At 44.2% G+C, this 227630-nt stretch carries 247 protein-coding genes, 1 other RNA gene, 4 pseudogenes and 3 riboswitches (2 of these 255 cut by a window edge); of the genes and pseudogenes, 42 read left to right on the forward strand and 210 right to left on the reverse strand.

The features are described 5' to 3' along the window. The 6 genes from M1D98_RS10455 to M1D98_RS10480 all read right to left on the reverse strand — a co-directional run. Positions 1-513, reverse strand: the 5' portion of a protein-coding gene (locus M1D98_RS10455; RefSeq protein ID WP_268557445.1) for a class I SAM-dependent methyltransferase. The gene continues 273 nt to the left of window position 1, outside the view; 513 of the gene's 786 nt are visible here — the first part of the coding sequence; its start codon is at positions 511-513; its stop codon lies off the left edge, out of view. A 42-nt stretch (positions 514-555) separates the two neighbouring features. Then, positions 556-990 (reverse strand): bacilliredoxin BrxA, encoded by a 435-nt coding sequence (gene brxA / locus M1D98_RS10460; protein ID WP_010327965.1) that lies wholly within the window; start codon positions 988-990, stop codon positions 556-558. Between the two features lie 105 nt (positions 991-1095). After that, a complete protein-coding gene (gene ilvD / locus M1D98_RS10465; RefSeq protein WP_010327964.1) occupies positions 1096-2772 on the reverse strand; it encodes a dihydroxy-acid dehydratase in 1677 nt (558 codons plus the stop codon). A gap of 290 nt (positions 2773-3062) precedes the next feature. Further along, positions 3063-4196 (reverse strand): conserved virulence factor C family protein, encoded by a 1134-nt coding sequence (locus M1D98_RS10470; protein WP_268524559.1) that lies wholly within the window; start codon positions 4194-4196, stop codon positions 3063-3065. A 59-nt stretch (positions 4197-4255) separates the two neighbouring features. Further along, on the reverse strand, positions 4256-4873 hold the full coding sequence (locus tag M1D98_RS10475) for an HD domain-containing protein (protein WP_268524561.1): 618 nt from the start codon (positions 4871-4873) through the stop codon (positions 4256-4258). A 13-nt stretch (positions 4874-4886) separates the two neighbouring features. Beyond that, complete coding sequence (locus tag M1D98_RS10480) at positions 4887-5369, reverse strand: glutathione peroxidase (protein ID WP_010327960.1); 483 nt, start codon at positions 5367-5369, stop codon at positions 4887-4889. 421 nt (positions 5370-5790) lie between these two features. Here M1D98_RS10480 and metA point away from each other — a divergent pair, with 421 nt between their 5' ends. The 4 genes and pseudogenes from metA (at position 5791) to cspD (ending at position 8521) form a co-directional block, all read left to right on the forward strand. Further along, positions 5791-6696, forward strand: coding sequence for a homoserine O-acetyltransferase MetA (gene metA, locus M1D98_RS10485; protein ID WP_010327958.1), 906 nt, complete (start codon positions 5791-5793; stop codon positions 6694-6696). 229 nt (positions 6697-6925) lie between these two features. Continuing rightward, positions 6926-8077, forward strand: a complete 1152-nt coding sequence (locus tag M1D98_RS10490) for a diglucosyl diacylglycerol synthase (RefSeq protein ID WP_121642766.1) — start codon at positions 6926-6928, stop codon at positions 8075-8077. Positions 8078-8157: 80 nt separating this feature from the next. Then, positions 8158-8305: pseudogene (locus tag M1D98_RS10495) on the forward strand (hypothetical protein); the annotation flags it as partial. Positions 8306-8320: 15 nt separating this feature from the next. Next, complete coding sequence (gene cspD, locus M1D98_RS10500) at positions 8321-8521, forward strand: cold-shock protein CspD (protein ID WP_003230776.1); 201 nt, start codon at positions 8321-8323, stop codon at positions 8519-8521. 43 nt (positions 8522-8564) lie between these two features. On the opposite strand, the gene degR is transcribed toward cspD, so the two are convergent. Further along, positions 8565-8747 (reverse strand): transcriptional regulator DegR, encoded by a 183-nt coding sequence (gene degR, locus M1D98_RS10505; RefSeq protein WP_010327956.1) that lies wholly within the window; start codon positions 8745-8747, stop codon positions 8565-8567. A gap of 156 nt (positions 8748-8903) precedes the next feature. Between degR and M1D98_RS10510 the strand changes: the two genes are divergently transcribed. After that, positions 8904-9173 carry a DUF2564 family protein gene (locus M1D98_RS10510; protein WP_121642767.1) on the forward strand — a complete coding sequence of 90 codons (270 nt, stop codon included), beginning with the start codon at positions 8904-8906 and terminating at the stop codon, positions 9171-9173. Between the two features lie 26 nt (positions 9174-9199). Here the strand turns inward: M1D98_RS10510 and M1D98_RS10515 are convergent, their stop codons facing one another. Together M1D98_RS10515 and M1D98_RS10520 are read right to left on the reverse strand one after the other, a co-directional pair. Next, positions 9200-9382 carry a zinc-finger domain-containing protein gene (locus tag M1D98_RS10515; protein ID WP_039074238.1) on the reverse strand — a complete coding sequence of 61 codons (183 nt, stop codon included), beginning with the start codon at positions 9380-9382 and terminating at the stop codon, positions 9200-9202. After that, positions 9375-10055: a ribonuclease H family protein gene (locus M1D98_RS10520; RefSeq protein ID WP_010327953.1), complete on the reverse strand. Its 681-nt coding sequence runs from the start codon at positions 10053-10055 to the stop codon at positions 9375-9377. Before M1D98_RS10520 ends, M1D98_RS10515 begins: the two co-directional genes overlap by 8 nt. 82 nt (positions 10056-10137) lie before the next feature. Between M1D98_RS10520 and M1D98_RS10525 the strand changes: the two genes are divergently transcribed. Genes M1D98_RS10525 through sspL form a run of 3 tightly spaced genes read left to right on the forward strand, consistent with a single transcriptional unit; the run spans position 10138 to position 11395 of the window. Then, positions 10138-10827 (forward strand): queuosine precursor transporter, encoded by a 690-nt coding sequence (locus M1D98_RS10525; protein ID WP_456279580.1) that lies wholly within the window; start codon positions 10138-10140, stop codon positions 10825-10827. Next, positions 10827-11225: a reverse transcriptase-like protein gene (locus M1D98_RS10530; protein ID WP_121642769.1), complete on the forward strand. Its 399-nt coding sequence runs from the start codon at positions 10827-10829 to the stop codon at positions 11223-11225. The genes M1D98_RS10525 and M1D98_RS10530 overlap by 1 nt, the downstream gene beginning before the upstream one ends. A 41-nt stretch (positions 11226-11266) precedes the next feature. After that, positions 11267-11395 carry a small, acid-soluble spore protein L gene (gene sspL / locus M1D98_RS10535; RefSeq protein ID WP_010327950.1) on the forward strand — a complete coding sequence of 43 codons (129 nt, stop codon included), beginning with the start codon at positions 11267-11269 and terminating at the stop codon, positions 11393-11395. Between the two features lie 7 nt (positions 11396-11402). On the opposite strand, the gene exnP is transcribed toward sspL, so the two are convergent. The 15 genes from exnP to M1D98_RS10610 form a co-directional block, all read right to left on the reverse strand. Next, positions 11403-12293 carry a 5'-3' exonuclease ExnP gene (exnP, locus tag M1D98_RS10540; RefSeq protein ID WP_456279581.1) on the reverse strand — a complete coding sequence of 297 codons (891 nt, stop codon included), beginning with the start codon at positions 12291-12293 and terminating at the stop codon, positions 11403-11405. Positions 12294-12393: 100 nt separating this feature from the next. Further along, on the reverse strand, positions 12394-12540 hold the full coding sequence (locus M1D98_RS10545) for a hypothetical protein (protein ID WP_003230761.1): 147 nt from the start codon (positions 12538-12540) through the stop codon (positions 12394-12396). 73 nt (positions 12541-12613) lie between these two features. Further along, on the reverse strand, positions 12614-12871 hold the full coding sequence (locus M1D98_RS10550; RefSeq protein ID WP_010327948.1) for a YpbS family protein: 258 nt from the start codon (positions 12869-12871) through the stop codon (positions 12614-12616). A 64-nt stretch (positions 12872-12935) separates the two neighbouring features. Continuing rightward, positions 12936-16514 carry a dynamin family protein gene (locus tag M1D98_RS10555; RefSeq protein ID WP_456279582.1) on the reverse strand — a complete coding sequence of 1193 codons (3579 nt, stop codon included), beginning with the start codon at positions 16512-16514 and terminating at the stop codon, positions 12936-12938. A 170-nt stretch (positions 16515-16684) separates the two neighbouring features. Continuing rightward, positions 16685-16777, reverse strand: a complete 93-nt coding sequence (gene fbpC / locus M1D98_RS10560; protein WP_100740084.1) for a Fur-regulated basic protein FbpC — start codon at positions 16775-16777, stop codon at positions 16685-16687. Positions 16778-16847: 70 nt separating this feature from the next. Continuing rightward, positions 16848-17354, reverse strand: coding sequence for an isoprenylcysteine carboxyl methyltransferase family protein (locus M1D98_RS10565; RefSeq protein WP_456279583.1), 507 nt, complete (start codon positions 17352-17354; stop codon positions 16848-16850). Positions 17355-17357: 3 nt separating this feature from the next. Continuing rightward, entirely contained in the window at positions 17358-18455 is a 1098-nt protein-coding gene (locus tag M1D98_RS10570) for a type III polyketide synthase (RefSeq protein ID WP_268539543.1), read from the reverse strand. A 71-nt stretch (positions 18456-18526) separates the two neighbouring features. Further along, positions 18527-19843 (reverse strand): xanthine permease PbuX, encoded by a 1317-nt coding sequence (pbuX, locus tag M1D98_RS10575; protein WP_268574256.1) that lies wholly within the window; start codon positions 19841-19843, stop codon positions 18527-18529. Continuing rightward, a complete protein-coding gene (gene xpt / locus M1D98_RS10580; protein ID WP_456279584.1) occupies positions 19840-20424 on the reverse strand; it encodes a xanthine phosphoribosyltransferase in 585 nt (194 codons plus the stop codon). The genes pbuX and xpt overlap by 4 nt, the downstream gene beginning before the upstream one ends. 88 nt (positions 20425-20512) lie before the next feature. Next, a riboswitch (purine riboswitch) is annotated at positions 20513-20612 on the reverse strand. A 166-nt stretch (positions 20613-20778) separates the two neighbouring features. Beyond that, positions 20779-21929, reverse strand: a protein-coding gene (locus tag M1D98_RS10585; protein ID WP_456279585.1) for an IS3 family transposase whose coding sequence is annotated in 2 segments (ribosomal slippage) — positions 20779-21656 and positions 21656-21929 — 1152 coding nt in all. Because the reading frame shifts where the segments join, the coding sequence is not laid out codon by codon here. A gap of 114 nt (positions 21930-22043) precedes the next feature. Continuing rightward, the gene (gene ypwA / locus M1D98_RS10590) at positions 22044-23549 is read right to left on the reverse strand and encodes a carboxypeptidase (protein ID WP_456279586.1); all 1506 of its coding nucleotides are present in this window, start codon (positions 23547-23549) and stop codon (positions 22044-22046) included. A 111-nt stretch (positions 23550-23660) separates the two neighbouring features. Beyond that, positions 23661-24653 (reverse strand): 2-keto-3-deoxygluconate transporter, encoded by a 993-nt coding sequence (kdgT, locus tag M1D98_RS10595; RefSeq protein WP_100740092.1) that lies wholly within the window; start codon positions 24651-24653, stop codon positions 23661-23663. 46 nt (positions 24654-24699) lie between these two features. After that, a complete protein-coding gene (gene eda, locus M1D98_RS10600; protein ID WP_252685198.1) occupies positions 24700-25290 on the reverse strand; it encodes a bifunctional 4-hydroxy-2-oxoglutarate aldolase/2-dehydro-3-deoxy-phosphogluconate aldolase in 591 nt (196 codons plus the stop codon). 1 nt (position 25291) lies between these two features. Then, positions 25292-26266, reverse strand: a complete 975-nt coding sequence (gene kdgK, locus M1D98_RS10605) for a 2-dehydro-3-deoxygluconokinase (protein ID WP_252685196.1) — start codon at positions 26264-26266, stop codon at positions 25292-25294. A 38-nt stretch (positions 26267-26304) separates the two neighbouring features. After that, positions 26305-27324 (reverse strand): LacI family DNA-binding transcriptional regulator, encoded by a 1020-nt coding sequence (locus tag M1D98_RS10610; protein WP_456279587.1) that lies wholly within the window; start codon positions 27322-27324, stop codon positions 26305-26307. A gap of 222 nt (positions 27325-27546) precedes the next feature. On the opposite strand from M1D98_RS10610, the gene kduI reads away from it, so the two are divergent. Both kduI and kduD read left to right on the forward strand, forming a co-directional pair. Next, positions 27547-28374, forward strand: coding sequence for a 5-dehydro-4-deoxy-D-glucuronate isomerase (gene kduI, locus M1D98_RS10615; RefSeq protein WP_268537627.1), 828 nt, complete (start codon positions 27547-27549; stop codon positions 28372-28374). 1 nt (position 28375) lies between these two features. After that, the gene (gene kduD, locus M1D98_RS10620) at positions 28376-29140 is read left to right on the forward strand and encodes a 2-dehydro-3-deoxy-D-gluconate 5-dehydrogenase KduD (protein WP_010327936.1); all 765 of its coding nucleotides are present in this window, start codon (positions 28376-28378) and stop codon (positions 29138-29140) included. 42 nt (positions 29141-29182) lie between these two features. On the opposite strand, the gene M1D98_RS10625 is transcribed toward kduD, so the two are convergent. Together M1D98_RS10625 and M1D98_RS10630 are read right to left on the reverse strand one after the other, a co-directional pair. Continuing rightward, positions 29183-31108, reverse strand: a complete 1926-nt coding sequence (locus M1D98_RS10625; protein WP_121642778.1) for an ATP-dependent DNA helicase — start codon at positions 31106-31108, stop codon at positions 29183-29185. 102 nt (positions 31109-31210) lie between these two features. Further along, on the reverse strand, positions 31211-31402 hold the full coding sequence (locus M1D98_RS10630) for a hypothetical protein (protein ID WP_121643745.1): 192 nt from the start codon (positions 31400-31402) through the stop codon (positions 31211-31213). A 162-nt stretch (positions 31403-31564) separates the two neighbouring features. On the opposite strand from M1D98_RS10630, the gene M1D98_RS10635 reads away from it, so the two are divergent. After that, positions 31565-31717: a YpzG family protein gene (locus M1D98_RS10635; protein ID WP_010327933.1), complete on the forward strand. Its 153-nt coding sequence runs from the start codon at positions 31565-31567 to the stop codon at positions 31715-31717. A 53-nt stretch (positions 31718-31770) separates the two neighbouring features. On the opposite strand, the gene M1D98_RS10640 is transcribed toward M1D98_RS10635, so the two are convergent. From M1D98_RS10640 to M1D98_RS10680, 9 genes and pseudogenes are all read right to left on the reverse strand, one after another. Then, positions 31771-32928, reverse strand: a complete 1158-nt coding sequence (locus M1D98_RS10640; RefSeq protein WP_010327932.1) for a THUMP domain-containing class I SAM-dependent RNA methyltransferase — start codon at positions 32926-32928, stop codon at positions 31771-31773. Positions 32929-33028: 100 nt separating this feature from the next. Beyond that, positions 33029-33410: RNase P RNA component class B (rnpB, locus tag M1D98_RS10645), an RNA gene on the reverse strand. 65 nt (positions 33411-33475) lie between these two features. Further along, positions 33476-33772, reverse strand: a complete 297-nt coding sequence (gene gpsB / locus M1D98_RS10650; RefSeq protein WP_003225629.1) for a cell division regulator GpsB — start codon at positions 33770-33772, stop codon at positions 33476-33478. A 75-nt stretch (positions 33773-33847) separates the two neighbouring features. Next, the gene (locus M1D98_RS10655; protein WP_010327931.1) at positions 33848-34393 is read right to left on the reverse strand and encodes a DUF1273 domain-containing protein; all 546 of its coding nucleotides are present in this window, start codon (positions 34391-34393) and stop codon (positions 33848-33850) included. Positions 34394-34481: 88 nt separating this feature from the next. After that, positions 34482-34706 (reverse strand): spore coat protein CotD, encoded by a 225-nt coding sequence (cotD, locus tag M1D98_RS10660; RefSeq protein ID WP_010327930.1) that lies wholly within the window; start codon positions 34704-34706, stop codon positions 34482-34484. A gap of 83 nt (positions 34707-34789) precedes the next feature. After that, positions 34790-34903: pseudogene (locus M1D98_RS10665) on the reverse strand (hypothetical protein); the annotation flags it as partial. Positions 34904-35017: 114 nt separating this feature from the next. Next, positions 35018-36271, reverse strand: coding sequence for a ribonuclease H-like domain-containing protein (locus M1D98_RS10670; RefSeq protein WP_268559266.1), 1254 nt, complete (start codon positions 36269-36271; stop codon positions 35018-35020). 15 nt (positions 36272-36286) lie between these two features. After that, entirely contained in the window at positions 36287-38536 is a 2250-nt protein-coding gene (gene mrfA, locus M1D98_RS10675) for an ATP-dependent helicase MrfA (protein WP_268559265.1), read from the reverse strand. A gap of 102 nt (positions 38537-38638) precedes the next feature. Next, a complete protein-coding gene (locus M1D98_RS10680; protein WP_010330556.1) occupies positions 38639-39145 on the reverse strand; it encodes a PTS sugar transporter subunit IIA in 507 nt (168 codons plus the stop codon). A 138-nt stretch (positions 39146-39283) separates the two neighbouring features. Between M1D98_RS10680 and M1D98_RS10685 the strand changes: the two genes are divergently transcribed. Further along, a complete protein-coding gene (locus M1D98_RS10685) occupies positions 39284-39703 on the forward strand; it encodes an Hsp20/alpha crystallin family protein (RefSeq protein WP_268523079.1) in 420 nt (139 codons plus the stop codon). A gap of 17 nt (positions 39704-39720) precedes the next feature. Here M1D98_RS10685 and M1D98_RS10690 read toward each other — a convergent pair whose 3' ends face one another. Beyond that, on the reverse strand, positions 39721-40092 hold the full coding sequence (locus tag M1D98_RS10690; protein WP_010330554.1) for a YppG family protein: 372 nt from the start codon (positions 40090-40092) through the stop codon (positions 39721-39723). 185 nt (positions 40093-40277) lie between these two features. Between M1D98_RS10690 and M1D98_RS10695 the strand changes: the two genes are divergently transcribed. Beyond that, positions 40278-40466, forward strand: a complete 189-nt coding sequence (locus M1D98_RS10695) for a YppF family protein (protein WP_010330553.1) — start codon at positions 40278-40280, stop codon at positions 40464-40466. 38 nt (positions 40467-40504) lie between these two features. Here the strand turns inward: M1D98_RS10695 and M1D98_RS10700 are convergent, their stop codons facing one another. Next, positions 40505-40876, reverse strand: a complete 372-nt coding sequence (locus M1D98_RS10700; RefSeq protein ID WP_121642781.1) for a YppE family protein — start codon at positions 40874-40876, stop codon at positions 40505-40507. A gap of 45 nt (positions 40877-40921) precedes the next feature. Continuing rightward, positions 40922-41167 carry a DUF5446 family protein gene (locus M1D98_RS10705; RefSeq protein WP_010330551.1) on the reverse strand — a complete coding sequence of 82 codons (246 nt, stop codon included), beginning with the start codon at positions 41165-41167 and terminating at the stop codon, positions 40922-40924. A gap of 198 nt (positions 41168-41365) precedes the next feature. On the opposite strand from M1D98_RS10705, the gene sspM reads away from it, so the two are divergent. Then, complete coding sequence (gene sspM, locus M1D98_RS10710) at positions 41366-41470, forward strand: acid-soluble spore protein SspM (protein WP_010330550.1); 105 nt, start codon at positions 41366-41368, stop codon at positions 41468-41470. 24 nt (positions 41471-41494) lie between these two features. Here sspM and M1D98_RS10715 read toward each other — a convergent pair whose 3' ends face one another. Next, positions 41495-42457, reverse strand: coding sequence for a DUF2515 domain-containing protein (locus M1D98_RS10715; RefSeq protein WP_082246376.1), 963 nt, complete (start codon positions 42455-42457; stop codon positions 41495-41497). A gap of 40 nt (positions 42458-42497) precedes the next feature. On the opposite strand from M1D98_RS10715, the gene recU reads away from it, so the two are divergent. Continuing rightward, positions 42498-43118 carry a Holliday junction resolvase RecU gene (recU, locus tag M1D98_RS10720; RefSeq protein ID WP_010330548.1) on the forward strand — a complete coding sequence of 207 codons (621 nt, stop codon included), beginning with the start codon at positions 42498-42500 and terminating at the stop codon, positions 43116-43118. Positions 43119-43139: 21 nt separating this feature from the next. Beyond that, positions 43140-45881, forward strand: a complete 2742-nt coding sequence (locus M1D98_RS10725) for a transglycosylase domain-containing protein (protein ID WP_268559502.1) — start codon at positions 43140-43142, stop codon at positions 45879-45881. Between the two features lie 67 nt (positions 45882-45948). Here the strand turns inward: M1D98_RS10725 and M1D98_RS10730 are convergent, their stop codons facing one another. The 18 genes from M1D98_RS10730 to M1D98_RS10815 all read right to left on the reverse strand — a co-directional run bounded on the left by M1D98_RS10730 (position 45949) and on the right by M1D98_RS10815 (position 62176). Next, positions 45949-46443 (reverse strand): YpoC family protein, encoded by a 495-nt coding sequence (locus M1D98_RS10730; protein ID WP_456279588.1) that lies wholly within the window; start codon positions 46441-46443, stop codon positions 45949-45951. Beyond that, complete coding sequence (nth, locus tag M1D98_RS10735) at positions 46440-47099, reverse strand: endonuclease III (RefSeq protein WP_456279589.1); 660 nt, start codon at positions 47097-47099, stop codon at positions 46440-46442. The genes M1D98_RS10730 and nth overlap by 4 nt, the downstream gene beginning before the upstream one ends. 18 nt (positions 47100-47117) lie before the next feature. Then, positions 47118-47816: a DNA replication protein DnaD gene (gene dnaD, locus M1D98_RS10740; RefSeq protein ID WP_039074291.1), complete on the reverse strand. Its 699-nt coding sequence runs from the start codon at positions 47814-47816 to the stop codon at positions 47118-47120. A 94-nt stretch (positions 47817-47910) separates the two neighbouring features. Then, a complete protein-coding gene (asnS, locus tag M1D98_RS10745) occupies positions 47911-49203 on the reverse strand; it encodes an asparagine--tRNA ligase (protein WP_039074543.1) in 1293 nt (430 codons plus the stop codon). Between the two features lie 143 nt (positions 49204-49346). After that, positions 49347-50528, reverse strand: a complete 1182-nt coding sequence (aspB, locus tag M1D98_RS10750) for an aspartate transaminase AspB (protein WP_268559501.1) — start codon at positions 50526-50528, stop codon at positions 49347-49349. Between the two features lie 23 nt (positions 50529-50551). Next, a complete protein-coding gene (gene tseB / locus M1D98_RS10755; protein WP_121642784.1) occupies positions 50552-51037 on the reverse strand; it encodes a cell wall elongation/penicillin-binding protein regulator TseB in 486 nt (161 codons plus the stop codon). An 8-nt stretch (positions 51038-51045) separates the two neighbouring features. After that, a complete protein-coding gene (locus M1D98_RS10760) occupies positions 51046-51216 on the reverse strand; it encodes a YpmA family protein (RefSeq protein ID WP_010330540.1) in 171 nt (56 codons plus the stop codon). Between the two features lie 142 nt (positions 51217-51358). Further along, the gene (gene dinG, locus M1D98_RS10765; protein ID WP_456279590.1) at positions 51359-54154 is read right to left on the reverse strand and encodes an ATP-dependent DNA helicase DinG; all 2796 of its coding nucleotides are present in this window, start codon (positions 54152-54154) and stop codon (positions 51359-51361) included. Between the two features lie 125 nt (positions 54155-54279). Further along, positions 54280-54663, reverse strand: a complete 384-nt coding sequence (gene panD / locus M1D98_RS10770; protein WP_003225586.1) for an aspartate 1-decarboxylase — start codon at positions 54661-54663, stop codon at positions 54280-54282. 1 nt (position 54664) lies between these two features. Continuing rightward, on the reverse strand, positions 54665-55525 hold the full coding sequence (gene panC, locus M1D98_RS10775; RefSeq protein ID WP_010330538.1) for a pantoate--beta-alanine ligase: 861 nt from the start codon (positions 55523-55525) through the stop codon (positions 54665-54667). A 1-nt stretch (position 55526) separates the two neighbouring features. Continuing rightward, positions 55527-56360, reverse strand: coding sequence for a 3-methyl-2-oxobutanoate hydroxymethyltransferase (gene panB, locus M1D98_RS10780; RefSeq protein WP_121642786.1), 834 nt, complete (start codon positions 56358-56360; stop codon positions 55527-55529). A 243-nt stretch (positions 56361-56603) separates the two neighbouring features. Then, positions 56604-57581 carry a biotin--[acetyl-CoA-carboxylase] ligase gene (locus tag M1D98_RS10785; RefSeq protein WP_456279591.1) on the reverse strand — a complete coding sequence of 326 codons (978 nt, stop codon included), beginning with the start codon at positions 57579-57581 and terminating at the stop codon, positions 56604-56606. Then, positions 57566-58759: a CCA tRNA nucleotidyltransferase gene (locus M1D98_RS10790; protein ID WP_435576576.1), complete on the reverse strand. Its 1194-nt coding sequence runs from the start codon at positions 58757-58759 to the stop codon at positions 57566-57568. The genes M1D98_RS10785 and M1D98_RS10790 overlap by 16 nt, the downstream gene beginning before the upstream one ends. Positions 58760-58763: 4 nt before the next feature. After that, a complete protein-coding gene (gene bshA, locus M1D98_RS10795) occupies positions 58764-59897 on the reverse strand; it encodes an N-acetyl-alpha-D-glucosaminyl L-malate synthase BshA (protein ID WP_268532544.1) in 1134 nt (377 codons plus the stop codon). Beyond that, on the reverse strand, positions 59894-60604 hold the full coding sequence (gene bshB1 / locus M1D98_RS10800; protein ID WP_010330533.1) for a bacillithiol biosynthesis deacetylase BshB1: 711 nt from the start codon (positions 60602-60604) through the stop codon (positions 59894-59896). Before bshB1 ends, bshA begins: the two co-directional genes overlap by 4 nt. Continuing rightward, positions 60597-61010, reverse strand: coding sequence for a methylglyoxal synthase (gene mgsA, locus M1D98_RS10805; RefSeq protein ID WP_010330532.1), 414 nt, complete (start codon positions 61008-61010; stop codon positions 60597-60599). Before mgsA ends, bshB1 begins: the two co-directional genes overlap by 8 nt. A gap of 15 nt (positions 61011-61025) precedes the next feature. Then, entirely contained in the window at positions 61026-61829 is an 804-nt protein-coding gene (gene dapB, locus M1D98_RS10810; RefSeq protein WP_435576575.1) for a 4-hydroxy-tetrahydrodipicolinate reductase, read from the reverse strand. An 11-nt stretch (positions 61830-61840) separates the two neighbouring features. Then, positions 61841-62176 (reverse strand): nucleotide pyrophosphohydrolase, encoded by a 336-nt coding sequence (locus M1D98_RS10815; protein WP_010330530.1) that lies wholly within the window; start codon positions 62174-62176, stop codon positions 61841-61843. 139 nt (positions 62177-62315) lie between these two features. On the opposite strand from M1D98_RS10815, the gene M1D98_RS10820 reads away from it, so the two are divergent. Next, on the forward strand, positions 62316-63188 hold the full coding sequence (locus M1D98_RS10820; RefSeq protein WP_121642789.1) for a YitT family protein: 873 nt from the start codon (positions 62316-62318) through the stop codon (positions 63186-63188). 39 nt (positions 63189-63227) lie between these two features. Here M1D98_RS10820 and ypjB read toward each other — a convergent pair whose 3' ends face one another. The 36 genes from ypjB to M1D98_RS11000 form a co-directional block, all read right to left on the reverse strand. After that, positions 63228-64022: a sporulation protein YpjB gene (ypjB, locus tag M1D98_RS10825; RefSeq protein ID WP_121642790.1), complete on the reverse strand. Its 795-nt coding sequence runs from the start codon at positions 64020-64022 to the stop codon at positions 63228-63230. A gap of 68 nt (positions 64023-64090) precedes the next feature. Then, positions 64091-64684 (reverse strand): lipoprotein heptaprenylglyceryl N-acetyltransferase LhaT, encoded by a 594-nt coding sequence (lhaT, locus tag M1D98_RS10830; protein WP_010330527.1) that lies wholly within the window; start codon positions 64682-64684, stop codon positions 64091-64093. A gap of 111 nt (positions 64685-64795) precedes the next feature. Next, positions 64796-65563 carry a menaquinol-cytochrome c reductase cytochrome b/c subunit gene (locus tag M1D98_RS10835; protein WP_268537636.1) on the reverse strand — a complete coding sequence of 256 codons (768 nt, stop codon included), beginning with the start codon at positions 65561-65563 and terminating at the stop codon, positions 64796-64798. Between the two features lie 34 nt (positions 65564-65597). Further along, positions 65598-66272 carry a menaquinol-cytochrome c reductase cytochrome b subunit gene (qcrB, locus tag M1D98_RS10840; RefSeq protein ID WP_003225560.1) on the reverse strand — a complete coding sequence of 225 codons (675 nt, stop codon included), beginning with the start codon at positions 66270-66272 and terminating at the stop codon, positions 65598-65600. A gap of 1 nt (position 66273) precedes the next feature. Next, entirely contained in the window at positions 66274-66777 is a 504-nt protein-coding gene (locus M1D98_RS10845; protein ID WP_003230627.1) for a ubiquinol-cytochrome c reductase iron-sulfur subunit, read from the reverse strand. A 142-nt stretch (positions 66778-66919) separates the two neighbouring features. Next, complete coding sequence (locus tag M1D98_RS10850; RefSeq protein WP_010330525.1) at positions 66920-67366, reverse strand: YpiF family protein; 447 nt, start codon at positions 67364-67366, stop codon at positions 66920-66922. Between the two features lie 55 nt (positions 67367-67421). After that, complete coding sequence (locus M1D98_RS10855) at positions 67422-67961, reverse strand: ReoY family proteolytic degradation factor (RefSeq protein ID WP_010330524.1); 540 nt, start codon at positions 67959-67961, stop codon at positions 67422-67424. 71 nt (positions 67962-68032) lie between these two features. Continuing rightward, a complete protein-coding gene (locus M1D98_RS10860) occupies positions 68033-69304 on the reverse strand; it encodes a tetratricopeptide repeat protein (RefSeq protein ID WP_121642791.1) in 1272 nt (423 codons plus the stop codon). A gap of 348 nt (positions 69305-69652) precedes the next feature. Continuing rightward, entirely contained in the window at positions 69653-70939 is a 1287-nt protein-coding gene (gene aroA, locus M1D98_RS10865; protein WP_010330522.1) for a 3-phosphoshikimate 1-carboxyvinyltransferase, read from the reverse strand. A gap of 10 nt (positions 70940-70949) precedes the next feature. Then, positions 70950-72065 carry a prephenate dehydrogenase gene (locus M1D98_RS10870; protein ID WP_121642792.1) on the reverse strand — a complete coding sequence of 372 codons (1116 nt, stop codon included), beginning with the start codon at positions 72063-72065 and terminating at the stop codon, positions 70950-70952. A gap of 48 nt (positions 72066-72113) precedes the next feature. Then, on the reverse strand, positions 72114-73196 hold the full coding sequence (hisC, locus tag M1D98_RS10875) for a histidinol-phosphate transaminase (protein ID WP_456279592.1): 1083 nt from the start codon (positions 73194-73196) through the stop codon (positions 72114-72116). 11 nt (positions 73197-73207) lie between these two features. Next, complete coding sequence (gene trpA, locus M1D98_RS10880) at positions 73208-74011, reverse strand: tryptophan synthase subunit alpha (RefSeq protein WP_121642794.1); 804 nt, start codon at positions 74009-74011, stop codon at positions 73208-73210. Then, positions 74004-75206, reverse strand: coding sequence for a tryptophan synthase subunit beta (gene trpB / locus M1D98_RS10885; protein ID WP_039074312.1), 1203 nt, complete (start codon positions 75204-75206; stop codon positions 74004-74006). The genes trpA and trpB overlap by 8 nt, the downstream gene beginning before the upstream one ends. Further along, positions 75187-75834 (reverse strand): phosphoribosylanthranilate isomerase, encoded by a 648-nt coding sequence (locus tag M1D98_RS10890; protein WP_121642795.1) that lies wholly within the window; start codon positions 75832-75834, stop codon positions 75187-75189. Before M1D98_RS10890 ends, trpB begins: the two co-directional genes overlap by 20 nt. Before the next feature lie 4 nt (positions 75835-75838). After that, positions 75839-76591: an indole-3-glycerol phosphate synthase TrpC gene (trpC, locus tag M1D98_RS10895; RefSeq protein WP_121642796.1), complete on the reverse strand. Its 753-nt coding sequence runs from the start codon at positions 76589-76591 to the stop codon at positions 75839-75841. Continuing rightward, complete coding sequence (trpD, locus tag M1D98_RS10900) at positions 76584-77600, reverse strand: anthranilate phosphoribosyltransferase (RefSeq protein ID WP_456279593.1); 1017 nt, start codon at positions 77598-77600, stop codon at positions 76584-76586. Before trpD ends, trpC begins: the two co-directional genes overlap by 8 nt. After that, complete coding sequence (gene trpE, locus M1D98_RS10905) at positions 77572-79119, reverse strand: anthranilate synthase component I (protein WP_456279594.1); 1548 nt, start codon at positions 79117-79119, stop codon at positions 77572-77574. Before trpE ends, trpD begins: the two co-directional genes overlap by 29 nt. 213 nt (positions 79120-79332) lie before the next feature. Then, positions 79333-79716, reverse strand: coding sequence for a chorismate mutase (gene aroH / locus M1D98_RS10910; protein WP_268524030.1), 384 nt, complete (start codon positions 79714-79716; stop codon positions 79333-79335). After that, positions 79713-80801 (reverse strand): 3-dehydroquinate synthase, encoded by a 1089-nt coding sequence (aroB, locus tag M1D98_RS10915; protein WP_010330512.1) that lies wholly within the window; start codon positions 80799-80801, stop codon positions 79713-79715. The genes aroH and aroB overlap by 4 nt, the downstream gene beginning before the upstream one ends. After that, positions 80801-81973: a chorismate synthase gene (gene aroC, locus M1D98_RS10920; RefSeq protein ID WP_010330511.1), complete on the reverse strand. Its 1173-nt coding sequence runs from the start codon at positions 81971-81973 to the stop codon at positions 80801-80803. The genes aroB and aroC overlap by 1 nt, the downstream gene beginning before the upstream one ends. 75 nt (positions 81974-82048) lie before the next feature. Further along, positions 82049-82819, reverse strand: a complete 771-nt coding sequence (locus tag M1D98_RS10925; RefSeq protein ID WP_010330510.1) for a protein-glutamate O-methyltransferase — start codon at positions 82817-82819, stop codon at positions 82049-82051. A gap of 234 nt (positions 82820-83053) precedes the next feature. Beyond that, positions 83054-83503, reverse strand: coding sequence for a nucleoside-diphosphate kinase (ndk, locus tag M1D98_RS10930; RefSeq protein WP_082246375.1), 450 nt, complete (start codon positions 83501-83503; stop codon positions 83054-83056). A gap of 110 nt (positions 83504-83613) precedes the next feature. Further along, a complete protein-coding gene (gene hepT / locus M1D98_RS10935) occupies positions 83614-84576 on the reverse strand; it encodes a heptaprenyl diphosphate synthase component II (RefSeq protein WP_010330508.1) in 963 nt (320 codons plus the stop codon). Between the two features lie 25 nt (positions 84577-84601). Continuing rightward, positions 84602-85303 (reverse strand): demethylmenaquinone methyltransferase, encoded by a 702-nt coding sequence (gene menG, locus M1D98_RS10940; protein ID WP_010330507.1) that lies wholly within the window; start codon positions 85301-85303, stop codon positions 84602-84604. Positions 85304-85309: 6 nt separating this feature from the next. Continuing rightward, positions 85310-86062, reverse strand: coding sequence for a heptaprenyl diphosphate synthase component 1 (gene hepS, locus M1D98_RS10945; protein WP_435576569.1), 753 nt, complete (start codon positions 86060-86062; stop codon positions 85310-85312). A gap of 163 nt (positions 86063-86225) precedes the next feature. After that, positions 86226-86453, reverse strand: coding sequence for a trp RNA-binding attenuation protein MtrB (gene mtrB, locus M1D98_RS10950; protein WP_010330505.1), 228 nt, complete (start codon positions 86451-86453; stop codon positions 86226-86228). Between the two features lie 21 nt (positions 86454-86474). Beyond that, entirely contained in the window at positions 86475-87047 is a 573-nt protein-coding gene (folE, locus tag M1D98_RS10955; RefSeq protein ID WP_010330504.1) for a GTP cyclohydrolase I FolE, read from the reverse strand. Between the two features lie 187 nt (positions 87048-87234). Further along, a complete protein-coding gene (gene hbs / locus M1D98_RS10960; RefSeq protein WP_003153447.1) occupies positions 87235-87513 on the reverse strand; it encodes a non-specific DNA-binding protein Hbs in 279 nt (92 codons plus the stop codon). Positions 87514-87886: 373 nt separating this feature from the next. Further along, the gene (gene spoIVA, locus M1D98_RS10965) at positions 87887-89365 is read right to left on the reverse strand and encodes a stage IV sporulation protein A (RefSeq protein WP_010330503.1); all 1479 of its coding nucleotides are present in this window, start codon (positions 89363-89365) and stop codon (positions 87887-87889) included. A 182-nt stretch (positions 89366-89547) separates the two neighbouring features. Further along, positions 89548-90282 (reverse strand): hypothetical protein, encoded by a 735-nt coding sequence (locus tag M1D98_RS10970; RefSeq protein ID WP_010330502.1) that lies wholly within the window; start codon positions 90280-90282, stop codon positions 89548-89550. A 21-nt stretch (positions 90283-90303) separates the two neighbouring features. Beyond that, positions 90304-90507, reverse strand: coding sequence for a DUF2768 domain-containing protein (locus tag M1D98_RS10975; RefSeq protein ID WP_010330501.1), 204 nt, complete (start codon positions 90505-90507; stop codon positions 90304-90306). A gap of 337 nt (positions 90508-90844) precedes the next feature. Next, positions 90845-91882, reverse strand: coding sequence for an NAD(P)H-dependent glycerol-3-phosphate dehydrogenase (locus M1D98_RS10980; RefSeq protein ID WP_121642801.1), 1038 nt, complete (start codon positions 91880-91882; stop codon positions 90845-90847). 17 nt (positions 91883-91899) lie between these two features. Continuing rightward, on the reverse strand, positions 91900-93210 hold the full coding sequence (gene der / locus M1D98_RS10985; protein WP_010330499.1) for a ribosome biogenesis GTPase Der: 1311 nt from the start codon (positions 93208-93210) through the stop codon (positions 91900-91902). A 153-nt stretch (positions 93211-93363) separates the two neighbouring features. After that, entirely contained in the window at positions 93364-93558 is a 195-nt protein-coding gene (locus tag M1D98_RS10990; RefSeq protein ID WP_010330498.1) for a capping complex subunit for YIEGIA, read from the reverse strand. Then, a complete protein-coding gene (locus M1D98_RS10995) occupies positions 93555-94448 on the reverse strand; it encodes a YIEGIA family protein (protein WP_121642802.1) in 894 nt (297 codons plus the stop codon). Before M1D98_RS10995 ends, M1D98_RS10990 begins: the two co-directional genes overlap by 4 nt. Then, positions 94445-95044 (reverse strand): YphA family membrane protein, encoded by a 600-nt coding sequence (locus tag M1D98_RS11000; protein ID WP_121642803.1) that lies wholly within the window; start codon positions 95042-95044, stop codon positions 94445-94447. The genes M1D98_RS10995 and M1D98_RS11000 overlap by 4 nt, the downstream gene beginning before the upstream one ends. A 77-nt stretch (positions 95045-95121) precedes the next feature. Between M1D98_RS11000 and M1D98_RS11005 the strand changes: the two genes are divergently transcribed. Then, the gene (locus tag M1D98_RS11005; RefSeq protein ID WP_010330496.1) at positions 95122-95253 is read left to right on the forward strand and encodes a YpzI family protein; all 132 of its coding nucleotides are present in this window, start codon (positions 95122-95124) and stop codon (positions 95251-95253) included. 42 nt (positions 95254-95295) lie between these two features. Here the strand turns inward: M1D98_RS11005 and fni are convergent, their stop codons facing one another. The 17 genes from fni to M1D98_RS11090 form a co-directional block, all read right to left on the reverse strand. Next, positions 95296-96345, reverse strand: coding sequence for a type 2 isopentenyl-diphosphate Delta-isomerase (gene fni, locus M1D98_RS11010; RefSeq protein ID WP_010330495.1), 1050 nt, complete (start codon positions 96343-96345; stop codon positions 95296-95298). Between the two features lie 12 nt (positions 96346-96357). Further along, positions 96358-97506, reverse strand: coding sequence for a 30S ribosomal protein S1 (gene rpsA, locus M1D98_RS11015; RefSeq protein ID WP_010330494.1), 1149 nt, complete (start codon positions 97504-97506; stop codon positions 96358-96360). 232 nt (positions 97507-97738) lie between these two features. After that, the gene (cmk, locus tag M1D98_RS11020) at positions 97739-98416 is read right to left on the reverse strand and encodes a (d)CMP kinase (RefSeq protein WP_268529199.1); all 678 of its coding nucleotides are present in this window, start codon (positions 98414-98416) and stop codon (positions 97739-97741) included. Positions 98417-98495: 79 nt separating this feature from the next. After that, positions 98496-98672, reverse strand: a complete 177-nt coding sequence (locus tag M1D98_RS11025) for a YpfB family protein (RefSeq protein ID WP_010330492.1) — start codon at positions 98670-98672, stop codon at positions 98496-98498. A gap of 44 nt (positions 98673-98716) precedes the next feature. Next, positions 98717-99370: a flagellar brake protein gene (locus M1D98_RS11030; RefSeq protein WP_010330491.1), complete on the reverse strand. Its 654-nt coding sequence runs from the start codon at positions 99368-99370 to the stop codon at positions 98717-98719. A 94-nt stretch (positions 99371-99464) separates the two neighbouring features. Continuing rightward, the gene (gene ypeB, locus M1D98_RS11035; protein ID WP_010330490.1) at positions 99465-100817 is read right to left on the reverse strand and encodes a germination protein YpeB; all 1353 of its coding nucleotides are present in this window, start codon (positions 100815-100817) and stop codon (positions 99465-99467) included. A 36-nt stretch (positions 100818-100853) separates the two neighbouring features. Next, positions 100854-101765, reverse strand: coding sequence for a spore cortex-lytic enzyme (sleB, locus tag M1D98_RS11040; RefSeq protein ID WP_121642807.1), 912 nt, complete (start codon positions 101763-101765; stop codon positions 100854-100856). Positions 101766-101916: 151 nt separating this feature from the next. Then, entirely contained in the window at positions 101917-102573 is a 657-nt protein-coding gene (prsW, locus tag M1D98_RS11045; protein WP_010330488.1) for a glutamic-type intramembrane protease PrsW, read from the reverse strand. Between the two features lie 118 nt (positions 102574-102691). Then, the gene (locus tag M1D98_RS11050) at positions 102692-103666 is read right to left on the reverse strand and encodes a YpdA family putative bacillithiol disulfide reductase (RefSeq protein WP_456279595.1); all 975 of its coding nucleotides are present in this window, start codon (positions 103664-103666) and stop codon (positions 102692-102694) included. Between the two features lie 109 nt (positions 103667-103775). After that, entirely contained in the window at positions 103776-105050 is a 1275-nt protein-coding gene (gene gudB, locus M1D98_RS11055; protein WP_010330486.1) for an NAD-specific glutamate dehydrogenase, read from the reverse strand. Positions 105051-105207: 157 nt separating this feature from the next. Beyond that, the gene (locus tag M1D98_RS11060) at positions 105208-105792 is read right to left on the reverse strand and encodes a genetic competence negative regulator (protein ID WP_010330485.1); all 585 of its coding nucleotides are present in this window, start codon (positions 105790-105792) and stop codon (positions 105208-105210) included. Positions 105793-105950: 158 nt separating this feature from the next. Continuing rightward, a complete protein-coding gene (locus M1D98_RS11065; RefSeq protein ID WP_121642809.1) occupies positions 105951-106730 on the reverse strand; it encodes a metallophosphoesterase in 780 nt (259 codons plus the stop codon). An 84-nt stretch (positions 106731-106814) separates the two neighbouring features. After that, positions 106815-107258, reverse strand: coding sequence for a YpbF family protein (locus M1D98_RS11070; RefSeq protein ID WP_010330483.1), 444 nt, complete (start codon positions 107256-107258; stop codon positions 106815-106817). A 66-nt stretch (positions 107259-107324) separates the two neighbouring features. Then, positions 107325-108053: a LysM peptidoglycan-binding domain-containing protein gene (locus M1D98_RS11075; RefSeq protein ID WP_129550707.1), complete on the reverse strand. Its 729-nt coding sequence runs from the start codon at positions 108051-108053 to the stop codon at positions 107325-107327. Then, positions 108004-108606, reverse strand: coding sequence for a CPBP family intramembrane glutamic endopeptidase (locus tag M1D98_RS11080; protein ID WP_268551282.1), 603 nt, complete (start codon positions 108604-108606; stop codon positions 108004-108006). Before M1D98_RS11080 ends, M1D98_RS11075 begins: the two co-directional genes overlap by 50 nt. Positions 108607-108632: 26 nt before the next feature. Continuing rightward, the gene (locus tag M1D98_RS11085; protein WP_435576567.1) at positions 108633-110123 is read right to left on the reverse strand and encodes a RecQ family ATP-dependent DNA helicase; all 1491 of its coding nucleotides are present in this window, start codon (positions 110121-110123) and stop codon (positions 108633-108635) included. Next, positions 110116-111174, reverse strand: a complete 1059-nt coding sequence (locus M1D98_RS11090; protein WP_010328398.1) for a helix-turn-helix domain-containing protein — start codon at positions 111172-111174, stop codon at positions 110116-110118. Before M1D98_RS11090 ends, M1D98_RS11085 begins: the two co-directional genes overlap by 8 nt. A 265-nt stretch (positions 111175-111439) precedes the next feature. On the opposite strand from M1D98_RS11090, the gene M1D98_RS11095 reads away from it, so the two are divergent. Beyond that, positions 111440-111688 carry a ferredoxin gene (locus M1D98_RS11095; protein WP_003225461.1) on the forward strand — a complete coding sequence of 83 codons (249 nt, stop codon included), beginning with the start codon at positions 111440-111442 and terminating at the stop codon, positions 111686-111688. Positions 111689-111728: 40 nt separating this feature from the next. Here M1D98_RS11095 and fmnP read toward each other — a convergent pair whose 3' ends face one another. Further along, positions 111729-112301: a riboflavin transporter FmnP gene (gene fmnP / locus M1D98_RS11100; protein WP_010328399.1), complete on the reverse strand. Its 573-nt coding sequence runs from the start codon at positions 112299-112301 to the stop codon at positions 111729-111731. Between the two features lie 152 nt (positions 112302-112453). Then, a riboswitch (FMN riboswitch) is annotated at positions 112454-112587 on the reverse strand. A 206-nt stretch (positions 112588-112793) separates the two neighbouring features. On the opposite strand from fmnP, the gene serA reads away from it, so the two are divergent. Continuing rightward, on the forward strand, positions 112794-114371 hold the full coding sequence (gene serA / locus M1D98_RS11105) for a phosphoglycerate dehydrogenase (protein ID WP_268551280.1): 1578 nt from the start codon (positions 112794-112796) through the stop codon (positions 114369-114371). Positions 114372-114413: 42 nt separating this feature from the next. On the opposite strand, the gene aroD is transcribed toward serA, so the two are convergent. The 15 genes from aroD to scpA all read right to left on the reverse strand — a co-directional run bounded on the left by aroD (position 114414) and on the right by scpA (position 128301). Then, positions 114414-115181, reverse strand: coding sequence for a type I 3-dehydroquinate dehydratase (gene aroD / locus M1D98_RS11110; RefSeq protein ID WP_121642813.1), 768 nt, complete (start codon positions 115179-115181; stop codon positions 114414-114416). A gap of 112 nt (positions 115182-115293) precedes the next feature. Beyond that, on the reverse strand, positions 115294-116400 hold the full coding sequence (locus tag M1D98_RS11115) for a GerMN domain-containing protein (RefSeq protein WP_456279596.1): 1107 nt from the start codon (positions 116398-116400) through the stop codon (positions 115294-115296). Beyond that, positions 116336-116920 (reverse strand): RNA polymerase sigma factor SigX, encoded by a 585-nt coding sequence (sigX, locus tag M1D98_RS11120; protein ID WP_121642815.1) that lies wholly within the window; start codon positions 116918-116920, stop codon positions 116336-116338. Before sigX ends, M1D98_RS11115 begins: the two co-directional genes overlap by 65 nt. A gap of 207 nt (positions 116921-117127) precedes the next feature. Continuing rightward, positions 117128-118897 carry a sensor histidine kinase ResE gene (gene resE, locus M1D98_RS11125; RefSeq protein WP_121642816.1) on the reverse strand — a complete coding sequence of 590 codons (1770 nt, stop codon included), beginning with the start codon at positions 118895-118897 and terminating at the stop codon, positions 117128-117130. After that, positions 118894-119616 carry a DNA-binding response regulator ResD gene (gene resD / locus M1D98_RS11130; RefSeq protein WP_010328406.1) on the reverse strand — a complete coding sequence of 241 codons (723 nt, stop codon included), beginning with the start codon at positions 119614-119616 and terminating at the stop codon, positions 118894-118896. Before resD ends, resE begins: the two co-directional genes overlap by 4 nt. A gap of 81 nt (positions 119617-119697) precedes the next feature. After that, positions 119698-120873: a cytochrome c biogenesis protein ResC gene (gene resC / locus M1D98_RS11135; protein WP_121642817.1), complete on the reverse strand. Its 1176-nt coding sequence runs from the start codon at positions 120871-120873 to the stop codon at positions 119698-119700. A 37-nt stretch (positions 120874-120910) separates the two neighbouring features. Continuing rightward, positions 120911-122521 carry a cytochrome c biogenesis protein ResB gene (gene resB / locus M1D98_RS11140; RefSeq protein ID WP_121642818.1) on the reverse strand — a complete coding sequence of 537 codons (1611 nt, stop codon included), beginning with the start codon at positions 122519-122521 and terminating at the stop codon, positions 120911-120913. Continuing rightward, complete coding sequence (gene resA, locus M1D98_RS11145; protein WP_326222004.1) at positions 122518-123057, reverse strand: thiol-disulfide oxidoreductase ResA; 540 nt, start codon at positions 123055-123057, stop codon at positions 122518-122520. Before resA ends, resB begins: the two co-directional genes overlap by 4 nt. 93 nt (positions 123058-123150) lie before the next feature. Further along, a complete protein-coding gene (rluB, locus tag M1D98_RS11150; RefSeq protein WP_010328152.1) occupies positions 123151-123885 on the reverse strand; it encodes a 23S rRNA pseudouridine(2605) synthase RluB in 735 nt (244 codons plus the stop codon). 91 nt (positions 123886-123976) lie between these two features. Beyond that, positions 123977-124513, reverse strand: coding sequence for a spore maturation protein SpmB (spmB, locus tag M1D98_RS11155; protein ID WP_010328153.1), 537 nt, complete (start codon positions 124511-124513; stop codon positions 123977-123979). A 4-nt stretch (positions 124514-124517) separates the two neighbouring features. Continuing rightward, the gene (gene spmA / locus M1D98_RS11160) at positions 124518-125108 is read right to left on the reverse strand and encodes a spore maturation protein SpmA (protein WP_010328154.1); all 591 of its coding nucleotides are present in this window, start codon (positions 125106-125108) and stop codon (positions 124518-124520) included. Beyond that, positions 125096-126244, reverse strand: coding sequence for a D-alanyl-D-alanine carboxypeptidase family protein (locus M1D98_RS11165; protein ID WP_456279597.1), 1149 nt, complete (start codon positions 126242-126244; stop codon positions 125096-125098). Before M1D98_RS11165 ends, spmA begins: the two co-directional genes overlap by 13 nt. A 126-nt stretch (positions 126245-126370) precedes the next feature. Further along, positions 126371-126907: a YpuI family protein gene (locus M1D98_RS11170; protein WP_121642820.1), complete on the reverse strand. Its 537-nt coding sequence runs from the start codon at positions 126905-126907 to the stop codon at positions 126371-126373. Positions 126908-126962: 55 nt separating this feature from the next. Beyond that, positions 126963-127556, reverse strand: coding sequence for an SMC-Scp complex subunit ScpB (gene scpB, locus M1D98_RS11175; RefSeq protein WP_010328158.1), 594 nt, complete (start codon positions 127554-127556; stop codon positions 126963-126965). Next, entirely contained in the window at positions 127546-128301 is a 756-nt protein-coding gene (scpA, locus tag M1D98_RS11180; RefSeq protein ID WP_039074353.1) for a segregation/condensation protein A, read from the reverse strand. The genes scpB and scpA overlap by 11 nt, the downstream gene beginning before the upstream one ends. Before the next feature lie 264 nt (positions 128302-128565). Here scpA and M1D98_RS11185 point away from each other — a divergent pair, with 264 nt between their 5' ends. Continuing rightward, entirely contained in the window at positions 128566-129090 is a 525-nt protein-coding gene (locus tag M1D98_RS11185; RefSeq protein ID WP_121643748.1) for a DUF309 domain-containing protein, read from the forward strand. 13 nt (positions 129091-129103) lie between these two features. Here the strand turns inward: M1D98_RS11185 and ribT are convergent, their stop codons facing one another. From ribT to sipS, 7 genes are all read right to left on the reverse strand, one after another. Further along, complete coding sequence (gene ribT, locus M1D98_RS11190) at positions 129104-129478, reverse strand: GNAT family N-acetyltransferase RibT (protein WP_039074354.1); 375 nt, start codon at positions 129476-129478, stop codon at positions 129104-129106. Between the two features lie 113 nt (positions 129479-129591). After that, positions 129592-130056, reverse strand: coding sequence for a 6,7-dimethyl-8-ribityllumazine synthase (gene ribH, locus M1D98_RS11195; RefSeq protein ID WP_456279598.1), 465 nt, complete (start codon positions 130054-130056; stop codon positions 129592-129594). Between the two features lie 32 nt (positions 130057-130088). Beyond that, positions 130089-131285 carry a bifunctional 3,4-dihydroxy-2-butanone-4-phosphate synthase/GTP cyclohydrolase II gene (locus M1D98_RS11200; protein WP_010328165.1) on the reverse strand — a complete coding sequence of 399 codons (1197 nt, stop codon included), beginning with the start codon at positions 131283-131285 and terminating at the stop codon, positions 130089-130091. 14 nt (positions 131286-131299) lie between these two features. Continuing rightward, entirely contained in the window at positions 131300-131947 is a 648-nt protein-coding gene (ribE, locus tag M1D98_RS11205) for a riboflavin synthase subunit alpha (RefSeq protein ID WP_121642821.1), read from the reverse strand. 10 nt (positions 131948-131957) lie between these two features. Next, positions 131958-133043 carry a bifunctional diaminohydroxyphosphoribosylaminopyrimidine deaminase/5-amino-6-(5-phosphoribosylamino)uracil reductase RibD gene (gene ribD, locus M1D98_RS11210; RefSeq protein WP_121642822.1) on the reverse strand — a complete coding sequence of 362 codons (1086 nt, stop codon included), beginning with the start codon at positions 133041-133043 and terminating at the stop codon, positions 131958-131960. A 129-nt stretch (positions 133044-133172) separates the two neighbouring features. Further along, positions 133173-133317: riboswitch (FMN riboswitch) on the reverse strand. Between the two features lie 120 nt (positions 133318-133437). Further along, on the reverse strand, positions 133438-133782 hold the full coding sequence (locus tag M1D98_RS11215) for a hypothetical protein (RefSeq protein WP_010328168.1): 345 nt from the start codon (positions 133780-133782) through the stop codon (positions 133438-133440). A gap of 237 nt (positions 133783-134019) precedes the next feature. Beyond that, positions 134020-134574 (reverse strand): signal peptidase I sipS, encoded by a 555-nt coding sequence (sipS, locus tag M1D98_RS11220; protein WP_121642823.1) that lies wholly within the window; start codon positions 134572-134574, stop codon positions 134020-134022. Between the two features lie 363 nt (positions 134575-134937). Here sipS and M1D98_RS11225 point away from each other — a divergent pair. Then, positions 134938-135158: pseudogene (locus tag M1D98_RS11225) on the forward strand (hypothetical protein). Here M1D98_RS11225 and M1D98_RS11230 read toward each other — a convergent pair. Next, entirely contained in the window at positions 135101-135307 is a 207-nt protein-coding gene (locus M1D98_RS11230) for a zinc ribbon domain-containing protein (RefSeq protein ID WP_456279599.1), read from the reverse strand. The pseudogene M1D98_RS11225 and the gene M1D98_RS11230 overlap by 58 nt on opposite strands. A gap of 269 nt (positions 135308-135576) precedes the next feature. After that, positions 135577-136008, reverse strand: coding sequence for a peptidylprolyl isomerase (locus tag M1D98_RS11235; protein WP_121643749.1), 432 nt, complete (start codon positions 136006-136008; stop codon positions 135577-135579). Positions 136009-136263: 255 nt separating this feature from the next. On the opposite strand from M1D98_RS11235, the gene M1D98_RS11240 reads away from it, so the two are divergent. Further along, positions 136264-137136, forward strand: coding sequence for a DUF1002 domain-containing protein (locus tag M1D98_RS11240; RefSeq protein ID WP_010328173.1), 873 nt, complete (start codon positions 136264-136266; stop codon positions 137134-137136). A 158-nt stretch (positions 137137-137294) separates the two neighbouring features. Here the strand turns inward: M1D98_RS11240 and lysA are convergent, their stop codons facing one another. The 23 genes from lysA to ansA form a co-directional block, all read right to left on the reverse strand. Further along, positions 137295-138614 carry a diaminopimelate decarboxylase gene (gene lysA, locus M1D98_RS11245; protein ID WP_268524136.1) on the reverse strand — a complete coding sequence of 440 codons (1320 nt, stop codon included), beginning with the start codon at positions 138612-138614 and terminating at the stop codon, positions 137295-137297. A 106-nt stretch (positions 138615-138720) separates the two neighbouring features. Further along, positions 138721-140202 carry a spore germination protein gene (locus tag M1D98_RS11250; RefSeq protein WP_010328175.1) on the reverse strand — a complete coding sequence of 494 codons (1482 nt, stop codon included), beginning with the start codon at positions 140200-140202 and terminating at the stop codon, positions 138721-138723. Then, positions 140147-140764, reverse strand: coding sequence for a stage V sporulation protein SpoVABEA (gene spoVAEA, locus M1D98_RS11255; RefSeq protein WP_010328176.1), 618 nt, complete (start codon positions 140762-140764; stop codon positions 140147-140149). The genes M1D98_RS11250 and spoVAEA overlap by 56 nt, the downstream gene beginning before the upstream one ends. Before the next feature lie 7 nt (positions 140765-140771). Beyond that, on the reverse strand, positions 140772-141122 hold the full coding sequence (gene spoVAE, locus M1D98_RS11260) for a stage V sporulation protein AE (RefSeq protein WP_010328177.1): 351 nt from the start codon (positions 141120-141122) through the stop codon (positions 140772-140774). Position 141123: 1 nt separating this feature from the next. Beyond that, positions 141124-142140 (reverse strand): stage V sporulation protein AD, encoded by a 1017-nt coding sequence (gene spoVAD, locus M1D98_RS11265; protein WP_010328178.1) that lies wholly within the window; start codon positions 142138-142140, stop codon positions 141124-141126. A 12-nt stretch (positions 142141-142152) separates the two neighbouring features. Next, the gene (spoVAC, locus tag M1D98_RS11270; RefSeq protein WP_014114265.1) at positions 142153-142605 is read right to left on the reverse strand and encodes a stage V sporulation protein AC; all 453 of its coding nucleotides are present in this window, start codon (positions 142603-142605) and stop codon (positions 142153-142155) included. 12 nt (positions 142606-142617) lie between these two features. Beyond that, positions 142618-143043, reverse strand: coding sequence for a stage V sporulation protein SpoVAB (gene spoVAB / locus M1D98_RS11275; RefSeq protein WP_003223948.1), 426 nt, complete (start codon positions 143041-143043; stop codon positions 142618-142620). Continuing rightward, positions 143033-143653: a stage V sporulation protein SpoVAA gene (gene spoVAA / locus M1D98_RS11280; RefSeq protein WP_121642824.1), complete on the reverse strand. Its 621-nt coding sequence runs from the start codon at positions 143651-143653 to the stop codon at positions 143033-143035. The genes spoVAB and spoVAA overlap by 11 nt, the downstream gene beginning before the upstream one ends. A 126-nt stretch (positions 143654-143779) precedes the next feature. After that, a complete protein-coding gene (gene sigF / locus M1D98_RS11285) occupies positions 143780-144547 on the reverse strand; it encodes an RNA polymerase sporulation sigma factor SigF (RefSeq protein ID WP_039074364.1) in 768 nt (255 codons plus the stop codon). Positions 144548-144558: 11 nt separating this feature from the next. Further along, positions 144559-144999: an anti-sigma F factor gene (spoIIAB, locus tag M1D98_RS11290; RefSeq protein ID WP_010328182.1), complete on the reverse strand. Its 441-nt coding sequence runs from the start codon at positions 144997-144999 to the stop codon at positions 144559-144561. Continuing rightward, positions 144996-145349 carry an anti-sigma F factor antagonist gene (gene spoIIAA, locus M1D98_RS11295; protein WP_456279600.1) on the reverse strand — a complete coding sequence of 118 codons (354 nt, stop codon included), beginning with the start codon at positions 145347-145349 and terminating at the stop codon, positions 144996-144998. The genes spoIIAB and spoIIAA overlap by 4 nt, the downstream gene beginning before the upstream one ends. A 95-nt stretch (positions 145350-145444) precedes the next feature. Beyond that, entirely contained in the window at positions 145445-146614 is a 1170-nt protein-coding gene (gene dacF / locus M1D98_RS11300; protein ID WP_010328184.1) for a D-alanyl-D-alanine carboxypeptidase DacF, read from the reverse strand. 151 nt (positions 146615-146765) lie between these two features. Next, the gene (locus tag M1D98_RS11305; protein ID WP_039074366.1) at positions 146766-147581 is read right to left on the reverse strand and encodes a purine nucleoside phosphorylase I, inosine and guanosine-specific; all 816 of its coding nucleotides are present in this window, start codon (positions 147579-147581) and stop codon (positions 146766-146768) included. A 12-nt stretch (positions 147582-147593) separates the two neighbouring features. Further along, positions 147594-148778 carry a phosphopentomutase gene (gene deoB, locus M1D98_RS11310; protein WP_010328186.1) on the reverse strand — a complete coding sequence of 395 codons (1185 nt, stop codon included), beginning with the start codon at positions 148776-148778 and terminating at the stop codon, positions 147594-147596. A 160-nt stretch (positions 148779-148938) separates the two neighbouring features. Beyond that, on the reverse strand, positions 148939-149829 hold the full coding sequence (gene xerD / locus M1D98_RS11315; RefSeq protein ID WP_435576562.1) for a site-specific tyrosine recombinase XerD: 891 nt from the start codon (positions 149827-149829) through the stop codon (positions 148939-148941). A 7-nt stretch (positions 149830-149836) separates the two neighbouring features. Beyond that, on the reverse strand, positions 149837-150064 hold the full coding sequence (locus tag M1D98_RS11320; RefSeq protein WP_003223970.1) for a YqzK family protein: 228 nt from the start codon (positions 150062-150064) through the stop codon (positions 149837-149839). Between the two features lie 123 nt (positions 150065-150187). After that, entirely contained in the window at positions 150188-150637 is a 450-nt protein-coding gene (gene fur, locus M1D98_RS11325) for a ferric iron uptake transcriptional regulator (RefSeq protein ID WP_010328189.1), read from the reverse strand. Between the two features lie 112 nt (positions 150638-150749). Further along, positions 150750-151394, reverse strand: coding sequence for a stage II sporulation protein M (gene spoIIM, locus M1D98_RS11330; RefSeq protein ID WP_010328190.1), 645 nt, complete (start codon positions 151392-151394; stop codon positions 150750-150752). A gap of 101 nt (positions 151395-151495) precedes the next feature. Continuing rightward, positions 151496-151708, reverse strand: coding sequence for a hypothetical protein (locus tag M1D98_RS11335; protein WP_010328191.1), 213 nt, complete (start codon positions 151706-151708; stop codon positions 151496-151498). A 93-nt stretch (positions 151709-151801) separates the two neighbouring features. Next, positions 151802-153130, reverse strand: a complete 1329-nt coding sequence (locus M1D98_RS11340) for an NAD-dependent malic enzyme (protein ID WP_435576561.1) — start codon at positions 153128-153130, stop codon at positions 151802-151804. A gap of 17 nt (positions 153131-153147) precedes the next feature. Beyond that, positions 153148-154554, reverse strand: a complete 1407-nt coding sequence (mleN, locus tag M1D98_RS11345; protein WP_121642829.1) for a malate-H+/Na+-lactate antiporter MleN — start codon at positions 154552-154554, stop codon at positions 153148-153150. A 143-nt stretch (positions 154555-154697) separates the two neighbouring features. Then, the gene (gene aspA, locus M1D98_RS11350) at positions 154698-156125 is read right to left on the reverse strand and encodes an aspartate ammonia-lyase (protein ID WP_121642830.1); all 1428 of its coding nucleotides are present in this window, start codon (positions 156123-156125) and stop codon (positions 154698-154700) included. A gap of 44 nt (positions 156126-156169) precedes the next feature. Continuing rightward, on the reverse strand, positions 156170-157159 hold the full coding sequence (gene ansA, locus M1D98_RS11355; RefSeq protein ID WP_121642831.1) for an asparaginase: 990 nt from the start codon (positions 157157-157159) through the stop codon (positions 156170-156172). Between the two features lie 181 nt (positions 157160-157340). On the opposite strand from ansA, the gene ansR reads away from it, so the two are divergent. Then, positions 157341-157691, forward strand: coding sequence for an HTH-type transcriptional regulator AnsR (gene ansR / locus M1D98_RS11360; protein WP_010328196.1), 351 nt, complete (start codon positions 157341-157343; stop codon positions 157689-157691). 8 nt (positions 157692-157699) lie between these two features. Here the strand turns inward: ansR and M1D98_RS11365 are convergent, their stop codons facing one another. Continuing rightward, positions 157700-158863 (reverse strand): TIGR00375 family protein, encoded by a 1164-nt coding sequence (locus M1D98_RS11365; RefSeq protein ID WP_435576560.1) that lies wholly within the window; start codon positions 158861-158863, stop codon positions 157700-157702. Further along, entirely contained in the window at positions 158860-159417 is a 558-nt protein-coding gene (nudF, locus tag M1D98_RS11370) for an ADP-ribose pyrophosphatase (RefSeq protein ID WP_121642833.1), read from the reverse strand. Before nudF ends, M1D98_RS11365 begins: the two co-directional genes overlap by 4 nt. 73 nt (positions 159418-159490) lie before the next feature. On the opposite strand from nudF, the gene mciZ reads away from it, so the two are divergent. Further along, positions 159491-159613, forward strand: coding sequence for a Z-ring formation inhibitor MciZ (gene mciZ / locus M1D98_RS11375; RefSeq protein ID WP_039074376.1), 123 nt, complete (start codon positions 159491-159493; stop codon positions 159611-159613). A gap of 62 nt (positions 159614-159675) precedes the next feature. Continuing rightward, positions 159676-160593, forward strand: coding sequence for an aldo/keto reductase (locus tag M1D98_RS11380; protein ID WP_268537660.1), 918 nt, complete (start codon positions 159676-159678; stop codon positions 160591-160593). Positions 160594-160628: 35 nt separating this feature from the next. Here M1D98_RS11380 and M1D98_RS11385 read toward each other — a convergent pair whose 3' ends face one another. Next, a complete protein-coding gene (locus M1D98_RS11385) occupies positions 160629-160850 on the reverse strand; it encodes a YqkE family protein (RefSeq protein WP_435576559.1) in 222 nt (73 codons plus the stop codon). A gap of 164 nt (positions 160851-161014) precedes the next feature. Here M1D98_RS11385 and M1D98_RS11390 point away from each other — a divergent pair, with 164 nt between their 5' ends. Beyond that, complete coding sequence (locus tag M1D98_RS11390) at positions 161015-161932, forward strand: alpha/beta hydrolase (protein WP_010328202.1); 918 nt, start codon at positions 161015-161017, stop codon at positions 161930-161932. 36 nt (positions 161933-161968) lie between these two features. Here the strand turns inward: M1D98_RS11390 and ftsW are convergent, their stop codons facing one another. From ftsW to M1D98_RS11440, 10 genes and pseudogenes are all read right to left on the reverse strand, one after another. After that, positions 161969-163105, reverse strand: a complete 1137-nt coding sequence (gene ftsW, locus M1D98_RS11395) for a putative lipid II flippase FtsW (RefSeq protein ID WP_010328203.1) — start codon at positions 163103-163105, stop codon at positions 161969-161971. Between the two features lie 2 nt (positions 163106-163107). Then, a complete protein-coding gene (rodA, locus tag M1D98_RS11400; protein WP_268537663.1) occupies positions 163108-164265 on the reverse strand; it encodes a rod shape-determining protein RodA in 1158 nt (385 codons plus the stop codon). Between the two features lie 15 nt (positions 164266-164280). Then, positions 164281-164925 (reverse strand): helix-turn-helix domain-containing protein, encoded by a 645-nt coding sequence (locus M1D98_RS11405; RefSeq protein WP_010328205.1) that lies wholly within the window; start codon positions 164923-164925, stop codon positions 164281-164283. A 453-nt stretch (positions 164926-165378) separates the two neighbouring features. Further along, on the reverse strand, positions 165379-165618 hold the full coding sequence (locus M1D98_RS11410) for a YqkC family protein (protein ID WP_003236767.1): 240 nt from the start codon (positions 165616-165618) through the stop codon (positions 165379-165381). 13 nt (positions 165619-165631) lie between these two features. Continuing rightward, positions 165632-165955, reverse strand: coding sequence for an iron-sulfur cluster biosynthesis family protein (locus M1D98_RS11415; protein WP_121642838.1), 324 nt, complete (start codon positions 165953-165955; stop codon positions 165632-165634). After that, complete coding sequence (locus M1D98_RS11420; protein WP_010328206.1) at positions 165952-166983, reverse strand: bifunctional GNAT family N-acetyltransferase/GrpB family protein; 1032 nt, start codon at positions 166981-166983, stop codon at positions 165952-165954. Before M1D98_RS11420 ends, M1D98_RS11415 begins: the two co-directional genes overlap by 4 nt. Further along, positions 166976-167318 (reverse strand): annotated as a pseudogene (locus tag M1D98_RS11425) (antibiotic biosynthesis monooxygenase family protein). Before M1D98_RS11425 ends, M1D98_RS11420 begins: the two are co-directional and overlap by 8 nt. 12 nt (positions 167319-167330) lie before the next feature. After that, complete coding sequence (locus M1D98_RS11430) at positions 167331-167801, reverse strand: GNAT family N-acetyltransferase (RefSeq protein ID WP_456279601.1); 471 nt, start codon at positions 167799-167801, stop codon at positions 167331-167333. 144 nt (positions 167802-167945) lie between these two features. After that, entirely contained in the window at positions 167946-168284 is a 339-nt protein-coding gene (locus M1D98_RS11435; protein WP_010328591.1) for a YolD-like family protein, read from the reverse strand. Beyond that, the gene (locus tag M1D98_RS11440) at positions 168281-169519 is read right to left on the reverse strand and encodes a DNA polymerase IV (protein WP_082246300.1); all 1239 of its coding nucleotides are present in this window, start codon (positions 169517-169519) and stop codon (positions 168281-168283) included. The genes M1D98_RS11435 and M1D98_RS11440 overlap by 4 nt, the downstream gene beginning before the upstream one ends. A 167-nt stretch (positions 169520-169686) precedes the next feature. Between M1D98_RS11440 and M1D98_RS11445 the strand changes: the two genes are divergently transcribed. Further along, on the forward strand, positions 169687-169893 hold the full coding sequence (locus M1D98_RS11445; RefSeq protein ID WP_003226541.1) for a YqzH family protein: 207 nt from the start codon (positions 169687-169689) through the stop codon (positions 169891-169893). A 459-nt stretch (positions 169894-170352) separates the two neighbouring features. After that, positions 170353-171585, forward strand: coding sequence for an MDR family MFS transporter (locus M1D98_RS11450; RefSeq protein WP_268559206.1), 1233 nt, complete (start codon positions 170353-170355; stop codon positions 171583-171585). A 170-nt stretch (positions 171586-171755) separates the two neighbouring features. On the opposite strand, the gene M1D98_RS11455 is transcribed toward M1D98_RS11450, so the two are convergent. From M1D98_RS11455 to M1D98_RS11475, 5 genes are all read right to left on the reverse strand, one after another. Beyond that, positions 171756-172148 (reverse strand): VOC family protein, encoded by a 393-nt coding sequence (locus tag M1D98_RS11455; protein ID WP_268530428.1) that lies wholly within the window; start codon positions 172146-172148, stop codon positions 171756-171758. A gap of 4 nt (positions 172149-172152) precedes the next feature. Then, positions 172153-173112, reverse strand: coding sequence for a type I pantothenate kinase (coaA, locus tag M1D98_RS11460; protein ID WP_010328342.1), 960 nt, complete (start codon positions 173110-173112; stop codon positions 172153-172155). 71 nt (positions 173113-173183) lie between these two features. After that, positions 173184-174518: a D-serine ammonia-lyase gene (gene dsdA, locus M1D98_RS11465; RefSeq protein WP_326194388.1), complete on the reverse strand. Its 1335-nt coding sequence runs from the start codon at positions 174516-174518 to the stop codon at positions 173184-173186. A 76-nt stretch (positions 174519-174594) separates the two neighbouring features. After that, positions 174595-175374 (reverse strand): SDR family NAD(P)-dependent oxidoreductase, encoded by a 780-nt coding sequence (locus M1D98_RS11470; RefSeq protein WP_010328340.1) that lies wholly within the window; start codon positions 175372-175374, stop codon positions 174595-174597. A 5-nt stretch (positions 175375-175379) separates the two neighbouring features. Continuing rightward, positions 175380-176339, reverse strand: a complete 960-nt coding sequence (locus M1D98_RS11475) for an MBL fold metallo-hydrolase (RefSeq protein ID WP_456279602.1) — start codon at positions 176337-176339, stop codon at positions 175380-175382. 403 nt (positions 176340-176742) lie between these two features. On the opposite strand from M1D98_RS11475, the gene proC reads away from it, so the two are divergent. After that, positions 176743-177573 carry a pyrroline-5-carboxylate reductase gene (proC, locus tag M1D98_RS11480; RefSeq protein WP_121642846.1) on the forward strand — a complete coding sequence of 277 codons (831 nt, stop codon included), beginning with the start codon at positions 176743-176745 and terminating at the stop codon, positions 177571-177573. A gap of 275 nt (positions 177574-177848) precedes the next feature. Here proC and M1D98_RS11485 read toward each other — a convergent pair whose 3' ends face one another. After that, the gene (locus tag M1D98_RS11485) at positions 177849-179477 is read right to left on the reverse strand and encodes a M20/M25/M40 family metallo-hydrolase (RefSeq protein ID WP_456279603.1); all 1629 of its coding nucleotides are present in this window, start codon (positions 179475-179477) and stop codon (positions 177849-177851) included. Positions 179478-179648: 171 nt separating this feature from the next. Between M1D98_RS11485 and namA the strand changes: the two genes are divergently transcribed. Continuing rightward, positions 179649-180665, forward strand: coding sequence for an NADPH dehydrogenase NamA (gene namA, locus M1D98_RS11490; protein WP_010328336.1), 1017 nt, complete (start codon positions 179649-179651; stop codon positions 180663-180665). Between the two features lie 110 nt (positions 180666-180775). Then, entirely contained in the window at positions 180776-181537 is a 762-nt protein-coding gene (locus M1D98_RS11495; RefSeq protein WP_268559201.1) for an alpha/beta fold hydrolase, read from the forward strand. Positions 181538-181582: 45 nt separating this feature from the next. Here M1D98_RS11495 and rpmG read toward each other — a convergent pair whose 3' ends face one another. Continuing rightward, on the reverse strand, positions 181583-181732 hold the full coding sequence (rpmG, locus tag M1D98_RS11500) for a 50S ribosomal protein L33 (RefSeq protein WP_003226511.1): 150 nt from the start codon (positions 181730-181732) through the stop codon (positions 181583-181585). 81 nt (positions 181733-181813) lie between these two features. Then, entirely contained in the window at positions 181814-182737 is a 924-nt protein-coding gene (rnz, locus tag M1D98_RS11505; RefSeq protein WP_268559200.1) for a ribonuclease Z, read from the reverse strand. 224 nt (positions 182738-182961) lie between these two features. On the opposite strand from rnz, the gene zwf reads away from it, so the two are divergent. After that, positions 182962-184431 (forward strand): glucose-6-phosphate dehydrogenase, encoded by a 1470-nt coding sequence (gene zwf / locus M1D98_RS11510; protein WP_010328333.1) that lies wholly within the window; start codon positions 182962-182964, stop codon positions 184429-184431. 108 nt (positions 184432-184539) lie between these two features. Here zwf and gndA read toward each other — a convergent pair whose 3' ends face one another. After that, positions 184540-185949, reverse strand: a complete 1410-nt coding sequence (gndA, locus tag M1D98_RS11515) for an NADP-dependent phosphogluconate dehydrogenase (protein WP_456279604.1) — start codon at positions 185947-185949, stop codon at positions 184540-184542. 109 nt (positions 185950-186058) lie between these two features. Next, positions 186059-187303: a DNA polymerase IV gene (locus M1D98_RS11520; RefSeq protein WP_435576553.1), complete on the reverse strand. Its 1245-nt coding sequence runs from the start codon at positions 187301-187303 to the stop codon at positions 186059-186061. Positions 187304-187375: 72 nt separating this feature from the next. Between M1D98_RS11520 and mifM the strand changes: the two genes are divergently transcribed. From mifM to M1D98_RS11535, 3 genes are all read left to right on the forward strand, one after another. Beyond that, positions 187376-187663, forward strand: coding sequence for a membrane protein insertion/folding monitor MifM (gene mifM / locus M1D98_RS11525; RefSeq protein WP_082022602.1), 288 nt, complete (start codon positions 187376-187378; stop codon positions 187661-187663). 29 nt (positions 187664-187692) lie between these two features. Beyond that, positions 187693-188520: a membrane protein insertase YidC gene (locus tag M1D98_RS11530; protein WP_435576552.1), complete on the forward strand. Its 828-nt coding sequence runs from the start codon at positions 187693-187695 to the stop codon at positions 188518-188520. Between the two features lie 1291 nt (positions 188521-189811). After that, complete coding sequence (locus M1D98_RS11535) at positions 189812-190540, forward strand: YqjF family protein (protein WP_435576551.1); 729 nt, start codon at positions 189812-189814, stop codon at positions 190538-190540. A 49-nt stretch (positions 190541-190589) separates the two neighbouring features. Here the strand turns inward: M1D98_RS11535 and M1D98_RS11540 are convergent, their stop codons facing one another. Genes M1D98_RS11540 through mce form a run of 3 tightly spaced genes read right to left on the reverse strand, consistent with a single transcriptional unit; the run spans position 190590 to position 193661 of the window. Then, on the reverse strand, positions 190590-191705 hold the full coding sequence (locus M1D98_RS11540; RefSeq protein WP_435576550.1) for a tripeptidase T: 1116 nt from the start codon (positions 191703-191705) through the stop codon (positions 190590-190592). Positions 191706-191722: 17 nt separating this feature from the next. Further along, positions 191723-193246, reverse strand: a complete 1524-nt coding sequence (locus M1D98_RS11545; protein ID WP_435576611.1) for a carboxyl transferase domain-containing protein — start codon at positions 193244-193246, stop codon at positions 191723-191725. After that, on the reverse strand, positions 193239-193661 hold the full coding sequence (mce, locus tag M1D98_RS11550; RefSeq protein WP_435576549.1) for a methylmalonyl-CoA epimerase: 423 nt from the start codon (positions 193659-193661) through the stop codon (positions 193239-193241). Before mce ends, M1D98_RS11545 begins: the two co-directional genes overlap by 8 nt. 89 nt (positions 193662-193750) lie before the next feature. Between mce and prli42 the strand changes: the two genes are divergently transcribed. Next, the gene (gene prli42 / locus M1D98_RS11555; RefSeq protein WP_003226489.1) at positions 193751-193843 is read left to right on the forward strand and encodes a stressosome-associated protein Prli42; all 93 of its coding nucleotides are present in this window, start codon (positions 193751-193753) and stop codon (positions 193841-193843) included. Between the two features lie 20 nt (positions 193844-193863). Here the strand turns inward: prli42 and M1D98_RS11560 are convergent, their stop codons facing one another. The 6 genes from M1D98_RS11560 to brxB all read right to left on the reverse strand — a co-directional run bounded on the left by M1D98_RS11560 (position 193864) and on the right by brxB (position 198414). After that, positions 193864-194394, reverse strand: a complete 531-nt coding sequence (locus M1D98_RS11560; RefSeq protein ID WP_268559215.1) for a L,D-transpeptidase — start codon at positions 194392-194394, stop codon at positions 193864-193866. Positions 194395-194445: 51 nt separating this feature from the next. Next, positions 194446-195414 carry an aromatic acid exporter family protein gene (locus tag M1D98_RS11565; RefSeq protein ID WP_121642856.1) on the reverse strand — a complete coding sequence of 323 codons (969 nt, stop codon included), beginning with the start codon at positions 195412-195414 and terminating at the stop codon, positions 194446-194448. Positions 195415-195487: 73 nt separating this feature from the next. Continuing rightward, positions 195488-196210 carry an arginine ABC transporter ATP-binding protein ArtR gene (gene artR / locus M1D98_RS11570; RefSeq protein ID WP_268559213.1) on the reverse strand — a complete coding sequence of 241 codons (723 nt, stop codon included), beginning with the start codon at positions 196208-196210 and terminating at the stop codon, positions 195488-195490. Beyond that, positions 196203-196862, reverse strand: a complete 660-nt coding sequence (gene artQ, locus M1D98_RS11575) for an arginine ABC transporter permease ArtQ (protein WP_010328321.1) — start codon at positions 196860-196862, stop codon at positions 196203-196205. The genes artR and artQ overlap by 8 nt, the downstream gene beginning before the upstream one ends. A gap of 79 nt (positions 196863-196941) precedes the next feature. After that, positions 196942-197709 (reverse strand): arginine ABC transporter substrate-binding protein ArtP, encoded by a 768-nt coding sequence (gene artP, locus M1D98_RS11580; RefSeq protein ID WP_010328320.1) that lies wholly within the window; start codon positions 197707-197709, stop codon positions 196942-196944. Positions 197710-197976: 267 nt separating this feature from the next. Further along, complete coding sequence (brxB, locus tag M1D98_RS11585) at positions 197977-198414, reverse strand: bacilliredoxin BrxB (RefSeq protein ID WP_039074411.1); 438 nt, start codon at positions 198412-198414, stop codon at positions 197977-197979. Positions 198415-198571: 157 nt separating this feature from the next. On the opposite strand from brxB, the gene M1D98_RS11590 reads away from it, so the two are divergent. The 3 genes from M1D98_RS11590 (at position 198572) to M1D98_RS11600 (ending at position 201648) form a co-directional block, all read left to right on the forward strand. Beyond that, positions 198572-199465 (forward strand): YegS/Rv2252/BmrU family lipid kinase, encoded by an 894-nt coding sequence (locus M1D98_RS11590; RefSeq protein ID WP_268559212.1) that lies wholly within the window; start codon positions 198572-198574, stop codon positions 199463-199465. A 101-nt stretch (positions 199466-199566) separates the two neighbouring features. After that, positions 199567-200736: a multidrug efflux MFS transporter Bmr gene (bmr, locus tag M1D98_RS11595; RefSeq protein ID WP_268559211.1), complete on the forward strand. Its 1170-nt coding sequence runs from the start codon at positions 199567-199569 to the stop codon at positions 200734-200736. 72 nt (positions 200737-200808) lie between these two features. After that, positions 200809-201648, forward strand: a complete 840-nt coding sequence (locus M1D98_RS11600) for a MerR family transcriptional regulator (RefSeq protein ID WP_268559210.1) — start codon at positions 200809-200811, stop codon at positions 201646-201648. A 56-nt stretch (positions 201649-201704) separates the two neighbouring features. Here the strand turns inward: M1D98_RS11600 and M1D98_RS11605 are convergent, their stop codons facing one another. The 8 genes from M1D98_RS11605 to M1D98_RS11640 form a co-directional block, all read right to left on the reverse strand. After that, positions 201705-202982 carry a dihydrolipoamide acetyltransferase family protein gene (locus tag M1D98_RS11605; RefSeq protein WP_268539331.1) on the reverse strand — a complete coding sequence of 426 codons (1278 nt, stop codon included), beginning with the start codon at positions 202980-202982 and terminating at the stop codon, positions 201705-201707. Between the two features lie 21 nt (positions 202983-203003). Then, positions 203004-203987 carry a 3-methyl-2-oxobutanoate dehydrogenase subunit beta gene (gene bfmBAB, locus M1D98_RS11610; RefSeq protein ID WP_268539329.1) on the reverse strand — a complete coding sequence of 328 codons (984 nt, stop codon included), beginning with the start codon at positions 203985-203987 and terminating at the stop codon, positions 203004-203006. A gap of 13 nt (positions 203988-204000) precedes the next feature. Then, positions 204001-204993, reverse strand: coding sequence for a 3-methyl-2-oxobutanoate dehydrogenase subunit alpha (bfmBAA, locus tag M1D98_RS11615; RefSeq protein WP_010328314.1), 993 nt, complete (start codon positions 204991-204993; stop codon positions 204001-204003). 21 nt (positions 204994-205014) lie between these two features. Beyond that, entirely contained in the window at positions 205015-206439 is a 1425-nt protein-coding gene (gene lpdA, locus M1D98_RS11620) for a dihydrolipoyl dehydrogenase (protein ID WP_268524194.1), read from the reverse strand. A gap of 20 nt (positions 206440-206459) precedes the next feature. Then, positions 206460-207551, reverse strand: coding sequence for a butyrate kinase (gene buk / locus M1D98_RS11625; RefSeq protein WP_268539327.1), 1092 nt, complete (start codon positions 207549-207551; stop codon positions 206460-206462). Between the two features lie 18 nt (positions 207552-207569). Beyond that, positions 207570-208664: a branched-chain amino acid dehydrogenase gene (gene bcd / locus M1D98_RS11630; RefSeq protein WP_121642862.1), complete on the reverse strand. Its 1095-nt coding sequence runs from the start codon at positions 208662-208664 to the stop codon at positions 207570-207572. 11 nt (positions 208665-208675) lie between these two features. Beyond that, positions 208676-209575: a phosphate butyryltransferase gene (gene yqiS / locus M1D98_RS11635; RefSeq protein ID WP_121642863.1), complete on the reverse strand. Its 900-nt coding sequence runs from the start codon at positions 209573-209575 to the stop codon at positions 208676-208678. A gap of 124 nt (positions 209576-209699) precedes the next feature. Next, positions 209700-211778 (reverse strand): sigma 54-interacting transcriptional regulator, encoded by a 2079-nt coding sequence (locus tag M1D98_RS11640; protein ID WP_268559209.1) that lies wholly within the window; start codon positions 211776-211778, stop codon positions 209700-209702. A gap of 151 nt (positions 211779-211929) precedes the next feature. Here M1D98_RS11640 and M1D98_RS11645 point away from each other — a divergent pair, with 151 nt between their 5' ends. Further along, the gene (locus tag M1D98_RS11645) at positions 211930-212163 is read left to right on the forward strand and encodes a DUF2627 domain-containing protein (RefSeq protein ID WP_010328308.1); all 234 of its coding nucleotides are present in this window, start codon (positions 211930-211932) and stop codon (positions 212161-212163) included. A 247-nt stretch (positions 212164-212410) separates the two neighbouring features. Here the strand turns inward: M1D98_RS11645 and prpB are convergent, their stop codons facing one another. From prpB to M1D98_RS11680, 7 genes are all read right to left on the reverse strand, one after another. After that, positions 212411-213316, reverse strand: coding sequence for a methylisocitrate lyase (prpB, locus tag M1D98_RS11650; RefSeq protein WP_435576545.1), 906 nt, complete (start codon positions 213314-213316; stop codon positions 212411-212413). A 15-nt stretch (positions 213317-213331) separates the two neighbouring features. Then, a complete protein-coding gene (locus tag M1D98_RS11655) occupies positions 213332-214750 on the reverse strand; it encodes a bifunctional 2-methylcitrate dehydratase/aconitate hydratase (RefSeq protein WP_435576544.1) in 1419 nt (472 codons plus the stop codon). A 21-nt stretch (positions 214751-214771) separates the two neighbouring features. After that, positions 214772-215890, reverse strand: coding sequence for a citrate synthase (mmgD, locus tag M1D98_RS11660; protein ID WP_435576543.1), 1119 nt, complete (start codon positions 215888-215890; stop codon positions 214772-214774). Between the two features lie 32 nt (positions 215891-215922). Further along, positions 215923-217062 (reverse strand): acyl-CoA dehydrogenase, encoded by a 1140-nt coding sequence (locus tag M1D98_RS11665; RefSeq protein ID WP_435576542.1) that lies wholly within the window; start codon positions 217060-217062, stop codon positions 215923-215925. A gap of 27 nt (positions 217063-217089) precedes the next feature. Continuing rightward, positions 217090-217950 carry a 3-hydroxybutyryl-CoA dehydrogenase gene (locus M1D98_RS11670; RefSeq protein ID WP_121642868.1) on the reverse strand — a complete coding sequence of 287 codons (861 nt, stop codon included), beginning with the start codon at positions 217948-217950 and terminating at the stop codon, positions 217090-217092. Positions 217951-217975: 25 nt separating this feature from the next. After that, a complete protein-coding gene (locus tag M1D98_RS11675) occupies positions 217976-219157 on the reverse strand; it encodes an acetyl-CoA C-acetyltransferase (RefSeq protein WP_121642869.1) in 1182 nt (393 codons plus the stop codon). A gap of 128 nt (positions 219158-219285) precedes the next feature. Beyond that, complete coding sequence (locus M1D98_RS11680) at positions 219286-220017, reverse strand: glycerophosphodiester phosphodiesterase (protein ID WP_121642870.1); 732 nt, start codon at positions 220015-220017, stop codon at positions 219286-219288. Positions 220018-220499: 482 nt separating this feature from the next. On the opposite strand from M1D98_RS11680, the gene M1D98_RS11685 reads away from it, so the two are divergent. Then, positions 220500-221618, forward strand: a complete 1119-nt coding sequence (locus tag M1D98_RS11685; protein WP_456279605.1) for an NADH-dependent flavin oxidoreductase — start codon at positions 220500-220502, stop codon at positions 221616-221618. A 530-nt stretch (positions 221619-222148) separates the two neighbouring features. Here the strand turns inward: M1D98_RS11685 and spo0A are convergent. The 5 genes from spo0A to M1D98_RS11710 all read right to left on the reverse strand — a co-directional run. Continuing rightward, positions 222149-222952, reverse strand: a complete 804-nt coding sequence (spo0A, locus tag M1D98_RS11690; protein ID WP_039074432.1) for a sporulation transcription factor Spo0A — start codon at positions 222950-222952, stop codon at positions 222149-222151. Positions 222953-223226: 274 nt separating this feature from the next. Beyond that, positions 223227-224507 (reverse strand): SpoIVB peptidase, encoded by a 1281-nt coding sequence (spoIVB, locus tag M1D98_RS11695; protein ID WP_010328296.1) that lies wholly within the window; start codon positions 224505-224507, stop codon positions 223227-223229. A 174-nt stretch (positions 224508-224681) separates the two neighbouring features. Then, a complete protein-coding gene (gene recN / locus M1D98_RS11700; protein ID WP_010328295.1) occupies positions 224682-226412 on the reverse strand; it encodes a DNA repair protein RecN in 1731 nt (576 codons plus the stop codon). A gap of 34 nt (positions 226413-226446) precedes the next feature. Further along, complete coding sequence (gene argR / locus M1D98_RS11705) at positions 226447-226896, reverse strand: arginine repressor ArgR (RefSeq protein ID WP_010328294.1); 450 nt, start codon at positions 226894-226896, stop codon at positions 226447-226449. Between the two features lie 96 nt (positions 226897-226992). Beyond that, positions 226993-227630, reverse strand: the 3' portion of a protein-coding gene (locus M1D98_RS11710; RefSeq protein ID WP_121642874.1) for a TlyA family RNA methyltransferase. 208 nt of this gene lie beyond the right edge of the window; 638 of the gene's 846 nt are visible here — the last part of the coding sequence; its start codon lies off the right edge, out of view; the stop codon is at positions 226993-226995.

Below are 227630 nucleotides of genomic sequence, written 5' to 3' on the forward strand. Positions count from 1 at the left end.
AGGCAGCTGCTTGATGTATTCATGGCAATCTCCATTCTTGACTTGGATTCTACTCATTGCAGCTTGAAGCTCAACTATGTCCGTTTCCCATGCCTGCAGTCCCGTCCTCACGAGAACGGACACAAGATGGTTTTTTTCAATCCCAATCACAGAACCCGTTTCGCCTACTGCCATACTTGCGATAATGGCATCCGAACCCAGCCCAAGTGTGCAATCTAAAAACGTATCCCCTTCCGATAAATCAGCTGCCCGAAGCATAGGCTCCCGCTCCCCCCGTAAAAAGCGTTTAGCTCTAAACATCGCTGTATTCGGATGGAAAAAGAATTTGGCATCTTGTTTTGTATAAAGCTCGAACCGTTCTTTGCCGACCACAAGCAAATCACGTGCAGCTGACTCCAGCAGGTTTTCAACCGTTTGTTTATTTCGGCTGCAATATGGCATATCAAGCTCTTTAGCAAGCAGCTTTGCGGTTCTAACGGTGTCTTCAGTCGGTCTATAGCTTGTTGTTATCATTTTCTGTACTCTCCAAAAAAGAAAATGCCCGAAAACGGGCATTTAGCAGTGTGCATCAAAGGCAGCGGTCAAATTTTTCATAATCTCTTCCATATCATGACCTTCAATTTCATGACGCGGAATAAAATGTACGACTTCCTTGCCTTTCAATAGAGCCATTGATGGTGAAGAAGGCTCCTGTCCAGTAAAATACTCACGCATTTTTGCAGTAGCTTCTTTATCCTGGCCCGCAAATACAGTCACTGTATTGTCAGGCTTTTTGTCATGCTGGAGGACTGCCTGTGTTGCCGCAGGACGCGCAAGGCCTGCCGCGCAGCCGCACACAGAGTTAACGACAACAAGAGTCGTGCCCTCAGCCTTTTCCATAAAGTTTTCTACTTCTTCCGCTGTTGTTAATTCTTCAAAACCTGCTCCAGTCAGCTCGCGGCGCATCGGTACAACAAGCTGTCGCATATATTCTTCATAAGCCATTGACATAAAAAAGCCCCCTCTATTATCCTTCATCTGAAGTAAAGGATACTATAGAGAGGGCTGGATTTCAAATGTTCACGCCTTAAAATAACAGAAAGGAATCCCCGTTGTCTAGATTTTCATGATACCGCCGGTGTTGGCGCTTGTCACAAGTTTGGAATAACGGGCCAAGTAGCCGGTTTTCACCTTCGGTTCAAAACCTTTCCAGTTCGCTTTCCTTTTTTCCCATTCTTCCTCCGGCACTTGAACATCCAAGATGCGTTTTTCAATATCAACGATGACATGGTCTCCGTTTTCCACGAAAGCAAGCGGTCCTCCCTCTGCCGCCTCTGGTGATACGTGGCCGATTGATAGGCCTCGAGATGCTCCGGAAAAACGTCCGTCCGTAATCAATGCCACCTTTGGCCCGAGTCCCATTCCAACGATCTGAGATGTAGGTGCAAGCATCTCTGGCATACCAGGTCCGCCTTTTGGCCCTTCGTAACGGATAATGACCACGTCGCCTTCTTTTACTTTCCGGTTGATAATGCCGTCAAGCGCCTCATCCTGAGAATCAAATACGACAGCCGGTCCTTCGTGTCTCGTAATTCCGTTCTGAACGCCGCCTGTTTTAATGATAGCCCCATCCGGAGCCAGATTGCCGAATAAAACTGCGAGCCCTCCCTTTTCAGTGAATGGTTGATCCAGCGGATGGATCACGTCATAATCCTTCACTTCATGTCCGGCAATGGTTTCTCCGAGTGTTTTTCCTGTAACAGTGAGTGCGTCTAAATGAAGTGCCCCTTCTTTCTTGGAAAGCTCATTCAACGCCGCGCTCACACCGCCGGCTTCGTGAAGATCTTCAATATACACATCTGATGCAGGCGCCAGCTTGGACAAGTGCGGCACTCGCTCAGCGACTTCGTTAATGCGTTCTAAAGAATAGTCAACGCCGGCTTCGTTTGCGAGAGCAAGCGTATGAAGAACGGTATTTGTTGAACCGCCGAGCGCCATATCGAGCGCAAACGCGTTATCAATCGCCTTTACTGTCACAATATCACGCGGTTTAATGTCTTTGCGAATGGTTTCCATTAATTGCGCAGCCGATTTTCTGACAAACTCTTTGCGTTCCGGTGCTGTCGCGAGAATGGTTCCGTTACCCGGCAAAGCAAGACCAAGCGCTTCAGACAGGCAATTCATTGAGTTCGCCGTAAACATGCCTGAGCAAGATCCGCACGTTGGGCATCCGAACTGCTCTAATTCTTGAAGTTCGTTCTCGTTGATTTTTCCTGCTTGATAAGCGCCTACCCCCTCAAATACTGAGGAAAGGGAAATTTTCCGCCCATCACTTGTTCTTCCTGCCGCCATCGGCCCTCCGCTGACAAAAATCGTTGGAATGTTGATCCGCATAGCTGCCATAAGCATTCCCGGCGTGATTTTGTCACAGTTCGGAATACAAACCATACCGTCAAACCAGTGTGCGGATACAACCGTTTCCACAGAGTCCGCGATAATTTCGCGGCTCGGCAGCGAATACCTCATACCGATATGCCCCATCGCGATGCCGTCATCTACTCCGATTGTATTAAACTCAAACGGCACGCCTCCAGCTTCTCTGATTGCTTCTTTTACGATTTTCCCAAACTCCTGCAAGTGAACATGACCGGGTACGATATCAATGTATGAATTACAAACCGCAATAAACGGTTTGCCAAAATCCTCTTCTTTTACCCCTGCTGCACGAAGCAAACTGCGGTGCGGAGCTCTATCGATTCCTTGTGTGATCATGTTACTGCGTAATTCTGCCATGGTGATCCCCCTAAATTCTTTCAATTGTTAGACCGGATTTTATTTTAACAATTTTCAGTTTATTTTTGGGCTGTTTTTGCAAAAAGATAAAATACAGGCCGCCCTCGCCTTGCTTGTTTCCTTCATGTTTTTATATTTATATAGCTTTCTGTCGATGTGAACCCTCCAACTATTAATATTGTTACTTACTATAAATAGTTTTCGGACATTTTTCAACAATATTCGAAATAATTTTTATAAAAAGTGAATTCACATAAAAAAGGTGCATGATCTGCACCCTTTTCTTTCTATTATTCACCTTTTTTTCTGCTCTCTGTCATCTGTTTCCAAACAGAGCCTTTTGCTTCTTCTCCATGCTCAATACGTTCAAGCGCCATTTTCACTTGAAGGCTGACCTCAAATTCGGGATCATCTTCGGCAGCGCGTAGAGCTTCAATTGCACTTTCATCGCCGACTTCGTAGAGGAACATAGCCGCGCGCCAGCGGACAAGCTTGCTGGAGTCGCTTAACGACTTGATCATAGCAGGAATGGCGTGAGGGTCGCCGATATCAGACAGGCAGTCTCCGGCCGTTCTTCTGACTGAGACGGCTTTATCCTCAAGCGCTTTATACAATAGAGGAAGAACATCAGGTGTTTCAATCATTCCTAAATACACAACAGCCTGTCTTCTGATGGACACCTTGGGATCATCCAATGCCTTCTGTAAAACGGGGATATCTTCCTCTTTCGGATCCATCTGCTCCAAATGTGCATACCGTTTTTTCCAGTCCTCATCATCCAGCATGTCAAGCGTCACTTTATACGCCTTGCGCTGTACAGCTTGTTTTGCTTCGCCCTTCCCTTGAGCCGCCGCTTCTGTCAGCCGTTTCAGCCGCTCATCGCTGTAAGCCGCCTGAAGCTCTTCTGTCACGTCATGACCGATTTCATTAAAGTCGCCGAATCTGACGCCTTGTTCTTTCCATGCCCGCTCAAACACAACATTTGAAGCTTCAGATCTGAGTTTTAAGATCGCCTGCTGAAAGCGTTCGGGTAACCCGAAGCGCTCTTCCCGCTCCCCATCTGTTAACTTGACCTGCATAGGAATGCCGCTGAACATCTGCACAAAAACTTTCACTTCTCCAAAAGACTCTTGGTCAGAGCGATTTTCTCCTGTGTTTTCAGCACTTTCCATCCCAAATGCAGTGCGGACTTGCGGTAATATGTCTTTCCAATCGTATCTCGCGTTCCGTTCAACAGCAAGAAAATCAGCGACATGATATACGCCTTTCACGCCTTCTATTTTAAGAATTTCCCCGATAACAGTCGGTGCGCCTTCTGCTTGATCCGGTTTATAGTTATTGCTCTTGCCCGCCGGAAGCTCTTCCGTTAAGTTGACCTTCATTGTATTGGGACTTGGCGTAGGTTCAATTGATTTTATCTTCATGATTGTCCTCCTCTAGCATATCTGTGACTTATTCTATCATAGTCCCCCTAAGCCTTCTATTACGACGTTTTGACTTCAATCCCGGGCATGTCTTTTTCTAATTCGCGGACAAACCGAAGCATGAAATCGTGCCTTTCTTGCGCCAGTTCCTGAGCGGTGTCTGTATTCATCATATCTTTCAGCCGCAGCAGCTTATGAAAAAAATGAGCGTAGGCGCTTTGATCATTTCCATAAAGGCTGTGCCCTTTTGCGCCCGCAAACATAAAAGCTCTGGCAATTCCTATAGCGCCGATGGCATCAAGCCTGTCAGCATCTTGTACGGCTTTTCCCTCGATGGAAAGTGGCTCTCCCGCCAGCTTATCCCTGTCTCGAAAGGACATGCTTGTGATAATGCGAATCACTCTGTCAGCATCCTCTTTTCCAACTCCGAAAAAAACGAGCTGATCATATACTTCGCTTACTGAAAGCCTGATCGTATCAGGCAGCTTGGCATCAATTACATCATGAACCAAAGCTGCCGTCTCCACTATGAATAAATCCGCATGTTCCTTTTCTCCAATATACATAGCAAGCTCTGTAACCCTTGATACATGATGCCAATCATGGCCAGAGCTTTCACCGTTTAGGACAGATTGGACCCATGCCCTGATTTGTTCTATTCGCTTCAATCCCTTCATACAAACACCCTCATTATTGTCCTAATAGCCTCACGATCACGTCTTCCAGCTCTTTCGGATTTGTATTTGGAGAATAGCGGCCAACGACTTCTCCATTTTCGTCCACTACAAATTTCGTAAAATTCCACTTGATTGCTTTTGTTCCCAGCATGCCTTTCGCATGCTCTGCCAAATATACAAACAGCGGATGGGCGTTTTTTCCGTTCACTTCCACTTTTGAAAACATAGGAAACGTAACGCCATAATTCGTTTCGCAAAATTCTTGTATATCTGCTTCATCACCAGGCTCCTGGCTCATAAATTGATTGCAGGGGAATCCTAAGATTTCCAGCCCCTCCTGCTGATATGTATCATATAACTCCTGAAGCTGTTTCAATTGCGGCGTAAATCCGCATTTGCTTGCTGTATTCACGATCATCAATACCTTTCCGGCAAAAGGCTGAAGTGTCATTTCTTTTCCAGTTATTGTACGTACCTTCATATGATATATAGACATGTAAGCCCCTCCTATGTCCTTGCTGCTGATTATTTTACCTTTTTTACATCTCAATTCAAAATAAACTTCCTTTATCAGAACTTATAAGAACAGAGTGAACTAAACCTGATATGCCTGCTGCATCATGCATAGAACTGGCTGATGCTCAAAAAGACTGTTATATATGAAAGCCCGCCTGTTCTTTTACCATTAGGATGCGTGACTCCTTTTGTTATCTTAACCATTCTATAAAACAGGACTGTTCCCTTCTGGAATAAAACATCTGAAAAGCATTTTCCAGTGAAACCAAAAGGCGTATTTATGCGTTTTATTTAAAGAGTTTTCTATTGTTTCCCCTTCAACACTTATAGATAGATTGAAAATTGGCGTGAAAATTCCTATAATGAAGAAAATTACACGGGGAAATGATGGAGGTGGCACGTTGCCTATTAATATACCAACACACCTGCCGGCAAAACAGGTGCTTGAGAGTGAACATATATTTGTAATGGATGAAAGCAGAGCATTTCATCAGGATATCCGGCCGCAAAAAATTATTATATTGAATTTGATGCCGAAAAAAATCCAGACAGAGACTCAGCTTCTCAGATTGCTTGGAAATTCGCCTTTACAGGTTCATTTTACTTTCTTAATCCCAAGCACACACACGCCGAAAAATACTGCAAGAGAACACCTTGACGAATTTTATACGACTTTTTCCAATATCCGTCACAAGAAGTTTGACGGCATGATTATCACCGGTGCGCCGATCGAGCATTTGGCGTTTGAAGATGTTTCATATTGGGAAGAGCTCAAAGAGATCATGGAGTGGAGCAAAACGAATGTCACTTCAACCTTGCATATTTGCTGGGGTGCTCAAGCAGGATTGTATTACCATTATGGTGTGGAAAAAGTGGAAATGCCGAAAAAAATCTTCGGTGTGTTCGAACATACAGTTCTTTCAAAACATGAAAGATTGGTAAGAGGTTTTGACGAGCTATACTACGTGCCGCATTCCCGGCATACAGATATAAATATGGAACAGCTTCAAGCAGTGTCCGAGTTAAATATTCTTACCGCATCAAAGGAAGCTGGGGTATGCTTAATTGTGTCAAAAGACGAAAAACAAGTCTTTTTAACAGGGCACCCTGAATATGATACAAATACGCTTCTTCAAGAATACGAAAGAGATCTGGAACGCAACCTTTCTGGTGTCGAGGCGCCTAAACATTATTTCGCAGAAGACAGCAAAGAGCCAGTAAATCGCTGGAAAGCGCATGCGACACTATTGTTTATGAACTGGCTAAATTATTACGTTTACCAAGAAACTCCTTATGAATGGGACTGATTTTTCTATTTTAGTGATACGCTGAGCAAAAAATATGATAAAATACATCTGATTCAGTCTGCGTATAACAAAAATTTAAAATACTGGAATCCAAATCTTTTAAAATTAGCTTAATTTTTTCACTGCATTAATAATTCGATTATGTATTTGTGTTATGTTTATGTATAGACAATAACTCCTTACGATGCATGAAGCTTGCTTGTTGTTGATTACATTGAGGTGAATTTACTTGAATACCAATAAAAGAGTATTAATTTTGACTGCAAATTACGGAAATGGGCATGTACAGGTAGCCAAAACGCTTTATGAGCAATGTGTTCGGCTCGGCTTTCAGCATGTAACAGTTTCTAATTTGTATCAAGAGTCAAATCCGATTGTTTCAGAGGTAACTCAGTACCTTTATTTAAAAAGCTTCTCAATCGGGAAACAGTTTTATCGTTTGTTTTATTACGGAGTTGACAAAATCTATAATAAACGTAAATTTAATATTTACTTTAAAATGGGGAATAAACGATTGGGCGAACTTGTCGATGAACATCAGCCCGATATTATTATTAATACATTTCCGATGATCGTCGTGCCGGAATACAGACGCCGAACAGGAAGAGTCATTCCTACCTTCAACGTGATGACCGATTTTTGCCTTCACAAAATTTGGGTTCATGAAAACGTGGATAAATATTATGTGGCGACAGATTATGTAAAGGAAAAACTGCTGGAGATCGGCACTCATCCAAGCAACGTAAAAATCACCGGAATTCCAATTAGGCCGCAATTTGAAGAATCCCTGCCTGTGGAGCCGATATATCAAAAGTACAATCTTTCACCCAACAAAAAAGTGCTTATGATCATGGCAGGCGCCCACGGTGTCTTAAAGAACGTAAAAGAGCTGTGTGAAAACCTTGTTAAAGATGATCATGTGCAAGTGGTTGTCGTGTGCGGGAAAAATACAGCCTTAAAAGAATCTTTAAGCACGCTTGAAGCAGAAAACGGGGACAAATTAAAAGTTCTTGGCTATGTGGAGCGCATTGATGAGCTGTTCCGGATCACAGACTGCATGATTACAAAACCTGGCGGCATTACTTTGACAGAAGCGACTGCCATCGGTGTGCCTGTCATTCTGTACAAACCCGTGCCCGGCCAGGAAAAAGAAAATGCGAACTTCTTTGAAGATCGCGGCGCTGCCATCGTCGTGAACCGTCATGAAGAGATTCTCGAATCAGTCACTTCCCTTCTCGCAGATGAAGAGACCTTACAGCGCATGAAGAAAAACATTAAGGACCTTCATTTAGCAAACTCTTCTGAAGTGATTTTAGAGGATATCCTGAAGGAATCGGAGATGATGTTGGCAGCTAAGCAAAGAGCAAAAGCGCTATCGTAACATGTTTATAAAGAGCATACGAAAATCGTGTGCTCTTTTTATTTGTTTTTACCTACCAATAAAAACGGTTACATTTTTCTGTAAAACTTGCCCTTCTTTTTAAAAATAAACCGTTTCGTAACTTGACGAGTGCTCCCAGATGGTGTATAGTTGAACCATCATTTAACAATGAATCAAAGTTAAATGGTGACAAAAATTTTTTTTAGCACACAGGTGCTACAGTACTAGGAGGAATTAAGCAATATGCAAAACGGTAAAGTAAAATGGTTCAACAACGAAAAAGGATTCGGCTTCATTGAAGTTGAAGGCGGAGACGATGTATTTGTTCACTTCACAGCTATCGAAGGAGACGGATACAAATCATTAGAAGAAGGACAAGAAGTTTCTTTTGAAATTGTCGAAGGTAATCGTGGACCTCAAGCTTCTAATGTTGTAAAACTCTAAACTCAATACATGATGACAAATAGAGGAGAGGCATTTGCCTCTCCTATTTGATTTTCATCTGAATTTCAATGGCCAAAATATTTTGCTTGCACCTCTGTTCAATCTCTTCGACATGCTTTTCCATTGAAGGCTTCCCTTTTTTCGCGATATCCGCGAGTTCTTCTAAATCACTGTATATTTCTATAAATGTTTTGTGAAGGATCGACCTCAAGTCTTTATCATCCATAACTGCGTTCCCCTTCTCTGCCAAGATACCTCAAATAGTAAAACAGTCCTATCTATTCTGGTTCAATAGTTATATCGGCTTATTTTCTATTTTATTTTCTATTTTTGTACATAAATTTCAAAAAACCTCTGCAAAATAGTTGCGGAGGTGTTTTTTATGACATCAGAATTTCATGAAGAGGAGCAGACTGGCTTTACGGATAAGCGTCAGCTGGAACTAGCCGTGGAAACAGCGCAGAAAACGACAGGAGCTGCGACAAGAGGCCAAAGCACAACATTAGCCGATGCCGCATACCAAGCCATTGAGGATGCAAGAGAACTGTCACAATCAGAAGAACTGGCCACCCTCGATGATCCTCAATTTGTAGAGCAGCAACAGCAGCTTCTGGATGATAGCGAGCATCAGCTGGATGAATTCAAAGAATAAAACCGCAGATTCTGCGGTTTTATTCTTTAATGATTGGTTAAGACATCGCCGTAGGCTTTCAGCTTTTCACCAACCGTACATTTAGTGATACAGAATGAATGTGCATAAGTTTTGCCAAAATCTTTGCGGAACTGTTTCTTGATAAAACAATCCTTGCAATATTCATCTTGAAGTTCTGTCAGTTCTTTAAAGATCATTTTCTTATCCAATATCGTCATCTCCGTTACGGTCTAATTTCGTATGGCTTTCTACGAATTGATGGGATAGAATTTTTTTAGCGAGGCTGTCGGCTTCCTGGTTGTCTTTCCGCTGTATGGTTTCGTAAGTTGGAGTAAGCTTCAGCGATTCGAGAAGTGCTTCTATTTTGTCCAGCCATTCATTATGAGACGGATCATAGCAAGGCCAGCTGCCGTCAAGCTGATTCAGCACGACAAGCGAGTCCCCTTTGATCGTAATTGAATTTCTGCTTGCTCCAAGCTCTCTTACTTCTCTTATTGCTTCATACAGCGCCGCGTATTCAGCTTCATTATTGGTTTTCAGCCGGAAGCTTTTATTTTTTCTCAAGCGATGCCGGATTCCTCCCAAAGAATAATAAATGACGATTCCGAGTCCCGCCAGTTCGCTCTCCTTATCGAAACTGCCGTCAAAATAAACAGTTACGTCATCAGGCTCTTGAGCTAGCTCCTCTGTTAGCTTTTCCAATTCCTTTAGCGTCCAGCTGCCGCCTTTTTCGTCTTCGAACTCGAGCTCTTTCATGTATGGAAAACGGCCTAGTTCTCTGGCGAGCATACGCGCCTGTTGAGCAGTCAGCCAATCTTCGGCTATAAACGAAACGGATCCCGTCCCTTTTGCTTCTATTTTCAAATGCGGTCTGAGCTTCATTATGATCACCTTACCATTCATTAGTTGCCGGGCTTGTGCTATAATCAAACCAATCTTATCCCGGAAAGGAAGCTTTTTCATTTTGTTTAACAACTCATTTTGGATCATTTTTGCGATCATTCATTTTATCATTGTTCTTTTATTTTATAAAGGATTTGGCAAAATGGGACTGTTTGTATGGATTGGATTTGCTACAGTCTGCGCAAACCTTCAAGTCGTCAAAACAGTAGAACTGTTTGGCTTAACAGCAACGCTCGGAAATGTAATGTACGGCACCATCTTTTTTGCGACAGATGTGCTCAATGAGAAATACGGTCCGGCTGAAGCCAAAAAAGCGGTATGGCTCGGATTCTCAACGCTTTTGACGCTGACATTTGTCATGCAGGGCGTGCTGCTTTTCGAACCGGCTTCCAGCGACATATCGCAAACAGCACTTGAAACGATTTTCGGATTTCTTCCGCGCGTTGCGTTAGGAAGTTTGCTTGCCTTTATCTTCAGCCAAACGCTGGATGTTTATGTATATTCGTCAATTAGAAGGATATTTCCTTCTGATCGGCTTTTGTGGCTCAGAAACGGCGGCAGCACAGCAGTCAGCCAGCTGTTTGATACATTGATATTTACCGGTGTCGCTTTTTTCGGTATGTATCCGGCAGGAATTTGGCTTCATATTTTTATTTCCACCTATTTGATTAAATTTGCGGTTTCTTTGATTTCACTGCCTTATTCTTATGCAGCAAAAAGAATGAAACCGAATGATGAGAGGAGTTCATAATGCCTACAGAAATATATGTAGACGGCGCGAGCGCCGGTAATCCCGGACCTTCCGGCATCGGCATTTTTATCAAACATGAAGGAAAAGCAGAGTCTTTTTCTATTCCAATCGGAATGCATACAAATCAGGAAGCGGAATTTCGTGCATTAATTGAAGGCATGAAGCTATGTGCAAAGCGCGGGTATCAATCTGTTTCCTTTCGCACCGATTCAGATATTGTGGAACGAGCCGCTGAGCTTGAAATGGTAAAAAACAAAATGTTTCACCCATATGTGGAAGAAATCATCCGGTTAAAAGCAGCCTTTCCTCTCTTTTTCATCAAATGGATACCGGGAAAACAAAACCAAAAAGCCGATCAGCTTGCAAAAGAAGCGATTCGGCTGAATGATAAGAATTAAATCACGGTCATTGGTTCATTCTAATGATGAGGTGAATAAACATGAAAAAGAAAGATAAAGGCCGGCTGACCGGCGGTGTAACTCCTCAAGGCGATTTAGAAGGCAACACGCATACAGACCCTAAAACAGAGCTTGAGGAAAGAGCAAAAAAAAGCAATACAAAACGCTAGGGAAGGTCTAAACGATCTCTCTAGCGTTCAGCTTTTCAAGCATACGTTCAATTCCTTTAATTTGGTGGCGGCGCAGCATGTCAGCCGCCTGCTCCATTTTCAGAGTAAATTGAGTGTCTTTGAGCGTACAGGCCAGCGGCACCGAGCAATGAATTTCCGCAAGCTTTTTCGACATCTCCAAATCGCTCAAACCTTGCTGAATCTTCCCTTGCTGCCCCTTCGGAAGAAGAGACAGATTCTCTAATAAACGATCAATCGATTCGTATTCACGAATCAGTTTATAAGCTGTTTTTTCTCCAATTCCTTTAACGCCGGGATAGTTATCACTCGAATCACCCATTAGCGCTTTAATATCAATCAAAGCTTTCGGCAGGACGCCTGTTTCTTCGTAAAAGTTCTCTTTTGTATAGACTTTATAATTTCCAATTCCTTTTTGGAGGAGGGCCACACTCACTTCATCCGTTAACAGCTGAAGTAAATCGCGGTCTCCTGTTACGATCGTAATATCAGCTTCATTTGCAAACAAAGCGGCAAGAGTTCCGATACAATCATCCGCTTCATATCCGGCACAGCCGATATTCATAATCCCAAGCTCAGCGGCCGCTTCCTTTGCCAGATCAAACTGCGGAATCAGCTCCACAGGCGGTGCGCTGCGGTTCGCCTTATAATCTTCGAACAGGTCATTTCGGTATGTTTTGCTTCCCATGTCCCAGCAGCAGACGACGTGTGTCGGCTGGAATGTTTCCACACTTGTAATGAAATGCTTTAAAAATCCGTTGACGCCGTTTGTCGGCACCCCGCTGTCATTTATCATAAAGTTGCGATGCACAGCCGTGGCAAAAAACGCCCGAAATAACAGAGCCATGCCATCAACAAGCAATAATTTATTATTATTCATCAGATAACTCCTTTTTCATTCATTCCTTCTATTTTACCATAAAGCAGCGCAAAAATAAAAAACAGCATCTCTTTGATGAGAGATACTGTTTTGTGTATCATCAGTCATTGTGTCTTTTATTGCTGGCGATCAGCTTTTCAGCTTCCCGTCCTGCGTAAGAGTCAAAATGCGTTTGAAATCCATTTTTCTTTTTGGCATTGTTATTGGCCTGTGCGTTTCTGTTGCCCAGCTTTGTTCTGCCCAACATGAATCCCCCCTTACGTCGGATACATATAGTATATGCTTCCGCTGAGGATTCACTCGCGACAGGATCATCCAGCTTACATACGGTTTACGTATTCTCTGACCATTTCTTTTGATACATGGCGTCTTGTCGGCACGATGCCTTGTTTGGCAAGCTGATTCATTTGCTCGGTAATTCCATTAATCGCATCTGTCGTAAATGGCTCATCGTTTTTGCATTTTGAAACCGCTTCTTCAATGGCCATTTCACGCATGTTTTCAAGACGCATAAATGCTTTGATATGCTCATGCTGTTTTGATGAATGTGCTGAAATTGCTTTATGTACCTCTGACATGAATCGTTCATCTCACTTTTTTCTATTTAGTCTATCATGACTTGAAATACAAGCCAACTGAATTTTACATTTTTATTATATGGCCTGATCTTTGCCAGGAGATGCATGCTTGGTATGCTTTTTCAATCTCTTTCGCATGTTCCCCTTCCGCATATCCTTCTATATACGTATCTTTCTGGTCCTTTATTTGTTCCATTGCTTTGTCAGCCATCTCTTCCTGCAAGCGCCTGAGGTGATTTGTGTAATGAGAAATAAGGCTTTCTTCTTCCTTTGTCACCCATTGCTCTGTGATTTTATTAAGTTTCATCCGCACAGCCTCGATGAAGGCCGCTTTTCCTTTCTGTTCAAAAAAGTGTTTTGGTGATTTGATTTCTTTTTGTTCCTGCTCGAAGACGCGTTCATCTAAATCCGGTTCAACTTCCTTCAGTTGTATACCGTTAGAATGCAGATCACCCGCATAAATGGAAAAGTAACCGTCCTCGTTTAATATTTTTTGAAAGCTTTCCAGCCATTCTTCCGCGATATGCCGTTCAATAAAACCGCTCATGCGAACATCAAGCGTTTTGATTTCCTGGACATATTCGAATTGATATTCATGCACTGCGGTTTTCATCGCCTTAGCGACGTTCTTTTTCCAATCTCCATTCTGAAGCCCTGGATGAAATGCCGATTTTAGTAAATCATTCGCAAAAAAGGATAAGCGCTGTGTAATGTGATATAGCTGTTCTTTTGTGTCTTTTTTTGCTTTCTCAATGATGGTTTCTGAGCTTCGCCGTTTCTCGATTTCGGCTGCTGTCCGCGCAAATGATTGCATAAGGCGCTGTTTCTGCGCTTCCTTTTCTTCTTCGGACTGATGCTGGGATCGGTGAAGCTGGAAAACAGTTTCGCATAGTTTGTTTGCTTCCGAACTGAGCTGTGCGGCAGACGCTTTTTTAACATCCACTTCGATAAAGCGATCTAAGTGTTTTCTGACTTTCGGAAACTGATTATAAAATGATTCCTGTTTTCTCTGCAGTTCCTCCTTACTAGATACGGTAAAGAGCTGCGGATCATGAATCCCTTCTTTTACAAGCTCTGCGCTTACATAATCGGTCACTGTTTCCAGCTCTGTTCTATCTTTCGCAAGGTCCGCCGCATTAATGACGAAAAACATTTTATCCATGCTGAGCGATTCTTTCACCAGCCCTAGCTTTTGCAAAAATGAACGGTCTCCTTTTGAGAAGGAATGCTGATAATAGGTCATATAAAAAAACGCATCTGCATCTTTCATATATTGGAACGCCAGCTCTGTATGCCGTTTGTTCATGCTGCTCGCGCCGGGCGTATCAACGATCGTAATCCCTTTTTCAGTGAGCGGGCATGTATAATAGACCGTTACCTCTTTTACAGCGCAGGCCGTTGCCTCCTCTGCCACATACGGTTTTAAGTCAGACAGCGGTATCGTTAATGTCTTTTGTTCCTGTATATATGGCTGAACCTTTTCATATGCAAGCAGGAAATTGCTGATTAATTTCACGTGTTCTTCCTGCAACCGGCTTTTTTTGATCGCCTTTTCCCACTTCTCTGTAAAAGAACGGCCCGTTGGCTCTTCTTTTATTCCGGTAAGCTGTAAAATCTCAGCCGTTATGTCATCCTCCGTCTTAAAGACCACATCCGCTGTTTTATCGATGCTGCCATTGGTTGGTTTTGTAATCTTGTTAATGGTGGCTGTGGTTGGCGTTGGTGAGGACGGAAGCACCCTTTCACCGACAAGCGCATTGGCAAATGATGATTTCCCTGAACTAAAGCCTCCGAAAAGCGCGAGTGTAAATTTCCGTTCCTCGAGCCTGTTAATCCTTTGCTGAAAGGCTGAGGTTTGTTTTGACAGCATGTTATATCCGCCTAAAAGATCAGACAATATACGAAAGCGCTTGATCTGGTCTTGAAGCGGCCGTTCTTGCTCCATTATTTCTGGTTTTATATTTCGCTGCCGTGTCTGCTGGCTTTGGTTTCGTATCTGTTCTGGCGCCGCCACTGTTTTTTTCTTCGTTTTAAACCAGTCGGTTTCTATATTCCTTGGGCATGCGGATTCGTCTTCCCAAATGGCACATATGCGATCAGCTTTTTCGCGGGCATTATTCTCTAAGCCGGCCTGTTCTTGGAGAATGGCTAGTTTTTCTGATTCCTGAATGAGTCGTTCATTGACCGTTTGCATGTCTTTAGTGACACTCTCTTTCACCATCGCAGAAATCGCCTTTATGATGTCTGCCGCTTCTCTTTTCGCCTCTTTGCGAATCAGCTCTGCCAAATCTTTTGTATATTGCAATACATATTCAGAAGAAAATGCTGCACCATGCTTGACAGCAAGCTCAATAATGTCAATTTTAAGCGGAGTGCGATAGGCATGAATCAGCTTTTCACTTTCAACTGTATCAACATCAAATGCCTTGGCGAGTTTATGAAACGTGTCTATTATGTGCCAATCCGCTTCGGCCTCTGTTCGTTTTTTCACATCTGAGAAAAAAGCATTTCTTCTTCTATCTCTTTCCTGTGCAGTTTTTCCTTTCGAAAAGAAAAAACCGGTTTTAAAAGAAGGCTCTTGCGATTCGAGGAATTCAGCTGCCAGCTCACGCATTTCAAAAGGCGTCAGGTTGGCATTTTTTAAAATGCGATTGACTTCTTCCTGCATCCTGTTTTCTGCCTCAGTCGCTTTCTTTGTCATCTCATCTCGTTGATCACGCAGCGATTGGACCAGTTCAGTTTGCGTGATAAGCTGTTCAGCATAGCTGGTTCCACCTGTTTCATCTTTAAAAAGCATCTCCGTATGTTCCTTCAGCAGATGGCGGACTTTTTGTTCTGTTAAAGGCTGGAGGTTGTTCTTGGATTGCTGTTCTATTCCTTTTAATTCATCTCTCAGGACGCCAATCTGATTGAACGGGTGGTTCGGTTCTGTCACTGACGTAAAATAGAGTGCGTCCTTCGAAAAGCCTTCACTGCAAAGCATCTCCTCAACCTGCGCTTTATAATCTTCAAAACGTGTCTCCGACTCATCATGGCGGTCAATTTGATTGACGATAAAATACACATTAGGAATACTTTCTTTAATTGACCTGAGAAACTTTACATTCTCCTCAGCGTGCACGTGATTATAGTGAACGACATAAAACAGCGCGTCCGCCTGGTGGAGAATAGACGCCGCCGACAGAAAATGCGCATCATCTGTTGAGTCAATCCCAGGGGTGTCAATGTACGCAACTCCCGTATCCATTTCAGTATATCGATCATAGATTTCAACGCTTTCAATCTGTTCCCCGTCTTTGCAGTATTGCTGCACCTTGTCTTTCCGATAAGCCCCCTCCAGCTCAGCGCATGCTCCGTCTGTTGTATGAAGCCGAACACGCTTTTCCCCGTTTCTGATCACAACAAGGTTAGCGCTTGTCGGGATCGGGCTTGTCGGTAAAATATTCTCCATTAACAGGCAGTTCAGCAGTGATGATTTCCCCGCTGAATAATGCCCGGTAAACGCGATATAAACCTCTTCATCAGCCGCTTTGTTCATGACAGCAGCCAGTTTGGCAGCTCTTTGTTCATCTTGATTTTCGATGAATTGCTTATATAGTTCCCCGGTTTTATGCAAAAGCTCTTTTCTGTTATGTTCTGTCATCAGTATGAACCCCTTTGTGCCGTTTCAATTGTGAATCTTTTTTGAAAGATCTGAATACATCCCCTTTCATTTTACACAAGAATGGATCAAATTTCTCTAAAAGAATAGAAAAAAGCCGCCATTACGGCAGCTTCTATAAAGAAAATCTGCAACTTTGACAAGTTCCAGATTCATGAAACAGATTTATTAGAGATTCCTTTTAATACAAAACCAATTAATACACTATATGTACAAACCGCCCCAAGCAAAAATAGCATTGTCATTCGCTTCACCATCCTGATTGAGAATCTTTTTCACTTATATTGTAACATGGATGAGAATGATTTTCAATCTCTATTTTACGAGGTGATCCTCTAGTGCCTTGTCTTCTGCACGGATTCTGACGGTTAACAGCACGGCATTGAAAATAGAAAATAGACACATGGTGACGTAGGCTCGGTACAGAAGCGGGATCAATAAGATTTCTAATATAACAACGGTATAGTTTGGATGCTTTATCCATTTATAAGGGCCTTTTTTTACAAGCTCTGCACCCGGAATGATAAGAATTTTCGTATTCCAATGTGCGCCTAAGGAGCAAAGTGCCCAATACCGCACTGCCTGCACGCTTAAAATAGCCGCAGCGATACCGATCCACCAGCTTGACGGCTGTTTGTTCAGCATCAGCACTTCCGCAATGAAAGACAGGATAAAAAGGATATGCATAATGATGATATACGGATAGTGGCTCTCACCGAATTCGATCGCCCCTTGTTTCTTTACCTTTTGTTCGTTTTGTCTGGCTACTGCCATTTCTGCCAGTCTTTGAGTCATGAGAATGACGATTAACAACCAAAACATACATCAAGCCACCCTTCCCCAGCTGAATAACAGCAGCTCTGAGGAAAATCCCGGGCCTAATGCGCCAATCAGTCCCCGTTCTGCTTCCTTTTTATCGCCGTTCAGCAGATGGTCTTTGATCACATACAATATTGTGGCTGAAGACATATTTCCGTGCTTTTGCAATATGCTTTGCGCTGAGGAAAGCTTTTCTGTTGAGAGTTCGAGACTTTTGATATATGCATCAATCACCTTTTTTCCGCCTGGATGTGCTAAAAATACGCTGATATCACTGAATGACAGCTGATGTTTGTCCAAAAAAACCTGTACATGTGATTTGAGCCATTTTTCTACCAAAGTCGGTATATCTCTTGAGAAAATGACTCTGAATCCTTGATCAGTAAAGTCCCAGCCCATGACATCTTCTGATTGTTTCATCAAAACAGATTGGGAATCCGTTATCTTCGGCACAAACTTCAGTTTTGACATCCTGCGGTCCGCCTTCTCTCCGCACAATAATGCTGCGGCAATGCCGTCTCCAAAAAGCGAAGTTCCGATCAGATTGCTTTTCGTTTTATCTTCCGGCTGGAATGTCAAGCTGCACAATTCAGCAGCAATGACGAGCACGAAAGCCTCAGGGTACGCTTTGCAGTATTCAACAGCGCGCGCAAGTCCGCTGGCTCCTCCTGCACAGCCGAGACCCCATAGCGGAATCCGCTTCGTATATGGAGAAAACGGGAGTTCATTCATGAGCCGCGCCTCGATGCTCGGGGTGGAAAGGCCCGTACTGGAGACGAAAAAAACAGCGTCCACTTTCTCATAAGGGATGGCGTCTTGGAAAAATTCAGGATGAGAGAGGCACTCGCGAACAGCCTCTCTGCTGTGGTTAAGCGTTTCTTCTATGTATAGTTTATTTTTTTCTTCAAAGCTGTGACCCTCTTTATACCATTCAATCGGCTTAACAAATTGTCTCGATTGAATGTGCCCGTTTTTAAAGGAGGTTAACAGCCGGTCAATATCTTTAAAGGAATGCTGAAACATATAGCGGGCGAACTCAGCCGCTTTCTCTTGGTTTACATCATACGCAGGAAGACTTGTTCCGATGGATAAAATAAACGCCATGCGATCACCTCTTTGCATACATTGTGCCGCAACGAACACTTTTATATGCAAAAACTCCGCCAAGGCGGAGTTTAGACTGCTGTCTTTTGTTTCGTGATATCAGCTTTTTGTTCGGTTTTTTTGGCTTTAGAAAATACGTTATATACAATATTTAAGACGACTGCAATAAAGCTGCCAGCAACAATGCCGTTGGTTGTAAGCAGCGTTAAGGCGCTCGGAAGCTGCTTAAAAATATCCGGCACAACTGTCACGCCGAGGCCCAGACCCACTGAGCAGGCAACAATGAGCAGGTTTTCCTGTTTTGCAAAATCAATGCGGCTGAGCATTTTGATGCCGTAAGCGATTACCATCCCAAACATCGCCACCATTGCCCCGCCCAGAACAGCAGGCGGAATAATGGTCGTGAAAGCAGCGATCTTCGGAAATAGCCCGAATGCCATTAAGATCACACCTGTGACCACAATGACGGCATTTTTCTTTATGCCTGTGAGCTGTACAAGCCCGACATTTTGAGAAAATGCCGTGTAAGGAAAAGCGTTAAAAATACCGCCCAGCAGCACAGCCAGCCCTTCGGCACGATAGCCTTTAGACAAATCTTTCTCTGTCAGACGGCGGTTCGTCAGATCACCTAAGGCAAAGTAGACACCAGTTGATTCTACAAGGCTGACAATCGCCACGATGGTCATTGTAATGATAGGCGCTGCGTGAAAAGACGGCGCTCCGAAATAAAACGGCTGGATCAGTTGAACAACCGCAGCGTCCGACACATTATCAAATTGAACTTTTTCCATAAAAGAAGCGATGAAAGTCCCAATCAAAATACCGATCAAAATCGAAATCGATTTGATAAACCCTTTCGTAAAACGGTATAAAAGCACAATGATGCCCAAAACGATAAAAGCGAGCGCAAGATTGGAGAGATCTCCAAAATCTTTACTTCCTTCTCCGCCTGCCATGTTATTCATGGCTACCGGCATAAGTGTGATACCGATAATGGTAACAACCGAACCTGTCACGACCGGCGGAAAAAAGGAGACGAGCTTTCCAAAGAAAAATGAAATCAGAATGACAAGAATACCTGAAGCAATAATGCTTCCGTAAACCGCTGAAACCCCATATTCGGATCCAATTGCAATCATCGGCGATACGGCCGTAAATGTACAGCCAAGCACAACCGGAAGCCCGATCCCGAAAAATCGGTTGCTCCACACTTGAAGAAGTGTAGCCACACCGCACATAAAAATATCAATCGACACTAAATAAGTCAGCTGTTCGACAGTCAGCCCCATTGCGTTTCCGACAATCAGCGGAACGACAATGGCACCGGCATACATGGCTAGCACATGCTGAATCCCTAAAGACAGCGTTTTGCCGAATCCGTTTTTCATGAACGAACCTCCTGTACGAAAGATACTTTTCCTTCTTCTAAAGATTTGATTCGCGCCAAAGATTCCACCCGGTAACCTAGCTTCATCAGTTCATCTCTTCCCGGCTGAAAAGATTTTTCAATCACAATGCCCAGCCCCGCTATAGAAGCTCCCGCCTGCTTCACGATCGACACGAGCCCGTACGCCGCTTGTCCATTTGCCAGGAAATCATCGATAATCAGCACATGATCTTGATCTGACAAGTGGGTTCCCGACACAGCGATTTGGCTTTCTGTTTGCTTTGTAAAGGAATAAACTGACGCTGTCAGCAGGTTATCGGTAAGTGTTAAAGATTGATGCTTTCTGGCGAAGACAACCGGGACACCCAGCTGCAAGCCCGTCATCACAGCGGGAGCGATTCCGGATGATTCGATTGTCACAATTTTGGTAATCCCGTCTTTTGCAAATCTGGCGGCAAATTCGGCACCGATTTTCTGCATAAGCAACGGGTCAATTTGATGATTTAAAAAAGAATCCACTTTCAATACCTGATCAGATAATACGACGCCTTCTTCTTCTATTTTCCGTTTCAGTGCTTCCATCCTGCTTACCTCCGTTATGAGAATAAAAAAAGCATCGCCCGCTCAAAAAAGAGCAAGCAATGCTGAAATAACAAAAAACCGTACACATGCGGTCTCATTGCTCACTCATAGTCGGACATTTACGGTGCCCGGTAGAAACTTGCGTGCCATATCCACGCGATTATATGAGTGTTCCTATGATATTGTCATAAATTATATCAAGATTCTAATCTCTTGCATAGATAAAAAACAAAATTTCCGAACTTTATTTTTGTTTATAAGTTGATCATTCGTCTTTTATGTTTTTCCGGCCATAAAAAAGCCTGACAGCCACGGGACTGGCCCCCGTTTTTGAGACAGGGATCAAAACACCTTTTAAACAGCCAATTGCCGATAGTTTATCGGTGATTGGTTGTTTAGTTTCGTTTGAATACGAATATTGTTATAATAATGAATGTATTCTATGACAGTTCGTTCTACGATGGCGGTCGTGGTTCGATCAATGCTGTTAAGATAGAACGTTTCAGACTTTAGTGAGGAATGAAACGATTCGATGGAGGCATTATCAGCGGGCGTCCCTTTGCGGGACATGCTCATGGTAATGCCTTTTGTTTTAACAGCTTTCTGATACTCGTAAGATGTATACACAGATCCTTGGTCACTATGTAACACGCAGCTTTCAGGCAGATTTGGCAGCTGATCAAGTGTGTCTAAGACAAAGGCTGTGTCCTGCTTATCTCCAATCGTAAAAGCAACCACTTCTCCATTGTATACATCCAATATACTGGATAGATACAATTGTTTCTGCCCATAAGGCAAATACGTGATGTCCGTTACCAGTTTTTCAAGAGGATGATCAGACTGAAAGTTCCGATCTAATATATTATCGACCACGGCATATGGCTGCCCATTCTTCTTGCGCTTTTTCACCTTAACACGGCACTGCCACTGATTTTTCTGCATAATACGCTGAACCGTTTTATGGTTAATACACATTCCCTTTTTTAATATGGCTGTGATTTTTCGATATCCATATCTATACTTGTGCTCTCGGCACAACGTGCCGATTTGTTTTTCCAAATGGCGTTTGGGATGATCCTTCATCATATTCTTCTTCCAACGATAATAAGACGCCCGAGAGATACCTAAATGAATACAGATATCCTGCACGGTCATTGTGCTGTGCAATATTTCTACAAGTTCGACTGACGTTTTGCTATCAACTTCCTTTCCAATTCGTTGTACTTTTTTAAAACTTCATTCTGTTGTCTCAGGTAACGAATCTCTGCCTGCAGTTTCTCTAATTCGGAAGAATACTCCGGACCTTTTCCATAAGTGTATTGCTTACCAACAGGCTGTTCAAATCGATGTGTATCCCCAGCCTTATACCATCTGACCCATGTCTTAATCTGCGTATTATTTTTGATATTCAACTCCTGCATGATCTCTTTCATAGGTACGCCTGCCAATCTCATTTCTACAGCCTTCTGTTTCACTTCAAGCGGATAACTCACTCTTGTCCCCATAGAAAAAACACCTCCAAGTCTAATGTCGGATAACAATCATCCGTATTCAAACTTGAAGGTGTTTTTATTTGTCTCATCTTATGGGGTCAGTCCCCCACGCTGCCAGGCTTTTGATTAGGAAAGATAGAGATTTGAATATTTGTTTGACAAATATTCAATTAAATAGCGTACATTCAGTTCTTCCCCTGTTGCATCTTTAATAATCTCTAACGGCTTTTTCCGTTTTCCGTGAATATGCACCTTTTCCGTCAGCCATTGTTTTATCGGATGGAATTCTCCTCTTTCCAAGAGAGTGTCAAATTCAGGAAGGTCCTCCAGCATTTTTTGTTTCAGCTGAGCCGCATACATGTAGCCGAGCGCGTAGGATGGGAAGTAGCCAAAATCGCCTCCTGACCAATGGACGTCCTGTAAAATTCCTTCTGCGTCTGTCTGCGGTATAATCCCCAAATAATCTTCATATTTTTGATTCCAAAGCGCCGGCAGTTCTTCCACAGACACTTCATTGCTGAAAATCGCTTTTTCTATTTCATAGCGGATGATAATATGGAGAGGATACGTCAATTCATCCGCTTCTACCCTGATGAATGAAGGTTTTGATTCATTGATTGCCCGGACAAAATCATCCAGGGAAATGTCCTTGAACTGTTCAGGTGATGCCGCTTGAATCTTTTGGTAGTACGGTGTCCAAAAGTGCTTGTTGCGGCCGATAAAATTCTCATAAAATAATGATTGAGATTCATGGATTCCCATTGATGCGCCGTCTGACAAGTTCGTACCGCTCAGTGCTTCGTCAATATTTTGCTCATATATGGCGTGACCGCACTCATGAATGGTTCCAAAAATCGCTGTGCGAAAATCTTTTTCATCATATCTCGTCGTAACCCGAACGTCTCCGCGGTTCATCGTGGTCGCAAACGGATGAACCGTTTCATCAAGCCTTCCCCCATCAAAATCATAGCCAAGCTCCTGTAAAAAATACAAACTGAGCTCTTTTTGCTTTTCTTTAGGAAACACTTTTGTAATAAAGCTTGTATCCGGTTTATTTCCGGAAGCTGTCACTTGTTTAACAAGAGGAATAATCGCTTCCTTGAGCTCAGCAAACAGCTGATCAAGCACCTTTACCGTAACACCCGGCTCAAACAAATCAAGCAATGCATCATAAGGATGCTCTTGATAACCCCAATACGTAATAAACCGTTTATTGAATTCAATCAGCTGCTCTAAATAAGGGGAAAACAAGCTGAAATCAGATTTTCCTTTCGCTTCCTCCCACGCGGTTTCTGCCTTTGAACACAGAATGACGTATTCCTTGTATTCAGCCTCAGGGATTTTTTTATTCTCTTCATACTCTTTTTTCGCCAGCTCCACTGCCTTTTTCGTATCATCTGACAAGTCATCAAATCGTTCATACAGGACATCGATAAGCGCCTTCATTCGATCTGATGTCTGGATATTAAAAATATCAGTTGAAAGCTGGCCGATGCTTTCGGCACGATCTTCTGAGCCGTTTTTGGGCGCACCAGTTCTGGCGTCCCAGTGCATTAACGCAACCGCTTCACTGTAATGTGAGATCCTTTTTAAAAGTTCAAAAAATTCCTTTTCATATGTATGTATCTCCATATCCATTCCCTCCCTATTCTAGCCGTTCCATTACAGGCTAATGGAAGGGTGTATGAAAGTCAAATTGTTTGGATAAGAGGCTGCCGGTATTTTTTCGGCAGCCTTCTTTGTTCAGTTGATCGTCATTTGATTTTTTGGCGGTGGGGTTTTCCGCTTTTTTTTATTGATTTTTTTATCCACCCACACTGTTGCCAATGGGGTAAGCAGAGAGGTGACAATGACACTTGTCGCTATGATTGCAGTTGCTGATTCAGCAACTGGTGCAAACGAAGCATTCGCTTCTGCTAATGCGTACGGAACAGCTACTGCCGCACCCGCCGTAGAAGAAGCCGCCACGCCCGCGACACCGTCTCCCCGCGCGACAAAACGATCAAGCAAATACAAGGAGCTGCCCGATAAAATGACGACAGAAACACCGATAAAAATTCCAAGCAGCCCTGATTGGATCAGCATTCCAAAATTCAAAGTATTGCCGAGCGAAAAGGCAAAAAACGGGATGATCGCCGGCACAACCTTGCTGAATAAGTCTCTGAGATCATGATCAAGATTTCCAAGTATACAGCCGAGTAAAAACGGGATGACTGTAGCTGCCAGCGTTTCCCATGGGAATGCAGCAAGCCCTGTTACACCAAACGTCACCATAGTCATAAAAGGCCCTGATTCTGTACTGATAAACGCGAAAGCGCCCGCATCCTCTTTTCTTCCCATATGGTTCATAAGCGCCAAATACAGACCGCCGTTCGTTTCATTCATTACCGCGACAATGGCTAAAACAGAAAGCCCCGCGAAAAAACCGGATTGTATGCCATCATCAGGAATAAATTGTGCTGCGATCACACCAAGCAGCGCCGCAAACCCGATCTTCCCCAACAATAATGTGATTCCTTTCCTTGCAATATAGCCTGATGAGCGAAAATCAATCGTCGCTCCAACACAAAAGATAAAAACACCCAGTATCGGCAGCGTTCCGGTAATCAAAGCACCCGTAAATCCTCCAAAGAACTCCGCTGTTCCCGGCGCAAACGTGTTGAGTGCCGCTCCTAGGAACAGCGGAATAATCATCATTCCGCCAGGTACCCGTTCAATTGTCGCTTTGATTTTCATATGTGGATTCTCCCATCATCCGGTTTATGAGAAAAACTATACACCTTTACACTTGAAAAACAGCCTGCAAATCCTCTTTTGAACAGCTGCCAAGCTGACTGCCGACACCGACGGCCCCAGCTCCGGCTTTGAGCCAATCCGGCACTTCAGACGGATGTATTCCGCCTGTCGGAATAAAGGTCACCTGCGGGAAAGGGCCCGCTAAATTTTTCATAAACGGAATGCCAACCACACCGCTTGGGAACAGCTTTAATGTAGTAAAACCGAATGTGAGCGCTTCCATTATTTCGCTTGGAGTCAATACACCAGGGATATAATGTGTCTTCAAAAACGAAAGATGTTCAGCAAGATCCGATGAAAAACCCGGACTGACAATAAATTGCGCCCCAGCCTCAGCAGCTTCACCCGCTTGCTGCGCAGTGATGACTGTGCCCGCGCCGATTAAGATATCTTTTCTATTACGGAATGATTCGATAATTTCCGATGCCCCAGGTGTCGTATACGTCACTTCAACTGCACGAATCCCTTTATTTAACAAGCTCTCAATCTGCCGGCAGGCTTCCTGTTTATCCTGTGAACGAATGACTGCAATCAGCCTTGCTTCTTTCAGACGGTTTTCAACAATTTTAGACTCCATATTAATAATCTCCTTTCTTTTGGTAAACCGTTCTTTGAGCAGATAAAAACGCAGCTAATTTCTCTCTGGTCGGCAAGCCGTCCATATCCCCCGGTGCCTGCACTTGCAAAGCGCCAATCGCATTCCCTCTTTGCACCGCATCCTTGTACGACAAACCGTCAAGAATCCCGCTGATCACACCGACTGCAAATCCGTCTCCGGCACCGACTGTATCAACCACACGGTCGACCCGGAAACCTTCTGCAAATCCTTCACTTTCCCTTGTTTTAAAGTAAGCGCCTTCTTTTCCGAGTTTAATAGCGACAAAACTGACACCTTTTTTCAGATAATAGTCGGCAATGCCTTCAGGTGTTTTCTCTCCGGTCAACAGCTCCCCCTCTGCGACCCCCGGGAAAAACCAGTCTGCAAGCCCCGCCAGATCATTGATCGTATGGGCCATCGTTACTTGATCGGGCCAAAGCGAAGGTCTCAAATTGGGATCTAACGATACCGTTTTCCCAGCATGTTTCATGTCCTTCATCACGTGGTAGGTAAAGTCTTTCATATCAGCTGATAAGGCTGGGGGAATACCTGTCACATGCAAATGGCCTGCGCATTGAAAATAATCTCTCGGGTATTCAGCAGACGTTAGTGTGCTTGCAGCTGAGTGTTTCCTGTAATAGGTAACTAGCGGATCGCCTTCTTTCACTTTTGACTTCAGCAGCAGGCCGGTGGGATTTCCGTCCTGTGAGCGGATCACGCGGGACACATCCACTCCCTCTTTTTTAAGCTCCTGTAAAATAAATGTTCCGAGCTGATCATCGCCGACCTTGCTCATCCATCCCATCTGAAATCCGAGTCTGGCCAAGCCGCAAGCGACATTGCTTTCTGCTCCGGCCAGCCCTTTAGAAAAAGTGGATACTTCATGAAGGCCTCCGTACTCATTTGCGTAAAACATGGCCATCGATTCCCCGAATGTCACCGCATCAAGCTTCATCTCTTCCCAACCTCCTCTTCAGTTGAGGGCACATAGGATTAAAGCGACTGTCTCATAATGACTTCCGCCTCTAATTCAATGGTTTGAGGCGCTCCCTTGTCACCTTCAATCCTTTTTAATACACGTTCCATCGCCGTCCTGCCCATATCATGCGACGGCTGGGCGATCGTTGTAATGCCCGGACCGATCAGTTTATACCATTCCGTATCATCAAACCCTGCAATTCCTATATCTTGAGGGATGCGCAGGCCGAGTTCTTCCATACAGTTGATGATTTTCAGCATAATTAAGCCGTTCAACGCCAAAATCGCTTTTTTTTGCTCCGGCATCTCCGTGTGAAACGTTTGAAGCGCCGCCTTAAGCTGTTCTTTGTTTTTCACGTCAATTTCATACATTCTGACAAGCCCGTTCACATTTTCAACAGAAGCCATTTCTTGATACACTTCTGCTCTTTCTGTACGAGGGCTGATAGAAGAAACCGGTTCGCTAAACAGTGCGACATCAGTGTATCCTTTGCTGTAAATCTTCTGAAGAATCTCTCTTGTGATTCTTCTATTGTCAGTAGTTACTGTATCCAGTTTCAGATCCGGAAGTTTCCGGTCAATTAATATCGTAGGAATTTGCTGTTCTCTAAAGGCATGCAGTACATCCTTGTTTTCTCCCGTTGCGTTTAAAATCAGCCCTTCAACCGAATGGGCTTCAAGCTTCAAAAGCATTTCCCGCTCTTTTTCAGGATTGTTATCTGTGTTGCAGACCATAATACTGTAGCCATATTGATCACAAACCTCTTCGACGCCTCTGAAAGCCGCAACTGAGAAAGGATTTGTAATGTCAGCTACAACAAATCCGATTAATTTGCTTTTTTTTATTTTTAAACCTTGTGCCATTTTACTTGGCCGATAATTCAATTCTGCGATTGCCTTTTTAATACTTTTCACTTTTTCAGGAGAAATCGCATCAATTTTTCCGTTGATATAACGGGAAACTGTCGATTTCGAAACTCCTGCACATTCTGCTACATCTTTGATCGTTGTATGGCTTGTTGTTTTCTTTTTCATTCAAGTGCTCCTGTATCATCTTATATTTGAAACCGATCCCAAAACCGTTACAACACAAGAATACCATATTTTTAAAATTCGAAAAGAGTTTTTTCAAAAATGTGCTTATTTACATTTTTGGCGTTGACTCTTTCAGTTATTTATCCTAAAATTTTCTTTGAAACCGTTACCAAAATGTTTTCATTCAAGTGATGCCGAAATCTTAACTTAGGGGGAAACACAATGGAAAATCGTTATTCTGTACACCCTGAACAAGTAAAGCGCTTTACAACTGAGGAGCTGCGCAGTCATTTTTTAATGGAACCTTTATTTAAAGAAAACAAACTTTCAATGTATTACTCGCATGAAGACCGGGTTGTCATCGGCGGCGCAGCTCCGGGACAAAGTGAACTGAAGCTAGACGCCGGGGATTTCCTTAAAACAGACTTCTTCTTGGAGCGGCGTGAAATTGGGATTATTAATGTCGGCCAGCCTGGCACTGTCAGGGTCGGTGATGACGAATATGTGCTCCAAACAAAGGATTTTCTCTATATCGGAATGGGCAATCAGGATGTTGCATTTACTAGCCTGAACGGAGAACAAGCGAAATTTTACTTCGTTTCCGCTTGTGCCCATCAAAGCTATCCGACACAAAAAGCCGCTCTTTCCGAGCTGACACCAGACCGCCTTGGAGATGATGCAGCCTCTAATGTTCGAAGCCTCTACAAAGTCATTCATCAAGATGGCATTAAAAGCTGTCAGCTTATGATGGGGATTACGATGCTAGATCCAAATAACAACTGGAACACCATGCCGGCACACGTTCATGACCGCCGGATGGAGGCTTATCTGTACCTTGATCTTGAGAAGGATTCAAAGGTGTTTCACTTCATGGGCCAGCCGGACGAAACACGCCACCTTGTTGTCGGAAATGAACAGGCTGTCCTTTCTCCTGCCTGGTCTATTCACTCTGGCGCAGGAACTTCGAATTACAGCTTTGTGTGGGCGATGGCTGGGGAAAATTACACATTTACGGACATGGATGTCGTTCCGATGGATGGGCTGAAATAAAATGAGTTATCTACATGACACCTTTTCATTAGAAGGAAAAACAGCGCTGGTGACGGGTCCTGGAACAGGAATCGGTCAAGGAATTGCCAAAGCGCTTGCCGGGGCTGGCGCCGATATTATCGGCACATCACATAAAAGCGGCCTGTCTGAAACACAACAGCTTGTTGAGCAGGAAGGCCGTACGTTTACGTCTTTTACATTGGATATGAGCAAGCCGGAAGCGATAAAAGATTCGGCAGCTGAGCTGTTTGAAAGCCGCCAAATTGACATTCTTGTCAATAATGCCGGCATTATCCACCGGGAAAAAGCGGAACATTTTGCCGAAGAAAACTGGCATCACGTACTAAATGTCAATCTAAATAGCTTGTTTATTCTGACACAGCTGGCAGGCAGCCATATGCTGAAAAGAGGCTATGGAAAGATTATTAATATCGCTTCTCTCCTGTCTTTTCAAGGCGGTATTCTTGTTCCCGCATATACGGCAAGCAAACACGCAGTTGCCGGTTTAACAAAATCATTTGCAAATGAGTGGGCTGCATCCGGTGTTCAGATCAACGCAATCGCCCCGGGCTATATTTCTACCGCGAATACAAAGCCTATTCGCGACGACAAAAAGCGGAATGAGGAAATTTTAAAGAGAATTCCCGCCGGCCGCTGGGGCAAAGCAGATGATATCGGCGGAACGGCAGTCTTTTTGGCATCACGTGCTTCAGATTATGTGAATGGGCATATTTTAGCCGTTGACGGCGGCTGGCTGGCCCGCTGACAAAACAAAAAAGCTGACGAATACGATCGTCAGCTTTTTCTATTACATCATTTGCGGTTCAACAGGCAAGACCTTTTTGACTTCATCAATAATGCGTTCAGTTTCTCCGCCAGCGTAAATGTGAATCGAGCCGCTGTCTTGATTGGAACGAATCAGACGCCCGATGCCCTGCCGCACGCGTAATAACATATATGGCAGATCAACTTCTTCGAACGGATCTTTTTTCGCCCCGTTGCGTTTTGCTGTAAACACAGGATCATGAGGAGGGAATGGCAATGACCAAATGGTAACATTTTTCAAGGCGTCGCCAGGAATATCCAGCCCTTCCCATAAGTGAACTGAACAGAGTACGGTTTCCTCTTCCTCTTGGAATTTCTCCACTAAACTGCTGATTTCCTCATCACCTTCAAAGAAAATCGGATACGGCAGCTCAAAGGCCGCCGACAGCTGCTTAAACTCGTTTAATTCCTCAAAAGAAGGGAAAAGCACCAGCGTTCTGCCTTTATAACCATTAATCGTTTCTATCGTTTCAGCCGTTTTTTGTTTGGCGTCCATACTTGCTTTCGCATAGAGATTCACGCTCATTTGCTCGTCGTAATCATAAGGAGAATCAACAGTCAACGACAAGTAATCATGAATTCCGAGGCTATCGGCAATATAATCAAACGATCCGCCTTCTGACAGGGTGGCAGAAGAGAAGATATAGGGAATCTTCTTAGAAAACACTTTTTCGCCCAGCACTTCTGCAACCGTTCTCGGCATGACAACAAAGGTTGATTCTGCTTCCTTTTTCTCCAGCCAGCTGATTGCATCTTTTTGATATAGCGATAATGAATACGCCATTTGTTCTACATACTCTTCCACAACTGACAGCTCGTATTGATCAATCGTGTACATCTCAGACTCGAACACGAGAGCCTCACCGATTTTATCAAGTAAACGGCAAAGCTCGTCCGCCGCCTTTTTGACACGCTGATCATTTTTTATTTCTAAACGGTGTGAACCGGCTACTTCTTTTGCTTCTTCAGAAAGAACATAGAAAAATTCGTCGTTTGCAGCAAGGGCATCTTCAATCAGTTCGGCAAACTCTTCTCTGATGTCATTTTGAAGCAATCGCTCTAAAAACAATTCAAGAGTAGACTGCTTCACTCTGTAGGTTAACGCTTTTTGTGCGGCAAACTCTAATAGATGCCCTTCATCAAACACAACGGCGCTATGATCAGGCAAGAGCGGCAGCTGACCCTCTCGTTTGCGGGATTCTTCCGTCCACACATGCTCCATGTAGAAATCATGGGAGCAAACGATCAAGTCTGTTGACTTGCGGTAGTGATCTCTGGAAAGCGTCAACCCGCATCTGTGTCTCATATCACAAGTCAAACAATCCTGAAATGAGTCGTAGCTTACTTCAGACCATTCTTCATTTGACAGATTGGCGTACTGCTTACGGTCGCCATACGGATAAAAGCGCTGCATCGCCTGTGATCCATGGACAAATGACGGCAATGACTCATAAAGATCCAGCCATTTATCATCATCAGAGCGCTGCATTGTTCTTTCAAGTTTCTTTACGCATAAATATTGCTCATGTGATTTTGACAGTCTTGTATCAATGTTCAGATCCAAATGCTCAGCCAGCTTCGAAATATCACCTTCTTTTTTCACTAGCTGTTCGATTAATGTTTCATCAGCACAAGCGATAATGACGGGTTTGCCGACATATCTTGCATAGCTGATCGCAAAAAGAAGATAAACGAGTGTTTTCCCCGTTCCCACTCCAGCTTCGGCAAACATGACTTGTTTCTCTTTAAACGCACGCTCCAGCTGAAAAGCCATAAATACTTGCTCATCCCGAAGATCAAACCCTTTTTCGGGAAGGATATCGTAAAACACGTCACCAATCCAATTGTTCAATTCTTCATAAAAATTCTTTGTTTTTGTTAAAGAAAAAGGCAAACGTGATGTTGTCACCTAGTTCCAACCCCCAACTATTCGACATTCAGACCATCAATAATATCATGTCCCACTTATGAATACAATAAAAAAACTTGGCATTGCCAAGTTTTTTGCAGCTTACTTTCGATTGATCACATGCGACGATAAAAAAGGATGGTCTGTTGAATAAATATGTTCCACCGCTTTTTCTAAATCATTTTGCGCATGGGAAATCATGGACGGAGACGAATCAGTCTCGAGCCCCTTCAGCTCGTTTGCTGTTGCGTCAAGCGCCCTTTGAATCAGATTAAAATGTTCGCTGTTCAGCATGAGATCACCTCTGATGGAAATAATCATCATTTTATGCGAACTTTTCATTTTATATACATGCTTCCCGCATGTTATCACCGAAATAGGCACAAACTACATTCGATATTCCGTACCTGGATTATCCGTCTTATCAACAATATTCTATCAGGGAGTGATGTTGACATGAGTTATAGAAATCGATTAGATCAGCATTCTGAACTGTTTCATCACAATTGGACGCGGCCTAAACGTTCTAAGTCTCAAGTAAACGGTCACACTGAAATGTCCCAAACCAACATTATTTTGAGAAGCAACGCGAAAGCGCACCGTTGGTAACGATAGAATATGGCTGAAAGATGAAAGAAGACGCATGCAGCGCGTCTTCTTTTTTATGCGTTTTCTGTTTTCTTGCGCTGCGGTCTTACTTTTGCCCAGTATTGATAATAATCCGTTTTAATAAATCCGTTAAACAGCTTTCGTTTTTTCGTCGCTTTTCTGCCGTATGCTTCCTCAAAGTTCTCATTTGATGTCAGCATGTACACAGACCAGGAATCTAGCGGTTCGAATGCCTGTCCCATTTCTTTGTACATCTGCTCAACGGCTTTTTTCTCGCCGAGACGCTCTCCGTATGGCGGATTGCCGACAATGACCCCAAACTCCAGATTTGTCGTGAAGTCTTTGACCTGCATCTGCTTAAACTCGATTAAATCTCCCAAGCCTGCTTCCTCTGCATTCTCTTTTGCGATTTGCACCATGCGGTGGTCTATGTCGTTTCCGAAAATGGTGAGCGGCTGGTCATAATTCGCCTTTTCTTCGACTTCAAGCCGTGCTTTGTCCCATAGCTCTTTGCCGATCCATTCCCAATCCTCCGAGGCAAAATCGCGGTTAAAACCCGGGGCGATGTTTTGGCCGATTAACGCGGCTTCGATCGCAATCGTCCCAGAACCGCAAAAAGGATCAACAAACGGTCGGTCCGGAGTCCAATTGGTTAATTGAACTAAAGCGGCAGCAAGAGTTTCTTTAATCGGCGCGCCGCCCTGATCAACACGGTATCCTCGTTTGTGGAGACCTGTCCCCGACGAATCCAGCGTAAGAACCGCCTGATCTTTCAATAAAGAAATTTCTACCTTATACTCGGCACCTGTTTCTTCAATCCAGTCATTGGCTTTAGCGGACTGCTGCTTGAGCTTTTCAACAATTGCTTTTTTAACAATCCGCTGGCAGTCGGGAACGCTTGCAAGTGTTGATTTTACCGATTTCCCGATGACCGGGAATTTCCCGTTTTCAGGGATAAATGAACGCCAGTTAATCGCTTTCGTTTTTTCAAACAGTTCATCAAATGTTTTCGCTTTAAAAGAAGCAACCTGAACCTTTATGCGGTCGGCTGTTCTAAGCCAAAGGTTCGCGCGGCAAATAGCGAGTGCATCACCTTCAAAAATAACTTTTCCGTTATCAACCTTGCATTCGTATCCTAAGTCACGTACTTCCTTTGCGACAACAGCTTCAATGCCCATCGGCGCTGTTGCAATTAGTGTATACTTCTTCATCGTATCACCCTGTCTTTTAAAACTTTTCTCTTTTCAAGATAAAAGCTCTCCTTATACGGGAGAGCTTGTTTTGATCATTTTAAATGTAAGTGGTCTAACGTTCTGTAAGCCATGTTTTGTTCCGTCGTACTGCAAACGGCTTATCACCTCGTACTCGGGCGGCAATCATCTATCTACAGAAAGCATTCTGTCCTTCTCTCCGTTGAATTCCGTCAAGAAGGTTCCCCTACCAAAATTTGGGTTTCTCGCTCGAGGGGTTTACCGCGTTCCACTCTCACCATTTCTAGTGAGACTTCGTCACTGTGGCACTTTCAAGGATACTCAGCCATATCCAAAGGACGTAGGCTTTTTTCCTGCCGTCAGCCTATCAAGGCTGCCCTAGCTTATGACTTCGCTAGGCACGAACACTACGGGCATCTCAGCACCGTGCGAGCATGGACTTTCCTCTACAGATTCAAGATCTGCAGCGATTACCCGAACGTTAAGAACATGAATTATTATATAACAACTGATTGAGATTTACAAGCACCATTTTTTTCAAGCGCAATCAATCATAAAGCTTGCTTCCAAAAACGTGCTTTTCTAAGTTTGACAGCCGTTTTAAAATATCAAAGTTCGTTGTGTTAGATTGTACCGGCTGTTTTTTGCTGGCTTCTTCAAGCTGTTTTTTCAGCTGCAGATTTTCCTGCTGCAGTTCTTCAATTTCTTGATGGAAGGTTTCATAATCCTTAATAATCATATCTAAAAATTTGTCAACGTCTTCTTGCTTATAGCCTCTAACGCCTGTTTTAAATTCTTTTTCCAGAATTTCTTTTGCAGAAAGCTTTACTTTATCAGCAAGCATCTTTTTCACCTCGTATCGTGAATCATCACATATATTTTTTCAGAAATCTGTACGGTTGTCAAATTTCTCTTATTGCTATGAGTAACTGTCTTCTTCCACTGTTACTCTCAAGTCATCCATTGTAATAAAGTAAATGGGATAGCCATCCTGTTCGCGCCGCTTTTCCGCTGTCTCCAGCATGTACTTTGGAGACCCTTCCATTTCCGGATCATATAAAAGCATAAGCGCATCTGATTTATCAATGAAGAACTGATTTTTTTGTTTAAACTGAAGCGGGCTTTCATACGGCCTGTGAGTCAGGCTTTCTTCATAGTCAGCCTGTGCCAGAACAGCTTCATAAAGGTCTTTATTAGGTTCTTTCCAGTTCTTTTCCTGATCGTAAAAAGGGGTAATCACAGCTACCTTTAAATCAGGGTATTCCTCCTGCAGATCATAGGCAGCCTCAGCTGCCCAGAGTTCGGTTCCAAGCTGGCCCGAAATTAAAATCCATTCTAGTCCTTCATCTAAAAAAGCAATCAGACGATTCTTTATCGCTTTTTTTATGTAATAAAGCGCCTTGTCATCCTGCTTAAAAATCCCAAGTTCAAATGGCTTGTATCCTGTTACAGCCAATACTTTCATTCTTTCACCTGCTTTATAAAAAATGGGGCTCCCATTGGGCCCCATTTTGATGTGCTGTTGTTCTGCCATCAAGCTGCACGTTTCCATACTAGTCGAAGAAAGGTCTTCCCGCTTGAAAATGTTGATGCGTTGCTGTATCAACATTTGAGAAAGTGTGTGGAAAGTAGTGAACGTGCTGAAAATGCTGGTGATTTACGTTTGTTGTGTGCTGTGGGTGAATATGCGGCACGATCGTATTTGAAAACGTATGGTTTTCACAGCAATGAGTAGGATGGACAATTGGCGCCATCATATGCGGTCTGCAGTGATGCATGATTAAATCCCCTTTCCATAAACTTTATTACAATACTAAGTTATGAAAAATAGGGGGTACATGTTCTGATGCAATGACCTATTTTAAAAGTGTGCAATTAAGCTGTCTTTAAAGTTTGAAAATACGAAAGCAATCAAAAAAACAACGACAAAGAACAAATAAAAAACACCCTTATACATGCCAACTCTCCCTTTAAAATAACTAACGTCATTTTACAGGATTCGCCGGTATTCTACAACAGAATCGATGTGATTTGAGCAAAAAAATTTCATGGCGAAAGAAGTCGTCTTTTGCGCTTTCCCGGGGAATATTTAAGAGGAATATTTCCTCTTCAGCCGGGCGATTCTTACGTGCAGCTTTTCAATTTCTTTTTCTGAAAAGAAAGCCTCATCAGTAAGTAATTGTTCTGCAATATGCAATGCTTTTCCGAACTCTTTTTTCTGATGCTCAAAAAATTTCGCGAGTTCTATCACAGCAGCGTATCTGCACTTCTGATTTTGGGAGCGGGACAGGTTTTCCCAAAGCGCCACTGCCTCTTCCAACCGGTTTTGTTTTTTGTATAGGAGCGATAAATCCAGCCGGGCTCTATCCTGATCTTCAAACGATTTTTCTTTAAGCTTTTCCAGCTGCATAACCGCTTGATCCGTTTCTTTGTGGGCCATAAACCATTTCGCCATGGCATAAGCTTCGCTGTGTTCTTTTGGCGCATGTGATTTCGATAGAATTTTTTTAGACATATGAATGTACAATGAAATAAGCGATAGCACATCCAGTTCATTATGATGCAGGACGCCTTTTAGAAGTTCCGGCTCTTGCGCCTTGATAAAATGAAAGTAAAGCATTGGCGCCAAGTAGCCCGGTGTATCTTCTTGTCTGCGGATGCCAAGCTCCTCATTTTCAACCGTGCCAAGCGATACGCGGTCCATTTTGTGTTTCCACAAGCGTCTCGCTCCGTGCAGCAGGTCAAAGTGGCCGAATTCCGGGAGCTTTGGAAGTCTGTCGCGGATCAATGTGTGCCTTGTTTTCACCTGCGGCCAATCAAAAGCTTTCCCGTTGTAGGTCACAAGCGATGTAATGTCAACCTCGCTTAAAAAGCTTTGATACAAGGCGACTTCATTCCCCGGTTTAGGCAAAAGATGCTGTTTGACTATCACTCGGTCTTCATATACCCTCGCATGCCCAAGCAAAAAAATGGTGTTTCCGGCTCCGCCTCCAAGGCCGGTCGTTTCCGTATCAAAGAAAAAGAGGCTGTTTTTGTTATACCCTTTTGCTGACAGCGTATGCGACAGGCTGCTTTGATTCCACAATTGCATCACTTCATCAAGTTCAGAAAAACGGTATAATCCATGCCGATGAGAAAGTGGATATTCTACTTCCCTAATAAGACAGTACTCACCTTCGAAAAAAAAAGGCTTCATGCCAAAAGTCTCCCACTCTTCTAAAAATGGAATTTCAGCATGGTTCTCAACGAGTTTGTTTTTTTGTTCCTCTTTTTCTTTTTTATGTTCCCCTTCATCGAACACCATATGCTTGTTCATTCGCTGAAGTTTCCCTTTTAATGACATACCTGGCCTCCTTCCTTATGCCATTTGATTCAGCAGCTGCAAAATACTCTTCTTTGCTTTTATCCCTTCTATTTCGGTTCCTATACATGACGGACAGCCATCATGACAAGGACATTGTGTGATGAGCTGTTTCGCCGCTTCATTTATGTCTGAAAAACGTTTGTAGACTTCCTCCGCTAAACCGATACCGCCCGGGTAATGATCGTATAAAAATATAGTCGGCAACCCCGTATGGACAGCTTTCATTTGAGAAACAACATGCACATCGTTTCGGTCACACATAATATACACGGGGACAATATGCTGGAGCACATTCGAGATGCCCAGAAGCAGCTGTTCCAGCGTCTTTTCCCCGATATCTTCGTCTGCTTTTTTGATTTCGAGCCAAGCTGCACTTGTATGCAGTTCTTCTTCCGGCAAATGAATAGGACCTGATCCAATATTTTCAAAGGTCGTCATTTTAATTTTTTTAAAGATGGTCGGCAAGGCGTTAACAGTGACATCTCCATAGTGCAATGACGCACCGCTATTTTCGTTTGTTTTATCAACTTCTAATACCTTTAGCTGAACTGCCAAATTCGCATCTGTATAATACTCGACATCGACTTTTCTGACATAAGCCTTTTTATGGTCCCAATCCAGCTTTTCTACTTGGTACTGAACCCCTTCATGCAAATAAATCGCTTCATCATGCAAAAGCGTCATCGCGCTAAAACGATCCATTTCACCGATAATCCTTACATTTGCAATATCCGATTGGTCAACAATGACGACATTTTCTTGTGATGCGGAACGCAAACTGATATTGGATGCAGGAAACGATTCACTTGCCCAATGATACCGTTCGCCATTGCGGTGAAGAACGGCCTCTTCCTGCAGGTATTCAAGAATGTCACTTACATCCATTGGTCCAAACTCCTCATCAGCTTTAAAAGGAAGCTCATAAGCCGCACATTTTAAATGGTCTACTAAAATAATCAAATTCTCCGGATTGATTCTTGCAGATTCCGGCGAACGGTTAAAGAAGTATTCAGGATGCCGCACAATATATTGATCGATCGGCGTTGAATTGGCGACCATAATAATCAAAGATTCACCGTGCCTTCTGCCGGCTCGTCCCGCCTGCTGCCATGCACTTGCCACACTTCCAGGGTAACCCGTCATCACACACACCTGCAGCTGGCCGATATCAACACCAAGCTCTAAGGCATTCGTACTGATAACTCCTAAAATCTCGCCTTCTCTCAGGCCTCTTTCGATTTCTCTCCGTTCTTTTGGAAGATAGCCTCCTCGATAGCCTCTGATTGACTTTGTCCCAATCTCTTTTTTCACAAGCTCTTGAATATGGCTTAAAATAATTTCTACCCGGACTCTGCTTCTGGCAAAGACAATGGTCTGCACTTTGTTTTTCAAGAACTCTTTCGCTAATTCATTCACTTCTGCTGTTGCGCTCTTTCTAATATTCAGCGGTTTGTTCACAAGTGGGGGATTATAAAACACAAAATGCTTCCGCCCGCTCGGGGCACCGTTGTCATCGACCAGCCGCATCGGTTTGCCCGTCAGCTGCTCTCCCAATTCCTTTGGGTTGGCAATTGTTGCGGACGTGCAAATAAAAACCGGATCACTCCCATAAAACCGGCAGATCCGCTTCAGCCGCCGGATCACATTGGCCACATGGCTCCCGAACACACCGCGATACGTATGAAGCTCATCGATAACGATATACTTAAGGTTTTCAAACAAACTGACCCATTTCGTATGATGCGGAAGAATGGCAGAATGGAGCATATCGGGATTTGTAATGACAATATGGCCAGCTTTTCTCACTTTTTGTCTGATCGCCGGAGACGTATCCCCGTCATATGTAAAGCTTTTAATATCAATGCCCATTACATCAATGATTTCATTCAGCTCGCTCTTTTGGTCCTGTGCCAGCGCTTTTGTCGGGAATAAATAAAGCGCCCGGTTTGTTTCGTCTTGGGCGATGGACTGCAGGACTGGGAGGTTATAGCATAACGTTTTTCCTGATGCGGTTGGCGTTACGGTAACGATGCTTTCCCCTTCTTGCACATATTGGAAAGCGGAATATTGGTGGGTATATAGTTTCTCAATGCCCCTTTTCGAAAGGGCTGTTTTTATTCTCTCGTCTATACTTTCAGGCATTGGCCTTGTTTTTGCTTCACGAGGCTCTATTTCATGCCAATTCACAACGTTTTCATTTCCTTTTAACTCGGAAATGAGCTCAGGCAGTGATTTCTTTTTCATTCTTTACACCTCTTTGTCAAGTACAGTTTACCGAATATTTGTTTGCATGGCTAGGTGCAAATTTTATACAATCAAATAAAAAAAGCAAGGCATGCGCCCTGCTTATTTCGCTTTTATTGTAAGGAGCTTTGTTTCACCTTTGTGCGCAGCCTTTTCTCCAGCCGGCACAATTGAACCTACAGCTTCACCATTCATGATCACGATTGGAATGACTGTACTGCTCGCTTTTTCTTTTATTAATTCCAAATCACACGTGATCAGCGGGTCACCAACCTTCACTTTGTCCCCTTCTTTTATGTGGGCAGTAAATCCTTCTCCGTTCATATTGACCGTTTCCAGCCCGACGTGAATTAACAGTTCAATTCCCGAGCGAGTCCGAATGCCCACGGCGTGTTTAGTATGGAAAATCTGAATCACTTCACCTTCAACAGGTGAAACGATGTCACCGTTTGCTGGTTCCACCGCTATTCCTTCCCCCATCATTTTCTGTGAAAAAACCGGGTCTGGCACATCTGTTAGGTCCATAACCGTACCGTCTGCCGGAGAATAAATAACCTCTTCCGCCGCTTTATCCTGAGTTTTTCCCATACCGAATAATTTTTTCAGCAATGTATTTTCTCCCTTCTCATTCACTTCAACCGTTATCCCTTCATTCACCACTATTTAACCACACTTTCAATTTTGCTTCAATTTATAACAACATCTGGCATAGGCGCATAATCTGGTTAAAAAAAGGCGGTGGCAGATTTGGAATTCCCTGATGACAAAAAGAACGAATTGCAAAAGAAAGAAGAAATCACAATGGAGGCAATGGACCACCTTTTTCAATCCTCAACGTTCGGCAACCTTTTAAAAGGATTTCAGAACCTGATCAACTCGAGTTTACAAGATGTACAGACGACTATACATGTCAGAGAAAGAGATACCGGGCTGTATGTCGACATCATGATTCCGGAGTCGTTTCGAGATGGAGAGATCGTCGTTGATATTAAAACGAGGTATCTGCATGTAACACTCCAAGAGAAACAGAAACAGCAAAATGAGGCCACATTTACAAGCATGACAAGAACGGTGCAGCTGCCTTATGAAGTACACCAAGATGATATGGAAACATCTTGGAACGAGCAGACAATGACGCTTTTCTTTCCAAAAAACAAGCATGAATGAGCGATTCATTCATGCTTCTATCCTTTAAAAAAGCTGGTAAATCCCTTTATTAAAGATCCGACTTGATTCATTGCGCTCATCACTTGGCCTGTCGTATCCATCATTTTATTAAAATCAAATTGCCCGTTGGCTTTTTTGAATTGCGACATGATACTTTGAAATTGTGAGGGCTGCTGCTGATTAGGTCTTGGGATTGGATAAGGGTTGGAAAATACAGAAGGCTGCATAGGCAACGAATAGTGTGGAGAATACGTTTGATAAAAATCCTGCTGCCCATAATGCTGCTGCGGCCAGTATTGTCCAGGTACTGCCTGTTGATAATATCCTTGCATTTGCTGAGGATCATAATAACTCATTTGCCGAGGATAGCTTTGAGAATTCCTGTTCATTACGATTCCCCCTAAACTCAACATATTTCTCTTCAATATAGTATGAATGAAGTCTATTGGTTGTGTCACAATGCCTCATTCGCTTTTGTCAAATTGTGTCGAAAGTTTAAATTTTTTAAAAACAGAAAAAAGTCGAATCATTATGGTACTATATCTTCAATACAGATGAGAGGGGATGCACCATAATGAACGTATCATACTTAAGCAAACGTTTTGCAGAAATGAAGAAATATGAAACAGACTGTATGAATAAACTGATGGACTTTGCCAAGTTCCTCTATATTCAAGGACATCTCAGCACAATTGAGTTTCGTAACAGTATGAAGGTTCTCGAAGCACATGGAGCAGAAAGCCCGGCGTATGAGTTGAATTAGCGTCCGGCCCCCTATAACAAACTTAAAGAAGACAGCCTTTACCGGCTGTCTTCTCTTGCTATTTCATCCTTTACTGCATGCAATGTATAAAGGACAGACTCAGTGATGTCCTTGAATCGTTTTTTATGAATATGGTGAACATAGGATTGAAGGACCATTTCCAGGAAATTATCCTTTACGGTCTCAATTTGTTCTTTATGCACATATTTCGGACGGCGGGCTTTTATCCATTCAAGTGCCCCTTTGGCCCAGTGAGCCGCCAGATCATCATTCTCTTCAACGGCAGGCTTTATCGTCTCAAAAAAATCATATGAAAGATCACTGTCTTTTCCTTTCTGGTATCGATCAGCGCCATTTTCAGCAGCTTCAATCATTTGCTCGGTCATTTCCAGCAATGTTTGTGATTGCAACATTCTTCACCTCAATGGATATCGTACCAAATTTCACACGCAAATTCAGCCGATACGGTATACCTTTTCAAATGCATACCTGTGTTCAGGTGATTGATGCAGCTCGTCTATACAAATATGAAGGTCCATGATTTCTTCTTCCAGCACACTCAGGCGACCGTTTTCCGTTTCCCGCATCTCAGCCTCACATGCGTTTAAGGAATGATTCAGGCTTTGCTCAGCTCGGGTCAATTCATCTTCTATATCAGAAAGCATACGGAGAATATCTGTCTTGCTTACGTAACCGGACATTCGTGTACCTCCCTTTCCTCATCTCTCCCGGTTAAGATTCTTTGCTCTTCAAGCTCTTTCCTTCCTCATGACAAAACTAGAAGCAAATCGCCAAACAAACAGGTATTCCACGAAAAGCTGAAGTTTTCGACAAAAACACCCGCAAAAATTGTATGATCCGCCCCCTTAATGCAAACGATATTTGTGAGGAGGTGCCGTATGAAAACCAGACCGAAAAAAGCCGGCCAGCAAAAAAAGAATGAATCAAAAGCAATCGATTCTTTAGATAAAAAATTAGGCGGCCCAAACCGCCCTTCTACGTAAGAAGCAAGGAAATTCCTTGCTTCTTTATTTTTTCAGCCAATGCTCCACCGCAAAAAGCGCATGAAGCTGACGTTTTTTATGCAGATACCAGTCTGTCAATTCAATCTGCTTCGGCAATTCCTCACGCCTAAAGAATGCTTTCTTCATCTTTCCATGAAACCAATCCGTTTTCTTTCCGTCTAATGAGTGGATGAACTCAGGGTAGCATGTCCTTAACATAGGAGATGTTCTCTTTGTGATCCCAATCATTTTTTCCATATCAAAACGGGAGCCTGTGTGCGGCACTGTGTGCAAATAGTGATAAAAAGAAGAGAACAATTCCGGACTGAACAGCAATTCAGACAGCTGCTTTCCCAGCCGTATCCTTTCCATTGTTTTAGAAAAGCGTTTTACTGAAATGCCGTAAAGAAACCCGTCTGAAGAAGGAAAAATAACGGTGTTAAAATGAAACCAGTCACTTAAATAAAAAGGAATCGTGTCAAAAACGTTCTTTTTAAACGAAGGATTTTGTATAATAGGTGTTTGGATAGTGTTTTGTTCATTTATAATGAGGGCATACATCAGCCGCTCCGTGTTTCTCTCATGCCAAAAACGGGCCCATTCTTCTGCCATAAATCGCGAGACGCCAAACACATGGAGATGATGGAACAGCGGTTTCCCGATGTTTTTTGACCAGTGGTACAAAAGAAGCTGCGGATAGGCATCCGAAAAAATAAGCCAGTTCGCTCTTTCATAGGCTAAAAAGAACCACTTTTGCTGTCTCTCACGGAGTCCGAGCTGAAACAGGCTGCCTTTTAAGTCAGTCATTGACCAGCCGGCATTGCGAGAAACAAAAGATGCCAAGAGCGACCATTTGATTTCCGGATGACGGTCATAAAATGCTTTATATGCGTTCGTTCTTGAAATGTTATCTGCGTTTTTTGCTTTTGTCTGCCGCTCAATCCCGCTCAGAAGCTTTCTGATGGCCTGTTGTTCTTGCATGTACATTCACTTCCGTCACGAATAGTTTAATAAGGAGGATGAGAAAATGATTCGGTATCCTAACGGAAAAACGTTTCAGCCGAAACATTCGGTTTCATCCCAAAACAGTCAGAAAAGGGCCCCGTCCTACAGTAATCGCGGAATGACCCTCGAAGATGACTTAAACGAAACGAATAAGTATTATCTGACAAACCAAATTGCCGTCATACACAAAAAGCCGACACCTGTTCAAATTGTAAATGTCCATTATCCAAAAAGAAGTGCCGCAGTGATAAAAGAAGCTTACTTCAAACAATCATCAACGACAGATTATAACGGGATTTACAAAGGGCGGTATATTGATTTTGAGGCGAAAGAAACAAAAAACAAGACCTCTTTCCCCTTGCAGAATTTTCATGATCATCAAATCGAACATATGAAGCAGGTAATGGCTCAAGACGGTATTTGTTTTGTTATTATATCCGCTTTCGACCAGGTTTATTTTTTGGAAGCCGATAAACTGTTTGATTTCTGGGAAAGAAAAGAAAAAAACGGCAGAAAATCAATTCGAAAAGATGAATTAGAGGAAGCGGCGTATCCGATTTCTCTTGGATACGCACCTAGAATTGATTATATTAGTATTATAGAACAGCTTTATTTTTCGCCGTCATCTAGTGCGAAAGGTTGATTAACGAAAGGTTGAGATGTTATGTCAGATCAATTTACCAGCCGTGAAGCTCGACGAAAAGCGAACAGCAAATCGAGTCCTTCACCGAAAAAAGGCAAGAAACGAAAAAAAGGCGGATTGTTTAAAAAGACCCTTTTTACTTTACTCATTCTATTTGTTTTAGGCGTAGTCGGCGGTGCCGTCACATTTGCCGTCATGGTTTCAGATGCGCCAAAGCTTGACGAAAATAAATTAAAGACGCCTTATTCTTCGACAATATATGATAGAAATGGAGAAGAAATCGCTGAGTACGGCTCCGAAAAACGGACCTACGTCTCGATAGATGAAATTCCCGATACTGTAAAAGAAGCCTTTATTGCGACAGAGGATGCCCGTTTTTATGAACACCACGGAATTGACCCTGTCCGTATCGGCGGCGCCTTAGTCGCCAACTTTACAGACGGCTTCGGTGCTGAAGGCGGAAGTACGATCACCCAGCAGGTCGTCAAGAACTCCCTTCTTTCTCATCAGAAGACGCTGAAACGGAAGGTGCAGGAAGTATGGCTTTCGATTCAGCTGGAGCGCAATTACTCTAAAGATGAAATTTTAGAAATGTATTTAAACCGGATTTATTTTTCTCCTAGAGCATATGGAATCGGAAAAGCGGCGGAAGAATTTTTCGGCGTCACAGATTTAAGCAAATTGACTGTAGAACAAGCTGCAACACTTGCGGGCATGCCGCAAAGCCCGACAGCATACAATCCCGTTAAAAACCCGGATAAAGCGGAAAAAAGACGGAACATCGTACTCAGTCTGATGAAAAAACAAAAATTTATTTCTGATTCTGAATATAATAAAGCCAAAAATGTGGCAATGAAAGACGAAGGCGTTGTATCACAACAGGAATATGAAAAAAACAATTCAAACAAATATAGCGCGTTTGTTGAAGAAGTCATGAAAGAAATTGAAGACAAATCTGATGTCAATCCAGGAACTGACGGATTAAAAATTTATACAACATTAGATACGAAAGCACAAGACAAACTAAATGAATTAATGGACGGAGACACCGTCGGATTTACTGAAGGCATGCAGGGCGGCGTTACCCTTCTCGATACAAAAAATGGAGAAGTCCGCGCGATTGGTGCTGGAAGAAATGCTACGGTTGGAGGCTACAATTTTGCGACTCAAGCTCAGCGACAGCCTGGTTCTACCATTAAGCCTATTCTCGACTACGGTCCAGTGATTGAAAATAAAAAATGGTCCACTTATGAGCAAATTGATGACTCGGCTTACACGTATTCAGATGGAACACCTATCCGTGACTTTGACCGTTCTCATAAAGGTCTCATGTCTATGCGTCAAGCACTTGCGCAATCTCGGAACATCCCTGCTTTAAAAGCATACCAAGCAGTGGGCAGAGATGCGGCTGTAGACTTTGCTAACGGATTGGGACTAGGATTAGATAAGGATAAAGTATATGAATCGTATTCTATCGGTGGATTCGGAAAAGGCAATGTTGGTGTCTCTTCACTGACGATGGCAGGCGCATACAGCGCGTTTGGAAATAACGGAACGTATAACGACCCGCATTTTGTGAAGTCCATTGAATTCAACGATGGCACAAAGCTTGATTTAACACCGAAATCAAAGTCAGCAATGAGCGATTATACTGCGTTTATGATTACAGATATGCTGAAAACAGCTGTTAAAACAGGTACTGGACAGCTCGCTCAAGTCCCTGGAGTAGAAGTAGCCGGAAAAACTGGGACTACAAACTTTGATGAAACGACTATACAAAAATACAATATTGCGTCAGGTGGTGTACCTGATTCTTGGTTTGTGGGATATACACCTCAATATACCGCTGCTGTATGGACAGGTGTAGACTCTAACAACAAATTAGGGAAAAAATCTTTAAATAAAACAGAACAGCAGGTTGCAAAACGTCTATTCGCCCAGCTCATTGCCGATGTCGATGACGGAAGCGGATCGTTTGAGAAGCCTGACAGCGTGGTCGAAGCCACTGTAGAAAAAGGTTCTAACCCGGCGAAATTGGCAGGGCCAAATACGCCGAGCGACAAAAAGCTTACGGAGTACTTTGTCAAAGGCACTGCCCCTTCTACTGTTTCTAAAACTTATGAAAAAGAAGAAACAGATAAACCGACTGGCTTAAGCGTGAAATATGACAAAGACAATCAATCTCTGACTTTAAGCTGGAAATATGACGGTGATGCCACCTTTGAAGTGAAGCAGTCTGTCGATGGCGGCAGCTATTCAGAGATTCAGAACAGTTCTGCAAAAGAAGCCGTCATATCCGGTGTACAGCCTGGATCTGTGTATAAATTTCAAGTAACAGCCATCAGTGACGATGTCCGCAGCGATACAGCTGCCACTTCTTATGAAGTGCCAAAGGATGAAGATGAAGAAGATAAAGACGACGAAGAGAAAACCGATGATGAAAAGCAAGATGAAGATAAATCTCAGGATGATACACAGACTGATGATTCGCAAACAGACGACAGTCAGACAAATCAAGATCAGACAGATGATTCAACGAACAATCAAGACAAAAAACAAGACAACACGAACACCAATCCGTCCGACAACAGCAATCAAGACCAAACCAATGATAACAGCAACAGCAACAACAATCAGGGTACGTCGGATGGTGATTCAAACTCAGATACAAATGATTCATCAGGATCTGATACAAATAAAAACAAAACGAACACGTCTGACAAAAAACAAACAAATTCATCATCAACTGATAAAGCAAATTAAACAAAAAGCCGTCACCTTGGGTGATGGCTTTTTTCATCATAAAAAAACCTCCCCTTGAAGGGAGGTTTTAGCGATTCATCGCAGCATATTTATAAAAATGCTTTTTCATTTCAGCAAACAGCTCATCAAGCTGAATAAAGCAATGGTATTGGGTCGGCTTTAGAAGAATAAATTCTACTCGTTCAGGCCAATTGATCGGCTTTACGGGAAATGATTTCTCTGTCAGTTCTGGCCAATCGAGCGATTTTACCCGCTCACCCGCTGTCCAGTGGAACGAAGCCAGCAAACACACAATGCCCTTCAACATGTCGTTTTGGTCACATCTCGATTTTCTTGTTTGAAAGACTGGGAGAAGTGATTCCTTAATGTCTTCCCACACTTCAAATAAAATTGGAACGTATTTGCCGCTGTCTTCCCATGGAAAAACGTCTTGAGATTCCATGCAGAGGTCAAAGTACACAGGGTTGATTCGCAAGACTTCTGTGATATCCAAGGCGTTCATCTGGCCAAGACTGCTCAAGTGCTGCTCATAGGAAGCCAACACTTCTTTGGCTTGCGTCATCGTTTCACCAGTCCTTTTTTATCTCTTTTCTGCCCTTCTCTGCACAGAGACAGCAGCGGACATTCCGCACAGCGCGGAGACTGGGCCTTACAGTGATATCTGCCAAAGAAAATAAGCCGGTGATGCGTAACAGACCAGTCTTCTTTTGGAATCTTGTGCATCAGCGTCTTTTCCACTTCCAGCACCGAGTCCTTCCATCGGCAGATTCCCAGACGTTTGCTGACTCTCTCCACATGGGTATCTACGGCAATGGCCGGCACGCCAAAGGCAACAGATACTACGACATTAGCGGTCTTTCTTCCGACACCAGGCAGTTTGACAAGCTCATCGCGGTCTTCCGGTACTTCCCCGCCGTAATCTTCAATAATCATTTTACTCAATTTTTGAATATTCTTGGCCTTATTGCGATACAAACCGATCGATTTAATATCTTGCTGAAGTTCTTCCAGCGAAACAGCCAGATAGTCTTCAGGCCGTTTATATTTTTGAAATAATGTTTTGGTCACCCTGTTTACAAGTGCATCTGTGCATTGCGCTGATAAAGCGACTGCCACCACTAATTCAAAAGGATTGGAATGAACCAGTTCACACTCTGCGTGGGGAAACATGTCGCCTATCTTGTCTAGACAGAATTCAATTTGTTTTAGATTTAACACGATTGTCACCTTTTCACTTTATTGTTCAAGCCAATTGTAAAAAGGAACCTGCCTTTTATACTCTTTTTGGGGTTCAGTCTGCTTTGTTTGTACCCGCCGGAATTTCTGGCTGTGGATTTTTGCCTGCTCCACAGTTTTCAGCCCGTTTTTCTTCCACTCAAACAAAATCCGGTCAATGTAGCGGAAACTGAGTTTCCCTGACAGTACCGCCTCTTTTAAGGCGTGTTTGATCAGCTGTGCGTCATGCTGATCTTGATCCTGCCAAATGGCCAATGTTTCACACTCCAAAGGTGATAACGGCCTTGCGAACTCCTCCTCAAAAATCGTATAAAGGCTTTTTTGTTCCCCTTCTGCTTTTCTTTCCTGCGTTTGATTCTGTGCGAGCTGTATATACTCGTACAGCTTGGCCCATAAAGGCTGAAGAGAATATTTCTCAAATTTGATGCCGTTTTGGTCCTCGCATTCTTCAATAAACAGAAAACCTTTTTGAATAAACATCCGCAATCTGTTTGTGCATTCTTCAACAGAGATTGACATCCCTTCCTGCAGCTGATTCGGTGTAGGAAAATAAGAACCTTTTTCTAAATGCATTTTAATTTTCAATAGCAGTATAAGTTCTGTTTCATTGAGCCCAAGCTGTTTATAATTCGTAAGCAGAAGATTGGGGATTGTTGAGGTTCCCTGTTCCTGCATATCAATAAATTGCTGTTTTTTCATCTTCACACCTCTTACTGTAAAGGATCATGATGTCCCCTTTACTGTAAAAAGCCTCCCTTGCAGGAGACTCTTTTTCTTGTTTCATTTGAATGTATTATGGATATAGACGGTTTAACAGTCTTGGGAACGGAATGGTTTCACGAACGTGAGGCGCTCCGCTAATCCAAGCTACTGTCCGCTCTAATCCAAGGCCGAAGCCTGAATGAGGAACTGAGCCATATTTTCTAAGTTCAGCATACCATTTATATGCGTCAGAATCCAGTCCATGTTCTTTAAGACGCGCTTCCAGAAGCTCCATATCATGAATCCGCTCAGATCCGCCGATAATTTCTCCATAGCCTTCCGGCGCAATCAGGTCAGCGCACAGCACGACATCGTCACGGTCAGGAGCCGGCTGCATATAGAATGGCTTTAATGACGTCGGGTAGCGAGTAATGAACACCGGTTTGTCATAGTGTTCAGCAATCGCTGTTTCATGAGGCGCCCCGAAGTCGTCTCCCCACTCGATATCGTCAAAGCCTTTTTCTTTAAGAAAATCAATTGCTTCATCATACGTGATTCTTGGGAACGGAGCTTTCATTTGCTCAAGTTTTGATGTGTCTCTTCCTAATGTGTTTAATTCAATTTTGCAATTCTTAAGAACCGATTGCACGATGAAAGAAACGTAATTTTCCTGTACTTGAAGGTTCTCTTCAAACTCCACAAACGCCATTTCCGGTTCAATCATCCAGAATTCGATCAAGTGGCGCTTTGTTTTAGACTTTTCCGCTCTGAATGTCGGCCCGAAGGAGAATACTTTTCCTAAAGCCATTGCCGCAGCTTCCATGTAGAGCTGACCGCTCTGGGACAGGTACGCATCTTCATCAAAATACTTTGTCGCAAAAAGCTCTGTTGTTCCTTCAGGTGCGCTTCCAGTCAGAATCGGCGGGTCCACTTTTACGAAGCCTTCGTTATTAAAGAATTCGTAAGTCGCGCGAATGATTTCATTACGGATTTTCATGATCGCGTGCTGGCGTTTTGAACGGAGCCATAAATGTCTGTGGTCCATCAAGAATTCTGTGCCGTGTTCTTTTGGCGTAATTGGATAATCAGTCGCTTCGTGAATGACTTCAATACCGGTTACAGCTAGTTCATAACCAAGCGGAGATCGCTCGTCCTCTTTTACAATCCCTTTTATATAGAGTGACGTTTCCTGTGTCACTGATTTAGCTGTTTGGAAAATGCTTTCTTCCACTTCCGCTTTGACTACGACACCTTGAATAAACCCGGTACCGTCCCGCAGCTGCAAAAACGCAATTTTCCCGCTTGAACGCTTATTAGCGACCCAAGCTCCGATCGTTACTTCCTCACCTACGTGCTTATACACTTGGTTGATTGTTGTTTTCAACATATTTCCCTCCAAAACAAGAAAGACATTCGGAAGCCCATTGCCCCGCGAACTCTTTTATCATCACTTTATTATACCCGCTCTTAACTAGCCGGGTCAATGCAGATAAAAAGCGGCTTTTCAGTCAGCCGCTTTTTGATCTGTTAGCTATGTTTTTCTACAAATCGTTTGATTCTTTCAACCGCTTTTTCAAGAAGCTCTAGCGATGTGGCATAAGAAAGACGGACATTATCAGGAGAGCCAAAACCGGATCCTGGAACAATCGCAACTTTCTCCTCCTCAAGAAGCGCTTTTACAAATTCATCTACATCTTTGAAACCGCAAGATTGAGCCGCTTCTTTTGCATTCGGGAAAAGGTAAAAAGCACCTTCCGGCTTCACACAGCTGAATCCGGGGATTTCCGCGAGCTTCGGATAGATTGTATTTAATCTATGTTCAAATGCTACTCTCATTTCTTCCAGCGGCTCAGCAGGCCCATTATAAGCAGCAATCGCTCCGTACTGTGCGATTGATGTCGGATTTGACGTGCTGTGGCTTGCGAGGTTCGTCATCGCTTTAATAATGTCTTCAGCCCCAGCCGCATACCCGATTCTCCAGCCCGTCATGCTGTGTGACTTCGACACGCCGTTAATAATAACCGTTTGCTCTTTCAGGCTGTCAGACAGCTCGGCAATGGAAACGTGTTTCTTTCCGCTGTATGTAAGTTTTTCATAAATTTCGTCAGACACAATCAGGATGTCATGTTCAAGGCATACTTCACCGAGCGCCGCCAGTTCGTCTTCCGTATACATAACACCTGTCGGGTTGCTTGGAGAATTAATGACGATCGCTTTTGTTTGATCCGTGATCGCATATTTCAGCTGTTCAGGAGAAATTTTGAAATGATTATCCTCAAGCCCCTCTACATAAACAGGCTTTCCGCCAGCGAGTTTTACCTGTTCTGGATAACTCACCCAGTAAGGCGTTGGTATAATGACTTCATCTCCTTCATCCAAAATCACTTGGAAAAGGGTGTACAGCGCATGTTTAGCACCAGTGCAGACAATGATTTGCGACGGTTTGTATTCAATATTCTGGTCACGTTTAAATTTCTCAGCAATGCTGTTTTTGAGTTCAGCCAGACCACCTGAAGGCGTATATTTCGTATGGCCTTCATTCATAGAACGCAAAGCAGCATCAATAATGTGCTGCGGTGTATTGAAGTCAGGTTCGCCTGCCCCTAAGCCGATGACATCATGGCCTGCCGCTTTCAGTTCTTTCGCTTTTGCTGTGATAGCCAGTGTGGTAGACGGTGTTAATGCGGATACTCTTTTTGCCAGTTTCAACTTGAACTCCCCCTAATTCGTCTTTAAGGCGTCATATTCTTGAGAATCTTACCAGTTGTAAAGTCCACATAACTTAAACTGTATTGTCCTTCCTTGTCTAAGTACGTTACTTCCCAAAGCAGAACATTTCCCTCTCTTGCCAAATGAACCTCTTTTTGCTTTGAAACCAGCCCTTCATCCTGTATGATTTTCGCCGCTTTGTCTTCCGAAATTCCCTCTTTTGCTTCTTTTGAGAGAATTTTTGCTTTTTTATCAGCAGGAACCCAGACATAAAATTTGCTTCCTTTTTTGTCTGTTCCTTTTACAATATAATATTTTTCTTTTCCGACAAATGTTTCGACTTGATCAACATTGACGAGATCGGTTTCTTTTTTAGCTTCAGCAGCTGCTGCTTCGTGCCCCTCTTCCTTTTGTGCCATGGCTGATCTATAGATGCTTGCCGAGACAAGAAGTACTGCTAAAAAAATAATACCAAAAATGGCGGTAAATATTAATGCTTTTTTTCTCATCTTCTCACCTACGTACGATAAATGGTAAAAACGGCTTGGTTGTTGTTTTCCTCATCCAGTGCAAGGCCGAACATCAGATTATCTCTTTTCAGTGTCCGATTCAGTGTGTCTACAATTTTATACAGATCGTCAGAATGCTCTACATTAATTGTTGATAGAATCTCGATTTTGCTTTCCATTTTTTCATCCTCCAGTTTGAACAAATATTGTTAGTCATACTCCATTTCAGGACACGCCATACTAGTATCACAGAGCGGCAATACCGCTTTTAAATAAAACACCATCCTACTCCCACACCGCCAAAGCCGCTTTATGCGGCTTTTATCCATTTTCCCCTGAAACATATGCCTCAAGCTCGCTGTCAGTCACTTCATGTACGGATGTTGTCGGCAAAGCCTCAAGGAACAGCCGGCCATAACCAGCCGTCTTAATTCGTCTGTCCAAGATGACAATCGTTCCTTTGTCTCCCGCTGTCCGCAGCAAGCGACCGATTCCTTGTTTGAAGGTCAGCACAGCTTCCGGAAGTGATACGGTTTGAAACGGGTTTTGCCCTTGCTTTCGGGCAAGCTCGCATTTCGCAGCATGAAGCGGATGATCAGGGGAGCGGAATGGAAGCCTCACGATCATTACCGTTGTCAGCTCATCACCAGGAAAATCAACGCCTTCCCAAAAGTGATTTGTACCAAGCAAGATCGCCTGGTTTGATGTTTTAAAAGTTTTCATCAGTTTGCCGGGACTTCCGCCTGTAATCCCTTGCGCCAAGAGCTGAATGCCGGAAGCACTCATTGCGTGCTTCAGCTCCTGATTAACTTTTTTCAGCATATCATGGGATGTAAACAGCACAAGGATTTTAGGCTGTTTTTCCTTTGCCATCAGTTCGATATAACGGGCCGTATCCTGTATAAATTCAGTTTGCCCCGTATCTTGGATTGATTTCATTTCTTTTGGAATCATCACCCGCATGCGGTCATCGTAAGAAAAAGGCGGCTCAATTCTCATGGTCCGCGGGAAAAAGTCACCCAGACCGAGACGTTCAATCATAAATTGAAAAGAATCTTCGACAGTAAGGGTTGCAGATGTCAGAACCACACTGTTTTTGCGAGCGAAAAACTGATCAGCAAGGAGTTCACCAGGTTCAAGCGGCTGTGCGTAAATGGCCACTGCATTTTTTGCTCCCTTTGCGTCTATTTCAATCCAAACGGCTTCATCGTCACCTGAGTCAAAGAACAGCTGCTGCAACGTTTGACAATAAAGCTGCAAGCCTTTCATGACCTTTTGATATTCATCGGCTAAAAAGGCGGTTTTGCTCTTCATACTCGTCAGATGTTGTTGCATCAGGACCGACTGTGCCTCAAAAAGCTGGTGCAAATGTGTCAGCATAGAACAAAGCCTTTCGGCTCCATCCGTTAACATCAGCCAGCTGTTATCTTGGCTTTCTTTGTTCACCTTATAGACTAGACGGTTTAAGTCTTCTTTAGGTTTTCTTCGTTTGACAAAAGAATGCAAAGAGCTGAAGAAAGCATCACTTTCTGCTTGGATGTGCTGAATCCACTCTTCCACTTCGAAAAAAGAATCAACTGGCAGATTGTTTCGCTGGAATAGCTGTCTCAACTTTTTTAGAAGCCCCTGTTCCTTCAGGGTGCCGATTCGGTTCAATTTAGAATGTAATTCTATGTACGTGGCTCTTCTCCCTAAATGTTCGCTCGCCGCACGCTCAAAATGATGCGCTTCATCGATAATAAATGTGCCGCTTTCAGGGAGTCTTTTTTTCTGGCTGCCTTCATTGGTCAGCAGAAGGGAATGGTTGGTAATCACCAAATCGGACCGCATGGCAATCTGCTTGGCGCGCTCATAAAAGCCGGTTACACTCTCATGACGGCTTCTTTTATAGGAGTCATCGTCATAAGCCAATCTGTCCCACAGCAATTTCCCGCCAGAAGGCAGATTCAGTTCAGCTACATCTCCTGTGTTTGTCTCTGTCAGCCAAACGAGGAGCTGTGCCTTTGTCAGTACGGCATCATAATTATCATCTTCTTCGTGAAGCACCTGCTCGAATTTATACAGGCATACATAATGCGATTGCCCTTTTAGGATCGCCGCTGTTACCGGAAATGGAAACAGCTCTTGGACTATCGGCAAATCCTTTGTCAAAATCTGCTGCTGTAAAAGCGTTGAATACGTGCTGATAATGACCGGCTTTTTTGATTTTTTGGCAAAAAGCGCAGCCGGAATAAGGTAGCCAATTGTTTTTCCGATCCCCGGAGGAGCTTCAATCAGCGCATGCTCACGATTGGCAAACGCTTCAGCCACCTCTTTCATCATCATCATTTGGCCTTCTCTTTTTTCATACCCGGGCATTAACTCTGACAGCGCTTTTTCATTGCCTGCTTCCCAATTTTCCATCTCAAATGAAAAATTCCCGTCCTCATCCGCACGTTCATCGATTGATTCGGGTTCTCTGACAGAAAAGGAAGAAAAGCGCGCATAGCCCGGTATTTCAGTATGTTTGTTTTCATAAATGAACATATCCAACAAATGCGTCAGATCACTGATAAAATGCTGCGAAAGCCTTCTTAACTGTTTTAACGTCGGATAAGGAAGCTGCCGCAGCTTTTCGAGGATTTTCAAAAAAATAAGCCCTGTCACTTCAGCGTCGCTGTCAGCCCGATGCGGCTGATCATGCCGCAGTTGAAGCTCCTCGCTTAATTCGGTTAGCTTATACCCTTCAAACCCAGGAAAAACAATACGGGAGAGCTCGACAGTATCCAGCACTTCACAATCTGGCAGCTGAAAGCCCGCTTTATGTAACTCATACTTGACAAACCCAAGATCGAAATGGATATTGTGGGCAACAAAATAAGAGCCGTCAAGCAAATGAAACACTTCCTCAGCGACAGCCTCAAACGGCTGTTCATGCTCTACCATTTGATTCGAGATTCCTGTAAGCTGCTCAATAAAAGCAGGAATGGATTTATTTGGATTAATGTATTTTGAAAACCGCTCAGTAATTTGTCCATTTTCGATTACAACCGCTGCGATTTGTATGATTTTATCGCCTTTTTTTGGCGAATTCCCTGTTGTTTCTACATCTATAACAACGAACCGTTGCTTATTCATTAAAATGGACACCTCAATTCTTGCATACGACAAAAGTGTAACACGTTTTGTACGGAAATGGAGCGGCAAAACCGTTTTACCCTCGAAATCTTAAAAGAAAACCCCCGATAAAGGGGGCTTTTCTTCTACAAAATTGTACGGGCCGGTTCGTTCCCCAGCATTTGTTCAATTTTGTTTTGATCATTCAAAACAGCCACTTTCGGCTCATGGCTTGCCGCTTCTTGATCAGACATCATTTTGTAGGAGATGATAATAACCTTATCTCCTTCCTGAACAAGGCGCGCGGCTGCACCGTTTAAACAGATGACGCCGCTTCCGCGTTTACCAGGAATAATATACGTTTCCAGACGTGCTCCATTATTATTATTCACAATTTGCACTTTTTCATTAGGAAGCATCCCCACCGCATCAATGAGATCTTCATCAATTGTAATGCTTCCCACATAGTTCAGATTTGCTTCAGTAACGGTTGCCCTGTGCAGCTTGCCGCTCATCATCGTGCGATACATATTATATTCTCTCCATTTCTCGAATATCAATAATAATATTATCTATTAAACGCGCTTTTGAAAAAGCAACTGCAACAGCCAGAATGATCTTTCCTTCTATGTTGTTCACAGGTTCAAGTTCCGGATAGGAATATAGCTCCACATAGTCAATGGTCCCGCTTGTCGTTTCAATGATTTCTTTCGCAGCTTTTATCACAGCTTCAGGGTCTCTTTCACCGGCTCTGATCAGTTCCGCACTTGTTTGAAGGGCCCGATATAGCTTAGGCGCTTCTTTTCTTTCCTCAGCTGTTAAGTATACATTGCGGGAGCTTTTGGCTAAGCCGTCTTCCTCTCTGACTGTATCAACAGCAACCAGTTCAATATTCATGAAGAAATCGCTGATTAAGCCATCAACAACTGCCACCTGCTGTGCATCCTTTAAACCGAAATAGGCGCGGGTCGGCTGCACAAGATTGAACAGCTTTGTCAATACAATTGCAACACCGTCAAAATGTCCTTCTCTTGAGCGTCCGCATAAAACGTCTGTGCGTCTTTCGACGTGAATCGTAACATTCTTTTCGCCGGGATACATATCATGAGCACTAGGCGTAAAGAGAATATCGACTCCGGCGTTTTCTGCAAGGGCCGCATCACGCTCAATATCTCGCGGATATGCCTCAAAATCCTCATGAGGGCCGAATTGCGCGGGATTCACAAAAATACTCATAACGACGGCGTCATTTTCTTGTCTTGCTTTGTCTGCAAGGGTTAAATGCCCTTCATGCAGAAAGCCCATCGTCGGTACAAATCCGATTGACTTCCCCTCTGACTGATATTGTCTTATGGCTTCTTTGAGCTGTGAAATATCTGTAATCTGTCTCATCTTATTTTCCTCCGTACAAGCCGTCCAGCACTGTCTGATTCATTTGAAAGGAATGCTTTTGTTCAGGGAAAGCACGCTGTCTTACATCCTGGACATATCCGCTGATTGCGGTTTCGATTGTTTCGTCAATTTGCGTATATTGCTTTACAAATTTAGGTGTTCTCTCTACACCGTGGCCGATAATATCATGATAAACGAGAACTTGTCCGTCCGCTTTCACACCGGCCCCGATTCCGATGACAGGTATGCTTAACATCTCTGCAATTTTGGCTGTGAGTTCTGCAGGGACACATTCCAGCACAAGCATCATGGCTCCCGCTTCTTCGCATTTTATACTGTCTTCTATTAATTTTTTAGCGCTTTGTTCATCTTTTCCCTGTACTTTATATCCGCCCAATACACCGACTGACTGCGGCGTGAGGCCTAAGTGACTGACTACCGGAATGCCCCCAAGCGTCAATGCGCGAATGGATTCAAATACGCCTTCTCCGCCCTCCAGCTTCAATGCGTCAGCCCCGCTTTCCTGAACGATAGCGGCTGCATTTTTTAGCGTATCCTCCTTGGACAGGTGATAAGACATAAATGGCATATCCGTTACGATAAATGTATGTGGCGCGCCCCTTTTAACGGCTTTCGTATGATGGATCATGTCTTGAACTGTCACGCCGACAGTTGAATCAAGGCCAAGGACGACCATTCCGAGTGAATCACCGACTAAAATCATGTCAACTCCCGCTTGTTCAGCAAGCTTAGCTGCCGGATAATCATAAGCGGTCAGCATCACAATCGGTTCTTCAGTCTCCTTCATTTTTAGAAAATCGAGCTTTGTTTTCATGTTTTCTCCTCCTCATGTTTAGAGGAGATGAGCTGCCGATTTCTTATACAAGCCAAAAAACCTTCCGTTACACGAGAAGGATTCTTCACTTTCTAAAGTTCGGCGAGTTTCATCCCTCTGTCCCAGTCCTTTTTGGATCAAGGCAGACTGCTGCAATGTCTATCTATTTTTATAATAGGTGCAGTTCGCAGGCGATACTGCCCAATGGAAGTATATCAAAATCAACGGGCTTCTACCAACACATTAACCCAATTCTATATCGGCAGAATAGATTTTTTTAATGCCTTCCGTCGTTTCTAGAAGGAGGACGCCTTCATCATCAATACCTAACGCCTTCCCGTAAAAGGTTCCGTTTAACGTTCTTGCTCTCATATGTGTGCCGATTCCCAGCGCATAGCTTTCCCATAAAAGCTTAATCGGCGTAAAACCGTGTGTCATATAATCACGGTACCGTTTTTCGAAGGAAAGCAAGATATGCTGGATGACACCGGCCCGGTCAATTTTTTTTCCGGCGGATTGGCTGAGGCTTGTCGCGATGTCCTTCAATTCATCCGGAAAATCGGCTGGCTGCTGGTTCACGTTAATGCCGATCCCGATGATGACCGAACGCACGCGGTCTTCCTCAGCCTGCATTTCTGTTAAGATGCCGACAGTTTTTTTTCCGTTAATCAAAATATCATTAGGCCATTTTATATCCGTTTGGATGCCTGCTGCCTCTTCTATCCCTTGCACAACGGCTACTGCGGCTAACAGTGTGAGCTGCGGTGTTTTTTGGAGCGGAGTATCAGGCCGCAAAATCAGGCTCATCCAAACACCGTTTCCCTCTTGTGAATGCCATACCCTTGACATTCTCCCCCTGCCGGCTGTTTGTTTGTCAGCCACTACAAGAGTGCCCTCCGGTGCGTTATTATTCGCAAACTCATGCGCCGTTTTTTGCGTGCTTGCTAGAACGTCATGATAAATAAGATGCTGGCCCATCACTTCCGTTTTCAGACCGAAGCGAATTTCACTTTCACTGAGTTTCCCGGGCTTTTTGATGAGTCGATATCCTTTTCTTGTAACAGCTTCAACTTCATAGCCCTCTTTTCGAAGCTCTTCAATATGCTTCCACACAGCAGTCCTGGAACAGCCAAGGACATCACTGATTTTTTGGCCTGAAATAAATTCATTTCCTGCTTGAGAAAATAATTCAATAAGGTCTTTTCTTAATGTTGACCGCATGTCTTCAGCCACTCCTCTATGTGTTTCTTTTGATTGGAGAGCTTTCCTGTTACAACCGCCTGCTCGATCCGCTGTAATTCTTCCGACACCCATTTTCCGGCAGGCCGGTTTCGCAGCGCAAGCAAATCCTTACCTGTGAAATCAAGATCCTTAAGGCTTTTTATCGGCAGCCTTTGATAAGTGTCTTGAATGGCTTTCAATTTTTCGTTATCAAGTTTTTCGTTTTGCCGAAGCTGCGATATTTTGGCGGCTGAAAGAAGTGCTTTTTCCCCAGCCTTGTACATTGACATAGCGTTAAGGCGCTCGCCATATGTGTGCGCAATGTGAATGGCTTCCTTCATCACTTTCCCTGGAAGCTTCCAGGCTTTCAGGAAAAGCGGGGCATCTTTCCAGGCTATATCAAGGTCAATTAAAAGCGCAGCCCAGAGTTCCTCACGGGATGTTAAAGAGTAAAACGGAAACTGACTCGCTTCAATCAGATTCTCTCTTTTATGATATAGACCAGGCAGTTCCTCATACAGCCCCGTTTGAACAAGTGTCTGAATCGCCGGGCGGGATGCACTTCCCTGCAACAGCTTCTCGAACTCTACTGTTTTTCGTTCGACTGAAATATGGGACAGCAGTGTTTTTTCCTTCGTGATCGCTTCTTCTGTATCAGGTGAAAGTGTGAAGCCGAGTTGGCTCATAAAACGTACAGCTCTCAGCATACGAAGCGCATCCTCTTGAAACCTGTCCTCAGGCTTTCCGACGGTTCGAATCAGTTTCTGATCAATATCTTTTTTGCCGCCAAAATAATCGAGCACCTTCGCTTCCGCTGTCATGGCCATCGCATTAATCGTCAAATCCCTGCGTTTTAAATCCTCTTCTAAAGATGTGATAAATTGCACATCTGACGGCCTTCTATAATCTTCATACTCTGATTCGGTCCGGAATGTCGTGACTTCATAGGTTTCATCTTCCCAGAGCACAATAATGGTTCCGTGCTCTTTTCCTACATCAACGGTCCGCAGAAACAGCCGTTCTACTTGATCCGGTGCCGCATCGGTTGCGATATCGACATCCCCGATCTTTCGTCCCATATAACTGTCTCGTACTGCGCCTCCGACAAAATAAGCTTGGTGCCCCGCTTCGATTAAGGTGCGCAGCACGGGAAGCGCTTTGATAAAAACTTGTTCCATATGATCACTCCGGTTCTGCTAAATCGGCATAAATCTGTTCATACTGGCTGACAATTTTTTGTGAGGAAAATTCATTTTTCAGCATCTCCATTGCCGCCTTTGTAAAACGGGTGCTTAGCTGTTCATCCTCTAAAATTCGCAGCGCGCAGGCTGTTGCGGCTGCAACATCGCCGACATCTACCAAAAATCCGCCCACATTGTTCTTAATAACCTCCGGAATGCCGCCAATGTTCGTTCCGATACAAGGCACCCCGCAAGCCATCGCTTCAAGCAGCACAAGGCCGAAGCTTTCTTTTTCAGACAGCAGCAGTTTCAGGTCGCTAATAGAATAAAGCTCCTCAACACGGTCTTGATTTCCAAGCATTAAGACTTGGTTTTCCAATCCATATTTTCTGACAAGCTCACAGGCCGTCGACTTCTCCGGTCCATCCCCGACTAAAAGCAGCTTCGCTTTCGTTTTGCCGGCGATATTCCGGAACACACGGATGACATCCTGTACACGTTTGACCTTTCTGAAGTTGGACACATGGATGACGACTTTTTCGTCTGGTAAAATACCATGTTTCTCTTTAATCACCGCTGTGTTTTTCTTCAGATATACGCGCTCGTCTATAAAGTTATAAATCGTTTCTATTTTTTTCTCCGGCTTAATTAAATCGTACGTTTCGGCTGCAAGCGCTGAGGAGACAGCTGTCACCCTGTCTGATGCCTCAATGGCAAAACGGATAAGATCTTTTAGAGACGGATCATAGCCAAGCACCGTAATATCCGTGCCGTGCAAAGTTGTCACAATGCCGATATTGCGTTTCAGCATCTGCTTTGCAAGATAGGCGCAAACCGCATGCGGCAAAGCGTAGTGAGCATGGATAATGTCTAAATTCTCCCGTTCCGCCACCTCGGCGATTTTGCTTGCCAATGTCAAATCATACGGTGGGTACTTAAAAACAGCATATTGATTAACCTCAACCTCATGAAAATGAATATTAGGGTGATATGTATTCAATCTAAACGGAATGCTTGACGTAATAAAATGGATTTCATGTCCTTTTTCAGCAAGCTGCTTCCCCAGTTCTGTCGCAATGATCCCTGAGCCTCCGACGCTCGGATAGCATGTGATCCCTATTTTCAGTTTTTTCATTGTTCGCCCCCAAGCACATCATGATCGAGCATCAGCATCCGTTTTGAAAAGAAACCTTCCGCATACCCCACACCCGCTTCTTTACCGTAAAGCTTTTCTCTCGCTTCAACGATCTCGATATAGCCATTGGTCAGAGGCGTTGAAACGGAATCCTCAGACGGCATAAACTGGCTTTTGTAGGCATTAAGGCTCTGTTTCTTGGCCTCTATTGTATCCGAAATATCAATGACAAAATCAGGCTGATGAAAACCATTTATCATATAGTAGTAAACCTTGCTTACTTTATGTGCGGGAAGGCTTTTTTCGTCTTTATATTTGTGGATTCCTGCGGAAAAGATTGCTTCTTCCACCAGTGCAGCGGCATTGCCGTGATCCGGATGGCGATCCTTTTTATATGGCATAAAGACCGCTTTGGGCCGGCAGGTTCTGATCACACTGACAATCGCCCGAATGGCCTGGTCACTCATCATCAGGCCGCGGTCTGGAAGCGTTAGTTGCATTCTTTTTTCTGCACCTAATATACGGGCTGCTTCAGCTGCTTCCTCCTTCCGCAAACTGACCGTTCCGTTTGAAGAGAGTTCCGCTTCAGTCAAATCGCATATCATTACTTTTTTTCCCTGTTTGACAAACTTTGCGATTGTGCCGCCCATTCCAATCTCGACATCATCACTGTGGGCGCCAAAAGCAAGAACGTCAGCATTATACATTCGGCTCTTCTCCCCTTAGAAGATTGCGGAATTCGAAAACACCTTCATCAAGTGTGCGGACTAGAATCTCTGCAGTACCCATATTAGTGGCGAGCGGAATAGAATACACGTCGCATAACCGGATTAATGCCGAGACATCCGGTTCATGCGGCTGCGCGGTCAGCGGGTCGCGCAAAAAGATGACAAGGTCGAGTGCGTTGGCCGCAATCAATGCTCCGATTTGCTGGTCTCCCCCTAAAGGACCGGATTGAAAACGTTCAATTTGAAGTCCTGTCGCCTCTTGAATTTTCAACCCTGTTGTGCCGGTTGCGTATAGGTCGTGATGCCTCAAAATATTGCGATAAGCAGTCGTAAATTGAACCATATCCTGTTTTTTCTTGTCATGCGCGATTAAAGCAATTTTCATCATTTATCCCCCTGTCTAATCCATGATATTTTCTAATCCGTACACAAGCTGGTCAATCTTCATGACTTGTTCGACTGACAGTTTAACCCCTGACATAAAAGAAGCGCGGTTATAGGAATCGTGGCGGATCTGAAGCGTTTGGCCATCCATGCCGAACATGACTTCCTGATGTGCGACCAGCCCCGGAAGACGGACACTGTGCAAGCGGATACCGTTTTGCTCCGCTCCTCTGGCTCCAGGGAGAATTTCTTTTTCATCAGGGTGTCCTTGCTGTTTTTCTTTACGGACTTCTGAAATCATTTCCGCTGTTTTAAGCGCCGTTCCGCTTGGCGCGTCAAGCTTCTGGTCATGATGAAGCTCAATAATCTCAACATCCTCAAAGTAGTTGGCAGCCATTTTCGAAAATTTCATCATCAACACCGCACCAAGTGCGAAGTTTGGAGCAATGATGGCTCCGATTCCCTTCTCTTCTGTTAGAGCCATGAGTTCTTTTACATCATCTTCTGAGAAACCGGTTGTTCCGACAACCGGGCGAATTCCGTACTCTAACGCCATTTTTGTATGTACTTTCCCGATTTCAGGCGTTGTTAAATCAATTAAGACATCCGGCTGTGTTTGTGTAAAGCAGGCATGGATATCTGTGTAAATGAGAGCATCTGACTCAACAGACATCACATCAGATAATTTTTGCTGGTCGTATGTATGATCTATGGCCCCGACAAGGTCAAAATGAGGTGTGCGTTCCGCCAATTTAACAGCTTCCTGCCCCATTCTTCCACGCGGTCCTGCAATGACAACTTTAATTGTTTCGTTTGACATCTTGATCTCCTCTACTTTCCTTCTTCTATTCTAGTCCAGCGATCTTTATCTCTCGTATTAAATTTATGCATGACTCGGTCGTGGGCTTCTTCTAATGAAATATCAAGTGAGTTGGCTAAACAAACCAACACAAACAGTACGTCGCCCATTTCCTCTTCCATGCTTTTATCATCTTCAGTCGCTTTTTTTGGTTTTTCTCCATAACGATGATTGACTTCTCTGGCAAGCTCGCCCAGTTCTTCGGTCAGCCTCGCCATCATGGCAAGCGGGCTGAAATATCCTTCTTTAAATTGGCCGATGTAACGGTCTACTTCAGCCTGTATGTCCTTCATTGTTTTCTCACTCACTGCACGAAACCTCCTATCATCCTCTTACATGTTAGCTAATTCAGATACGTTTGACAAATGTTTAAGCACGTTTGCTGTTTTCTTTTTCATCCACTATAATATAAACGCTATCCAATGGAAGGAAAAGGGGTTTTGTGTGATGCTTGGAGAAATTAGATTAAAAAACATATTTTTCATTTTAATCGGAGCGGCAATTTTTTCATTCGGCTTGGTTCATTTCAATATGCAGAACAATTTAGCTGAGGGCGGTTTTACAGGTATTACGCTTTTGCTATATGCCCTTTTCCATATCAGCCCCTCTATCTCGAACTTGGTTTTGAATATCCCGATCTTTTTTATCGGCTGGCGTTTGCTCGGCAAAACAATGTTTGTTTATACCCTTGTCGGGACTGTCGCCTTATCTCTGTTTCTCAGTATTTTTCAGCGATATGAAATACATATGCCACTTCAGCATGATTTAGCGCTCGCTGCTTTATTTGCCGGTGTGTTTATCGGAGCCGGATTAGGAATGATATTTAAGTTTGGCGGTACGACAGGCGGAGTTGATATCATCGCCCGATTGGTCAATAAGTATTTTGGGATTCCGATGGGCAGAACGATGTTTGCTTTTGATGCCTGTGTCATCATTTTGTCTTTGCTTACTTATCTCTCCTATAAAGAAGCGATGTATACCCTAGTGGCCGTTTTTGTAGCGGCAAGACTCATTGATTTTATACAGGAAGGCGGATACACCGCTAAAGGCGCTACGATCATCTCAGCGAAAAACGATCTGATTCAAAAAAAGATTCTTGAAGAAATGGAACGAGGCGTCACCATTTTGAAAGGACAGGGTTCCTATACAAAAGAGGACATAGATGTTCTGTACTGTGTGGTGCCGAAAAACGAATTGGTGATGCTGAAAAGTGTCATTAACTCCGTTGACCCTCATGCCTTTGTGGCGGTAAGCGATGTTCATGATGTGCTCGGAGAAGGATTTACGCTTGATGAAAATAAAAATCCGCTTCCTCGTTGATATTTGATCAAAAAAAGGCGGCAGCAGCCGCCCCTCATATTACTTAGGGTAGTCCCGTTTTTTCAGCTTGTTTTTCTCGGCTCTGTACTTTCTGTAGCCGACATAGGTGAGAGCAGTAATAATGATACTGCCGGTCGTGATGATCACCCATAACAAGGACGGATCAGCATCATCCTCCTCAACCCTGTCAAATACGTTTTTTAGATCATGCTGAAGAAGGGATAGCCGTTCAAGCTTCGTACTCTCGGTCATCTGCTGAAATTCCTCTTGCTCAATGACATCTATATGTTTTCCCACTGTTTCAAGCTGATCCTCTGATACATCGATTGTTAGGCTGGGATAAATCAAATCATATAAACTGATAAATTCATTCCACTTTTCATGAAAGCTCGTACGCTCATTGCTTTGAACATCCTGCTTCAGTTCAGCAAAGGCTTCCATAATCGGTTTTTCCAACGAGCCCCAAAGCGGATCAGATCGATTCTCAACCGCATCCATCAGCATTCTGAATTGTGCGGCTGCCCTGAGTTTTTGAATATCTGATGTATCGGTCCGCTTTAAGCTCCGCAGCATATCGTTATAGCCCAGTGTGATTTGACGGATTTGGGCTCCGGTTAGCATGGGGTCTTGCTGTTTTTTTTCAGCGGATTTTAATGTTTTTTCGAAATAAGCAAGGACTTGCAGGGCCTCTTCATATTTTGACTGGCGGGTCATTTGAAAGACCGTATCGGATAAATCATTTAATTCTTCGAGACTTCCCCGCTCTGCAGCCTTGGCATTTCCATTATAAAAAATAAGAGCAAGCAACAAACAGATCGTCAGCTTTCGTTTCATGCAGGTCCCTCCCACTCTCTCTCCTTACAGATTATGAAGAAAGGGACAAGGATAGACCAACATTGTCTTTACATCAGCTCAAGCTTTCTTTGCTTTTTCGAAACCACTAAAAAGTAAGCCAGCCCGATTGAGAAGATGCTCAGCCAAAATGTTCCGTATCCTATATCTGTCATATAATCAGAAAGCATAGAGTATTGAGGCATCATGTCAAATAAGTAATCAATGACATCGTTATGCAGCGTCCAGACTGCAGCAATTGCAAGATGCCAAAAAGAAAAGCGATAATACGGGCTGTACAACACGCCCTGGACTGCCATAGCAAAATGCGAGGCAATCAGCATATAACCCTCCCACGGCAAGTCACCTGTTACAGCCAGTACAAGAAGATTCATCGCGACCGCCCATAGGCCGTACTTGACGAGGGTGACTAGCGCAAGCGCCTCAAAGAGCGGGGCGTTCCGTTTCATGATAAAGGCGAGCAGCACAAACAGAAAGAAAAACGTTGCCGTCGGACTGTCCGGAACAAAAATCAAGAAACGGGCCGGTGTTTCCATAAGCTGCGGCAAGTACCAATAGTACCCGTAAACCGTCCCCAGAAAATTAATGGCTAAGACAAGAATCAGCAGCGGTCGCTGTCCTAATACATATTGAAACCATTTCACATCATATCAACTCTCAGTCTGTAAAAAATAATGTGTCCATATAAAAAAGCTGACGCCCGGTCAGCTTCTGATAGTAAAAGTATATCCTTCCATTTGACAATTCACAATATGTTATTTAGCGGTTGTTTCCGAAATGAATTTCGCAAGTTCTTCGAGCTGCTTATCATTCCCTTTAAACACACCCGCCGGCATTTGGCCTTTCCCATCAACAGCGATTTTTTTGATTTCTTCCGGTTTCAGTCCAGTGTCCACCAATGAAGGCCCGGCCGCTCCCCCTTGAAGGTTATCCCCATGGCAAGAAATACAGCCTTGCTCCTTAAAAATCTTATATCCTTCTGCATTGGTGTCAATGTCGGCTTCTTTTGTGATTTTTCCCTGTTCTTCGGCCTTGGCCCAGTCATGAGTCGCGACTGACTGCCATGTCAAAAATATAGCAGCAGAAATGGCCAGAAGCATCATACCGACAGCAACAGGACGTTTCCATGGCCTTCTTTCCGTTCCTCTGTCAAGAAATGGCGCCAAAAGCAAGGCGCCGAAAGCGAGTCCCGGCATAATCATGGCGCCGACCACTGTAAAGCTCCCGGCGGCGTATTCATATTTCAACAGCTGGTATAAGAAAAGAAAATACCAATCCGGCAGCGGAATATAACCCGTATCAGTCGGGTCCGCCATCCGCTCCAAAGGCGGCTGATGCACAATTGTCAAAACAAGAAAACCGATGAGAAAGACAGCTCCAACCATCCATTCCTTCAACAAGAAATTTGGCCAGAAAGCCTCTGTTTTACCGGGATACTCCGAATAATCCTTCGGTATATTCGGTTTTTTTTCAGCCGGTATCCTTGAATCGCCTACAAATTTCATCCCTTTACCCCGGTGCATGTCATCCCCTCCCTTTTATTCGCAGATCAACAGTTTAAAGCGGTCCTGAAATCCCCTGCTTCCGGATCATAATAAAGTGTGCGGCCATCAGCCCGAACAATGCGGCAGGAAGAAAGAATACATGGATCGCAAAAAACCTAGTCAGCGTTTGGGCGCCTACAATATCCGGGTGCCCCGCAAGGAGTGTTTTGACCTGCGTCCCGATCAAAGGCGTGGCTTCAGCGATCTGCAGCCCGACTTTTGTTGCAAACAAAGCCTTCATGTCCCACGGAAGCAAATAGCCTGTAAAGCCAAGTCCGAGCATGACAAAAAAGATCAGCACACCGACAATCCAGTTCAGCTCGCGCGGCTTTTTATAAGCCCCTTGGAAAAAGACCCTCAGTGTATGTAAAAACATCATCACAATGACAAGACTCGCACCCCAGTGGTGCATTCCCCTGACAATCTGGCCGAATGCCACTTCATTTTGCAAATAATATACCGATTCCCAGGCATTTTTAATATCAGGCACATAGTACATGGTTAAAAACATTCCAGATAACACTTGGATAACGGTTACAAAAAACGTCAGTCCCCCAAAGCAATACACAAACGCAGAGAAATGATGGGCGGGATTCACATGTTCCGGTACTTCGTGATCAGCAATATCCCTCCACATCGGTGTAATATCAAGCCGCTCATCTACCCAGTCATAAATTTTGTTCAGCATGTCACCCTTCCCCCTTAGGCTTTGCTTTTCCAAGATACAGGAAGCCGTCTTTTACTTCTTGCTCATAATGATCAAGAGGCGCAAGCGGCGGCGTGCCCGGGACATTGGTGCCGTCCTTTTCATAGAGTCCGTAATGGCATGGACAAAAGAATTTATTCGGATTTTTAGGATCGCTATTCCAGTTCACCGTACATCCTAAATGTTTACAAATCGGCGATAGCGCTACAATTTCGTCCCCGTTTTTAAAGACCCAGGCTGATCTTGACTCTTCTGACTCATACCAGGCATCGACTTGATTAATTTTGAAATCAAAACGCTGCGGCTCTTTTGTCAGCTCATCTACGCTGACAACCTGAACCATGTCTTGCTTTCCTGTCGATTTTAATACCGGGTCGAGTGCAAAGCGAACCATAGGCATGAGCATACTAGCCGCCATAAAACCCCCTACGCCCGTAAGCGTATAATTTAAAAATTGACGTCTGGATATATCATGTTTTCCGCCCATCTTTTCTCCCCCCTCTAGGTCACCCCTGCAAACTGACTAAAATAGAAAATATTGCAATAACTCTAGACACCCTCATAATATATGAATCTCTCAGCAAGGTCAATATAGCCAAAATATTGTTCATAAGGAAATGTAAGTGTTTTTATGAAACGCTCCACATCTGTAACAAAACGTTCAAAATTTCAGCAGTACGTTCATCTAATATTTTTCTTTTTAAAGAGTCCTTCAAATGTTCTAGCGGAACAGACGGTGTGACAATGATGTTGCCTAATGCATTCTCACTTTTCCAATTTTCGTCAGACGTGAGCAGCACAACATGCGGGAATTCTGATAAGAGCTCTTCCCGCAACTCTTGAAGCCCTTGAACGGTTTTTTCATTTCTATCAACATATGTATAAGGGGGCAATAAATATACCCGTCCCTTTAACTGCCTTTCCAGTTCTTCTGACAGAAGCTGCGTGAATTCGCCTTTTTCGGCCGCCATTTTGAAATGAACGCCTACCCTTATGTTAATTAGTGGAATGACAGCGGTGTCAATGTAATCTTTAGCTTGTAAATAGTCCTTGGCATCAGTGATTCTCCACCTCATCGTTCTCCCCCTTTACGACAACCAAGCCTTGCAATACGCTGCAAGGCTGGTCATATTATGTGAGCTGATTCAATTGGCGCGATAATTGTTCAAATGCTTCTTTATCATGACGATCGAGCGCGTCGTCAATATCTTTTAATAATTTTTCTCTTTGGAACGTAGAAATAGCGTGCTCCAAAATTTGTTCAGCCAACCCCTGATCTTTTTTGTTCCCAAACAGATCCTTCGGAATATGCGGATTGGACTCCAGCACCGCCGCATACTCAGGTGAGCTGTAAGCTGAACGGAAATTAAGCTGGATAAACAAATCCTGCTGTTTATTTAATCTAATATCATGAAAAGATTTTTCCGCGTCGGTTGTCATGACACTCTCTTTATAGAACCGAAACGGAACTTCTTCAACACAATGTGTTGACATTATAATGCCTCTCGGGCAAAATTCTGCCTGCTCTACAAAATGAACCTTCTCCATGAGAGAATCATGGCTCATTAAGTAGTTCAAGATCCAAACGCACTCTCGGCGCTTTAACTGATAATGGTTTAAAAACCAACGGATAAAATCTTTTTTCTCATTGACAGAAACAGGGGTCTGCATGTAATTCCCTCCTCTATCGTTCGTATAATCTATATACTTATATGTTCCACATGAATGGTGAACATTCCTGCTTATCTAGAAAATTCATCTTCGATTCGCAAAATCGTTTCCTCAAGCTCTTCATTGGTTCCATCAATTTCAAGAACCTTTTTCAAAAGCGGCAGCGCTTCTTTTTGAAGGCCTTCTTCTAACAAGAAGCTTCCGTATTCATCTAAGAAATCTCTGTCCTCCCGATAGTGAAGAAAGGCAGCCTCAAAGGATTGTTTTGCTTTCTCGTACTGCTCCAATTCGGTATACGCGCTTGCAAGATACCAGTTGTATTTCGGATCTTCTTCTCCGTAGCCGCGCACCTCTTGAATAAGATCAATGATTTGTTCAAAATCCTCTTCTTTATGATACACGGCAAGAAGTGTATGAAGTGCTTCGACGAAGCCCGGATCAAGCGCAAGCGCCTCCTGAAGCAGTTTTTTTCCATCTTCTGACTTCCCGATTTTCAAGGCCATTTTTGCAGCATAGAGGAAAAGTTCTTTGTTGTATTCATCATATCTGATACCCTCTTTTGCCGTTTTTAATGCCTCTTCATACATTCCTTCAGCCTCATAGCTTTTCGAAAGCGGCATATAAAGTGAAGAATAAGACGGATCTAACCCCTTCAAATCAGACAGCTGTTTAATCGCTGTTTTAACAAACCCAGCCTGTAACGCTGTAAACCCATAGCCGAAAATTGTATTAGGATCAGGATTCTCATCAGCAGCTTTCTCGTACCATGGAATGGCATCCTCAAATTCACCTGAGGAACTTAGCGATTCTGCCAATCTTTGATGGACATTAACGCCCCCGATCTCGCTCTGCTCCTCAGCCGTTGTTTTAAAATAGTGAACCGCTTTTGCATAGGCTCCCTGAGTAAAGTAAAGTTCACCCAGTGCAAAATCAATGACGGGTTCATTAGCCAGAATGGACTTTGCTTGTAAAAGCTTTTGTTCACTGACTTCAAATAACCCCTGCATCTGATAAAGATCCGCCATGAGCAGCAAACTTTCCGGGTATGATGGATCTGTTTCCGGAATCGTTTCCAGCACAGCAAGAGCTTTTTCTTCTTCGTCAATATCTATTAAAAGTTCAGCATAAAAATTCGTCAGTTCTGTTTCATTTGGATATAAATCATGTAAGTCACTGATGAGTGAAATCGCTTTTTCTACATTGCCCCACTCGTAATACAGCTGGGCTGCGATGGCTTTTTCTTCATCATGGAGCTGTTTTTCAGCTTTCGAGAGCGTGTTGAGGCCTTTTTCTGTTTCACCTGCTTCAACTAATTTTATGGCTTCTTGAATCAATGTATTCAAATCGGACCGGTCCTTTCTTTTCCTTTACAACATCAACCATACAAAACACTTTATTTGTTCGGGTTAACCTTATCATAATTCAGACGAAGTCACCCGGCAAATAAGATGCTTATTGTACGGCAGGGAATGATTGAGTCTTATTAGTTTACCAAAAGATCTTGCGATAGAAAATCAAAAAAGGAAGATTGCCCTCTGTACAGGAAAGCAGTTCTCTGACCTGCCGGCTTGTAAGTAAAGCAAATCCCCCCTTTTCGTTTTTCTTTTCCCTCTTTAAGACAAGCTATGTTTTTTTCCCTTGAATTATGATTCTTACAGTCAATCCGCACAAAAAATCCTGAAGCAAGAACTTCAGGATTTGTTTGAAAGCATCGTTAAATGCTCGAAGAAGGTTGGATAAGAGACATGAATGGCATCTGTCTGCTCGATTTCAATCGGCTCCTCCGTTATACAGGAAGCGACGCCAAGCATCATTCCGATCCGATGGTCTCCATGGCTTGACACTGTTGCGCCGCCTTTCAGGGTTTGTCTGCCATGAACCTTCATTCCATCTGCTGTCGGTTCAATCTCAGCACCCAGCTTACGAAGCTCGGAAACCACAGTGTCGATGCGGTTTGTTTCTTTTACTTTAAGCTCTGCCGCGTCCTTAATAACGGTGGTTCCTTCCGCCTGAGTCGCAAGAAGCGCGATGATAGGGATTTCATCAATTAAACGCGGAATGATATCTCCTCCGATTTCAACCGCTTTTAGAGATGATGTTTCTATGATTAAATCTCCGTAAGGCTCTGCACTGCTGTCCGCAGACGGTTTGATTTCAAGTTTTGCCCCCATGTTTTCAAGGACGTCAATGATACCCGTCCGAGTCGGATTTAACCCTACGTTTTTCAGTACTATGCTGCTGTTCGGAACCATTGCACCCGCAGCAAGGAAAAACGCCGCTGAAGAAATGTCTCCGGGAACAAAAATATCTGTTGCTGTCAGTTTCTGGCCTCCAGAAATGGAAACACTCGTTTGATCTTCAGATAGATTAACTCCAAAAGCAGATAGCATCCGCTCAGTGTGGTCCCGAGATTTATGAGGCTCTGTGACGGTTGTTGTACCCTCAGCCTGTAATCCGGCCAACAAAACAGCCGATTTAATTTGTGCGCTTGCAACAGGCGAGACAAAATCAATCCCTTTTAAAGAAGAGCCGCTTACTGACAGCGGTGTAAATTCCCCGCCAGATCTGCCGTCGATTTTAGCCCCCATTTGTTTCAAAGGCTCAGTTACACGTTTCATCGGGCGCTTGGCAATACTTTCATCTCCAGCTACCGCGCTGTAAAATGGGCGGCCCGCCAAAATGCCGAGCATCAGGCGAATCGTTGTGCCTGAATTCCCGACATCTAAAAGGCTTTCCGGTTCGCTTAGGGAATCGATACCTTTTCCGTGAATCACTACATCGCTGCCGTTTTGCTCGATTTGAACACCCATTTTTCTAAAACAATCGATCGTGCTCAGACAATCCGCTCCAGGCAGAAAGTTTTTAACTGTTGTTGTGCCTTTCGCCAGCGCGCCAAACATGACGGAGCGGTGAGAAATGGATTTATCACCTGGAATGTGTATTTCTCCGTTTAAAGCCTGCACCTTGTCTCTTTTCATATTTTCCACCTCAATCAGCATAAAAAGTTTCATATTCCGCCCGGGCTTCAATGCATTGTTCAGCCCGTTTGCGGTCATCATCAGACTGAAAACTGATTCTTAAAATCCCATTAATGTCTTCTCTTGTTTCAATAATGCGGATATTCGTGATGCTGATGCGCTCCGCAGCTAAGATTGCCGTTATCTCGGAAATCACACCCGGATGATCGGGAACATCCACGTATAAATCGTAAAATGCAGGAATTGCGCCCTTTTGCCGAAGCGGCAGCCCGTCGCGATAATCCTTAGCGTTTTTAAAATATTGAAATAGATTTTCCGCATCTTCATGTTCTACATATGTCCGGATCGTCTCGATTTCACGCATCCACTCATCAAAACGGTCCAAGATTTTATCTTTATTATGTAATAGAATATCCCGCCACATTGCCGGGCTGCTTGATGCAATCCTCGTAATGTCCCTGAACCCGCCGGCAGCAAAACGCTTAACAAACGGATAGAGTTTTTCCGACTGATGGGTTTGGTGAACGAGACTTGCTGCGACAATATGCGGAAAATGACTGATCATGCTTGTAACGCCATCATGCTCTTCAGGTGACATTTCTACAAAATGGGCATTTGTCCCCTTCAGCAGATTTTTCAACTGTTCTACCGCTTGTCTTTCCGTTTTATCCCCTGGCGTTAAAATATAAAATGCATTTTCAAACAGGAACTCCTTCGCAGCGGCCACTCCTGATTTGTGTGACCCCGCCATAGGATGTCCTCCGACAAATTGGTATCTAGTAGGCAGCACTTGATCAGCATAATGAACCACTTTTTGTTTTGTGCTTCCTACGTCAGTAATCAAAAGCTCATGTTCAATACCTGAATGAGCCAGTTCATCAAGCATAAACAGCGTTTGTGCGACAGGTGTCGCAATGATCACTGTAGCTGCCTCTTTCGCACCATCAATAAATGAATCAGCACGCTCATCAATCACACCTAATTTTAAAGCGGCAACCACCTGTTCATCAGAAATATCGATTCCGATAATCCGTTTGCCGGGATGCTTTTTTTTGATCGCTAACGCAATCGAACCGCCTATCAATCCGAGACCGGCGAGCAATATTGTGTCTTTCATTCGATTCATACGTCATCACCTGGTTTATAGACTAAAGAGGTGATATCTGATCACCTCTTATAAAATTTCAGCTAAAATGGCTAGAATTTCTTCATTTTGCTCTTTTGTACCGATCGTAATCCGGAGTGATGTCGGGAAACCTAATGCATTTCCTGACCGCACAATATAGCCTTTTTCCAGAAGAGCCTGAAACAGATCATCGGAAGGACGGTTACAGTCAATCAACACAAAATTTGTCTCTGAAGGGTAGCACTTTAAACCATGAGTCTGAGCAAAATCATAATATTGCTGAAGGCCTGCTTTATTTTGCTCGACACAGGACGCGATAAACGCTTGGTCATCAAGCGCTGCGATCGCTGCAGCCTGGCCTAGACGGCTCGTGTTAAACGGCTCTCTTGCCGGCTCAATCAGGCGAATCAGGTTCTCATCGGCAATTCCGTATCCGACTCTGAGTGCCGCCAGCCCGTAAGCCTTTGAAAATGTGCGCAATATCATTAAATTGGAATACTTCTTTAAGAGCGGGACAGTTTCCGGGTAATCCTCTGCTGTTACATATTCATAATATGCTTCGTCAAGAACAACGAGGACACGGGAAGGCACGCGCTCCAGAAAAGCGAGTAATTCTCCTTCTGATGTATATGTGCCAGTCGGGTTATTCGGGCTGCATATCCAAACGACTTGTGTCTGTTCATCAATCGCTTCAAGCATAGCGTCTAAATGATGGGATCCGTCAGGGCGAAGTGCGATTTCACGAACTTCAGCACCTTCAATGACCGCATTATGTTTATATTGCGGAAAAGTCAGAGCAGCAGTAATCGTGTTGGATTTATCGTTTAAAAATGCCCGACAGATGATCTGAATGATTTCATCTGAACCGTTTCCGAAAATAAGTGATGTCTCGCTGACATTGAGGTGCTCACTGAGCCTTGTCCGCAACGCGGCGCTATAACCATCCGGGTAAAGGGCAAGCTGTTGAATCTCATGATGAAGCGCCTCTTTTGCCGCTTCTGAACAGCCATACGGATTCTCGTTTGAAGCAAGCTTCACGACTTTATCCAAGCCATATTCTGATTTCACTGCTTCTATCGGCTTTCCAGGCTGATAAGGCTTCAGCTGTTTTAAATGTTCTTTGATACGCAAATCCAGTCACCTCATTTTAAACTGTACAAGCCGCCAAACGCCGTTGCGTAATCTTCAAACTCCTGCAACGCTTGATCTCTCGTTTCAGCGCTGATGAGCCGGTCCTTTACTTCTTCTATTTTTCTGACGAGCGCACTTCCCACTACGACACCGTCACAAATTTCATTCATCTTCATGACCTGTTCACGGTTCGATATGCCGAACCCTACAGCAACCGGAATCGTGCTGAGATCCTTTACTGTCCGAATGAACGGGTATACGGATGAATTGAACTCATTGCGGACACCGGTCACACCTAGAGAAGATACACAGTAGACGAAGCCCTCGGCTTGTTCAATAATGGTTTTCAAACGGCTTTCGCTTGTCGGCGCCACCAAAGAAATATACGTCACCCCATGGCTTTTGCATTCCGCTTGAAGGCTGGCGCTTTCTTCTAATGGCAGATCCGGAACAAGCAGGCCGTCAATGTGATTTTCCCGCAGTAAAGCGAAAAAGTGTTCTTTGTTCAATTGTAACACAGGATTATAATACGTAAAGAGGATAATCGGAATATTCACTCCGTTTTTTTTCATTTTGCCGCCTAATTCGATTGCCTTTACGATATTCATTCCATGATCAAGCGCCCGCTTTGAAGCCCGCTGGATCACCGGACCGTCTGCAAGCGGGTCTGAGTATGCAACGCCAAGCTCCAACGCCGTGGCACCCGCTTTTTGGAGAGATTTCGCCAATTCAACCGAAACATCAGGCGATGGGTCCCCCGCCGTAATAAACGGGATAAACAGTTTTTCTGGCGCTTGAAGGTTTAATTTAAACATGCTTTTTCACCTCTTCTTCCAAGACATTCATCAATGTGTTAACATCCTTATCTCCCCGTCCTGATAAACAGACGAGAATGATTTGATCGCGATCCATTTCTTTGGCGAGTTTGAATGCTTTCGCTAATGCATGGGCAGATTCAATTGCCGGCAAAATCCCCTCTTTTTCTGATAAGAGCTTTAATGCATCCACCGCTTCATCATCTGTGATACTGTCATAAGTGACACGTCCGCTCTTATGCAAATGTGCGTGTTCCGGGCCTATCCCAGGATAGTCGAGTCCTGCTGAAATGGAGTAAGGCTCAATGATTTGGCCGAACTCATCTTGAATGAGATAAGTCAATGAACCATGAATGACACCTATGGTTCCTTTCGAAATAGTAGCGGCATGAAGAGGAGTGTTCATTCCTTTTCCGGCTGCTTCAGCACCGATCAGTTCAACGTCTTCATCTAAAAACGCTTGAAACATGCCCATCGCATTGCTTCCTCCGCCTACACACGCCACCACTTTATCAGGCAGAGCACCCTCAATGCGTTTTAGCTGCTCTTTCGCTTCCTCACCGATCATGTTTTGAAATTCACGGACGACTTGCGGATAAGGGTGCGGCCCGACAACTGATCCAATCATGTAAAAATGATCCTCACAATGCTGAACCCAGTATCGGATCGCCTCATTTGTGGCATCCTTCAATGTGCCGTTTCCACTTGATACAGGCACCACCTCCGCTCCAAGAAGCTTCATGCGGAAAACGTTTAGAGACTGGCGGGCAACGTCTTCCTCACCCATAAATACAGTACAGGAAAAGCCGAATTTGGCTGCGACTGTTGCAGCGGCAACACCGTGCTGCCCGGCACCTGTTTCAGCAATGATTTTCGTTTTGCCCATTTTTTTGGCAAGCAGCGCTTGCCCTAACGCATTATTGATTTTATGAGAACCTGTGTGGTTTAAATCTTCTCGTTTCAAATAGATTTTCGCGCCGCCTACATATTCAGTAACTCGATCAGCGTATGTTAGGGCAGTCGGCCTTCCGGAATAATCATGTAACAGCTTGTAATATTCATTACGAAAAACAGGATCATCCTTGATCTCTTTAAATGCGGTTTCAATTTCTTCTAACGGCTGCATCAGTGTTTCCGGAACAAACTTTCCGCCGAAATCGCCGTATCTGCCTATTTCATTCGGATATGGATACATATCGTTTCATCCTTTCTTCTAAAAGCCTCATCAGATTCTGATCTTTTCGTCCGTTTTTTTCGATTCCGCTGGCAAGGTCAATTCCTGCCGGCTGCCATTTCAATAAGTCTGTAATGGTATCCGGGTTCACACCGCCTGCGATGAAGCAGCGTTTGCCAATAGCCGCCTGATTGTATTCCGGCACACAGTCCCACGAAAAAGCAATACCAGTGCCGCCTCTTGCGCCTTTTACAGATGAATCAATTACAAAGCCGTCCACATCATCTTTAAAGCGTGCTATTTCTTCAGTTGTCTTTTCATGATGGTGAAGCGCCTTCCATATTTCACAATCTGTCAGCATGCGAAGCGCATTGGCATCCGCCGGCTTCTCATCGCCGTGAAGCTGAATAACATCCAGTTTCAATTCGTTTGCAATACAGGATATTGTCTCTACCGACTCATTAACAAAAACACCAGCGACTTGTTTTTCAACACGCACTTGCCCCAGCCACTTTTTCACCTCTTGCGGAGATACTTTTCGTTTGCTTTCAGCAAAAATAAAACCCAGATAATCAGCCTGTGAGTCCGCTGCAAGCTGCAAATCCTGCAATGACCGTATGCCGCAATATTTTAATGCCGGCTTCTTCACATCCTCACTCCCCAAACAAATCATAGATTGCTTTTTGCTGTGATGTTTGTCTCATCAATGATTCACCGATCAGCACAGATCGCGCCCCATGTTCTTTGACAAAAGTTAAGTGTTCTAAAGTACCGATCCCGCTTTCGCTGACAAGCAGTGATTCTTTCGGAACAAGAGATGCGATTTGTTCTGTCTGTTGTATAGAGGTTTCAAATGTTTTTAGGTTTCGATTATTGATGCCAAGAATATCAGGTGTGAACACTTTCAATATTTGTTCAAGCGTTTGTGCATCATGAACCTCCACTAACACGTCCAACTGCTTTTCACCTGCTTCCAGATACAGTTCATGAAGTTGGAAAGGGTCAAGCACCTCACCGATTAATAATATGGCATCCGCTCCGATTCTTCTTGATTCCTCCACTTGCAAAGAATCAATAATAAAATCTTTCCTCAGTACAGGAATCGAAACAGCGTGCTTTACGTCTGATAAATAGCTGTTTTTCCCTTGAAAAAACGGGGTGTCAGTTAAAACGGAAAGCGCATCTGCTTTCGCAGTTTCATAGTCTTTTGCAATCCGCTCTGGGACAAAATCCTTTTTAATAAGCCCTTTTGACGGCGATGCTTTCTTCACTTCGGCAATCAGCCCGATAAAACGGTTCGGGCGTGCCAGCGCCTCTTTAAATGAACGTTTTTCGACACACTGCTCTTCCGGCAGGATCAGTGTTTTTACTTCTTCTTTCTTTTGTTTGATGATGTTTTCAAGCATAGATCTCTTCCTCTTTCTGCTTTAGTCGTTCGAGCTGCGCGGCTGCGCCTCCGCTTGTAATCGTCTCTAACGCGAGCTCGGTTCCTTCCTTCAATGAGTCGGTGATCCCCGCCGTGTATATCGCAGCGCCTGCATTAAAAGCAGTAATAGATAAAGCGGAACTGCTGCTTTTATTTTCAAAAATATTCTGAATGAGAGAGGCGCTCTCTTTCGGTGACTGCACCTGTAACTCTTCAAGTCTGCCATTTGTGAAACCGAAATTTTCGGGTGAAACGGTGTATTCCCAGCGTTCCCCGTCCTTTAATTCAATCACGTCGGTGGGTGCTGTAATGGAAAGCTCATCTAAACCGTCATGGCCGGATACAAACAGGACGTGCTCCGGCTGAAACGGCTCGAGCGCGCTTGCCATTAGCGCCGCTTTTTCTGTGGAATAAACACCGATCACTTGACGTTTCGCCTGTAAAGGATTGCTGAGCGGTCCGAGCAGATTAAATACCGTTCTAAAACCTAGTTCTTTTCTTGTACCGGCTACATGTTTCATAGACGAATGATAAAGCGGCGCAAAGAGAAATCCCATATTGTTTGTTTCAATACTGTTTTTTACCTTTTCGGGAGTGGTTTGAATTGAAACCCCTAACTCCTCTAATACATCAGCGCTCCCGCTTTTAGAAGAGACAGAGCGATTGCCGTGCTTTGCGATTTTCGCCCCGGCTGCTGAGGCAACAATTGCTGATGCCGTTGAGATATTAAAAGTGGAAACACCATCTCCCCCGGTTCCGCATGTATCAACCACATCAGGAAGTCCATCGACTTTAAGAGCGCGCGCCCGCATCGCCTTCATAAAACCCGTAAGCTCTGCTGGCGTTTCTCCCCGATGGGCAAGAAGACACAATATACCGCCCATTTCAGAAGGAACCATTTCCGCGGTGATCATCATAGTCATCAGCGCTTCAGCCTCATCGGCAGTAAGTGTTTTTCCGTCAACGCACAATTGTAGAAATTTGTTCATCGGCTTTATCCTCCTTGCTACGGAACATGTCTTCTGCAATATGAATTGTTTTCAGCAGCGCCCCCGCTTTATTGCAGCTTTCTTCATATTCGGTTTCCGGAACAGAATCCGCAACAATGCCAGCACCTGCCTGTATTGATGCAACACCGTTCTTTACACTCATCGTGCGAATCGTAATACACGAGTCGATATTCCCGTCAAATCCGATGTAAGCGATACAGCCGCCGTATGTCTCCCTCGGTGTTGGCTCAAGCTCTTGCAAAAGCTGCATGGCACGGATTTTTGGAGCGCCTGTTAACGTTCCCGCCGGGAAAGCGGACATCAGTGCATCGACAGGATGAACCCCTTTTTTCAATCGGCCTGTAACCACTGAGATGATGTGCATAACATGCGAAAAAGAGACGATTTTGGTGAACTCCGGCACAGAAACAGATCCATATTCCGCTACTCTGCCGACATCGTTCCGGGCAAGATCAACGAGCATGTAGTGCTCCGCTTTTTCTTTTTCATCCTTCATCAGCTCAACTTTGAGGTTTTCATCTTCCTCTTTGTCAGCGCCTCTTTTTCTCGTCCCGGCAATCGGATGGATTTCCAAGTGCCCGTCCTGAACGTGGATTAACCGTTCTGGAGAACTGCCCACTATTTCTCTGTCTTGGAGTTTCATATAATACATATACGGAGAAGGATTGACGATCCTAAGCACTCGGTATAACTCAAAGGCCTCCGCTTTTATCGGAACCTCAAACTTTTGTGACAAAACGCCTTGAAAAATATCGCCCGCTTTTATATATTCTTTGATTTTCTCTACATCAGCCATAAAAGCCGATTTTTCATAATTAGAAGACACGGTTTCAAAGCTGGGTGTCTGATATGATTCAGCAGATAGAAACAACTCTTTTATATGTTTTTGATTCATCATTTTTTCAATGAGATCTTGGAGCCCCTGATGATGTTGATGAAACACATCGATTTTTTCGTTTTCTGTTTCTTGCCCGTTGAGTCTCGCATATTGGATAAAGTGGACATTTTTGGTTTCATGATCATACGCAATTATGGTCTGGCAAACAAACAGCATACACTTTTCCATTCCAGTTTCTTTTGCATGCGGAGAAACAGAAGGCTCAATCAGCGGGATCATATCATAGCTTAAGTATCCGACAGCTCCGCCTACAAAAGGAATACCCAGATCCGGCGTTTTGATTTTGTACGTGGCATTCATCCAGTTCAGCACTTTTTTTAGTTCATTTCCTGTGTAGAGAGATCTGCCGTCCTGATCAACAGCTGTAAAACGGTTCTGCTCTTCTTTCAGCGTAAGAAATGGATTCAGGCCGATAAATGAATATCTTGACCAACTGGATGTATCATCTTTGCTTTCAAGAAGATATGTAATCTCCCTGTCGAGCTTCTCTATCATTTGAATGGGTGTCAGCGTATCGACTGTGAAGGTCTCCACAATCGGTATCGTGTGGCAGGACAAGCTGTCCTCTAAAAATGCAGAAATGTTTGATTGGAAATTCATTACTCTCACTCCTTTTGGCAAGGAGAATGAGAAGATGGCATGAGGGGATAAAACGATATAACAAATAAACCCAAAAGAAAGGCTTCTTTTGGGTAGAATAAACATACATGTCTCAGCTCAACTAGACTCATTCTCTGCTACCCTATTCTCTAACTCAACTCATTTCATCGCTTTATACACACTGTTGTGTATTTCTAAGCTGTTCCTATCGTATTACAATTCAGTATTTTTTGTCAATGATAAATCGGGTCTTAATACGACGGCTTTTTCTAAATATACATGTCTGATCTGATCCTGAGGAACATCAGTCTGGACGGTCATCATGACTCTTATGCACTTTTTCAGACCGCCGGTTACATCCATTTCCTGCATACATGTCACCGGCACATACTGCCAGCCTGAAAGCTCGCGAACAGCTTTTGCCGGAAAAACGGAATGCAAATCAGGTGTCGCCGATAGAAGCATTTGAACAACATCTTCAGGCTTTGTTTCGTTTTCTTCTATCATTTTTTCCAACAGCTGTTTTGTTTTTTGTAAAATGTCTTCTTCAGTATCCCGTTCAACTGTAGTTGCTCCGCGAATTCCACGAATCATCATGATGTCTCCTCCAATCGCCATTTGTTCAGCCAGCTCTCAAGTTCATGTTTGGAAAATGTGTGGTCAGCAACTTTTCCTAATTCGTTGAGCACGATAAACTGAATCATCCCGCCGCGGGTTTTCTTATCATTCATCATACGTTCTAAGAGAACCGATGTTTCCGCCTCTTTTTTGATTCGAGTTGGATACCCCAAGCCTTTTAGCCAGCTGACCAAACGGTTTCTGTCCATTTTACAGCCCGCTGTCTTTTCGCTTATATATAAAGCAAACTGCATCCCGAGTGCTACGGCATCACCGTGTGTGATCTGCCCGTATCCATATTCAGCCTCAACGGCATGGCCGAGCGTATGTCCGAAGTTTAAGTAGGCTCTGATTCCCTCTTCTTTTTCATCCTGCTGAACGACAGACGCTTTAATTGAAATGCCTTTAAAAATCATCTCATTCAGCTGGCTACTTGTGATATCGTGCAGTGAATGGATATGCAGCAGTTCATCCAGAAACGCTTTGTCATAAATAAAAGCGTGCTTGATCACTTCAGCCATTCCAGACCGAAGCTCCTTTTCGGACAGAGAACGAAGGAAGTCTGTATCGTAGAGCACGGCTTTGGGCTGATAAAATGCACCGATTAGATTTTTTCCGAGCGGATGATTCACGGCCACTTTTCCTCCGACGGCGCTGTCGTGCGCCAAAAGTGTCGTAGGCATTTGAATGAAATCAATGCCGCGCATAAAAGTGGCAGCCACAAAACCGGCAAGATCCCCTACAACACCGCCACCGAATGCGATGATGCATGAGGAGCGATCCATATGAAAACGAATCGCTTCACTCTGCAGTTTTGTGTACATGTCCATAGATTTCGCCTGCTCTCCGCTCGGCACCGTCACTTTTTTCACAGGCCATTTTTCTTCAAGCAAATGAAGCATTTCATCACCATACAGGCGATCCACCTCTTCATCTGTGACAAGCATGATCCGTGTTAAAGGCCTTTTTAAAGAGGTTAATAGTTTACAAGCCTCTTTTCTGATCCCTTGTCCGATAAAAACAGGATACGACGAGGCATCGGTTTGAACATGCAGTGTTTTCATTAAAATTCCCTCGACAGCTTTCTCATATTTTCCACATTTTCTCTAATGCGGTCGATTTGATCGAAGCCAAATTGTTCAACGACTGCGTTCGCAATTTCCCATGCGACAGCAGCTTCAGCTACTACACTTGCCGCAGGCACTGCACAGCTGTCTGAACGTTCAATGCTGGCAGAAAACGGTTCTTTTGTTTCAATATCCACGCTTTTCAGCGGTTTATACAGAGTCGGAATCGGCTTCATGACCCCGCGGACAACAATCGGCATTCCTGTTGTCATGCCGCCTTCCAGTCCTCCGAGTCTGTTTGTAGCGCGAGTATATCCCTTTTCCTCGTCCCACATGATCTCATCATGGACTTCGCTTCCATTTCTGCCGGCCGCTTCAAAGCCGATACCGAATTCAACACCTTTAAATGCGTTAATTGACAGTACAGCAGCAGCAAGTTTGCTGTCCAGCTTGCGATCATAATGGACGTAGCTGCCCACGCCTACCGGCATTCCCTCGACAACGACTTCTACAATTCCGCCGATGGAATCGCCGTTTGCTTTCGCTTCGTCAATGGCAGCCATCATTTTTTTGCCCGCTTCTTCATCGTAGCATCTGACCGGAGATTCCTCCGTGACACGCTGCAGGTCATCAATTGACGTATATTCTGTTTTCTCGGCTTTAACTGCGCCGATTTGCAATACGTGGCCCGCCACCTTAATGCCCAGCTCAGAAAGAATCTTTTTAGCGACAGCTCCTGCCGCCACTCTGACAGTTGTTTCCCTTGCTGAAGAGCGCTCCAGTACATTTCTCATATCACGATGATTATATTTAATCGCACCGTTTAAGTCAGCATGCCCCGGTCTCGGTCTGGAAATTTGCCGCTTCATTTCCTTTTCCTCTTCCTCTGTAATCGGAGCCGCACCCATGATTTTCGTCCAGTGTTTCCAATCGTTATTTTCTACTACGAGAGCAATTGGTGAACCGAGCGTGCGGGCGTGTCGAACCCCGCTCATAATTTTTGCCTGGTCTTTTTCAATCTGCATGCGGCGGCCGCGGCCGTGGCCTTTTTGGCGTCTGGCAAGCTCAAAATTGATATCTTCCTCCGTTATGTAAAGCCCGGCAGGCACACCTTCAATAATGGTTGTCAGTTGGGGGCCGTGTGATTCTCCGGCTGTTAAATATCTCATGACTTTCTTCTCCCTTCATCGCATTAACGCTTTTAAGTAAAACTACTATAACATATTTTTCAGCAAAAAGTCAGTCTATCTTTTTTGATAAAAGAATGTATCGGCTGAAGTCAGGCCGAATTTCTCAGGATTGAAGATTTGTTCGGTGCTTCCGACAAAGAGAACCCCATTCCTTTTCAAGCTCTGTGCCATTTTTAAATAAAGCCCTTCCTTTGCGCTTTCTGTAAAATAAATCAATACATTGCGGCATACGATTAAGTCAAAGTCTTGTTCATAACGGTCCGCAAGCAGATTGTGCTTTTTAAAGGTAATATTTTTTTTGATTTCTGGTTTTACTTCATAACTTCTGTTTGCATGCTGAGTAAAATAACGATCTTTCACAGAAGACGGCACTTCCTGTAAAGACCGCTCCTGATAGACGCCTTTTTTCGCCTTATCCAATGCTTTTTCATCAATATCAGTCGCCAATATCTGAAAGCCGGAAAGGCCTTTTTGCTGATTCAACAGCATGGCAAGCGTATAAGGTTCCTCACCCGTTGAGCAGGCGGCACTCCATATCTTTAAAGGCTTAGAGCTCTTGATTAACGGCAGAATAGCAGTCTCTAGCACTTCCCATCTTTTATAATTACGATAAAATTCTGAAACATTAATTGTCATTCTGTCCAGTGTTTCAGTTAAAAGAGCCTGATCCTTTTCCAAGGCCGCCGCAAAATCCTTAAAGCTTTGAAACCCCTTTTTCTCATAAAGCGACGTCAGCCTTCTCTTCATTTGTGCTTCTTTATATAATGTCAAATCGACTCCAGTTAATTGTTTCCACTTTGTGATAAATACGCTGTATGTGTCCATCTCTACTCTCCCAGTCTCGCTGTCTTTTTGTCCTAGTATAGCTTGTTTTCTCAGGAAATTGTATGGTTTCAATAAAAAAATCAGCTTTTCAGCTGATTTTAAATCGTAGGGAAAGGCAGGAGTATGATAAACGCTGCCAGTTCACCCTTTATTCACTTAATGTAAACCTTTACAAAAAAACCGAAAACCGGCGGGATTACAGCGTGCCGGCCCTGTTGTATGTTTTCATCATAATTAATAGATCCAGCCTGCCATGAGCTGTTGATATGATACTAATTCTTCATTCTTAAAGAAAATATTAATCTCGCGTTCAGCGCTTTCGAGAGAATCAGAGCCGTGGATGATGTTTTTTCCGACAAACATGCCATAGTCTCCACGAATCGTACCAGGTAAAGCTTCTTTTGGGTTAGTCTTTCCGATCAGCTGTCTTGTCACTTCAATGACATTTTCGCCTTCCCAAACCATTGCGAATACAGGTCCTGAAGTAATAAACTCAACGAGCTCTCCGAAGAAAGGCTTACCTTGATGTTCGGCGTAGTGTTGCTCAGCCATTTGTTCAGTCACTCTCATTAGCTTGGCTCCAGATAATTGTAAACCCTTGCGTTCGAACCTGGATAAAATATCACCAATGAGCTGGCGTTGCACACCGTCTGGTTTCACCATGATAAAAGTCTTTTCCATCACATTCTCCACCCCATCATTATGTATAGGCTTTCACACTGCACACCGAAATCGTAACATCTTTCTGACAATTAATCAATCCGGGGCGGAGAAATTTCTTAATATCTACAAAATTAGAATTTTCTTTTGCCGATATATTTTGCAATAGCCGCAAGAGATGAGCGTGCGCGCCCTCTTGGAAGCGTGTTTAATTTTTGGAACGCTTTTTGCAGATACATTTCGCTTACTGCCATAGATGCCTCAATTGCATCTGTTTTTTTTATTTCTTCAATGATCGGTTCAAGCTGTTCCTGTGTTGTCTCACTGTTAATCAACTTAAGCTGATTTTTCAACGCTGGATTTTTCAGGGCATACAGCACTGGCAATGTGACATTTCCTTGAAGCAAATCTCCTCCAACAGGTTTGCCCAGCTCTTCTTCCGATGAAGTAAAATCAAGAATATCGTCAATGATTTGATATGACATGCCGACGTAATACCCAAACCAGTACAGCGCCTTATGAATCTTTTCATCAGCGCCGGACGCAATGGCACCGAGCTGGCAGCTGACCGCGATCAGAAGCGCCGTTTTTCTTTTGATGCGGCGGAGATATGTTCTGAGATTCTGTTCCATATTGTATTTGTCTTTGATCTGCTCAATTTCCCCGAGACAAACTTCGACAATCGTCTGTGACAAAATCCTATGGGCTTTCGGTTCGTTGATTCTTGTCATCATTTCAAGAGAACCCGCAAGCATATAATCACCTGTGTACATCGCAATGCGATTGTCCCACTTTGCTTTGATTGTCGGCTTCCCTCTGCGAAGCTCCGCATCGTCAATGACATCGTCATGAACCAAAGATGCCATGTGAATCATTTCCAAAGTGACGGCGACATATTTTATCCTATTGATATCATAATCGCCAAACATGCCGGAAAGCAGCACGAAAACAGGGCGAATACGTTTCCCTCCCGCCTGCAGCAGATGAAGACCCGCCTCGCTTAAAAGCGGGTAATCGGAACGTACGGTTTGTTCAAGTTCTCTTTCGATTACATCAATATCGTCATTTAAAAAAGAGTAGGCCATTTTAAATTTCATATCATTCACCCAAACATCTATGTTTTCATTTCCATCCGATATGCGTGGCAGCGACTCCGCCAGTAAACGAATGATATTTGACATTTTTTAAGCCCGCCTCTTCAAACAGGCCTGCCAGTTCTTTCATTCCAGGGAATTCTCTGGCTGATTCTTGAAGCCAAGAATATTCTTTATAGCTCTTTGCAAACAATTTCCCGAAAAACGGCATCATATACTTAAAGTACATAAAGTAAGCCTGTCTGAATCCGAACGTTTCCGGCTGGGACGTTTCCAGACATACCACCTGGCCGCCCGGCTTCACCACACGTCTCATCTCTTTCAGGACGGTCAAGTAATCGGGAACATTGCGCAGTCCGAAGCCAATGGTGACATAGTCAAATGTATCATCATCAAAAGGAAGCTCCATCGCATTTCCGTGCAGCAGTTCGATTTGGCTGAATCCGCCTTCTTTTACTTTCTGCTGGCCGACACTCAGCATATTTTCACTGAAATCCAAGCCCTTGATCTCACCGCTTTTGCCAGCTGCTTTTGCAAGAGCGATCGTCCAGTCAGCCGTTCCGCAGCAGACATCAAGTGCATTGGCGCCTTCTTTTACATTCATGATGCGCATCGTTTTATCGCGCCATTTTTTATGCTGCTGAAAACTGATGACAGAGTTCATTTGGTCGTAGTTTTTATATATTTTTTCAAATACCCCGTGTACGCGCTGTTCTTTCGAGTCCTGCATAATGGTCTACCCTTCTTCCACTTTCTGATAGGTTTGATTCTGGCTGATCGTCTTCAGACGGTTTAATAAAATATGCTGAATAGGTGAATTTAGAGGCAAAAGTGACTCAATGCTGTTTTTCGCTTTTTCAAAACAATCTTCTAATATCTCTTCTTTTGTTTTTCCCAGCTGTATAAAACTGCCGATCACATCCAGAAAAGAATCATTTCCGTTCATAAGCCGCTTAAATACAAAAAAATCACTCGACAGCTTTTTCCAGCGCGGAAGGTTAAAGTGTTCCGCCACCCGATGGAATAAAGCTGATTCAACAATGCCGACACTTTCGAAAAAATCATGTTCATCCTTGAAAGAACGGTCATATAGCCGAATTTTATGTTCATTGATTTCTTTGATGGCTGTAGCAAGCGTCCGAATCATGTAGATGTCCTTCATTTCAGATAGTAAAGAGTAGTACAGCCCGCTGAAATAATCACCTGCGAGAACAGTCAATTGGCGGTTTTTGTTTTCGTCTCGTTTTATGACTCTGGCTGTTGTCACTTCATCATGGGTATCAAGGGCGCTTTGTACAAGCATCGCTGTTACAATATAATTTTCTCTGTCATTGTTTTTTATGTCGGCTTCCTCAAATAAAGCATGAAAAAGAAGAAGCTTATCCTCATCAATTTTTGGCGCAGAAATATGCTTCGCTAAATAAGGATGAGACAGCTTTTGTTTTAATTTCGTGTTCAGATTGGCTAAAGTTCCGTAGATGTCTTGCAAAAATATCACCCTTGTCCCCAAATTCACATTTATTTCTTAATCTATGTATGAGTTTTATCTTTTCATTCACTTACGCAGGTATTATTATAGCATAAAAAAAAGAAATTGGCTGTATCCTCCCGCTGTTTGCGAGCATTTGCTTTTAACAGCGGGGACAGCCAGCTTATTTTTTTTCGCTTTTCATTTCTCCGTATGCGGTTTGAATGAGTGCCTCTCCTCTGACTTTAATGGCTGAAGTATGCTCTGTAAACTGAGCGATGATTACTTCTCCCTTGTCGAGTTTTTCTGAATGGTGAAACTTTGTATCGGTTCCTCTTGTCAGGCCGATCACGTTCACTCCGTCTTCAACCGCTTTAATGATGACATAATCACTTGAATGCTTTTCGTTCATTTATAGCACCCTCTATCTTTATTAGTCCTGGCGTTTAATATGCTCCAATACTTCGGCACGGGCAGCTGCGTCATCTTTAAAAATGCCTCTGACCGCTGAAGTGACAGTTTTTGCACCTGGTTTTCTTACACCGCGCATCGTCATGCACATGTGTTCTGCTTCCACCACTACCATTACGCCATACGGGTCAAGCGTTTCTTCGATGCTTTCCGCAATTGTAGAAGTGATGCGCTCCTGAAGCTGAGGACGCTTTGCAACGGCTTCGACGGCACGCGCCAATTTACTGAGCCCTGTGACTTTTCCGCCTCGCGGTATATATGCAACGTGTGCTTTTCCATAAAAGGGAACAAGGTGATGCTCACACATAGAATGAAACGCGATATCTTTTACAAGAACAAGCTCCTCATGGTTTTCACCGAAGATAGTCTGGAAATGTTCTTTTGGATCTTCATTTAAGCCGGAGAATACTTCGGCGTACATCTTTGCGACTCGTTTCGGAGTATCAAGAAGCCCTTCTCTATTCGGGTCTTCTCCGATCGCTTCTAAAATTTGACGAACAGCTTGTTCGATTTGCTCTTTATTAACTTCTTTCATGTTCTATGTCCTCCACCAATGAATACATTTAATTTCGATTCTAGCACACATGCCCCGCTAAAAGCAAAGTGAATGCCCTGTAAGGAAGCCCATGCCCTTGAAATATGAAAAGCCCCTTGGAAAGGGGCTTTTCTGTGAAGAAATAAAGTGTATGTAAGCTAGATGCATACACGATCTATATTCACGATTATTTTCCGGCAACTGCGTCTTTAAGCGCTTTACCTGGTTTGAAAGCAGGTACTTTGCTTGCTGGAATTTCGATTTCTTCACCTGTTTGAGGGTTGCGTCCTTTACGTGCAGAACGTTCACGCACCTCAAAGTTACCAAAACCGATCAGTTGGATTTTATCACCGTTTTTAAGTGCATCTAAGATCGTATCAAAAACAGAGTCAACTGCTTTTGTAGCGTCTTTTTTAGACAATTCGCTTGCTTCTGCAACCGCATTGATAAGTTCTGTTTTGTTCATGCCTTTCACCTCCTCCCAAAAGGAATTCATTCAGTTCGTTTATTATCATTTCTTCACAGTTCAGTCTGATTCTAAACCTGGCTCAGAAAAAAATCAGAGCAGGCAAGAGAAAGACAATTAAACGGCTTTTTAAGAAAAACTGCACTCTGAGGAATGTTTGTCCAACAAAGTGAAGAATTTCTGTATGTAGAGTAACACATATAAAAAGCCATATCAAGCATTTTAAAGCGTCAATCCCTTGCTCGTCAAGGATTTAACGTGATTTATCGAACAAATATTCCTTTTTTTCCTTTTTTCATCCTATTCCTTGATCCTTTTCCATTATTAAGAGCATAGAAAAAAGACCTCTATTCTATAAAGAGGTCTTCCGGTATTACAGGATGATGGCGATTAAACCGCCAGAGCCTTCGTTTATAATTCTTTCTAACGTTTCTTTTAATTTGTATCGTGCGTTTTCAGGCATTAATGACAGCTTGGCCTGAATCCCTTCTCTCACAATTGAGCTCAGTGACCTTCCGAAGATATCGGAATTCCAGATGGAGAGCGGGTCATCCTCAAAGTCCTGCATTAAATAGCGCACAAGCTCTTCACTTTGTTTTTCCGTTCCGATAATTGGCGCAAATTCGCTTTCGACGTCTACTTTGATCATATGGATCGATGGCGCTACAGCCTTCAGCCTCACACCGAATCGTGAGCCCTGCCGTATAATTTCCGGCTCATCGAGACTCATATCAGTTAAGGCAGGCGCTGCAATGCCGTATCCCGTCTGTTTGACCATTTTTAAAGCATCGGACACTTGATCATATTCTGTTTTTGCATGGGCAAAGTCTTGCATGAGTTCAAGCAGATGGTCTCTGCCTCTGATTTCAACACCCACCACTTCTTTCAGGATTTGGTCATATAAGTGGTCCGGCGCGTACAAATCGATTTCTGCCACCCCTTGGCCCAGCTCAATTCCTGCCAGCCCTGCACTTTCAATGAATTCAAACTCGCTGAATTGGCCGACAACCCGGTCTACATCCCGGAGCCGCTTAATATCCTTAACAGTTTCCTTCACGGATTCCTGATAGCTTTCACGCAGCCAATGGTTTTCTTTCAGCACCATTACCCAGCTTGGGAGATTGACATTTACTTCAAGCACCGGAAACTCATAGAGGGCCTCTCTGAGCACGCTCAGCACATCTGACTCCCGCATGCTTTCCACGCTCATTGCCAATACCGGAATATCATATTTTTCGCTTAAATCCTGGCGCATGGCTTCTGTTTCCGGATGATACGGCCTCACTGAGTTGATGACCATTATAAAGGGTTTCCCAACCTCTTTCAGCTCTTCAATGACTCTTTCTTCAGCCTCTATATAGTCACTTCTGGCGATATCTCCAATGGTGCCGTCTGTCGTAATGACAACTCCGATGGTCGAATGTTCTTGAATGACTTTTCGTGTGCCAATTTCGGCAGCCTCATGAAATGGGATCGGTTCTTCGTACCAAGGCGTGTTAATCATCCGCGGCCCGTTTTCATCTTCATACCCTTTGGCGCCGGGTACTGTGTAGCCAACACAATCTACTAATCTTATATTGACATCGAGTCCGTCTGACACGTGAACAGACATCGCCTGATTTGGAACAAATTTAGGCTCTGTAGTCATAATCGTTTTGCCGGCCGCGCTCTGCGGCAGCTCATCCTGCGCGCGGGCCCGGTCTGCTTCGTTACTGATATTCGGGAGCACCACAAGCTCCATAAATTTTTTGATGAACGTGGATTTACCTGTACGGACAGCACCTACGACTCCTAAGTATATATCGCCTCCTGTTCGTTCAGCGATATCCTTGAAAATATCGACCTTTTCCAAGTGATCCCCTCCCGGACTTCCTATCCTTATCAATTTTATTAAGCTCTTTCATTCAAACACAGGACACTATATGTGTATGACGTTGTCCTATTTCAATATGACATCTTTAGAAAATTTCCCATCCTCAATCTATTAAAGTTTAAAAAAACCTTTCTCCCTATTTCTATGCAAGGGAGAAAGGTTCATTCCTTTTTCATGTCATTTTCTAAAAAAACAGGTTCCTGTTTGTCATTTACCGTATATTTCACAGAAAATGCGGGGACGAAGGGGGTTTCTTGCCAAATGATATCCTGGATTTCAGATCCGGGTTGAAACGTTTTTTTGCTATTTTTGAGCCAAGAAGCCAGCTCAGCCCGGTAATCGGCATATATTTCTCCGTCTCCGTCAATCATAAGAGGCAGGGAATTTCCTGAGATTGGGCTTGTCACTGTAAGAGAACTTCCAACCCCCAGCTTCTTCTCATCGAGTGTAAATAAATCACGTGACAGCACATCCTGATAAGGCGGGTATTGATGCTCCTGCCGGTACATTTGCACACGCAATTTCACTTCACGGATTTTTTCAGCCATTTTCAGATCAATCAATTTAACAGTCGGATCGTTCTCTACGTCAACAAGCACGTATTGATAGTCTCCTCCGCTTTCATATGCCGTGCTTGGGGGTTCAGCCATATACCTTGGCGCTAAACGGTTAAAGTCTATCGGATATTTTTGATACAGCGGTGTCGACATATCTTTGGTTTGAATGGGGAGCAGCCCTCCATTTGCCTTTTGAAATTGATCAACAGCAGACTGGACCTGCTTTAACTGATCCCGATAAGGAATGGCATGTACACTGCTTTTCCGCTCATTTGGATATAAACAGCCTGATAACAACACGACGGCCGCAAAAATCATAGCGCACTTCAGTTTACCCATACAGCACTTCCTTTTACAGCTTTATTCATTGACAGGACCGCTGAACACCACGACAAGCACAATCATTCCTGATATGAGCACACACATGAAAGCAAACGATGAAACCACAATCTTCAGAAAACGGTTCCGAAGTCTAAACCGGCTTAAATAGATGGACGCTACAGCCAGAAACATCAGACCCATGGACCCAAGTGCAAACCACATTTTCATCAATGCCAGACTCAATGACCTGCGCCTCCCTAATATGTATGATGTAAGCGTTATATTTCATTTTAATATACAGCGCCGGGAGAGATCAACCAGATTTTCCATCCTTTGATAGAACAAAAAAACTGAAGCAAAGAGGGGGACCTTCGCTTCAGTCAAATTGACTATATTCACCTGAACGTTTATGAAACACTCTCTTGGACTTCGATGCTATAGTATGCGACGTGGCATACAGATGCATCCTCTATTGCCTAAATCAGCAAAATGTTTCAGGAGATCCCAAGACTTGGGTGTTCTACTGTTTTTCGGGCTTTCGTTCAATTAAGATATGCGGCTGACAATACGATTGACACTTTTACTTCGCTTGATTTTCAAACGTATTGACCAGATCCTCCATCTCGTGGGTTTTCCCTCTCGCCATTAAAGACTCGACAGCAGTTTCCACTTTTTGGCCGTTAAATAGAACTTGATGGAGTGCTTCTGTAATTGGCATCTTCACATCATATTTCTCCGAAAGCTGGTAAGCCGCTTTTGTCGTGCGGACGCCTTCGACTACCATCCCCATCTCTTCAAGAACGTCTTTGAGCTTGTACCCTTTTCCAAGCAAATTCCCGGCACGCCAGTTTCTGGAATGCACACTTGTACACGTCACAATCAGATCGCCCACTCCTGTCAATCCAGAAAACGTCAGGGGATTCCCGCCCATTTTCTTTCCGAGTCTCGCGATTTCGGCAAGGCCGCGTGTAATCAAGGCAGCTTTGGCATTATCGCCATACCCTAAACCGTCTGTAATTCCTGCGGCAAGCGCAATGATATTTTTTAAAGCTCCGCCGATCTCAACACCAATAATGTCAGGGTTTGTGTACACCCGGAAATTGTGATTAATAAATAAATCCTGCACCTCTTCTGCTGCCCGCATACTCTTTGAAGAAGAAGTAACGGTCGTCGGATGGCGCAGCCCCACTTCTTCCGCATGACTCGGTCCGGAAAGGACAACAATATCTTTTCTGACATCGCCAGGAATCTCTTCTTCCATAATCTCAGAAATGCGCAGGAGCGAATCAGGCTCTATTCCCTTGCTGACATGAACAAAAACTGCCTTTTTCGCAATAAAAGGCACAGCCTGTCCCAGCACTTCCCGAATCGCTTTTGTCGGAACCGCAACAATAATGAAATCCGCGTCCGAAACAGCTTTCTTGATGTCCGTTGTTGCCTTTATTGATTCCGGCAGTTTGACGTTCGGCAAATAATCCTTATTTTCATGCTGCTCATTGATTTGATCAATCAGATCTGCACGGTGCGCCCACATGGTTACATCGTGATGATTATCGGCTAGCACTAAAGCCAGTGCCGTTCCCCAGCTCCCCGCTCCGAGCATCGTGACTCTTTTCATATTTGCTTCACACCTTTTTATTTTCTAGCTCTTGCAAATATTTTGATTGGTGTCCCTTCAAAATCGAAGGCATCTCTGATTCGGTTTTCTAAAAAGCGTTCGTACGAAAAATGCATTAACTCCGGATCGTTTACAAACACAACGAAACTCGGCGGTTTTACCGACACTTGCGTCGCATAATAAATCTTTAAACGAGAACCGTTATGAGTCGGCGTTGGGTTCATTGCCACAGCATCCATGATGACATCATTTAAGACATTCGTTTGAACGCGCAGTGAATGGTTTTCACTCGCTTTGATAATCGCAGGCATCAGCGTATGAATCCGTTTTTTCGTTAAGGCTGACATGAATAGGATTGGCGCATAACTCAGAAATTGAAAATGGTCACGGATATTTTCTTCGAATTCTTTCATCGTGCTTTCATCTTTGTCGACAGCGTCCCATTTGTTTACGACGATTACGACAGCTTTGCCCGCTTCGTGTGCGTAACCGGCGATGCGCTTATCCTGTTCAATAATGCCTTCTTCGCCATCCAGCACAACCGCAACGACTTCTGAGCGGTCAATTGCTTTCAGCGCCCGCAGCACACTGTACTTTTCAGTCGTTTCATATACTTTCCCTTTTTTTCGCATACCGGCAGTATCGACAATGACAAACTCCTGCTGGTTGTACGTAAATGACGTATCAACAGCATCTCGTGTCGTTCCTGCCACGTTGCTCACAATGACGCGTTCCTCGCCGAGCATCGCGTTCACAAGTGACGATTTTCCGACGTTCGGGCGTCCGATTAGGCAGAATTGAACCACTTCTTCATCATATTTGGTCTCTGGAATGTTTTTGAAATGCTCTGCCGCTGCATCCAGCAAATCACCCAGTCCGAGTCCGTGTGTTCCCGAAATAGGGTACGGCTCACCAAAGCCAAGCGAATAAAAATCATAAATATTCGCTCTCATTTCTGTGTTATCCAGTTTATTGACTGCCAAAACAACTGGCTTTTTCGTGCGGTACAAAATTTTCGCAACTTCTTCATCGGCAGCAGTCACGCCTTCACGTCCGTTCACCATAAAAATGATCACGTCCGCTTCATCCATGGCGATTTCAGCCTGCTGGCGAATTTGCGCTAAGAACGGCTCATCACCGATATCAATACCGCCAGTATCAATCAAATTAAAATCATAATTCAGCCACTCAGCCGAGCTGTATATCCGATCCCTTGTCACACCAGGGGTATCTTCTACTATTGAAATTCTTTCTCCCGCAATCCGATTAAAGATTGTGGATTTTCCTACATTTGGTCTCCCGACAATGGCTACGACAGGTTTACCCATAGTACCCTTCCTTTCGATCCAGCCGCTTTCATTTTTACATAAATTTTCAACCGGTTATTAAAATCATTTCATTCACTTTTATGAAAAGAAACCCTTCAGAGGAAGGGCTTAACTCATTTATTATATCAGTTTTTACTCGGATCACAACTATTCTTAAAAATGTTTCACGATCAAATACACGTCATCTCCAATTTTATGTGCGATTCCATCAAGGATCGCCTCTAGATTTGTAGCGAAAAGTTCCATCTCCTTTCGGTCATTGCAAAAAAAGACAGGAGCTCCCCCTGCAGCCCGATTGCGGTTTGTCGTGATCACAGACAAAATCATTTTCGTGAGAGATTCGCTCATTCTATCACCTTATCCTGGTTCTTGATAAATTCCGTCGGCATTCTGATCGCATTTTCTAAAGTCGGGACATTGCTGATAATCTGAACAGCTGTGTCAGGGTGGTTTATTTGCGGCAGAACAAAGACCGCCACTCTCCCGTCATTCAGGTCGCGTTTTGCAATTGGAGTCAAAGACGGTTCACCCGAGTCCCGATAAACCCCGAGCACATTGGAAACATCAAATAAAATGGCCTGGCGCTGCCCTAAGTTGGCAATCGTCGCTGCTGAATTAAAGTTTTTTGGCGTTAAAATAAATCCCATGCCGTGCTTTAAAATCAGCTCCTGTTTTTCGGGAAGCCCAATATTCATCATATAAATATTATCAACAAACAGTCCCGGACCGTCAAAGTGCGGCTTTATGTACTCGATCGTTACGATATCTTTCAACACACTGCCCGACATAAATTTCATTGCCAGCAGGAAACAAACAACAGCCGCTATGATAGCACCCCAAATGGAAAAAAACACATATGCGGAGGTTGTCAAAAGAGCTGTAAAGATCACGATATAATTTCTGCTTTCAAACGCAATGGCAATGCCCTCAATATATGTGCTTCCTCTTGAGACAAGCTCATATGAATCCATTTGCGTCAGCGTGTTCCGCTCCATGTTTCGGACATCTCTAAATTGGGTCGCTGCCAGCGTTAAAAATGTGATGGCCGTAAATTCCTCCTGCAAAAGCGCCGGCAAAACAATTGCCCCTAAACCAGCCGCTATCAGCCCTAGTGCAATGTGAATCACTTTCCCATGAACATAGGTTGGATACTGACGGTAATCCGTTTTAAGCATATAAAGCCTTGTCGCGACTCCGGCAATGACCCCTGCAATAATCGGATAGATGTAATCACTCATGACATTTTGGTAGCTCCTTTGTTTGATCTTTTGCTTTTTTGACCAATCTGGCTTGCGAGCTGCTCGTATTTGGCTATGCCAAACAGTAATATTACGCCTCCGGAACACGCATTCAGCCATTGAAATCCGCCGACAGCGAAAGCCATGGCCAACTTCTGAATCAAGAATGAATAGACCAGTTCGCCTTGACACATCCCTAGGATAAATAAAGCAAGCTGCTTCTGGAAATCCCTTTCAACCGAAGCTGTCAAAAGCACTAGTAAAATTACAGCAGCCCACTCAGGTTTTATGATGAACCAAACCGGATCATATAATGCAAAAAGATACACAAACGCATACCCGGCAACAAGCGTCAGATAGACCATGATATAGCGGAAACGATACATGCCCAAATACCCTGCATAGACACTCCCGCAGACGAAAAACATCATATAAGCAGCATTCAGGGAAAAATATAACGTGATGTCATGTATGCTTAGGATCATATTAGTCAAAATAAAGACAGAGACGGCAAACCGCCTTTTCGTCTTAGCAAAAATAAAGGTAGTCAGGATCCACAAAAACCACATTGACCAATAGTAATAAAATTGTTCCATTTCTCTTCCTCCATACTCCCAGTATGGAGCCCAAGCGCTTTTTTTAAACAATCCATCTTACATGAAGGAGCATGACCATGGGAAAAGACAGACAAGAAAAAATACTGAAAGCTTCTGGCAGAGTCGAATCAGACCGCGACCAGTCCATTCACTATGACGGAGCAACAAGCCTTGAACAAAACGGAAAATTTAAAAAGCGAAAATCATAACACAAAGAGCCCAAAACTTATAAGGTTTTGGGCTCTTATCATTTATCTCACACTATAGCCGGATGGGTCAATCCCTCTCTCTGTGAGCCAGTGATGGGTTTCACCTTTGATCACAAGAGGCGCCTTTTGCAAATCTAAAATCGTTCTGGCGCCCAGCACGGTCATAATCATTTTTAATTCGTCAAGGACCAGCTGAATCTCTTCAAGCAATCCTTCCTCTCCGCTTTCAGTCAGCGCTTTCAAAAAGTGCCCTGCCATTCCGGTGCTAGAGGCCCCAAGCGCTATTGCCTTTGCTACATCAAGAGCATCCTGCAGGCCTCCGGACGCAATCAGTGCGCTTGCGGGAAACGCAGAGCGGATTTCCGCCAAACTTGCGGCTGTCGAAATGCCCCACGAGTTAAAAAAAGAGATTTGACGCTTTCTTCGGAGATTTTCAATTTCCGAGAAATTGGTGCCCCCGTAACCGCCGGTGTCAACAGCTGCAGCACCCGCTTCATACAGCTTCCCTGCTGATTCCTTGCTCATACCGAAGCCGACTTCTTTTACAATGACTGGCACACTGATCTGGCTGCAAATTTGTCCAATACGGTCAAGAGTGCCGATGAAGTTTCTGTCTCCTTCAGGCATCACAATTTCCTGAATCACATTCAAGTGAATCTGCAGCGCGTCTGCTTCAATCATGTCAACTGCTTCCCTTGCCTGATCAGCTGTCGCCTCGCTTCCCAGGTTGGCAAAAATCAGTCCGTTGGGGTTTTCCTTTCGAACGATTTCATAAGAAAAACGCTCTGAGGGATCTTTTAACGCAGACATTTGCGATCCAACAGCAAGAGGCACTCCAGCCTGACGAGCTGCTCGCGCAAGCGATTTATTGATTTCATATGTAAGTTGTCCGCCGCCGCCAGTCATTGCATTGATAAAAATCGGCGAACTGCTAGAAAGTTCGCCGATTTTCGTGGAAATATCTACTTGTTCTAATGCAAGATCGGGCAGACTGGCATGAACAAACGTAATATCATCAAGACCTGTGTCCCGCTTTTGTCCGGTGGACAGGGCATGATTGATGTGTTGTCTTTTCCGTTCTGCTCGAGTCACGTTTATCACCAATTATTTTAGTTTATTCAGCTTATCTCCGATCAGATCTCCAAGCTGGAAGCCAGTGCTTGTTTCTTCCTTCGCCTGATATTGACGGTAATCTTCCTGATCGGCTTTAGGCGCTTCTTCAAGTTCACGCATACTTAATGAAATGCGCTCCTCATTTTCATTCACATCAAGAACCTTCACTTTTACAGTCTGTCCTTCTTCAAGGACTTCATGCGGCGTGCCGATGTGTTTATTGGAAATTTGAGAAATATGAACGAGACCTTCAACACCCGGAAGGATTTCAACAAAGGCACCGAAGCTAACAAGACGCTGCACAGTTCCTTCGAGCACATCGCCTGATTTCACTTTCTCGCCGATTTGGCTCCACGGTCCAGGCAGTGTATCTTTGATAGATAAAGAAATACGTTCATTATCACGGTCAACCGATAATACTTTCACTTTTACATCCTGTCCTTCTTCAACAACGTCAGACGGCTTTTCCACATGGGAGTGGGAAAGCTGTGAAATGTGTACAAGTCCGTCGATACCGCCGATATCAACAAACGCGCCAAAATCAGTCAGGCGTTGCACTTTGCCATCAAGTACACTTCCAACTTCGAGAGACTGAAGAAGTTCTTGTTTTTTATTTGATTGTTCACTTTCAACAACGGCACGGTGTGAAAGGATCACGCGGTTTTTATCACGGTCAAGCTCTACAACGAGCAGTGACAGTGTTTTTCCTTTATAATCAGTAAAATCCTCAACGAAATGCGCTTCAACAAGTGATGCCGGAATAAAACCGCGAACGCCGATATCAACAACAAGGCCGCCTTTCACGACATCTTTTACTTCAGCTTCAAACACTTCTTTTGTTTCAAATTTTTTCACAAGGTCTTCCCAAGCGCGGTCGGCATCAACAGCACGTTTAGATAAAATCAAAGCATCGTCTTCCACTTTTGTTACTTTCAGGTCAAGCTCGTCGTCTACTTTTACAACATCCGATGCTTTCTCTACATGAAGACTTGATAATTCACTGATTGGAATAATGCCGGACTGTTTGACATTGATAATTTCAACATCCACATGCTTATCCTCTACCTTTGTCACAATCCCTTTAACTACCTCTCCAACCTCTGGCACTTGAACATCAATTTGATTCATTTCCTCTGTCATTTGAATAACCTCCTTGGTCCAAACCTACACAGCTTAATTAAAACGGTTTGAAAGCTGAACATATAACATGTCCGCTTTTAGCCGAATATGTATTAAAGAATCATCCAAAAAAGTTTTTTGAATGATCAATAAAAAGTTTTATTAGTATTAACTTCTAATAAAAGAACAGGTTTGTCAAGCAATAACATTCTTTCTTCGTTGAAAAAATCAAAAAAAGTGGCATTCGCCATCATCAGGGGCGGGACTTTTGCTCCACTGCCTTAAGGATTTTATCAGCTACCTCTTGAATGGAAAGAGATGTCGTGTCGATTTCAAGCGCGTCTTCTGCTTTGCGCAGCGGAGATACTTCGCGCTCTGAATCAAGCTTATCTCTTCTTGCAATTTCCTCAATCAATGTTTCGTAGTTGACATCGTAGCCTTTTTTCACGTTTTCTTCATAACGGCGTTTCGCTCTCTCTTCAACAGAAGCCAGAAGAAAGATTTTTACTTCGGCATTCGGCAGCACATGAGTCCCAATATCTCGTCCATCCATGACAACGCCGCCTTTTTCTCCAAGCTGCTGCTGGCGCTTCACCATTTCTTCCCTGACGCTTCTGTGTTTAGCTGCTATAGAAACTTGGTTGCTGACTTCGTCTGTTCGGATCGCATCAGTTACATCGGTGCCGTTAACAAGCACTTTTTGCCCTTCTTCTGTTGTCACCAGTTCAATGTTTGTCCGCTTTAGCAGCTCTGCGAGTTTTTCTTCATTTGCCAGGTCAATGTTTTCTTGTAAAGCCGTGTACGTTATCGCCCGATACATCGCTCCTGTATCAATATATATGTACGATTTTTTCTCTGCCACAATTTTGGCAACGGTGCTTTTCCCCGCAGCTGCCGGGCCGTCAATCGCAATCGATAATTTCTTTTCCATAATTCCCTCTCCTTGCTCTTTTCTCCTCTATGGATTGTATCATGAACTTTATGAAAAAGGGTGGAAAATTGATGAATAATTACTGTTTGAAGGTTTCAACCCTTTTGTTCTCCTCCATTTTATCCACCCCTTCATATTGAATCACTTTTGATACATAAGGCTCAATATGCTCATAGTGAAAAAGGAACTGAACACCAAGTAAAATGATAACCTGTATGAATAATAATTTGATCAGCAGCCGTTCAAATGTTTTCATCGGAGCACCTCCATCACAAATAGTATGGAAGTGTTTGCCGCTGTTTATTCCATCCGTGCCTTTCTTCTCTTATTTAACTGGCGCCGGATGCAATATTGAAGCAGGAACTGCTGGTCACTCGCTGAGATTCCATTATATTCAAGGGTGATTTTATGTTTCCCTGATTTCGGATCATCAAAGACTCGTCTGACAATGGCATCTGTTTCTATTTGACGCGTGTTTTCATCTTCAGAAAGACTGATAATCAAGCGCAGTGATTCCCCGGATTGGAAGGAACGGCCATCAGCCAAAATTAACGCGATGCCGCCTGCGCTGATATTATAGGAAAGTGTGCTGAACTCTTCCTCATCCGCCGGCTGAATTTGCACATCCAATACCGCATCAGTTCTCACATACTGGCGGCGCTGAATCCGTTTCATTTTTTCACGGGGAGGCACTTCAAGACAGATCATTTGAAGTTTGTCCTTCACTTTACCTTTTATACGGCTTGTAAAGCGGTAAGGAACTTCATCTTTGCCCACAAACTCTACCGTTACCTCCATATCATTATGCAAAATCACCGTTCGCCCTGTAACGACATCGACAGGGTACGCGATCAAAAGTTCATTGTTGTCGATGCTTACAGCTTTGCTCTTCGCTTTTTTCAATTCGTTTTCTTCTATATATTCTAATTGTACATTTTCCCCAATTTCTATCATTGGCTTCACTCTTTCGTTATTCAATATGCTCACATTTTTATTAAAGCACGTAATGAAAAAAAGGAAAAGACATTTAGTCCTTTCCTCCTGTTTTTTATAGGTCTTTATATATAGGTTCGGCATTTTTTAGTTTTTCAACCTTTTCTTCCGAACCGTCACTGGCATTTATATACATTCTGAATGTGTCATTTTCAATCGTTCCGAGCATTTCATAGCATAACACTTCTTGGCCCGTTTCATTTGTAATTAAAGCAAGCCTCGTTTCTCTTACTTGTACATTTTTATTTAATTTTGATTTTGCTTCTGCTTCAGTAATGGCCGGCTTAGGTATATTTCTTTTTCTATGGGATGTTAGGAAGTCTCTTGCTGAAAAGCCGACTACCTCACCGTCATCCAAAGCCACTTTCATACGAATGGCTTCCGGGTACATCCGGATTTTATTTTCAACAGGAACATATGAAAATACGCCGATTTTATCATATTGGGCACTTTCATCAATTTCCAAGTTATCTGTTTCATAGCCATTTTTCTTTAAAAAGGCGAGCGCTCGGTTCGACCCATCATTCAAACTGAATTTCTGGTCTTTCACTTTTCTGTTTTGGATCAAATAGACCGGATGCCCGCCCTTTCTCGTAATATCCATATAAATCGCTGCTTTATGGTCTGGGTCTTTCATGCTTACGCTATATACATCGCGATTTGTTTTTTTTCCGCTCTTTGCCACTTTAATTGAATAATTGTCATCCGGGGCAAAGCGCTCAGCAATTTGCTTTGCTTCCTGTTCGGAAATTTGTTTTCCCTTCAGATGGCTGAAACCCTTCTCTTCTTTTTTGGTGCTAGTGAAACTCGGGCCAAGGTCAGTGCCAGTGGAGAATGCACCAACGTTTTTTTCGACGGTTTTAAAGCTGTTGATAATCGTATTATCGCTTTGTTTTTCGTCAGAAGCCAGTGCCATTTCCACATCCATCCAGCGAAGGTTTTTGCTCATGACAAGGTGCTGAACATGACGCAATTCATTTTGAATATCCTCGGATTGCTGATATAACTTATTTAGTGATGTATACTCTTTTTTATCCAGCGGTTTTTGCTCCAAATCTCTAACTGACGTCTTATAACTGAAATCGCCGATCTTTGATAGTAACTCTTCTGTCTTGTTAAACGGCATTAATGTAAGCGGCAGCTGACTGACACTGTTATGGGCTTCAGATGTAATCCTCCACACATCTATCAATGCAGGTGACAGGGATTTTTGGCTGTTCATGGCGAGTGTTGTTCCGATTTTATCATGAAGCTGATCCATCTGATAGGTAAGTTCATGAAACGCCCGCTGATAGTTATTTTCAGCATGAAGAAGAACTGCGTCTTTTTCCTGGTGCTCTTTGTAACCCCAGTAGCTTGTACCGACTATCGCAATACCGAGCAACGCGATTAAAATACCTCTGATCATTTATCACACCTCATTTTTATGCTTTCTTATGTCCTGCTACTCACAGAAAATGTGTTTTCCGATTCTTTTAATCTGCGGGCGTCCCCAAATCCATGCGCTGGTCGCTGTATCCGGATTAAAGTAATACAGGGCTTCCTCAGTTGGATCCCAGCCGTTAATGGCATCCAGCACCGCTTCTCTTGCTGTTTCATTCGGCTGCATATAAATCTGTCCGTCTGCCACCGCTGTAAAAGCAAGCGGTTCGAAAATAATGCCAGCTACTGAATTGGGAAATAACGGGCTGTTCAAACGGTTCAAAATAACTGCTGCGACTGCAACCTGACCCTCATACGGTTCTCCTCGCGCTTCCCCGTAAACCGCTTGAGAAAGCAGCCTAATATCATTGTTGGAAAATCCGCCAGGCATGTTAGCTGCGACCGCGTCCTGTTTTCTTGTTTTTGCAGGTGTGTTGTTTTGCTGCTTATTTGCTTGAGGCTGCTGCGTTGTTTTTTCCGCAGGCTGTTTCTGCCGCGCTTCTGCTTGCTGTCTTGCTTTTTGGGTTGCTGCTTTTGACGGTTTCGTCTGATACTTCAGCGCAATTTTTCCGTAATGCGTGAATGTATTCCCTTTGCGAAGCTGTTCCATAACATATTCACGATAGTATTTAGATTTAGATATCAAGGTTTGCTTTGTTTTAGCCCCGACAAGGCCGTCAACCTCTTTTAGCCCGAATTGATCCTGAAAGTTACGTACTGCCCAGTATGTTCCCCATCCATAAACCCCATCAATTTTTCCGTTATAGTACCCGTTATATTGAAGGCGCGCCTGGAGTTCGATCACATCGTCCCCTGTTGCCCCTCTCTGAATAACCTGATTGGAAAAGGCAGAGATGGTTTCAGTATTGATAAACATCGTTATTGTAAAGGAAAAAAGGATGAGACATGCCATAATCGATCCTTTGGACTTCATCTTTTCAAGCCTCCTACAGCAAATTTTTGAGTGTAATCGTATTTTCTGTAACGAGGTTATTTTTATACACTCTTTCCTTGTTATCCCTCAGAACATAAAATCTCATTTAATAAATCGCACACAAAAAAAGCCGCACAGCTTCTGTGCGGCTCTATACTTGCATCATATTGACGGAACGGGCTTTTTTCGCTTTGCGCAAACCAAACCACCATAAAAATAACATAAATGGAAACATGTAATAAATCCAATTGCTTAGTGCTATTAGAATGAAATCATACGATCCATGTAAAAGTGACGGTAAAGCTAAAGAAAGAATAAGCCACTTCACACGCGCTTTATGTGCGGAAAAACGGGCTTTCCCAAGATAAAATCCCATAATAACGCCTATTAAGGCATGGCAAGAAACAGGAAGCAGCGCCCTGACAAACGCATGCTCCACACCGTGGCCGATTAAGTAAAGAATATTTTCCAGAGTCGCAAAACCGAGCGATACACTGGCCCCGTACACAATCCCGTCATAATGCTCATCGAAATGGGCGTGCGGGTATACACTGACCATCAAGATAAACCATTTTAATGATTCCTCCAAAAATCCTGAAGACAAAAAAGATACGAAAAAGCTTCCGCCTCCCACATTCTCTTTTTCAAGCACGTACTGGATAAACATCGTGGGAAATACAAGAACAACTCCTAAAAAAAACGACCGGAGCACCATATGTACAGGTTCATTATCATACTGATCTTTTAAATAAAAATAACTTAACAGCGCGATGCCGGGAGCAATTCCTGCAGAGATGATTGCAAACATCAGGCAACCTCTTTCCTTTATATTCCTAAGTCTATCCTACCATGTTGTTTATGAATTTACATCTGTCTGACCTTAAAAAAACAAAAAGAGCATACGAATTTATCATATGCTCTCCTCTTTACAGATTTTCTCTTTTTGCGATTTCCGCTGCGATATGTCCTCCGTGAAATCTGTCGTTTTCAATAAATATTTCATTTGCATTGTTTCCGGCGGCAATGACCCCGGCAATAAAAATACCTTCAACGTTTGTTTCCATCGTTTCTTCATTAAAAAATGGACGTCCTGTTTCCTGATCAATTTCAACACCCATTTTTTCAAGAAATTGATGATCGGGATGATAGCCTGTCATGGCAAATACAAAATCATTTTTAATGGTCATGAGTTCCTTCTCACCGGAGCGGAATATCACTTCATCCTCGTTGATTTTTTCGACACAAGCGCCAAATTCCATGCGAATTGTTCCGTTTCTGACGAGCGATTCAAACTCAGGCAGAATCCATGGCTTAATGCTTGACGAATACTCATTGCCCCTGTATAAAACTGTGACACGCGCTCCAGATTTCACAAGTTCAAGCGCAGCGTCTACACTTGAATTTTTTCCGCCGATGACGACCACATCTTTATCAAAGTACGGATGGCCTTCTTTAAAATAATGGAATACTTTTGGCAAATTCTCTCCGGGTACGTTCATATAGTTTGGATGATCATAATAGCCTGTTGCAATAATACAATATGGTGTCGTGTAAGTCCCTTTTGATGTCTCTATAACAAATGAATTGTTTTCCGCTTTCGTGACTTTGTGCACCATTTCAAACGCATTTACACGGATGTTTTTCCGTTTGACGACTTCCCGGTAATACGATAAAGCCTGAATTCTGACAGGCTTTCTGTTTTCCGTAATAAATGCCACGTCTCCAATTTCAAGTTTTTCACTTGAGCTAAAAAAGGTTTGATGCGTCGGATAATTGTAAATGCTGTTAACGACATTGCCTTTTTCGATGACGAGGGCATCAATGCCAATTTGTTTTAGGTGAATGGCGGCAGATAGTCCGCAAGGCCCTCCGCCTATAATTATTGCTTTTTCTTGAATCATTTCCGTCAACTCCTGCGATTGGCATTTCACTTCATATTTTTCTATTTCCGAATAAAAAAAACTCCTATTTTATCATAGGAGATTTTTTATTTTTATGCAAATCATCAACTTATATCCAGCCTCTAAAACGCGAAGCTTCAGCCATTTTGCGAACGCCGACCATGTAAGCAGCGAGCCTCATGTCAATTCTTCGGTTTTTAGCCATTTCGTAAATATTATTAAATGATTTAACCATCATTTTTTCTAATTTTTCTTCTACCTCTTCTTCACTCCAGTAGAAGCCTTGGTTATTCTGAACCCATTCAAAATATGAAACCGTTACGCCGCCGGCACTTGCCAGTACGTCTGGAACAAGCAGAATGTCCCGGTCTGAAAGAATTTTGGTTCCTTCAAGCGTTGTTGGCCCGTTTGCCGCTTCGACGACAATTTTAGCCTGAATATGATGGGCATTTTCTTCTGTAATTTGATTTTCAATCGCAGCAGGAACAAGGATATCACAATCCAGCTCCAGCAGCTCTTGGTTCGTAATGGTATCGTTGAAAAGCTTTGTTACGGTACCGAAGCTGTCCCGGCGGTCGAGTAAGTAATCGATATCGAGGCCTTCCGGATCATAAAGACCACCATACGCATCTGAGATGCCGACAACTTTTGCTCCCGCATCATGCATAAATTTCGCTAAATAGCTTCCGGCGTTACCGAATCCTTGAACAACGACACGCGCACCATGAATATCGATGCCTTTTTTCTTTGCCGCTTCTTTAATACAGATCGTCACACCTTTTGCTGTCGCAGATTCTCTCCCGTGAGATCCTCCAAGCACAAGCGGCTTGCCCGTAATAAATCCAGGCGAATTAAATTCATCAATTCTTGAATACTCATCCATCATCCAAGCCATGATTTGTGAGTTTGTAAATACATCCGGTGCCGGCACGTCTTTCGTCGGGCCGACGATTTGGCTGATAGCTCTGACATACCCTCTGCTCAGACGCTCCAGCTCTCTAAACGACATATCCCTTGGATCACAAACAATCCCGCCTTTACCACCGCCATATGGAAGATCAATTATGCCGCATTTTAAACTCATCCAAATAGAAAGCGCCTTCACCTCTTTTTCTGTTACGTTCGGGTGAAAACGTATCCCGCCTTTTGTCGGACCGACAGAGTCATTGTGCTGCGCACGATAACCTGTAAAAATCTTTACTGATCCGTCGTCCATACGAACAGGTATTTTTACCGTTAATAATCTCATCGGCTCCTTTAACAGTTCGTAGACTTCTTCGGGATATCCCAATTTTTCCAGAGCCTTATGTATAACGGTTTGGGTTGATTTTAATACATCAAGTTTGTCCTCTTCTGTATGACCGGTGTTTCGATCGGCTGCCATTTGAGTTAACCTCCTAGAATCTTCTGTTTCTCACATGCTCCCTTTCAGAGAATAGTATACACCTTCATATGATCTGTGCATAGAATAAACGTTACGTTTTTCCATGTTTTTTAACGAAAAAAAACTGCTGTGAAATCAGCAGTTTTCCGTGGCATTTTTATAAAAAATGAGTCTGTATCGTTTCAACGGCATTGCCGTCCATAATGAGCTTACCATACTCTTGCAAGCGATAAATCGTTAAAGTTGTCGGATTGCCGTATTCAGCCAGGACCGACACAACCCCCTCAGCTGGATGTGACCCCAGGTCTTCAAGGCTTAAAAAGTACTGTCCCTCATAGTGATAGACAGTCCCCCCTATGATACCGATTCGCTGTAAGCTGTCTGAAAGCTGGATGATATCCTCAAAGGAATGGAATTGATAAATGATGTCCGCGCTTTCGTCAAGCTTGACTTGCATTTCGATGTAATCATCATCATACTCATCGTCTTCAGAATCGGCTTCTTGGTTCTTTGTTACGATCACAACCATCCCTTGTGCTTGGAGAGAATACACTTCCACTGCAATCGGTCCATTCGCTTCAAAGCCGAGCTCTGTATTCGCTTCATTCATCATATCTTTAAATAACTGGTGGACTTTAAATGAGTCCTTCCAGAGGTCTTCTTTTGTCAATCCCCGGTCTGTCAAATCATCGAGGGTTAAAAAGATTTTAATCTTATTATAATTCAGACGCTCAAGCCGCATAACGTTCCCTCCTGCCTCTACTTGCACACAAATCATATAACACATTATATGAGATGATGAGTCATAGGTTCTTAATTGTTATCAGTTTACACTGAGTTCACTAGTAAGACAAGCACAATGCAGTTTTTATTGCCTTATGGCGTTTTGCTACCAAGAAGTTATTCCGGCTCACAAAGAGTTACAATATGTGTTTCCGGCTTAGCGCCTAAACGAAAAGGCACTTTTGTGGTGCCATATCCGTTGCTGATCAGATACTTCGATTGTTTAACACAACCTGTTTTTCCAAGTTCATACGGTCCGAATTTCCCAAATCTAATCTGACCGCCATGGGTATGTCCGCTAAATATCGCATCAATACCGTCGGTTTCGTGGATTTGTTCATGGATTTCCGGGTTATGGCAAACGAGAATATTCAGCTGGCTTTTGTGAAGCTCTTTAATGGCTTCCTCATAATGATCCATCTCCATCTTGATATCATCAACTCCGACAATCCCAATCGTATGTCCACTGTGCGAAAACGAAACTGATTCATTCCTCAGGCTGATGACACCGTGCGCTTTGAATATGGAATACAGCCTATGCTGCCTGATTTCATAATCATTATTTCCCCACACAAACAAGACAGGGACCCCAAAGCTCACAAGCCTTTTGATGTTTTCCTCAATTCTTGTACTAGGCACCCCGCCCTCGGCTAAATCACCGCCGATGATAACCAGGTGCGGGGCATGGCTGCGCGCTTTTTGTATAAGATCTTGATCGATGAGACGTTTATGAATGTCCGAAATAAAGAATATTGTGAGAGGCGGCTTACCCTTCATTTTCGATAAAGAAAACGTATGTGTTTTCAAATGGTTTCCTTTAGCTGTTGAATACATTTTTGCCGTCATAGCCGCTGCGGCAACAGTTAGCAAACCGGCAATTTTCACTGATAGCTTCATAAAAACTCTCCATTCTTTTTAGAACTTATCAATAAGACGGACAATAAAAAAAGACGTTTCTATCGTTTAAGAAAACGCCCCGATTTATTTACTTTCAAAATATAGATTAATGTCATATTTGTGCTTCATCATTTGAAAAACAGACTCTCTCGCCTTCCATTTATCCGGCTGCGGCCAAAGATCAGTGCTTTTCTGAATAATTTCGCATCTCAGTTTATGGAAATCACCCTCAGCTTTATCTTCCTTTTTCTTAAAATAATATGAAGTGCAGTATGCAAAAGCGGTTGCCATCATCCAAAATAAATAAAAGGTACGGCTGAGCATTTCTTGAAGAACGAGCTGAGGCGCAGGGCTTTTGATCATAATCATAAGACATAATAACCCTAAGCAAATGAGGGACGTCCATCGCCATCTGCGGCATTGCGCTGCATATTGTTCAAATTTTTGTTTTCGTTTCACCAGCGCTTGGAGCATCTGTTTGGTCGGCGCGTCTGTAAACTGGTCCAGCTGATTCCATAAGGATTCCATCCGCTTCACACCTTGTCCTTTTTCATTGCTATATGATATGAGCGGAACATAAAAAAGATGCCTTATTCATCCATCAAGGGGGATGTCCAATACTTGTCCAGTGTAAACATCATTTCCATTCAGATGATTATACACACGGATTTTTTCTTCTCCCGACCGGTTTTTATAATACTTCATGGAAATGCGGTACAGCGTTTCTTTTTTTTGGACGGTGTGCTTGACCACCCGTTTCGCCTCAGTTTGAACTGGTTCAGCCTGCTGCTGTTCTTCTCGTGCTGCTGTTTGTCGGGAAGAGGAAGCAGCCGTTGCTTCCTCTTGATTTACCGAGTCTTTTTTTTCCTCAGCGGCAGGCTGCTTTTTAGCAGTTGCTGTGTTTGCCGGCTCTTTAGCCTTTGCCATCTCAGGCTTTTTTTTGGACGCTTGCTGCAGTGCAGTGTCTTTGGTCTTTTCTTCGTTGTCTTTTTTGCCCTCTGATTTCGGCACAACCTCGTATTTGCTTTGGCTGCTGTCGATAAAAACATCTTCATAATCATCACGATGATCCGGGTGGCTTTTTAGATAAAATAAGCTCACCAAAACAATAACCGGCACAAAAACAAATAATACAGCGAGTACAGTGAATAATGGCGTTTTTGTTTTCCCTTGCTTTTTTTTCTGTTCTCTCTGATTTTTTACAGATTGTCTTGTCGGAAGGCTTTCTTCATCATCATCGAAAAAATCGTCCGCCAATGCGGCGTTTTGATCTTCATAACGATTCTGGGCTTTTCTTCTCTCTACTCTCGACATGTTCGTCATGTTTATCCCTCCTCACATGTTCAAAACGAATCTGGCAGGCAAACACGGCATCAATGATAAAATGCGCCGTCACCGGAACAAATAAGTTACCGGTCCATTCATACATCAGTCCGAGCAAAAAGCTGATTGCTGTCACCATGATAAATAACAGCCATTTTGACAAATACCGAAAATGAAGAACGGCAAATATAAGACTGGCCGCCCATAAACCGATATGAGTCTGCAGCACTCCTCTGAATAACATTTCTTCCGCGAAAGCAATCAGAAGCGTTAAAAATATAATATGAGGGATCGACCTCTTACTGAATATTTTTTTATTGATTCCCCCGTCATCATATAGATGGGGCGGGCACCATTTCATCACCGCCATATCGGCTAAAATCACAATAACAGCAATGGAAACACCATACCATATGATGCGCATGTCGCGAATATCCCAGAGCTTTTGTACGTCTCTGACATCCTCAAAAAAGAACAATCCTGCTGCAGCTGCGGCGATGAGGATCAAAAACTGCGTTACATATAACTGCTTCAGCATATCACGGTCTGACATTTGCTGAATGAGATCCTTTTGCTGTTTCAGTTCCGTTCACCTACAGTCTCCAAGCTGAATATCCGTTGCAATTCCAAACTCCAGCTGTCCAATGGCGCCATTTTATTCCGTTCTCCTTTTTGTTCATACAATGATAGATCAAAACCGCAATGTGAACAGCATTGGAGGTTTCCATCATCAGGCTCATATGATTCATCAAAATAGGTTAACAACGATTGTCTTATACAGCCATCACGTTGAAGCAGAAAAGATACACGGCGCATTTTTTCTAGCTTCAGTTCCATGCGATATGAAATCTCTTGCTTCATCAGTTCAATTGATGTTTTGCCCTGCTTAAAGAGGTGTATCATCATACGGCTTTGGGTCTCTCCGATACCATACTGCATTACTAGATCCCGCAGCCGTCTCTCATCCCGCTCCTCCATCTTTTCAAGCACACGGATCACATTGGCGATTTCTTCAGCTGTGACACTCTCCATTTGGATAATCTGCTCCTGCAATTCAAAATCCCCTGGCGCCCGCAACAAAATGCTGACACTCGGTTTTCCATCACGTCCCGCTCTGCCAATTTCCTGCATGAATGCTTCAGCCGTCTGAGAGAGATGAAAATGAATCACATATCTGATATCAGGTTTATCGACACCCATACCAAACGCATTTGTACAACATATCACATCAAGCTGGTTATGAATAAACTGCTGTTGGATTAAAATTCTGTCGCCAGACTCCATACCGCCATGGTAAAAGTCGGCTCTGCTGCTTGTTTTGCTTTTAATTTCACCCGCTAATTCCTCAGCCCATTTCCTTGTCGGACAATAAACAATTCCCGGACCTTGAAGGTTTTCAACCAGCTGAATGACCCTATCTATTTTTTCGGCAGTATGCGCCGCTTGTTCAACCCTGAGCGCGATGTTTGGCCGATTGACTGAGTTGAGATGTTGTTCAGCATGTTGCAGCTCAAGCAGGTTCATGACATCTTGCAATGTATCCTTTGTAGCTGTAGCAGTCAATGCCAGAACCGGCGGGTGCCCAAGTTGTTTTCTCAGCTGTCCCAGCTTTGAATAATCAGGCCTGAAGTCATGCCCCCATTCAGATATGCAATGCGCCTCATCAATAACGAATAGGCTGATCGGGACGCTTTTTAATTTTTCCAATACATAAGGCGACTGCAAAGCCTCTGGAGATAAGTACAAAAATTTATAGCGGTGAATATGATCTAAAACAAATTGTCTCTCCTGCTTGCTAAGCATGCTGTTCAAAGCCGCCGCACGCTTTTCGCCCCGCGCCTTCAGCTGCTGCACCTGATCCTCCATCAAAGAAAGCAGTGGAGAAACGATTAACACCATGCCGTTAAGCATATAGCCAGGCAGCTGGTAGCAAAGCGATTTTCCACCCCCAGTCGGCAGCATCGCAATGGTATCCCTCCCGCTAAGTATGCTTCTAATAATGTCCTCCTGCCCTTTTTTAAAGGAAGTAAAACCAAAAAACTGATGTAACGTTTGCTGTAAATTAGTCATATTGCTGCACCTGCTTTGTCAATGCCAGTCTGATTTGAAAATAGCTGAACCGCTGCTGTAGGCCGTCGCGAATTTGTTTGATTTTATTTGTCCGTATCCGCTTTGAAAACTCTGCAATTTCAAGCTGGTCTTCCGCTGATACATAGTCATCTATGTGAAACGCAGGCTCGTGGAGAGAAATTTCAACAATATGGTCTTCGATCGTCGCTGTTTTCAGCTTTCTAATGTCGGCGATTCGCTGTATCGGGATCCCTTGTTTGACCATCTGCCATGTTTTCCTTGTGGACTCTGTCAGAGCATTCTCCACATGCACATCAGAGAGGATATCCTTTAACAGAGAATGTTCACACTCCGGTAGTAAATGAATAAAATAATGTACCGAAGCCCAAAACAAGATATAAACATACCATTCATCTTCATTCAGCGTGTCAGCAAGCTGTCTGCTCGTCAAGCCAATCCTATCGTGCGAGGTTAAAGAGTAGACAAAAATTTGCGCCGCTTTGTCATCAATCTGACGCAAATGCGCCTCCAGCATGGCAAAAAGGCTGCTTGCCATCTCTATATGATCCGTATGCCTGGAGAAGTATTTCTTTACCCATTGAAGTGTCTTATAATCCTTTGTGACAGGGATATACTGCCTGCTCCCCTGTTGTTTATTTGATAAGACCTGCACCAGCAGAGAAAGCCTTTTCCAAAGTACGCCGGCAGCCTGCTGGTAATAAGCGCCGTGACAATGAACGGGCCAAGGCCGTTCACTGAATGCGTGCCTCAATGAAGCTGCGCCGCTGGCTGTCACTTTATATGTATCTGTTTCAGCCAATGGTTCGAGATATGAATGCTGTTCAAGCTTGGTGAGCGACGCTGAAATATCGCTTCTCGAACATTTCGGTGCCATTCCAAAATATTTTGCTGTCTGAAATAAGCCGGCATCTTGTATGGTTTGTGACGATCTTTTGCCTTTAAATAAGTGAAAAACAGCGCTTCCTGACCGTTCTCCGTTTATTTTGCAAAGGCAATCGAGAACCATAATATCGAAATAATTTAATGACAACCTATCCACCCACATTCTTCCTGACAAAAATCGATGATTTGCTCTCTTTATTTTAACAGATTTTAAACAGAAATCGACGTTTAAAGTCATCATCAAGGGGGATGTTATGTAGATAACCCCTTATGTGATAAGCATTCTCAATCATTTTTCTGTTGAAATGTGGCAGCAACATCATTACAATAAGTAAGAGGAATAGGTGTTAAATTGATTATATATAAAGATTGATCCATTTGTTCCACCAAGAACAATCTGGGAGGTTTTATTCATGGCAAAGTACACAATCGTAGACAAAGATACATGTATTGCATGCGGCGCTTGCGGAGCTGCTGCACCGGACATTTACGATTACGATGATGAAGGCATCGCGTTCGTAACGCTTGATGAAAACAAAGGCGTTGTCGAAGTTCCTGAGGTACTGGAAGAAGATATGATTGATGCATTTGAAGGATGCCCTACTGATTCCATCAAAGTGGCGGATGAGCCATTTGAAGGCGACCCGCTTAAATTTGAATAGAAGTATGGAAAAAGCTCCCCTGCGGGAGCTTTTTTACTTTTTAATGGATATGCACGCTTCGCTGCTGTTCAATCCATGGCTTCAGCTTGATGAAAATAAGTGAGAATACAATCGTAATCACAATGCCTTTTATGATGTTAAACGGCAGGATACCAGCGACGACCGCCGTTTTCAGCGCGCTGTCGGATAATGCCGGTGAATGTAAAAACCACGTGTACGCAGGAAGAATCAGTACATAATTTAAAATACTCATCAAAATGGTCATCGCTGCAGTTCCCAGAAGCAGACTGACAGCCAGCCCCTTTGCTGAGTTCAGCTTTTTAAATAAGAAAGCAGTCGGCAAGATAAAAAGTGTTCCTGCGATAAAATTCGCAATTTGCCCGACAGGAACCCCGGCCATGCTTCCCTGAATAATATATTGGAGAACGTTTTTTATCGCCTCTACTGTAATTCCTGCCAAAGGTCCATAAATCAAAATGGCAATAATAGCGGGCACATCGCTAAAATCAATTTTTAAATAATCCGGAAGCCCCGGAAACGGGAAATTTAACAGCATCAAAACAAATGCAATACTGCTCAGCATACTGACCACTACTAATTTTTTTACTTTCACTTCACTCTCTCCTTTTCGATCACATCTTACTCGAAAACGGAAAGGTTCTTTTTCCAGCCAATAAAAAAACCGCTTCATCAAAAAAAGCGGGGTTTTCGAAAATTAGGCTAGGCAAAGAAACGTTTGAAAACAATTTCAAAACGCTTATGAACCTCCATCTTCTCCCATCCAGACTGTACTGTCGGCTCCGGAATTTCACCGAATCCTGCTGTAAAACAGCTCGCGGGCTTAGAGCCATGGGCTCATCACCGCCGGTAGGGAATTTCACCCTGCCCCGAAGATTGATCATATGAATTTAGTTCCATTATAAACGATAACTGGTTGGCTGTATAGAGAATTGCTTCAAATTATATATAATTCTCGAAAGCTCTGAAAACATTGATTTTCAGGCTTTCCTTTTATCCTTTACTGCGTCAATACACGTTGACACTCTATTGAGAATATGTTAAATTATCAGATATTTAGTTTGTCAATTTAGGAGGAAATCTAACGATGTTTCGAGTATTGGTCTCAGACAAAATGAGCAACGACGGCTTACAGCCGCTTATTGAATCAGATTTTATTGAAATCGTTCAAAAAAACGCAGCAGATGCAGAGGATGAATTACATACTTTTGATGCTCTTTTGGTGCGAAGCGCGACAAAAGTAACAGAAGACCTTTTCAACAAAATGACTTCTTTAAAAATTGTCGGAAGAGCCGGTGTCGGTGTAGATAATATCGATATTGATGAAGCGACTAAACATGGGGTAATCGTGATTAACGCTCCAAACGGCAACACCATTTCGACAGCTGAGCATACATTTGCGATGATCTCTTCTTTAATGAGGCACATTCCTCAGGCTAATATCTCTGTGAAATCAAGAGAGTGGAACCGCACGGCTTATGTCGGTGCCGAGCTTTATGGGAAAACTCTTGGAATTGTAGGATTAGGCCGAATCGGAAGCGAAATCGCACAGCGTGCGAGAGCGTTCGGAATGACCGTTCATGTTTTTGACCCTTTCTTAACTGAAGAGAGAGCGAAAAAAATTGGCGTAAACAGCCGTACATTTGAAGAAGTGCTTGAAAGTGCGGATATTATTACTGTTCACACGCCTTTAACAAAAGAAACAAAAGGCTTATTGAATAAAGAAACGATTGCAAAAACGAAAAAAGGTGTCCGCTTAATTAACTGTGCACGAGGCGGTATTATTGATGAAGCTGCACTTCTTGAGGCTTTGGAAAGCGGGCACGTTGCCGGAGCGGCGCTTGACGTCTTTGAAGTTGAACCGCCTGTTGACAATAAACTTGTTGATCATCCATTAGTCATTGCCACTCCTCACTTAGGGGCATCGACGAAAGAAGCGCAGCTGAATGTCGCGGCTCAAGTGTCAGAAGAAGTTCTCCAGTTCGCAAAAGGTCTTCCTGTCATGTCTGCTATCAACCTGCCAGCCATGACAAAAGATGAATTCACTAAGATTAAGCCTTACCATCAAATCGCTGGAAAAATAGGCAGCCTAGTATCCCAATGCATGAAAGAGCCGGTTAAGGATGTTGCCATTCAATATGAAGGCACAATTGCTAAACTTGAAACATCGTTCATTACAAAAAGCCTTCTGTCAGGCTTTTTGAAACCGCGCGTTGACTCAACTGTTAACGAAGTCAATGCCGGCGGTGTCGCAAAAGAACGCGGCATCAGCTTCAGTGAAAAAATTTCCTCTTCTGAATCTGGATACGATAACTGCATCAGCGTAAAAGTAACAGGAGACCGCAACACCTTTACTGTGACGGCTACGTATATCCCTCATTTTGGAGAGCGTATTGTCGAGATCAACGGCTTTAATATCGATTTTTATCCAACAGGTCACTTGGTATATATCCAGCATCAGGATACAACAGGTGTCATCGGCCGAGTAGGACGAATTCTCGGAGATAACGATATTAACATTGCAACCATGCAGGTTGGCCGTAAAGAAAAAGGCGGAGAAGCCATCATGATGCTTTCCTTTGACAGACATTTGGAAGATAAGATCGTGAAAGAACTAACAGAAGTTCCTGATATTGTGTCTGTTAAGCTCATTGATCTTCCATAATCAAAAAAACTCAAGCTGTAATGGGCTTGAGTTTTTTATTTTTTATTCTCGTATGCGTTTGTGCAAAATGCCTAAGACACTCCTCAGCTCAGAAACAGGTATTTGACCAGGTGCCGACGCTTCTTCTCCGGCGCCAAAAGTACAGGCTGATCCAAAAACCTCGCCGCTCAGTCTGCTGATCAGTCCTGTTGCAGCCATAGACATTGTAATGAATGGACGGTTTGCATATTTTGTTTTCATCGTATACGTCGCGTCAAGCAACGTTAAGAGATCTCCTGTATCATTCGGCATGACAGCCATTTTTGGAATATGCGCCCCTAGATCCTGCATTTTTCGAAGTCTCGATAGAATCTCATCTTTCGCAGGCGTTTTCTCAAAATCATGATTTGACATCACCACATAGACATTATGTTCTTCTGCCAGCGTTACTAACGCTTTCACATTTGTATCTCCCGAAAATAATTCAATGTCAATAAGGTCAATGCCTTTTGTCCGGACTGCTGCTTCTAGCAAGGCAATATAGGAGCTTTCATCCATCTCCATGCTCCCGCCTTCTTTATGGGTTCTGAATGTAAATAAAAACAGCTTGTCCGCTAAAGACTCCCGAAGCTTAGAAATCATCTTTGTGACGGCTTCTCTGTCATTTGCTTTTTCAAATACGTCGACTCTCCACTCCACAATGTCCGGCTCCAGTAATTTTACAGCTTCTGCTTCGTTCAAAATTTGTTTCTCCGTTTTTCCCATCAGCGGAACGATGATTTTCGGCAATCCTTCTCCAATGGAAACTCCTTTGATTGTTAACACGTTCACTCGGCTCAAATCCTTTCAATCTTTACCTTGTTTTATTATACACGGACAACTATTTTTTGAACATTTCTATTACATGCAAGGCAACCAAAAGAAGAGCCTGAAAAGGCCCTAATTAGTCTAAGGAAATCGGATTTGGAGCAGCAGGTACCGGAATGGCATCTGATACGTCATATTTGCCGATTTTTTTTGTTCTGGTTTCCGTAAAGGTCACATCTGTAAAACCAAACTCCTTTGCTGTTAAAAGAAGTCCCTCAAGCATTAAAATACCGGCAATAGAATTGTCAACTGCTGAGTCTTTTGAGAAGTGGATATATAAGTGTTTCTGTTTCTTCGTTACAGATTTGACCGTTCCCGCTTGAAAAAGAGGTGTTGCCTCTTGTTGGATGTCCGATTCCATTTCCTTTATCGCTTCTTTTACGGTATCAAATGTTTTTTCCGATGGAACGAGAAAGTCTTGTCCTTGTTTATTTTGATACAAGTAGTAAGCTCTTTTTGACTGTTTTGTAATTGCAATTTCAGTAAAAGTGCCATATGAGCCAATACGGATGCCACTCTTGTTTTGCTCCGATAAAAATTTGATATTTTCATAAGGGCTCCATTTTAAGGATTCTTTCAGCAATTTTTTTAACAGTGTATCGTCTTTTAGAGCAAAATCTCCGATAGGCTGATGGACTCGTATACTTAATTCCTTCTTGTTTGGATTTTCTTTTACCTCCACTTCATCTATGAAGGATGGGATCGTAATGGCATGGTCAAGGATACCCAGCTCACTGCTTTCAAACAACATATCCTGTATCGTTTGGTCTGCGTTTGTTTTTTTAATGCTGAGAGGTATGATTGCGGATGTATCGGCATCGGCAATCGCAACAGTGATGTAATTTTTCTGTTCCTTTTCAGAAACAACATACGATGTCTGATCCAGGGATGATGCAGCCTTTGGGCTGTCTGCTGTCTCAGTTTTCGTCACAGCGTTCTCTTGGGACGCTTCTTTTTGTTGAGGTTGTGCCTGATCAAAGAATTGAGGAGAAATAATGAAGGCGATATAAACCGCAATTGCAGTGGCGCACGCGGGGCCAATCCACCTAACAGCGGGCTTTTTTTTGGTTTTTGCCATCGTCAGCCGCTTATAAATATCTTGAGGCGAACGATGGTCTTTAACTGCCGGAAGTTGACTTAACAACTCCTTTATCTGTTCTTCGTTCCAATCTGACTTCATCATCCATTAGCTCCTCCCTCAAAAGCTCCATATGTTTCCGAAGTACTTTGAGCCCTCTGTGTTGGGTCGTTTTGACTTTGCTTTCCGAGAAGCGCAGAGCGTTGGCTGTTTCCTGAATTGAATACCCCTGAATAAACCGCAAGATAATCACAGCTCTTTGGTCGATCGTGCATTGATCAAGCGCAGTATAAATTTCCCGGACATTTTCGTGTTGAACCGCAAGCTCGTCCGGAAGCAACTGCTGATCTCTGACATCCTGTGTATCCCAATCAAACGTGCCGAGTATACGCTGTCTGATCGTCTGCTGTTTACGGAACCAGTCGATCGCAACATGGCGTGCGATCGACAAAAGCCATGTTTTTTCACTGCTTCTTCCTTCAAACGTATGATAAGAATGTAAGACCCGGATATAAACCTCCTGCAGAAGATCTTCTGCCTGGTTTTTATCCTTTACCATATAAAATAAAAATTGGTACAAATCTTGATGATATGTATCATATAACAATTGAAAGGTTTCTTCCATTTGAAACCCCTCCGTTCACTTTTTTGTCGTATTAATAGCTTGAAAAGTTACATTACAACTATATTACGAGAAACTGGAATTTGGAAGGGAATTTATATTAACATATCCTTAAAATTTTGTTCATATTGGCTTTAAAAAAACACCCGCTAAGGTCATCAGCGGGTGTTTCTTATGGAACAAGATTCTTCGGCAAATTCAGACTCTATTTTATGCTTTTGTCGGAATATAAAATGTAAATGTCGTTCCTTTATCTATTCTGCTGTGCACTGTTATTGATCCGTTGTGGGCTTCCACGATATTTTTCACAATAGCCAGCCCAAGCCCGGTTCCTGCTCTGCCTCTTGTCCGCGCTTTATCTGCCTTATAGAACCGCTCAAAGATAAATGGCAGATCTTCTTCCGGTATACCGGATCCAGAGTCTTTGATATCAATTTTCAATCCATCCTTTACAGAATGGACCTCAATAGAAACACTGCCGCCGGATGAGGTATGCCGCAGCGCGTTATCTATCAAATTGGTAAAAACCTGCTCCATCTTGTCTTCGTCAAACATCATTTCCTCTTCTGTGAGAGAAACGTCTTGATGTAAAGCAATATTTTTTTCTTTCGCAACGCCGGAAAATTTCCTTATGATCTTCTCTAAAAATTCATTCACATTGATATGTTCATAATGCAAGCCTGTATGACCTGACTCCATTCGGGCTAAATCAAGCAGATCATTGACTAAGCGACCCATTCGCAGCGATTCGTCATATATGATTTGAGCAATTTCTTTTCGGTCTTCTTCAGAGCTTGCAATGTCATCGACAATCGCTTCACTGTATCCCTGAAGCATAGAAATCGGTGTCCTCAGCTCATGACTGACATTTGCGATAAAATCCTCACGCAGCTTATCAAGGCGGCGTTCTTCCGTCATATCGCGCAGCACGGCAACCGCTCCTCTGACATGCGACTCCGCGTAAAGCGGCGACATCAAAAGCACCCATGACCTGCCTTGCAGCGTCATTTCTATCATTTGCTCTTTTTCAGTGCTGACAGCGTTTTGGAACAGTTCTTTTGCTTCAGGCGGAAGATTATCCCCTTCTTTGATATTCATGTTTTGCTCATAATACCAAGCCTGAAGAAAACGTTCAGCAGGCGGATTTGTCACAAGAATCGCACCGTCAATATTAATGGTAATCACTCCGTCAGCCATACTGCTCAAAATGTTAGAAAGCTGCTCTTTTTCTTGATTAAGCGCATTAATATGAAAGTTAAGCTGCCGCCCCATTTGATTAAAAGCAGTTGCCAGTTCACCGATTTCATCCTGGGTTAAAATCGGTATTTTGGTATCGAACTTGCCCTTCGCCAAGTCCTGTGCGCCCTCTCTCATTTTTCGAAGCGGATATGTGACCCTGCTTGATAAGAAGAAAGCGAAAAACGTGGTGAGTACAATCGCAATCCCTGCGGCCAGAAAAATATAGCGGGTCGTGTGTTTTGTTGTATCTTTCACCGCAAGCAAAGACTGTGATAAAAAGACCATGCCTTTCTTTCCGTCTTTTTCATATGGGACACCTACAATCAGACGTTCATTATCCGTGTCTGTATCGCTTAGCCCCGTTCGTTTGCTTACTTTTTTGTGATCTTGGAGAGCTTTATTTAAGGCTTTGTCATGTTGTATTTGCTCAACCGTTATGGATGATAGGCGGTTTTTATCATTCGGGGAATACCAGTACTTTTTCTCATCCTGAATGATAGCAATGCTTGTTAAGTTATCAGCGAGCTCCCAAGTGATTGATCTTGCCAGTGCCTGGTCCTCGTGATTTTCTATGATGACAGCAACTTTATTCGCAAGCTGTGTTAAATCATTCTCGGCTTCTTCCACATGGTAATTTTCAATAAATTCAAGCAAGAGAACCGTCAAAATGAATAATACGATCAAGACGAGTGAAAGGATCGTAAACCACAGCTTGCCTACTACGCTTTTCCAAAATTTCATTCAGCGCCAACCTCAAATTTATAGCCTACACCCCATACGGTGACAATTTTTTTCGCGGCTTCCGGAGAAACCTTGTTCAGCTTCTCTCTCAGGCGTTTGACATGGGTGTCTACTGTCCGCAGATCACCAAAAAACTCATATTGCCACACTTCTTTCAGAAGCTTTTCCCGATCATACACTTTGTCAGGCGTTTTCGCTAAGAAGTATAGAAGCTCATACTCTTTCGGCGTCAGGCTTACTTCTGTTCCATCAGCCGTTACGCGGTGAGCATCATGGTCAATGGACAGATGTGAAAACACGATCACATTTTTCGTCGGTGTATTGGCATTGAGATAAGAGGTTTGGGATGCTCTTCTCAACAGGGCTTTTACCCGCAGCACGACTTCTCTCGGACTGAACGGCTTGACAATATAATCATCTGTTCCCGCTTCAAATCCCTGCACCCTGTTTGCTTCTTCTCCTTTTGCAGTCAGCATGATAATTGGTGTCGCTTTTTTTTCACGAACTTGCCGGCACACTTCAATTCCGTCAGTACCCGGCATCATTAGATCAAGCAAAATTAAGTCATAATTGGCTTCAAGCCCTTTGGCAATGGCTTCATCACCATTTTCCGCTTCGTCTATGACATAATTTTCACGTTCAAGATACATTCTTAAAAGGCGGCGAATTCTGGCTTCGTCATCAACTACTAGTATTTTGGTTTCGTTCGTTTGGTTCATCGTTTTCCCCCTGCTTTCCTTCTGTTACTTTCATTTTATCAAATCGTGAGAAAGTTTGAGAACTGTGTCGCTTTCTAAGGACTATGCATAAGAATGAAGTCCGGCAAGCACAAGATTTACGAATATTAAATTAAACATAATAATAGCAAAACCGATTACGGCCAGCCATGCTGACTTCTCACCGTGCCAGCCTCTTGACAGTCTTACATGCAAATACGCGGCGTAGAACAAAAACGTGATCAGCGCCCATACTTCCTTAGGGTCCCAGCCCCAAAATCTGGTCCAAGCGAGCTGAGCCCAAATCATCGCAAAGATCAGCGCGCCGAGCGTAAAGATCGGAAACCCGATTGAAACGGCCCTGTAGCCAATTTCATCCACCAGGTCAAGATTGACGTTTTTCACCAGCGGATGTAATAGGGCGCTGATTCTTTTTCTAAAGATCAGACGAAGAGCGCCGTACAAAATGAACCCTGCTCCAAATGACCAAATGACAGTGTTCACCTTTCTGCCTGAGAAAAGAGCAGGAAGCTCCACAAGCGGATCCATTTTCCCCTCGGTCAAGAGCTCTCCTTGATGCGGGCCGACAAGCGCAGGCATTTCGTACACCATCACGCTTTTTTCTTTATTTTTATCCACCCAGTTGAACTCCGCCTCATAACCTGCAAAACGAAATGCTGATGTGACCACAATAAACGCGAGGGTTGTGACCAATATAAACATAATCGCCTCGAGCCAGAAGGTTTTTTTGCTTCGGTTTGTCTGATCTACGTGCTTCAAAAGAAAGATGACCCCTGCGACAAAGCTGATGGCAAGTATAGCTTGCCCAAGCGCGGCTGTTGTTACGTGAATATACAGCCAATTGCTCTGCAGTGACGGAATTAAGGGCGAGATATCCGTCGGAAACATGCTGGCGTATGCAATCAGCAATAAAGCGATGGACAGCGTAAACAAGCCTAGTGAAGGCAATCTATAGATAAAATAAAGAATAACAAACGCTAAAACGAGCATCATGCCAAAGGCGGTGGTGAATTCAAACATATTGCTGACAGGCGCATGGCCGCTCGCAGCCCACCTCGTGATGAAATATCCCAGATGGCAGAGAAAACCGATGATAGAAAGAGTGATTCCAATGTTGGCCCATCGGTTCGGCTTGCCCTTTTTATCTTTATTCCCGCGTATGGCCCCGCCGAAAATCGGGACAGCGATTAAATACACAAGAAAGGCCGCATAAAGAAAATTTCCGCTCAGCTCCGCCATGACATCACTCCCTTTTCGCCTATTTCTGTGTTTTGATTCATTCTTTTTGGTCCGCCGGTTCAGTCAGTCCGGAATCGGCCAATACAAATGCTAAGTCCTTCTTTAAGCCATACCAGTTTTTATTCGTATGCCCTGCCACCATGACTGCGCCGTCCTGTGAGTGCAGCCAGATTCTTCGGTGCTGCCAGTACATCCCTTGAATGACACCGATCATAAAAATGGCTCCGCCGACCGCAAGCACCCAGAGCGTCAAATCCTTTCTGACTGTGAGTCCGGTAATGTTTTTCGTTTCGACATGGTCAAATTTCAGCTTGTATTTATTGCTGCCAGAGCCTTCGATTGTTTCTTGGATGGCGACAAAGCTTTTTTCACCCTTCGGTTTGTCCGGCGTTATGATATTAAAGACAAAAGCCGGGTTGTTAGGGATTTTTGTTTTTGTGCTCGGCTCTCCATCCTGATTAAAATAGAAGTCTGGCAGGTAGCTGGCAATTTCAACTTTGTAACCGTTACCAAGATCATAAACCGAATCTGGATCCAGAAGGTTTATCTTCAAGCTTCCAAAGGATTTTTTTGTTTTTTTGTCTATCAGCTGGAATACCATTTGATCAAGCTGATTCTCTTTATAATCCACCTGGTAAACGGAAAAAGAATCAAAACGCAGCGGCTGATTGACGCGGATGTCCTCTTCTGTTACTTTTTTCAGCTTCGGTTTCTCGCCATAAACAATTTTTCCTTCTCTCTTGTAAAGTACGGCATCTGTTTGAAAGTTCTTTGCCACTTTCCCGTCCCCGACTCTGTCAATGGCATCTGCGAATACTTTTTTTTCTGTTTTGCTGTTATAGGTCTCTACACTGAATTGATTGTTTTTCAAATAATATTTTCCGTCTGTCCCCGGAATTGCTGCTGTTTCGCCTTCTCTGATCCAAAGCGTCTCGTCAACGTACATGCCAGGCACAAATCTCAGCATCGCACCAATCAGAAAGATAATCAATCCAATGTGGTTGACATACGGGCCCCAGCGGGAAAAACGTCCTTTTTCGGCAAGAATGCTGCTCTCTTGTTCTCTGATTCTATAATGCTTCTTCTTTAAGAGCGCTACAATCTTTTCTTTTGCTTTCCCATCCAATACAGTGTCTGTTTCACTGAATAGGCGCTGCCTTCTCAAAAAAGCAGGACTCCTTCTGACACCCTGTTTTTTTAATGCCCTGTACAACGGAATGACCCGGTCGAGGCTGCAAATCACGAGTGAAATGCCGATCGAGGCAATGAGCAGCAAATACCACCAAGAGCCATATAAATGATGAAACCCGAGCAAATAATAAAGCTGGCCGAACGTGCCATACTGCTCTTTGTAATAAGTATCAGCCTGTGCGCCCGGAGGCAAATAGGCTTCTTGGGGGAAAATGGTGCCGAACGCTGATGCGGCAAGGGTGATGACGATAAGCCATATTCCAACCTTAACCGAAGAAAAGAAATTCCAAATTTTATCGATGATCGTTTTATTATAGGTTTGTGAACGCCTTGCGCTTCCGTCATATCTCATATCAGCAAGCGGAGGCTGCGTGTTCTGAAGAGCTCTTCCGCAAGATTCACATAGAACGGTTCCGACCGGGTTTACATGTCCGCATTCACATTTGACTCGCTTCATCCCGAAGTCTCTCCGGGTTTTATCAGATTCATATAATCATGGATCATGCTTTCTGTCATAGTGCCGGTCACCACCTTGACAACTTTTCCTTCCGGATTGATTAAAAAGGTTGTCGGAAGCGGAGATACGTCATAGGCATCAAGCACTTGGCGATCTGTATCCAGAACAACCGGGAAATTGACTCCGTAGGATTTCATAAAATTATGTACTGCTATCTTTGACTCCCCAACATTTACCGCGACAACTTCGATGCCTTTGTCTTTAAAATGCTTATACTGGTTCGCCATATAAGGAAATTCTTTTTTGCACGGTTCACACCATGTACCCCAGAAATTTAAAAAAACACCTTTCCCTTTTAAATCACTGAGCTCTATACGCTTCCCATTCGTATCTTCAAGGACAAAATTAGGTGCGTCGGACCCTTCGGATATGCTCTCTTTGCCGGCAAATACGGCATTGTAAATCGTATAGCCAAGCGCGCAGATTAAAATGAGAAGGATGCCGGTCCGAATGAATAAACGCCTATTTCTCTTCATTGTCCACTGCCCCCTTCCCCTATTGCAGATCCATTCAATTATATCATTGCACATTCATTTCACATTTCTCACTTTTTGAAGGTTATGTGAAATTTAGAAAGCGTTTTTACCGTGCTCCGCCAGCGCTCTGAGTCTTTTGACTTCATGCGGCGTAAGCTCTCTGGCATCTCCCGTGTGCAGGCCTCGCAGGTTTAAAAACGCGTATTCTTCACGCTTCAGCTTGATCACCTCATGCCCGATCGCTTCAAACATGCGCCGCACTTGTCTGTTGCGTCCTTCATGAATCGTCAGCTGAATAATGCTTGTCTGCTTTCTCTTATCCAAAGACAGAAGCTTCGCTTTAGCAGGCGCCGTTTTGCCTTCCTCCAGCATAATTCCGCGCTCCAGCTTTCTGAGCAGCTCTTTAGGGGGAATGCCTTTCACCTTCGCCACGTATGTTTTGTCTATTTCATACTTAGGGTGCATCAGCTTATTGGCAAATTCGCCGTCATTGGTTAAAAGCAAAAGACCGCTCGTATCATAATCCAGGCGTCCGATCGGATAAATGCGCTGCGGGACTTCTTTAAAAAAGTCCGTCACGACTTTGCGCCCTTTGTCATCCTGGGCTGCGGAAATAACGCCTCTTGGTTTATATAAGAGAAAGTAAACCGGCTCTTCGCGTTCAACCTTTAACCCGTTTACCTCAATCTGATCAGAACCGGTGACCTTAACACCCAGCTCTGTTACTACTTTGCCGTTCACCTTTACTTTTCCTTCTTTAATCAGCTCTTCTGCCTTTCTGCGCGATGCAAATCCGGCATGAGCAATCACTTTTTGCAGTCTTTCCATGTCTTTCACCTCAAGTATTATCTTACTTTTTTCAACCTGAACAAACAAGCTTTTTCAGACTGTAAGCGCCCAATCTAAAAAAACGCCGTTTTCAGGCGCTCCCAAATAATAACGTAACGATGATGATAGATGCAACTACGCCGATCAAATCAGCAAGAAGTCCCACCTTTAATGCATCACCCATTTTTTTAATGCCAACGGCTCCAAAATACACTGTCAGGACGTAAAGCGTTGTATCCGTTGACCCCTGCATAACGGATGCCAGTCTGCCGATGAAGGAGTCCGGCCCGTATACTGCAATTAAATCGGTTGTCATACCGAGTGCAGCCGTACCGGAGATGGGGCGAATCAAGGCAAGCGGAACCACTTCAGCAGGGATGCCGATAGCGGAGAATAACGGTTTTAATAGGTCCATGATAAAATCAAGCGCGCCAGATGACCTGAAAACAGTAATGGCGACAAGCATTCCGACTAAATATGGGATAATGGAAAAGGCGATCTCTATCCCTTCTTTTCCGCCTTCGACAAACGATTCATAGGTGGGAACCTTTTTCATTGTTCCATAAAGAAGAACGCCGGCAATAATGATCGGAATCATGGCTAATGACAGCCAATTAATGATTTCCATCCGCTCACCTTCCCTTCTTTTTGCGGCGGTAATAAAAATACCGGTCAATCATAATGGCACCGATTCCAGAGATGAGTGTCGCCAAAATACTTGGCCCGACAATATCTGTCGGCGTTTTGGAGGAATAGGCCATTCGGACAGCGATTACGGTTGTCGGAATGAGGGTGATGCAGGACGTATTGACAGCTAAAAAAGTAATCATCGACCGGCTTGCTTCCGTTCGGTTTCCATTCAGCTTTTTCATTTGCTCCATTGCTTTAATGCCGAGAGGGGTTGCCGCATTCCCGAGGCCGAAGAAGTTCGCCATGAGATTAGATAAAATGTAGCCCATCGCCGGGTGATCCGGAGGTATATCCGGGAACAGCTTAGATATAAATGGCCTGCACATTCGGCTGAAAATATCCAAAAGCCCTGACTGCTCGGCTATTTTCATTAAGCCCAGCCAGAAAACAAGCACGCTCATCAGTCCGAATGAGATCGTCACGGCTTCTTTTGCCCCCTTAAACACAGCTTCATTTACATCTTGCAAGGTTCCGTTGCACATCGCAAAAACAAGTCCGATCACAGTTAAGCTGACCCATATTATATTGACCATTTTGCCCCGCCAGCCGCATTCAGAAAGATTGATTTGAACGTTTCAAAAAATTGTTTCTTTGGTTTTTGATGTCGTTCATTTTCATAATAGATCGGCACTTTTGCAATGGTTTCATCGTTAAACATGATTTTCATGTGCCCTACGATGTCTGGAATCTTTGAGGCGTCTTTTTCCCAGGCTTTTTTCGGTTTAAGCAGCGTGGTTTGAATGTTGACATCTTCTTTCTCCTCTTCGGTTAGCAAATAGGTGATGTCCCGCTTGATAAAAGCCTTAGATTCATAAAATGTGCCATTCAGCTTTGGAATGTCCCCTTTTTTCGCGATTAAATAGGTTTGATAATGATCAAACACATAGTTAAACATTTTCATATGATCATCCCAATCATCAGGATCATTGATGGTAACGGCTATCAGGTCAATGCCGTCCTTTGAAGCTGTCGAGACCAGTGTCCGTTTTGCGAGTTTTGTATAGCCTGTTTTTCCTCCTGTGCTGTACCGGTAAAGCATCGTAAGCAGTTTGTTTTTGTTTTTCCAAACGCTTTCCATTGTTTCTGCTTTGTATATTTTTGTGCCTGAAATTTTTTGATAGTCTTTCAGTTTCATAGCGTATTTGGTTAAAATGGCCATATCATAGGCTGATGAATAATGGTTCTTGTGGTCGTCCAATCCATGCGGGTTTTGGAAACGGGTATTCTCCATACCAAGCTGCTCAGCTTTTTGATTCATCATATAAACAAATCCATCGAGGCTCCCCCCCACATGCTCAGCAATCGCAACAGCGGCGTCGTTTCCTGATCTCAGCATTAAGCCGTACACAAGATCTTTTAATTTCACTTTTTGCCCTTCTCTTAAATAAATAGCAGAGCCTTCCGTTCTGACAGCATTTACCGAAACCGTCACCGTTTCATCCATTTTGCCTGATTCGATAGCGAGCACAGCCGTCATGATTTTTGTAATGCTCGCAATCCGCCTTCTTTCATGCTCGCCCTTGGCAAACAACACTCTGCCTGACGCTCCATCAATCACTATCGCGCTTTTTGCACTGACATCTATAGCAGCATGTGCTGGGTTCACATTTACATTTACAAGAAGAAAAGAAATCATAACCATGAATACTGCTTTTTTGAAAATGCGCATGTTTGCTCACGTCCTTGTGGTGGTTTGTACAAGTTTATGCGCATGTCCATCAGTTATGAATATCAATTATAGATCTTCCGGCAAACATAAAAAAACCCTCCCTGAGAAAGGGAGAGTAAACGTTATCTAAATTGGCGCCATGCTTGATCCGGACGCTTCGTAATGAGCCAGCTCTTCTCTCATTTTCAAAAAGGCTGCGCTCAGCGGCAATAATAATTGCTCTAGCGACGCAGGAACGTCATGGTAAAACTCAATTGCGCTGACTCCGGTATAAGACGCCCGGCTATTTTCACACCACGTGTCTTTTTTGGGCATAAAGAACTCTTCAATGCATTGGTGATATACATTGTAAAGTGTTTTTTCCGCTCTGGCTTCTTGAAAAGGCTCCTGCATCAGGAGACGGCGGCACGCTTCAGCGCCACCTTCACAAAATACTGTCATTCTTCTCAGAGTGCTCAGCAGATCACAGCAGTATCCTTTCTCAATAGGCAATTCAGCCTGCAAGGAGGCAAGCGTGGTTTGATTTAGGTAATCGTTAACGGTATTGACAACCATTGATAAGAATTCGCCTGTTTTTTGAGTCTGCGCTCGCACAATCGAATGTCCCATTTCGTTTGGTATCTTCCCCTCATGTCTTTGTCTCTCACATTTTGCTTCTTTCATAATAGCTTCTTTCCTTATATCTTATGATGATGAAAAAACGCGATTCATTAAACTTCTATTTTATATCTTCGAAGGTTTGGTTAAAGTTTTCAAAAAATAAATCAGCTTCTTCTTGAAGAACGTCTTCTTCCGCATTTTCAGGCAGCGGCGGAAGCTCGTCCAGCGTTTTCAGGCCGAATTGTTCAAGAAAAGTCGGCGTGGTGCCGTATAAAATGGCCCGTCCCGGACCGTCAGCCCGTCCGACTTCACACAATAGCGCCTTGGCGACGAGGCTGTGTAAAATCCGTTCTGATTTCACGCCTCTGATTTCTTCAATTTCCGCTCTCGTAATCGGCTGTTTATAAGATACAATGGCCAGTACTTCTAATGAAGCTTGAGAAAGCCCCTTTGACGGCACTTCTATTAGTTTTTTCAAGTACGGCGCAAAGGCTTTTTTCGTAGAGAGCATGTACGTATCTGCATATTCAATCAGTTCAATGCCTCTTGTATCCCCGCGGTATTCGTCCGCCACATCCGCCATGATGGTGTTCAGTTCAGGCTCTTCGATTTCAAGCACTGTTAACAGCTGCTTTTTTGTGAGCCCTTCATCGCCTGCCGCGTAAAGAAGGGCTTCCACTATAGCTTTCCAATTCACGATATCAAGCCCCATGAATGGATTCACTCCCCGTAATGTAAATATCTGAAAAATTGTGCTCCTGTTCTATGAGTACCAGCTGATTCTTCATCAGTTCTAGAACCGCCAGAAAAGTCACAACCAAATGGTCTTTTTGCTCATAAGGAAACAGCTCCATAAAGTTGATTCTCGTTCCTCTTGATTTCAGGCTGTGCACGATTTCGTTCATTCTGTCTTCGATTGGTATTTCCTGTCTGGTAATTGTTGTTTCCATCGGCCTTGTTATTTTTTTGCGTTTCAGCACTTTTTGAAAAGCCCCGATCATATCATAAACCGTGACGGAGAGCTTATGCTCAGACTGTTTGACTTCTTTTGCATATTCGCTCAAATCACTCGGCGGTTTCGTGAACGATTTTTGTCTTTCTTCTTCCCGTTCTTTTAAATCCTTCGCCGCATCTTTATATTTTCTATACTCAATCAGCTTTTCAATCAATTCTTCTCGCGGATCTTCTTCTTCAAGCAATTCATCATCAAAAAGCTCCTCCTCTTGCTTCGGGAGCAGCATTCTGCTTTTGATGCTGAGCAGCGTGGCAGCCATGACCAAATACTCGCTGGCAATATCGAGCTCAAGCACGCGCATCGTATGTACATATAATAAATATTGTTCAGTGATCTTCGCCACAGGTATATCATATATGTCAATTTCAAGACGATTGATTAAATGAAGCAGCAGGTCCAATGGGCCCTCAAACGTATCGATTTTCACTTGATATTCTTCCATCATCTCACCATTTTCAAGTATCACTCTCATTGCCGGATAAACTGGCTATCCTTTAGTATAAGGCACCAAAAAGCTCTCGTCCAATACTATTTCATTTCCTGTTTCGAAGCAATTTGTACAGAATATTCAAAACAACAATGGAGGTGTGAGGAAAGTCGTGTTCGCTTATTTGTCGTAATAAAGAAGAAGCGATCTGGGATGAGCGTTCTTTTTTCTTTTATTCTTCCTATGTTACACTTAAAGCAGATTAAAGGAGGAAACATCGTGTACCCGAAAGCTTATATCGATTATCTCGTTGAGTTTCACGCAACACGGGATTATTTTGAATGCCATGAAATTTTAGAAGAATATTGGAAGGAAGATCCTCCAAATAAACGAAAAATGCATTGGGTCGGCTTTATTCAGCTTGCGGTTGCTTTATATCATCATAGAAGGCAGAATATAGCCGGTGCCAAACGACTGATGGCGAACAGCATCCGGATTCTTCAAGCCGAAAAACAAGCGGTTGAAGACTTGGGACTTGATCATAGCCGTTTACTCGAGCTTATGCAGACGGTTGACGAACAAATTGAAATGGGGTCTCCCTACAAAAGCATCATGCTGCCGATCAAAGATGAGAAGCTAGAGGAAGCATGCCGCATTGAATGTAAGAAAAAAAAGTGCACATGGGGGCAGCCGAGCACACTCACCGATGCTTTTCTAATCGACAAACACAGGTTGCGGGATCGGACAGACGTCATCCTTGAGCGTGAAAAAGAGATAGAGCGGAGAAAAAAAAGCAGGGGCTAATGACAGCCTCTGCTTAATTATTGTATGAAATGTCTTGATCCTGCTGATCTTGACAACGTTCGAAAAAGCTTTGCGTTAATTCATTCGGAACCAGTATCTGCGTTTTGAATAAATGCTTTAAAGCATCCATCATCTGTTTTCCGATTCCTTGATGGCGATGAGAAGGATTCACACTGATATGCCGGATCTCAACCTCAGAATCCTTTTTTTCGACTCCGATTGCTCCGACAATATCCTCGTCCTCTTTCCAAAGAAAGAGCTGGCGGTCTGTATCCGTTTCGTAGTCCTTAATTGTCTGCTGAAGCTGCTTAAGGTCTTTTTCACTCGGCATGAACGAAAGAAGCCCCATCGCAATCTTTTCAAACGATTTTTTATAACGAATTAACATAAAAACCCCTCTATATCCAAAATGTCCAGTCTGGCTATTAACGGATACGAATAGGTGATCCGTTTTCTCACATTATATCATTTTCGCCATATTTTTAAACTGTTTTCAACAAATTATTCAAATGAACGGTTTAAATTTGCCATTTCTATGGCAGAAACAGCGCAATCTACACCTTTGTTGCCCGCTTTCGTGCCGGCACGCTCAATCGCCTGTTCGATGTTTTCTGTTGTCACAATCCCAAAGATGACCGGTACGCCCGTCGTGTTTGCTGCTTGCGCAATGCCTTTTGCGGCTTCATTGCAGACATAATCGTAATGTGTCGTCGTGCCTCTGATGACAGTGCCCAATGTAATAATCGCGTCATATTTTTTTGTTTCGGCCATTTTTTTTGCGGCAAACGGAATTTCAAATGCGCCTGGAACCCAAGCCACATCGATATCATTTGTGTCTACGCCGTGTCTGAGTAACGCATCTTCTGCACCACTTAGCAGCTTGCTTGTAATAAAATCATTAAATCTTCCTACTACGATTCCGATTTTCAGACCTGTACCTACTAAATTTCCTTGTATGATATTCATATGATTCCCATCCTTTTTTGTGATATTTGTGATTAAAAATGAAGTAAATGACCCAGTTTGTTCATTTTGGTTTGCAAATATTTTTTGTTGTGCTCTTTTGCCTCCATTTGAAGCGGCACTCTTTCTGAAATGCTGAGTCCATAGCCTTCAAGGCCGGCGATTTTTCGCGGGTTATTCGTCAAAAGCTTCATATTCCGCACACCGAGGTCGCGTAACATTTGTGCTCCGATGCCATAGTTGCGAAGGTCAGGCAAGAATCCGAGCGCTTCATTGGCTTCTACGGTATCATAACCTTCTTCCTGAAGCTTATAAGCTTTTAATTTATTGATCAAACCGATGCCTCGGCCTTCTTGGCGCAAATACAAGAGCACTCCCCGCCCTTCAGCGGCAATTTGCGTCAAGGCGGCGTGCAGCTGCGGGCCGCAGTCACAGCGATGCGATCCAAATACGTCGCCTGTGAGACATTCCGAATGCACCCGGACTAAGACCGGTTCTTCACCGAACGGCACATCGCCCATTACAAATGCGACATGCTCTTTTCCGTCTACCTCGTTTGTGTATCCGTAAACCTTGAATGTGCCAAAATCAGTGGGCAGCGTAATGTCGACTTCGCGCTCGACAAGTGATGTCAGGTTGTAACGGTATTGAATCAAATCTTTAATGGTGATCATTTTTAATTGATGCTTTTTCGCTATTTCAATGAGCTCAGGCACTCTTGCCATCGTTCCGTCTTCATTCATAATCTCACAGATGACTCCGGCTCCTTGAGATCCGCAGGCTTCAGCAAGGTCAACAGCGGCTTCTGTATGGCCTGCTCTTTTCAGCACTCCCCCTTTTTTCGCAATAAGCGGAAAAATGTGCCCCGGACGCTGGAAATCAGACGGCACGGATTTGCTGTCCAGCAATGCTTGAACGGTAAAAGATCTTTCTTGGGCACTGATACCTGTTTTCGTTTTGCGGTGGTCAATGCTTACCGTAAATGCAGTATGGTGAGAATCTGTATTATGCTCAACCATTGGGTGCAGATCAAGCTTGTCTGCGATGTCCTCACTAAGCGGCGTGCAAATCAATCCTCTTCCGTGTGTTGCCATGAAGTTAATGACTTCGGGTGTTGCATGCTCGGCAAGAGCGACAAAGTCTCCTTCATTTTCTCTGTCTTCATCATCTACAACGATGATGACTTCGCCTTTTTTTAAAGCGTCTAGTGCTTCTTCTATTGGATGAAACATGCGAATCTTCCTCTCTAAAAGCCGTTTTCGCTTAAGAAGGCTTTTGTAATGGTTTGTTGGGTCTTATTTTCACTGGCTTTATGCAGAAATCGATACATATATTTTCCGATCATATCGCATTCGATATTCACTGTAGAGCCAATGGTTTTATCTGAAAAAATCGTTTCGCTGATGGTATGCGGTATTAAAGAAATCGTCACTGTATCCTCTGCCAGGCCGAATATGGTCAAACTTACGCCATCCACAGTGATGGACCCCTTTAAAACCAATGTTTTTGTTAAAGACGGGTCCATCTTTAAATCATAGTAAACAGCGTTGCTTTTCTCTTCAATTCGTGTAATTTCGGCAGTTCCGTCGACATGTCCTGAGACAAAATGGCCTCCGAATCGGCCGTTTGCCGCCATCGCTCTTTCCAGGTTTACTTTGCTTCCTTTTGATAATTCATTCAGTGATGTCGCTTTGACTGTTTCAGGCATTACATCTACTGTGAATTGGTTTTTTGTAAAATCGGTGACAGTCAGGCAAATGCCGTTCACCGCAATGCTGTCGCCCAGATGAACATCCTCCAGTATCTTTGAGCATTTGATTGTCAAGGCCATTGAATGCCCTGCTTTTTTCATGGATTCGATTGTGCCTGTTTCTTCTATAATTCCTGTAAACATGGTCACCATCCTACTCATTTATCGGTTTTGCCGTCAATTTGATATCACGGCCGATTTGGGTTATATCAGTGAATTGTAATAAGGGGACATCTTTCATTGATTGAAAACCTTCACCGGAGATTAAGCTGGGAGCATGCGTTCCTCCGATTAGTTTAGGGGCAAAATAGAAGATGATTTCTTGAAAACAGCCTTCTTTGACAAAGCTTCCATGAACTGCTGAACCGCCTTCCACATACACCGACATGATGCCTTCTTCAGCAAGGATGTGCAGGATATCGGGAATTTGCATGCGCTCAGTTTCAAGCGTAAATACGTTCACTCCGAAGTCTGAAAGCCGTTTTTTCTTTTCCTCGTCTGCGCGTGCCGTTGTGAAAATCCATGTCGGCGCTGCCTGATCGCAAATCACTCGGGCATTCTCAGGGATCGAGAGTTCGGTATCAAGTATCACCCGTACCGGCTGTTTCGACACATTCGGGAGCCTGCAGGTTAAACTCGGATCGTCGGCTTTCACCGTCCCAACTCCGACCAATATGCTTTGGTGTGTTTTCCTGTATTGCTGAGCATCCTGCCTGGCAGCCTCTGACGTGATCCATTTGCTGTCGCCCGTGCTGGTGGCTGTCTTCCCATCAAGACTGGCGGCAGCTTTTAGTGTGACGTAAGGGAGGCCTGTCCTCATAAAGTGCAGAAATTTTTCATTCAGCTTCTCCGCCTGATCAGCCAGGATGCCTTCCTTGACTTCAATACCGGCTTCTTCCATCATGCTGATCCCTCTTCCAGCGACAAGCGGGTTAGGGTCTCTCATCGACACAAACGCGCGTTTGATGCCAGAGTTGATAATCAGTTCTGCACATGGCGGTGTTTTTCCGTAATGGCTGCAAGGCTCGAGTGTTACGTAAATATCAGCACCCTTTGCATGGGAGCCGGCCATCTGGATCGCATGGACTTCTGCATGAGCTTCACCATATTTTAAATGGGCACCCATCCCGACAATTTGTCCGTCCTTTACCACAACAGCGCCGACGAGTGGATTGGATTCGGTCTGTCCTTCGCCCTGCTTCGCAAGATCTAATGCCAGCTTCATATAAGACTCTTCCATTTGTTTCCCTCCCCTCTGTTTTGATTTACCGTCAAAAAAGCCCCGAATTTATGAAAAATCCGGGGCTTTAGGTATTTTACGCAATAGGAAATAACACTATGCATTTTTGAATGTTTTGCATAGCGGCTCATCATCCTTCTCCCATCCAGACTTTCACTGTCGGCTTCAGCTTAAACTGAATCCACCGCATGCATATGCACACGGGTCACGGGCTCTAAAGCGCATTCGCTTTACCACCGCCGGTCGGGATTTCCACCCTGCCCCGAAGGATACAATCTTTATTCATTTGTCCTTATTGGCTATTATAGCGATCCTTATGACAGTACGCAATGAAATAAACTTACAATTTGAGAAAAACAAAGCATCACCCTTCAAACTGAAAGGTGATGCTTTGTTAATCATTCACTTTGGCAACCTTGATTAATCCATCGATCCGCTTTGATTTGCTGAAGTATGCCTTAATCTTGTCACCTTCTTTTATATCAGACAAATCCTGATGTAACTTTTTCCCGTTGAAGATGATTTTCGTGCCGTTTTCGGCTTCTCCTTGATACTCAGAGCCATCAATTTTCGTCACTTTATACTCCTGAATGGTGTATTCCTCTTCTTCCGAGGACAAGGTTTGTCCAATTGCTGTCGGGACATCCTTCAGCTCAACGCCATTTATGTACATATAACCGCCTGCAAGTAAAAGCAAAAGCACTAACAGAATGGTAATCTTCGTTTTTATTCTTCCCATTATTAGACCTCCAGCCAATATGAATCTATTCATTCATATGAGTTATTCCTCTTTTTCATGAATAAAAAACTGTAATTTCTCGTAAATTATTAATATAACGATGCATAACGGGAATATGTTTCACCTTTCTGCAATTTCTTTTCTATAGGTATACGAATTTATGTTCTGGTTTTGGGGGATGGATGAAAAAAAGAAAGAAAGAAAAAAAGCAGTCCCCTGTTCAGGAGCTGCTTGATTCTAATTTGTTTTGCGTATTTCGTTAAACGGGAAGAAAACAAACTTAGACGTACCCGCAATTTGTTTTTTCGTGAAGAGTCCAAGCCCGTTTCGGCTGTCCATTGAGTTCCGCCGGTTATCACCCATGACAAAATACTTGTCATCAGGCACTTTAACCGGTCCGAAATCATCGGTCAAATGGTCAAAACCGTCTTGCTTTGCTCTTTTTTTATTGGCTGCCAAATAAGGCTCGGCCACCTTTTTTCCATTGATATAGAGCTGGTCGTTCTTCATTTGAACTGTATCACCGGGCAAACCGATCAGCCGCTTGACATAGTGGACATCATCTCCATTTAGCACGATGATATCCCCTCTCTTAAACTCACCTATGTACTTGACTGTCATATTGACAAATACCCTTTCATGGTCATGAAGGGTGGGCTCCATGGACTCGCCATCTACGACATACGGCGCAAAAATAAAATGGCGGATGAGCAAAGCGAGAACAACAGCAATCACAATTGCTTTTGCCCATTCTAACATTGTTTTTTTCTTTGAAACATGTTCTGATTTCAACTGATTTCCTCCATTAAACAACGGTCTCCAAGTTTATGTTACCACGAATCGAAAAGAAATCCCATCAGGACCATTGACATGATTTTACACTCTCTATTAATCTTCTACCCAAATCATGCCTATCTTTTTCTTGTCAACCACAACCACCCCTGCATCAAATGTCGCTTGGGTAATAGGACTCCAACTGCTTCATCTAACATCACCGGACTGAACATCAACATCAGCGTTCGTAATATACACAGGATCATCCGAAAAGTAATGAAAGAAATAATTGCTTAATTCAAAAACGATGGGCTCGAAAGATAGAGAGATCTCGTATGCTAAATCTTTAGATAGTATTTAAGTCATGACATGACGGGCGGTCTGTTCATCTACTGCGTTCCATTGATCGTCAAATCCATGATACCCAATTCACGTCACGAAGGATACTGGAATGTTTGCGGCAGCCTATTTCATAGGTAACATAACCGGCATCCCGTTTTGATTTCATGATGTGTTTAAAATCATTGAAGCTTGAAAACATGGATCAGCCTCCAAAAAACAAATCCAATATGTTGCCGGCTGTTGAGGATTCTTTGTTATAAAACTCTGAATATCCGCAATTCTTACAGTACACCACGAGAAAACGGTTATTCTGAACGTCAAACAATTTCGACAATCCCGTGCCGGTTGTGGCGATTTCTTTTTGCCCCGCTTCAATACTTCCGCATTTTATACAGCCTTTGTTGTTCATACGCCAAGCTCCTTTTTAACATCACGTTTGTTTTGATTCATTTTACTACAAAATTCCATTTTCAACGAACGATGTTACTTTAAAGTTTTCTTAATTTTTTCAGATGAGATGAAGGCGAGTGTCGGGAATGATTGAAGAATCAACCCGCTTTTGCGGCATATACAAGATAAAGTATTAGCAATGATACATTTTCGTCAGGCGATCTCTATTGGAACATTTTCGCCAATAAAAAAAGCTCCCCCAATCGAGGAAGCTTTCCCATCTGCCTATTAGCCTTCTACACGAACTTCTTTCATAACGTCGCCGTTAGACATGTTTTTCGCGAATTCTAATCCGCTTGTTACTTTGCCGAATACAGTGTGAACACCGTTCAAATGAGGCTGAGGTTCATGAACGATGAAAAATTGGCTGCCGCCAGTGTCTTTTCCAGCATGTGCCATAGAAAGTGCGCCCGCTTCATGTGTGTGCGGGTTTCCTTCTGTTTCACATTTGATTGTGTATCCTGGGCCGCCTGTGCCAGTTCCGTTCGGGCAGCCTCCTTGGCTGACGAAGCCTGGAATCACTCGGTGAAATGTAAGACCGTCATAGAAGCCTTCGTTCGCAAGCTTTTCAAAGTTTGCGACAGTGCCCGGTGCAGCTTCAGGGTAAAGTTCAAATTCAATTTTGTTGCCGTCTTCTAATAAAAAGTAACCTGTTTTCAATTGTATGCCCACTTTCTTTATTTTAATTTTCAAAGGAGATTATGTATGATAGGGTATAGCCTGTCTCTCCTTGTCGCGGCTATTATACCACACCTTTCGGGGGAAAACGAATCAACCGTCTTTGCAAAAAATAAAAATGAAACCTGGATCTCTTTATCTCCGTCTTACCTAACGGAACTGTATTTTATCATGATTCAGGTCCTCGCAAAGCAGCTCTATCCAGCTGCTTGTGAAATTGAAGGAGGTCAAACTGCTTTGAAAAAAATATGGATTGGAATGCTGGCAGCGGCCGTTTTGCTGCTGATGGTTCCGAAAATCAGTCTCGCTGATGCCGCAGTCGGAGATGTCATTGTCACACTGGGTGCTGATTTGTCAGAATCTGATAAACAAAAAGTGCTTAACGAAATGAATGTCCCTGACAATGCCACAACGGTAACGGTGACCAATAAGGAAGAACATGAATATTTAGGGAAATATATCCCCAGCGCTCAAATCGGATCCAGAGCGATTTCTTCATCGTCGATCACCATTGCCAAAAAAGGCTCTGGGCTGAATGTTGAGACCCATAATATCAGCGGCATCACAGATGAAATGTATCTAAATGCGCTGATGACAGCCGGTGTAAAAGATGCAAAGGTGTATGTGACAGCCCCGTTTGAAGTATCCGGGACTGCTGCTTTAACTGGGTTGATTAAAGCGTATGAGGTTTCGTCTGATGAAGCGATCTCAGAGGATGTTAAGCAAGTAGCCAATCAAGAGCTTGTCACGACATCTGAGCTCGGAGACAAAATCGGTAAGGAAAATGCAGCTGCACTGATTGCAAAAATCAAAGAAGAGTTTGCCAAAAACGGTGTGCCTGACAATAAGGCTGACATTGAAAAACAAGTGGACGAAGCGGCTTCTGACTTAAACGTCACACTTACAGACAGCCAAAAGGATCAGCTTGTCTCCCTATTCAATAAAATGAAAAATGTTGACATCGACTGGGGGCAGGTCGGTGACCAGCTTGATAAAGCAAAAGATAAGATAACGAAGTTCATAGAATCAGATGAGGGCAAAAACTTCATCCAGAAAGTCATTGATTTCTTCGTATCGATCTGGAATGCAATTGTTTCTATTTTCAAATAAAAAAAGCGCCGCGATGTCGGCGCTCAGGCTGTCGAGAAAACCTCGACAGCCTTTTTTGCATTTGAGGCCTCAAAAAAATAAGAAGATGAGGATTTTTGATTTTCAATCTCAAAAATCCCCACCTTCTCTTTAGTATAAGCGCCGAGGAATCGGCGCTTTTATTGCTTGACACTCGTTTTAAAGGGCAGGTCAAGTTTGACAATATCCTCGTATGTTTCTCTCTTTACGACCAGATGGTCCTCACCATTTTCTACAAATACAACAGCAGGTCTCGGGATTCGATTGTAATTGTTGGCCATGCTATATCCGTAAGCGCCTGTACAAAAAACGGCAAGCAAATCGCCTTCTTTTACTTCCGGCAGGTCAATATCCCAAATCAGCATATCACCGCTTTCACAGCACTTTCCGGCAATCGAGACCGTATTGTCGTGCGCCTCTCCGATACGGTTGGCTGTCGCAGCTTCATATTTAGCCTGATAGAGTGCAGGACGAATATTGTCGTTCATGCCTCCGTCTACAGCTACATATTGGCGGACACCCGGCACTTCTTTTTGAGAGCCAACCGTATAAAGGGTTGTGCCTGCGTCTCCTACGAGAGAACGGCCCGGTTCAATCCATATTTCTGGAATGTGAAAACCGTATCGGGCAGCATTTTCTTTCACAGCTTCGATAATGCTTTCAACGTATTCAGTAGCGTGAAGCGGTTCATCGTCTTCTGTATAACGGATGCCAAAACCTCCACCAAGATTCAACACCTTGGATACAAACGAGTAAGACTCCCTCCACTCGTCCAGTTTTTTGAAGATTTTTTCCGCCGCTAACACAAAACCAGCCGTATCAAAAATTTGTGAGCCAATATGGCAATGGACACCCAGAAGCTGAATGTGTTCTGATTGTAACACTTGCGCAATTGCCCGTTCAGTTTGTCCGTTATGAAGGTCGAAACCGAACTTTGAATCTTCCTGACCGGTTGTAATGTAATCATGCGTATGCGCTTCTACCCCCGGCGTAATCCGAAGAAGGACATCAACGGAGTGGCCCGTTTCTTTACATAGGTCTTCCAGAAGCGAAATTTCATAGAAATTATCCACCACAATGCAGCCGATGCGGTGTTCAAGTGCCATCCGCAGTTCTTCCCTGCTCTTGTTATTCCCATGAAAGTGAATGCGTTCTGCCGGAAAGCCAGCCGCAACAGCCGTATAAAGCTCTCCGCCAGACACGACATCTAAAGAGAGCCCCTCTTCCTCTGCGAGCTGAATCATCGCGACGGATGAGAACGCTTTGCTCGCATACGCTACCTGAGCTTTCAGCCCTGCAGCAATAAATGCCTGCTTAAAGCTTTTAGCACGCTCACGTATTAAAGCCACATCATATACATAAAGAGGCGTTCCATATTTTTCCGCTAAATAAAGAGCGTCCACACCTCCGATTTCTAAATGCCCATGTTGATTTTGCCTGCTTGTGCCATGTAAGAACAATGTCATTCCCTCTTTCTCCGCTTATGGATGAAAAGGACAGTTTTATGGACTGTCCCTTCATAATTAAGACATACATTATCATACTCTTCAGTCAGTTTCAATGCGATTATGAATTGGTAGGCTGTCTTAAGCGATTTCTCGGGTGAACGATACTAGGTCTTACTTTCGCGCCAGGTTTTGCTGTGCGGATCAGTATCTGCCATAATGCCTTGCCATTAAAGGGAATCAGCGGCCATAAGTACGGTGTCTGAAGTGATTTGATGCTGGCCATGGCGATAATGAGCACTGTGAATCCGATAACGAGCCCTTTTACATGGAATATGGCAACAAGTATCATGAGGGCAAGTCGGCCCATTTTGTTTGCCAAGCTTAATTCATAACTAGGCGTTGCAAAGGTTCCGATGGCCGCGAGTGAGACGTACAAAATCACCTCTGGCGAAAACAGGCCGACTTCAATAGCAATTTGTCCGATCAGCACAGCAGCGATGATACCCATTGCTGTCGACAGAGCTGTCGGTGTATGAATGGCCGCCATTCTGAGAAACTCGATTCCTAAGTCAGCTAAGAATATTTGCAGGATGATCGGGATATGCGTATCTTTATTTAAACCGATAAATTTCATATTCTCTGGCAAAAGATCCGGCTGCAGCACAAAGAGAAACCAGATCGGGAGAAGGAGAGTGGATGCAATGATGCCGATAAATCTTACCCATCGTAAAAAAGTACCGACCGCAGGCGCTTGCCTGTACTCTTCAGCATGCTGGACATGGTGAAATAAAGTCGTCGGTGTAATAATCACACTCGGCGATGTATCAACCATGATGACGACATGGCCTTCAAGCACGTGGTTGGCAGCCACATCGGGTCTTTCCGTATAGCGGACGAGCGGATACGGGTTGTAGCCTTGTTTAATGATGAATTCCTCTACTGTTTTGTCAGCCATCGTTAAGCCGTCAACGTCAATGGCAGCAATTTCTTTCTCCACGATGTCAACCAGATCTGGATCTGCAATATCTTCTATATAAATAATGCTCATATCCGTTTTAGATCGCTCGCCGACCTTTGTCATCTTGATGCGAAGCCGTTCGTCTCTGATCCGCCTTCTGAGAAGGGCTGTATTGACGACGATATTTTCAACAAATCCGTCTCTTGCTCCCCTGACCACCTTTTCCGTATCAGGTTCTTCCGGATTTCTGCCCGGATAGCTTCTGACATCAATAATAAACGCGAAGCCTGTGTCTTCAACAATGACTGCGACTAATCCGGACAGCACCTGGTCAGTCGTTTCATCCAGCGTTTTTACTTTTTCGACCTGGGCGTTAAGAAGCCTGTTTTCGACAATATCAACCAGCTGATCCGGGTCCTCATCACGATTGTTAATGGCTACGAGCTCTCGCATTAAATGAATGATAAAGGCCGTATCACATAATCCATTCAGATAGTAAAGATGAATTTCTTTGTCTAAAATGGTGAGCTTGCGAACCCCTACATCGTAGCTTGTTCCCATCCCGACACGGTTTTTGAAGTATGCTTCATTTTTGTCTGGATTCCGATAAACCTTGATTTTCTCTTGCTTTTGGTCCGGCATGATACCCGCTCCTTTCTAAAATAAACTCGACCGCTTTCATGGTGATTGGCGACCCTTTTGAGATATCGTCTTTTCTGCCCATTTTGCCAATATCCCCGATACCGACAATAAGCGGGAGATCAAGTTTATCAAGGCAATAGACTGTATCTCCGTTCATTCTGTGTTCATCAAATTCCTGCTCTCCGATTTTATCTACACCGTATTCAGTTATTTCTCCATTGCGGTCAATGCTTACGTCAACCCTGGTCCACTCAGCCTGATGGGTTTTTGATGCGACCGCAATCACTCCGAGCACTTCAATTGACGGATGGGTGGCGACATAGCTGAGAGCGGCTTCTCCCGGCCCCTCTCCTTGAAGGCCCGAGTCGTCAAACATGACAAATACGGGATCATACGGTGCTGAGGTGATCAGCTTGACAAGCTCCGCGCCGCTGCGAATAGAAGGGTTGCCTTTTGATTGTGAAATACATCGTCCCCCCACTTTATTTGCGGCGTATTCAATTGTTTTAGCGGCATACACATCCCCGTCTGTTACCAGTATGACCTTGCGTTTTGTCGTCATGTCGGCATTATCCTTTCGGTTTAAAAATAACGGCTACGATAAAGGCGAAGAGAATAGCGGCTGAGATACCGGCGGACGTCAGTTCAAAAATCCCCATGCCGATTCCGATAAATCCGTGTATATGCGCCTGATGCATGGCACCGTGCAGAAGACTATGACCGAAACTGACGATCGGAACGGTGGCTCCTCCTCCTGCAAATTCAATAAATTTATCGTAAATACCGAAGCCATCTAAAATCGCGCCAGTCACCACAAAAGATGTCATGACGTGGGCGGGTGTCAATTTAAAAATGTCCAAGAGCAGCTGCCCGACAATACAGATGGCCCCGCCGCAAACAAAAGCCAAAAGGTAGTCCATATTAAGATGCACCTCCTGCACGCTCAAATACAACCCCGTGGGCGATGGTCGGGATGGTTTCTTTTTGCTGGATCATTGTCGGGCTTAACAGCGCTCCGGTCGCCACGACGAATACACGGTTTAATTTTCCTTCTCTCAGCTGCTTAAAAATATGAGAGTAAGCAACAAGCGCTGAACAAGCGCAGCCGCTTCCTCCGGCAAAGACCTGCTGATCCGGCGTGTAAACCAAAAGCCCGCAATCATCATGCTTTGTGCCGACCGGATAGCCATCTTCTTTTAAGATGTCTTTTACGATGGGAGATCCGACACCAGATAGGTCACCTGTCAGGATCAGATCATAGTCATCCGCTGTGCGATTGAGATCTTTAAAGTGCTGCTTAATCGTATCAGCTGCAGCCGGAGCCATGGCTGATCCCATATCAAATGGATCGGTAATTCCTAAGTCGGAGACCTTTCCGACAGTCGCGCTTGTGATTTGGATATCACCCGGTGTCTGGCTGATGACCACAGCTCCGCTTCCTGTAACAGTTGAAGTGGCTGTGTCCGGTTTTTGGCCTCCGTATTCCGTCGGATAACGAAACTGTCTTTCCGCGGTGGCATTATGACTGCTGGTGGCAGCAAGCGCCCTCTTGGCGAACCCGCCGTCAACTAGGGCTGATGCGACAGCCACTGTTTCCATTGATGTTGAACAGGCGCCAAACATACAAAGAAACGGGATGTTCAAGTGTCTTGCCACATAGTTGGCCGTTACATTTTGATTCAGCAAGTCGCCTGCCAACAATAGATCAATATCATCTTTTGTGAGATCATTTTTTTGAAGCGCTGAAGTAATCGCATCCTCCATCAGCTGGCGTTCTGCCATTTCCCAGCTTTTTTGATTACAGTGCATCTCGTCATAGGTTTTATCATACAAAGAGCCGAGCGGCCCATCCTTTTCCTTTGGTCCGGCTGCTGTTCCCGCCGAGTTGACAAATAAGGGATGTTCGAATACCCAGGTTTGCTTTCCGGTTAATTTCATTTTCTTTTCCTCCTATGACATCAGTTTCTCAAAAGCAAACCGAATCATTCCGACGATGTAAGCAGCCACAACACCGAAAACGATGACATTCCCTGCCAGTTTAAACATATTTGTCGCTACTCCAAGCACGAACCCTTCGCTTTTATATTCCAGCGCCGCGCTTGCCATGCTGTTGGCAAAACCTGTGACCGGGACAGCTGAACCGGCGCCTGCAAACTGTCCGATTCTGTCATAGATGCCAAACCCGGTTAATAGGGCTGAAATTAATATCAGTGTGGCTGCCGTTGGATTTCCCGCTGTTTTTTCATTAAAATCAAAAAAATGGATATAGAAATTCTGCAGACCTTGCCCGATCGCACAGATCAGACCGCCTACCAGAAAGGCTTTGACACAGTTCCAAACGTAAGGCGGCTTAGGCTGATATGTTTTTACTTTTGATTTGTAGTTTTCTTTTATGTTTGTCATCTTGAAACCTCCTTATGAATGATCAATAAAATACAGCCAGTGAAATAAAGACCCCGCGATTTTCCCAATCACGATCGCCATTAATAGAATAATGATTTTACTTCTGAGACCGATTCGTTTTGCTAAAATCGGCAGCACATTTAAAACCTCTGTAAGGGCAGCTGCAAGCATCCCGACAAATACACCCGCCAGCAGCCCGACCGGTACAGCAATCCATTTTGTTAAAAATAGATGGTTCATATGAAGCGTCTCCCATCCCCCGCATACCGCGCCAAGAATAACAGCCGCTTCATAAGCCTGTACAAATCTCATCGTTTTGGTAAGCTGCATCAGCCTCGGGATGATTCCCATTACGGTTAAAAAAGCAACGAAGCCAGCCCCCACCGTGATGCCTCCGCCGAGCCCGACAAAAATAATGAACAATACACTAACGATCATGCAAATCCTTTATTGTTTCTTTATTCTCATGCATGGCCACATATTGATCGAGATCAAGCTGATAGTTAAACATCTCAACCTCCAGCGGGCTGGGCTCTTCATTAAGGCGCTTTTTAAAGATGTGGTTAAAAAACACGATCATCCCCAGTCCCAAACCGATGCTGTATGGGATTTGAAGCAAGTATGGATAGTCATTCCTCTCTCCGGTTATGATTTCATATAGTGCAATATGAACATCTCTCATGCTGACATCCTCATGAAAGTTCATAATGGCAAGACACGATCCGATAAACAGAAGCAGCCAGACACCGATAAACAGAACCGTTGATAAATGCCGTTTCCGATACTGAATTTCAACAATGGTTTCTGCTCCGCCTACTGTTTGAACATCAAGGGCCGGATCTTGTAAATGGATGGCTTTGAGGACTTGTATGATATCCAGAATTACGATATTTTTATCTTTTTCACTCACCTGATAAAGCGGCATAGCCGACAGTTTCTTTTTCAGCTGATGCTGTCCTTCTATTTGCGCGGCATCTCCGACCGTGATGATATCTCCCGGATGGGCCAGCACCCTGTGGCGAAGTCGGATAAATATACGTCGTTCCATCATCGATCACCATCTTTCGGTGGTTATATATGTAGTATGTGGTTCGATTTTGTTCTCATTCATCCGCTTGTAAAGACCATAAATTACCACGCTTTTGCACAAAAAAAAGCCAGCCTGCATGGCAGGCTAGCTATCCGGATGATCCATTTGAACCTTGATCTGTTTTAATATTTTCTTTTCCAGCCTGGAAACCTGAACTTGAGAAATCCCAAGCCGCTCAGCCACCTCGGACTGTGTCTGGTCTTTATAATATCTGAGATAGACGATTAATTTTTCCCTTTCTTCCAAATCGCTGATCGCTTCTTTCAGCGCAATTTTGTCAAACCATTTTTCTTCTGAGTTGTCAGCGATTTGATCAAGCAGGGTTATCGGATCTCCGTCATTCTCATAAACGGTTTCGTGAATTGAAGACGGAGCCCTTACCGCCTCTTGGGCGAGTACGACATCTTCTGCTTCAATCTCCAAATGGTCGGCGATCTCCTGCACTGTCGGCACTCTGCCCAGTGTTTTTGAAAGCTCATCTTTTGCGCGCCGGATTTTGTTTCCGAGCTCTTTTAATGACCTTGACACCTTTACCGTTCCGTCATCACGGATAAAACGCTGGATTTCTCCGATAATCATCGGCACTGCATACGTTGAAAAACGCACATCATAGGTTAAATCAAATTTGTCAACAGATTTTAACAACCCGATGCAGCCGATCTGGAAAAGATCGTCAGGTTCATATCCTCTGTTTAAAAACCGCTGTACGACAGACCAAACAAGACGCATGTTTTTTTCTATGAGGAGGTCTCTTGCCTGCTGGTCGCCATTTTGGCTTTGTTTGATTAATTCCTTTACTTCATGATCCTTCAGCTGAGCGTTTTTGCCGTTTTTCTTAACCTCCACATCCATAACAAATCTCCTTAATTACAAAGCGCTTTGCTTTTTGATAAGTGCTTTGTTAAGCGAATCGTTGTGCCCATCTCAGGCGATGAATCGATCCTGACATCATCCATGAAATTTTCCATAATGGTAAAGCCCATTCCAGAGCGTTCAAGCTCAGGCTTCGTCGTGAATAAAGGCTGGCGGGCTTCTTCAAGATCTGTAATGCCCCTGCCTTCATCGCGAATGGTCATATATACGACATGATCTTCCAGCGTCACTGAAATATAAACTTTTCCGTCACAGTTCTCTTCATATCCGTGGATAATGGCATTGGTCACAGCTTCTGACACGACTGTTTTGATTTCGGTCAGTTCGTCCATTGTCGGGTCAAGCTGGGCAATAAACGAAGCAACTGTCACGCGGGCGAATGACTCATTCTGGCTGAGGGCAGAAAATTCAAGATGCATTTCATTTTTCATGATGCCACCCCCAGCGTCAGCAGCGCCTGCTGCTCGGATTGTTCAAATCGGATAATTTTAAACAGTCCCGACATATCAAACAGCCGCTTCACTGCAGGAGAGATCGCGCAAACGACCATTTCCCCGCCAGTTTGCTTAATTTGCTTATATCTTCCTAAAATGACACCAAGCCCCGAACTGTCCATAAAGGAAAGGTCCTCCAAATTCAGCACAATATGACGAATATCATCCTTTTCTAATGCTTGAGTCACTTTTTGTTTCAGGGTTTCAGCCGTATGGTGATCGAGTTCGCCTGTTAATCGAATACAAAGCACAGATTCTTTGACATGCATGTCAATTCCAAGGCTCATGCTCATTCCTCCTTGATATGATCGGATAATGAGTGTTTCGATTTCGATGGAATGAATTCCTTCACCGTGACAAAACTAGTGATCATTCGGCATAATTACTTAAATTTTGTCCAGTCTCCCATTGTCCGCTTTAAGAACGTTAAGAACCCGGCTTTCTTCATATCTTCTTTTGCAGCAACGGGACTTTCAGCGAGCACTTCTCCATCCTTTTTCAGAACGAGTGTGCCAAGCTCTTGGCCTTTTTGAATAGGAGCGCTTACATTGTCATTCAATTTAATTTCTTTTTTTACATGTTTCATATCCTCGCCTTTTTTCGTCAATATTGAAATCGGCTCAGAAGTCGTGAGTTCGATAAAAGTTTGTTTTCCTTTTTTGACCTTCACTTTTGCTACTGTTTCATTCCGTTTATATAAAGGATGCGTTTCATATTGACTAAAAGCGAAATCAAGCATCTTTGTCACTTGAGCGTTTCTATCTTTAGGTGTGCTCGCCCCGAACACAACCGCAATGGCCCGCATGTTTCCTTTTTTAGCCGAAGCTGTCAGACAATATTTCGCTTCACCTGTATAGCCTGTTTTTACACCGTCTACGCCGGGATAAAACTTAATCAGCCGATTCGTATTCACAAGCCAAAACTTTTTATCTGTATTTTCGCGCAGGTAATCCTCATACGTGCCGGTGAATTTCGTGATTGATTCATATTTCAATAATTCCTTAGCCATGATTGCCATGTCATAAGCAGAACTATAATGGCCCTCTTCGGTCAGTCCGGTCGGATTTTTAAAGGTTGTGTTTTTCAAACCCAGCTCTTTTGCCTTTTTGTTCATTTTCTTCACAAATTCTTCTTCTGAGCCGGAAATGAATTCTGCCATCGCTACAGAAGCGTCATTTCCCGATGCGATTGCGATGCCTTTCAGCATTTCTTTGACCGTCATTTCCTCACCCGGCTCAAGGAAAATCTGTGAGCCGCCCATTGAAGCGGCATGCTCGCTCGTACGGACCTTATCACTCATTTTGATTTTGCCTTCATCTAAAGCTTCCATAATTAAAAGCATCGTCATAATTTTCGTCATGCTTGCAGGCGCCAGTCTCTCATTGCTGTTCTTGTTGTAAAGCACTTTTCCCGTGTCACGTTCTATCAGCACCGCAGACTTCGCTTCATGAGCAAGCTCTGAAGTGCCTTTTCCGTCTTGTTTTGCAAATGCAGACGGTGCAAATGTAAGCAGCATGATACCAATCAACAAAGTGGATAAAAGACGTTTCATCTCAAAAGCCCTCCATTTCATAATCCTTTTTATTTTTTCCAAGCGGGATGGATTTATACGCCACTGATGGAAAATGTTTCGTATTTTTTGGGCATAGAAAAAGACAGCTGCGTATATTAAACACAGCTGTCTTTTGATCTTTGTATCCTTTTTATTCGTACTTCGAGACTACCGCTTTCACAAGCTGTAAAAATCCTGCTTTTACTTTTTCAGTCTCTTCCATTACTTCATCATGGCTTAAAGGCTGATCCAGAATTCCGGCTGCCGCGTTAGAGATGCAGGAAATGCCAAGGACACGCATTCCGGCGTGGTTTGCCACAATCACTTCCGGAACAGTAGACATGCCGACTGCGTCAGAGCCCATTGTTCTTAAAAAACGGACTTCTGCCGGTGTTTCGTAAGAAGGTCCTGTCACAGCGGTATACACGCCTTTTTGGATCGGAATGTTAAGGTCTTTCGCAATCTTTTCAGCCAGGCCTGATAGATCTTTGTCATAGGCTGAAGACATATCTGGAAATCTCACGCCGAAATCGGCTTCGTTTGGACCGATTAACGGATTTGTTCCCATAAAGTTGATATGATCGGTAATGATCATTAAGTCTCCCGCTCGGAATTCAGTGTTGACGCCGCCAGCGGCGTTTGTCACGATCAACGCTTCCACGCCGAGCGCTTTCATCACACGTACAGGGAAAGTGACTTTCTCCATTGAATAGCCTTCATAAAAATGAAAACGGCCCTGCATCGCAATGACGGAAACTCCTTCAAGGGTGCCAAGCACAAGCTGTCCGGCATGTCCTTCAACAGTAGATACCGGGAATTCAGGTATGTCTTCATATTTCAGCTTGATTGGATTTTCGATTTCATCCGCCAAAATGCCAAGACCAGATCCTAAAATAAGGCCGATCTTCGGAGATTCCGGCAGGTTTTGTTTAATAAAAGCGGCTGCGCGTTCGATTCTATTTTTCAAGAAACAGTCCCCCTATTGTAATAAAGATAAAAAGCTTTTCCCGTATTTCGGTTGATTCGTTTGAAAGTTATCAGCGATCGTAGCGCCGATATCAGCAAATGTGTCTGCAAGCGGCAGCATTTGCGCGTTCTCATGTTTTTTGCTGTAAGCGAGAATCGGCACAAACTCGCGTGTATGGTCGGTTCCGTGATGAATCGGATCATTGCCGTGGTCGGCTGTGATGATTAGCAAATCATCTTCTTTCATTTTCTCAAACACTTCCGGAAGCCGCGCATCAAATTCTTCAAGCGCGCGTCCGTAGCCTTCCGGGTCGCGGCGGTGTCCGAATAAGGCGTCGAAATCAACAAGATTCGCAAAGCTCAGACCAGTAAAGTCCTCTCCCAGCGTATCAATCACCTTGTCCATTCCGTCCATATTGGAAACCGTTCTCCGGGAAGAAGTAATGCCTTCTCCGTCATAAATATCAGAGATTTTTCCGATTGAGATGACATCTAAGCCGCTGTCTTTCAATTCATTCATGACAGTGCGGTCAAACGGCTTAAGTGCATAGTCATGGCGGTTTGGCGTCCGTTTGAATTGTCCAGGCTCTCCGACGAACGGCCGTGCGATAATGCGGCCTACCATATACTTCGGATCAAGCGTAAGCTCTCTTGCCGTTTCACAAATGCGGTACAGCTCTTCAAGCGGCACAACCTCTTCGTGAGCGGCAATCTGCAAAACAGAGTCAGCAGATGTGTAAACAATTAAAGCGCCTGTTTCCATGTGCTCTTGGCCAAGTTCATCCAAAATTGCTGTGCCGGAAGCCGGCTTGTTCCCGATAATTTTGCGTCCAGATCTCTTTTCCAGCTCCTGAAGCAGTTCATCAGGAAACCCTTCCGGAAACACTTTAAACGGTTTATCAATGTATAGTCCCATGATCTCCCAATGGCCTGTCATAGTATCTTTGCCGTTGGACGCTTCTTGCATTTTTCCATAATACGCAAGCGGATGTTCTGTTTTTTCAACACCTTTGATATCTCCGATGAGACCAAGGCCGAGTTTTGCCATATTCGGCATATGTAATCCATTCATATGCTCGGCTATATGCCCGAGCGTATTGGCGCCTTCGTCATTAAAGTCTGCGGCATCCGGCGCTTCGCCGATTCCGACTGAGTCCATTACAATTAAAAACACACGATTATATTTGTATGCAGGCATCTTGAAAGCCTCCTTTTTTTCTATACGTCTATTGTATCGCCAAGAGGTCTGACAACTCAAGTATAAACCGTTTTCATTCCCATTGACAATGCATTTGGAAATAATGAGAAACTTCAATATTTTCTGTCCCGTTAAACAAAAAAGCCGCAGCCACCTGCGGCTAGGCGCGCGGATGAAACTGCTTGTACACATCCTTCAGCCTTGTTTTCGTCACATGCGTATAAATTTGCGTCGTGGATATATCCGCATGGCCGAGCATTTCCTGCACCGCTCTTAAATCAGCTCCATTCTCAAGCAGATGGGTCGCAAAGGAATGCCTGAGAGTATGCGGGGTCAGCTCTTTTTTGATTCCGGCTTCAAGCGCGATTTTCTTTAGGTTTTTCCAAAATCCTTGACGGCTGATTTGCTTGCCGTGATGATTTAAAAAGAGAGCGTCAGACACTTTGTTCTTTAGTAGTTTCCCCCTGGCTTTCGTCATATATTCCTCAATCGCGGAAGCGGCGGCTTCACCAATTGGCACAATCCGTTCTTTTCTTCCTTTCCCGAAGCAGCGGACAAAACCCATGGATAAATGAACATCTGCCGTTTTCAATTCTATCATTTCACTGACTCGTATGCCTGTCGCATAAAGCAGCTCCAGCATCGCTTTATCCCGATAGCCAAAAGGGCTCGTCAGCTTAGGCGTGTCCAATAATCGCTCGACTTCATTGAGCGCGAGCACCTTCGGAAGCGCCCGTTCGGTCTTTTGTGTCTCGATATGAACGGAAGGATCCTTGTCCGTCACCTTTTCCCTGAGCAGAAATTGGTGAAAAGAGCGAATGGATGCCAAATGCCTCGCTGATGTCTTGCCGGATTTCCCCGCTTCCTTCAAATGCTTTAAATATTGGATAATATGTATGCGGGTTACGTGATCCCAATCAGTAAGATGAAGGGTTTCTGTTAAATAGAGAGAATAGCTTTTCAGGTCGCGTTCATAGGATACCACCGTGTTGTGAGAAAGCCCTCTCTCTACCATGACGTAGTGGATGAAATCCTTGATTTGATCTTTCACTCTTGATCTACTCCCCGTTTTGGTAAAAAAAGATCAACCGGTCGAACCATCCGCCTTTTTCATCCTGATCCATTTCAACAACTTTTACAGCGGAGCCTTCCGGTTTATCGTACCGATGATAGTTTTCATACTCTTGATTCACCCATATCATAGCATAATAGAACAGAGCGGTAAAACCGGTAAACAGGATGAAAACTTTTAATGCATCGAGGGCTGTTTTTAGGAATCTTCCCATGTCCTAATCGATCCTTTCCTATGGTTCCAGTTATTTAAACCATATGCCAAATCAGAAAGGTTTTATACATAGAAACAGCAAAAAACCCTTTCCCCATGAGAAAAGGTTCGCGCTCGGCACCGTCTATTCAGTTTCCGTTCCGTTACAGCGGTGGCAAATGCCGTGAAACGTCAATCTATGATCTTTAATCTTAAATTTCCAATCACGTTCAATGATTTCTTCCACGTCTTCAAGCAGATCTTCTTCAATTTCATCAACGGCTCCGCACTCCATGCACACTAAGTGATGATGAAAGTGAGCTGCGCCCTCTTTCCGAAGGTCGTAACGGGACACGCCGTCACCAAAGTTAATTTTATCAACGACTTTTAATTCAGTTAATAATTCAAGCGTACGGTATACTGTTGCGAGACCGATCTCAGGAGATTTCTCTTTTACGAGGAGGTATACATCTTCTGCGCTTAAATGGTCTTCTTCGTTTTCAAGCAGCACTCTTACTGTCGCTTCACGCTGAGGCGTAAGTTTGTAGCTGGATGAGTGCAGCTGTTTCTTAATTCGATCAATACGGTTTTCCATGTCTTTCCCTCCTACGCCGCATTCCATGACTCATTATAACAAAATACGCGCAGAGTTCCAACTATAATTATTATAAACTGATAAATAAAATGTTTTTCTTTTAATAATCATTTTAAAAAAGTCTCGATGTGAGCTTTTCCATTAAAACAGGTGATAAATAGGCTTCAAAAAGTGATGAGATCAGCGCTAAAAACAAAATGACCAGAAGCACGAAAGCATACCGGCCGAACCACTGAATCGGCGCATCATGCAGACTCCGTTTAACAAACAGCTGCCTGATTAACTTTAGAGAAAACGCAATCGCACACGTGCCCATAATGAGATAAGCAGGAATCAGCAGCACATTTTGCGGTAAAACGGAAACAAAGGATAAGAAAAAACCGCTGATTCCCATTTGATTGACGAGGAATCCGACAGTAAAGCCGACGACGATTCCTTTCAGAAAGATCATGATGAATATAATCGGCATCCCAATGACGGAAATTCCTAATATCCACATGAGTCCTAAATATTTTACATTATGAAAGATACTTTGCCAAAACATATCAGATGACCTTGCCTGTTTATCCTCTGAAAGCTGGCCGAAAAATTGGCTTAAATAGTAATATAAATCTTCTTTCTGGCTGATGGTCATGCTGTTGACAATAATCGCGCCAAATATGACACCCATGAAAAATAGGACTGAGACAAATATATAAAGAGAGAGATGATCTTTGACATGTCTGAGAAACATATCCTTATAAGAGATTTTTCGCATTCCGTTTCCTCCCGCCCGTTCTAGTGATTTGATTTAATAGATTGTATGAAAGAAACGGAAAAACATGCCCTTTTTCAAAAAAGAAACGATAGAGACGAATGCTAGGCGGCTTTTTCGGGCACAAAAAAATCCTTATCATCAACCGCTGTATGATCATAAGGATTCTTATTTTGTTTATTCAACATGTCTTTTTTGCTTTTTGTCTTTCTTTCATGTGTGCTGAACGATGGTGTGCTGCCTCTTGATAATAAGACGTTACGTCCGCCGTTTCTCAGCAGATGCTCCCGCTTCTTTTTCGCTCGGCTTTTTGCCATAATGATCACTCCCTTATTTGTTTCCACACATATTATAGCAAAATGAACTCAAAATGAGAAAAAACAGCACCTGGCGTAACAGGTGCTGCTGTTTTACTTTATTGATTTCACTGCTGTAAGGGCCGCGCGCTCGACTGCGGCTGCTACCTCATGATGGACTTTTGAATCAAGCGGCTGCGGGACCACATCGCCTTGCTTCGTGCAGGCTGCGATGGCCTCTGCTGCTGCGACAAGCATATCATGATTGATCTCCTTGCTTTTTGCGTTGAGCGCTCCTCTGAAAATACCCGGGAAGCCAAGCACATTATTAACAGAACGGCCATCAGCTGCATATGCGGCGCCGGCCTGCTGCGCGGCCTCCGGCTCAATTTCCGGCTTCGGATTCGATAACGCCAAAATCACCTGGCCAGACCGTACAAATGCTGGTTTAATTAACCCGGGAACTCCCGTTGTGGCAATGATAATGTCACATGTTTCCATGAGCTCCTCGATGCCGGCAACTGCCTGTCCGCCATACTGTTCTAGACGGTTCATCGCTTCCTCTGATTTGTCTGTTCCGTACACAGCTTTTACGCCATAGGCCATAAACATCCGGCAGATAGCGACGCCTGCTGCGCCCAGTCCGATTTGCCCAACCTTCGCTTCTTTCAGGTCAACACCTGCACTCCTGCATGCCGAGATGGCAGCTGCCAGCGTTACAACAGCTGTACCGTGCTGATCATCGTGCATAACAGGGATGTTCAGCTCCTCTTTTAGGCGGTCCTCGATTTCGAAGCAATGCGGCGAGCCGATATCCTCAAGCAAGATGCCGTTAAAGCCCGGAGAAATATGCTTTACCGTTTTGATGATTTCTTCAGGATCACTCGTATCAAGCAAAATCGGAATGCCACTGATACCCGCCAGCTGATCAAACAGAGCAGCCTTTCCTTCCATGACAGGCATGCCTGCCACAGAGCCGATATTGCCAAGGCCCAGAATTGCCGTTCCATCCGTTACAATTGCGACAGAATTGCTGATCGTAGTATAAATAGAGGCTTTTTCAGGTTCTTTTTCAATCAGTCTGCACACGTCTGCAACACCTGGTGTATAGACACGCCCAAGCTCTGCCAGTGAGCGGATTGGCATTTTGCTTTTCATTTGGATTTTTCCGCCTTCATGTGCGGACAGAACTTCATCAGATACGGTGTGAAGCCTGATCCCTTCTCCCAAGCCCTGTACAGCCGCGATCACTTCCTGAAGCTGTTCTTCATTCTCCACTTGAACGGTAATATTCCGCATTGTGTAATTGGGACCGACTTTCACTGTCTCCACTTCACCAATATCCCCGCCCAGAAGGCCGATTGCCGAAGCCACCCTTCCAAGGTTTCCGGGAACCGAAGGCGTTTCGATCATCAGTGTTCGAATCATGTGTTTCGCTATCATTCAGTGATCCTCCCCTATTAGCCTAGTTTTTCGGCTTTAGCTGTATTGTTTTTCGTATACCATATAAATTTTCCTGTATAACCATAGATAATAGCAAGACCTATTGCAACAAAACTGAGCCACATAAACGGCAGATAGGCGAAGGTTGAAACTCCTAAAATACCAGCCATGTAAATACCGTTATCAGACCAAGGAACCATACCTGAAGTTAAGGTTCCCCCCACCTCCGAGTTACGAGACAGCACCCTTCTGTCGAGATTCAACCGATCGTAGCTGTTTTCCATAATCTTCGGTGTCAAAATAAGAGATACATACATCGCACAGCCGAAGATGTTTGCTAAAAACGCTACAATCAGCGTAGAAACAGTGACGTTGCCCGGTGATGTTAATTTCTTTTCAAACATAGAGACGATCACTTTTAAGACGCCAAGCTTTTCAAGCAGCCCGCCGAATCCGAGACCAAAGATAATGACGACAAGCGAACCGAGCATTCCGACAATGCCTCCGCGATTTAACAGGCCGTTCAAGAATTCAACATCTGTTTTAATAGAGAATCCGTTGTAGGCAGTTGCAACCGCATCCGCTGGATTCATGCCTTGGAAAACAACCGCCCAAATAGCGCCTAGCAAAGCGCCGATTACGATGACCGGCATTGATGGCTTTTTCATCGCCAGTAAGACAATAACGACAATAGCCGGGATCAGCATCCAAATATGAATGTCAAACGTATTTTGCAAAGATGATTTCAAGAATTCAACTTTATCAAGATCAATATTTTTCCCGCCGTACATAAAGCCCGTAATGGTAAATAAAATTGCTGTAATGACATACGCTGGGACGGATAAAAAGAGCATAGCCCTGACGTGGTCTAAGACATCCACTTTCGATAGTGAGGATGCAAGAACTGTGCTGTCTGAAAGAGGAGACAGCTTGTCTCCGAAATAAGCGCCTGAAAGAATAGCGCCCGCTACAAGAGGAAGCGGAAGGCCTAAACCTTCTCCAATAGCGATCATGGCAATGCCGGCAGTTCCGACTGTTCCCCATGATGTTCCTGTTGCTACAGACATAATGGAACAAATAATTAACGTTGCAAGCAAAAAGATACTAGGGTGAATAAATTCTAAACCATAGTAAATCAGAGTCGGTACAATCCCACCGGCGATCCATGTTCCAATAAGCGCTCCTACTGAAACAAGAATCAGAACGGCTTCAAGACCGTTTGATATACCATATAGAATGGCATTTTGCATATCTTTATAAGAATAACCAAGTCTGATTCCGAGAATCATTGCGATAAACCAGGAAATGAAAAGCGCGAGCTGTATCGGCAAGTCTAAAAAAACTGTAAACGACATGACAAGTGCTAAAAATGATCCTAGTACAATAATAATTTCGAATAATGTTGGCAGTCTTACATCCTTCAAAAGAAGTCCCCCTTCATGTAAAAAGCTAAAACGCTTTCAATAAATAGTACAGCACACGTATACTATACTTCCTCATCCCTATGTTGTAAACAGCTTATTCACCAGCCGATCCGCCGATGAATAAGCTGTATATTGTTTAAATTTTATTTTTCTAATAGTTCTTTCCCTGCGATCCCTGGTTTTGTCATCTCGTATGGATTTAAAATGATATCCAATTCTTCTTCTGTCAGCACATCATGCTGCAGGCAAAGGTCACGGACCGATTGGCCTGTCATAATGGCTTCCCGGGCAATTCGGGCTGCCGCTTCATAACCAAGATGCGGATTGACTGCAGTGATGACGCCTGCGCTTTTTTCCACGTATTGTTTCAAGCGTTTTTCGTTGGCCTCGATGCCTTTTAAGCAATTGTCAGTGAACGAGCGGAACCCGTTGTTCATGATGCTGATGGATTGAAGCAAATTAAAGACAAGCACGGGCTCCATCACGTTCAATTCAAGCTGGCCGGCTTCTGATGCAAGGCAGATTGTATTGTCGTTTCCAATAACTTGGAACGCAATTTGGTTGATCAGCTCGGCCATAACCGGATTGACTTTTCCCGGCATAATGGAAGACCCCGGCTGACGTGCAGGCAGAGAAATTTCCGCAAGTCCGGCGCGCGGGCCTGATGCCATTAAGCGAAGGTCGTTTGCGATCTTTGACATGTTCATCATGCAGACCTTTAATGCTGCCGACACCTCTGTATAGGCATCCGTATTTTGTGTCGCATCAACAAGATGATCAGCGCCGACAAGAGGAAGCCCGCTGATATCAGCAAGGTGTTTCACAACCTGCTTGATATATTCAGGATCTGCGTTCAGGCCGGTACCGACAGCCGTCGCGCCCATGTTGACCTCATACAGGTGCTGGCGTGATTGCTTGATTCGTTTGATATCACGTTCCAGAACACGGCTGTACGCTTCGAATTCCTGGCCAAGACGGATCGGAACAGCATCTTGAAGGTGTGTCCGCCCCATTTTAATAACAGAATCAAATTCCTGTGCTTTTTGTTTAAACACACAATGCATGTCTTCCATCGTTTTCAGCAGTTTTTCTAAAAGCTTCAAAGTGGAAATATGGATAGCCGTCGGGAACACATCGTTCGTTGACTGAGACATATTCACATGTGTGTTTGGGCTTAAATGGATATAATCGCCCTTTTGATGTCCCATGATTTCAAGCGCCCGGTTTCCGATCACCTCATTCGCATTCATATTCATAGAAGTTCCGGCACCGCCCTGAATCGGATCGACGATAAACTGCTCGTGCCATCTGCCTTCCAGAATCTCGTCAGCGGCTTGTACGATAGCTTGGCCAATTCCTTCATACAGCCGTTTCACATCCATGTTGGCAAGAGCCGCGGCTTTTTTGACGATCGCCAGCGCATTAATCATTTCTTCATGGATCTTGTATCCCGTAATCGGAAAGTTTTCAGAAGCACGGAGCGTCTGAATTCCGTAATAAACATCCGCTTTAATTTGTTTTTCCCCAAGGAAGTCTTTTTCCACGCGGTATTCTTTTTGGCCGTTTAACATAATCTTTAACCTACTTTCTCTATGGTGGTTATCGTTTTTGCCATTTAAAGGACAACGTCATCAGCAATCGGCGTTTCCATAATCCTCTTGACGACAGATAGATCCGCAGACTGGCCGAGTGCCCACATTAATTTCGGCACGATTGCTTCTGTGTTCATATTTCTGGATCGGATAATTAAGTCTTGGTTGACTCTGCGGCCGACTTCGTAAATGCTCATGTCTTCTCCTTCTTCCAGACATTGAGTTGTGATCACGACGACGATTCCGCTTTCGATCAGCTCATTCACTTTCGACAAAATATCTCTGCCTTCAAACGGCACGCCTCCGCTGCCATAACTCTCAATGACGATTCCTTTGTAGATGCTTTTTAGGGCATCGAACATTTCAGGCTTTAAGCCCGGATGCAGCTTCAGCAGACATACATCTGTGCATAGTGAAGTATCAACTGAGAAGGTGTCGTTCTCAGGTTCCGTTACTTGTTTGTTGTATTCGATCCCGTCTTCATTGATAAAAGCGATATATGGGTAATTGATGCTTTCAAATGCGTCGTAGCTTTTCGTTCTTAATTTGATCGCACGCGTTCCTTGGATGACTCTGCCGTCAAACACAACATAAACGCCGCCCACACCTTCACAGGCAAAGCGTATGGCGTCTGTGATATTTTTTTTGGCATCCGTTTTTTGGAACGTGATTGGAATTTGCGAGCCAGTGATCACAATCGGTTTATCGGCATGCTGCAGCATATATGATAATGCGGCGGATGTATAGGCCATTGTATCTGTGCCGTGGGTAATAACAAATCCGTCATAGGCATCATAATTTTCCTTCACGGCTTCTGCTATTTCCACCCAGTATTCAGGCTGCATATTAGTGCTGTCTATATTCATAAGCGACTGCGTTTCCATCGTGTAATCGTTGTCAAGTTTTGATACGTAACTTAATAATTCATCAGCCTTGACTCCGGGAGCCAGCCCATTTTCCCCTTCAACTGAAGCAATCGTTCCCCCAGTTGTCAACATCAATAATTTTTTCATACCATGCACCTCTTCACTGTATCTAAAGATGGGTTGCGAGAAGGTATTCGCTTTTCGCATACTTTTAATGCAATTATAGACACGGAAAATAAAATACGCAAGACATTATTATTCAATTCGCGTACACTTCCTAATACCTATATGATATAATCAGCTCAAGGTGAAAAAGGAGCGGAAGTTCATGAATCTAGATCGTTTAACTGAATTGAGAAAAAAGAAAAATTGGTCGCTTCAATATACAGCTGACCTTCTGGGTATCGCAAAAAGCACATATGCCGGCTATGAGTCAGGCTATCGGCGGCCTTCGCTTGAGGCGCTTGCCATGCTGGCTGACCTCTTTGACACAACCTGCGATGAACTTTTGGGCCGCGAGAAACAAAAGCAGACTGCTCCAAAGACCATTGAATTGACCACGTGGAGCAGCCTTGACTTAACGATTTCTGTTGATGGCAAGCCGCTGAGTGAAGACGAAATCATCCAGCTGATCACCTTTATCCGGACGAAGAGAAAAGTACAGGAGGAAATGGGTTAATTCATCACTCACGGTTTAATTTTACCGTAGGTTCCTCCTCCTCCGGCTTTCAACTCCAGCTTACCGGATCTCGCTTTTACAATAAGCGCCGCGGTTTTCTGCGGGACAATGCGAGCCAAATCTTCTTCTGTTGCCTCATGAAGAACAGCCATCTCTGTTCCGAAGGCTTTTTTTAGTTTGCCCAGTGTTTTCGGACCGACACCCGGAACAAATTGCAACGGGATCTGGTGGACATATCGCGGACGCGAGACGCGAACTTCAGTCTGATCACTCAATTCACACAATCTTTCGCTAACCCCTTTGGTAAACTTGGCATTTCCGCAATTTGCGCACACCGTTTCCCCGCTCACAGCAGGTTCTCCGCATGCTTCGCAAGCCGTTTGATAATATTTTCCCAATAGCGGGTCCAAGCCGTAATTCGACGTAATTTTCCTGTCACCTTGTCCCCTTAATGCAAGAGCAAATTCGGTAAAATCAGCTGACTGCACATATAGTTCATTATATTCTCTGCCGATTTTCCCTAACGAATGCGCATCAGAATTTGTTAAAAAAGGATACTGATTTAATTCAGATACGTGTGAAGCCATGTCTGTATCACAGCTTAATCCAAGCTCCACCGCATCTATCATTGAGGGATCAAAAACCTCGGTTAGGCTTGATGCAACCCCTTTACCATATAAGCTTTTATGCGGTGTAAAAATATGGGCAGGAATAAAAAGCCCGCCCATTTCCTTCACTTTTTTTTGCAGATTCAAGCCCGTTTCATAGATCCGCTGTGAGCTTAAATGAATGTTTTTCAGCCGCGCTGACAGCCAATTTGAGAACAGTTTCATATCAGCCAGCGTCGGCATAAACACGAGCACATGGATCGGCCCGCTGCAGGCTTCATCATAAATCTCCAGCTCGCTTCCCAATAAAAGAGTCGTGCTGCGGTAACGAATTCCCCCGCCGGGCAGCTCGCGGTACGTCCCAGATGAAATGCCTTCCTCAAGCTCTAACATGACTTCCGGAGAATGACAGTCGATAATGCCAAGAAGTTCCATCCCTTTATGTTCACTGGCTTCTACCAAAATTCGGTCCAGCGTCAATGTTTTGGCGCCTGTTATTTTGACAGCCCTTCCTGTAAAGGTCCGGCCGATATGAATGTGAAAATCCGCGTAAATCTTTTTCATTTTTTTGCTTGGAGCGCTTCTTTCAGCTGAAGATACTGAATCGCATAGGCTGTTTTTGCATCATATACTTCACGCGATTCAACCAGCTTCAGCGCCTCTTCAAGCGTCACCTCCATCACTTCAACAAACTCGTCCTCATCAAGCTCCCGTTTTTCTTCAAGAATAGAAAGCTCTTCGGCAAGAAACACGTGGACGATTTCATCGGCAAAGCCGGGCGATGTATAAAACGCTGTGATTTTTGTCAGCTTCTTCGCTGTATAACCCGTTTCTTCTTCTAACTCCCGAAGTGCCGTATACTCAGGTTCCTCTCCTTTTTCAAGCTTTCCAGCCGGAATTTCAACGATCGTCCGTTCAAGCGGCTTACGGAACTGTTTGACCAAGATGATTTTCCCTTCATCTGTGACAGCTAATATGGCTACAGCTCCAGGGTGTTTCACAATCTCACGTTTACTCGCTTTGCCGTTTGGCAGCTCGACGTCCTCTACATAAAGATCAATGACTTTGCCTGAAAAGATCTGTTCTTTGGCAATTGTTTTTTCTTCTAATGACTTCATTTCTTCATCTCCCGTTCTGTCTCTATATCATGCCCCATACATTTTATCATACTAGAGAAAAGGGGGCTTCTTCGTGAAAGTCTACCGCATGCCTAAAGGTGTTGTCTTAGTCGGAAAAGCGTGGGAGATTCGGGCGAAGCTAAAGGAGTACGGACGCACATTCCAATACGTGAAAGATTGGGTCTCTAAGCCATAAAAGTTGAAACTTTGGCTCCTTTATATTACGGTCAATACAAAGCCTAAAAAAGGAGTGTGCACATGAGAAAGCGCAAATTAGGTACATCTGATTTAGAAGTTAGCGAAGTCGGACTCGGCTGTATGTCTCTTGGAACCGAAAAAAACAAAGCCCTGTCCATTCTGGATGAAGCGATCGAGCTTGGCATCAACTATTTGGATACAGCGGATTTGTATGACCGCGGACGCAACGAAGAAATCGTCGGTGATGCAATCCAAAACAGACGCCAGGATATTATTTTGGCAACGAAAGCGGGAAACCGCTGGAATGACGAAAGCGAAGGCTGGTATTGGGACCCATCAAAAGCTTACATAAAAGAAGCCGTAAAAAAGAGCCTTTCACGGCTGAAAACTGATTATATTGATCTCTATCAGCTTCATGGCGGCACGATGGAGGACAACATTGATGAAACGATCGAAGCGTTTGAAGAATTAAAGCAAGAAGGTGTCATCCGTTACTATGGCATTTCTTCCATTCGCCCGAATGTGATAAAAGAATATGTTAAAAAATCAAACATCGTCAGCATTATGATGCAGTTCAGCCTGTTTGACAGACGCCCCGAGGAATGGCTTCCGCTTTTAGAGGAACATCAAATCAGCGTAGTCACCAGAGGTCCGGTTGCCAAAGGGCTTTTAACTGAAAAACCGCTTGAACAAGCGGCGGACAGCATCAAACAAAACGGGTATTTGTCCTACTCCTTCGAAGAACTGAAAAATGCACGCAAGGCAATAGAGGATGTTGCTTCTGATCTTACCATGACAGAAAAGTCGCTGCAGTATCTGTTAGCACAGCCGGCTGTCGCATCAGTGATTACAGGCGCCAGTAAGATTGAGCAGTTACGGGAAAACGTTCACGCTGCAAACGCACGGCGTTTAAGCGAAGAGGAAATTAAATCGCTGCAATCTCATACGAAACAAGACGTTTACGAAGCGCACCGCTGATAACAGAAAAACCAGCACCTTGTATGGGTGCTGGTTTATTTATATTGATGCCAATCCATTTGGCTTTCTTCCAGGAGCTCTTCAAAGCTTTTGTTTTTTTCGATCTCTTTTTTCTTTCTGATCTGCTCTGCTTTTTCTCTTTCCTGCCTCTTTTCCTCTTCCTTCAATTGGCTCTTCATCTCCATAAGCTTTGCTTTGATGTCGGATTGAAGGCCATCTTTTAACTGGTGTTTTTCAGCTGACTTTTGTTTTTTCATGTAGGCTTCCCCCATGTTTTATTTTGAAGCCAGTTTATCACGGAGCATATAGTTTGAACAAGCGGACTCTCTTCTGAAAACTCTTTGATCAGCACAGCACTGTTTAGGTATAATGAGTTCAAGTATCAATTTCCTGTATATAGTTGAAAGGTGCTGTGGTTATTTTGAAGAAAATCCTTTTGTCTATTGGCGCTCTCTTCACTGCTGTTATTGCGATTGGGATTGTTTTTTCGAATGTCATTCTGTTTATCAAAAAGAAGACAGATGAAGACATTATCAAAAGAGAGACAGACGATGGACATGATGTGTTTGAATCCTTTGAACAAATGGAGAAAACCTCTTTTGTGATTCCATCCGCTTACGGATATGATATAAAAGGATACCATGTCTCTTTGCATAACACCCCAAATACCATCATTATCTGCCACGGGGTGACGATGAATATGCTGAATTCTCTTAAATATATGCATTTATTTCTCGATCTCGGCTGGAATGTGGTTGTTTATGATCATCGCCGGCACGGACAAAGCGGCGGAAAGACGACTAGCTACGGCTTTTATGAAAAGGATGATCTCAGCGAGGTTGTCAGCTGGGTCAAAAATAAAACAGGCCATCACGGATTGATCGGCGTTCACGGGGAATCAATGGGTGCTGCGACTGCCCTGCTTTACGCTGGTGACCACTGTGAGGATGGCGCTGATTTTTATATTGCCGATTGTCCGTTCGCACGTTTTGATGAACAGCTCGCCTATCGGCTGAAAGTGGAATACAGGCTCCCGTCTTGGCCGCTGCTGTCCATCGCCGACTTCTTTTTGAAGCTGAGAGGCGGCTATCGCGCACGCGAAGTATCTCCGCTTGCTGTCATTGAAAAAATCAAAAAACCGGTCCTCTTTATTCACAGTAAAGATGATGATTATATTCCGGTTTCTTCAACCGAGCGGCTTTATGAAAAGAAACCCGGACCGAAAGCACTGTATATTGCCGATAACGGTGAACATGCCATGTCGTATACCAAAAACAGGGATGCGTACCGAAAAGCGGTACAGGAATTTTTAGAGAAAATAAACATACTGAACCCTTAGACCTGCCCTTGTTTTCCAAACAAACGTGAGGCCTTTCTATAACAGATAGGCCTCACGTTTTTTACGGCGCTTAACATGGGATGAGAGATTGACCAATATCCCGGCTGAAATCAGCATAAATAGTAACGAAGAACCGCCATAGCTGACAAACGGAAGAGGAATTCCGGTAATGGGGAGAAGGCCGAAAACTGCGCCCAGATTAAATAACGCTTGAATCATGATCTGAAAGGTCAGGCCGATTGCCAGCAGTTTTCCAAACGGGTCATTGATTTGAACAGCGATCCGAACGCCTCTGAACATCATTAACAGGTAGGCCCCAATCATCATCAACAGCCCGACAGCACCGAGTTCCTCGATAACAACCGCCATAATAAAGTCCGTATGGGCTTCAGGAAGAAATCCCAGCTTTTGAACACTCTTCCCCAATCCATTTCCCCAAAACCCGCCCGAATCAATGGCAAGGTAGGAATTGATGAGCTGATAGCCATCTCCGTTTTCATCCTGAAAAGGATTGCTGAACGATGTCAGTCTTCTCATCCGGTACGGCGCCGTTATAGCAAAGTATGCAATACCGGTTCCGGCCATTGTCCCGAGAAGCAATAAATGCCGTTTTCTGATGCCGGCGCACAACAAAATAGCTCCGCAGCTTAACAGAATTGAAACGGCGGTGCCCAAGTCCGGCTGTTTTAGAATCAGAAAGAACACAGCCGCCAAAATGAGAAGCGGAGGCATGACGCCCTTTCTGAAATTAGCGATGTACCGCTGCTTTTTTGCATACACGCAGGCAAAATAAATAACCATCACAAGCTTTACGGCTTCAGACGGCTGAATGATGAGCGAACCGACATGAATCCATCTTTGGGAATTGTTTTTCTCCACCCCTATCATCGGCAACAAAACGAGAATCAGCAGCAAAAACGCAAACTTCACTAAAAACCGGATGACTTTGCCGTAGGCTTTGTAAGGGAAAAAGGCGGCAGCGCCAAAAAAGATGAAACCGATGAGCAGCCATTGCAGCTGTTTCATAAAAAAGTAGCTGCCATTGTCATACTTTATATAACCGAGGGGATAGCCGGCGCTGTAAACCATCAGCAAACCAAATGAGGATAAGAACAGAACCGCTGCGATTAACACATAATCAAGCTTCTTTAGATGGGAAAGAATCTTTGCCACTATCAATCCCACCCCCTGCCGAACATATAATGCTTAGATCTGATATTCACACTAAAAACGAGACCTAAAGCAATCATATTGGTCAACAGCGCGCTGCCGCCATAGCTGATAAACGGAAGAGCGAGCCCTGTAACAGGCATTAACCCAATCGTCATTCCGATATTTTGAAATACTTGAAATAGAATTAAACCCGCAACCCCCGCAGATATATAAACACCAAACAGACTGTTGGACCGCATCGCAATCCTGATAATTCTGTAGATCATCAGAAAGTACAGACAGATTACTGTTACGGCACCCATAAAACCGAACTCTTCACCAATGACAGCGAATATAAAATCGGTATGAGCCTCCGGAATTTTCCCTCCTTGAACTTGGACTCCTTGAGTGAAACCGCTCCCGGTCAGCTGACCCGATCCTATTGCCAATAACGACTGTGTCAGCTGGTAGCCATATGTGGACGCATGTTCATGAGGGCTGAGCCAGCCGTATATCCTGTCAAGCTGATGAGGTTTTATGATTTTTGAAAATATGTCAAAATAATAATTATGTAAAAACGTCAACAAGGTGATCAATGCTATAAACCCAAGTGACAGGAACATGATCATTCTGCCCGAAATCCCCGAGACCAGCATTAACGTGAATGCAATCGACAATATCACCAATGCAGAGCCTAAATCAGGCTGAATCAATATGAAGAAAAATGGTATCACTGTGTACACCATGATTTTACCCGTCGGAATGAGGCTCTCTGTGAAGGAGAACCTTTTATGGTGATATTGATTGAGTACCGAAGCCAACAGAAGAATTAAAATAATCTTCATAAATTCTGTGGGCTGGATTTCTAACACCCCGAAGCTGAGCCACCTCTGTGAACCATTTTTATATGTTCCAAAAAAATGAACGAGAGAGAGAAGAAAAACGGTTCCCACAAATAACCGAAGCGCCAATCGGTCAAGCAGCTCGTAATCGATATAGGCTGTTCCCGCCATGATGCCAAACCCGACAAGATACCAAATAACCTGACGCTTGGCAAAATAAAAAGGGTCTTCTGTTTCATACTGCCCCGACCCGCTGTAAACGGCCAGCAAACTGATGAAAAACAGACAAAGTAAAATAAGCAGAAGACTGATGTCAATGTTGGTTTGTTTTCTTTTCATCTTTAACGTGCTCCATTATGATTTAGGTGACAATTGATTGAAGACGAGTTGAATCGCTGCGGCGTCATCGATATATCCGATCGGAAAAATATAATCGGGTATAACATCAACAGGAATAATGAAATACAGCAAAGCACCGCCTATCAGCAGCAATTCACGTGGCGTTCCGCGCCCTGAGGTAAATCTGCAATACATGTCCTGCAAACGGGTCAGGAAAGGGCCAATGCCGCTGACTTTCTCGACTTTATCTTCAAACTCGTCCTGAATCGTACGCTTCCCTTCTTCTGTCTGAGAATATTGCTGGTACTCATTCAGTTTGCTTCTCAGCTCTTCCGCTGTAAAAGACCGCCCATAGACATTTGAGGTTTGCAAAACATCTTCAATTTCATCAATTGATGAGTGAATATCCAGACGGCCGTTCTCCTGCTTCTTCTCCATTTGATAACCCGCCGCTGTCATCAGCTCATCAAAAGAAACGCCAAGACTGTCTGAAAACCTTTGTAAATGGTTTAGGTTTGCTTTTCTTTTGCCATTGATGATTCTCGAAATGGTCGCTTTATCAATTTGTGTGCGTTCGCTCAATTCTCTTAATGATAAAGATCTTTTTCGCAAATGCTCTTTCAGCAGCGCTCCTAACTGATTTTGCTTTTGTTCATCCACCATTCTGTTCTCCTTTCACACTAAAAACGTATCAATCTATCAGCCTAAAGACTAAGACGGTATAATGATATAGATTCGTTGTCAAAATGTCAACGAAGAACCATAGAAGCTTTAAAATTAAGTGTTTTCTATTCTGATCCTGTTGACAGTTAAACAAAAATCGCTTTCTGCCATAACGCAAATCAACCCCTGTTTTTGACGTCAAACCATCTCCGTTTTTTATGGGACTCCCATACTTTGTATTGCGCGTTTATTAACGGAGGACTTTTCACGCTGTTTCTTCGATCATCTCGCATCTCTTTTCCACAACTCTACTCCCAAGTTGCTTGTGCTAAAACGATTGATGTTGGCACCTCAGCGGAATATACCACTTTGGAAGCGTCTTGGAACCTTAGGTTTTTCTTTTCCATAATAAAAAGCGAAAGGCCTCTTCGGCTCTTTCGCTTTTCCATTTCATAAAACGTCGGTAATGCCATCCATATTTTCTCTGATCCATTCAATTGCAAGATCTATTGTTGTAAACTCCTGCGTTTCGAAGGTCATTTCATCCTGCAGCAGCCAAACATCTTTCTTGATTGACTCTGCTCCTCCAATTGACCAGTGGAGCAAGGTATAGGGATGGTTTTGGTTCAGGAAGGATACCCACGTTTTATTCTGTGCTGTGTTCTTCATTGACTTCAGCTTTTGTTCCACGTTTCGTGTCTCCCTACTTTACTAATATGCTCATTCTGGGGCTGAGCATTTCAGCCGGGCTTTTCAGCGCCAGTGTTTTGGCTTTTTCATTGTAATCGATCGTCATTTGATCGTCAAAAAACACTTTTTGCGACGATTGGATATAAAGCGGGATGCCGTTCGTTTCCAGCTGCTCACACTGTCCCGTTAATTCGTTTGCCAGCCAAATTGTCGGTACACCGCTTACCGCGCAGCCGCATCCTTCTGCATCGTAACGAAGCTGGGCTTTTTTCCCTGGGTTGGCGTCAAACGCCTGCTGCAGTGCCTGTTTCGCTGCATCTGTCACATGTATGTTCATAAGGTGAGACCCCCGTTTCCATCATTTTCGCTATTGTAGCATACAACGCTTCCATCCGCATTGTTTCTGCCTTCTTTCCATCGCTTCGCATGTTCTTCTGCAGCCTTCATCCAATCATGTTTCTCTTGTATATACTGATCGATACGATCCGGATAATGGGCCGCCAGTCGTTTTTTGAGAACAGCGTATTCGGCCGCTATTTTTGGATGGGCTCTGAGATAATCTCTGAACAGCATATGCCTTTCAACAGCAGGGTTTCCCTTTTCATATATATGGACGTGGTGGGTGCGTTTATTTCCGCCCTTTTGGAAATAACGCCTGCCAGCTATGCCGTTTTCTCCTTTCGGTGTATAGCCGATAGCCTTCATTTGTGTATCATATTGGCTTACAGCTTCAATACATCTTACTTCAATCAGAATATCAATGATTGGCTTTGCCGCCATGTTCGGGATCGATGTGCTTCCGATATGATGAACACCGATGATCTCAGGTCCGAACACAAGCTTCAGCCGTTCTTTTTCTTCACTGAAAAGTTCCGCCCATTTTTCATTGTAGAGAACCACTTCAACTTTTCTTTTCGGATACAAATGAAAGACCGACAGCACCAGACCCTCCGCTGCTCTCACCGTTTCAATCTTTTGAAACCCTGCCTTTGTGTACAGTGACACGGCCGGTGTATTGTTCTCGGCTGTTGCCACTTCAATCAGCTCAGCGTCTTCGTTTTGCTCGATGACAAATCGCAGAAGTGCTCGTCCAATCCCGTTTCTGAAACTGCCGGGATGCACAACCAGCCTGCAAATGGTGAGATGATGCATGTTTTTCTCATATGAAATGACGCCGATCAGTTTGCTGTCTTTCCGATATCCCGCAAACTGTTCATGAGATGCTTGAATATCCTTGACCTTCTCTTGTAAGGCGGGAATACCGCCAAAACCGATTAGCTCCGCTTCTTTGATGTAGGCGGGCTGCTGTACGGCAATAATCTCACGCGCTGCGCTGTCTTTCTTATGCTGAAGAAATTCAATCATTTCTGTTCTCCTGAAAATAGCCGCTGCCTCTCAACCTTTGCGACGCGGACTGCATACGACGCGTACCAAACGCTCTTTCCTTTTTCTTTTGCCGCTTGATGTTCAGTGTGATGCTTCCAGCGATTTATGGCGTCCATACTGTCCCAATAGGAAACCGTTATGCCCCTTCCATTCGCTTCCCGAACGCTTTCGACGCCTAAAAATCCGGGCTGATCCGCCGCCAGCGATACCATCCGCTCTGCTGTTTCCGCATATTCTGTGTCACTTTCGCTTTTGACAGACGAAAAAACGACAGCATAATAAGGAGGCTCAGGGGTTTTTGATAAAAAATCCATCCTATTTCCCCCTCATATGTTTTTGACAAACAGGACCTTGTCTTGGCCCGGGCCATCGTAGTTTGCAAACACTGAAACGCCATTTACCGTTTTGGTGCCCTTTTCAATGTCAAAGCCCAACTTTGTGTGATACGCGATTGATACCTTATTCACCGGTGAAGTGACGCACTTGATCCGGGTGCAGCCTCTTTGTTTTACCGTTTCAATAAAGACATCATATAATTGTTTCCCTATTTGCATTTTTCTGAAATCAGGGTGCACACCGGAGAAATGGATGTATGCCGTTTCAGGATCCGATTGCGATTGAAACCCGATTAAAAATCCTGTCATACTGTTCTGTTCAGATGTAATAAAGCTTGTGTCCTGAAAATGCTCAAAAAATAGTCTCGGCAATTTTTCTTTCAGCTGCCGGTCGCCCCACCATTCATTCATTACAGACGTTACCATTTCATAATCTGAAGACGTAATTGTTCGAATATCCATTTACGATTTGATCTCCCTCCGTCTGGCAAAACGAATGTCAGCTCTTTTTTTCTGCAATATAAAAATTATATTTTGCCTGACTGGAATTGTAAATGCCTTCTTTTCTGCAACATATTTCTCCCCCCAGTGCAGGGGGGAGAAACTTTACAGCACAATATCAAGCACCTGATCAAGTTTCAGCTTATAAATCTGATCCTCGTCTGCTTTTACCCATACTGTTTTTTCAAACTCTTCATACCGGCAGATTTTCCCGGTGCGGCGGACGATTTCACCGTCCTGGAAGCAGCTGACAGTGACATTCTGAGCAAACTCCATCGCGGCGCAAAGCGTTTGATTCATTTCCTCCAGCTTATCAGAATCAAGAATCGGCTTTTGCAGCTTTTGTTTATGGCGCTTTCTCTCAAGCAGGCTTTGTTTATGTTCCGGCAGAAACATCCTGCTCCCTTCCCACAGCATGTTGCCTCTTTTTAAATGGTCGTTCATTTATAATGCCCTCCTATTTTAGCCGCGCGTTCAAATGCCTGGCCTGCCGCTGTCAGTGACGCCGCCCTGATGATGGCTGTATCGCCGAACCGGCTTTTAATGCCATCCATCACATAGCCAAGGCTCATTTTCTTTGCATCATCCTGAAATAAATTGAGCTGCCATATGTCATCAGAGGAGAGCTGAGACAAATTGACCCCGAGGCGGCGGACAGGCTTCCCGTCCCAAAACGTAAGAAACAGCCGGCATACGGCCTCATATACATCCTGGGTGGAATTAGTCGGCTCCGCCAGCTTCACTTGCCGGTTGAAGCCCGTCGGCCAATCAAAATCAGCACCCCGGCAGCTTACTGACACCGTCTGCCCCATTGCCCCGGCGTTTCGGCTTCGCCTGCACACTTCTTCACTCAGTTCCAGCAGCACGACCTTGATTTCTTTGTCAAAGTGTTCGTAGTCTCTCGGGAGAGTCATTCCATGGCCTATCGCCTTTTGCCCGTCCAGAGATGAAGTTGACACAGGAGAATAGTCGATCCCGTTCGCTGTCATCCACAGCACGTGGCCGTTAATGCCCCATTTCTTTTTTAAAAGTTCGAGCGGAAAAGACGCGAGCCCGCCGATCGTGCTGATGCCCATCCGGTTTAAGTGATGCTTCATTCGGCTCCCAACGCCAAACATGCTGCCCACCGGAAGCGGCCACATGTCGGTTTTCATATTTTCTTTCGTTAAGGTAAAAATACCGTTCTTATTCTTTTTGGCAAAATTGTCGCACGCGATTTTGGCCAGCGCTTTATTAGAGCCGATTCCGACCCGCGCATAAACGCCGATCTCCCGCATGATTCTGCCCTGAATGCTTTTCGCGATCTCCTCCGGCGCCCCAAACAGCTTCTGGCTGCCTGTAATGTCCATGAATTGCTCATCAATGGAATACGGTTCCACAAGGTCTGTATATTCCTCTAGAATCGCCGTAATTTGGAGTGATACATCAATATACCGCTGCATACGGGGCCGGAGCACAATAGCTTCAGGGCACTTTTCCTGCGCCTCCCACAAACGCGATGCATTCGCGACCCCCGTTTGTTTTGCCAGCGGGCAGGCAGCCAATACGACTCCTCCCCTTTTTTCAGGGTCACCCGACACAATGACGGGCCTATTTTTCAAATGTGGATTTTCCGCTTTCTCTACAGATGCATAAAACGATTGCATGTCAACGAGAAAAATCACTTTTTCTTTCATCATACACACCTCTAAAAAAGAACTTATGTTCGTTTTTCTATTATATGCGAAAGTACGTTCGGTTTATACTGGTAAATGATTCTTGTCTGACAGAAAATATGATCCAAGGGTGTGAGAGAAGAAAAACATTTAGTAGAATAAAAGCGAAGCATAAAGATAGGAGAGTCATAATGGAGAAATTTGTCGAGAAAATGATGGGACAGGCACTGCGCCAATACGGCCGAAATGTTGCCATAGATCCATTAAGCCCGTATGAAAAACAAAGCCTGAAAGCAGCCTTGGAAGAGAGACGGAATGAAGAGCCCGATGAGGATCTGCATGCGCATATAGAAGATATCATTTATGACTATGTCACAAACCAAGGGCTGTTCTCTTAACCATGGGCGAAAAGAAACAGAGGTGCACAGCGCCCCGAATCGGACTATCCGCTCTTTCAGCCGCTATGCGGCTTTTCTTTGAAAACACCGCCGTGATAACAAACAATCGTTTTGCCATCATGCAGAAAGAGTCTATCCAGTGTCACCTGAATCAATGCCATCGCCTCTCCTATTCAACCAGACACCCGTTTAGTTCCACGGCCTGCCGAAGCTTTGAAATGCCCCCGTATTCCAGCATCAATTACATTACATAATGTGCTTTCACTACCATAACTAAGCATCGGATATATTGGCATGTTCCTTCTCAACGCTTCAGCCGCCATTTCAACGATGTACACTCCGACAGCGATAAGATATGTTTTCATATGAAAAAGAAAATATTTTGAATGTTCCATTGGATAAGGAAATTTTTTCATATATGATAGAAAATGATCTTACATACAGGAGAGAATACGATTCATGAAGAAATGGAAAGATATCCACCCCATCAGCTGGACAATTATCATCGGAACCATTTTCGGCCGAATGGCAACATCGATGAGCATTCCTTTTTTAGCGATTTATTTAACAGCCGTCCAAGGCACATCAGCTTCTTATGCAGGACTGGTTATCGCCGCAAGCTCATCAGTGGGCATCCTTGCGAGCTTTTACGGCGGATATATCTCGGACAAATTCGGCAGAAAAAACATGATGCTCGTGTCCATTTTCGGCTGGATGCTGGTATTTGCAGGGTTCGCGGCAGCATCTCATCTCTGGATGTTTTTTGTGGTAAACGCATTAAACGGTCTTTGCAAATCACTGTTCGAGCCCGCTTCAAAGGCTTTGCTGTCTGATATGACAGAAGAAAAAACGAGATTGCTTGTTTTTAATTTACGCTATGCGGCTATTAATATCGGCGTGGTCTTCGGACCGGTGCTCGGCCTGTATTTCGGCTCATCGCAATCGACCGCACCCTTTTTGGTCCCCGCAGTGATTTACGGATTATACGGCCTTATACTTGCTGTCCAATTTAAAAAACATCCATCCTCGTCAGCATCAGGCCAATCCCGGCATATGAGCGTGCGGGAAGCGTTTATGGTGACACAAAAGGATCATCTTTTTACAATTGCTTTGGTTGGCATTACGCTATGCACCTTCGGCTACTCACAATTCAGTTCCACATTCCCGCAGTATATGGCGCAAAACCCCTTGATCAGCAATGGAACGAAGCTGTACGGGTTGATGCTCACGTTAAACGCAATCGTTGTGCTGGCGACGCAATTTCCTATCGTCCATTTTGCAAAGCGTTTTTCGCCGCTTTGCTCCCTGATGCTCGGTAATGTGATGGTGAGTATCAGCATGGCCATTTTCACCATATCACACGGTGTTTCCTCACTAGTAATGATTGTGGTCACATTTACAATTGGTGAAGTGCTTCTATTCTCTATGATGGACTTGTTCGTAGACCAGATTGCAAAACCAGGATTAAAAGGCACTTATTTCGGGGCAATCGGTTTTTCACAGCTCGGAAACGTTATTGGCCCCTGGATTGGAGGGTTGTGTATAGATCTGTTTGGCGCCGGACGGCCGATTTTTATTTTTTCTGTCTTGAGCGGCATTACCCTGCTCGGCCTGCCATTTTTAGCGTTCGCCTATCGGCAGATGAAAACAGAAATCACAAAACACCGTTCCGGCCTGGAAAAGCCGCTTTAACTAAAAAAACGCGGGAGAAAACCAATCTCTCCCGCAACGAAGTGATGAACATGCATTTAGGCCATTTGATGTTCATCTTTTCGTATTTATTATGTTTGCAGGTTATAAGCTTCAAGTATGCGAAGAACCGAAAAGCACAGCTTGACCGCATTGAGAAAAAGCTTAACACCCTATGATTGACAGCTTGGGGCAACGAGCTCTATCTTAATCCTGTCCGGATCCTCACAATAAACTGCATAATGCCCGTCTCCTCCGGCAAAAGGATGCCGGTCTCGATACAACACACGATAGCCTTTTGCCGCCAGTTTTTCGGTCATCTGGTCGACTTGCAGCTTGGATTCAGCATGAAATGCGAGATGGTTCAGCCCGACGCGGCACCTGTGGTATTCCGGCTCTAGAAATGGCTCTTTCGCCTGCACAATCACAAGGTAAAAACGATCTTTCTTCCAGCTGATGCCTGAGCTCCATTTTTGATACTCTGTATAGCCAATTTCGGTTAGAAACCATCCCCAAAATCGCCTAGAGGCTTCTAAATCAGAGACATACAGTTCGATATGATGCACGATATCACACCCGCCTTACCAGCACTTCTTCAACCTTATGCCCGTCTCCCTTACGCAAAATGAGATCCGACCTAAATTTAGTCGGCAAGATATTTTCATATAGGTTCGGCCGGTTAACACTCTCCCAAATCGAGGCTGCCATCTCGTCAGCCTCTTGATCAGACAAGTCTTTAAATTTATGAAAATAAGAATCGGGATTTTGAAAAGCAGTTTCCCGAAGCAGACGAAAACGTTCTAAATACCATGTGAAAATCCGGCTTTCGTCCGCGTCCACATAAATCGAAAAATCAAAGAAATCGGAGACAAAAATACGCGGATCTTCCCGGTCATCCTCCAAGGTGGGCGACTGAAGAACATTAATCCCTTCAATAATCACAATATCGGCCTGTTCCACAACCTCGAACACGCCTTCTTCCCGGTCATAGGTGAGATGGGAATACACCGGAGCCTTTACGCTGTCTTTTCCTGATTTTAAGTCATTCAAAAATTCGAGCAGCGCCTTTACGTCATAGCTCTCAGGAAACCCTTTTCGTGACAGCATATTTCGCTTCTTCAGCTCGGCTGTAGGAAATAAAAAACCATCTGTCGTGATAAGGCTCACTTTAGGGCTTCCCGGCAAACGCGAAAGAAGCTTCTGCAAAATTCGCGCCGTCGTGCTTTTTCCGACTGCCACACTGCCGGCAATGCCGATCATAAACGGAATTTTGGCTGAATGAGGATGCTTCAAAAAAACATTGACATGCTGATTGCGTTTAGCGGCAGACTCAACATGCAAATGAAGGAGGCGAACAAGCGGGATATAAATCGTTTCCACTTCTTCAACAGATAAATAATCATTCAGCCCTTCCACAGCTTTTGCCTCTTCTTCTGATACAGCAATCGACAAATGTCCCCCAAAACCAGACCAAGACTCACGATTGTGCTGTGTGTATAATGTATGTAAGTTAAGCTCTTTATTTTTCACTGTTTACACCTGACTCTCTGTAGGTTAAAACCCTTACAAAGATTGTAACGGAAAACCCTTTCACTGTCTGCTTATTTTTTCAGCAAATCCGCACCGATTCGATTATACGCGGACATCTCTTCTTTTGGAACCATGCTTCCTCCCGTTCCCCAGACGACATGGACAGCATGTTCCATGTTATATTTCTGGCTATAACGCCTTCCTTCTTCTGTCGAAAAAAGCTGAACGGGCCCGAACATGCCGGCAAGAGCAGAGGGCTCTAAATCGTTATTTTCAGATACAGCTAGCAGATGAAGCAAGGCATAAAGCGTATCGTCCTCTACGGTATAACAGCCGCTCAGCAGCGGTTCAATCAGCTGTCCGACAAATCCTGACGGCCTCCCTACAGCAAGCCCGTCAGCAGCCGTCCGATTATCGAGGCCGATATCTTGAACAGAAATCTTCTCGTGAAGGCCGGAATAAAGCCCCAACAACATACAAGGTGAATGAGTCGGTTCAGCGAAAAACACATGAACATGGTCGCCATATAAAAGCTTAAGCCCAAGTGCCACACCGCCCGGCCCTCCGCCGACACCGCACGGCAGGTACACAAACAGCGGGGTCTCCAGACTTGGTTGTACATTTATACAGTCAAGCTGTGTTTTTAATCGGCTGGCGGCAACAGCATATCCTAAAAACAGCTGACGGGAATGTTCATCATCAATAAAATAACAAAATGGATCTTGCTCCGCCTGCCGTCTCCCTTCTTTCACCGCTTCACTGTAATCAGATTCATATTCTATGACAGTAACACCCTTTTGGCGAAGCAGATCCTTTTTCCACTGCTTAGCATCGGCGGACATATGGACTGTCACGCGAAACCCAAGTGCGGCACCGATGATGCCGATGCTTAATCCAAGGTTTCCTGTCGATCCGACAGCAATCGAATATCGGGAGAAAAACGCGGCGAACCGCTCTTCCTGTAAGATGCGGTAATCATCGGTTTCCCGAAGCAGTCCTTCTTGAAGCGCCAGCATTTCAGCATGTTTTAATACTTCATAAATCCCGCCCCGCGCTTTAATTGATCCTGAAATCGGGAGCTCATGGTCGCACTTTAGAAGCCATCTTCCCGGAAATGGCTGCTGATATGCCGCTTCGAGATGTTTCTTCATATGCAACATTTCAAAAAGCCGAGACTCGATCATTCCTTTGGCATCTTTCGTCTCAGGAAACACCTCGGCAATATAAGGGGCAAATCGCCGCAGCCTTTTTTCCGCCTCCGCTATCTCGGTTTCCCACTCATCTGCATGCAATAACGGGCTCTCTTTCTTGCCCGGATTTTCCCAGAATACAGGCTCTGCCTCCATCAATTTCTGAATGAACGGATCTTTAAACAGAACATGAAGGGCTTCTTGATGAATTGGCATCCAATGATTTCTCCCTTCCTCTAAAAAATGGCCTGTGCGTATACCAACAGCCAGCACACCCCAGGCAGTTCCACTGTTATTTTTTCGTAAGCACACGTCCTGCCAGCTTTTCAACAAGGGCAGGAAACAGCTGATACAGCTTGGTGCCGGCATTCATTAAACGCGGAAGATTAATCTCCCGTTTGTTCGTGAAAATAGCAGCGGTAATTTGAGCTGCCACGTCATCAGGGTCAAGCATCCATCGGCCGAGATTTTTGACATAGTCCCCGCCTTTATCAGCAATGGAAAAAAAGTCCGTCTGAATCGGTCCCGGATTGACTGTTGTCACATTAATGCCGGTTTCCGAAAGCTCCATCCGCAAAGCGTTTGAGTAGCCGAGCACGGCATGTTTTGTTGCGGAATAAAGGCTCGACTTTGGTGTTGCAATTTTCCCCGCTTGGGAAGCGATATTGATGATATGGCCTTTGTTTTGCTCAAGCATTTGCGGAAGCACCGCTTTTGTACAGGCGATCAGTCCGAAGACATTCACATCAAACATCGCTTTCATATCCTCCAGTGTCGAGTCTAAAACCGTTTCAAATATACCGAATCCCGCATTGTTGATCAGTACATCAACCGAGCCAATTTGATCTCGCACACGGGTGATATCCTCTAAGCGGCCGACATCCAGAGGGAGAATCTCACACTGTCCGCTCCACTCTTCAGTTATCTTCCTTTTGATTTCTATCAAACGATCCTCGCGTCTTGCCGACAGCAAGACATGGGCTCCTTCAGCCGCGCATAAGTATGCGATTCTTTCACCGAGCCCTCCTGAAGCGCCGGTGATCCATATCCGCTTTCCCGCTATTTGCTTCATCCCTTTCACCTCTTCATCGTTCTAAAGTATGCAGTATTTCCTTCCCAATATGACGTGATGGATTCTTCTGCAGCCAACACATCCAGATGCCCTGCCGTTTCTGACACCGTTAAAAATAATTCCTTTTCAAACACAGCAGGAAAAAGCTGCTGACAGACCTGAAAAACAGTCATGGGCTTTTCGTCCAGCATACGCCGCACATCCTCCGTCCTGTTCCTCTGCTTGTCAAAACGCTTCTCAATCAGCGCCTGTACGCTGGTGATCGTCTCGCCATGACCGGGAAAAACGATTGTTGGATCAAGTTCAGACAGCCTTCGCAAGGACCGCTGATAATCGACTAAAGGCTTTGATCTTATGTCCCCTGTTTTCGGCGCTTCCAATATTGGATTAGACGAGCTGTTGGCCAGCAGAAGATCGCCACCAAGCATTCTCCCGCTTTTTTCATGGAAAAGAACGATATGCGACTCGGCATGCCCTGGCATTTCCAAAACAGTCCAGCCCTCAAGCCCATCAATGCCCATCCCTTCTCTGACTGTTTTCGTCAGGGATCTCGTACAAGAAAAGGCGTACGCCGACCGTATCAGCTTTTCCGCCTTTCCCGCATCAAATGGGACGCCTAATTCAGGCAGCAGCTTTTGAAAAAAGCATTTTTGCCAATCCATAAAAGCTTGATCTCGGCTGATATAAGGTTCGTTGAACGGATGCCCAATCACTTCGATTTCATTAGAAAAAACATCAAGCAAGCCGGCATGATCAGCATGATGGTGAGTCAGTACAATCTGCTCAATATCTGACATTTTCACATTTACAGCGGCAAGCTGCGCTTGAAGCGCTCTCACAGCCTCTTTTGTATTCGGCCCGGCATCAATAAGTGTCAGCGCGTCACCTTTTACGAGGTAAACGATAACATCACCGACAGCAAACGGCGTCGGGACGCGAATTGGAATGATATCTAGAGTTGTCATCCTTTTGCTCCTTGTCTTCATTCATTACTCATATTTTAGCTTTTTCTTAGTCTTGTGTCATTATTGCCGAATGAGAACGTCTCTTTTTGAAAATGCTATTGACATGAGCTTGTCCGCCGTTGCATAATGAACAACAAACTAAAACGAGAACCATTAGAACGCTATGACGAGGAATCGTATACAAGGCAATAGCCAAAGAGAGCGATACCCCCGGCTGAAAGGTATTGCAGCCCGCTTGTTTGTAGAACCTGCCCTCAAGTCGCGGTTAGGCAACCCTAAACGTTTCCCGCGTTATGGGATTTGAGCTGAGCACAATCTGTGCTAATGAGGGTGGTACCGCGAACCTTTTCGTCCTTTACGTGATGAAAAGGTTTTTTGTTGTTCTGATAAAAGGAGGATATCAATGAAAAAGATAGGATTTGTCGGCGCCGGGTCCATGGCAGAAGCAATGATGAAAGGCATTTTGCAAAGCGGCATCACAAAACCAGAACATATTTATATCACAAACCGCTCAAATGACGAGCGTCTGATTGAATTAAAGGAAATGTATGGCGTGCGTCCATGCAGGGATAAAAATGAGTTTTTCGCTCAAACCGATATTCTCTTCCTTGCTTTTAAACCGAAGGACGCGGCGGAAAGCATCGGCAGCATCCGCTCGTATATCAAAGACCAGCTCGTGATTTCAGTGCTTGCAGGCCTTACCATCGAAACCATTCAGCACTATTTTGGCAGCAAGCTTGCGGTCATTCGCGTCATGCCTAATACATCCGCAGCCATCCAAAAGTCAGCAACCGGATTTTCTGTAAGCCCTGAAGCAAACCAGGACGATATCATTGCCGCAAAAACGCTATTGGAAACAGTCGGGGATGCCACACTGGTTGAGGAACGGCACCTTGACGCTGTCACGGCGATCGCCGGCAGCGGGCCGGCCTACGTGTACCGTTATATCGAGGCAATGGAAAAAGCGGCGCAAAAAGTAGGTTTGGATAAGGAAACGGCAAAAGCTCTCATTTTGCAGACTATGGCAGGGGCAACAGAAATGCTCCTTAAAAGCGGTAAACAGCCCGCAATGCTGCGCAAGGAAATCACAAGTCCGGGAGGCACAACTGAAGCAGGCCTTCGCGCTTTACAGGACTCCCGCTTTGAAGAAGCGATTATTCACTGTATTGAAGAAACCGCTAAACGCAGTGCAGAGATCAAAGAGCAGTTTTCCGGTGCTGCAATAGAGAAGTAAGCACAAAGACAGGAGGATCACATCTTCCTGTCTCAGATTGTTGACAAGATCCTAAAACGACCTCCGTTTTAGGATTTTTCACCTTTTCAGCGTGATTGAAAATCCTTGAAGTCTAGAGAGGACGAGCATCGAAGCAGACTTTCGCAGAATGCTCAGCTTTTAGCCGCTCATCTTTTCTCAGCTGGGCACCAACGCGCAGGACTGACAACGAATGCGAGGGGTTGTCGACACGCTGAGAGACAGAAGGCTCAAAGCCTCCTGTCTTTTATTTCCCCCTAAAAGCGAGCAGCTTCTGATGGTTGTAATAGCGCGGAAATCGTAAATGAAAGCAAATCTGGAAGCACTTCAAAGGAATAAGGCAGATACAGCCTTTCCGTCCATTTGTGCGGATCTTTTCCAGCCGGACCGACATTTAAAACCGGGACATATAATGCCTGATCTTTGCGGCTTGGCAGTGTATATCCCCTATTAAAGAGCGGCATATTGCTTGTATACGCGTCAACTTCCTGCTTTTCGAGCTGCAGATAGCTTAAGTCTGAAAGTCCGGGAAAATACTGAACCTCCCGCAACGCAATGCCGTATCTGTCAGCCGCATAATGGGTAAGCTGATCAGCTGTATTCCTGATCAATGGATCGTCCTTTGAAGAAACCGAAGGATAAAATGGCGGGCTGTAGAACAGAACAATGAGCGGCGCATCTTCCTTACAAAGCGAAGCAAGCTCAGACACCATTTTCGTTGAAAAATCCCTGTCCCCAAGATCTCCCCTGTTGGCAAAGGCATAATTAAACACCCGCTCTGTTTCCGAGTTTCCGACACGCTTTTTCGCACGTGTGACCAGCTCATCAAAAGTCAAAACAGAGACGGTGCGTTCCACCGGAGTAAACGACTCAAATTGCCGGAAATCCTGTGTTTTCTTCCGAATATTCGCGGTGATTTCTCTCGCCGCCTGCTCCGCGGTTTTCAGCAGCATCTGATGCAGTTCACTGGCCGATCGTTTCATGGACAGCACATTAAATAACGTGACAGCTGTATGTGGTGTCTGAACAGAATACGCCTCTTTCAAGTCCTTTTGCATTAAATTTACCGGCGGCGGAGTGACTTCACCTTCAACCTTCTCGCAATAATCAGCATTCAGTTCAAGCAAGCGGTTCAACTCAGATACCATTAAATTTGCGTTTACGCCTGAAAACGGCTCTCCGACATGAGTTTCAATCCCCTTGCAGAAAAACCCCGCAAGTACCTTGCCAATGCTTCCGGAGTAAAAATATTGCTGCTGGTCGCCGGGAAATTTTTCAAACATCGGTTCGGCATTCAGGCAAGCTGTTAATGTGATATCATGCTTTTTCTCCATTTCCTTCAGTACAGGAACAGCTTCAATCATGCCTTTCGAATTTGCTTCCTCGTCAGGAACCGTAATCAACAGCAGATTTCCTTCAAACTGGCCGTCCATCGCCCGCTCCAGCATCGACAGCTGAACAGCGAGCCCCGCTTTCATATCCATCGTCCCTCTTCCAAACAGCCAGTCGCCGCTTTCAGCGTCTGTTCGCACATGTTCCGGAAGGAGCTCTTTTTTCTCTAAAAAAGAGCTCAAAAGCTCAGCGGGCTTACATGCCATATGCTTGAACTCTCCGTAGTCCTCTATGTCCACGACATCAAAATGGCTCAGCAAAAGCACTGTCTTTTTGACATTCTTCTTTTTGACAAGAGCCGTTAGAAAGGATCTGCCGTCATCCATCGGATGAAGTGTTACATCCTCAGGATGTGTTTGAAAATAAGGCTTGTCTTTCAAAATAAAATAAAGATATTCTGCAAGTGCTGCCTCTCCCTTCGAACCGGTGATGCTTTCGTATTGCACAAGAGAAGTTAAAAGGGTAAGCAATTCGTCTTTCGTCTGCCAATTCATCGATCTCCGCCCCTCCTTTGTATAAAAACGCTTCCAGCCTGAAAAATAAGATGATTCCCTGTCTATTATACCGAAATATGTAACAAAACGGATCTTTTGAGCAGTTTATATGACGGGAAAGAAATCACTTGATATAATCAACCTCTAAAAACCTTACGGGAGGCGAAAGAAATGGCCAGAACATTATTCACACCGATAACAATTAAAGATATGACATTAAAAAACCGCATCGTCATGTCGCCAATGTGCATGTATTCTTCTCATGAAAAGGACGGAAAATTGACGCCGTTCCACATGGCGCATTACATATCGCGCGCAATTGGCCAGGTTGGGCTGATTATTGTGGAGGCATCAGCGGTTAACCCTCAAGGACGGATCACAGACCAAGACTTGGGGATTTGGAGCGACGACCATATTGAAGGCTTTGCCAAACTGACTGAGCAAGTCAAAGAACAAGGATCAAAAATCGGCATTCAGCTTGCCCATGCCGGACGTAAAGCAGAGCTTGAAGGGGATATTTTCGCTCCATCGGCCATTGCGTTTGACGAACAATCAGCAACACCTGTAGAAATGTCAGCAGAAAAAATAAAAGAAACGGTGCAGGAGTTCAAACAAGCGGCTGTCCGCGCAAAAGAAGCCGGCTTCGATGTGATTGAAATTCATGCGGCGCACGGATACCTCATTCACGAATTTTTATCTCCGCTTTCCAACCATCGAACAGATGAATACGGCGGCTCTCCAGAAAACCGTTACCGTTTCTTAAGAGAGATCATTGATGAAGTCAAACAAGTATGGGACGGCCCTTTATTTGTCCGTGTATCCGCTTCTGACTATACAGACAAAGGCTTAGACATCGCCGATCACATCGGGTTTGCAAAATGGATGAAGGAACAGGGTGTGGACTTAATTGACTGCAGCTCAGGCGCCCTTGTTCACGCTGACATTAACGTATTCCCCGGCTATCAAGTCAGCTTCGCTGAGAAAATCCGTGAACAGGCCGACATGGCAACTGGTGCTGTTGGCATGATTACAGACGGTTCTATGGCTGAAGAAATTCTGCAAAACGGGCGTGCCGACCTTATCTTTATCGGCAGAGAGCTTTTGCGAGATCCTTTCTTTGCAAGAACAGCGGCGAAACAGCTTAATACAGAGATTCCGGCCCCTGTTCAATATGAGAGAGGCTGGTAATGTCCAAAAGAGATATCCTCAAACGGATATCTCTTTTTTTATTTTTTAGAGAAACGATCAGCTCAGGTTCTCCGTCTCCCTAGTAGAACCAATTAGAGGAGATGACTCCAATGAGCTCAGCTTGGATGGAAAAGACATATACAATTGACGGATGCGCGTTTCATACAAATTTCCGAAGAGGATCAAGCGGTGTAACGATTGTCTTTGAGGCCGGCTACGGTACGTCTTCTGAGACGTGGAATCCATTAATAGCGGATATTGATGATGAATTTGGCATTTTTACATATGATCGGGCGGGAATAGGAAAAAGCGGACGAAGCAGCGCTAAGCGAACAGCTGAACAAAAGGTAAAAGAATTGGAGAGTTTGCTTCATGCAGCAGATGTAAAACCTCCTTATCTGGCTGTTTCACATTCATACGGAGCTGTCATCACCGGATTGTGGGCTTGCAAAAACAAGCCCGATATTATCGGCATGGTTCTCCTTGATCCAGCTTTAGGAGAGTGTGCAAACTCCTCCTTTATTCCTGAAGAAATGCACAAAGCAAATACAAGCAAGATGATGACTGAGGGCACACATGCAGAATTTTTAGGAAGCCTGCAGATTCTCAAACAACGGCAAGTCCATTTGGAAAACATGCCCCTCCTCGTGTTGTCATCAGGTGAACGGACTACGCAATTCACTACTGAACAGGATTGGCTAAACATGCATAGGAGCATATTGACTCTATCTCATCAAAGCGGCTGGATTCAAGCGAAAAACAGCTCACACAACATCCATCATGACGAACCCCATATCGTTCATTTGGCTATTTATGATGTATGGTGTGCAGCATGCCAGCAGGCTGTACCGCTTTTTCAGGCAGTCAATTAACATAAAAAGAAGACCGGGTATGTAACGCCCGGTCTTCTTTTATGATTACTTTGTTTCACGATGAAGGGTATATTTCTTTAAACGCGGTGAATATTTTTTCAGCTCTAAACGGTCTGGGTTGGTGCGTTTGTTTTTTGTTGTGATGTAATTCCGGTCTCCCGTTTCAGTGCAGGCTAAAGTAACATTGACTCTCATATGAACATCTCCTTATAAAGCGTAATGATTACGTTTTATTATACAACATCATCACAAATTGTCAAATAAGAACGCTTGGCATCAGCCCCGCGGGACGTGTACCTCTAAGAAATCATACGCCGCCACGCTGTTCGGGAAAACGTCAGCCGCTTCTTTCTGAAGCTCCAGCGAGGAATCTCCCTGATATCTGGCGCTGATATGGGTTAAAATGAGCTTCTTTGCCCCTGCTTCTTTCGCTGTATTGGCCGCTTGTTCCGTTGTACTGTGAAAATAATCATAAGCAAGCTTCCGATCTTCCTTAGCAAAGGTCGCTTCATGAACAAGCACATCACAATCCCGTGCAAGCGCCTTTAGCTTGTCACTTACTCTCGTATCTCCGGAAAAGACTACAGCCCTCCCTTTCTTCGGAGGCTCCAGAAAATCATTCCCATTGATGGTGCGCCCGTCTTCTAGTGTTATCGTTTCGCCATTTTTGATTTTTTGATACACAGGACCGGGCGGGATGTTCATATCCTTTAATACATCCGCCTTCAAGGAGCCTGGCACGTCTTTTTCCTGGACGCGGTATCCGAAGGCCTCCACTCCGTGAATAACCGATACCGCTGTGACTACAAACTGATCGTCTTCAAACACGATCCCTTCCTCGATTTCCCGGATCACAAGCGGATATGTCAGATGGGTTTTTGTGACGGCAAGGCTTGTTTCAATAAACGCCTTAATCCCTTTAGGTCCATATACCGTCAGCTCGTCTTCTCCGCCTTGAAAGGAACGGCTCCCCAGAAGCCCCGGAAGCCCGTATACATGATCACCGTGCATATGGGTAATGAAAATTTTTTCGATTTTTCGAGGTTTAATCGTAGTATGTAAAATTTGGTGCTGTGTGGCTTCCCCGCAGTCAAACAGCCATACCGAACGCCTTTCTTCAAGCATTTTCAATGCGACCGACGTTACGTTTCTCGCCTTAGCGGGAATGCCGGCTCCCGTCCCTAAAAAAAGTAATTCCACATTTCCTTCCTCCTACTAGAACTAGTTACCTACAAGAATACAGGATCGTGCGCAAAATGTGAATCTTGCCCTTGAAAGGAACAATCCTTTTGTTCTAGAGATATTTTAAAGCATTCTGCAAAAAAAGGGCTTAAATGTTTGCTTTCGTTGAATTTTAGATTTAAAATGAAGGAAATATACGGGGTGTACTAAAATAAAGCTTCGAATAAAGTGAGGTACTTTTAGTGAAAACAAACCAACAACCAAAAGCAGTAATTGTCATATTCGGCGCAACGGGAGATTTAGCAAAACGAAAACTGTATCCGTCTATCCACCGTTTATATCAAAACGGACAAATCGGAGAAGAGTTTGCAGTAGTAGGAGTTGGAAGAAGACCTTGGTCTAATGAGGATCTTCGCGAAACTGTTAAAACATCCATTTCCTCATCTGCGGATAAACATATAGATGATTTCACGTCTCATTTTTACTATCACCCGTTCGACGTGACAAACCCTGGTTCTTATCAAGAGCTTAACGTATTGCTTAACCAGCTGGAAGATACATATCAAATTCCGAACAACAGAATGTTCTACTTGGCAATGGCTCCTGAATTCTTCGGGACAATTGCAAAAACATTAAAATCAGAAGGTGTGACAGCAACAACAGGCTGGTCCCGCCTTGTCATTGAAAAGCCGTTTGGCCATGATCTGCCAAGCGCACAAGCGCTGAACAAAGAAATCCGCGAAGCGTTTACTGAAGATCAAATTTACAGAATCGACCATTACCTAGGCAAACAAATGGTTCAGAACATTGAAGTGATCCGGTTTGCCAATGCGATTTTCGAACCGCTTTGGACAAACCGCTACATCTCAAATATTCAAATCACATCAAGTGAATCACTCGGCGTCGAAGACCGGGCGAGATATTACGAAAAATCAGGCGCCCTGCGCGACATGGTGCAAAACCATATCATGCAGATGGTTGCCCTTCTTGCAATGGAGCCGCCGATCAAATTGAACACAGAAGAAATCCGCAGCGAAAAGGTGAAGGTGCTGAGAGCACTGCGCCCTATTGCAAAAGACGAAGTGGATGAGTATTTTGTGCGCGGGCAATATCAAGCCGGTGAGATTGACGGTGTGGCGGTTCCCGCTTATACGGATGAAGATAATGTCGCTCCTGACTCCAATACAGAAACCTTTGTTTCAGGAAAGCTCTTGATCGACAACTTCAGATGGGCTGGTGTTCCATTCTATATCCGCACCGGAAAACGAATGAAAGAAAAGTCCACAAAAATCGTCGTTCAATTTAAGGACATTCCGATGAACCTGTACTACGGCAATGAAAACAACATGAATCCGAACTTGCTCGTCATCCATATTCAGCCTGACGAAGGCATTACGCTTTACTTGAATGCTAAAAAACTTGGCGGAGCAGCACACGCGCAGCCAATCAAGCTGGATTACTGCAGCAATTGCAATGATGAGATGAACACCCCTGAAGCATATGAAAAATTGATTCACGACTGTCTTCTTGGCGATGCCACAAACTTTGCACACTGGGATGAAGTTGCCTTGTCTTGGAGTTTTGTCGACGCCATTTCTGAAACATGGGCAGCAAACAAGACCCTATCTCCAAACTATGAGTCAGGCTCTATGGGACCGAAAGAATCAGATGATCTTTTGGCGAAAGACGGCTTGCACTGGTGGAATATATAATACAGAAAAAGCCGAAAATGCTGTAGCGCATTTTCGGCTTTTTTGCGGCTGTCAACGCTCATTCAATAACAAAAAACCCCGAAGCCCTAAGGGCTTCGGGGTCTTCTATTACTTCATCCATTCAGTATGGAAAATACCTTCTTTATCTGTACGCTCATAAGTATGGGCGCCAAAGTAGTCACGCTGCGCTTGAATTAAGTTTGCAGGGAGTACAGCTGTGCGGTAGCTGTCATAGTAAGCTAATGCGCTTGAGAATGATGGCACCGGCACACCTTGTGCAACTGCAAGTGAAATCACTTGGCGAAGCGCTCCTTGGTAGCTTTCTACAATATTTTTGAAGTAGCTGTCAAGAAGCAGGTTATCGAGCTCAGGTTCGCGATCGTAAGCTTCTTTGATCTTCTGAAGGAATGCAGCGCGGATGATGCAGCCGCCGCGGAAGATCATAGCGATTTCGCCGTATTTCAGATCCCAGTTGTATTCTTCAGAAGCTGCTTTCATTTGGGCAAATCCTTGCGCGTAAGAACAGATTTTACTCATGAACAGCGCTTTTCTGACTGCTTCAATCAGCTCTTCTTTATTGTCTGTAACAGGCTTCACTTCAGGTCCTGAAAGAAGGCTGCTCGCTTTCACACGCTCTTCCTTCATAGCTGAGATAAAGCGTGCGAATACAGACTCAGTAATAATCGGAAGCGGAACACCTAAGTCAAGCGCGCTTTGGCTTGTCCATTTTCCTGTTCCTTTTTGTCCTGCTTTATCGAGAATGACATCAACAAGCGGTTTGCCTGTCTCTTCGTCTTTTTTCGTAAAGATGTCAGCCGTAATCTCAATCAGGTAGCTGTCAAGCTCGCCTTTATTCCACTCAGCGAAAACTTCATGGAGCTCATCCACTGAAAGGCCGAGCACCTGTTTCAAAATGAAGTAAGATTCAGAGATCAGCTGCATATCTCCGTATTCAATTCCGTTATGCACCATTTTCACATAATGGCCGGCACCGTCTGGACCGATATATGTCGTACAAGGTTCTCCGTCAACTTTTGCAGAAATCGCTTCAAGAATCGGCTTCACAAGCTCATGTGCTTCTTTTTGTCCCCCAGGCATGATAGAAGGCCCTTTAAGCGCTCCTTCTTCACCGCCAGAAACGCCTGTTCCGATAAAATGAATGCCGCTTTCTGCAAGTTCTTTGTTACGGCGCTGTGTATCTTTATAATATGTATTACCGCCGTCAATTAAAATATCATCCTTCTCTAGATGAGGAAGAAGAGATTGAATTGTCGCATCTGTTGCAGTTCCCGCTTTCACCATTAATAAGATTTTGCGCGGTGTTTCCAAGGATTGGACAAACTCTTCAATGCTGTATGTGCCAACAACATTTTTTCCTTTTGCCTCCTGCAAAAACTCCTCAGTTTTACTGCTTGATCTGTTGTAAACAGAAACAGAAAATCCCCGGCTTTCGATATTTAAAGCCAGATTTTTACCCATGACCGCAAGTCCGATAACTCCGATTTGTTGTTTTGACATATTCTAACGTCCCTTCTTCAAACGTTTAATCATTTTAAAATTTAAATTAAAATAAAATGATATTTATAATAAAGAAATTACCATACTTTCACCCTTTTTTTCAAGCTATTCACCTTTTCTTTTCATCCTGAAAAAAATCTTTATTAAAGCTTGTTCCCTTCGTTTTGCTCTCCTCTTTCTTTATCCTTGCCCCTTTTCTGATCAGCTTAGATCCGTACTTTTCATTCAGCTTTTCCATCATCTGCTGAATGGGCTCTTCCTTGGCATCTTCACTAAAGCTGAACAAATCAAGTTGCTTATAGGCCTGCTCTTTTTCCACTAAATCCGTTCCGGTAATGCCTAGCAGCCTGACAGGATTTTTATTCCAATGTTTAAAAAAGAGGTGCTCCGCTTCTTTCATAATGTCATGTTTTTGATCGATCGGATTTTTCAGCGTGATGCTTCTGGTAATGGTTTTCCAATCTGCATATCTAATCATAATAAAAAGCTTTGAAGCCATAACCTCCTTGCGCTGTAAGCGGTCACTCACGGAAGCGGCAAGCTTACGGAAAACGCCTAATAACTCTTCTTCATCACTGGAATCATGTGAAAGTGTCGATGAGTTTCCGACGCTCTTAAATTCGTAAATGCGCTCTGGGTCAACTGGCGCATGGTGAATGCCATTTGCTTTCTGTTTAAGGCGCGGGCCGTTGATGCCAAGCAGGCGTTTCAGCGAATGTTCATCAGCTGCAGCTAACTCTTCAATCGTATGAATGCCCAGCCCCTTCAGCTTTTCCGCTGTCTTTTTGCCAACCCCGTGCATCTCTCCAACAGGAAGCGGCCAAAGGATATCAGGCACTTGTCTCTTTCTTAAAATCGTGATGCCAAGCGGTTTTTTCATATCAGACGCCATCTTAGCGAGAAATTTATTCGGCGCGATTCCTATGCTTGACGGAAGCAACAGTTCTTTTTTCAGCCTGCTTTGGATTTCTGTTGCTGTCTCCAAAGCGCGGCTGCTGTATGCCGTTTCGGTCATGTCCATATAGCCTTCATCGATAGAGACAGGCTCAACCAGGTCAGTATATTCACGGAGAATGTTAAACATCTCTCTTGAAGAATTTCTATAGCGGTCAAAGTTCGGCGGAAGAACGATAAGCTCAGGGCAATTGCGCTTCGCTTCCCAAACCGGCATCGTTGTTTTGACGCCTCGCGCCCTTGCTTCGTAGCTGCATGTCACCACGATGCCCTTTCGCTCCTTTACGTTTCCGGCAACTGCGACCGGCTTCCCACGAAGGGCCGGATCATATGCCATTTCCACCGAAGCATAGAAGCTATTCATATCAATATGGAAAATAATTCGGCCCTTTCCCCGCATAAACAAAACTCCTTTTCATTCATTAGACAACCGCTTGTACATATAGTAAAATGAAGGTATTGAATGGATGTGATGACAATGTTTGTGGAATCGATAAATGACGTTTTATTCTTAGTCGATTTTTTCACAATTATTCTTCCGGCTCTAACGGCAATCGGGATTGCGTTTCTTTTACGGGAGTGCCGTGCCGGCGAGCAATGGAAATCAAAACGAACAGATGAACATCAGACGGTCTTTCACATTAATCGAACAGACTTTCTTATTATTATATACCATCGCATTACAACTTGGATACGTAAAGTCTTCCGCATGAATTCCCCTGTGAACGATGATGAAGACGCCGGTTCCCTTCTTTTATAAACCGCATTTATAAAAAGGAGGAGAACAAATTGGTAAAAACATATCAAAAACTTTTGGCAGTAGGCATCTTTTTGATCGTATTGTGCTCGGGAAATGCAGCGTTTGCGGCGACGAATCAGGTGGGAGGCCTCAGCAACGTCGGTTTTTTCCACGACTATTTAATCGAACCGTTTTCCGCTCTGCTTAAAGGGGTTGCCGGGCTGTTTCACGGAGAATACGGACTTTCAATTATTCTCGTCACCATCATTGTACGTGTTATTGTGCTTCCTTTGTTTGTCAATCAGTTTAAAAAACAGCGTTTGTTCCAAGAGAAAATGGCCGTTATTAAACCTCAGGTTGACAGCATTCAGGCTAAACTGAAAAAGACGAAGGACCCCGAAAAGCAAAAAGAACTGCAAACGGACATGATGAAGCTGTATCAGGCGCACAATATCAATCCGCTTGCGATGGGATGTCTCCCGATGCTGATTCAATTTCCGATTTTGATCGGGTTTTATTACGCGATTCGCTCTACACCTGAAATCGCGTCACACTCGTTTTTATGGTTCAGTTTAGGACAATCTGACATTCTCGTGTCACTTAGTGCGGGTGTTATGTACTTTGTCCAGGCTTATGTCGCTCAAAAACTGAGCGCGAAATATTCGGCTGTCCCGCAAAATCCGGCAGCGCAGCAATCAGCCAAACTGATGGTGTTCATCTTCCCTGTGATGATGACGATTTTCTCGCTTAACGTTCCGGCAGCCCTTCCGCTGTACTGGTTCACTAGCGGGCTGTTTTTGACCGTGCAAAACGTTGTCCTTCAGATGACACACCATAAAACCAAAAAAGCCGCCACTCTTACTGAGCCGGTGAAATAAATAGCAGTTCCATATTTGTTGATATTAGCCCCTTTAAGTAAGTGGACCGGAGAAGCAGAGTCCTACTTACTTAAGGGGGCATTTTTATAAAAAAATCTAAAAAACGTATATAAAAGAAGTCAACAAATCAACTGTGCTAAGCCTCGTCAATGTCCAAAAAATGGAGCAGAATCAACCACGATTGAGGAGTTGTCATGTCATTATATATGTATAATACTTTGCAATATGTAGAATCAGATATACTAAAAGGACAGACCAGACTCATGTGGCAATTGACAATTTTTATTAAGAATAAAGTAAGCAAAAGGAAAATGAATTATATCTAGTAATCAAGAAATAATAAAAAAGAGATTTGAGAAAAGCCCTCTATTCAGTGACAAAGGGTTTCTCTCACATCTCATTAATTTATAAATTATTACAATATGTATAACACGAAAAAATGTGTGTCAGCATACAGCATTAGCCGAACACCTTCATTTTTAACTTTTAATGAATAAAGAGCTTGAGATTCTTTATAAGAAAAGACTTCTTCTGTCTAAACTCAACAAGCTCTTTGGATTATCTTAAACTTGGAAGCTGCATTCTTTTTTAAGTGCTTTAGAAGGAGTTAATTCTATAATTATTAAAGTTCCTGTGAACTACCCAATAAGTATGTTGATGATAAAGAAAGCTTTTATTAGAAAATATATACTGATTAGCAAGAAAACGATTGATAAAGAAAGTCTTTTTTTGTTTTTTATTTCTTGAATTAATTTAAATATGAAAAATATAGCTAAAAAGAAAGTTATAATATAGTCAATATTTTGTAAGAGTACTGCCATAAATTATCCCTCACTTATTTTTTTGGTAGCCATTAAATAATATATAGTAAATAACTTTGTGTCATACCAAAGTTGCTTTTGAAAAGGCATAATGTGATACAGTAATCACTAATTTCTTCAAATTCAAATTACCTCCTTTAAATTATAAAAAATACTTAAATGGATATATATATAGGTGAATATATAAAATTACCATGCACAACCTTTCCTTACAACAAGAAATTCTATTTTCTCAAAAATAAGAATATAGCCCTAATCAAATTATTATTTAAATACTGTTATAATCAATATAAAAATATTCAATTAATGTAAAATACTGTTTTTCATAATTATAACTACCAGTTACGCTTTTTTGTTTTCTAGAAATGATGTTTCTACTTATGTTTTCTCTAAGAAAAGAAATCAGCTTCGTTTAAAAAGAAGGAAATCGGGAATACCTTTACTCACATCCAACTGAAAGGAGGATATACGTGACGGAACGCTTTCAGCAAAAAAATATATCTGTGCCCGAGGGAAGCTGGATCATGAGACAAACATGGAATGATGTCTTATTTGCCCACTGGCCTGTTGATGTTTCTATCCTTCGTGCTTTAGTACCGCCAGTTTTAGAATTAGATACATATAACGGACAAGCTTGGATCAGCATGCTTCCCTTTATGCTCACGAACCTAAGAGCGCGTTACCTTCCTCCCATTCCCGGTGCGCGTGCATTTCCTGAGCTTAACCTCCGCACCTATGTCACGTATAAAGGCAAACCCGGCATTTACTTTTTCAGCTTAGATGCTGATCATCGGCTGGCGGTCCTGGGCGCTCGCACGTTCTTTCATTTGCCCTATTTTTACGCGAATATGAAAGCCGAAAAAAATGGTGATGGCATTGACTATGTCAGCAAGCGGAGAGACGACGGAAAAGCAGCATTCCGCGCCGCATACCGGCCCATTTCTGCCCCTTTTACAGCGGAAAAGGATTCACTCGATTATTGGCTGACGGAACGATACAGACTCTACACCACTTATCGAAACAAGCTCTTTTACGAAGACATTCATCATCATCCTTGGCTGCTGCAACATGCCGAGGCCGCGTTTTCCATCAATACGGTGGCTGATGCCCACAACATCGCATTGCCAGCGTCAGATCCATTGCTTCATTACGCTAAAAAGCAGGACGTGTTATTTTGGCCGCTCAGGCAATGGCGCTGAAAACAAGAAAAACCCGATGCGAAACGAGCCGCACTCGGGTTTTTTAACATTATTTTGCCGCCTCTTCAATAATGGCAACAACCATTTCCGCCGTTTTAACAAGTTCTTCGATCGGCATTTTTTCATTCTTTGTATGAATCTGCTCATAACCGACAGCAAGGTTGACCGTCGGGATGCCGTGACCTGCAATCACGTTCGCGTCACTTCCGCCGCCGCTCGTTTGCAGCTCGCTCGGACGTCCGATGTTAGCTGCCGCTTTTTTCGCGATTTCAACCACTTGGTCACCGTCTTGATATTTGAAGCCTGGATACATGACTTCAATTTCGACTTCTGCGCGTCCGCCCATATCAGCAGCGGCTTCTTCAAAAGCAGCTTTCATTTTTTGAACCTGAGCTTCCATCTTCTCAGGAACTAAAGAACGTGCTTCAGCTAGAATATGGACTTCGTCGCACACAATGTTAGTTTGTGTGCCGCCTTCAAACCGGCCGATGTTTGCTGTTGTTTCTTCATCAATGCGGCCCAATGGCATTTTCGAAATGGCTTTGCTAGCGATTGTAATCGCTGAAATGCCTTTTTCAGGCTCAACCCCGGCGTGTGCGGTTTTTCCGAAAATGGCCGCTCTAACCTTCGCCTGTGTCGGCGCGGCTACAATGATATTTCCGACTTTTCCGTCTGAGTCAAGGGCATAGCCGTAGGATGCCGTGATCATAGAACGGTCAAGCGCCTTCGCTCCGATCAGTCCTGACTCCTCGCCTACTGTGATGATGAATTCAATCGTGCCATGCTCCATGTTTTCTTCTTTCAGCACTTTAATCGCTTCAAATATGGCAGCCAGCCCCGCTTTATCATCAGCGCCTAAAATCGTCGTGCCGTCTGTTTTGACATAACCGTTCTCTACAACCGGTTTTACGCCGTTTCCTGGTACAACTGTGTCCATATGGGATGTAAAGTAGATCGTATCTGTTTGTTTTGTCCCTTTTAATGTGCAAATCAGGTTGCCGGCTCCATGGCCAGTGATATCCATTGTATCGTCTTCTTTAACGTCCACACCTAAATCAGAAAATTTTTGTTTCAGCACTTTGCAGATTTCTGCTTCATGTTTTGTTTCTGAGTCAATTTGGACAAGTTCTAAAAATTCTTCCAGCAGGCGTTTTTCATTCACCATTTGTAAGTCCCTCCATGTCAAAGCGGTATGTTACCGTGCTTTTTTTTCGGTCTCTCTTCTGTCTTATGTGCAAGCATGTGAAAAGCTTGAATCAGCTTTTTTCTAGATTCTTCCGGCAAAATGATGTCATCGACCATTCCGCAGGCCGCCGCTTTGTATGGGCCGGCGTTTTGCTTTTTGTATTCAGCTGTTTTTTCGCGTTTTGTCTTTTGCGGGTCGGCTGAAGCTTTTATCTCTTTTTCATACAAAATCGATGCCGCGCCTTCTGGCCCCATCACTGCGATTTCAGCATTCGGCCATGCAAACACAAGATCCGCTCCGATCGCTTTACTGTTCATGGCCACATAGGCGCCGCCGTACGCTTTTCTGATAATGAGCGTGACTTTTGGGACGGTTGCTTCTGCAAAGGCAAACAATAACTTTGCTCCGTGCCGGATAATTCCGTTATGCTCCTGCTGAACACCGGGCAGAAATCCCGGAACATCCTCGACGGTTAGCAGCGGGATATCAAATGCATCACAAAAACGGATGAACCTCGCCGCTTTATCAGCAGCATCAATCGTCAGGCTTCCCGCCAGATGCTTCGGCTGGCTGGCAACGATGCCGATCGTTTTTTCCCCCAGCCTTGCAAACCCGATGACAATGTTTTTCGCAAAGAACGGCTGAATCTCAAAAAAAGACTGCGGATCTGCCAGCTCTTTCAACACCGTCCGCACATCATACGGCTTTGTCGTGTCAGCCGGCACGAGACGGTTTAATAGTGGCCTTAGGGCATTTTTCTCAGGCAGCGGCACTGTTGTCTGGCCTTTCAGCGGCAAATAAGACAGCAGTTTTTTCACCCCTGTCAAAACCTCCTTCTCCGTATGTCCGGAGAAGTGGGCATTTCCGCTGACGGCATTATGTATTCCCGCTCCGCCTAAACTCTCCGCATCAACCTGTTCTCCTGTCACTTTTTCAATCACCTTCGGCCCGGTTATAAACATCTGGCCGGTGTGTTCAGCCATAAAGATAAAATCAGTGAGTGCCGGAGAGTATACAGCGCCTCCAGCGCACGGCCCTAATATAACCGAGATTTGCGGAATGACTCCGGAATATAAGACATTTCGGTAAAATATGTGACCGTATCCATCTAATGATACCACACCCTCTTGAATTCTCGCACCACCTGAGTCATTCAGCCCGATAATCGGCGCCTTATTTTTTGCCGCCAGATCCATCAATGCGCAGATTTTTTTGGCATGAATTTCGCCAAGCGCCCCGCCGCACACTGTAAAGTCTTGCGCAAATACATATATAGACCGGCCGGCAATTGTGCCGTACCCTGTTATGACTCCATCCCCTAACATACGCTGTTCTCTTGTTAATACTTGACTTTCCATAAAGGGATGCAATTCGATAAAGCTGTCTTGATCTAGCAGAAACGCAATCCTTTCCCGAGCGGTGAGCTTTCCCTTTTGCCGCTGCCGGGCAAGCTTTTCATCTCCTCCGCCTTGTTCCGCCTGCCTGCGCCTCGTGTATAAATCATCAATGTGCTCATTCATGTTCATCAGTTTGGCCTCCCTTCGGCTCGCAAAGCTCTACAAGCACGCCGTTTGTTTCCCGCGGAGAAAGAAACGCAATCTTTTTCCCGTTCGCGCCCAGTCTTGGATACCTGTCGATCAATTGAACTTGCCGGTCAGACAATGCCTGAAGCCGGTCAGATAAACTCGTGCACAAAAACGCAACATGATGCAGCCCCTGTCCTTTCTTCTCCAAAAAGAAACGGACTGGGCTGTCAGATGTCACCGGCTCAATCAGTTCCAGCTTGATGCTTCCCGCTTGAAAAAAAGCAACATTCACCTTTTGCTCTTCCACCGTTTCTTGATGAAGAAACGCGAGCCCCAATACTTCTTCATAAAAGTGCCGCGCTTCTTCTATCGAAAAAACGGCTATCCCAATATGGTCAAGCCTGTTCATTTTCATCCCTGCTTTCCGCCAATAGATATCACTTGTCCGCCCACTCAAAACACGATAAAATATAGACAGATTGTCTAAGGAGTGAAATCATGTCTCAAAAACTGATGAAAAGCGTTTTGATCGTGATTTTGGGAGTTTTTATTCTTTCAACTGTACTCTCAGGAATCGTCATGTTTTTATAATGGTAAAAAAGCAGGCAGCCTTATTGAATAGGAACATCCTGCTTTTTTATCAGAGCTTTATGCTCAATGGCAATCTCTTCAAAAGAGCGGGAGTCGTCCGTAATCAACACTCTCGTACCCACCGGTATCGTTTGAAACAGATGAACGACCTCATCGTTATGCATACGTATGCAGCCGTTGGACACAAATTTCCCAACTGATTCTTCCCGGTTTGTCCCATGAATTCCGTAAATCCTCCCGTCTGTCCCTTTCGCGTCAAATCCAATCCATCTTGCCCCAAGCGGGTTGTCAGGAGACCCCCCTTCAATATTTTTCTTTCTGTAGTAAGGATTCGCCGCTTTTACCGTTATCGAAAATTCTCCTTCAGGCGTTAAATCGTCTGTTTTTCCGGTCGCCACGCTGTACACGCCTTCTACGTGGTTGTCGAGGATGACAGCAAGTTCATTTGTTCTCTTGTTGACAATGACATATGGATCACCCGGCAGCGGATTTTCGCCGAGCGGCCAAATCGGAGATATCATCATTAAAATCGACCATAAAAAAACACGCATAAGCCCCTCCTTTTTCATTAGGTTGACCAATGAAGGAAGAGCTCATGCGAATCATGCGAGTGATTTTTGCGCTTTTATGCCTTTAAAATAACTTTTAATCACCAAGTATTGTTCCATTTCCCCGAGAAGATGGAAGAGAGCGGCTCTCGCTTCAAATTCCTCTCTTGTTGCCGGAAGCGGCATCTCCTCAAATTCTTTTCTCATGTCAGCAAGTCTTTTCAGAAATTTATACGCCGTATTTCCCGGGTGTATCGCTTCCCGCAAATCGTGAATAAATGCTGCGATCATTTTCCCCTGATCTACTGTAATGGAGATTGAAGTCACTTTAGGGAGAAGGCGTTCAATAATTTCAAATTGCTTTTCTCTCATTTTAAAATAATGATAATGCTGATTTTCGTAGCGCAAAATGTGGTTTTGCACATCTCGGTATGCTAGGTTTTTCGCCTCCGTAATGAGCTGGTGTGTTTCCGGAATTTCTTTTCCGGTCCAATCTTGCTCACCAGTTAACAAATACCGCTCTATTTCCGCGAAAATGACGGCAAAGTTATCCTCTATCTTTTTGCGATAGGCAATCAGTTTTCGGTCAAGGCTTGGCATATACAAGTTCATCAATAGAGCGACGCCGATCCCAACCGTAATCAATTGAACCTCATTCCAAATGAAGGCAAGTGTTATGCCGCCGGACATATATAGATGAAGAATAATAACCGAACTTGTGACGATGCCCTCATTAATTTTTAACAGGACTGTTATCGGGATGAATATCAAGAGAAGCGCTCCGATCACAAACGGGTGATAGCCAATCAGCTCAAAAAAGAGATACGAAAAAAGAATTGCCAGACAGCATGCCGCAAAGCGGGCCCACGATGCCTGGAGCGACCGTTTTTGTGTGATTTGAATGCACAAAATGGTGATGATTCCTGCTGAGGCGAAGTTTTGCAATTGCAAAAGCTGGCTTATATAAATAGCCAAAGCTGTTCCAAGCGCGGTCTTTATTGTGCGGTAACCAATTTTAAACATGTCGGACTCCCATTTCTATTTGTTTCTTCAATAAAAAAGAAGAAGCGATCAGCCTTCTTCTTTTTTCTATATTCTATAATATTTTTTCTAAAAAGTCCTGCGCTCTTTTGGATTCTGGCGATAGAAAAAATTCTTTCGGATTGCCGTCCTCGACAATCATTCCCTGATCCATAAACAGCACGCGGTCTGCCACTTCTTTTGCGAAGCCCATTTCATGCGTGACAATCACCATGGTCATACCGGTTTCAACCAGCTCTTTCATCACCTGGAGCACTTCTTTGACCATCTCCGGATCAAGTGCAGAGGTCGGTTCGTCAAACAGCATGATGTCCGGATTCATCGCAAGGGCCCGGGCGATGGCGACACGCTGTTTTTGCCCGCCAGACAAACGGTTTGGATAATCATTTCGCTTTTCAAACAAACCGACTTTGCGGAGCAGCCCTTCGGCTTTTTGCTGTGCAGCCTGTTTTGATTCTTTTTTGACATTGACAGGCGCGTACATAATATTTTCGAGAACCGTTTTGTGCGGAAAGAGATGAAAATGTTGAAAAACCATCCCGATGTTTTCCCGGACCTTTAATGTATTGGTTTTCGGCTTCGTGATCTCCTTGTCTTTAATGGTAATGGTTCCGCCGTTTGGCTTTTCCAACAGGTTTAAACAGCGAAGGAACGTTGATTTCCCTGAGCCTGATGGACCGATCACGGCAACAACCTCCCCTTCAGAGATTGTTGTTGAAATGTCTTTTAGTACTTCAAGTTTCCCAAATGATTTTGACAGCTTTTCAACCTTAATCATTGGATGTCAGCTTCCTTTCTACAGCCTTGCCGATAAACGTTAAAATCAGGACAAGCACATAATAAATCAAACCGGCGATAATGAGCGGCTCAAGGTAATTGTAAGTGGCCGCGCCAGCTTGATATGCGCGTCTCATAACATCACCAAGCCCGATAACAGTGACGATCGCCGATTCTTTTGTTAATGTAATTAGTTCATTCAAAATAGCAGGTGATATATTTTTAAAAGCCTGCGGCAACAGGAGGTCCTTCATCATTTTGCTGTACGGAACCCCCAGTGCGACAGCAGCTTCTCTTTGGCCTTTATCAATGGCGTTGATTCCGGCTCTGATAATTTCCGATACATAAGCGGCGGAATTCAATGACAATGCGACAACCGCAGCCCAAAACTGGTCAATTTGAAAACCGAGCAGCTGGGGAAGCCCGAAATAGACAATCATAAGCTGCAGCACTAAAGGCGTGCCGCGGAACACTGATGTATAAAAATCAGCGATCCAGACCAGCGGGCGGAACGTGCTGATCTTGCATAAGCTTAGCACAATACCGAGTATAAGTCCGATAATGGCAGATACGATGACAATTTTCAAAGTGATTGCCAAGCCTTCTAGTATAAAAGGAATTTGGGGGATCGTTGCTGAAAAATCCAAATTCATAGTCTTTGTCTCCTTTTCTTACGGAAAAAAGATTTCCTATTCAATAAAAAGGCTCAACGAAAAAGTTGAGCCGCCTTTCTTACTTTTCACCAGTGAACCATTTTTTCTTCAATTTTTCAAGCTCCCCGTTATCTTCCATTTCCTTGAGCGCTTTATTGAATTTGTCTGTCAGTTCACTGTCCTTTCTGAAAGCGATCGCTGAACCGGCTTCCTCCGCTTTCGCATCAGGAATGACGAAGCCTTGCAGATCGTCATTTGACTTGAAATACCCTTCTGCCACAATGTCTTCGATAATCGCGGCATCAAAGCGGTCAGATTTGATTTCCTGCACCAAATCAGAAATTCTGTTGCGGTCTTCTGTTTTAAAACCATATTCCGGAGAAAGCTCTTTCCCCTTCTCTTCCTGGATGGAGCCCAGCTGAACACCGACTGTTTTTCCTTTCAGGTCTTTCAGAGATTGAATGCCGCTGTCTTTTTTGCTGACAATCATATGGTTCGCTGTGTAGTACACATCGGAAAAACCAACTTGTTTTTTTCGATCAGGCGTCGGTGTCATTCCTGACAGAACCAGATCCACCTGTTTTGATTTCAATGCTGTGATTAAGCTGTTGAAGTCCATATCCTGCACTTCAATTTCGTAGCCCGTCTTTTTCGCCAGCGCTTTTGCCAAATCTACATCAAAGCCGACAATTTGATCGCCTTCTTTATATTCAAACGGTTTGTAATCCGCCGAAGTACCCATAACTAATTTTTTCTTGCCGCCTTCTGAACCTGAATTGCTTGAACCGCAAGCGGATAGCGCTAAAGTGATGCAGGCAGCTACAAGTAATAAGAGCCATTTTTTCATGATCCATTTCCCCCATATTCATTACTTTTAGTGCATTTGAATATTTATTCGTTAATTTGTATTTTAAACAGTTTCTTATTTTTATGCAATAGTATTTTTAAAAATTATCTTTAAGCTTATTTTTCCAACGATATCTTTTTGATATTACTTAAGGAAAATAGATTCACTGTACAATCTAATTGAATAATCCCTTAATAATTATTCATATCTTCAGGGAATTTTATGCATAAAAAAACCCGAGCCACTTAGGCACCCGGGTTGTTCGTCTTATACTTCTTCACAATATTCTTCAAAGGCTTCTTGCAGCTTTGCCACAACTGCCATCGGCTCATGGCCTTCAATTTCATGGCGCTCGACCATTTTCATGATTTTTCCGTCTTTCAAAATCGCAAAGGACGGAGAAGATGGCGGATATCCTTCAAAATAATCACGCGCCCGCGCTGTCGCTTCTTTATCCTGTCCGGCAAAGACGGTAACGAGCTGATCAGGTCTTTTATCATAGTGAACGGAATGGTATGCGGCCGGTCTTGCAATTCCTCCGGCACATCCGCAAACAGAGTTTACCATGACTAACGTCGTTCCTTTTTTCTCAAGTGCCCCGTCCACCTCTTCAGCTGTTTTCAGCTCAGTGTATCCGGCGGCTGTGATTTCTTGTCTCGCTTGGCGGACAATATCATTCATAAATAAATTAAAATCCATATTCAATGAATACCTCTCCTTTTTCATCATCTGTTCTTATGATAGCAAGGAATCGTCCATATCGGCAAATCACACTGCTTGGCCGTACACTTTTTTTGCTTTCGTTTACTGCTTACAGAAAAAGGGGATGATATAACCAAATATAATAAAGGAGCAGTTTTGTATGAGCCACCGGAAAGCGTTACTGATTCATAACGGAAATGCCGGCAACAAACATATAGAAAAAGCATTAGGAGCTGTGGTGCCGGTCTTATCACAATCTTTAGACGAGGTGTTGATTAAGCAAACAAAGAAAAAGGATGATGCGTATCATTTTTGCCAATCCATTGATGATTCTGTCGACACCGTCTTTATTCTCGGGGGCGACGGCACAGTCCATCAATGCATTAACAGTATTAGCGCGTTAGAAAGAAAGCCCGCTATCGGAATTTTGCCCGGCGGCACGTGCAATGACTTTTCAAGAGTGCTGGGCATCCCTCAAAATCTAGGAAAGGCGGCAGAAGCACTTGTATCAGGACAAAAAACAAGCATAGATGTATGTCAAATGAACGACCGTTATTTTTTGAATTTTTGGGGAATCGGCCTGATTACAGAAACGTCGAATCAAATTAACGAAACGGCCAAAGCATTATTGGGAAAAATCAGCTATTTTACAAGTGCATTGCGAACTGTGTCATCAGCCGAACCGTTTCCGATGACACTAAAAATTGATGGAAAAGAAATGAAAGAAGAAGCCGTTATGCTTCTTGTCATGAACGGCCAATACATTGGAACGAACCGAATCCCCCTGCCAGATGCCAGTATAGATGATGGCTTACTCGATATCCTCATTTGCCGCAGCACCAACCTCTCGGCATTGCGGGAGCTGATGAGCATGGAACAGGGCACAATTGACCGGTTTGCCGGAGAGCTGTCCTATATCCAAGCCTCCCGTATCGAAATTGAAACAGGCACCGCTCAAAAGGCGGATACAGATGGTGAAGTCTATACGTATACACCCGCGGTGATTCAAGTCCTGCCGCAGCACATTGATATGCTGGTCCCGTGCAGTGAGTAAGGATCGAACGCTGTTAAGAAAGATGCTGTAAAGCCGTTGACTCTCCCCTAAGAGGAGGCTTTAAAGTATAGAGGATACACTTGTGAAAAAGGGGAAGTCACATGAAAAAACAAAATATCACCTTAACCATATTATTGACCAATTTATTTATTGCATTTTTGGGGATTGGGCTTGTGATTCCGGTAACGCCTACCATTATGAATGAATTGCATTTATCAGGAACCGCCGTCGGCTATATGGTTGCTTGCTTCGCCGTGGCACAGCTCATCGTTTCACCTATAGGCGGACGATGGGTTGATCGCTTCGGACGTAAAATCATGATCGTAGTCGGCCTGTTGTTCTTTAGTGTGTCGGAGTTTTTATTCGGCATCGGAAAAACAGTCGAGATGTTATTTATCTCCCGTATGCTTGGCGGGATCAGCGCTGCCTTTATTATGCCCGGGGTCACCGCTTTTATCGCGGATATCACAACCATTAAAACACGGCCGAAGGCGCTCGGTTATATGTCTGCCGCTATTTCAACAGGCTTTATCATCGGGCCCGGCATCGGGGGATTTTTAGCGGAAATCCATTCCCGGCTGCCTTTTTTCTTTGCGGCAGCCTTTGCGTTGCTGGCGGCCATTTTATCAATGCTCACGCTGCGCGAGCCGGAGCGAAATCCTGAAAATCAGGAAATAACAGGTCAAAAAACAGGCTATAAACGGATTTTTGCCCCTATGTATTTCATTGCTTTTCTCATTATCTTGATTTCATCCTTTGGTTTAGCGTCATTTGAATCGTTATTTGCGTTATTTGTTGATCATAAATACGGATTTACGGCCAGCGACATCGCCATTATGATTACAGGGGGTGCGATTGTAGGCGCCATTACGCAAGTCGTTTTATTTGACCGTTTTACAAGGTGGTTTGGCGAAATCCATTTGATCCGGTATAGCTTAATTCTCTCTACGAGTCTGGTCTTCTTGCTGACAATCGTGAATTCTTATGTTGCGATTCTGCTAGTTACGATTACCGTATTTGTCGGATTTGACCTCATGAGACCTGCTGTAACGACTTATCTGTCAAAGATTGCGGGAAATGAGCAGGGATTTGCCGGCGGGATGAACTCAATGTTTACAAGTATCGGCAATGTATTCGGGCCTATTATCGGCGGAATGCTTTTCGATATTGATGTAAACTATCCTTTCTACTTTGCAACGGTCACTTTAGCCATAGGCATTGCGCTAACCATTGCTTGGAAAGCGCCTGCGCATATTAAAGCCAGCACTTGATGAAAAGCGTATTCTTTGTATACTGCAAAGGGTGCGCTTCTTCTTTATAATGATCATAGAAGGAGTGGTGGCATGAAGGAATCGTATTACTCAATTGGAGAGGTTTCAAGACTGGCAAACGTGTCGATTAAAGCGCTCCGTTATTACGATAAGATTGATTTATTTAAACCAGCCTATGTTGACCCGGATACCAGCTACCGTTATTATTCAGATTCCCAGCTGTATCATCTGGACCTGATCAAATCACTGAAGTATATCGGCACACCTTTAGAAGAGATGAAAAAAGCACAAGACTTAGAGATGGAAGAACTGTTTATTTTTTATACTGAGCAGGAAAAGCAAATCAGGGAGAAATTAGACTTTTTATCGGCCTTAGAGCAAACCATTTCAATGGTGAAAAAGCGGATGAAACGGCAGATGGAATATCCCGCGCTCGGCGAGGTGTTTATGTTAGCTGAAGAAGAAACGCGCATCATTCAGACAGAGGCAGAGGGAGTCGGGCCAGAAAACGTGCTCAACGCCTCCTACAGCAAATTAAAAACATTTATCGAATCAGCAGATGGATTTGCGAACAATAGCTACGGTGCCACTTTCTCTTTTCATCCTTACACCAGCATTGATGAAATCACGTACCGCCATATCTTTACACCTGTATTGACGAATAAACAAATTTCCGCTATTACGCCGGATATGGAAATCACAACGATCCCTAAAGGCAGATATGTTTGTATCGCGTATCATTTTTCACCTGAGCATTATTTTCTCAACTTACAAAAGCTTATCAAGTATATCGCAGACCGCCACTTAACTGTTGCCAGTGATGTTTACGAGTTACTCATACCGATTCATTATTCACCGAAAAAACAAGAAGAATACCTGCTCGAAATGAAAATCAGAATTGCTGAATCATGATGCAAAAAAAGAGCATTTTTTGAAACATATTTTCAAAAAATGCTCTTTCTGCTTATTTAATAAACAGATGTCTTCTCGTCAATCGATTCTAAAATTTGTTTCACGCGTCCGAGGAATCGTCCGCATACAAGGCCGTCAAGCACTCTGTGATCCAAGGACAGGCATAGATTGACCATGTCTCTGACAGCAATCATGCCATGCTCCATGACAACCGGGCGCTTGACAATGGATTCAACCTGAAGAATCGCAGCTTGAGGGTAGTTGATGATGCCCATCGACTGAACAGATCCAAACGAACCTGTGTTGTTGACAGTAAACGTTCCCCCCTGCATATCATCTGCTGAGAGCTTTCCGTCTCTTACTTTTTTGGCAAGGTCAGTTATTTCTCTCGCAATGCCTTTAATTGTTTTTTCATCAGCGTTTTTAATCACCGGTACAAATAAAGAATCCTCTGTGGCAACCGCGATTGAAATATTGATATCTTTTTTCTGAATGATTTTGTCGCCCGCCCACATGCTATTCATTTGCGGAAATTCTTTTAATGCCTGGGCAACCGCTTTGACGAAAAAGGCGAAGAACGTTAAATTAAACCCTTCTGTCTTCTTGAATGAATCTTTTACACTGTTGCGATATGCCACCATATTTGTGACGTCAACTTCCATCATCGTCCAAGCATGCGGAATTTCTGTCTTGCTGCGTTTCATATTGGAAGCAATTGCTTTTCTTACGGCTGTGACAGGGATTTCCCTATCTCCAGCTGCAGACGCAGGATAAGAAACCTCTTCCTTCGGCTCCGGTTGTGGTGCAGACTCTTGTGCAGGAGCTGCTGTTTTCGGCTCCTCAGTCCGTTCTTGCACGCCGCCGCCTGTTTCAATGATGCGCTGAATATCTTTTCGCGTAATGCGGCCGCCGGCACCTGTTCCTGTTACCTGATCAAGATCAATGCCGTGTTCTCCTGCCAAACGGAGTACAGCTGGCGAATAGCGCTTTTTATTGGGCTGATCATCCGCTTCGGGTCGGCTTTCTGCAACAGGTGTTTCATCAGCTTCTGGTGCCTCTGGCTGCTCTTGTTTTTTTTCAGACGGATCCGCGCCTTCTGTTTCGATTTTACAAATGATATCTCCGACTTGCAGAGTCTGGCCTTCTTCACCCACAAGCTCTGTTATCGTACCGGTAAAAGAAGACGGAACCTCTGCATTCACCTTATCTGTCATGACTTCCGCGATCGGATCGTATTTGTTTACTTTATCACCGGGGGCGACAAGCCATTTGCTGATCGTCCCTTCCGTCACGCTTTCTCCAAGCTGCGGCATCGTCATTTGTTCAATTGCCATGATTGTATCCTCCTTACGTCTTTAAAACTCCGCTAACTCTCTCATCGCCGCTTCCACTTTGTCAGGGTTGACCATAAAGTATTTTTCCATTGTCGGCGCATAAGGCATAGCCGGAATATCAGGACCTGCAAGCCGTTTAATCGGCGCATCTAAGTCGAACAGGCAATGCTCGGATATAATTGCGGCCACCTCACTCATGATGCTGCCTTCTTTTGTATCTTCTGTAACCAATAGGACCTTACCGGTTTTCGATGCGGCTTCGATGATTGCTTCTTGATCAAGCGGATAAACCGTTCTTAAATCCACCACATGCACTGAAATGCCATCTTTTTCGAGACGTTCTGCAGCCTGTAACGCGAAGTGGACACACAGGCCATAAGTGATCACTGTGATATCGTCGCCTTCCCGTTTCACATCAGCCTTGCCGATTGGCAGGACATAATCATCTGCCGGAACCTCACCTTTTATCAGGCGGTAGGCGCGTTTATGCTCAAAAAACAGCACCGGATCTTCATCACGAACCGCGGCTTTTAAAAGGCCTTTCGCGTCATATGGCGTTGAAGGCATGACAATTTTCAGTCCGGGCTGATTGGCGAAAATCGCTTCGACTGATTGAGAATGATAAAGGGCCCCGTGTACGCCTCCGCCGTATGGCGCTCTGATGACAATCGGGCAGCTCCAGTCATTATTGCTGCGGTAGCGGATTTTGGCCGCTTCGGAAATAATTTGGTTGACCGCCGGCATAATAAAATCAGCAAACTGCATTTCAGCAATTGGTCTCATTCCGTACATAGCCGCCCCAATGCCGACTCCGGCAATCGCGGATTCAGCAAGCGGCGTATCCATCACACGCTCTTCCCCGAATTGTTCATAGAGGCCGGCTGTCGCTTTAAATACACCGCCTTTTCTCCCTACATCTTCCCCAAGAACGAAAACGCGAGGATCTCGTTCCATTTCTTCTTTCATCGCCAAATTGATCGCATCAATATATGACATTACTGACATTTGTTCTTCCTCCCTACTTCGCATACACATAATCAAGCGCTGACTCAGGAGCTGCATAAGGGGCATTCTCCGCTTCATCTGTCGCTTCGTTTATGATTGCCATCATTTCATCCAGCATGGTTTGTTCTGTCTCATCAGACAGCAGGCCTGTTTCCTTTAAGTAAGCTTGATATGTGAGCAGGGGATCACTTTTTTTCGCTTCCTCTACTTCTTCACGGCCTCTGTAGCTGCTGTCATCGTCATCACTGGAGTGAGGTGTAAGGCGGTAAGAAATGGTTTCAATTAATGTCGGGCCTTCTCCTCTGCGCGCCCGTTCGCGTGCTTCTTTGACCGCTTGATAAACTTCAAGCGGATCATTTCCATTTACGGTCACACCAGGCATTCCGTAACCTACGGCACGGTCGGAAATGTTCTCACATGCGACCTGCTTATCGTAAGGCACAGAAATGGCGTATTTGTTGTTCTCACACATAAAAATAACCGGCAGCTTATGGACAGCGGCAAAGTTTGCCCCTTCATGGAAATCGCCTTGGTTTGAAGAGCCTTCACCGAATGTGACAAAGGCCGCGACATCCTTTTTCTCCATACGCCCCGCCAGCGCAATGCCGACCGCGTGCGGCACTTGCGTTGTGACAGGAGATGACCCTGTTACGATCCGGTTTTCCTTTTGGCCGAAATGCCCCGGCATTTGGCGGCCTCCTGAGTTTGGATCTGCTGCTTTGGCAAACCCGGACATCATTAAGTCCTTTGCTGTCATGCCAAACGCCAGTACGACCCCCATGTCCCTGTAGTACGGCAGAACATAATCCATTTCACGGTCAAGAGCAAAAGCCGCTCCTACCTGTGCTGCTTCCTGTCCCTGACAAGAAATCACGAACGGGATTTTGCCAGAACGGTTTAACAGCCACATTCTTTCGTCGATTTTTCTTGCTAACAGCATGGTTCTATACATATCAACGGCTTCCTGATCAGTCAGCCCTAGTGCTTGATGTCGGTTTGTACTCATTCAAGCCCCTCCTTTATGCTTTTAAAAATGAATAGCTTTACCATCTGTGGCAAGCGCCGCTTCTCCAATTGCTTCAGAAAGCGTCGGATGCGGATGAATCGTTTGTCCGACCTCCCACGGCGTTGCGTCCAGTACTTTGGCAAGACCTGCTTCTGAAATCATGTCGGTGACATGCGGGCCGATCATATGCACGCCGAGAATATCATCCGTGTCACGATCCGCCACGATTTTGACAAATCCGTCGCTTTCTCCATATACAAGCGCTTTTCCGATTGCCATAAATGGGAACTTGCCGATTTTGACATTGTGCCCATTCGCCTTTGCCTCATCTTCTGTTAAGCCGACACTGGCAGCTTCAGGGCTTGAGTAGATGCACTTCGGTACAAGCGTCGGATCAAGCGGGTGCGGGTTGAGACCTGCAAAATGCTCAACGGCAATGATTCCTTCATGTGAGGCAACATGAGCTAACTGAAGGCCGCCGATGACGTCTCCGATTGCATAAATATGAGATTCCTTCGTTTGGCAGCTTTCATTGACTGAAATGACGCCGTTTTCAGTGACGATATCGGTGTTTTCAATGCCGATGCCTTCGATATTTGCCTGTCTGCCGATAGAAACAAGCATTTTTTCAGCAGAGTAAGTAACGGTTTCTCCGTCTTTTTCTGCTTGTATGCTGATGTCATCTGACGTTTTTGTCATTGTCTCAGGCAGCACTTTTGCCCCTGTCACGAACTGAATGCCTTTTTTCTTAAGAAGACTTTCCATTTCTGCTGAAATGTCTTGATCCTCAGTCGGCAATATGCGGTCCGCGTATTCAATAACCGTTACCTTCACGCCAAAATCATGAAGCATAGACGCCCATTCGATACCGATCACGCCTCCGCCGACGATGATGATCGATTTTGGCAGTTTCTCCATTTGAAGCGCCTCATCCGAAGTCAATACAGACTCACCGTCCGCTTCAAGCCCTGGCAGCATTCTCGGTCTTGATCCTGTTGCAATGATGACTTGCTTGGGAATCAGCATGTCGTTTTCTTCGCCATTTCCCCGTTCAACAGAAATTGTTCCTGGCAGCGGGGAGAAAATGGACGGTCCGAGGATACGGCCATAACCGTTGAATACGTCAATTTTTCCTTTTTTCATTAAATGATTCACACCGGCTGCAAGCTTATCAACAACCGCTTGCTTTCGCTGTTGCACTTTTTCAAAGTTGAGGGACACGCCAGCCGTTTCCACTCCGAATTGATCGGCTTCACGAGCTGTCCGGTACACCTCTGCGCTTCTCAGCAGCGCTTTACTCGGGATACAGCCTTTATGCAAACATGTTCCCCCGAGTTTTTCCTTTTCCACAACGGCTGTCTTTAAGCCGAGCTGAGCGGCTCTGATCGCCGCGACATAACCGCCGGTACCGCCGCCCAAAATGACTACGTCATACTCAGTTGCCATGATGACTCACTCCTGTCTGTCTATTCAATACGATATTGTTTGGATGGCTCTTCGCCCAGCAATACCCTGAGCGCCCCTTGGGCCAGTGACTGCAGCTCATTTTCTCCCGGATAGACTAAAACGTCTGAAATCCAATCTATGTATGATCTGATACTGGAAACAAAGCTTTTGCCGTACGCCAAGCCGCCCGTCAGCACAATCGCTTCAACTTCGCCTTTTAATGCCGCGGCGGCTGCCCCGATTTCCTTCGCTACCTGATACGCCATGGCATCAAAAATGAAGCGGGCTTTTTCATCGCCCCCCTGAATCATCTGTTCCACTTTTACTGCGTCATTTGTACCAAGATATCCCAAAAGCCCGCCGGTGCCTACCAGTTTTTTCATGATTTCTTCTTTTGTATACTGACCTGAATAACATAAATCGACGAGGTCTCCCGCAGGCACTGTTCCTGCACGTTCAGGGCTGAATGGCCCCTCTCCGTGAAGGCCGTTATTGACATCTACCACTCGCCCGCGGTCATGGACGCCAATTGTAATCCCGCCGCCCATATGGGTGACAATCATTTTCATGTTCTCATAGCGTTTGCCGAGAGAGGCTGCCGCTTTACGGGCGACAGCTTTTTGATTTAACGCATGAAAAATACTTTTCCGTTCAATCTCAGGCATGCCTGAGATTTTGGCAAGCACTGACATTTCATCTACAACAACAGGATCAACGATATATGAAGGGATATTCAGGCCGTCAGCGATTTCCCGCGCGATAATGCCGCCGAGATTCGAAGCATGCTGGCCGGCGTAGCCGCTTTTCAAGTCCTCAATCATGTCATCATTCACTTCATATGTTCCGCCTTCAATCGGCCGGAGAAGACCGCCTCTGGCGCAAACTGCATCAAACTTTGATATGTTGATCCCCTGTTCATGGAGCGTTTCAAGAATCTGTTTTTTGCGAAATTCATACTGATCAATAATATGGTCAAATCGCTGCAGCTCTTCTATGTTGTGTCTCAATGTTTTTTCAAAAATGCCTCGTTCGTTATGAAAAACACCGATTTTCGTTGAAGTTGAGCCTGGATTAATGGTGAGAATGCGTTTTTCATCATGTAACACTTTCATAACCTCCAGATCAATGTCTTAACGTCTGCTTAATACACTGTGACCGTTTTGCAAAAACTGGCTTCTTGAGCGGCGCATGCGTTCAATCCGTTCCTCTGCCAAGCGGTCAGCCGCCAAATACGTCGGAATGCCGTCGCGCTGAGAAATCTCAAGTACACGCTCAATATTGCCGTAAATGCCTTCAACTTTCTTCAATGCTCGTTCTGCATTATAGCCGTAAAGCTCATCTGCCACATTGATCACGCCGCCCGCGTTAATGACATAATCCGGCGCGTAAACGATGCCCATTTCGTGAATTTGATCGCCATGGCGCGTTTCTTTTAATTGGTTATTAGCCGCACCAGCGATAACTTTTGCCTTCAGCTGTTTAATGGTGCCATCGTTAATTGTCGCACCGAGTGCACACGGCGCATAAATATCACAGTCTTGTGAATAAATCTCTTCCGGATCAACCGCACGGGCGCCAAAATCTGCAACTGCGCGCTGTACGGATTGTTTATTGATATCCGTCACGATTAAGTTTGCTCCTTCTTCATGAAGGTGACGGCATAAGTTATAGGCTACGTTCCCTACACCCTGTACAGCGATGGTTTTGCCTTCAAGAGAGTCGGTTCCGAAAGCAGCTTTAGCTGCGGCTTTCATCCCTCTGTACACCCCGTAAGCCGTAACGGGGGATGGATTTCCTGAAGATCCGAAAGCAGGAGAAATTCCTGTGACATAGTCTGTTTCATCATGAATGATGTCCATATCCTCAACCGTTGTACCTACATCTTCAGCTGTAATGTATCTGCCGTTCAGCCCTTGAATATAGCGGCCAAACGCGCGGAACATTTCTTCATTTTTGTCTTTGCGCGGATCACCGATAATCACTGTTTTTCCGCCGCCCAGGTTTAAGCCTGCCGCCGCATTTTTATACGTCATGCCTCTTGCCAGTCTGAGCGCGTCTTCAATCGCCGCTTCTTCATTTTCATATGTCCACATTCTCGTTCCGCCAAGCGCCGGACCAAGCGTTGTATCATGAATCGCGATAATCGCTTTTAAGCCGGATTGTTCATCTTGGCAGAATACCAATTGTTCGTAATCGTATTTCTCCATATATTTAAAAAGTTCCATGTTCGTTCCTCCTAATGTGTGTATTCTTCAGATGCGCATATCGCCAGCGCAATGGAATACAGTTTATTTTCAGCGGAGTCCGCTCTGCTCGTTAAGGCAATCGGCGCTTTTGCTCCTGTAATGACAGCCGCCACGCTGGCCTTCGCAAAATAAATCAGTGATTTATACAAAATATTTCCAGCCTCAATTGTTGGGACGAGAAGGATATCAGCGCTGCCCGCTACGTCTCCTGAAATCTTTTTCTGGGCCGCGGCAATTTGCGACACTGCATTATCCAAAGCGAATGGCCCATCAACAATACAGCCTTTGATCTGGCCTCTTTTGCACATTTGAGCAAGAGCAGCTGCATTCACTGTCGCTTCCATTTTCGGGTTCACCGTTTCGACCGCTGCCAGAGCAGCTGCTTTTGGCATATTGTTCCCTATTGCACGGGCTACATGAACCGCATTTTGCAGGATCTGCCGAAGCTCTTCCAGTGTTGGAGCGATGTTCATTGCCGAATCTGTCACAAACATCAGCCTGTCAAAGTCCGGTATATCAAACACAGCGACGTGAGAAAGGATGTTGGATGACCGAAGCCCCTCCTGTCTGTTCAGTACCGCTTTAAGCAAAACAGAAGTCGGCACATCCCCTTTCATTAACACATCCGCTGTTTTGTGATGCACAGCACGAACCGCTAATTTTGCCGATTCCTCAGGCGTATCGGCATGAACGATCTCTATTTGACGCCCTTGCATAGACGATGTCAAATCGTTTAGTTTTTTGCTGTCGCCCACTAACAAAAAACGGGCAGATAGGTGCTCGGCTGCCAGCTTTACAGCCCTGATCACTTCCTCATCCTCAGCGTGAGCAACCGCAATGGTCTTGTTTTTGTACATCGACGCTTTTTCGATCAAATGTTTCAGCTTCATCTGTTACCACCCTTCTTGTTTCGACTCCGCCTTTTATTATGCAAGTTCCATGCCAGCTCTTCGCCATGCTGTCATAACGGATGCTTTGAAAAATTCGTGCAGATGTTTGCGTTTATTCTGCAAATTATTGCATGCCCTCATTTGCAAGGCCGTATTTATCCATTTTGTAATATAAATTCCGTATGCTGACTCCGAGGGCTTTCGCTGTTTTTGTCCGGTTATAATGATGTTTTTCGAGCGTTTGCTGAATCAAATGCGCTTCAAATTTTTCTACTGCAACAGACAGCTTCTCACCTTCAATATCCGGAAAATCAAAACTTGCACCCTGTTCTGGGTCCTTTTCTTTTTGTTCAACTTCAAATGTAGGCAAGTGATCTTTTTCGATCCATTCCATATGCGGATTCAGAAAAATCATGGCTCGTCCAAGGACATTTTCAAGCTCGCGGACATTCCCCGGCCAATGGTAAGCGGATAAGGCACGCAAGGCTTGCTGCGAGAGCCCCTTTACATTCCTGCCGTAATCGCGGTTAATCTTTTGGATGAGCCTGACGCTGAGTGCCTCAATGTCTTCCAAGCGCTGCCGCAAAGGCGGAATGGAGATGGGGTAGCGGTTGATGCGGTAATACAGATCTTCGCGGAATGCACCATCCGCCATCGCCTTTTCGATATTTACATTTGTCGCCGCAATCACTCTGACATTGACAGGGACCGCTTTCGTGCCGCCCACTCTGACGATTTCCTTCTCTTGAAGGACACGGAGCAGTTTCGCCTGCATATTTTGTGTCAGCTCGCCGATTTCATCTAAAAAAATACTGCCGTTATTCGCTTCTTCGAATAACCCCTTTTTTCCGCCGCGTTTCGCTCCTGAAAACGCACCATCCTCATAGCCGAACAATTCTGATTCGAGCAGGTTTTCAGAAAGGGCTGCACAATTCACACGAATAAATTTATTGTATTTCCGGTCGCTTTCATTATGGATGGCATGGGCAAACAGTTCTTTTCCTGTTCCGGATTCCCCGCGCAGCAAAATGGTCGCCGGCGTTTTCGCCCCGAGCTTCGCCTGCTCAAGCGCAACCAGCATTTGCTCGCTTTTGCCGATAATGTCATCAAACGTGTATTTCGCCTCAAGCGTGCGGATGATTTGTCTGGCGCGGTTCAGCTCGGCTGTCAGCATTTTAATTTCGGACACGTCATGAATCACACCGACGCTGCCTTTCAAAATCCCGTCTACAATCACAGGCGCTACATTGACGATGACCTCTTTTTCGTTCGGACCGACCTTCATCCTGACACCGCGCACAGGGCGTCTCGTTTCAAGCACCTTTAAATGCATGCTTTCACCTTCAGAAATGTCAGTGTTGGCAGGCTTGCCGATGACTTCTTTTTCGGAAAGCCCCGTCATTTTCGTATACGCTTTATTGATCAAGAGGCCGATGCCATTTTCATCAACAACAGAAATCGCCTCATCGGAGGATTGAATAATCGCCTCCAGCATCGTACGGACCTGCTTTAAATTTGTCACTTCCTCTGCCAGTTCGACCGCGTCGGTAATGTCTTTAAATACACAAAGCGCCCCGAGCAAACGTCCGCCTTCATCAATAATCGGCAGCCTCGTCGTTACAATTTGCAAATGATCTCCCAAAAGCTGCGTTTGATTGTATTCAGGCACTCTTGTTTTTAAAATCCGCGGCATCTTCGTGCTCGGAATCACTTCTTTTATCGGACGCCCGATGACTTCCTTACGTCTTTTCCCGACCATTTTTTCAGCCATATGGTTAAAGAGAATGATTTCTTCATTGATATCAATAAAAATCATCCCGTCATGAGTGGAATTAAAAATTCGGTCGTGTTTGTATGTTTGCTCTTTCAGCATTTGAATCAGGTGCTGCTTTTCTTCCATCAGCTGAAAAACGATGTACGCCATTTTTCCCGGCATGACAATGGTCTCTTTATGCTTTTCCTTAAGGAGTTCGTCCAACACGGCTTGATTGCCGGTCGTATGAATAACGATATCCGGTTTTTGTTGTATGTAAGGTTTCCAATCAGATGAAACGGCGATCCCATACTGTTCTGCTTCTTTCAATCCCGGTGCCTCTGGGTTTTTGTCAACTACGGCAACGATCTCTATGATGGCTGTTTTAATCAAAATATGTAATAACGCCGTTCCCCTTTTGCCGGCACCTACAATCAGTACCTTTTGCATCCCGCTACCCCTTTGTATGAAAAATTTTGCACACCTATTTATTCCGTTGCAATAATTTGCACAACCCTATGTTACCACGTTTTCTTCTCTTGACAAAATATTTTTCCCGCTGGACAATAAAGAAAATGAAAGATAAAGGGGTTTTCTGAGGATGAGCCGACTTCTTGCGCTTTTGATATTAGTCACCCCCGGCGCCATTTCCGCCCTAGGCATTAAACTGATGAGGGATACACTTTTCGGCCACACTGTAAAGCCTTTTGCAGTTCTTTGGCTCCAAGGCTTGTCAGGATTCATCTTTTTTGCATTTGGCCTTTTTGTGCTGGCCGGGTTCGTTTTATACAGAGACAGAAAACGCAATCAAGTCAGCCCGCGATTCAGAAAATGATAGCTGCAAAAAAAGCCGGAGAACACCCGGCTTTCAGATTGTTGACAAAGTCATAAAACGGTTTTCGTTTTATGACTTTGTCATCTTTTCAGCGTGATTGAAAACCCTTGAAGTCTAGGAAGGGCGAGCATTGGAGCACAGCGAATGTAGCAATTCGTGAGCACCAACGCGCAGGCCTGACAACGAATTAGCGAGGGTTTGTCGACACGCTGAAAACCGGAGAACACTCCGGCTTTTTTGATCGAAACTATTCGTCAGGCAAAACGGTCTTGGCAATCGTTTTATCTAATGCTTCATAGTCATAATAGGAAATCGTATAATACAGTTCTTTTCGTGTCTGCATATGATGAAGCCCTTCTTTTTGTGAGCCGCGTTCCTTTATCAAATCAAACATCCGCTCATAAGCTTTTGCCGCCGCTCGTAGCGATGTGACAGGGTAAATCACCATGCCAAACCCCATATCTTCGAATTCATCGGCGTGATAATACGGCGTTTTCCCAAACTCGGTCATATTCGCAAGGAGCGGAACAGAGATGCGCTCAGCAAACTGACGGAATTCGCTCTCCTCCTGAAGCGCTTCCGGAAAAATTGCATCCGCTCCGGCCTCCATGTAAGCCTCTGACCGTTTTATTGCGGCATCTAGCCCTTCCTGCGCCCTGGCATCAGTACGGGCAACAACGACAAGGGCGGGTGCCGCTTGTTTGATCGCTTTTATTTTTTGCGCCATTTCCTTTATCGGAACAAGCTGTTTGCCATTTAAATGACCGCATTTTTTCGGAAGCTGCTGGTCTTCGATTTGAACGGCGGCTACCCTGGCTTCAAGCATCTCGCGGGCGGTTCGGGCGGCATTTAACACACCGCCAAATCCCGTATCGATATCCACAAGCAGAGGCAGGTCAGCTGCACGCACAAGATCTTTGGCCCGTTCAGCCATCTCTGCCGATGTGATAAGCCCTAAATCAGGCAGCCCCCTGCTGGCTGTATATGCAGCACCGGACAAATAAATAGCGGAAAACCCAGCCTCTTTCGCAAGCAAAGCGGCCATTCCGTCATGAGCGCCGGGAATTTGCAGAATGTCCGGCGCTGACATCAGCTTGTTGAAACGCCCGGCAAGCTCTTCTTGTGACGATTGCTTATTGACGATCCACGACATGACGCAAACCTCCTTTTACATGCAGAACATATCTACAAATTCATTTACGCGCATTGTTTGCAATGTCTCATAGCTGGCACAGCGCCCATAGATGTGTTTGTACTGTTTCTCAGAGAAATGGGATTTGAGATTGGCAGAAAACTTTTCTAAAAGCTTCGGAACTGCTTCGTCTCTTCGAAAACGATGGCCGAGCGGAAATTTACATTCCACCATTTCTGTGCTTGTTCCGTCTTTAAAATATACTTGAACGGCATTTGAGATGGAGCGCTTGTCGGGTTTTAGGTAATCCTCGGTATATGTTTTATGTTCAGTCACTTCCATTTTGTCCCGCAGTTTATCTATTCTCGGATCGCTCGCTGTTTCAGCTTCATAATGCTGCGCGGTGATATCACCAAAAAGCAAACCGATCGCTGTGATGTATTGGAGGCAGTGATCGCGATCCGCCGGATTGTGAAGCGGGCCCTTCTTATCAATGATTCGGATAGCGGATTCGTGCGTTCTGATGACAACACGGTCAATGTCATCAATCCGGCCTTTTATCTGAGGATGAAGTATGACAGCGCACTCTGCGGCTGTCTGGGCGTGAAATTCCGCAGGATAAGACACTTTAAATAACACGTTTTCCATGACGTAAGCGTCGAGCGGACGAGCGAGTTTGATCTCTTGTTTATTGAATAAAACGTCTTGGAATCCCCATCCCGGTGCGCTCAAAGCTGTCGGATAGCCCATTTCCCCTTTTAACGCCATCAGCGCCAAATGAACACCTCGGCTCGTTGCATCTCCTGCAGCCCACGATTTGCGCGAACCGGTATTCGGTGAATGCCGGTATGTCCTCAAGGCTGCATTGTCAATCCATGCATTCGAAAGCGCATTTTTGATTTCTTTTCTTCCGCCGCCCAAAAGCTTTGCTGCAACAGCAGCTGTCGCGACTTTGACAAACAGCACATGATCAAGCCCAACTCGGTTTAAGCTGTTTTCTAATGCAAGCACGCCTTGAATTTCGTGTGCTTTGATCATCATTTCAAGTACGTCACGTACCGTTAAAGGCTCTTTTCCTTCAGACAATCTTACTCTCGATACATAATCGGCTACGGCAAGGATTCCTCCCAAATTATCGGACGGATGCCCCCACTCCGCCGCCAGCCATGTATCGTTGTAATCAAGCCAGCGGATCATACAGCCGATATTAAACGATGCTCTCACCGGATCGAGCACATATGACGTTCCCGGCACTTTGCTTCCATTCGGCACAATTGTTCCGGGAACAATCGGGCCGAGCAGCTTTGTGCATTCAGGATACCGGAGCGCCAAAATTCCGCAGCCAAGCGTATCCAGCAGCACATGTCCCGCTGTTGTGTACGCCTCAGAGCTCGTAATCTCTTTCTCTAGCACATAGTCTGTAATTTCTTCAATGACATGATCCGTTTTCAGCATTCTATCAGTTCCTTTCATGAATTAAGATTCAGCCTGATGCCGCGGGCCCAAATAACTGACACGCGGACGGAAGAGACGGTTATTGGCATGCTGCTCGATCACGTGAGCGCATAAACCGGACGTTCTCGCACTGAAAAAGACAGGCGTATACAAAGGTATTGGTATGCCAAGCATCCAATACACCGGGGCAGCATAGTAATCCAAATTCGGGTAAAGCCCTTTTTCCTTCTCCATCAGCCGCTCGCCTGCTTCACACATCTCATATAAACGATCGTCACCAGCTTTATCGCATAATTGCTGAAGCGCCTCTTTCATCATGAGTGCTCTCGGGTCCATTTTTTTCATATACACCCGGTGGCCGAAGCCCATGATTTTTTCTTTTCTTTTCAATTTTGTTTGCAGAAGCTTCTCAAAATCGGCCGGTGTTTCCGCCTGCAAAAGCATATGCATCACGGCTTCGTTTGCTCCGCCGTGAAGATTTCCTTTCAGGGAGGCGACAGCTCCTGTTAAGGCGCCATAAAGATCTGAATGTGTAGAAGCGATGACTCTCGCGGCAAAGGTTGAATTCGGCATCTCATGTTCACTGTACAGGACGAGGGACCGGTCAAAAATTCGTTCTTCCAGTGAGGACGGCATTTTCCCTGTCATCATGTAGAGGAAATTCGCACTGTAGGATAAGGTTTGAAGCGGGAGAATCGGCTCTTTCTTATTGATGATCCTGTAGCTGGCAGCAGTGAGGGCAGGCATTTTCCCGAGAAGCTGATAGGCGCGTTCTTTGTTCGCAGAAAGAGACCGATCATCTATTTGCCGGTCATATCCGGATAGAGCAGACAGTCCGGTTCGCAGGCTATCCATCGGATGAGTATGCTTAGGGAGCAGCTCAAGCAGACGGAAATGATTTGCCGGCAGGTTGGATGCGCTGTTTATGTTTTTTTTCAGTGTTTCCATTTCATTTTCTTCCGGCAGCCTGCCCTCCAGCAATAAATGAACAAGCTCCAAATAGCTTTTAGTTTTAGAAAGAACGATTAAATCATAGCCTCGTATCAAAATCTGGCTGGACCGCGTGTCAAGATAAGAAATTTGAGTTTCCGCCGCGATCACACCGTCCAAACCCGGAGAATAATCTTGTTTCTCCTCCATATCTTCAACCTCCGTTTTGCGTTTTTTGTCTATCAATTTCCGCCAAGAAGATACTTGGAAATAATCAGTCTTTGAATCTCGTTTGTCCCTTCATAGATTTGCGTCACCTTTGCATCGCGAAGCAGCCGCTCGACCGGGTAATCCTTCATATAACCGTATCCCCCGTAAATTTGCACGGCGTCTAACGCCGCCTTCACCGCGGTATCCGAAGCAAACTGTTTAGCCATAGACGCTTCTTTTCCGCAGGCCAAGCCGCGGTGATGAAGGTCTGCCGCGCGGTAGACAAGATGCCTTGCCGCCTCTGCCCTTGTCGCCATGTCAGCCAGCTTAAATGATATGCCTTGATTGGCGGCGATCGGCCTTCCAAATTGCATTCTCTGTTTCGCGTAACTAACCGCATGCTCAAGAGCCGCCTCTGCAATCCCAAGCGCCTGTGCCGCAATACCGATCCGGCCGACATTTAAATTTGCCATGGCAATGTGAAAGCCATCCCCCTCTTTGCCAAGCAAATTTTCTTCCGGCACTTCCGCATGATCAAACATCAGTTCCGTAGTATTCGATCCATAGAGCCCTAGCTTTCTTTCTTTTTTTCCAACGGTAAAACCGGGTGTGTTTTTTTCAACCATAAAAGCTGAAATCCCGTGCCTGCCTTGATCTGGAGCTGTTAATGCAAAAGTGATATAGATATCGGCGGCTCCGCCATTCGTAATGAAGATTTTCGATCCATTTAATAGGTATTTGCCATTCTTTTTGTTGGCTGTCGTGCGGAGGCTTCCGGCATCCGACCCTGAGTGAGGCTCCGTCAGTGCAAATGCGCCCAAATGTTCTCCTGAAGCGAGCTTCGGTATATATTTCATCTTCTGTTCTTCGTTGCCGAAGGACAGAATCGGATTTGTGCCGACCGAGGTATGCACGGAAAGAATGACACCGACAGCCGCACTGATTTTAGAAATCTCATGAATCGCCAAAATATAAGAAATAACATCCGCCCCAGCGCCGCCGTATCGTTCAGGCACCGGTATGCCCATCAGGCCGTGTTCACCCATTTTTTTGATCAGTTGAAACGGAAATTCGTCTGTTTCCTCCATGATTTTCGCAGCGGGCGCAATTTCTTTGCGGGCAAAATCACGCACCATTTTTCGCATCATGACCTGCTCTTGCGTTTCATGCAACTCGGCCACCCCCGGATGAAATGAGCTTTAGGAACTCTCCTCATATTGATAAAAGCCGCGTCCGCTCTTTTTGCCAAGCCATCCCGCTTTGACATATTTGCGGAGCAGCGGACAAGGACGGTATTTGGAATCGCCAAGGCCGGAATAAAGAACTTCCATAATTGATAAACACGTATCAAGCCCGATAAAATCCGCTAATGCAAGCGGGCCCATCGGATGATTCATGCCTAGCTTCATCACCTCGTCTATCGCCTCCGGCTTCGCCACCCCCTCATACACGCAATAAATGGCTTCATTAATCATTGGAAGAAGCACGCGGTTGGATACAAAACCCGGAAAATCATTGACTTCTACCGGTGTTTTCCCCATCTTTTCTGCTAATCCCATCACTTCTGAGGCGGTTTCTGCCGACGTAGCCAATCCGCGAATCACTTCAACCAGCTTCATCACAGGGACGGGATTCATAAAATGCATGCCAATGACTCGTTCAGGCCGGTTTGTCACAGCAGCGATTTCTGTAATAGGCAAGGAAGATGTATTGCTGGCCAAAATCGCATGAGGCGGGCATATGTGATCAAGTCTCTTAAACAGCTCGGTTTTCGCGGCCATGTTTTCAGCGATAGCCTCAATGACAATGTCCGTATGCTTTGCCTCCTCAAGCGTTCGAGAGAGCGAAATGCGGCTGAAAACATCCTTCACTTCCGCTTCGGTCTTTCTCCCTTTCTCAGCATCTCGGGCCAGCTGTTTTTTCAACCGCTTCAATCCTGTCTCCGCAGCCTCCGGGTTCACATCGTATATCCGCACATAAAAGCCTGCGTCGGCAGCTGTTTGAGCGATCCCGCTTCCCATCTGTCCCGCACCGGCCACCATGATATGTTTCATCTCCATTTAAATCCCCTTTTTCGTCATTGTTTTAATGAACCTGCACTAATACGGCGTCTCCCTGAGCGGCACCGCTGCAAATGGCGGCAACTCCCAGCCCCCCTCTCCGGCGCTTTAATTCATAAACAAGCGTCATGAGAATTCTCGCACCGCTTGCGCCGATCGGGTGGCCGAGCGCGATCGCACCGCCGTTCACATTGACTTTTTCAAGATCGAAACCGACGATTTTTTCACATGTCAAAACAACAGAAGCAAACGCTTCATTTACTTCAAACAAGTCAATATCTTGGACGGTTAAACCGTTCTTTTTCAAGAGCTTATTGATCGCAAACCCGGGTGCTGCGGCTAGCTCATGCGCTTGCATTCCCATTGTCGAAAAACCAATAATAGTAGCCAGCGGCCGGGCGCCAAGCTCTGCAGCTTTTTCCTCAGACATCAGCACAAACGCGCCGGCTCCGTCATTGACCCCGGGCGCATTGCCGGCTGTGATGGAACCGTCATTTGTATAAATCGGAGAAAGTGCTGCAAGCTGATCCAGGCTCGCGTCACGGCGAATCGCTTCATCTTGGTCAACAACGCCTGTTTTTCCTTTTCTGTTGGTCCAGCTGACGGGAACGATTTCATCATGGAACTTTCCTTTATCAGCTGCCTTAGCGGCCTGCGCATGACTTCTTAACGCCCATTCATCCTGCTCCTCTCGTGAGATTCTATATTCCTTGGCAGCTGTATTTCCGTGAACAGCCATGTGCACCTTGTCAAACGCGCATGTTAACCCGTCATAAACCATTAAGTCCCTAAGCTCGCCATCACCCATCCGCGCTCCCCAGCGCCCGGCGGGAACGGCATACGGAATATTGCTCATGCTTTCCATTCCCCCGGCAACAAGAATATCCGCATCTTGCGCCCGAATCATTTGATCACATAAGGTGACAGCGCGCAGTCCGGATGCGCAGACTTTATTTAGCGTTTCTGACGGCACACTCCAAGGCATTCCAGCCAGACGGGCAGCTTGGCGGGAAGGAATCTGCCCTGAGCCGGCTTGGACAACCATGCCCATCACAGTTCCTTCCACCTCATCTCCAGATACTCCAGCGCGATGTAACGCCTCCTTCATCGCAATGCCCCCAAGCTCAGCTGCCTTTACTTCTTTTAATGCCCCGCCGAACTTGCCAAATGGTGTTCTTGCGGCACTTACAATGACTGTTTTCCTCATGGTTTCACCTCATTCAGAAGATAGACAGCGCTTACAATTTCTAGTTGTCTTCTATGAATGTATGCTTTGTAACGATCTTGAATGAATGAAAAAAAGAAGACTGCGCCAACAGCCTCCTTCTATAACAACTATTTATCTTTTAGCAATGCCAAAGCCTTTGCAGGAAAATCGGTGAAAATGCCGTCTGCCCCCGCATCAAAGAGACGCTTCATATCTTCCGGCCGATTGACTGTATATGGCCTTACCTTGATCGAACTGTTCCTCATTTTCTTCACTACTTCATCCGCCGCCCCCGGGCTGTTCAGCTTCGGGTGATAGCCGGAAGCTGGTATCGATTTGATATAATGGTCAGCCTGATAAAGCACATCTGAAGTCAACACCGCCCGTTCAATATGGGGAGCGAGCCGTCCGCATAGCGCCAAGCTTTCATGGTTAAATGTGGACAGGATCACTCTTTCCTCTATTTTGAATCGCTTCACTGACTCCAGCAACTTTTCTTCCATGCCTTCATAGCGGATCACACTGTTTTTTAATTCAATATTGATGAGAAACTCCTTTTTTTTCGCATACTCGAGAACGTGTTCAAGCAGCGGCACTTTGACATCACTGTATGCTCGATCGCGGCCGGCAGCCGCATTCGCAGCCTTTAGCACATCATACGTTGTATCCTTCACGAATCCTTTGAGCGATGTCGTCCGATCCAGTCTTTCATCATGGATCACAACAATACGCCCATCTTTTGTGAGCTGCACATCAAGCTCAATTCCATCCGCACCGGCTTCCATTCCTTTTTCAAATGCAAGCATTGTATTTTCGGGAAATTGACCAGATGCCCCCCGATGGGCAAAAATCTTTGTCATCGTTCCACCTCAACCCTTAAAGTTTCCTGTTTTCTCCATTATACAGTTTGTAGCGCTACCACTCTAGGATGAAGACCCATCTCATCAACCTCATCGAAAATGCTTCTGCGGCCTTTTGCCAATATTACGCGAAAAATCAGCATGCATGTTTTTTAAAGAAAACAGTCGTGTCTATGAGGAAGTGTCTATATAAAAAACACATTAAACATGTGAAGAATGAGAGGTGCGAATCGTTTGACGGGTGAGTGGCGAGGCGTAATCTTCTTAAGTGATGTTCATTTTACAGACAGAAGTTACAGCCAAAAAAATTCGCGCTCTTCCTTTGACCATAGCGATTTTGATGTCAATCTTCAAGAAGCTCGAAAAAAAGCGGAGAAAATATCAAATTACTCAAGATATTCAGCTGGTAAAGCAGATCAATTGCATTAATTTTCACATATAGGCTAGAATATGTGCGAATCTAAACGAAAGAAGATGATCATATGAACCCTACGTATAAACCGCTGTTTGAACCATTTACGTTTAAAAGCGGTGTTACAATCGACAACCGGATCACAGTGGCACCAATGACGCATTACGCTTCTAATGAAGACGGTTCGATCTCTGAAGCAGAACTTGACTACATCATCCCACGCTCAAAAGAGATGGGAATGGTGATTACAGCCTGCGCCAACGTCACGCCGGACGGAAAAGCATTTCCCGGGCAGCCGGCCATCCATGACGACTCCAACATCTCTGGTTTAAAAAAATTAGCGCAAGCCATTCAGTCGCAAGGCGCTAAAGCCGTTGTCCAAATTCACCACGGCGGCATTGAATGCCCGTCTGAGCTCGTTCCGCAACAAGATGTTGTTGCGCCAAGTGACGTATTTGATAACGGCAAGCAAATGGCCCGCGCCTTAACAGAAGAAGAAACAGAAAACATTGTAAAGGCATTTGGAGAAGCGACAAGACGCGCTATTGAAGCCGGCTTTGACGGTGTCGAAATTCACGGCGCGAACGGCTACTTGATTCAGCAGTTTTATTCTCCGAAAACCAATCAGCGTACAGACCGCTGGGGAGGAAGCGATGAAAAACGGTTAGCCTTCCCGCTCGCTATTGTCGATGAAGTGAAAAAAGCTGCTGCAGAACATGCGAAGGGTGCGTTTTTAGTCGGCTATCGCCTGTCTACGGAAGAACCTGAGACACCAGGATTAACAATGACAGAAACCTTCACGCTTGTTGATGCTTTAGCGGATAAAGAGTTGGATTACCTTCACATCTCACTGATGGACGTGAACTCAAAAGCGCGCCGCGGTGCAGATCCGACTCGCACACGCATGGACTTATTGAATGAACGTGTCGGAAACAAAGTGCCGCTGATCGCCGTCGGTTCCATCCATTCCGCTGATGACGCGCTTGCCGTCATCGAAAACGGCATTCCGCTAGTCGCGATGGGACGCGAAATTCTAGTTGACCCTGACTGGACGGTAAAAGTAAAAGAAGGCCGGGAAAAACAAATCGAAACCGTAATTAAAGGCACAGATAAAGAAAAATACCATTTGCCTGAACCGCTATGGCAAGCGATTGTGAACACGCCTGGCTGGGTGCCCTATAAAGATTAATGTGCGGAGACTGCCGAAACGATTTCGGCAGTCTTTTTCAACTTTAAATCAATAGTTTATGTAAACATCTAAACAGCAAGAGAAGAAGCTCGCCAGCTGCTTCAGGAAGCAAATCTAGGAGAAGCCCGTCACGCTTTCTTGCTTTTTTCTTTTTCATTCGTACGTCTCCTTTGTTCATGTATGCTTCCTTACTTACGATTTTACAGGGAAAAGGTTTCAATTTGCTTCTGATTGTTTGGTTTTGATTCTCCAAGCACAGAAAACACAAGAAATCATGGCTGTAAATGAGATAAAGTCGATCAAGGTGCCTAGTATGCGTGATTCTATAATGATGTTCGAATTGACGCAAAGCGCAAGAATAAATAGCTCAATCAACAAGCCATACTTTTCAAACACATGCATCACTCCTTGCGGAAAAAAATCCTTCCTATCATGACGATATTTCCCCCAAAACAAAACGCCTCTTATTTATCAGCGCAAACCAATAAATAAAAGACGTTTGATTTAATCATCCGCTACTATTCTCATGCTTAAGAAGCCTTATGCTCTAATCTCAGCTTATCCGCAACCATCGCAATGAATTCCGAATTTGTCGGTTTAGCTTTTGTCATGCTGACAGTATAGCCGAACAGCGAGGAAATCGAATCAATATTCCCTCTGCTCCATGCCACTTCAATCGCATGGCGGATTGCTCTTTCTACACGGCTTGCGGTTGTGTTGAATTTTTTGGCGATGTCCGGATAGAGAACTTTAGTAATGCTGCCGAGCAATTCAATGTCATTGTATACCATTGAGATGGCTTCGCGCAGATAGAGATAGCCCTTAATATGTGCTGGGACGCCGATTTCATGGATAATGCTTGTGATGCTCGCGTCGAGATTTTTCTTCTTTGGTTCTGGCTGGGCACTGCGTATAATGCTGCTTTGTGATGACGGTGCGCGATGCGTCACGCTGCTTGCATTCCCGCTGACCTGGCGGATATGCCCGACAAGGTTTTCCATATCAAACGGTTTCAGAATAAAGTAGGACGCGCCTAAATCGACGGCCTTTTTCGTGACATCTTCCTGCCCAAAGGCTGTCAGCATAATGACATTCGGCTGTTTTTTCAGGTCTGATTCCCGCAGCCGCTCTAAAACCGCAAGTCCGTCCAAATGCGGCATAATAATATCCAATACGAGCACATCGGGATCTTTTTCTTTAAACAACGACAGGCATTCCTGTCCGTTATAAGCAACACCGATGACTTCCATGTCTTCCTGTCCTTCTATATATTCACTCAACAGGCTTACCAGCTCTCGATTATCGTCAGCAACACAAACTTTAATTTTCTCCACGTTTCTTCCTCCCCAAATGTAGTTAACAGGATTCACCCTTGCTACATGTTTACATTCGACAAAACCGCTATATACCCTCTAAAAAAATCATAATCACCAATATTAGTGGCATATCTTTGTAATTCTATGTTTTTCTCCGTTTTTCGACTAAAAATGAAATTTGACAAACAAGGAAACGTGAATTTGTCGAAAAATCTTCTTTTGTATATTTTACCTTATGTATTCTGAGAAGTGAAGAGGGGTCAAAACAAAAAAACTGCCGGAATTCCGGCAGTCAGCTTGCTTTTTCTTTTCCGTCAATATCGATTCCTGCTTCTGACAGCATCCATTCTATATGAACGCCATATCCGCTTGTCGGGTCATTTACAAACACATGGGTAACAGCGCCGATTACTTTTCCATTTTGGATGATCGGGCTTCCGCTCATCCCCTGGACGATGCCGCCAGTTTCTTTCAACAGCCTTGGATCAGTTATTTTTAAGACCATCCCTTTTGTCGCCGGGAATTTTTGCGGGGTTGTGCTGATGATTTCAATATCAAATTTTTCTACCTTGTCATTATTAATGACCGTTAAAATTTCAGCCGGCCCTTTTTTGACTTCAGTAGAAAACGCAACCGGCAGTGCTCGATCTGAAATGTTGTTTTGAATCGGCTGATGAAGTGTGCCGAATATCCCAAACGGGCTGTTTCTGTTAATATCCCCGATCGTTTTGCGTTCTGAGGAAAATCGCGCCAGTTTTTCTCCCGGATTTCCGCCTGTCCCTTTTTCAATTGATGTTACAGTTGATTTAACGATCTCTCCATTCTCCACGACAATCGGTTTCTTTGTATCCATATCGGAAATCACGTGGCCAAGTGCTCCGTATTTTTTTGACTTTGGTTCATAAAAAGTCATTGTACCGATGCCAGCGGCAGAATCCCTGATATATAACCCAATTCTGTACTTACCTTCTGCATCATCTTTTTCCGGAATGAGCTTTGTTTTGATTTTCTGTTTATCACGTTTAATGAGCAAATCTAACGATTCTCCAGTTTTTCCGGCATGCTGGATATATGGGGCTACATCATTCATTTTTTCAATTTTCTGTCCATTCATTTCAATAATGATGTCGCCCGCTTCAATACCGGCCGTTTCTCCCGGCGATTTTTTGCCTTCACTCGTGTTGATTTGATGAAATCCGACGACAAGAACACCGACGGAATGAAGTTTAACACCGATCGATTGTCCGCCAGGTATGACTTTTAAATCAGGAAGAACTTGTACTTTTGTTTTTTTGATTGGAAATCCTGCAAGATCGTATACTAACTCTGATTCACCTGATTTTTTGCCTGTCACCTTGATTTCATGCGGGTCTTTCTTTACTGTAAACGCTTCTGAAGATTCTTGTGAATGAGCGTTTACCGATAAACCCGTTTCAATCGCTTGTGTTTGGGTTTCAAATACTCTCATTTGCGTTGGAATCAGTAAATACTCTTTTAGCGGTTTGCACAAACCTACACTTAATAACGAAACAAGGAGAATTAAACCTACTGCTTTTCTGATGTTATCGGGCATTTACTACTTCACTCTCCTCGCTCCTATCCCACACCTTCTTTATGACTTGCTGCTACATCATTTAATTTTGCCTTTTGACGGCTTATTTATAACTGTCATATAAAGAAAAACATTGGATATACTGATGAACGAATGGATGTGCTCGAAAAAAATAAGCTGCGCTTTTCGCGCAGCCTACCCGGTTGTTTTGACTTGATCCGCTTGTCTTAAAAGTTCTTTTGCATGGCGTTTCGTTACGTCTGTTACTTCGACGCCGGCAATCATGCGTCCGATTTCTGTTACCTTTTCCTGCTTAGACAGCGGCTTGACATGTGTTGTCGTTCTGCCGTCTTTTAACTCCTTCGCAATATAAAGGTGCGTATCGGCCATGGCGGCCACCTGAGGCAAATGTGTAATGCACAGCACTTGCGAGCCTATTGATACTTTATGGATCTTCTCAGCGATTGCCTGTGCGACTCTGCCGCTTACTCCGGTATCAACCTCATCGAATATAATCGACGTCACATCCTGTTGGGAGGAAAAAATGCTTTTCATAGCAAGCATCACTCGTGACAGCTCTCCTCCGGAAGCGACTTTCGAAAGAGATTTGAGCGGTTCGCCTGTATTGGTTGAAATTAAAAACTTCACCAAATCAATCCCTTGTTCAGTCAGTTGGACAGGCTGGCCGTTTACAATTGGCGCCTCTTCATTTCGGGGCGCTGTTCTGACCTTAAATTCCGTATCAAAAGTTGTTTTTTCCATATAGAGGCTTTTTAATTCCCGATGAATCTCATCAGCCAGCTTTTTCGCCCATGTTTTGCGGATTTTTGAAACATTTTCCGCTTCCACTGCGACATCTTTGCCGACTGAATCAAGCTCCTTCTTCACACTTTGAAGGTGGCTGTCTCTATTTTCTATTTGGTCAATCTCTTCTTCAATTTTAGAAGCGTATTCCAAAATATCCTCAACAGACGCACCGTATTTTCGTTTGAGCTGTTTGATTTCATTAAGACGCGTCTCAATATCATTCAGGCGTTCCGGATCATATTCAAGCTCATCCAGCATATTTCTCATCTGAAATGTAGCGTCCTCCAAAAGATAGTAGGAGTTCGACACATTTTCAGACAGCTTTTTCAGCGGTTCGTTAATATCGGATATATCTTCAAGCTGCGCTGAAGCCATTCCGACCCAATCCAGTCCGCCCTGCTCGCTTCGAAGCGCATTATATGCATTTTGCAGCGATTCATAGATCTTTTCAAAATTTGAAAATTGCTGGCGCTCTTCCTGAAGCTGTTCATCTTCATTAAGCTCGAGCTTGGCCGATTCAATTTCTTCAAGCTGAAATTGAATGAGATCAAGACGGTGGGCCATTTCCTGTTCGCTTTCAGAAAGCTGCTTTAGCTTTTTAAGCAGCTTCATATATCGTTGATACCCTTCCTGATACGCTTGAAGCGCGCTTTCCGCTTCGGCTCCGGCAAACTTGTCCAACAGCTGGAGATGATTTTCGTCTTCCATTAACAGCTGGTTATCGTGCTGCCCGTGAATATCTAATAAAAGCCTGCCGATCTCTCTTAGCGAGGCAATCGTAACAAGCTTGCCATTAATGCGGCAAACGCTTTTTCCGCTCGTGCTGATGTCCCTCCTCATGATGATCATTTCGTCTGAAACGTCAATTCCCTGCTCAGCGCATACTTCAAAAACAGGATGGCCGCTCTCCAATAGAAACAAGCCTTCAAGCTCGGCTTTTGCCTCTCCATATCTGACAAATTCAGATGAGCCGCGGCCTCCGACTAATAGAGAAATGGCATCTATGATGATGGACTTGCCGGCTCCGGTTTCTCCTGTTAAAACCGTGAGCCCTCGTTCAAAAGAAACCGTCAGTTCCTCAATAATGGCAAAGTTTTTAATGGATAGTTCAGCTAACAAACAGCATTACACCTCTTATCTTGTTAGATTTCTGTTACAGCAGCTCAAGCAGCCTGTTTTTTACGCCGTCTGTGTCTTCAGGAGTCCGGCAAATCATTAAAATCGTGTCATCTCCGCAAATGGTTCCCATTATTTCATCCCAGTCCAAATTATCCATCAGTGCCCCGATTGCCTGGGCGTTGCCGGGCATTGTTTTCAGCACGATCATATGGCTTGCTGAGTCTATTTTCACAAATGCGTCCATCAGCGCCCGCTTCAGCTTGGACAGCGGATTAAACCGCTGGTCTGCCGGAAGACTGTATTTGTAAGTGCCATTGTTCGTAGGCACTTTTACAAGGTGAAGCTCTTTAATATCGCGTGAAACCGTGGCTTGCGTCACTTTATATCCATCCTGCTTCAGCATGTCGACCAATTCGTCCTGCGTTTCAATTTCATTGCTTGTAATGATCTCTCTGATTTTAATATGCCTCTGGCCTTTGTTCATGTAAGCACCTCTATTTCCAGCTTATCTGTTCTTTTATGTTATATGATTCTCTACAAAATGTACATGAATGCAGAAAAAAGGAATAATAGCGCCCTATTATTCCGGTACATCTGCTTTTTTTTCTTTTAACGTCTTATGTGCCTCTTCTACAATGCGATTGATCTCCTCTTCTGACAGCTCCTGTCCTTCCTGTCCCTCTCCCGGCCAATGCAAATGAAGGAGAAATTCAATGTTGCCGTCTCCTCCCGTGATCGGAGAAAATGACAGGCCTTTGCAGATATAACCTTCTGCAGCAGAGAAACTGACCATACGCTTGAGAACACCAGCATGCACTTTAGGATCTCTGACAATCCCTTTTTTGCCGACGGATTCCCGTCCTGCTTCAAACTGCGGCTTAACAAGAGCCATACAGTCACTGCCGGGCACAAGTAATGTTTTAAGGACAGGCAGGATGAGCCGCAGTGAAATAAAGGACACATCAATCGTGGCGAACTCGGGCATGCCCTTTGTAAAGTCTGCCGGTGTGGCGAAACGGAAGTTTGTCCGTTCCATCACGACAACCCGTTCATCCTGTCTAAGCTTCCACGCAAGCTGATTGTAGCCTACATCCACCGCGTATGACTGTTTAGCACCGTTTTGCAACGCGCAGTCCGTAAAACCGCCGGTGGAGGAGCCGATATCAATCATGATTTTATCCTTAACAGAGACGGGAAACTCCTTTAGCGCTTTTTCAA

The organism is Bacillus sp. K7, assembly GCF_053903245.1.

What these genes read in the sequence shown, in the direction of transcription:
- brxA (WP_010327965.1), bottom strand. Translation starts at nt 990, where the DNA reads ATGTCAATGGCTTATGAAGAATATATGCGACAGCTTGTTGTACCGATG.
- ilvD (WP_010327964.1), bottom strand. Translation starts at nt 2,772, where the DNA reads ATGGCAGAATTACGCAGTAACATGATCACACAAGGAATCGATAGAGCT.
- M1D98_RS10470 (WP_268524559.1), bottom strand. Translation starts at nt 4,196, where the DNA reads ATGAAGATAAAATCAATTGAACCTACGCCAAGTCCCAATACAATGAAG.
- M1D98_RS10475 (WP_268524561.1), bottom strand. Translation starts at nt 4,873, where the DNA reads ATGAAGGGATTGAAGCGAATAGAACAAATCAGGGCATGGGTCCAATCT.
- M1D98_RS10480 (WP_010327960.1), bottom strand. Translation starts at nt 5,369, where the DNA reads ATGTCTATATATCATATGAAGGTACGTACAATAACTGGAAAAGAAATG.
- cspD (WP_003230776.1), top strand. Translation starts at nt 8,321, where the DNA reads ATGCAAAACGGTAAAGTAAAATGGTTCAACAACGAAAAAGGATTCGGC.
- degR (WP_010327956.1), bottom strand. Translation starts at nt 8,747, where the DNA reads ATGGATGATAAAGACTTGAGGTCGATCCTTCACAAAACATTTATAGAA.
- M1D98_RS10510 (WP_121642767.1), top strand. Translation starts at nt 8,904, where the DNA reads ATGACATCAGAATTTCATGAAGAGGAGCAGACTGGCTTTACGGATAAG.
- M1D98_RS10520 (WP_010327953.1), bottom strand. Translation starts at nt 10,055, where the DNA reads ATGAAGCTCAGACCGCATTTGAAAATAGAAGCAAAAGGGACGGGATCC.
- M1D98_RS10530 (WP_121642769.1), top strand. Translation starts at nt 10,827, where the DNA reads ATGCCTACAGAAATATATGTAGACGGCGCGAGCGCCGGTAATCCCGGA.
- sspL (WP_010327950.1), top strand. Translation starts at nt 11,267, where the DNA reads ATGAAAAAGAAAGATAAAGGCCGGCTGACCGGCGGTGTAACTCCTCAA.
- exnP (WP_456279581.1), bottom strand. Translation starts at nt 12,293, where the DNA reads ATGAATAATAATAAATTATTGCTTGTTGATGGCATGGCTCTGTTATTT.
- M1D98_RS10545 (WP_003230761.1), bottom strand. Translation starts at nt 12,540, where the DNA reads ATGTTGGGCAGAACAAAGCTGGGCAACAGAAACGCACAGGCCAATAAC.
- M1D98_RS10550 (WP_010327948.1), bottom strand. Translation starts at nt 12,871, where the DNA reads ATGTCAGAGGTACATAAAGCAATTTCAGCACATTCATCAAAACAGCAT.
- M1D98_RS10555 (WP_456279582.1), bottom strand. Translation starts at nt 16,514, where the DNA reads ATGACAGAACATAACAGAAAAGAGCTTTTGCATAAAACCGGGGAACTA.
- fbpC (WP_100740084.1), bottom strand. Translation starts at nt 16,777, where the DNA reads ATGACAATGCTATTTTTGCTTGGGGCGGTTTGTACATATAGTGTATTA.
- M1D98_RS10565 (WP_456279583.1), bottom strand. Translation starts at nt 17,354, where the DNA reads ATGTTTTGGTTGTTAATCGTCATTCTCATGACTCAAAGACTGGCAGAA.
- M1D98_RS10570 (WP_268539543.1), bottom strand. Translation starts at nt 18,455, where the DNA reads ATGGCGTTTATTTTATCCATCGGAACAAGTCTTCCTGCGTATGATGTA.
- pbuX (WP_268574256.1), bottom strand. Translation starts at nt 19,843, where the DNA reads ATGAAAAACGGATTCGGCAAAACGCTGTCTTTAGGGATTCAGCATGTG.
- xpt (WP_456279584.1), bottom strand. Translation starts at nt 20,424, where the DNA reads ATGGAAGCACTGAAACGGAAAATAGAAGAAGAAGGCGTCGTATTATCT.
- ypwA (WP_456279586.1), bottom strand. Translation starts at nt 23,549, where the DNA reads ATGGAGATACATACATATGAAAAGGAATTTTTTGAACTTTTAAAAAGG.
- kdgT (WP_100740092.1), bottom strand. Translation starts at nt 24,653, where the DNA reads ATGAAAATCAAAGCGACAATTGAACGGGTACCTGGCGGAATGATGATT.
- eda (WP_252685198.1), bottom strand. Translation starts at nt 25,290, where the DNA reads ATGGAGTCTAAAATTGTTGAAAACCGTCTGAAAGAAGCAAGGCTGATT.
- kdgK (WP_252685196.1), bottom strand. Translation starts at nt 26,266, where the DNA reads ATGAAGCTTGATGCGGTGACATTCGGGGAATCGATGGCCATGTTTTAC.
- M1D98_RS10610 (WP_456279587.1), bottom strand. Translation starts at nt 27,324, where the DNA reads ATGAAAAAGAAAACAACAAGCCATACAACGATCAAAGATGTAGCAGAA.
- kduI (WP_268537627.1), top strand. Translation starts at nt 27,547, where the DNA reads ATGGAAAATCGTTATTCTGTACACCCTGAACAAGTAAAGCGCTTTACA.
- kduD (WP_010327936.1), top strand. Translation starts at nt 28,376, where the DNA reads ATGAGTTATCTACATGACACCTTTTCATTAGAAGGAAAAACAGCGCTG.
- M1D98_RS10630 (WP_121643745.1), bottom strand. Translation starts at nt 31,402, where the DNA reads ATGCTGAACAGCGAACATTTTAATCTGATTCAAAGGGCGCTTGACGCA.
- M1D98_RS10635 (WP_010327933.1), top strand. Translation starts at nt 31,565, where the DNA reads ATGAGTTATAGAAATCGATTAGATCAGCATTCTGAACTGTTTCATCAC.
- M1D98_RS10640 (WP_010327932.1), bottom strand. Translation starts at nt 32,928, where the DNA reads ATGAAGAAGTATACACTAATTGCAACAGCGCCGATGGGCATTGAAGCT.
- gpsB (WP_003225629.1), bottom strand. Translation starts at nt 33,772, where the DNA reads ATGCTTGCTGATAAAGTAAAGCTTTCTGCAAAAGAAATTCTGGAAAAA.
- M1D98_RS10655 (WP_010327931.1), bottom strand. Translation starts at nt 34,393, where the DNA reads ATGAAAGTATTGGCTGTAACAGGATACAAGCCATTTGAACTTGGGATT.
- cotD (WP_010327930.1), bottom strand. Translation starts at nt 34,706, where the DNA reads ATGCATCACTGCAGACCGCATATGATGGCGCCAATTGTCCATCCTACT.
- M1D98_RS10670 (WP_268559266.1), bottom strand. Translation starts at nt 36,271, where the DNA reads ATGTCATTAAAAGGGAAACTTCAGCGAATGAACAAGCATATGGTGTTC.
- mrfA (WP_268559265.1), bottom strand. Translation starts at nt 38,536, where the DNA reads ATGAAAAAGAAATCACTGCCTGAGCTCATTTCCGAGTTAAAAGGAAAT.
- M1D98_RS10690 (WP_010330554.1), bottom strand. Translation starts at nt 40,092, where the DNA reads ATGAACAGGAATTCTCAAAGCTATCCTCGGCAAATGAGTTATTATGAT.
- M1D98_RS10695 (WP_010330553.1), top strand. Translation starts at nt 40,278, where the DNA reads ATGAACGTATCATACTTAAGCAAACGTTTTGCAGAAATGAAGAAATAT.
- M1D98_RS10705 (WP_010330551.1), bottom strand. Translation starts at nt 41,167, where the DNA reads ATGTCCGGTTACGTAAGCAAGACAGATATTCTCCGTATGCTTTCTGAT.
- sspM (WP_010330550.1), top strand. Translation starts at nt 41,366, where the DNA reads ATGAAAACCAGACCGAAAAAAGCCGGCCAGCAAAAAAAGAATGAATCA.
- M1D98_RS10715 (WP_082246376.1), bottom strand. Translation starts at nt 42,457, where the DNA reads ATGTACATGCAAGAACAACAGGCCATCAGAAAGCTTCTGAGCGGGATT.
- recU (WP_010330548.1), top strand. Translation starts at nt 42,498, where the DNA reads ATGATTCGGTATCCTAACGGAAAAACGTTTCAGCCGAAACATTCGGTT.
- M1D98_RS10725 (WP_268559502.1), top strand. Translation starts at nt 43,140, where the DNA reads ATGTCAGATCAATTTACCAGCCGTGAAGCTCGACGAAAAGCGAACAGC.
- M1D98_RS10730 (WP_456279588.1), bottom strand. Translation starts at nt 46,443, where the DNA reads ATGACGCAAGCCAAAGAAGTGTTGGCTTCCTATGAGCAGCACTTGAGC.
- dnaD (WP_039074291.1), bottom strand. Translation starts at nt 47,816, where the DNA reads ATGAAAAAACAGCAATTTATTGATATGCAGGAACAGGGAACCTCAACA.
- tseB (WP_121642784.1), bottom strand. Translation starts at nt 51,037, where the DNA reads ATGAGAAAAAAAGCATTAATATTTACCGCCATTTTTGGTATTATTTTT.
- M1D98_RS10760 (WP_010330540.1), bottom strand. Translation starts at nt 51,216, where the DNA reads ATGGAAAGCAAAATCGAGATTCTATCAACAATTAATGTAGAGCATTCT.
- dinG (WP_456279590.1), bottom strand. Translation starts at nt 54,154, where the DNA reads ATGAATAAGCAACGGTTCGTTGTTATAGATGTAGAAACAACAGGGAAT.
- panD (WP_003225586.1), bottom strand. Translation starts at nt 54,663, where the DNA reads ATGTATCGCACGATGATGAGCGGCAAGCTGCACAGGGCAACCGTTACT.
- panC (WP_010330538.1), bottom strand. Translation starts at nt 55,525, where the DNA reads ATGAGACAGATTACAGATATTTCACAGCTCAAAGAAGCCATAAGACAA.
- panB (WP_121642786.1), bottom strand. Translation starts at nt 56,360, where the DNA reads ATGAAAACAAAGCTCGATTTTCTAAAAATGAAGGAGACTGAAGAACCG.
- M1D98_RS10785 (WP_456279591.1), bottom strand. Translation starts at nt 57,581, where the DNA reads ATGCGGTCAACATTAAGAAAAGACCTTATTGAATTATTTTCTCAAGCA.
- M1D98_RS10790 (WP_435576576.1), bottom strand. Translation starts at nt 58,759, where the DNA reads ATGGAACAAGTTTTTATCAAAGCGCTTCCCGTGCTGCGCACCTTAATC.
- bshA (WP_268532544.1), bottom strand. Translation starts at nt 59,897, where the DNA reads ATGAAAAAACTGAAAATAGGGATCACATGCTATCCGAGCGTCGGAGGC.
- bshB1 (WP_010330533.1), bottom strand. Translation starts at nt 60,604, where the DNA reads ATGTATAATGCTGACGTTCTTGCTTTTGGCGCCCACAGTGATGATGTC.
- mgsA (WP_010330532.1), bottom strand. Translation starts at nt 61,010, where the DNA reads ATGAAAATTGCTTTAATCGCGCATGACAAGAAAAAACAGGATATGGTT.
- dapB (WP_435576575.1), bottom strand. Translation starts at nt 61,829, where the DNA reads ATGTCAAACGAAACAATTAAAGTTGTCATTGCAGGACCGCGTGGAAGA.
- M1D98_RS10820 (WP_121642789.1), top strand. Translation starts at nt 62,316, where the DNA reads ATGCTTGGAGAAATTAGATTAAAAAACATATTTTTCATTTTAATCGGA.
- ypjB (WP_121642790.1), bottom strand. Translation starts at nt 64,022, where the DNA reads ATGAAACGAAAGCTGACGATCTGTTTGTTGCTTGCTCTTATTTTTTAT.
- M1D98_RS10835 (WP_268537636.1), bottom strand. Translation starts at nt 65,563, where the DNA reads ATGCACCGGGGTAAAGGGATGAAATTTGTAGGCGATTCAAGGATACCG.
- qcrB (WP_003225560.1), bottom strand. Translation starts at nt 66,272, where the DNA reads ATGCTGAACAAAATTTATGACTGGGTAGATGAGCGGCTTGATATTACA.
- M1D98_RS10845 (WP_003230627.1), bottom strand. Translation starts at nt 66,777, where the DNA reads ATGGGCGGAAAACATGATATATCCAGACGTCAATTTTTAAATTATACG.
- M1D98_RS10850 (WP_010330525.1), bottom strand. Translation starts at nt 67,366, where the DNA reads ATGAGGTGGAGAATCACTGATGCCAAGGACTATTTACAAGCTAAAGAT.
- M1D98_RS10855 (WP_010330524.1), bottom strand. Translation starts at nt 67,961, where the DNA reads ATGCAGACCCCTGTTTCTGTCAATGAGAAAAAAGATTTTATCCGTTGG.
- aroA (WP_010330522.1), bottom strand. Translation starts at nt 70,939, where the DNA reads ATGAAAAGAGACAAGGTGCAGGCTTTAAACGGAGAAATACACATTCCA.
- M1D98_RS10870 (WP_121642792.1), bottom strand. Translation starts at nt 72,065, where the DNA reads ATGAATCGAATGAAAGACACAATATTGCTCGCCGGTCTCGGATTGATA.
- trpA (WP_121642794.1), bottom strand. Translation starts at nt 74,011, where the DNA reads ATGTTTAAATTAAACCTTCAAGCGCCAGAAAAACTGTTTATCCCGTTT.
- trpB (WP_039074312.1), bottom strand. Translation starts at nt 75,206, where the DNA reads ATGTATCCATATCCGAATGAAATAGGCAGATACGGCGATTTCGGCGGA.
- trpC (WP_121642796.1), bottom strand. Translation starts at nt 76,591, where the DNA reads ATGCTTGAAAACATCATCAAACAAAAGAAAGAAGAAGTAAAAACACTG.
- trpD (WP_456279593.1), bottom strand. Translation starts at nt 77,600, where the DNA reads ATGAACAAATTTCTACAATTGTGCGTTGACGGAAAAACACTTACTGCC.
- trpE (WP_456279594.1), bottom strand. Translation starts at nt 79,119, where the DNA reads ATGAATTTCCAATCAAACATTTCTGCATTTTTAGAGGACAGCTTGTCC.
- aroH (WP_268524030.1), bottom strand. Translation starts at nt 79,716, where the DNA reads ATGATGATTCGTGGAATTCGCGGAGCAACTACAGTTGAACGGGATACT.
- aroB (WP_010330512.1), bottom strand. Translation starts at nt 80,801, where the DNA reads ATGAAAACACTGCATGTTCAAACCGATGCCTCGTCGTATCCTGTTTTT.
- aroC (WP_010330511.1), bottom strand. Translation starts at nt 81,973, where the DNA reads ATGAGATATTTAACAGCCGGAGAATCACACGGCCCCCAACTGACAACC.
- M1D98_RS10925 (WP_010330510.1), bottom strand. Translation starts at nt 82,819, where the DNA reads ATGGACACATACAGCGTATTTATCACAAAGTGGAAACAATTAACTGGA.
- hepT (WP_010330508.1), bottom strand. Translation starts at nt 84,576, where the DNA reads ATGAAATTTAAAATGGCCTACTCTTTTTTAAATGACGATATTGATGTA.
- menG (WP_010330507.1), bottom strand. Translation starts at nt 85,303, where the DNA reads ATGCAGGACTCGAAAGAACAGCGCGTACACGGGGTATTTGAAAAAATA.
- mtrB (WP_010330505.1), bottom strand. Translation starts at nt 86,453, where the DNA reads ATGAACGAAAAGCATTCAAGTGATTATGTCATCATTAAAGCGGTTGAA.
- folE (WP_010330504.1), bottom strand. Translation starts at nt 87,047, where the DNA reads ATGAAAGAAGTTAATAAAGAGCAAATCGAACAAGCTGTTCGTCAAATT.
- hbs (WP_003153447.1), bottom strand. Translation starts at nt 87,513, where the DNA reads ATGAACAAAACAGAACTTATCAATGCGGTTGCAGAAGCAAGCGAATTG.
- M1D98_RS10970 (WP_010330502.1), bottom strand. Translation starts at nt 90,282, where the DNA reads ATGGGTAAACTGAAGTGCGCTATGATTTTTGCGGCCGTCGTGTTGTTA.
- M1D98_RS10980 (WP_121642801.1), bottom strand. Translation starts at nt 91,882, where the DNA reads ATGAAAAGAGTCACGATGCTCGGAGCGGGGAGCTGGGGAACGGCACTG.
- der (WP_010330499.1), bottom strand. Translation starts at nt 93,210, where the DNA reads ATGGGTAAACCTGTCGTAGCCATTGTCGGGAGACCAAATGTAGGAAAA.
- M1D98_RS10990 (WP_010330498.1), bottom strand. Translation starts at nt 93,558, where the DNA reads ATGAGCGAATCTCTCACGAAAATGATTTTGTCTGTGATCACGACAAAC.
- M1D98_RS10995 (WP_121642802.1), bottom strand. Translation starts at nt 94,448, where the DNA reads ATGAGTGATTACATCTATCCGATTATTGCAGGGGTCATTGCCGGAGTC.
- M1D98_RS11000 (WP_121642803.1), bottom strand. Translation starts at nt 95,044, where the DNA reads ATGGAACAATTTTATTACTATTGGTCAATGTGGTTTTTGTGGATCCTG.
- M1D98_RS11005 (WP_010330496.1), top strand. Translation starts at nt 95,122, where the DNA reads ATGGGAAAAGACAGACAAGAAAAAATACTGAAAGCTTCTGGCAGAGTC.
- rpsA (WP_010330494.1), bottom strand. Translation starts at nt 97,506, where the DNA reads ATGACAGAGGAAATGAATCAAATTGATGTTCAAGTGCCAGAGGTTGGA.
- cmk (WP_268529199.1), bottom strand. Translation starts at nt 98,416, where the DNA reads ATGGAAAAGAAATTATCGATTGCGATTGACGGCCCGGCAGCTGCGGGG.
- M1D98_RS11025 (WP_010330492.1), bottom strand. Translation starts at nt 98,672, where the DNA reads ATGAAAACATTTGAACGGCTGCTGATCAAATTATTATTCATACAGGTT.
- M1D98_RS11030 (WP_010330491.1), bottom strand. Translation starts at nt 99,370, where the DNA reads ATGATAGAAATTGGGGAAAATGTACAATTAGAATATATAGAAGAAAAC.
- ypeB (WP_010330490.1), bottom strand. Translation starts at nt 100,817, where the DNA reads ATGATCAGAGGTATTTTAATCGCGTTGCTCGGTATTGCGATAGTCGGT.
- sleB (WP_121642807.1), bottom strand. Translation starts at nt 101,765, where the DNA reads ATGAAGTCCAAAGGATCGATTATGGCATGTCTCATCCTTTTTTCCTTT.
- prsW (WP_010330488.1), bottom strand. Translation starts at nt 102,573, where the DNA reads ATGTTTGCAATCATCTCTGCAGGAATTGCTCCCGGCATCGCGCTGTTA.
- M1D98_RS11050 (WP_456279595.1), bottom strand. Translation starts at nt 103,666, where the DNA reads ATGATTCAAGAAAAAGCAATAATTATAGGCGGAGGGCCTTGCGGACTA.
- gudB (WP_010330486.1), bottom strand. Translation starts at nt 105,050, where the DNA reads ATGGCAGCCGATCGAAACACCGGTCATACAGAAGAGGACAAACTTGAT.
- M1D98_RS11060 (WP_010330485.1), bottom strand. Translation starts at nt 105,792, where the DNA reads ATGCGGCTTGAGCGTCTGAATTATAATAAGATTAAAATCTTTTTAACC.
- M1D98_RS11065 (WP_121642809.1), bottom strand. Translation starts at nt 106,730, where the DNA reads ATGAAGCTATCAGTGAAAATTGCCGGTTTGCTAACTGTTGCCGCAGCG.
- M1D98_RS11070 (WP_010330483.1), bottom strand. Translation starts at nt 107,258, where the DNA reads ATGGAATCCTTATGGAATCAGCTGGACCAGTTTACAGACGCGCCGACC.
- M1D98_RS11075 (WP_129550707.1), bottom strand. Translation starts at nt 108,053, where the DNA reads ATGACGAACATGTCGAGAGTAGAGAGAAGAAAAGCCCAGAATCGTTAT.
- M1D98_RS11080 (WP_268551282.1), bottom strand. Translation starts at nt 108,606, where the DNA reads ATGTCAGACCGTGATATGCTGAAGCAGTTATATGTAACGCAGTTTTTG.
- M1D98_RS11085 (WP_435576567.1), bottom strand. Translation starts at nt 110,123, where the DNA reads ATGACTAATTTACAGCAAACGTTACATCAGTTTTTTGGTTTTACTTCC.
- M1D98_RS11095 (WP_003225461.1), top strand. Translation starts at nt 111,440, where the DNA reads ATGGCAAAGTACACAATCGTAGACAAAGATACATGTATTGCATGCGGC.
- serA (WP_268551280.1), top strand. Translation starts at nt 112,794, where the DNA reads ATGTTTCGAGTATTGGTCTCAGACAAAATGAGCAACGACGGCTTACAG.
- M1D98_RS11115 (WP_456279596.1), bottom strand. Translation starts at nt 116,400, where the DNA reads ATGATGAAGTCAGATTGGAACGAAGAACAGATAAAGGAGTTGTTAAGT.
- sigX (WP_121642815.1), bottom strand. Translation starts at nt 116,920, where the DNA reads ATGGAAGAAACCTTTCAATTGTTATATGATACATATCATCAAGATTTG.
- resE (WP_121642816.1), bottom strand. Translation starts at nt 118,897, where the DNA reads ATGAAATTTTGGAAAAGCGTAGTAGGCAAGCTGTGGTTTACGATCCTT.
- resD (WP_010328406.1), bottom strand. Translation starts at nt 119,616, where the DNA reads ATGAACCAAACGAACGAAACCAAAATACTAGTAGTTGATGACGAAGCC.
- resC (WP_121642817.1), bottom strand. Translation starts at nt 120,873, where the DNA reads ATGGCGGAGCTGAGCGGAAATTTTCTTTATGCGGCCTTTCTTGTGTAT.
- resB (WP_121642818.1), bottom strand. Translation starts at nt 122,521, where the DNA reads ATGAAGCGAGTCAAATGTGAATGCGGACATGTAAACCCGGTCGGAACC.
- resA (WP_326222004.1), bottom strand. Translation starts at nt 123,057, where the DNA reads ATGAAGAGAAATAGGCGTTTATTCATTCGGACCGGCATCCTTCTCATT.
- rluB (WP_010328152.1), bottom strand. Translation starts at nt 123,885, where the DNA reads ATGGAAAGACTGCAAAAAGTGATTGCTCATGCCGGATTTGCATCGCGC.
- spmB (WP_010328153.1), bottom strand. Translation starts at nt 124,513, where the DNA reads ATGGAAATCATTAATTGGCTGTCATTAGCCATGATTCCGATCATTATT.
- spmA (WP_010328154.1), bottom strand. Translation starts at nt 125,108, where the DNA reads ATGGTCAATATAATATGGGTCAGCTTAACTGTGATCGGACTTGTTTTT.
- M1D98_RS11165 (WP_456279597.1), bottom strand. Translation starts at nt 126,244, where the DNA reads ATGCGCATTTTCAAAAAAGCAGTATTCATGGTTATGATTTCTTTTCTT.
- M1D98_RS11170 (WP_121642820.1), bottom strand. Translation starts at nt 126,907, where the DNA reads ATGAAAGAAGCAAAATGTGAGAGACAAAGACATGAGGGGAAGATACCA.
- scpB (WP_010328158.1), bottom strand. Translation starts at nt 127,556, where the DNA reads ATGGGGCTTGATATCGTGAATTGGAAAGCTATAGTGGAAGCCCTTCTT.
- scpA (WP_039074353.1), bottom strand. Translation starts at nt 128,301, where the DNA reads ATGGAAGAATATCAAGTGAAAATCGATACGTTTGAGGGCCCATTGGAC.
- ribT (WP_039074354.1), bottom strand. Translation starts at nt 129,478, where the DNA reads ATGTTAATTCGTTATAAAAAATCGTTTGAAAAGATTGCGATGGGGCTT.
- ribH (WP_456279598.1), bottom strand. Translation starts at nt 130,056, where the DNA reads ATGAATATCATACAAGGAAATTTAGTAGGTACAGGTCTGAAAATCGGA.
- M1D98_RS11200 (WP_010328165.1), bottom strand. Translation starts at nt 131,285, where the DNA reads ATGTTTCATCCAATAGAAGAAGCACTAGACGCTTTAAAAAAAGGCGAA.
- ribE (WP_121642821.1), bottom strand. Translation starts at nt 131,947, where the DNA reads ATGTTTACAGGAATTATAGAAGAAACAGGCACAATCGAATCCATGAAA.
- ribD (WP_121642822.1), bottom strand. Translation starts at nt 133,043, where the DNA reads ATGGAAGAGTCTTATATGAAGCTGGCATTAGATCTTGCGAAGCAGGGC.
- M1D98_RS11215 (WP_010328168.1), bottom strand. Translation starts at nt 133,782, where the DNA reads ATGGGAAGAATAAAAACGAAGATTACCATTCTGTTAGTGCTTTTGCTT.
- M1D98_RS11230 (WP_456279599.1), bottom strand. Translation starts at nt 135,307, where the DNA reads ATGAACAACAAAGGCTGTATAAAATGCGGAAGTATTGAAGCGGGGCAA.
- M1D98_RS11250 (WP_010328175.1), bottom strand. Translation starts at nt 140,202, where the DNA reads ATGCCGGACCAAAAGCAAGAGAAAATCAAGGTTTATCGGAATCCAGAC.
- spoVAEA (WP_010328176.1), bottom strand. Translation starts at nt 140,764, where the DNA reads ATGACGACAAAACGCAAGGTCATACTGGTAACAGACGGGGATGTGTAT.
- spoVAE (WP_010328177.1), bottom strand. Translation starts at nt 141,122, where the DNA reads ATGGACTACCTTTTGGCTTTTGTTTGCGGCGGGGCCATCTGTATTGTC.
- spoVAD (WP_010328178.1), bottom strand. Translation starts at nt 142,140, where the DNA reads ATGAAATTAACCGGAAAGCAAACCTGGGTATTCGAACATCCCTTATTT.
- spoVAC (WP_014114265.1), bottom strand. Translation starts at nt 142,605, where the DNA reads ATGACAAACATAAAAGAAAACTACAAATCAAAAGTAAAAACATATCAG.
- spoVAB (WP_003223948.1), bottom strand. Translation starts at nt 143,043, where the DNA reads ATGATCGTTAGTGTATTGTTCATTATTTTTGTCGGGCTCGGCGGAGGC.
- spoVAA (WP_121642824.1), bottom strand. Translation starts at nt 143,653, where the DNA reads ATGGAACGACGTATATTTATCCGACTTCGCCACAGGGTGCTGGCCCAT.
- sigF (WP_039074364.1), bottom strand. Translation starts at nt 144,547, where the DNA reads ATGGATGTGGAGGTTAAGAAAAACGGCAAAAACGCTCAGCTGAAGGAT.
- spoIIAB (WP_010328182.1), bottom strand. Translation starts at nt 144,999, where the DNA reads ATGAAAAATGAAATGCATCTTGAATTTTCTGCCCTCAGCCAGAATGAG.
- spoIIAA (WP_456279600.1), bottom strand. Translation starts at nt 145,349, where the DNA reads ATGAGCCTTGGAATTGACATGCATGTCAAAGAATCTGTGCTTTGTATT.
- dacF (WP_010328184.1), bottom strand. Translation starts at nt 146,614, where the DNA reads ATGAAACGTCTTTTATCCACTTTGTTGATTGGTATCATGCTGCTTACA.
- deoB (WP_010328186.1), bottom strand. Translation starts at nt 148,778, where the DNA reads ATGCCTGCATACAAATATAATCGTGTGTTTTTAATTGTAATGGACTCA.
- M1D98_RS11320 (WP_003223970.1), bottom strand. Translation starts at nt 150,064, where the DNA reads ATGGGAAGATTCCTAAAAACAGCCCTCGATGCATTAAAAGTTTTCATC.
- fur (WP_010328189.1), bottom strand. Translation starts at nt 150,637, where the DNA reads ATGGAAAACCGTATTGATCGAATTAAGAAACAGCTGCACTCATCCAGC.
- spoIIM (WP_010328190.1), bottom strand. Translation starts at nt 151,394, where the DNA reads ATGCGAAAAATCTCTTATAAGGATATGTTTCTCAGACATGTCAAAGAT.
- M1D98_RS11335 (WP_010328191.1), bottom strand. Translation starts at nt 151,708, where the DNA reads ATGGCAAAAAGCCGAGCGAAAAAGAAGCGGGAGCATCTGCTGAGAAAC.
- M1D98_RS11340 (WP_435576561.1), bottom strand. Translation starts at nt 153,130, where the DNA reads ATGATAGCGAAACACATGATTCGAACACTGATGATCGAAACGCCTTCG.
- aspA (WP_121642830.1), bottom strand. Translation starts at nt 156,125, where the DNA reads ATGTTAAACGGCCAAAAAGAATACCGCGTGGAAAAAGACTTCCTTGGG.
- ansA (WP_121642831.1), bottom strand. Translation starts at nt 157,159, where the DNA reads ATGAAAAAATTATTGATGTTGACAACTGGGGGAACGATTGCTTCAGTT.
- ansR (WP_010328196.1), top strand. Translation starts at nt 157,341, where the DNA reads ATGAATCTAGATCGTTTAACTGAATTGAGAAAAAAGAAAAATTGGTCG.
- M1D98_RS11365 (WP_435576560.1), bottom strand. Translation starts at nt 158,863, where the DNA reads ATGAAAAAGATTTACGCGGATTTTCACATTCATATCGGCCGGACCTTT.
- nudF (WP_121642833.1), bottom strand. Translation starts at nt 159,417, where the DNA reads ATGAAGTCATTAGAAGAAAAAACAATTGCCAAAGAACAGATCTTTTCA.
- M1D98_RS11380 (WP_268537660.1), top strand. Translation starts at nt 159,676, where the DNA reads ATGAGAAAGCGCAAATTAGGTACATCTGATTTAGAAGTTAGCGAAGTC.
- M1D98_RS11385 (WP_435576559.1), bottom strand. Translation starts at nt 160,850, where the DNA reads ATGAAAAAACAAAAGTCAGCTGAAAAACACCAGTTAAAAGATGGCCTT.
- rodA (WP_268537663.1), bottom strand. Translation starts at nt 164,265, where the DNA reads ATGAAAAGAAAACAAACCAACATTGACATCAGTCTTCTGCTTATTTTA.
- M1D98_RS11415 (WP_121642838.1), bottom strand. Translation starts at nt 165,955, where the DNA reads ATGAACATACATGTGACAGATGCAGCGAAACAGGCACTGCAGCAGGCG.
- M1D98_RS11420 (WP_010328206.1), bottom strand. Translation starts at nt 166,983, where the DNA reads ATGATTGAATTTCTTCAGCATAAGAAAGACAGCGCAGCGCGTGAGATT.
- M1D98_RS11430 (WP_456279601.1), bottom strand. Translation starts at nt 167,801, where the DNA reads ATGGATATTCGAACAATTACGTCTTCAGATTATGAAATGGTAACGTCT.
- M1D98_RS11435 (WP_010328591.1), bottom strand. Translation starts at nt 168,284, where the DNA reads ATGAACGACCATTTAAAAAGAGGCAACATGCTGTGGGAAGGGAGCAGG.
- M1D98_RS11440 (WP_082246300.1), bottom strand. Translation starts at nt 169,519, where the DNA reads ATGATGAAAGAAAAAGTGATTTTTCTCGTTGACATGCAATCGTTTTAT.
- M1D98_RS11445 (WP_003226541.1), top strand. Translation starts at nt 169,687, where the DNA reads ATGGAGAAATTTGTCGAGAAAATGATGGGACAGGCACTGCGCCAATAC.
- M1D98_RS11450 (WP_268559206.1), top strand. Translation starts at nt 170,353, where the DNA reads ATGAAGAAATGGAAAGATATCCACCCCATCAGCTGGACAATTATCATC.
- dsdA (WP_326194388.1), bottom strand. Translation starts at nt 174,518, where the DNA reads ATGCCAATTCATCAAGAAGCCCTTCATGTTCTGTTTAAAGATCCGTTC.
- M1D98_RS11470 (WP_010328340.1), bottom strand. Translation starts at nt 175,374, where the DNA reads ATGAAGCAAATAGCGGGAAAGCGGATATGGATCACCGGCGCTTCAGGA.
- M1D98_RS11475 (WP_456279602.1), bottom strand. Translation starts at nt 176,339, where the DNA reads ATGACAACTCTAGATATCATTCCAATTCGCGTCCCGACGCCGTTTGCT.
- proC (WP_121642846.1), top strand. Translation starts at nt 176,743, where the DNA reads ATGAAAAAGATAGGATTTGTCGGCGCCGGGTCCATGGCAGAAGCAATG.
- M1D98_RS11485 (WP_456279603.1), bottom strand. Translation starts at nt 179,477, where the DNA reads ATGAATTGGCAGACGAAAGACGAATTGCTTACCCTTTTAACTTCTCTT.
- namA (WP_010328336.1), top strand. Translation starts at nt 179,649, where the DNA reads ATGGCCAGAACATTATTCACACCGATAACAATTAAAGATATGACATTA.
- M1D98_RS11495 (WP_268559201.1), top strand. Translation starts at nt 180,776, where the DNA reads ATGAGCTCAGCTTGGATGGAAAAGACATATACAATTGACGGATGCGCG.
- rpmG (WP_003226511.1), bottom strand. Translation starts at nt 181,732, where the DNA reads ATGAGAGTCAATGTTACTTTAGCCTGCACTGAAACGGGAGACCGGAAT.
- gndA (WP_456279604.1), bottom strand. Translation starts at nt 185,949, where the DNA reads ATGTCAAAACAACAAATCGGAGTTATCGGACTTGCGGTCATGGGTAAA.
- M1D98_RS11520 (WP_435576553.1), bottom strand. Translation starts at nt 187,303, where the DNA reads ATGCGGGGAAAGGGCCGAATTATTTTCCATATTGATATGAATAGCTTC.
- mifM (WP_082022602.1), top strand. Translation starts at nt 187,376, where the DNA reads ATGACAATGTTTGTGGAATCGATAAATGACGTTTTATTCTTAGTCGAT.
- M1D98_RS11540 (WP_435576550.1), bottom strand. Translation starts at nt 191,705, where the DNA reads ATGGTGAATGAAAAACGCCTGCTGGAAGAATTTTTAGAACTTGTCCAA.
- M1D98_RS11545 (WP_435576611.1), bottom strand. Translation starts at nt 193,246, where the DNA reads ATGAATGAGCACATTGATGATTTATACACGAGGCGCAGGCAGGCGGAA.
- mce (WP_435576549.1), bottom strand. Translation starts at nt 193,661, where the DNA reads ATGAACAGGCTTGACCATATTGGGATAGCCGTTTTTTCGATAGAAGAA.
- prli42 (WP_003226489.1), top strand. Translation starts at nt 193,751, where the DNA reads ATGTCTCAAAAACTGATGAAAAGCGTTTTGATCGTGATTTTGGGAGTT.
- M1D98_RS11560 (WP_268559215.1), bottom strand. Translation starts at nt 194,394, where the DNA reads ATGCGTGTTTTTTTATGGTCGATTTTAATGATGATATCTCCGATTTGG.
- M1D98_RS11565 (WP_121642856.1), bottom strand. Translation starts at nt 195,414, where the DNA reads ATGTTTAAAATTGGTTACCGCACAATAAAGACCGCGCTTGGAACAGCT.
- artR (WP_268559213.1), bottom strand. Translation starts at nt 196,210, where the DNA reads ATGATTAAGGTTGAAAAGCTGTCAAAATCATTTGGGAAACTTGAAGTA.
- artQ (WP_010328321.1), bottom strand. Translation starts at nt 196,862, where the DNA reads ATGAATTTGGATTTTTCAGCAACGATCCCCCAAATTCCTTTTATACTA.
- artP (WP_010328320.1), bottom strand. Translation starts at nt 197,709, where the DNA reads ATGAAAAAATGGCTCTTATTACTTGTAGCTGCCTGCATCACTTTAGCG.
- M1D98_RS11590 (WP_268559212.1), top strand. Translation starts at nt 198,572, where the DNA reads ATGAGCCACCGGAAAGCGTTACTGATTCATAACGGAAATGCCGGCAAC.
- bmr (WP_268559211.1), top strand. Translation starts at nt 199,567, where the DNA reads ATGAAAAAACAAAATATCACCTTAACCATATTATTGACCAATTTATTT.
- M1D98_RS11600 (WP_268559210.1), top strand. Translation starts at nt 200,809, where the DNA reads ATGAAGGAATCGTATTACTCAATTGGAGAGGTTTCAAGACTGGCAAAC.
- M1D98_RS11605 (WP_268539331.1), bottom strand. Translation starts at nt 202,982, where the DNA reads ATGGCAATTGAACAAATGACGATGCCGCAGCTTGGAGAAAGCGTGACG.
- bfmBAB (WP_268539329.1), bottom strand. Translation starts at nt 203,987, where the DNA reads ATGTCAGTAATGTCATATATTGATGCGATCAATTTGGCGATGAAAGAA.
- bfmBAA (WP_010328314.1), bottom strand. Translation starts at nt 204,993, where the DNA reads ATGAGTACAAACCGACATCAAGCACTAGGGCTGACTGATCAGGAAGCC.
- lpdA (WP_268524194.1), bottom strand. Translation starts at nt 206,439, where the DNA reads ATGGCAACTGAGTATGACGTAGTCATTTTGGGCGGCGGTACCGGCGGT.
- buk (WP_268539327.1), bottom strand. Translation starts at nt 207,551, where the DNA reads ATGAAAGTGTTACATGATGAAAAACGCATTCTCACCATTAATCCAGGC.
- bcd (WP_121642862.1), bottom strand. Translation starts at nt 208,664, where the DNA reads ATGGAACTTTTTAAATATATGGAGAAATACGATTACGAACAATTGGTA.
- yqiS (WP_121642863.1), bottom strand. Translation starts at nt 209,575, where the DNA reads ATGAAGCTGAAACATTTGATCGAAAAAGCGTCGATGTACAAAAACAAG.
- M1D98_RS11640 (WP_268559209.1), bottom strand. Translation starts at nt 211,778, where the DNA reads ATGCAAAAGGTACTGATTGTAGGTGCCGGCAAAAGGGGAACGGCGTTA.
- M1D98_RS11645 (WP_010328308.1), top strand. Translation starts at nt 211,930, where the DNA reads ATGAGCCGACTTCTTGCGCTTTTGATATTAGTCACCCCCGGCGCCATT.
- prpB (WP_435576545.1), bottom strand. Translation starts at nt 213,316, where the DNA reads ATGTCGTGGATCGTCAATAAGCAATCGTCACAAGAAGAGCTTGCCGGG.
- M1D98_RS11655 (WP_435576544.1), bottom strand. Translation starts at nt 214,750, where the DNA reads ATGCTGAAAACGGATCATGTCATTGAAGAAATTACAGACTATGTGCTA.
- mmgD (WP_435576543.1), bottom strand. Translation starts at nt 215,890, where the DNA reads ATGGAGGAGAAACAAGATTATTCTCCGGGTTTGGACGGTGTGATCGCG.
- M1D98_RS11670 (WP_121642868.1), bottom strand. Translation starts at nt 217,950, where the DNA reads ATGGAGATGAAACATATCATGGTGGCCGGTGCGGGACAGATGGGAAGC.
- M1D98_RS11675 (WP_121642869.1), bottom strand. Translation starts at nt 219,157, where the DNA reads ATGAGGAAAACAGTCATTGTAAGTGCCGCAAGAACACCATTTGGCAAG.
- M1D98_RS11680 (WP_121642870.1), bottom strand. Translation starts at nt 220,017, where the DNA reads ATGACAAAGATTTTTGCCCATCGGGGGGCATCTGGTCAATTTCCCGAA.
- M1D98_RS11685 (WP_456279605.1), top strand. Translation starts at nt 220,500, where the DNA reads ATGAACCCTACGTATAAACCGCTGTTTGAACCATTTACGTTTAAAAGC.
- spoIVB (WP_010328296.1), bottom strand. Translation starts at nt 224,507, where the DNA reads ATGCCCGATAACATCAGAAAAGCAGTAGGTTTAATTCTCCTTGTTTCG.
- argR (WP_010328294.1), bottom strand. Translation starts at nt 226,896, where the DNA reads ATGAACAAAGGCCAGAGGCATATTAAAATCAGAGAGATCATTACAAGC.